The 229,803-nt window shown below is 56.7% G+C and carries 214 protein-coding genes and 1 pseudogene (2 of these 215 running past the window's edge); 110 read left to right on the top strand and 105 right to left on the bottom strand.

The window, feature by feature from the left end; genetic code table 11:
- A protein-coding gene (gene pepT, locus LJA86_RS06615; protein ID WP_229225850.1) for a peptidase T crosses the window boundary here: on the top strand, positions 1–536 show its end. Its footprint begins 694 nt before the window's first position; only the last 536 of its 1,230 coding nucleotides appear in the window; its start codon lies off the left edge, out of view; it ends in the stop codon at positions 534–536.
- Here pepT and tehB read toward each other — a convergent pair.
- Positions 533–1,126, bottom strand: coding sequence for a tellurite resistance methyltransferase TehB (gene tehB, locus LJA86_RS06610; RefSeq protein WP_032674766.1), 594 nt, complete (start codon positions 1,124–1,126; stop codon positions 533–535). The two genes, pepT and tehB, sit on opposite strands and share 4 nt — an antisense overlap.
- A gap of 135 nt (positions 1,127–1,261) precedes the next feature.
- Here tehB and ydcK point away from each other — a divergent pair, with 135 nt between their 5' ends.
- Positions 1,262–2,242: a YdcK family protein gene (gene ydcK, locus LJA86_RS06605; RefSeq protein WP_229225849.1), complete on the top strand. Its 981-nt coding sequence runs from the start codon at positions 1,262–1,264 to the stop codon at positions 2,240–2,242.
- On the opposite strand, the gene rimL is transcribed toward ydcK, so the two are convergent.
- The 4 genes from rimL to LJA86_RS06585 form a co-directional block, all read right to left on the bottom strand.
- A complete protein-coding gene (gene rimL / locus LJA86_RS06600; RefSeq protein ID WP_063417384.1) occupies positions 2,237–2,776 on the bottom strand; it encodes a 50S ribosomal protein L7/L12-serine acetyltransferase in 540 nt (179 codons plus the stop codon). The genes ydcK and rimL overlap by 6 nt on opposite strands.
- A 102-nt stretch (positions 2,777–2,878) precedes the next feature.
- A complete protein-coding gene (locus LJA86_RS06595) occupies positions 2,879–4,534 on the bottom strand; it encodes a glucan biosynthesis protein D (protein ID WP_126533895.1) in 1,656 nt (551 codons plus the stop codon).
- Positions 4,535–4,776: 242 nt separating this feature from the next.
- Positions 4,777–5,550: a transporter substrate-binding domain-containing protein gene (locus tag LJA86_RS06590; RefSeq protein ID WP_048030514.1), complete on the bottom strand. Its 774-nt coding sequence runs from the start codon at positions 5,548–5,550 to the stop codon at positions 4,777–4,779.
- 22 nt (positions 5,551–5,572) lie between these two features.
- Positions 5,573–6,742, bottom strand: a complete 1,170-nt coding sequence (locus LJA86_RS06585) for a pyridoxal phosphate-dependent aminotransferase (protein WP_229225848.1) — start codon at positions 6,740–6,742, stop codon at positions 5,573–5,575.
- 114 nt (positions 6,743–6,856) lie between these two features.
- Between LJA86_RS06585 and LJA86_RS06580 the strand changes: the two genes are divergently transcribed.
- Positions 6,857–7,699, top strand: a complete 843-nt coding sequence (locus LJA86_RS06580) for a LysR family transcriptional regulator (protein WP_229225847.1) — start codon at positions 6,857–6,859, stop codon at positions 7,697–7,699.
- On the opposite strand, the gene LJA86_RS06575 is transcribed toward LJA86_RS06580, so the two are convergent.
- Together LJA86_RS06575 and LJA86_RS06570 are read right to left on the bottom strand one after the other, a co-directional pair.
- Complete coding sequence (locus LJA86_RS06575; RefSeq protein WP_229225846.1) at positions 7,686–9,191, bottom strand: carboxylesterase/lipase family protein; 1,506 nt, start codon at positions 9,189–9,191, stop codon at positions 7,686–7,688. The genes LJA86_RS06580 and LJA86_RS06575 overlap by 14 nt on opposite strands.
- A gap of 43 nt (positions 9,192–9,234) precedes the next feature.
- Positions 9,235–10,578 carry a VOC family protein gene (locus LJA86_RS06570; RefSeq protein WP_229225845.1) on the bottom strand — a complete coding sequence of 448 codons (1,344 nt, stop codon included), beginning with the start codon at positions 10,576–10,578 and terminating at the stop codon, positions 9,235–9,237.
- A gap of 527 nt (positions 10,579–11,105) precedes the next feature.
- Here LJA86_RS06570 and LJA86_RS06565 point away from each other — a divergent pair.
- From LJA86_RS06565 to LJA86_RS06530, 8 genes are all read left to right on the top strand, one after another.
- Entirely contained in the window at positions 11,106–11,291 is a 186-nt protein-coding gene (locus tag LJA86_RS06565) for a general stress protein (RefSeq protein WP_004150795.1), read from the top strand.
- 94 nt (positions 11,292–11,385) lie between these two features.
- Positions 11,386–11,880, top strand: a complete 495-nt coding sequence (locus tag LJA86_RS06560; protein WP_023311678.1) for a ferritin-like domain-containing protein — start codon at positions 11,386–11,388, stop codon at positions 11,878–11,880.
- Between the two features lie 23 nt (positions 11,881–11,903).
- Complete coding sequence (locus LJA86_RS06555) at positions 11,904–12,107, top strand: hypothetical protein (protein WP_013096662.1); 204 nt, start codon at positions 11,904–11,906, stop codon at positions 12,105–12,107.
- 25 nt (positions 12,108–12,132) lie between these two features.
- A complete protein-coding gene (locus tag LJA86_RS06550) occupies positions 12,133–12,639 on the top strand; it encodes a ferritin-like domain-containing protein (RefSeq protein WP_014883791.1) in 507 nt (168 codons plus the stop codon).
- A gap of 17 nt (positions 12,640–12,656) precedes the next feature.
- Positions 12,657–13,529: a manganese catalase family protein gene (locus LJA86_RS06545; protein ID WP_008502274.1), complete on the top strand. Its 873-nt coding sequence runs from the start codon at positions 12,657–12,659 to the stop codon at positions 13,527–13,529.
- A gap of 67 nt (positions 13,530–13,596) precedes the next feature.
- Positions 13,597–15,000 carry a cytochrome ubiquinol oxidase subunit I gene (locus LJA86_RS06540; protein ID WP_223540478.1) on the top strand — a complete coding sequence of 468 codons (1,404 nt, stop codon included), beginning with the start codon at positions 13,597–13,599 and terminating at the stop codon, positions 14,998–15,000.
- Positions 15,000–16,010 (top strand): cytochrome d ubiquinol oxidase subunit II, encoded by a 1,011-nt coding sequence (gene cydB, locus LJA86_RS06535; protein WP_048030525.1) that lies wholly within the window; start codon positions 15,000–15,002, stop codon positions 16,008–16,010. The genes LJA86_RS06540 and cydB overlap by 1 nt, the downstream gene beginning before the upstream one ends.
- 8 nt (positions 16,011–16,018) lie before the next feature.
- On the top strand, positions 16,019–17,644 hold the full coding sequence (locus tag LJA86_RS06530) for an alpha-amylase family protein (protein WP_229225844.1): 1,626 nt from the start codon (positions 16,019–16,021) through the stop codon (positions 17,642–17,644).
- Here LJA86_RS06530 and LJA86_RS06525 read toward each other — a convergent pair whose 3' ends face one another.
- Genes LJA86_RS06525 through LJA86_RS06510 form a run of 4 tightly spaced genes read right to left on the bottom strand, consistent with a single transcriptional unit; the run spans position 17,645 to position 20,138 of the window.
- Complete coding sequence (locus LJA86_RS06525; protein ID WP_048030528.1) at positions 17,645–18,631, bottom strand: SDR family oxidoreductase; 987 nt, start codon at positions 18,629–18,631, stop codon at positions 17,645–17,647. It abuts the gene before it with no gap.
- A gap of 17 nt (positions 18,632–18,648) precedes the next feature.
- The gene (locus tag LJA86_RS06520) at positions 18,649–19,167 is read right to left on the bottom strand and encodes a 2-oxo-tetronate isomerase (RefSeq protein WP_223540476.1); all 519 of its coding nucleotides are present in this window, start codon (positions 19,165–19,167) and stop codon (positions 18,649–18,651) included.
- A gap of 11 nt (positions 19,168–19,178) precedes the next feature.
- Entirely contained in the window at positions 19,179–19,625 is a 447-nt protein-coding gene (locus tag LJA86_RS06515; protein ID WP_008502280.1) for a DUF421 domain-containing protein, read from the bottom strand.
- 9 nt (positions 19,626–19,634) lie between these two features.
- Positions 19,635–20,138, bottom strand: coding sequence for a hypothetical protein (locus LJA86_RS06510; RefSeq protein WP_229225843.1), 504 nt, complete (start codon positions 20,136–20,138; stop codon positions 19,635–19,637).
- Positions 20,139–20,276: 138 nt separating this feature from the next.
- On the opposite strand from LJA86_RS06510, the gene LJA86_RS06505 reads away from it, so the two are divergent.
- The 4 genes from LJA86_RS06505 (at position 20,277) to LJA86_RS06490 (ending at position 25,357) form a co-directional block, all read left to right on the top strand.
- Positions 20,277–20,666, top strand: a complete 390-nt coding sequence (locus LJA86_RS06505; protein WP_045910503.1) for a YdeI family stress tolerance OB fold protein — start codon at positions 20,277–20,279, stop codon at positions 20,664–20,666.
- A 64-nt stretch (positions 20,667–20,730) separates the two neighbouring features.
- Positions 20,731–21,615 (top strand): SDR family oxidoreductase, encoded by an 885-nt coding sequence (locus tag LJA86_RS06500; protein ID WP_045910502.1) that lies wholly within the window; start codon positions 20,731–20,733, stop codon positions 21,613–21,615.
- Positions 21,616–21,796: 181 nt separating this feature from the next.
- The gene (locus tag LJA86_RS06495; RefSeq protein WP_045910501.1) at positions 21,797–22,720 is read left to right on the top strand and encodes a LysR substrate-binding domain-containing protein; all 924 of its coding nucleotides are present in this window, start codon (positions 21,797–21,799) and stop codon (positions 22,718–22,720) included.
- Positions 22,721–22,975: 255 nt separating this feature from the next.
- Entirely contained in the window at positions 22,976–25,357 is a 2,382-nt protein-coding gene (locus LJA86_RS06490; RefSeq protein ID WP_229225842.1) for a glucose/quinate/shikimate family membrane-bound PQQ-dependent dehydrogenase, read from the top strand.
- Between the two features lie 89 nt (positions 25,358–25,446).
- On the opposite strand, the gene LJA86_RS06485 is transcribed toward LJA86_RS06490, so the two are convergent.
- The 3 genes from LJA86_RS06485 to LJA86_RS06475 all read right to left on the bottom strand — a co-directional run bounded on the left by LJA86_RS06485 (position 25,447) and on the right by LJA86_RS06475 (position 28,724).
- Complete coding sequence (locus LJA86_RS06485) at positions 25,447–27,138, bottom strand: methyl-accepting chemotaxis protein (RefSeq protein ID WP_045910499.1); 1,692 nt, start codon at positions 27,136–27,138, stop codon at positions 25,447–25,449.
- Between the two features lie 160 nt (positions 27,139–27,298).
- Positions 27,299–28,417, bottom strand: a complete 1,119-nt coding sequence (locus LJA86_RS06480; protein ID WP_021242543.1) for an S-(hydroxymethyl)glutathione dehydrogenase/class III alcohol dehydrogenase — start codon at positions 28,415–28,417, stop codon at positions 27,299–27,301.
- 31 nt (positions 28,418–28,448) lie between these two features.
- Positions 28,449–28,724, bottom strand: coding sequence for a metal/formaldehyde-sensitive transcriptional repressor (locus tag LJA86_RS06475; RefSeq protein ID WP_008502288.1), 276 nt, complete (start codon positions 28,722–28,724; stop codon positions 28,449–28,451).
- Between the two features lie 199 nt (positions 28,725–28,923).
- On the opposite strand from LJA86_RS06475, the gene LJA86_RS06470 reads away from it, so the two are divergent.
- Positions 28,924–29,547, top strand: a complete 624-nt coding sequence (locus tag LJA86_RS06470; RefSeq protein WP_229225841.1) for a hypothetical protein — start codon at positions 28,924–28,926, stop codon at positions 29,545–29,547.
- On the top strand, positions 29,544–30,041 hold the full coding sequence (locus LJA86_RS06465) for a surface-adhesin E family protein (RefSeq protein ID WP_025911200.1): 498 nt from the start codon (positions 29,544–29,546) through the stop codon (positions 30,039–30,041). The genes LJA86_RS06470 and LJA86_RS06465 overlap by 4 nt, the downstream gene beginning before the upstream one ends.
- A gap of 83 nt (positions 30,042–30,124) precedes the next feature.
- Here LJA86_RS06465 and LJA86_RS06460 read toward each other — a convergent pair whose 3' ends face one another.
- Positions 30,125–31,054, bottom strand: a complete 930-nt coding sequence (locus tag LJA86_RS06460) for a LysR family transcriptional regulator (RefSeq protein WP_229225840.1) — start codon at positions 31,052–31,054, stop codon at positions 30,125–30,127.
- Positions 31,055–31,144: 90 nt separating this feature from the next.
- Between LJA86_RS06460 and LJA86_RS06455 the strand changes: the two genes are divergently transcribed.
- From LJA86_RS06455 to LJA86_RS06445, 3 genes are all read left to right on the top strand, one after another.
- Positions 31,145–31,621 (top strand): GNAT family N-acetyltransferase, encoded by a 477-nt coding sequence (locus LJA86_RS06455; protein ID WP_048223127.1) that lies wholly within the window; start codon positions 31,145–31,147, stop codon positions 31,619–31,621.
- A 124-nt stretch (positions 31,622–31,745) separates the two neighbouring features.
- Entirely contained in the window at positions 31,746–32,414 is a 669-nt protein-coding gene (locus LJA86_RS06450) for an epoxyqueuosine reductase QueH (RefSeq protein ID WP_048030544.1), read from the top strand.
- Between the two features lie 119 nt (positions 32,415–32,533).
- Positions 32,534–32,806, top strand: coding sequence for a DUF883 family protein (locus LJA86_RS06445; protein WP_045910495.1), 273 nt, complete (start codon positions 32,534–32,536; stop codon positions 32,804–32,806).
- Between the two features lie 31 nt (positions 32,807–32,837).
- Here LJA86_RS06445 and LJA86_RS06440 read toward each other — a convergent pair whose 3' ends face one another.
- Positions 32,838–34,301, bottom strand: coding sequence for an EAL domain-containing protein (locus LJA86_RS06440; protein ID WP_229225839.1), 1,464 nt, complete (start codon positions 34,299–34,301; stop codon positions 32,838–32,840).
- 276 nt (positions 34,302–34,577) lie between these two features.
- On the opposite strand from LJA86_RS06440, the gene LJA86_RS06435 reads away from it, so the two are divergent.
- Positions 34,578–35,462 carry a MarR family transcriptional regulator gene (locus LJA86_RS06435; RefSeq protein WP_229225838.1) on the top strand — a complete coding sequence of 295 codons (885 nt, stop codon included), beginning with the start codon at positions 34,578–34,580 and terminating at the stop codon, positions 35,460–35,462.
- A 35-nt stretch (positions 35,463–35,497) separates the two neighbouring features.
- On the opposite strand, the gene LJA86_RS06430 is transcribed toward LJA86_RS06435, so the two are convergent.
- The 4 genes from LJA86_RS06430 to LJA86_RS06415 form a co-directional block, all read right to left on the bottom strand.
- Positions 35,498–36,673 (bottom strand): HlyD family type I secretion periplasmic adaptor subunit, encoded by a 1,176-nt coding sequence (locus tag LJA86_RS06430; protein ID WP_045910492.1) that lies wholly within the window; start codon positions 36,671–36,673, stop codon positions 35,498–35,500.
- A complete protein-coding gene (locus LJA86_RS06425; RefSeq protein WP_229225837.1) occupies positions 36,670–38,850 on the bottom strand; it encodes a type I secretion system permease/ATPase in 2,181 nt (726 codons plus the stop codon). Before LJA86_RS06425 ends, LJA86_RS06430 begins: the two co-directional genes overlap by 4 nt.
- 72 nt (positions 38,851–38,922) lie before the next feature.
- A complete protein-coding gene (locus LJA86_RS06420; protein WP_229225836.1) occupies positions 38,923–56,928 on the bottom strand; it encodes an Ig-like domain-containing protein in 18,006 nt (6,001 codons plus the stop codon).
- 121 nt (positions 56,929–57,049) lie between these two features.
- Positions 57,050–58,387, bottom strand: a complete 1,338-nt coding sequence (locus tag LJA86_RS06415; RefSeq protein ID WP_229225835.1) for a TolC family outer membrane protein — start codon at positions 58,385–58,387, stop codon at positions 57,050–57,052.
- Positions 58,388–59,127: 740 nt separating this feature from the next.
- On the opposite strand from LJA86_RS06415, the gene LJA86_RS06410 reads away from it, so the two are divergent.
- Positions 59,128–59,871 carry a DeoR/GlpR family DNA-binding transcription regulator gene (locus tag LJA86_RS06410; RefSeq protein WP_023618764.1) on the top strand — a complete coding sequence of 248 codons (744 nt, stop codon included), beginning with the start codon at positions 59,128–59,130 and terminating at the stop codon, positions 59,869–59,871.
- A 13-nt stretch (positions 59,872–59,884) separates the two neighbouring features.
- Positions 59,885–60,952 (top strand): oxidoreductase, encoded by a 1,068-nt coding sequence (locus LJA86_RS06405; RefSeq protein WP_229225834.1) that lies wholly within the window; start codon positions 59,885–59,887, stop codon positions 60,950–60,952.
- Positions 60,953–61,041: 89 nt separating this feature from the next.
- Here LJA86_RS06405 and cybB read toward each other — a convergent pair whose 3' ends face one another.
- The gene (cybB, locus tag LJA86_RS06400; RefSeq protein WP_045910487.1) at positions 61,042–61,572 is read right to left on the bottom strand and encodes a cytochrome b561; all 531 of its coding nucleotides are present in this window, start codon (positions 61,570–61,572) and stop codon (positions 61,042–61,044) included.
- A gap of 189 nt (positions 61,573–61,761) precedes the next feature.
- Here cybB and gap point away from each other — a divergent pair, with 189 nt between their 5' ends.
- Entirely contained in the window at positions 61,762–62,763 is a 1,002-nt protein-coding gene (gene gap / locus LJA86_RS06395; protein ID WP_024908382.1) for a type I glyceraldehyde-3-phosphate dehydrogenase, read from the top strand.
- A 408-nt stretch (positions 62,764–63,171) separates the two neighbouring features.
- On the opposite strand, the gene LJA86_RS06390 is transcribed toward gap, so the two are convergent.
- On the bottom strand, positions 63,172–63,972 hold the full coding sequence (locus tag LJA86_RS06390) for a YdcF family protein (RefSeq protein WP_229225833.1): 801 nt from the start codon (positions 63,970–63,972) through the stop codon (positions 63,172–63,174).
- A gap of 327 nt (positions 63,973–64,299) precedes the next feature.
- Here LJA86_RS06390 and LJA86_RS06385 point away from each other — a divergent pair, with 327 nt between their 5' ends.
- From LJA86_RS06385 to LJA86_RS06365, 5 genes are all read left to right on the top strand, one after another.
- Positions 64,300–65,619, top strand: a complete 1,320-nt coding sequence (locus LJA86_RS06385) for an MFS transporter (RefSeq protein WP_046092563.1) — start codon at positions 64,300–64,302, stop codon at positions 65,617–65,619.
- 158 nt (positions 65,620–65,777) lie between these two features.
- Positions 65,778–67,430 carry an MFS transporter gene (locus LJA86_RS06380; RefSeq protein ID WP_045910485.1) on the top strand — a complete coding sequence of 551 codons (1,653 nt, stop codon included), beginning with the start codon at positions 65,778–65,780 and terminating at the stop codon, positions 67,428–67,430.
- Positions 67,431–67,452: 22 nt separating this feature from the next.
- Positions 67,453–68,532, top strand: coding sequence for an HlyD family secretion protein (locus LJA86_RS06375; RefSeq protein WP_048223106.1), 1,080 nt, complete (start codon positions 67,453–67,455; stop codon positions 68,530–68,532).
- The gene (locus LJA86_RS06370) at positions 68,532–69,911 is read left to right on the top strand and encodes an efflux transporter outer membrane subunit (protein WP_229225832.1); all 1,380 of its coding nucleotides are present in this window, start codon (positions 68,532–68,534) and stop codon (positions 69,909–69,911) included. Before LJA86_RS06375 ends, LJA86_RS06370 begins: the two co-directional genes overlap by 1 nt.
- Positions 69,912–69,979: 68 nt before the next feature.
- Entirely contained in the window at positions 69,980–70,639 is a 660-nt protein-coding gene (locus LJA86_RS06365) for an O-methyltransferase (protein WP_111966712.1), read from the top strand.
- Positions 70,640–70,720: 81 nt separating this feature from the next.
- Here the strand turns inward: LJA86_RS06365 and hrpA are convergent, their stop codons facing one another.
- Positions 70,721–74,623 carry an ATP-dependent RNA helicase HrpA gene (gene hrpA, locus LJA86_RS06360; RefSeq protein ID WP_048223098.1) on the bottom strand — a complete coding sequence of 1,301 codons (3,903 nt, stop codon included), beginning with the start codon at positions 74,621–74,623 and terminating at the stop codon, positions 70,721–70,723.
- 205 nt (positions 74,624–74,828) lie between these two features.
- Between hrpA and azoR the strand changes: the two genes are divergently transcribed.
- Together azoR and LJA86_RS06350 are read left to right on the top strand one after the other, a co-directional pair.
- On the top strand, positions 74,829–75,434 hold the full coding sequence (gene azoR, locus LJA86_RS06355; RefSeq protein WP_008502313.1) for an FMN-dependent NADH-azoreductase: 606 nt from the start codon (positions 74,829–74,831) through the stop codon (positions 75,432–75,434).
- 89 nt (positions 75,435–75,523) lie between these two features.
- Positions 75,524–76,210 (top strand): RluA family pseudouridine synthase, encoded by a 687-nt coding sequence (locus LJA86_RS06350; RefSeq protein ID WP_229225831.1) that lies wholly within the window; start codon positions 75,524–75,526, stop codon positions 76,208–76,210.
- 7 nt (positions 76,211–76,217) lie between these two features.
- Here LJA86_RS06350 and LJA86_RS06345 read toward each other — a convergent pair whose 3' ends face one another.
- Positions 76,218–76,757 (bottom strand): DUF2058 domain-containing protein, encoded by a 540-nt coding sequence (locus tag LJA86_RS06345; RefSeq protein ID WP_229225830.1) that lies wholly within the window; start codon positions 76,755–76,757, stop codon positions 76,218–76,220.
- Positions 76,758–77,146: 389 nt separating this feature from the next.
- Between LJA86_RS06345 and LJA86_RS06340 the strand changes: the two genes are divergently transcribed.
- The 4 genes from LJA86_RS06340 to LJA86_RS06325 all read left to right on the top strand — a co-directional run bounded on the left by LJA86_RS06340 (position 77,147) and on the right by LJA86_RS06325 (position 81,196).
- Entirely contained in the window at positions 77,147–78,262 is a 1,116-nt protein-coding gene (locus LJA86_RS06340) for a DUF6883 domain-containing protein (protein WP_229225829.1), read from the top strand.
- Positions 78,263–78,272: 10 nt separating this feature from the next.
- Complete coding sequence (locus LJA86_RS06335; protein WP_229225828.1) at positions 78,273–78,956, top strand: YrhA family protein; 684 nt, start codon at positions 78,273–78,275, stop codon at positions 78,954–78,956.
- Between the two features lie 213 nt (positions 78,957–79,169).
- Positions 79,170–80,144 carry a DUF1852 domain-containing protein gene (locus LJA86_RS06330; RefSeq protein ID WP_069598249.1) on the top strand — a complete coding sequence of 325 codons (975 nt, stop codon included), beginning with the start codon at positions 79,170–79,172 and terminating at the stop codon, positions 80,142–80,144.
- Between the two features lie 23 nt (positions 80,145–80,167).
- Positions 80,168–81,196 carry a methionine synthase gene (locus tag LJA86_RS06325; protein ID WP_229225827.1) on the top strand — a complete coding sequence of 343 codons (1,029 nt, stop codon included), beginning with the start codon at positions 80,168–80,170 and terminating at the stop codon, positions 81,194–81,196.
- Between the two features lie 5 nt (positions 81,197–81,201).
- Here LJA86_RS06325 and LJA86_RS06320 read toward each other — a convergent pair whose 3' ends face one another.
- Positions 81,202–82,134 (bottom strand): LysR family transcriptional regulator, encoded by a 933-nt coding sequence (locus LJA86_RS06320; protein ID WP_045910476.1) that lies wholly within the window; start codon positions 82,132–82,134, stop codon positions 81,202–81,204.
- 95 nt (positions 82,135–82,229) lie between these two features.
- Between LJA86_RS06320 and LJA86_RS06315 the strand changes: the two genes are divergently transcribed.
- Together LJA86_RS06315 and LJA86_RS06310 are read left to right on the top strand one after the other, a co-directional pair.
- On the top strand, positions 82,230–82,664 hold the full coding sequence (locus LJA86_RS06315; protein WP_045910475.1) for a DMT family transporter: 435 nt from the start codon (positions 82,230–82,232) through the stop codon (positions 82,662–82,664).
- 3 nt (positions 82,665–82,667) lie between these two features.
- Positions 82,668–83,126: a DMT family transporter gene (locus LJA86_RS06310; RefSeq protein ID WP_229225826.1), complete on the top strand. Its 459-nt coding sequence runs from the start codon at positions 82,668–82,670 to the stop codon at positions 83,124–83,126.
- A gap of 422 nt (positions 83,127–83,548) precedes the next feature.
- Here the strand turns inward: LJA86_RS06310 and LJA86_RS06305 are convergent, their stop codons facing one another.
- The 8 genes from LJA86_RS06305 to LJA86_RS06270 are packed head-to-tail and all read right to left on the bottom strand — an operon-like array spanning position 83,549 to position 89,420.
- The gene (locus LJA86_RS06305; protein ID WP_045910473.1) at positions 83,549–84,076 is read right to left on the bottom strand and encodes a DUF3833 domain-containing protein; all 528 of its coding nucleotides are present in this window, start codon (positions 84,074–84,076) and stop codon (positions 83,549–83,551) included.
- Positions 84,073–84,594, bottom strand: coding sequence for a hypothetical protein (locus tag LJA86_RS06300; RefSeq protein ID WP_229225825.1), 522 nt, complete (start codon positions 84,592–84,594; stop codon positions 84,073–84,075). The genes LJA86_RS06305 and LJA86_RS06300 overlap by 4 nt, the downstream gene beginning before the upstream one ends.
- Positions 84,591–85,076 (bottom strand): DUF2878 domain-containing protein, encoded by a 486-nt coding sequence (locus LJA86_RS06295; RefSeq protein WP_024908367.1) that lies wholly within the window; start codon positions 85,074–85,076, stop codon positions 84,591–84,593. Before LJA86_RS06295 ends, LJA86_RS06300 begins: the two co-directional genes overlap by 4 nt.
- On the bottom strand, positions 85,073–86,293 hold the full coding sequence (locus LJA86_RS06290) for an SAM-dependent methyltransferase (RefSeq protein WP_229225824.1): 1,221 nt from the start codon (positions 86,291–86,293) through the stop codon (positions 85,073–85,075). Before LJA86_RS06290 ends, LJA86_RS06295 begins: the two co-directional genes overlap by 4 nt.
- Complete coding sequence (locus LJA86_RS06285) at positions 86,290–87,012, bottom strand: DUF1365 domain-containing protein (RefSeq protein WP_229225823.1); 723 nt, start codon at positions 87,010–87,012, stop codon at positions 86,290–86,292. Before LJA86_RS06285 ends, LJA86_RS06290 begins: the two co-directional genes overlap by 4 nt.
- Position 87,013: 1 nt before the next feature.
- Positions 87,014–88,273, bottom strand: coding sequence for an NAD(P)/FAD-dependent oxidoreductase (locus LJA86_RS06280; protein WP_229225822.1), 1,260 nt, complete (start codon positions 88,271–88,273; stop codon positions 87,014–87,016).
- Positions 88,270–88,989: an SDR family NAD(P)-dependent oxidoreductase gene (locus tag LJA86_RS06275; RefSeq protein ID WP_229225821.1), complete on the bottom strand. Its 720-nt coding sequence runs from the start codon at positions 88,987–88,989 to the stop codon at positions 88,270–88,272. Before LJA86_RS06275 ends, LJA86_RS06280 begins: the two co-directional genes overlap by 4 nt.
- On the bottom strand, positions 88,986–89,420 hold the full coding sequence (locus LJA86_RS06270; protein ID WP_196346284.1) for a nuclear transport factor 2 family protein: 435 nt from the start codon (positions 89,418–89,420) through the stop codon (positions 88,986–88,988). Before LJA86_RS06270 ends, LJA86_RS06275 begins: the two co-directional genes overlap by 4 nt.
- A 261-nt stretch (positions 89,421–89,681) precedes the next feature.
- On the opposite strand from LJA86_RS06270, the gene LJA86_RS06265 reads away from it, so the two are divergent.
- Both LJA86_RS06265 and LJA86_RS06260 read left to right on the top strand, forming a co-directional pair.
- A complete protein-coding gene (locus tag LJA86_RS06265) occupies positions 89,682–89,879 on the top strand; it encodes a hypothetical protein (protein WP_008502331.1) in 198 nt (65 codons plus the stop codon).
- A 1-nt stretch (position 89,880) separates the two neighbouring features.
- Positions 89,881–90,669, top strand: a complete 789-nt coding sequence (locus LJA86_RS06260; protein ID WP_196346283.1) for a hypothetical protein — start codon at positions 89,881–89,883, stop codon at positions 90,667–90,669.
- Here LJA86_RS06260 and LJA86_RS06255 read toward each other — a convergent pair.
- The 4 genes from LJA86_RS06255 to LJA86_RS06240 are packed head-to-tail and all read right to left on the bottom strand — an operon-like array spanning position 90,650 to position 92,640.
- A complete protein-coding gene (locus tag LJA86_RS06255; RefSeq protein ID WP_196346282.1) occupies positions 90,650–91,162 on the bottom strand; it encodes a GNAT family N-acetyltransferase in 513 nt (170 codons plus the stop codon). The two genes, LJA86_RS06260 and LJA86_RS06255, sit on opposite strands and share 20 nt — an antisense overlap.
- An 18-nt stretch (positions 91,163–91,180) precedes the next feature.
- Positions 91,181–91,585, bottom strand: a complete 405-nt coding sequence (locus tag LJA86_RS06250) for a VOC family protein (protein WP_045910463.1) — start codon at positions 91,583–91,585, stop codon at positions 91,181–91,183.
- 30 nt (positions 91,586–91,615) lie between these two features.
- Positions 91,616–92,248 carry a TetR/AcrR family transcriptional regulator gene (locus LJA86_RS06245; RefSeq protein WP_021241367.1) on the bottom strand — a complete coding sequence of 211 codons (633 nt, stop codon included), beginning with the start codon at positions 92,246–92,248 and terminating at the stop codon, positions 91,616–91,618.
- Positions 92,245–92,640: a DoxX family protein gene (locus LJA86_RS06240; protein WP_023292497.1), complete on the bottom strand. Its 396-nt coding sequence runs from the start codon at positions 92,638–92,640 to the stop codon at positions 92,245–92,247. Before LJA86_RS06240 ends, LJA86_RS06245 begins: the two co-directional genes overlap by 4 nt.
- A 172-nt stretch (positions 92,641–92,812) precedes the next feature.
- On the opposite strand from LJA86_RS06240, the gene LJA86_RS06235 reads away from it, so the two are divergent.
- Positions 92,813–93,370 (top strand): histidine phosphatase family protein, encoded by a 558-nt coding sequence (locus tag LJA86_RS06235; RefSeq protein ID WP_032674726.1) that lies wholly within the window; start codon positions 92,813–92,815, stop codon positions 93,368–93,370.
- Positions 93,371–93,485: 115 nt separating this feature from the next.
- Here the strand turns inward: LJA86_RS06235 and LJA86_RS06230 are convergent, their stop codons facing one another.
- On the bottom strand, positions 93,486–94,064 hold the full coding sequence (locus LJA86_RS06230) for a TetR/AcrR family transcriptional regulator (protein WP_229225820.1): 579 nt from the start codon (positions 94,062–94,064) through the stop codon (positions 93,486–93,488).
- Between the two features lie 104 nt (positions 94,065–94,168).
- Here LJA86_RS06230 and LJA86_RS06225 point away from each other — a divergent pair, with 104 nt between their 5' ends.
- Positions 94,169–94,636 carry a DUF1348 family protein gene (locus LJA86_RS06225; RefSeq protein ID WP_021241363.1) on the top strand — a complete coding sequence of 156 codons (468 nt, stop codon included), beginning with the start codon at positions 94,169–94,171 and terminating at the stop codon, positions 94,634–94,636.
- A gap of 39 nt (positions 94,637–94,675) precedes the next feature.
- Here LJA86_RS06225 and LJA86_RS06220 read toward each other — a convergent pair whose 3' ends face one another.
- From LJA86_RS06220 to LJA86_RS06210, 3 genes are all read right to left on the bottom strand, one after another.
- A complete protein-coding gene (locus LJA86_RS06220) occupies positions 94,676–95,215 on the bottom strand; it encodes an ester cyclase (RefSeq protein WP_229225819.1) in 540 nt (179 codons plus the stop codon).
- A 65-nt stretch (positions 95,216–95,280) separates the two neighbouring features.
- Complete coding sequence (locus LJA86_RS06215) at positions 95,281–96,000, bottom strand: SDR family oxidoreductase (protein WP_229225818.1); 720 nt, start codon at positions 95,998–96,000, stop codon at positions 95,281–95,283.
- Entirely contained in the window at positions 95,997–97,112 is a 1,116-nt protein-coding gene (locus LJA86_RS06210; protein ID WP_229225817.1) for an alkene reductase, read from the bottom strand. Before LJA86_RS06210 ends, LJA86_RS06215 begins: the two co-directional genes overlap by 4 nt.
- 99 nt (positions 97,113–97,211) lie before the next feature.
- Here LJA86_RS06210 and LJA86_RS06205 point away from each other — a divergent pair, with 99 nt between their 5' ends.
- From LJA86_RS06205 to LJA86_RS06175, 7 genes are all read left to right on the top strand, one after another.
- On the top strand, positions 97,212–98,123 hold the full coding sequence (locus tag LJA86_RS06205; protein WP_229225816.1) for a LysR family transcriptional regulator: 912 nt from the start codon (positions 97,212–97,214) through the stop codon (positions 98,121–98,123).
- A gap of 83 nt (positions 98,124–98,206) precedes the next feature.
- Positions 98,207–98,521, top strand: a complete 315-nt coding sequence (locus LJA86_RS06200; RefSeq protein ID WP_045910457.1) for a PTS sugar transporter subunit IIB — start codon at positions 98,207–98,209, stop codon at positions 98,519–98,521.
- Between the two features lie 308 nt (positions 98,522–98,829).
- A complete protein-coding gene (locus LJA86_RS06195) occupies positions 98,830–99,444 on the top strand; it encodes a TetR/AcrR family transcriptional regulator (RefSeq protein ID WP_045910456.1) in 615 nt (204 codons plus the stop codon).
- Between the two features lie 74 nt (positions 99,445–99,518).
- On the top strand, positions 99,519–100,628 hold the full coding sequence (locus LJA86_RS06190; RefSeq protein WP_229225815.1) for an efflux RND transporter periplasmic adaptor subunit: 1,110 nt from the start codon (positions 99,519–99,521) through the stop codon (positions 100,626–100,628).
- Positions 100,625–103,714, top strand: coding sequence for an efflux RND transporter permease subunit (locus tag LJA86_RS06185; RefSeq protein WP_229225814.1), 3,090 nt, complete (start codon positions 100,625–100,627; stop codon positions 103,712–103,714). Before LJA86_RS06190 ends, LJA86_RS06185 begins: the two co-directional genes overlap by 4 nt.
- Positions 103,715–103,748: 34 nt before the next feature.
- Positions 103,749–104,342 (top strand): TetR/AcrR family transcriptional regulator, encoded by a 594-nt coding sequence (locus LJA86_RS06180; RefSeq protein ID WP_045910453.1) that lies wholly within the window; start codon positions 103,749–103,751, stop codon positions 104,340–104,342.
- Positions 104,343–104,417: 75 nt separating this feature from the next.
- Entirely contained in the window at positions 104,418–105,017 is a 600-nt protein-coding gene (locus LJA86_RS06175) for an NAD(P)H-dependent oxidoreductase (protein ID WP_229225813.1), read from the top strand.
- Positions 105,018–105,129: 112 nt separating this feature from the next.
- On the opposite strand, the gene LJA86_RS06170 is transcribed toward LJA86_RS06175, so the two are convergent.
- Positions 105,130–105,432: a hypothetical protein gene (locus LJA86_RS06170; protein WP_048030616.1), complete on the bottom strand. Its 303-nt coding sequence runs from the start codon at positions 105,430–105,432 to the stop codon at positions 105,130–105,132.
- 400 nt (positions 105,433–105,832) lie between these two features.
- Here LJA86_RS06170 and LJA86_RS06165 point away from each other — a divergent pair, with 400 nt between their 5' ends.
- Positions 105,833–106,375 (top strand): cysteine hydrolase family protein, encoded by a 543-nt coding sequence (locus LJA86_RS06165; protein ID WP_055322036.1) that lies wholly within the window; start codon positions 105,833–105,835, stop codon positions 106,373–106,375.
- Positions 106,376–106,440: 65 nt separating this feature from the next.
- On the opposite strand, the gene LJA86_RS06160 is transcribed toward LJA86_RS06165, so the two are convergent.
- Together LJA86_RS06160 and LJA86_RS06155 are read right to left on the bottom strand one after the other, a co-directional pair.
- Positions 106,441–106,917: a WbuC family cupin fold metalloprotein gene (locus LJA86_RS06160; protein ID WP_229225812.1), complete on the bottom strand. Its 477-nt coding sequence runs from the start codon at positions 106,915–106,917 to the stop codon at positions 106,441–106,443.
- Between the two features lie 140 nt (positions 106,918–107,057).
- Positions 107,058–107,735: a DUF1963 domain-containing protein gene (locus LJA86_RS06155; protein ID WP_229225811.1), complete on the bottom strand. Its 678-nt coding sequence runs from the start codon at positions 107,733–107,735 to the stop codon at positions 107,058–107,060.
- A gap of 250 nt (positions 107,736–107,985) precedes the next feature.
- Between LJA86_RS06155 and LJA86_RS06150 the strand changes: the two genes are divergently transcribed.
- Positions 107,986–108,456, top strand: a complete 471-nt coding sequence (locus LJA86_RS06150) for a hypothetical protein (RefSeq protein ID WP_063621551.1) — start codon at positions 107,986–107,988, stop codon at positions 108,454–108,456.
- A 47-nt stretch (positions 108,457–108,503) separates the two neighbouring features.
- On the opposite strand, the gene LJA86_RS06145 is transcribed toward LJA86_RS06150, so the two are convergent.
- Together LJA86_RS06145 and LJA86_RS06140 are read right to left on the bottom strand one after the other, a co-directional pair.
- Entirely contained in the window at positions 108,504–109,427 is a 924-nt protein-coding gene (locus LJA86_RS06145; RefSeq protein WP_229225810.1) for a LysR substrate-binding domain-containing protein, read from the bottom strand.
- 24 nt (positions 109,428–109,451) lie between these two features.
- Positions 109,452–109,988, bottom strand: a complete 537-nt coding sequence (locus tag LJA86_RS06140; protein WP_048223035.1) for a MarR family winged helix-turn-helix transcriptional regulator — start codon at positions 109,986–109,988, stop codon at positions 109,452–109,454.
- Positions 109,989–110,118: 130 nt separating this feature from the next.
- Here LJA86_RS06140 and LJA86_RS06135 point away from each other — a divergent pair, with 130 nt between their 5' ends.
- From LJA86_RS06135 to LJA86_RS06125, 3 genes are all read left to right on the top strand, one after another.
- A complete protein-coding gene (locus tag LJA86_RS06135; RefSeq protein ID WP_045910445.1) occupies positions 110,119–111,279 on the top strand; it encodes an MFS transporter in 1,161 nt (386 codons plus the stop codon).
- A gap of 79 nt (positions 111,280–111,358) precedes the next feature.
- Positions 111,359–111,796, top strand: a complete 438-nt coding sequence (locus LJA86_RS06130; RefSeq protein ID WP_229225809.1) for a VOC family protein — start codon at positions 111,359–111,361, stop codon at positions 111,794–111,796.
- A gap of 13 nt (positions 111,797–111,809) precedes the next feature.
- Positions 111,810–112,247: a VOC family protein gene (locus tag LJA86_RS06125; protein ID WP_048030628.1), complete on the top strand. Its 438-nt coding sequence runs from the start codon at positions 111,810–111,812 to the stop codon at positions 112,245–112,247.
- A 125-nt stretch (positions 112,248–112,372) separates the two neighbouring features.
- On the opposite strand, the gene LJA86_RS06120 is transcribed toward LJA86_RS06125, so the two are convergent.
- Both LJA86_RS06120 and LJA86_RS06115 read right to left on the bottom strand, forming a co-directional pair.
- Positions 112,373–113,266 (bottom strand): dihydrodipicolinate synthase family protein, encoded by an 894-nt coding sequence (locus LJA86_RS06120; protein ID WP_229225808.1) that lies wholly within the window; start codon positions 113,264–113,266, stop codon positions 112,373–112,375.
- A 21-nt stretch (positions 113,267–113,287) separates the two neighbouring features.
- On the bottom strand, positions 113,288–113,983 hold the full coding sequence (locus tag LJA86_RS06115; protein ID WP_229225807.1) for a B3/4 domain-containing protein: 696 nt from the start codon (positions 113,981–113,983) through the stop codon (positions 113,288–113,290).
- A gap of 43 nt (positions 113,984–114,026) precedes the next feature.
- On the opposite strand from LJA86_RS06115, the gene LJA86_RS06110 reads away from it, so the two are divergent.
- Entirely contained in the window at positions 114,027–114,629 is a 603-nt protein-coding gene (locus LJA86_RS06110; protein ID WP_229225806.1) for a helix-turn-helix domain-containing protein, read from the top strand.
- A gap of 62 nt (positions 114,630–114,691) precedes the next feature.
- A complete protein-coding gene (locus tag LJA86_RS06105; RefSeq protein WP_008502363.1) occupies positions 114,692–115,153 on the top strand; it encodes a GNAT family N-acetyltransferase in 462 nt (153 codons plus the stop codon).
- Between the two features lie 240 nt (positions 115,154–115,393).
- Here LJA86_RS06105 and LJA86_RS06100 read toward each other — a convergent pair whose 3' ends face one another.
- Positions 115,394–115,966 carry a flavin reductase family protein gene (locus LJA86_RS06100; RefSeq protein ID WP_021241342.1) on the bottom strand — a complete coding sequence of 191 codons (573 nt, stop codon included), beginning with the start codon at positions 115,964–115,966 and terminating at the stop codon, positions 115,394–115,396.
- A 128-nt stretch (positions 115,967–116,094) separates the two neighbouring features.
- Between LJA86_RS06100 and LJA86_RS06095 the strand changes: the two genes are divergently transcribed.
- The gene (locus LJA86_RS06095) at positions 116,095–116,994 is read left to right on the top strand and encodes a LysR family transcriptional regulator (RefSeq protein WP_229225805.1); all 900 of its coding nucleotides are present in this window, start codon (positions 116,095–116,097) and stop codon (positions 116,992–116,994) included.
- Positions 116,995–117,083: 89 nt separating this feature from the next.
- Here LJA86_RS06095 and LJA86_RS06090 read toward each other — a convergent pair whose 3' ends face one another.
- Together LJA86_RS06090 and LJA86_RS06085 are read right to left on the bottom strand one after the other, a co-directional pair.
- Complete coding sequence (locus tag LJA86_RS06090; RefSeq protein ID WP_229225804.1) at positions 117,084–117,566, bottom strand: glutathione peroxidase; 483 nt, start codon at positions 117,564–117,566, stop codon at positions 117,084–117,086.
- Between the two features lie 52 nt (positions 117,567–117,618).
- Positions 117,619–118,362, bottom strand: a complete 744-nt coding sequence (locus LJA86_RS06085) for an SDR family oxidoreductase (RefSeq protein ID WP_229225803.1) — start codon at positions 118,360–118,362, stop codon at positions 117,619–117,621.
- Positions 118,363–118,576: 214 nt separating this feature from the next.
- On the opposite strand from LJA86_RS06085, the gene LJA86_RS06080 reads away from it, so the two are divergent.
- A complete protein-coding gene (locus tag LJA86_RS06080; RefSeq protein ID WP_229225802.1) occupies positions 118,577–119,035 on the top strand; it encodes a hypothetical protein in 459 nt (152 codons plus the stop codon).
- A gap of 36 nt (positions 119,036–119,071) precedes the next feature.
- On the opposite strand, the gene LJA86_RS06075 is transcribed toward LJA86_RS06080, so the two are convergent.
- From LJA86_RS06075 to paaA, 14 genes are all read right to left on the bottom strand, one after another.
- The gene (locus tag LJA86_RS06075) at positions 119,072–119,374 is read right to left on the bottom strand and encodes a DUF4440 domain-containing protein (RefSeq protein WP_406915244.1); all 303 of its coding nucleotides are present in this window, start codon (positions 119,372–119,374) and stop codon (positions 119,072–119,074) included.
- Positions 119,375–119,511: 137 nt separating this feature from the next.
- A complete protein-coding gene (paaY, locus tag LJA86_RS06070; protein WP_229225801.1) occupies positions 119,512–120,108 on the bottom strand; it encodes a phenylacetic acid degradation protein PaaY in 597 nt (198 codons plus the stop codon).
- Positions 120,109–120,117: 9 nt separating this feature from the next.
- Positions 120,118–121,053 carry a phenylacetic acid degradation operon negative regulatory protein PaaX gene (gene paaX, locus LJA86_RS06065; RefSeq protein WP_028016008.1) on the bottom strand — a complete coding sequence of 312 codons (936 nt, stop codon included), beginning with the start codon at positions 121,051–121,053 and terminating at the stop codon, positions 120,118–120,120.
- Between the two features lie 185 nt (positions 121,054–121,238).
- Positions 121,239–122,555: a phenylacetate--CoA ligase PaaK gene (paaK, locus tag LJA86_RS06060; protein WP_032651719.1), complete on the bottom strand. Its 1,317-nt coding sequence runs from the start codon at positions 122,553–122,555 to the stop codon at positions 121,239–121,241.
- 27 nt (positions 122,556–122,582) lie between these two features.
- Positions 122,583–123,788 (bottom strand): 3-oxoadipyl-CoA thiolase, encoded by a 1,206-nt coding sequence (gene pcaF, locus LJA86_RS06055; protein WP_048223005.1) that lies wholly within the window; start codon positions 123,786–123,788, stop codon positions 122,583–122,585.
- Complete coding sequence (gene paaI / locus LJA86_RS06050; protein WP_025911352.1) at positions 123,788–124,210, bottom strand: hydroxyphenylacetyl-CoA thioesterase PaaI; 423 nt, start codon at positions 124,208–124,210, stop codon at positions 123,788–123,790. The genes pcaF and paaI overlap by 1 nt, the downstream gene beginning before the upstream one ends.
- A complete protein-coding gene (gene paaH / locus LJA86_RS06045) occupies positions 124,200–125,624 on the bottom strand; it encodes a 3-hydroxyacyl-CoA dehydrogenase PaaH (protein WP_229225800.1) in 1,425 nt (474 codons plus the stop codon). The genes paaI and paaH overlap by 11 nt, the downstream gene beginning before the upstream one ends.
- A 1-nt stretch (position 125,625) precedes the next feature.
- Entirely contained in the window at positions 125,626–126,414 is a 789-nt protein-coding gene (gene paaG, locus LJA86_RS06040) for a 2-(1,2-epoxy-1,2-dihydrophenyl)acetyl-CoA isomerase PaaG (RefSeq protein ID WP_039025624.1), read from the bottom strand.
- Positions 126,414–127,181 (bottom strand): 2,3-dehydroadipyl-CoA hydratase PaaF, encoded by a 768-nt coding sequence (paaF, locus tag LJA86_RS06035; RefSeq protein ID WP_229225799.1) that lies wholly within the window; start codon positions 127,179–127,181, stop codon positions 126,414–126,416. The genes paaG and paaF overlap by 1 nt, the downstream gene beginning before the upstream one ends.
- Positions 127,178–128,248 carry a 1,2-phenylacetyl-CoA epoxidase subunit PaaE gene (gene paaE, locus LJA86_RS06030; RefSeq protein ID WP_223540419.1) on the bottom strand — a complete coding sequence of 357 codons (1,071 nt, stop codon included), beginning with the start codon at positions 128,246–128,248 and terminating at the stop codon, positions 127,178–127,180. The genes paaF and paaE overlap by 4 nt, the downstream gene beginning before the upstream one ends.
- 7 nt (positions 128,249–128,255) lie before the next feature.
- The gene (gene paaD / locus LJA86_RS06025; RefSeq protein WP_229225798.1) at positions 128,256–128,753 is read right to left on the bottom strand and encodes a 1,2-phenylacetyl-CoA epoxidase subunit PaaD; all 498 of its coding nucleotides are present in this window, start codon (positions 128,751–128,753) and stop codon (positions 128,256–128,258) included.
- A gap of 11 nt (positions 128,754–128,764) precedes the next feature.
- Positions 128,765–129,511, bottom strand: a complete 747-nt coding sequence (gene paaC / locus LJA86_RS06020) for a 1,2-phenylacetyl-CoA epoxidase subunit PaaC (RefSeq protein WP_229225797.1) — start codon at positions 129,509–129,511, stop codon at positions 128,765–128,767.
- Positions 129,512–129,519: 8 nt separating this feature from the next.
- Positions 129,520–129,807 (bottom strand): 1,2-phenylacetyl-CoA epoxidase subunit PaaB, encoded by a 288-nt coding sequence (gene paaB, locus LJA86_RS06015; protein ID WP_229225796.1) that lies wholly within the window; start codon positions 129,805–129,807, stop codon positions 129,520–129,522.
- A 12-nt stretch (positions 129,808–129,819) separates the two neighbouring features.
- The gene (gene paaA / locus LJA86_RS06010) at positions 129,820–130,749 is read right to left on the bottom strand and encodes a 1,2-phenylacetyl-CoA epoxidase subunit PaaA (protein WP_229225795.1); all 930 of its coding nucleotides are present in this window, start codon (positions 130,747–130,749) and stop codon (positions 129,820–129,822) included.
- A gap of 284 nt (positions 130,750–131,033) precedes the next feature.
- Here paaA and paaZ point away from each other — a divergent pair, with 284 nt between their 5' ends.
- From paaZ to LJA86_RS05995, 3 genes are all read left to right on the top strand, one after another.
- On the top strand, positions 131,034–133,073 hold the full coding sequence (gene paaZ, locus LJA86_RS06005) for a phenylacetic acid degradation bifunctional protein PaaZ (protein WP_229225794.1): 2,040 nt from the start codon (positions 131,034–131,036) through the stop codon (positions 133,071–133,073).
- Between the two features lie 205 nt (positions 133,074–133,278).
- Positions 133,279–135,552 (top strand): primary-amine oxidase, encoded by a 2,274-nt coding sequence (gene tynA, locus LJA86_RS06000; RefSeq protein WP_229225793.1) that lies wholly within the window; start codon positions 133,279–133,281, stop codon positions 135,550–135,552.
- Between the two features lie 118 nt (positions 135,553–135,670).
- Positions 135,671–136,777, top strand: a complete 1,107-nt coding sequence (locus LJA86_RS05995) for a diguanylate cyclase (RefSeq protein WP_048222985.1) — start codon at positions 135,671–135,673, stop codon at positions 136,775–136,777.
- An 88-nt stretch (positions 136,778–136,865) separates the two neighbouring features.
- On the opposite strand, the gene LJA86_RS05990 is transcribed toward LJA86_RS05995, so the two are convergent.
- The gene (locus tag LJA86_RS05990) at positions 136,866–138,365 is read right to left on the bottom strand and encodes an aldehyde dehydrogenase family protein (RefSeq protein WP_229225792.1); all 1,500 of its coding nucleotides are present in this window, start codon (positions 138,363–138,365) and stop codon (positions 136,866–136,868) included.
- Between the two features lie 241 nt (positions 138,366–138,606).
- On the opposite strand from LJA86_RS05990, the gene feaR reads away from it, so the two are divergent.
- Positions 138,607–139,515, top strand: coding sequence for a transcriptional regulator FeaR (gene feaR / locus LJA86_RS05985; RefSeq protein WP_045910621.1), 909 nt, complete (start codon positions 138,607–138,609; stop codon positions 139,513–139,515).
- On the opposite strand, the gene LJA86_RS05980 is transcribed toward feaR, so the two are convergent.
- The 4 genes from LJA86_RS05980 to LJA86_RS05965 all read right to left on the bottom strand — a co-directional run bounded on the left by LJA86_RS05980 (position 139,516) and on the right by LJA86_RS05965 (position 143,207).
- Positions 139,516–139,833 carry a YdbL family protein gene (locus tag LJA86_RS05980; RefSeq protein ID WP_229225791.1) on the bottom strand — a complete coding sequence of 106 codons (318 nt, stop codon included), beginning with the start codon at positions 139,831–139,833 and terminating at the stop codon, positions 139,516–139,518.
- Positions 139,834–139,840: 7 nt separating this feature from the next.
- Positions 139,841–140,032, bottom strand: coding sequence for a YnbE family lipoprotein (locus LJA86_RS05975; protein ID WP_196364644.1), 192 nt, complete (start codon positions 140,030–140,032; stop codon positions 139,841–139,843).
- Positions 140,029–142,668 carry a YdbH family protein gene (locus LJA86_RS05970; RefSeq protein ID WP_229225790.1) on the bottom strand — a complete coding sequence of 880 codons (2,640 nt, stop codon included), beginning with the start codon at positions 142,666–142,668 and terminating at the stop codon, positions 140,029–140,031. Before LJA86_RS05970 ends, LJA86_RS05975 begins: the two co-directional genes overlap by 4 nt.
- A gap of 215 nt (positions 142,669–142,883) precedes the next feature.
- Entirely contained in the window at positions 142,884–143,207 is a 324-nt protein-coding gene (locus LJA86_RS05965; RefSeq protein WP_045910421.1) for a hypothetical protein, read from the bottom strand.
- Between the two features lie 326 nt (positions 143,208–143,533).
- Here LJA86_RS05965 and LJA86_RS05960 point away from each other — a divergent pair, with 326 nt between their 5' ends.
- Positions 143,534–144,523 (top strand): 2-hydroxyacid dehydrogenase, encoded by a 990-nt coding sequence (locus LJA86_RS05960; protein ID WP_028013015.1) that lies wholly within the window; start codon positions 143,534–143,536, stop codon positions 144,521–144,523.
- An 18-nt stretch (positions 144,524–144,541) separates the two neighbouring features.
- Here LJA86_RS05960 and LJA86_RS05955 read toward each other — a convergent pair whose 3' ends face one another.
- The gene (locus LJA86_RS05955; RefSeq protein ID WP_229225789.1) at positions 144,542–145,747 is read right to left on the bottom strand and encodes an MFS transporter; all 1,206 of its coding nucleotides are present in this window, start codon (positions 145,745–145,747) and stop codon (positions 144,542–144,544) included.
- Positions 145,748–146,201: 454 nt separating this feature from the next.
- Between LJA86_RS05955 and LJA86_RS05950 the strand changes: the two genes are divergently transcribed.
- The gene (locus LJA86_RS05950; RefSeq protein ID WP_044596341.1) at positions 146,202–146,873 is read left to right on the top strand and encodes an MgtC family protein; all 672 of its coding nucleotides are present in this window, start codon (positions 146,202–146,204) and stop codon (positions 146,871–146,873) included.
- A 245-nt stretch (positions 146,874–147,118) separates the two neighbouring features.
- Positions 147,119–147,553 (top strand): universal stress protein UspF, encoded by a 435-nt coding sequence (gene uspF, locus LJA86_RS05945; protein WP_023344035.1) that lies wholly within the window; start codon positions 147,119–147,121, stop codon positions 147,551–147,553.
- Positions 147,554–147,670: 117 nt separating this feature from the next.
- On the opposite strand, the gene LJA86_RS05940 is transcribed toward uspF, so the two are convergent.
- Together LJA86_RS05940 and dcp are read right to left on the bottom strand one after the other, a co-directional pair.
- Entirely contained in the window at positions 147,671–150,253 is a 2,583-nt protein-coding gene (locus LJA86_RS05940; protein WP_420707829.1) for a bifunctional diguanylate cyclase/phosphodiesterase, read from the bottom strand.
- A gap of 303 nt (positions 150,254–150,556) precedes the next feature.
- Positions 150,557–152,590: a peptidyl-dipeptidase Dcp gene (gene dcp, locus LJA86_RS05935; RefSeq protein WP_229225787.1), complete on the bottom strand. Its 2,034-nt coding sequence runs from the start codon at positions 152,588–152,590 to the stop codon at positions 150,557–150,559.
- Between the two features lie 142 nt (positions 152,591–152,732).
- On the opposite strand from dcp, the gene ydfG reads away from it, so the two are divergent.
- Positions 152,733–153,479, top strand: coding sequence for a bifunctional NADP-dependent 3-hydroxy acid dehydrogenase/3-hydroxypropionate dehydrogenase YdfG (gene ydfG, locus LJA86_RS05930; protein ID WP_229225786.1), 747 nt, complete (start codon positions 152,733–152,735; stop codon positions 153,477–153,479).
- 91 nt (positions 153,480–153,570) lie between these two features.
- A complete protein-coding gene (locus tag LJA86_RS05925; RefSeq protein ID WP_008502405.1) occupies positions 153,571–154,257 on the top strand; it encodes a GntR family transcriptional regulator in 687 nt (228 codons plus the stop codon).
- Positions 154,258–154,292: 35 nt separating this feature from the next.
- On the opposite strand, the gene LJA86_RS05920 is transcribed toward LJA86_RS05925, so the two are convergent.
- Positions 154,293–154,724, bottom strand: coding sequence for a universal stress protein (locus LJA86_RS05920; protein WP_024909093.1), 432 nt, complete (start codon positions 154,722–154,724; stop codon positions 154,293–154,295).
- 287 nt (positions 154,725–155,011) lie between these two features.
- Between LJA86_RS05920 and ydfZ the strand changes: the two genes are divergently transcribed.
- Positions 155,012–155,215 (top strand): putative selenium delivery protein YdfZ, encoded by a 204-nt coding sequence (gene ydfZ / locus LJA86_RS05915; protein ID WP_014883679.1) that lies wholly within the window; start codon positions 155,012–155,014, stop codon positions 155,213–155,215.
- A 43-nt stretch (positions 155,216–155,258) separates the two neighbouring features.
- Here the strand turns inward: ydfZ and LJA86_RS05910 are convergent, their stop codons facing one another.
- The 5 genes from LJA86_RS05910 to LJA86_RS05890 form a co-directional block, all read right to left on the bottom strand.
- Positions 155,259–156,722 carry a mannitol dehydrogenase family protein gene (locus LJA86_RS05910; RefSeq protein ID WP_229225785.1) on the bottom strand — a complete coding sequence of 488 codons (1,464 nt, stop codon included), beginning with the start codon at positions 156,720–156,722 and terminating at the stop codon, positions 155,259–155,261.
- A 219-nt stretch (positions 156,723–156,941) separates the two neighbouring features.
- Positions 156,942–158,309 (bottom strand): MFS transporter, encoded by a 1,368-nt coding sequence (locus tag LJA86_RS05905; RefSeq protein WP_045910620.1) that lies wholly within the window; start codon positions 158,307–158,309, stop codon positions 156,942–156,944.
- 73 nt (positions 158,310–158,382) lie between these two features.
- Positions 158,383–159,402 (bottom strand): Zn-dependent oxidoreductase, encoded by a 1,020-nt coding sequence (locus tag LJA86_RS05900; RefSeq protein ID WP_069719321.1) that lies wholly within the window; start codon positions 159,400–159,402, stop codon positions 158,383–158,385.
- Between the two features lie 14 nt (positions 159,403–159,416).
- On the bottom strand, positions 159,417–160,631 hold the full coding sequence (gene manD / locus LJA86_RS05895; protein ID WP_023292552.1) for a D-mannonate dehydratase ManD: 1,215 nt from the start codon (positions 160,629–160,631) through the stop codon (positions 159,417–159,419).
- A 111-nt stretch (positions 160,632–160,742) separates the two neighbouring features.
- Complete coding sequence (locus tag LJA86_RS05890; RefSeq protein ID WP_058653621.1) at positions 160,743–161,069, bottom strand: YnfA family protein; 327 nt, start codon at positions 161,067–161,069, stop codon at positions 160,743–160,745.
- A gap of 152 nt (positions 161,070–161,221) precedes the next feature.
- Here LJA86_RS05890 and LJA86_RS05885 point away from each other — a divergent pair, with 152 nt between their 5' ends.
- Positions 161,222–161,560 (top strand): DUF1283 family protein, encoded by a 339-nt coding sequence (locus LJA86_RS05885; protein ID WP_023335541.1) that lies wholly within the window; start codon positions 161,222–161,224, stop codon positions 161,558–161,560.
- Positions 161,560–162,120 carry a spermidine N1-acetyltransferase gene (gene speG / locus LJA86_RS05880; protein ID WP_048030664.1) on the top strand — a complete coding sequence of 187 codons (561 nt, stop codon included), beginning with the start codon at positions 161,560–161,562 and terminating at the stop codon, positions 162,118–162,120. The genes LJA86_RS05885 and speG overlap by 1 nt, the downstream gene beginning before the upstream one ends.
- Positions 162,121–162,263: 143 nt before the next feature.
- Here speG and LJA86_RS05875 read toward each other — a convergent pair whose 3' ends face one another.
- Positions 162,264–162,974: a YnfC family lipoprotein gene (locus LJA86_RS05875; RefSeq protein ID WP_072052294.1), complete on the bottom strand. Its 711-nt coding sequence runs from the start codon at positions 162,972–162,974 to the stop codon at positions 162,264–162,266.
- Positions 162,975–163,078: 104 nt separating this feature from the next.
- On the opposite strand from LJA86_RS05875, the gene LJA86_RS05870 reads away from it, so the two are divergent.
- From LJA86_RS05870 to LJA86_RS22205, 5 genes are all read left to right on the top strand, one after another.
- Positions 163,079–163,348, top strand: coding sequence for a DUF1161 domain-containing protein (locus LJA86_RS05870; protein WP_048030665.1), 270 nt, complete (start codon positions 163,079–163,081; stop codon positions 163,346–163,348).
- A gap of 131 nt (positions 163,349–163,479) precedes the next feature.
- The gene (gene ynfE, locus LJA86_RS05865) at positions 163,480–165,918 is read left to right on the top strand and encodes a selenate/tellurate reductase subunit YnfE (RefSeq protein ID WP_229225784.1); all 2,439 of its coding nucleotides are present in this window, start codon (positions 163,480–163,482) and stop codon (positions 165,916–165,918) included.
- A gap of 93 nt (positions 165,919–166,011) precedes the next feature.
- The gene (gene dmsD, locus LJA86_RS05860; protein ID WP_196352349.1) at positions 166,012–166,626 is read left to right on the top strand and encodes a Tat proofreading chaperone DmsD; all 615 of its coding nucleotides are present in this window, start codon (positions 166,012–166,014) and stop codon (positions 166,624–166,626) included.
- A 156-nt stretch (positions 166,627–166,782) separates the two neighbouring features.
- Positions 166,783–167,352, top strand: coding sequence for a hypothetical protein (locus LJA86_RS05855; protein ID WP_229225783.1), 570 nt, complete (start codon positions 166,783–166,785; stop codon positions 167,350–167,352).
- 248 nt (positions 167,353–167,600) lie between these two features.
- Positions 167,601–167,825, top strand: coding sequence for a hypothetical protein (locus tag LJA86_RS22205; RefSeq protein ID WP_324254936.1), 225 nt, complete (start codon positions 167,601–167,603; stop codon positions 167,823–167,825).
- A gap of 134 nt (positions 167,826–167,959) precedes the next feature.
- Here LJA86_RS22205 and LJA86_RS05850 read toward each other — a convergent pair whose 3' ends face one another.
- Positions 167,960–169,681, bottom strand: coding sequence for a SulP family inorganic anion transporter (locus LJA86_RS05850; RefSeq protein ID WP_229225782.1), 1,722 nt, complete (start codon positions 169,679–169,681; stop codon positions 167,960–167,962).
- 209 nt (positions 169,682–169,890) lie between these two features.
- Positions 169,891–170,036: pseudogene (locus LJA86_RS22245) on the bottom strand (DUF7661 family protein); the annotation flags it as partial.
- A gap of 221 nt (positions 170,037–170,257) precedes the next feature.
- Between LJA86_RS22245 and LJA86_RS05845 the strand changes: the two are divergent.
- Positions 170,258–170,743: a GNAT family N-acetyltransferase gene (locus LJA86_RS05845; protein ID WP_050595294.1), complete on the top strand. Its 486-nt coding sequence runs from the start codon at positions 170,258–170,260 to the stop codon at positions 170,741–170,743.
- A 311-nt stretch (positions 170,744–171,054) separates the two neighbouring features.
- Positions 171,055–171,603: a hypothetical protein gene (locus tag LJA86_RS05840; RefSeq protein WP_229225781.1), complete on the top strand. Its 549-nt coding sequence runs from the start codon at positions 171,055–171,057 to the stop codon at positions 171,601–171,603.
- Positions 171,604–171,710: 107 nt separating this feature from the next.
- Here the strand turns inward: LJA86_RS05840 and LJA86_RS05835 are convergent, their stop codons facing one another.
- Positions 171,711–172,547 carry a MipA/OmpV family protein gene (locus LJA86_RS05835; protein WP_229225780.1) on the bottom strand — a complete coding sequence of 279 codons (837 nt, stop codon included), beginning with the start codon at positions 172,545–172,547 and terminating at the stop codon, positions 171,711–171,713.
- 203 nt (positions 172,548–172,750) lie between these two features.
- Between LJA86_RS05835 and LJA86_RS05830 the strand changes: the two genes are divergently transcribed.
- The 3 genes from LJA86_RS05830 to LJA86_RS05820 all read left to right on the top strand — a co-directional run bounded on the left by LJA86_RS05830 (position 172,751) and on the right by LJA86_RS05820 (position 175,433).
- Positions 172,751–173,428 (top strand): response regulator, encoded by a 678-nt coding sequence (locus LJA86_RS05830; RefSeq protein WP_229225779.1) that lies wholly within the window; start codon positions 172,751–172,753, stop codon positions 173,426–173,428.
- On the top strand, positions 173,428–174,816 hold the full coding sequence (locus LJA86_RS05825; RefSeq protein ID WP_229225778.1) for a sensor histidine kinase: 1,389 nt from the start codon (positions 173,428–173,430) through the stop codon (positions 174,814–174,816). The genes LJA86_RS05830 and LJA86_RS05825 overlap by 1 nt, the downstream gene beginning before the upstream one ends.
- A gap of 137 nt (positions 174,817–174,953) precedes the next feature.
- Positions 174,954–175,433, top strand: a complete 480-nt coding sequence (locus LJA86_RS05820) for an RrF2 family transcriptional regulator (RefSeq protein WP_025760257.1) — start codon at positions 174,954–174,956, stop codon at positions 175,431–175,433.
- Positions 175,434–175,500: 67 nt separating this feature from the next.
- Here LJA86_RS05820 and oqxB read toward each other — a convergent pair whose 3' ends face one another.
- Entirely contained in the window at positions 175,501–178,656 is a 3,156-nt protein-coding gene (oqxB, locus tag LJA86_RS05815; RefSeq protein ID WP_021241210.1) for a multidrug efflux RND transporter permease subunit OqxB, read from the bottom strand.
- A gap of 24 nt (positions 178,657–178,680) precedes the next feature.
- Positions 178,681–179,856 carry an efflux RND transporter periplasmic adaptor subunit gene (locus tag LJA86_RS05810; RefSeq protein WP_229225777.1) on the bottom strand — a complete coding sequence of 392 codons (1,176 nt, stop codon included), beginning with the start codon at positions 179,854–179,856 and terminating at the stop codon, positions 178,681–178,683.
- A 337-nt stretch (positions 179,857–180,193) separates the two neighbouring features.
- On the opposite strand from LJA86_RS05810, the gene LJA86_RS05805 reads away from it, so the two are divergent.
- Positions 180,194–180,547 (top strand): helix-turn-helix domain-containing protein, encoded by a 354-nt coding sequence (locus tag LJA86_RS05805; RefSeq protein WP_025911432.1) that lies wholly within the window; start codon positions 180,194–180,196, stop codon positions 180,545–180,547.
- Positions 180,548–180,617: 70 nt separating this feature from the next.
- Positions 180,618–180,935: a YebG family protein gene (locus tag LJA86_RS05800; RefSeq protein ID WP_024909116.1), complete on the top strand. Its 318-nt coding sequence runs from the start codon at positions 180,618–180,620 to the stop codon at positions 180,933–180,935.
- 187 nt (positions 180,936–181,122) lie between these two features.
- Here the strand turns inward: LJA86_RS05800 and LJA86_RS05795 are convergent, their stop codons facing one another.
- Both LJA86_RS05795 and LJA86_RS05790 read right to left on the bottom strand, forming a co-directional pair.
- On the bottom strand, positions 181,123–181,833 hold the full coding sequence (locus tag LJA86_RS05795; protein WP_229225776.1) for a YnfC family lipoprotein: 711 nt from the start codon (positions 181,831–181,833) through the stop codon (positions 181,123–181,125).
- Between the two features lie 138 nt (positions 181,834–181,971).
- The gene (locus LJA86_RS05790; RefSeq protein ID WP_229225775.1) at positions 181,972–182,274 is read right to left on the bottom strand and encodes a hypothetical protein; all 303 of its coding nucleotides are present in this window, start codon (positions 182,272–182,274) and stop codon (positions 181,972–181,974) included.
- 318 nt (positions 182,275–182,592) lie between these two features.
- Between LJA86_RS05790 and LJA86_RS05785 the strand changes: the two genes are divergently transcribed.
- On the top strand, positions 182,593–183,003 hold the full coding sequence (locus LJA86_RS05785) for a YybH family protein (RefSeq protein ID WP_229225774.1): 411 nt from the start codon (positions 182,593–182,595) through the stop codon (positions 183,001–183,003).
- Between the two features lie 43 nt (positions 183,004–183,046).
- On the opposite strand, the gene LJA86_RS05780 is transcribed toward LJA86_RS05785, so the two are convergent.
- Positions 183,047–183,502: a hypothetical protein gene (locus tag LJA86_RS05780; protein ID WP_229225773.1), complete on the bottom strand. Its 456-nt coding sequence runs from the start codon at positions 183,500–183,502 to the stop codon at positions 183,047–183,049.
- Positions 183,503–183,900: 398 nt separating this feature from the next.
- Positions 183,901–184,404 carry a winged helix-turn-helix transcriptional regulator gene (locus LJA86_RS05770; RefSeq protein WP_023311523.1) on the bottom strand — a complete coding sequence of 168 codons (504 nt, stop codon included), beginning with the start codon at positions 184,402–184,404 and terminating at the stop codon, positions 183,901–183,903.
- 61 nt (positions 184,405–184,465) lie between these two features.
- Between LJA86_RS05770 and LJA86_RS05765 the strand changes: the two genes are divergently transcribed.
- Positions 184,466–184,702 carry a tautomerase family protein gene (locus LJA86_RS05765; RefSeq protein WP_032674674.1) on the top strand — a complete coding sequence of 79 codons (237 nt, stop codon included), beginning with the start codon at positions 184,466–184,468 and terminating at the stop codon, positions 184,700–184,702.
- 64 nt (positions 184,703–184,766) lie between these two features.
- On the opposite strand, the gene LJA86_RS05760 is transcribed toward LJA86_RS05765, so the two are convergent.
- The gene (locus LJA86_RS05760; RefSeq protein ID WP_023311521.1) at positions 184,767–185,651 is read right to left on the bottom strand and encodes a LysR family transcriptional regulator; all 885 of its coding nucleotides are present in this window, start codon (positions 185,649–185,651) and stop codon (positions 184,767–184,769) included.
- 114 nt (positions 185,652–185,765) lie between these two features.
- Between LJA86_RS05760 and LJA86_RS05755 the strand changes: the two genes are divergently transcribed.
- The 4 genes from LJA86_RS05755 (at position 185,766) to LJA86_RS05740 (ending at position 189,731) form a co-directional block, all read left to right on the top strand.
- Positions 185,766–186,893, top strand: coding sequence for an alpha/beta hydrolase (locus LJA86_RS05755; RefSeq protein ID WP_048222916.1), 1,128 nt, complete (start codon positions 185,766–185,768; stop codon positions 186,891–186,893).
- Positions 186,894–186,942: 49 nt separating this feature from the next.
- Positions 186,943–188,127, top strand: a complete 1,185-nt coding sequence (locus tag LJA86_RS05750) for an MFS transporter (protein ID WP_229225772.1) — start codon at positions 186,943–186,945, stop codon at positions 188,125–188,127.
- Between the two features lie 84 nt (positions 188,128–188,211).
- On the top strand, positions 188,212–188,835 hold the full coding sequence (locus LJA86_RS05745) for a glutathione S-transferase family protein (RefSeq protein WP_229225771.1): 624 nt from the start codon (positions 188,212–188,214) through the stop codon (positions 188,833–188,835).
- Positions 188,836–188,993: 158 nt separating this feature from the next.
- A complete protein-coding gene (locus LJA86_RS05740) occupies positions 188,994–189,731 on the top strand; it encodes a YoaK family protein (RefSeq protein ID WP_167213028.1) in 738 nt (245 codons plus the stop codon).
- Here LJA86_RS05740 and LJA86_RS05735 read toward each other — a convergent pair.
- Positions 189,681–190,130, bottom strand: coding sequence for a MerR family transcriptional regulator (locus LJA86_RS05735; protein WP_045910390.1), 450 nt, complete (start codon positions 190,128–190,130; stop codon positions 189,681–189,683). The genes LJA86_RS05740 and LJA86_RS05735 overlap by 51 nt on opposite strands.
- 91 nt (positions 190,131–190,221) lie before the next feature.
- Between LJA86_RS05735 and LJA86_RS05730 the strand changes: the two genes are divergently transcribed.
- The 6 genes from LJA86_RS05730 to clcB all read left to right on the top strand — a co-directional run bounded on the left by LJA86_RS05730 (position 190,222) and on the right by clcB (position 196,290).
- The gene (locus tag LJA86_RS05730) at positions 190,222–191,169 is read left to right on the top strand and encodes an NAD-dependent epimerase/dehydratase family protein (RefSeq protein WP_229225770.1); all 948 of its coding nucleotides are present in this window, start codon (positions 190,222–190,224) and stop codon (positions 191,167–191,169) included.
- 276 nt (positions 191,170–191,445) lie between these two features.
- Entirely contained in the window at positions 191,446–192,156 is a 711-nt protein-coding gene (gene osmY / locus LJA86_RS05725; RefSeq protein ID WP_229225769.1) for an osmoprotectant ABC transporter permease OsmY, read from the top strand.
- 18 nt (positions 192,157–192,174) lie between these two features.
- Positions 192,175–193,074: a glycine betaine ABC transporter substrate-binding protein gene (gene osmX, locus LJA86_RS05720; protein WP_229225768.1), complete on the top strand. Its 900-nt coding sequence runs from the start codon at positions 192,175–192,177 to the stop codon at positions 193,072–193,074.
- Between the two features lie 8 nt (positions 193,075–193,082).
- The gene (osmW, locus tag LJA86_RS05715; protein ID WP_014169860.1) at positions 193,083–193,730 is read left to right on the top strand and encodes an osmoprotectant ABC transporter permease OsmW; all 648 of its coding nucleotides are present in this window, start codon (positions 193,083–193,085) and stop codon (positions 193,728–193,730) included.
- Positions 193,730–194,878, top strand: a complete 1,149-nt coding sequence (gene osmV, locus LJA86_RS05710; protein WP_045353850.1) for an osmoprotectant ABC transporter ATP-binding protein OsmV — start codon at positions 193,730–193,732, stop codon at positions 194,876–194,878. The genes osmW and osmV overlap by 1 nt, the downstream gene beginning before the upstream one ends.
- 101 nt (positions 194,879–194,979) lie before the next feature.
- Positions 194,980–196,290 carry a voltage-gated ClC-type chloride channel ClcB gene (gene clcB / locus LJA86_RS05705; RefSeq protein WP_229225767.1) on the top strand — a complete coding sequence of 437 codons (1,311 nt, stop codon included), beginning with the start codon at positions 194,980–194,982 and terminating at the stop codon, positions 196,288–196,290.
- Here the strand turns inward: clcB and bioD are convergent.
- From bioD to LJA86_RS05690, 3 genes are all read right to left on the bottom strand, one after another.
- Positions 196,225–196,920 carry a dethiobiotin synthase gene (gene bioD, locus LJA86_RS05700; RefSeq protein WP_229225766.1) on the bottom strand — a complete coding sequence of 232 codons (696 nt, stop codon included), beginning with the start codon at positions 196,918–196,920 and terminating at the stop codon, positions 196,225–196,227. The two genes, clcB and bioD, sit on opposite strands and share 66 nt — an antisense overlap.
- Before the next feature lie 130 nt (positions 196,921–197,050).
- Positions 197,051–198,271, bottom strand: coding sequence for a sugar metabolism global transcriptional regulator Mlc (mlc, locus tag LJA86_RS05695; RefSeq protein WP_069719339.1), 1,221 nt, complete (start codon positions 198,269–198,271; stop codon positions 197,051–197,053).
- 94 nt (positions 198,272–198,365) lie between these two features.
- Positions 198,366–199,298, bottom strand: coding sequence for a LysR family transcriptional regulator (locus LJA86_RS05690; RefSeq protein WP_045910383.1), 933 nt, complete (start codon positions 199,296–199,298; stop codon positions 198,366–198,368).
- Between the two features lie 121 nt (positions 199,299–199,419).
- On the opposite strand from LJA86_RS05690, the gene LJA86_RS05685 reads away from it, so the two are divergent.
- A complete protein-coding gene (locus LJA86_RS05685) occupies positions 199,420–200,673 on the top strand; it encodes an MFS transporter (protein WP_048030688.1) in 1,254 nt (417 codons plus the stop codon).
- A 64-nt stretch (positions 200,674–200,737) separates the two neighbouring features.
- Here the strand turns inward: LJA86_RS05685 and LJA86_RS05680 are convergent, their stop codons facing one another.
- The 3 genes from LJA86_RS05680 to LJA86_RS05675 all read right to left on the bottom strand — a co-directional run bounded on the left by LJA86_RS05680 (position 200,738) and on the right by LJA86_RS05675 (position 203,904).
- On the bottom strand, positions 200,738–202,129 hold the full coding sequence (locus LJA86_RS05680) for an APC family permease (protein ID WP_196352361.1): 1,392 nt from the start codon (positions 202,127–202,129) through the stop codon (positions 200,738–200,740).
- Positions 202,119–202,304 carry a hypothetical protein gene (locus LJA86_RS22240; protein ID WP_420707828.1) on the bottom strand — a complete coding sequence of 62 codons (186 nt, stop codon included), beginning with the start codon at positions 202,302–202,304 and terminating at the stop codon, positions 202,119–202,121. The genes LJA86_RS05680 and LJA86_RS22240 overlap by 11 nt, the downstream gene beginning before the upstream one ends.
- A 181-nt stretch (positions 202,305–202,485) precedes the next feature.
- A complete protein-coding gene (locus LJA86_RS05675; RefSeq protein ID WP_008502452.1) occupies positions 202,486–203,904 on the bottom strand; it encodes a glutamine synthetase family protein in 1,419 nt (472 codons plus the stop codon).
- Positions 203,905–204,117: 213 nt separating this feature from the next.
- On the opposite strand from LJA86_RS05675, the gene puuD reads away from it, so the two are divergent.
- From puuD to LJA86_RS05635, 8 genes are all read left to right on the top strand, one after another.
- Positions 204,118–204,882: a gamma-glutamyl-gamma-aminobutyrate hydrolase gene (gene puuD, locus LJA86_RS05670; RefSeq protein WP_196364669.1), complete on the top strand. Its 765-nt coding sequence runs from the start codon at positions 204,118–204,120 to the stop codon at positions 204,880–204,882.
- 25 nt (positions 204,883–204,907) lie between these two features.
- Entirely contained in the window at positions 204,908–205,465 is a 558-nt protein-coding gene (gene puuR, locus LJA86_RS05665) for an HTH-type transcriptional regulator PuuR (RefSeq protein WP_008502454.1), read from the top strand.
- A gap of 157 nt (positions 205,466–205,622) precedes the next feature.
- A complete protein-coding gene (gene puuC, locus LJA86_RS05660) occupies positions 205,623–207,116 on the top strand; it encodes an aldehyde dehydrogenase PuuC (protein ID WP_229225765.1) in 1,494 nt (497 codons plus the stop codon).
- Positions 207,113–208,393: an NAD(P)/FAD-dependent oxidoreductase gene (locus LJA86_RS05655; RefSeq protein WP_048030690.1), complete on the top strand. Its 1,281-nt coding sequence runs from the start codon at positions 207,113–207,115 to the stop codon at positions 208,391–208,393. Before puuC ends, LJA86_RS05655 begins: the two co-directional genes overlap by 4 nt.
- Positions 208,394–208,419: 26 nt before the next feature.
- Positions 208,420–209,691 (top strand): 4-aminobutyrate transaminase, encoded by a 1,272-nt coding sequence (gene puuE, locus LJA86_RS05650; protein WP_229225764.1) that lies wholly within the window; start codon positions 208,420–208,422, stop codon positions 209,689–209,691.
- Between the two features lie 150 nt (positions 209,692–209,841).
- Positions 209,842–211,329, top strand: coding sequence for a carboxypeptidase M32 (locus LJA86_RS05645; protein ID WP_069719345.1), 1,488 nt, complete (start codon positions 209,842–209,844; stop codon positions 211,327–211,329).
- 229 nt (positions 211,330–211,558) lie between these two features.
- The gene (gene asr, locus LJA86_RS05640) at positions 211,559–212,029 is read left to right on the top strand and encodes an acid resistance repetitive basic protein Asr (protein WP_045910376.1); all 471 of its coding nucleotides are present in this window, start codon (positions 211,559–211,561) and stop codon (positions 212,027–212,029) included.
- Between the two features lie 279 nt (positions 212,030–212,308).
- Positions 212,309–213,130 (top strand): trypsin-like serine peptidase, encoded by an 822-nt coding sequence (locus tag LJA86_RS05635; protein ID WP_045910375.1) that lies wholly within the window; start codon positions 212,309–212,311, stop codon positions 213,128–213,130.
- A 1-nt stretch (position 213,131) separates the two neighbouring features.
- Here LJA86_RS05635 and LJA86_RS05630 read toward each other — a convergent pair whose 3' ends face one another.
- The 4 genes from LJA86_RS05630 to LJA86_RS22235 form a co-directional block, all read right to left on the bottom strand.
- On the bottom strand, positions 213,132–215,294 hold the full coding sequence (locus LJA86_RS05630) for a bifunctional diguanylate cyclase/phosphodiesterase (protein ID WP_045910374.1): 2,163 nt from the start codon (positions 215,292–215,294) through the stop codon (positions 213,132–213,134).
- Positions 215,295–215,378: 84 nt separating this feature from the next.
- Positions 215,379–215,708, bottom strand: a complete 330-nt coding sequence (gene mdtI, locus LJA86_RS05625) for a multidrug/spermidine efflux SMR transporter subunit MdtI (RefSeq protein WP_008502462.1) — start codon at positions 215,706–215,708, stop codon at positions 215,379–215,381.
- Positions 215,695–216,057, bottom strand: coding sequence for a multidrug/spermidine efflux SMR transporter subunit MdtJ (gene mdtJ, locus LJA86_RS05620; RefSeq protein ID WP_008502463.1), 363 nt, complete (start codon positions 216,055–216,057; stop codon positions 215,695–215,697). The genes mdtI and mdtJ overlap by 14 nt, the downstream gene beginning before the upstream one ends.
- A 117-nt stretch (positions 216,058–216,174) precedes the next feature.
- Positions 216,175–216,345: a hypothetical protein gene (locus tag LJA86_RS22235; RefSeq protein WP_085930315.1), complete on the bottom strand. Its 171-nt coding sequence runs from the start codon at positions 216,343–216,345 to the stop codon at positions 216,175–216,177.
- Positions 216,346–216,478: 133 nt separating this feature from the next.
- Between LJA86_RS22235 and LJA86_RS05615 the strand changes: the two genes are divergently transcribed.
- Positions 216,479–217,513 carry an AI-2E family transporter gene (locus tag LJA86_RS05615; RefSeq protein ID WP_032651092.1) on the top strand — a complete coding sequence of 345 codons (1,035 nt, stop codon included), beginning with the start codon at positions 216,479–216,481 and terminating at the stop codon, positions 217,511–217,513.
- 3 nt (positions 217,514–217,516) lie between these two features.
- On the opposite strand, the gene LJA86_RS05610 is transcribed toward LJA86_RS05615, so the two are convergent.
- A complete protein-coding gene (locus tag LJA86_RS05610; RefSeq protein WP_229225763.1) occupies positions 217,517–218,464 on the bottom strand; it encodes a zinc-dependent alcohol dehydrogenase family protein in 948 nt (315 codons plus the stop codon).
- Positions 218,465–218,489: 25 nt separating this feature from the next.
- Positions 218,490–219,515, bottom strand: coding sequence for an LLM class flavin-dependent oxidoreductase (locus LJA86_RS05605; RefSeq protein ID WP_045910371.1), 1,026 nt, complete (start codon positions 219,513–219,515; stop codon positions 218,490–218,492).
- Between the two features lie 196 nt (positions 219,516–219,711).
- On the opposite strand from LJA86_RS05605, the gene LJA86_RS05600 reads away from it, so the two are divergent.
- Entirely contained in the window at positions 219,712–220,605 is an 894-nt protein-coding gene (locus LJA86_RS05600) for a PhzF family phenazine biosynthesis protein (RefSeq protein ID WP_048030695.1), read from the top strand.
- Between the two features lie 77 nt (positions 220,606–220,682).
- Positions 220,683–221,030 carry an HNH nuclease YajD gene (yajD, locus tag LJA86_RS05595; protein WP_003857471.1) on the top strand — a complete coding sequence of 116 codons (348 nt, stop codon included), beginning with the start codon at positions 220,683–220,685 and terminating at the stop codon, positions 221,028–221,030.
- Positions 221,031–221,067: 37 nt separating this feature from the next.
- Here the strand turns inward: yajD and LJA86_RS05590 are convergent, their stop codons facing one another.
- Entirely contained in the window at positions 221,068–221,853 is a 786-nt protein-coding gene (locus LJA86_RS05590) for a MipA/OmpV family protein (RefSeq protein WP_196352367.1), read from the bottom strand.
- A 124-nt stretch (positions 221,854–221,977) separates the two neighbouring features.
- Here LJA86_RS05590 and LJA86_RS05585 point away from each other — a divergent pair, with 124 nt between their 5' ends.
- The 4 genes from LJA86_RS05585 to LJA86_RS05570 all read left to right on the top strand — a co-directional run bounded on the left by LJA86_RS05585 (position 221,978) and on the right by LJA86_RS05570 (position 228,167).
- Positions 221,978–222,673, top strand: a complete 696-nt coding sequence (locus LJA86_RS05585; RefSeq protein WP_063621489.1) for a response regulator — start codon at positions 221,978–221,980, stop codon at positions 222,671–222,673.
- Complete coding sequence (locus LJA86_RS05580) at positions 222,670–223,866, top strand: sensor histidine kinase (RefSeq protein WP_045910367.1); 1,197 nt, start codon at positions 222,670–222,672, stop codon at positions 223,864–223,866. The genes LJA86_RS05585 and LJA86_RS05580 overlap by 4 nt, the downstream gene beginning before the upstream one ends.
- 78 nt (positions 223,867–223,944) lie before the next feature.
- Positions 223,945–225,093: an efflux RND transporter periplasmic adaptor subunit gene (locus tag LJA86_RS05575; RefSeq protein WP_229225762.1), complete on the top strand. Its 1,149-nt coding sequence runs from the start codon at positions 223,945–223,947 to the stop codon at positions 225,091–225,093.
- Complete coding sequence (locus LJA86_RS05570; RefSeq protein ID WP_229225761.1) at positions 225,090–228,167, top strand: efflux RND transporter permease subunit; 3,078 nt, start codon at positions 225,090–225,092, stop codon at positions 228,165–228,167. Before LJA86_RS05575 ends, LJA86_RS05570 begins: the two co-directional genes overlap by 4 nt.
- A gap of 18 nt (positions 228,168–228,185) precedes the next feature.
- Here the strand turns inward: LJA86_RS05570 and LJA86_RS05565 are convergent, their stop codons facing one another.
- On the bottom strand, positions 228,186–228,953 hold the full coding sequence (locus LJA86_RS05565) for an arylamine N-acetyltransferase family protein (protein WP_229225760.1): 768 nt from the start codon (positions 228,951–228,953) through the stop codon (positions 228,186–228,188).
- Between the two features lie 96 nt (positions 228,954–229,049).
- Here LJA86_RS05565 and LJA86_RS05560 point away from each other — a divergent pair, with 96 nt between their 5' ends.
- Positions 229,050–229,803, top strand: partial view of a PLP-dependent aminotransferase family protein gene (locus LJA86_RS05560; RefSeq protein ID WP_229225759.1) — the 5' portion only. The gene runs 701 nt beyond the window's last position; only the first 754 of its 1,455 coding nucleotides appear in the window; it begins with the start codon at positions 229,050–229,052; its stop codon lies off the right edge, out of view.

Here is a 229,803-nt window from a genome sequence, read left to right as displayed (position 1 = left end):
AAGGCGTGCTGGTGAATCCCCTCCTGATGGCGACTGATTACATCAGCCATTTTGACCGCCAGCAAACGCCCGAGTGCACCGAGGGACGTGAAGGCTATATCTGGTTTAACGGCATTCAGGCCGGACAGAACGAGGCCGTTCTTAAGGCCAATATCCGCGACTTTGATAAGGAGAGCTTTGCCGCGCGCAAGCAGCAGATTGCCGACGTGGCCGCGCTGATTGCCGCCCAATATCCGACGGCCAGCGTGGACTATCGCATTGAAGATACCTACAGCAATATCAGCAATGCGATTGGCGAAGACCGGCGCGCCATCGATCTGATGTTCGAGGCGATGGAATCACTCGGCATCAAGCCGAAACCGACGCCAATGCGCGGCGGCACCGACGGCGCGGCGCTCTCGGCTAAAGGGCTACTCACCCCGAACTTCTTCACCGGGGCGCATAACTTCCACTCGAAGTTTGAATTCCTGCCGCTGTCGTCGTTTGAGGCGTCTTATAAGACTGCCCTGCAGATCTGTCTGCTGGCCGCCCGTTAAGCGGGCTTTCGTGCCAGCATCGTGGCAAAGCGCAGCTTGATGCGGTTGCCGTTTTCATCAGTGCGGTGCAGTTCGCCAACGTCCTCGTTGTATTTGAGCAACTCCCAGCCTTCGTAGTAGTTGCTCAGCTCACCGCTCCTGAAGGCAAACGGGAAGCCGACCGTGCAGGGGTAGTCTGCCGTATCCATGGCGGCAACGATCAGATTGTAACCGCCCGGCGTCGTGCAGCGCTGCATATTGGCGATAAGGCCCGGGATGGTTTTTGCCTCCAGGAACATCAGCACCACGGTGGAGAGAATAAAATCGTACTGACCGTCAAAGCTCAGGTTGTTCAGATCCTTAATCGCGGTATGCAGATTAGCGATCCCTTCTTCCGCCTTGATGCGCTCGATATTGTCGATGCTCATCGGGTTCTTGTCCCACGCGGTCACATCGTACCCGTTGGCCGCAAGGTACAGGCTGTTACGGCCGTTGCCGCAGCCCAGATCCAGCGTTTTACCGGGCTTCACAATCTCCGCGCTGTACAGCACCTCTGAATGGGTACGGGTTAAGCCATATTTCTCTGTGAAGTAATTCTCATCGACGGTCATTATTTTTCCTGCATTCGCATAAAGTGAAAGTGTATTTTACATGCCATTTTAAGGCGTTTACCGTCTGGTTGCCAAGCCGCTCGAAATGCGAAAACTTTGCTACGTTTAGTGAAGACGCTTATCAGAGACATGAAGATGAACAAATATCGCCTTAGCGACGAGACCCGCCTCTGGCAATGGAAAAACGGCGAAACCACCCACGCCACCACGCTGCGGCAGATTATCGCCATGGCGGACTTTAACGACGTGACAGTCGGCACGAGAGGCGGCTGGATTGACGATGAGCGCGCCCTCGCGCAGGACGGCGACTGCTGGATCTACGATGAAAACAGCGTGGTGTTCGCGGGGGCAGTCGTCTCCGGCAACGCGCGTCTTACCCTGCCGTGCATCATTAGCCATAACGCGCATATCGGCGACAGCTGCTGGTTGGACGGCGTGGAGGTCAGCCACGGGGCGCGAATAAGTGACAACGTCACCATTCAGCAATCCTGCGTACGGGGCGAGTGTCATATCTACGGCGACGCGCGCGTGCTGCATCACAGCGTGGTCATTGCCGCCAAAGGGCTGACGCCGGACCATGAACAGATCCTGCAAATCTACGACAAGGCGACGGTGAGCCAGTCGCGGATTGTGCACCAGGCGCAAATCTACGGCGAGGCGATGGTTAATTTTGCCTTTATTGAACACCGGGCCGAAATTTTCGATAGCGCGATCCTCGAGGGTAACGAACTCAACAACGTCTGGGTGTGCGACTGCGCAAAAGTCTATGGTAACGCCCGCGTGATAGCCGGGTTTGACGACGATGCTATCCCCACGGTGCGCTACAGCTCGCAGATTGCGGAGAATGCCGTGGTCGAAGGCAACTGCGTCATCAAGCATCACGTCCTGATTGGCGGGCAGGCCTGGCTGCGCGGCGGGCCGATCATGCTGGATGATAAAGTGGTGATCCAGGGGCGCGCGCGCATCAGCGGAGATGTGCTTATCGAACACCGGGTTGAAATCACCGACGATGCGGTCATTGAAGCGTTTGCCGGCGAGAGCATTCACCTGCGCGGCGAAAAAGTGATTAATGGCGACCAGCGCATCACCCGCACGCCGCTGCTGGGCGCGTTATAGGGTATAGATCCGGCCGTAGATATTGACATCGTCAAAGCGGCCATTCAGGTATTCCGCTTCCCGCAGGCACCCTTCTAGCGTAAAACCGTTGCGCACGGCAACGCTGTTGCTGTGCTGATTCGCCACCCGACACTTGATCACAAAACGACGGATCTCACCGCGTTCAGCGTAGTAGCGCATAAACGCCTGCAGTGACTGAGAGAGAATGCCCTGACCCTGGTGGGCTTCATCCAGCCAGTAGCCGATGTAGCCGGCTTTGTTGGTCGGTTCAATGGTGTTGAACGACAGCACGCCAACCAGCGCATCATCCTTGAAGATCAGAAACATTTTGGCGTAGCCGCGCTGGTGCAGCATCTGGTTACTCTGCACGTTGCGGCGGGTATCCTCTTCGCTGCCCACGTGCTGCGCCCAGTCAAAGGCGGTTTGCAGAAAGGCTCTGTTTTTGACGACGAGATTGTGCAGGTCGGCGGTATAGCGCTCTTCGACGGAACGTAGTTCGATGTGTTGTGAAACGGGGATGATTTCAGATGTCATGGTGCCTCGTCATCGCCCGGTGGCGCTGCGCTTACCGGGCCTACAGTACTGAAACGTAGGCCGGGTAAGGCGAAGCCGCCACCCGGCACAATCCCACAAAAGTTAACGCATTACCCGGTCGTCAACGTACTGACGTTTATCCGGCGCTGGCGGGAAATACTGGTACAGCCAGGTTTCGCTGATGGCGTCGCCCTGGCAGCGCAGGAACAGGCGCATATCCACCGGTTCCGTCGAATCTGACGTCGGGTACCAGTCAAACAGAATGCGATAGCCGTCAAACGGCTCAACGTAGAGGATCTCCACCTGCTTCGCTTCACCGCTGGAGAGCGTAATCACCGGCTCGATGCCTTTTGGCGCAGCGGCCTTCAGGTCACCACCGACGAAGTCGATGGCAAAGCGACGGGCCCACACTTTCGGGTAGTTTTCGCCCGGTGCCCAGCCTTCCGGGAAGCCGCCCATGCCGGTGCGGGTGGCGTAGACGTTGGCCAGCGGGGAGCGCACCGGCGGCATCGCGCTCCAGTAGAGGCGATATTTGAAGTCCAGCTCGTCGCCCGCTTTGACGGCTTTTTCCGGCTGCCAGAAGCAGACCACGTTATCCAGCGTTTCACCGGTGGTCGGGATCTCCATCAGGCCAACCGCGCCTTTACCCCAGTCGTTACGCGGTTCCACCCACAGGCTTGGACGCTTGTTGTACCAGCCCATCACGTCCTGATAGTGCGAGAAATCGCGATCGAGCTGCAGCAGACCGAACCCTTTCGGGTTTTTGTCCATATAGGCATTGAACTGCAGCTTCTGCGGGTTGTTCAGCGGACGGCAGATCCACTCCCCGTTGCCGCGCCACATCGCCAGGCGGTCGGAGTCATGGATTTGCGGGTGAATAGTGTCACACATGCGGCGTTCGTTATTGCCGCAGCTGAACATGCTGGTCATCGGCGCAATGCCGAGCTGCTTGATGTCCTTACGCGCGTAGAGGTGGTTTTCCACCTCCATGATCACCTGGCTCTTCTCGCAGTGGATCACGAATTTATAGGCACCGGTGATGCTCGGGCTATCCAGCAGCGTATAGACGGTAAAGGTCGTGTCGCCGGGCTTGACGGTCTCAAACCAGAAGGAGGTAAAGTCCGGGAACTCTTCCGGCGTGTCGGTAAAGGTATCTACCGCCAGGCCGCGGGCGGAAAGGCCGTACTGGTAAGTGTCATCCACTGCGCGGAAATAGCTCGCGCCCAGGAAAGAGACGATATCGCGACGCGCCAGCTCCGGCGCCTTAAACGCGCGGAAGCCCGCAAAGCCGAGATCGCTTTGCCCTTCCAGCTGTTTGGTATCCACCCCCGTTTCACCGTAGCTGAACAGCTCCGGACGGAAGTGGATCTCGCGCGCCATAGCGGTGGACTGGTCCAGTGAGAACATCCGCACGCGACGGCGGAACCCCATTCCCATATGGAAGAACTGCACGTCCAGCTGACGCCCTTCAATGTTGTTCCACAGTGACTGCTTTTCATCGTAGCGGATGGCGTTGTACGCCTGCGGCGTCATCGTGGCCAGCGTCTCCGGCAGCGGGCGCGGCGCGCCACCCCACGGGGTTTTCGCCAGGTCATGCGCCATGGATTGCAGGACGGAGAAGTCAAAACGACGGCTCTGGCCGTCAGCAATGTCAGAGTCAGCAGCGTATGCCGCTTTGGAAAACAGGGAAGCAAGGCCGGATGTGCCGCTCAGGGCTGCCACTGCCAGCGAGCCTTTTAGAAAACGTCTGCGATTCATGCCTGGAAAAACGTCCTTATGGTCGTGTGAATGAGTTTCGCGCTCGGCGAAATGACGGCAAGAAAGAACGCACAGCCTAAACAAAAATGGTTAAGAATCCAATTGTTGGCCGGTGATTATCTGAACAAAGTGAGAAATATTTTCTGTCGACCAGAACGGCCCGAAAGTGGTGTAAAGAAAGCCTGGAAAATGTGTATAAAAATGCCCCGTCAGGACATCAGCTGACGGGGCGAATGAGGCGGTTATTTTACGCTGACATCGATACCCGGGAAGTACTTATCAGCGAGTTTGGCGATCGTGCCGTCGGCACGTACTTTATCAATTGCGGCATCAAGCTGCTTTTTGGTGGCCTCGTCACCTTTACGCAACCCAAAGCCGATCCCACTGCCGAGTATAGTGTCGTCAGACACCGGCTTGCCGATGAAGCCAAACCCTTTCCCCTGCGGCTTGCTGAGGAAACCTGCCTGTCCGGCCGCGGACATGACCAGCGAGGCGTCGATACGGCCATTCAGCAGATCGCCCCAGGCCATATTCTGATCTTTATACGACACCACGGTGACACCCTGCTTTTCCCAGTGCTCTTTGGCATAGGTTTCCTGAATGGAGCCCTGCAGCACGCCAATGGTTTTCCCCTTCAGCCCTTCTGGGGTTGCCTCAACCGCCGTGCCGGCCTTGCCGACCAGCTGCGACGGAATACGGTAAATCGGCTGGGTAAAATCAATGCTCTTGCGGCGCTGCTCGGTGATATTCATCGCCGAGTTGATGGCGTCGAATTTCTTCGCCACCAGGCCCGGGATCAGCGCATCAAACGAGGTTTCCACCCAGCTGCACTTCAGCGCTGCCGCTTTGCAGATGGCATTCCCCAGCTCAACGTCAAACCCTTCCAGTTCGCCTGCCGCATTGCGGCTTTCAAACGGCGGATATTCGGCTTCCAGACCGTAACGCAGCTCGGACGCCGCGAAGGAGGAAAAGGTACACAGCAATCCCATGCCGACAACTAGCGCGCGTATTTTCATCTCAAACTCCTCAGAGCCTATCTCAGCGTGGTTTAACCCGACACAGGGCTTGGGCACCTGCCCGTAACGTCGCCTCATCTTTCGCAAAAGAGAGACGAATCAATTTATTATCCGTACCGTCCGCATAAAACGCCGACAGCGGAATGGTAGCTACACCGTACTCAACGATAAGCCGTTTCACCAGCTCGCTGTCGCGCTCGTTGCTGAATTGGCTGTAGTCCGCCAGCATGAAGAACGATCCGGCGCTGGGCAGCAGCGTGAACGGCGAATCGGCCAGCAGACTCTGCAGCAGATCGCGCTTGCGCTGGTAAAACGCCGACAGCGACAGCCAGGTTTGCGGGTCGACCATATGTTCAGCAAACGCGTGCTGCATTGGCGTATCGGCAGAAAACATTAAAAATTGATGGACCTTACAAATCTCGTCCATCAGCACCGCCGGTGCAACACAGTAACCCACGCGCCAGCCGGTGACGTGATAGGTTTTTCCGAAAGAAGAAATAATCACGCTACGCTCCGCCAGCTGCGGGTGCGTGGCCATCCCGTGGTGCGGCTCACCGTCAAACACCACGTGTTCATACACTTCGTCAGACAAAATAATGATGTCGGTATTGCGCGTCAGCGCCGCCAGCTGCTGCAGGTCGTTGGCTGAAAAAACCTGGCCGCTCGGGTTGTGCGGCGTATTGATGATGATCATGCGCGTGCGCGGGGAGATGGCAGCCCGGACTTCGTCCCAGTTGACGGCAAAATCCGGCACGGTGAGCTTGATGGCAATCGGCGTTGCCCCCTGCAGACGGACAATCGGCGCGTAGCTGTCAAATGACGGCTCAAAGTAGATCACCTCATCACCCGGGTGCACCAGCCCGCTGATTGCCGAATAGAGCCCTTCGCTGGCGCTGGCGGTCACCAGCACCTCGCTGGCCGGGTCATACCGCGTGCCGTATAGGGTGGCAATTTTATCGGCAATGCGCTCTTTGAGCGGCTGCAGACCGGTCATCGACGCATACTGGTTATGCCCCGCCTCCATTGCGCGGGTAACGCCCGCAACAAGCTTCGGGTCGCAGGAAAAATTCGGTGCGCCCTGAGAAAGGTTAATCGCGTTATGCTGCGCCGAGAGCTGGCCGATAACGGTAAAAATGGTGGTGCCCACATCGGGCAGTTTAGAGCGCGTTTGCACTGGCGTTAGTAAAGTCATCCTCTTTCCCTTCTCATGGACATTGCATAACTATTCAAACAACATCTCTGTTGTCGGGACAATCGAATTGTTGTCATAATAGCCATGAGAAAAATGCATAGCTGAGGTGTTTCCATGTCGCGCCGTTCGCTCCCGCTTAATGCCATCGACGCATTTTTAGTCACCGCGCGTCACCTGAATCTGACCCATGCTGCCGCAGAACTTTGCCTGACGCAGGGGGCCGTGAGCCGCAAAATAGCCTCCCTTGAAGCGTGGTTTGGCTTTCCGCTTTTTGAACGCCACGCACGCGGCCTGCGCCTCTCTTCGCAAGGCAGCGCCCTGCTCCCGGAACTGCAGTCTGCTTTCGAACAATTGCTGACCGTGGCCGACCAGGCCCGCAGCCAGCAGACCGTGATCCGGCTCAAGGCGCCCACCTGTGCCATGCGCTGGCTGGTGCCGCGCCTGCTGGAGGTGGAGCGTGAGCAGCCGGATCTGCAGATCGCCCTGACCACCACCACCGATCATAACGTCAATTTCAAAACCGAATCTTACGACGCGGCCATCGTGTTCGGTACGCACATGAGCGCAGGCGACCTGCTGTTCGAAGAGGCGCTCACCCCGGTGATAAGTCCGGTACGGGCGGGTGCAGCGCTGGGATCGCTGACGTTCCTGCACCCAACAAGGGATAAGACAGACTGGTCGCTATGGCTGACGAAACAGGAAGGTCCGGGCTTTGCCATGCACAAAAATCAACACTTCGACACGATGGATCTCGCCATCACGGCCGCCATTCAGGGGCTGGGCGTGGCCATTGCCGACGAAACGCTGGTGGCTGAAGATGTCCGCGCGGGAAGACTGATGCGGCCTTATGAAACCAGCATAAAAACCGGCGCGAGCTACCGGCTGGTGCTGCGCGAAACGCCAGGGGAGGAAAATGGACTGGCGGCGTTTCGCGCCTGTTTGCTTAATCGAGGCTGACGTGGTGCTTCATTACCCGTTTGAAGAGGCTCATGCGGGCGCGCATAAAGCGGTTTTCAAGCCGGAAACCTGCATGTTTATTCACGCCAATGCGTAACAAAACATCCCGCCCTTTTCGGCATGCGGGCCAGTGCGTCGGCCCTGGCAGGATCTCACGAGGCCCTGCATCTCGCGCAAAGCTCACCCAGTAATCGGCGACCTGCGCAGCAAACTGTAAATCCCGTTCGTTGACATACTGGCGTGAAGGCTCAACCTGGCCGAGGGTATCGAAGACGTAGGGCACTTCATTGCCGTGCCAGGCGCCGTTGATATAGGTGGCATGTTCCGCTTCCGCAACATAGTCAAACCAGTAACGCCAGCACAGTCCGCCGACGCGCTGCTGCGCCTGCATCACGACATAGCCCATCGTGGTGAACGCCATGTCGCGGCACACCTGCCTGCCCAACTCCTCATCGCCTTTGACGCCCGGATAGAGCAGCTTAATCAGCCCCAGCCCGAAGCGTCGCTCCCGGCGGAGCTTCTGGATTTGCCCGGCGAGATCGATGCCAAACACCGCCATCACGCTGGCCTCATCGCTGTTCGACCCAATCATCACCGGTACGGGATGCTGGCGGGCAGCGAAAAAGACGTCCAGCATCGCTTCGGGCAGAACGCAGTCCCCGACGATGGGCGCCGGGGCGACGTTCAGCGGCGCGGTTAACGGCCAGAACGCGTCCGGCGGAATGGCGCGCAGCTGCTCAGCAGTCGCCTTCTCCAGGCCAAAATGGGCGGCCAGCGCCTCCCCTTTTTGCAGCGCCTGTTCACGCGGCGTGTCCGGCAAGGTATACCCGCTTTGCACAATCGCCTTGTTGAACAAGTCAGCCGCCAGGGGCGATGCCAGCAGAGAGAGCACGCTGCGCGCACCGGCGGATTCGCCAAACAGGGTCACGTTAGCGGGGTCGCCACCAAATGCGGTGATATTGTCCCTAACCCATTCGAGGGCCGCGATCTGATCCAGCAGGGCAAAATTATGCACCACGCGATCTTCCTCGCCTTCCAGCGCGGGATGGGCGAAAAAGCCGAGATGGCCGAGACGGTAGTTGATCGTCACCACAACCACCCCGCGTGTGGCCAGCGATTTGCCGTTATAAGGCGGCAGGCCGCCTGCGCCAATCGTAAACCCGCCCCCGTGCAGCCAGACCATAACCGGAAGCGCCCCGGCGCGCTCTTTGGGGGACCAGACGTTCAGATAAAGACAGTCTTCCGAGAACTGACCGGGATCGCCCCCGCCCAGCTCCTGACAATATTCGCTGCTTTGCCAGCTTGAGGCCGAAAAGGTAGTAGCCTGGCGAACGCCATCCCACGGCTCAGGGGGCCGCGGGGAGCGCCAGCGCCACTCGCCCACGGGCGGTGCGGCGTAGGGAATGCCGCACCAGACGTGGACATTTTCATCGGTTAAACCAGACAGTGCGCCCTGGCGCGTATCAACCACAGGGGCGGAAGGATTTTGCATAACGACCTTATTTTTTCCATCACACCCCAGCAGAGTAACGATTTCAGAGCAAACCGCAACGCTGTTTGCTGCGGGTTTCAGCCTCCTGGTAGAGCGTGAACTCGTCATACACCGGGCAGCCCAGAGCGTCTTCAAACGCATCGCGGCTGGCGTTGCCGTGGCTACGGGCCTGGGTTTCATTCCCGAGATTGGACTGGAATATCCCGGCGGCGCTAACCGGGAGGAAATCTTCGTAGGTGATCGGCTGAGCGACCACCCATCCGCGCTCGATTAGCGGCTGCGGATCATCGCCCGGCCGGAACGCATGGCGATGCGCTTCACCCGCAGGCGTCAGACGGTAGCGGAAATACGCCAGATCCTGACGGCGCATTAGCAGTTCACTGTCCGGGAAGGTGCTAAAGATCTCCCGCAGATGCAGCTGATGCGTCAGGTTATCTTTGCCGGTACCGGCCTGGGAAAGCAGGCTATCGTACAGTTCACGCCCTTTCGGGGTCAGCGCCACGCCGCGCTGCTCAATCTCACCGAAGCGCGCAGTGTGGGTGCCCTTATGTTCCCCGGCAAACAGCACCGGCTCTTCCAGGGCTTTAAAGCTGGTTTGACGCAGCAGGACGGGCACCTCGCGACGCGGCGGCCCTTCAATCAAAATTTTCGGCTCGATACCGTACTTCGGCATCAGCTCCTGCACCCGGTCAATATCCAGCGTGCGCGGCGTGAGGTGGTTAATATGGCAGCCCGGGAAGCAGACCACGTCGGCAATCAGGCGATGCTCGTTATGCAGCGCCTGATAGGTTTCCTGATCGACCGTCGCATGACGGTGCCAGCGGAAGGTTTCCAGCGCTTCCTGCACAAACTCGTGCGCCTGTTCGTCAGTAAACTGCCCCTCAGATTCATACAGATCGAGCAGCGCCAGGCAGCGCGGGGTAAAGATGTTCCGGTGAGAGAGGATTTCCGCCGCCCGTTCGCGCAGCGCGACGTTGTCAATTAGCTCAAGGCGCAGCAGCGACGTAAAGATACGGAACGGATTACGGCACAGCGCCGCATCATCGATCGGGCGAAACGCCGTTGAGTGGACCGGCACCCCCGCCTGGGAGAGATCGTAATAGCTGACCGGGTACATCCCCATAATGGCAAACATACGACGCAGGGTTGAAAGTTCATGTGCTGTGCCAACGCGGATCGCCCCGTGACGCTCCACGTTCAGGCGCGCAAGCTCATCGGCGTTTGCCAGTTGTTCATGTAATAGTGGGTTATTTTCCAGCACCGCCAGGTTTACGTCCGCAACCAGTTCGAGCAAGGTGCCATACTGCGGAACTTCCTGCTGGTACATCGCCGACATAGCCTGCGAAAAGTGTTCCCGAATGTCATCAGCCGTGATGGTGTTCGCCATGATGTCATGCCTCCAGTGAATATTACCTGGAGTGTAGAGAAACCCGTTCCTTCCGGGGGGAAGAATTTCTGATTTGTGATCTTAAGACGACAGTGGTCAAACCGTGTGCTACTAGCCCCTGAACAGGTCCGAACGAAACCGCCCTTTCGACCTGAACGCTTTTATCCAGGATTTTCCTTATAATTATTTAGGGTTTCGCTTTCTAGCTATAAAGGAGTATTTTTTATTTTCCCCTGACTACAAATCAACCAATTTGAGTTCGCCATTATTTTTATCCTCACCTTTCAAATTTTTAGCTCTAAGTTAGGATTAATCTGAATGGTTGTTTACAAGTCCTTCCTGCCTATCCATATTTCCATTTCAAGCGAAGCGTAAATTTACAAATATTTAAAAATAACGCAGCCGCAAATAGCAAAACGCATTTGACGGATGACGCACAGCGACTAGAGTTATTACTCGAACGACGAGTGATACGGAATATTTTCGTATCGTACTGACATAACCAATATATGACTATGAGGTTTAATATGGCAGAGCATCGTGGTGGTTCCGGTAATTTCGCTGAAGACCGTGAAAAAGCATCAGAAGCTGGACGTAAAGGTGGCCAGCACAGCGGTGGTAATTTTAAAAACGATCCGCAACGCGCATCTGAAGCGGGTAAGAAAGGGGGACAGAACAGTCACGGCGGAGGCCGTAAGTCTGATAACTCCTGATCTTATTTAGTACTCTTTTAATAAAACCAGAGAGCATGCTGCGGGCTGAAAAGCTCGCAGTACCCTTTCATTATTTTACCGGAGCGTAATTATTATGAATATGAAAAGTGTTGAGGATGTATTTATTCATCTTCTATCGGATACCTACAGCGCAGAAAAGCAGCTTACCCGAGCGTTAAGTAAACTTGCTCGTGCCGCCTCCAGCGAGAAGCTGAGTGCCGCCTTTACCGCACACCTTGAAGAAACGCAGGGTCAGATTGAGCGTATCGACCAGATCGTCGAGCAGGAAGACGGTATTAAGATCAAACGCATGAAATGCGTGGCGATGGAAGGCTTAATTGAAGAAGCCAACGAAGTCATCGAAAGCACGGAAAAAAATGAAGTGCGTGATGCCGCGTTAATTGCTGCTGCACAAAAAGTTGAGCATTACGAAATAGCCAGCTACGGTACCCTTGCCACATTAGCAGAACAACTGGGCTATAAAAAAGCCGTTAAACTTCTTGCCGAAACGCTGGAAGAAGAAAAAGAGACCGACCTTAAACTCACCGACCTGGCCGTTGGAAATATTAACCAAAAAGCGCAGAAATGACGCAATAACACAGGTTAAATAAAATGAGCATCAGTCCCAGGACAATTAAACGGTGCCATTTAACGGCAGCTATAATATGGTTCATACTCGCTATCCCTTCCGTAATATGGTGGAAGAACAGCGTGCTATGGGTCATTATCATCAGTATCTATGCCAATATTGTCGGCCATTTATCTGGCTACAGTGCTGCACGTGCCGATCAGGCTGCTGAAAGTGAGACCAAATAAGCGAACCCCTAATGAGGATACAATGATGAATCACGTAGAACACTACCATGACTGGCTACGCGATGCCCATGCGATGGAAAAGCAAGCCGAATCTATGCTGGAATCCATGGCCAGCCGTATCGATAATTATCCTGATGTTCGCGCCAGAATTGAACAGCATATTAATGAGACAAAACGGCAAATCACATTGCTGGAGGAAATCCTCGACCGTAATGATATTTCTCGTTCGGTCTTAAAAGACTCGATGAGCAAAATGGCGGCGCTGGGGCAATCCATCGGCGGCATGTTCCCTTCAGACGAAATCGTGAAGGGCTCGATCAGCGGATATGTTTTCGAACAGTTTGAAATCGCCTGCTATACCTCCCTGCTGGCAGCGGCCAAAAAAGCCGGGGACACCGCTTCGATACCCGCTATTGAGACGATCCTCGCAGAAGAGCGCGAAATGGCCGACTGGCTGATTCGCCATATCCCGCAAACGACGGAACAGTTCCTGCTGCGCTCAGACGCATCGGGTGTCGAAGCGAAAAAATAATCCACAGGAGAGTGCCTATGTTTCGACACGTCAAACAGCTGCAATACACGGTTCGCGTCGCCGAACCGAATCCCGGCCTGGCCAACCTTTTACTGGAACAATTTGGCGGACCGCAGGGTGAACTGGCCGCCGCCTGCCGCTACTTTACGCAAGGGTTGAGCGATGACGATCCGGGCCGCAAGGATATGCTGATGGATATCGCGACCGAGGAGTTAAGCCATCTCGAAATCATCGGTACCCTGGTCGGTATGCTGAATAAAGGTGCCAAGGGCGCGCTGGCGGAAGGGGTGGAAAATGAGGCCGAGCTGTATCGCTCCATGACCGAAAACGGCAATGACAGCCACATCACCTCCCTGCTCTACGGCGGCGGTACCCCGCTCACCAACTCGGCAGGCGTGCCCTGGACGGCGGCCTACGTCGACACCATCGGCGAGCCGACGGCGGACCTGCGTTCAAACGTGGCGGCCGAGGCCAGAGCGAAAATCATCTATGAACGGCTGATCAACGTGACTGACGATCCCGGCGTTAAGGACGCGCTGGCGTTTCTGATGACGCGTGAGGCGGCGCATCAGCTCTCCTTTGAGAAGGCGCTGCAGTCCATCCGTAATAATTTCCCGCCGGGAAAACTGCCGCCAATCGAGGAATTCACCAACAAGTACTACAATATGTCTGAAGGTGGAGAGGTTCGCGGAAGCTGGAACAGCGATAAACACTTCGATTACGTTGAGTCCCCCCAGCCTGCGGTGGATGGCGGCGATGGCAGTGCCAGCGTTACGCTCACAACCGAGCAGGCAACACTGGTCAAGGCGATGTCTGCCCGCACGAAATCCGATCCACATTCCGACCCGCTGACCGGTGCCGAGCTGGGTGCCGGAAAGACTAAACCGTAATCGGTTTGCCGGGCAGGCCTGAACTGCCCGGCAATTCGCGTGCCCCATCGTCTCAGAGGTACGGACCATGTTCGAACTCGATGCGTTTCATCTGGCCAGAATTCAGTTCGCTTTTACCGTCTCGTTCCACATCCTGTTTCCCGCGATCACCATCGGTCTCGCCAGCTACCTGGTGGTGCTGGAGGGCATGTGGCTGCGCACCAAAAACGACGTCTGGCGATCGTTATACCACTTCTGGCTAAAGATATTTGCCGTTAACTTCGGCATGGGCGTCGTTTCCGGGCTGGTAATGGCGTATCAGTTTGGCACCAACTGGAGCGGGTTCTCCCAGTTCGCGGGCAGCATTACCGGTCCACTTCTGACCTACGAGGTATTAACCGCCTTCTTCCTGGAGGCCGGATTCCTTGGTGTCATGATGTTCGGCTGGAACAAGGTCGGCCCGGGGCTGCACTTCTTTTCGACCTGCATGGTGGCGCTCGGCACGCTGATGTCGACCTTCTGGATCCTCGCCTCCAACAGCTGGATGCACACGCCACAGGGTTTTACTATCGAGAACGGCCAGGTGATCCCGCAGGACTGGCTGGCCATCGTCTTTAACCCTTCCTTCCCTTACCGTCTTATTCATATGGCTATCGCCGCGTTTCTGAGCAGCGCGCTGTTTGTCGGAGCATCGGGGGCATGGCATCTGCTGCGCGGTAACGATACGCCCGCCGTTCGCACCATGTTTTCGATGGCGATGTGGATGGCGCTGCTGGTCGCGCCCATTCAGGCGGTGGTGGGCGATATGCACGGCCTGAACACGCTTGAACATCAGCCAGCAAAAATTGCCGCCATTGAGGGCCACTGGGAAAATCCCCCCGGCGAGGCTACCCCGCTGCTGCTGTTTGGTCTGCCGGATATGGAGGAAGAGCGCACCAAATACGGCCTGGAAATCCCCGCGCTCGGCAGCCTGATCCTGACGCACAGTCTGGACAAGCAGGTCCCGGCGCTGAAAGACTTCCCGAAAGAGGATCGCCCAAACTCGACCATCGTTTTCTGGTCGTTCCGCGTGATGGTCGGGATGGGACTGCTGATGATTACTCTCGGTCTTGTCAGCCTCTGGCTACGCTATCGCCATCGACTTTACCAGTCGCGTCCGTTCCAGTGGTTTGCCCTCTGCATGGGGCCGGCCGGGCTGCTGGCGCTGCTCGCCGGATGGGTGACCACCGAAGTGGGGCGTCAGCCGTGGGTCGTCTATGGCTACCTACGCACCATCGACGCGGTATCGCTGCACAGCACCCTGCAGATGAGCATCAGCCTGCTGGCGTTCTTCGTTGTCTACTCATCCGTATTTGGCGTGGGCTATGTTTATCTCATCCGGCTGATTAAGAAAGGACCTCAGCCCGTCGAGACGCTGACGTCAAACACCTCGGGCACGCCTGCCCGTCCGCTGTCTGCCGCGGAGTCTGTTCCGGAAGAGGAGAGAATCTGATGGGCGTCGATATCTCAGTGATTTGGTTTGCCATTATCGTGTTTGCCACGCTGATGTACATCATTATGGATGGCTTCGATCTGGGCATTGGCCTGCTGTTTAACTTCGTGGGCGATGCGAAAGAGCGCGATGTGATGGTCAACAGCGTAGCGCCCGTCTGGGACGGCAACGAGACCTGGCTGGTGCTCGGCGGTGCGGGGCTTTTCGGCGCGTTTCCGCTGGCCTACGCGGTCATTATTGATGCGCTGACGATCCCCCTCACCGCAATGCTGATCGGCCTTATTTTTCGCGGCGTCGCCTTTGAGTTCCGCTTCAAAGCCACACCCTCACACCGCCGGTTCTGGGACTACTCCTTTGCCGGCGGCTCCCTGCTCGCCACCTTTAGCCAGGGCGTGGTGGTGGGGGCGGTGATCAACGGCTTTGACGTGGAGGGCCGACGCTTTGTCGGCTCGGCGCTGGACTGGCTCACCCCCTTTAACCTTTTCTGCGGCATCGGTCTGGTCGTCGCCTACACGCTGCTGGGCACCACCTGGCTCATTATGAAAAGCGAAGGCGCGCTGCAACAACGCATGCGCGAGCTGACCCGCCACGTGCTGCTGGCGCTGATGGTGGTTATCGCGGTAGTCAGCGTCTGGACGCCGCTCGGCTGGCAGTACGTCGCCGACCGCTGGTTTACCCTGCCCAACTTCTTCTGGTTCCTGCCGGTTCCTCTGCTGGTCGGTATCTTCAGCGTGCTGATCTGGCGCCTGACCCGCAATCCGGACAGCCACTCTCGCCCTTTCCTGCTGACGCTGGGGCTGATCTTCCTCGGGTTTAGCGGGCTAGGCATCAGCCTCTGGCCAAATATTATTCCGCCACGCATCACCCTGTGGGAGGCCGCAGCCCCGCCTGCCAGCCAGCTGTTTATGCTGGTTGGGACGTTACTGATTATTCCGGTGATCCTGGTGTACACCGCCTGGAGCTACTACGTTTTCCGGGGCAAGGTCTCGGATACTGAAGGCTATCACTGAGGAACGCTATGACGGACTGGCATACACGGGCCATTATTTACCAGATTGATACCGCACTCTTTTATGATTTGAACGGCGATGGCTGCGGAGACATCGCCGGGATAGCGGCCAAGCTGCGCTACATTCGCCGGATGGGAGCGACGGTTATCTGGATCACCCCATTTTACCTCACCCCCTTTCTCGATGAAGGCTATGACGTCAGCGACCATCTCCAGGTGGACCCCCGCTTCGGAAAGCTGGCCGATATCATTGCCCTTATCGAACAGGCCCGCGAGCTGGGCATGCAGGTCATTATTGAGCTGCTGATCCAGCACACCTCCGACGCGCACCCCTGGTTCCAGCAGGCCCGCCGTAACCCGGCGTCACCCTACCGGGATTACTACCTCTGGTCAGATACTGACGAGGACGATACGCCCCCGATGTTTCCCGGCGTGGAGGAGAGCATCTGGAGCTGGGACGACGAGGCGGGACAATACTACCGGCACATGTTCTATCGCCATGAACCGGACCTGAACCTGACCTCACCCGCGGTGCTGAAAGAGATTGAGAACATCATCCTCTTCTGGCTCAAGCTGGGCGTATCGGGGTTCCGCCTGGATGCCGCCTCCCACCTGACCACGCAGGCGGGAAACGGTAATGAAAAAAAGGGTCTGTGGATCCTCGAGCATATGCGCCGTCTTATTGAGGAGCATAATCCGGAGGCGATCCTGCTGGGTGAAGTGGACGTCGAGGTGGAGGCCTATCAGGACTACTTTGGCAATAATGACCGCCTGAATCTGGTGCTCAATTTCTGGCTCAACAAATATTTTTACGTCAGCCTGGCCCGAAAAAGCGCCCGCCCGCTGCGCAACGCGGTGAAGAAGATGATCGTCCCGCCCGATTCATGCTGTTTTGCCAACTGGCTGCGCAATCACGACGAGTTGGATCTGGAGGGCATCAGCCAGAAAGACAAACAGTTTGTCCTCGATACCTTCGCCCCTGACGACGAGATGAACGTCTATCAGCGCGGGATCCGCCGTCGCCTGGCCCCGATGCTCAACGGCGATCTGAAACGGCTGGCGTTCTGCCACGCGGTACTCTTTTCCCTGCCTGGCGTTCCGGTGATGCGCTACGGCGACGAGATTGGCATGGGGGATGACCTCGAACTGGAGGAGCGCTACGCCGTCCGCACGCCGATGCAGTGGGCGGGATCGCAAGGCGGCGGTTTCTCAGCGGCCGATCCGGAAAAATTTATCGCGCCGATTATCAACCACGGCCCTTATCGCTATCAGAAAATCAACGTCGCCGATTCGCTGCTCCACCGCAACTCGCTTCTGCACCGGATCATTGATATCGCCAATACCCGCTCGGAGTTCCCCGAAATCGCCGTTGCGCCCTTTCGGCTCCTCACGATCGATAGTGACGCGGTGCTGGGGATCTATTACGAGACCGAAGAACGCAGCATCCTGACCTTTGTTAACTTCAGCGACCAGCCGGTACGGTTCACCGTCAAGGGGATCCGCAACGCCACCTGGACCGCCTGTCTTGCGGACAAACGCTACGATGACGCGCTGGTTTGCGGTAAAACCGTCGAGCTCAGCCTTGGCGGCTACGGCTATCGCTGGTTCTGGACGCACCGCAGCGCGCTGCGCTGATTACGGTTTCCGGCGGGTGAGCAAACGCGTTAATACAATCCCCGCCAACGCCAGCCCCCCTAACGCCACTTTGCCCGGCATACCGGAGGTGACGGACGTCGCGCGGGTTTTCGCTTCGTCAGTGAAACGGCCATGGATTCTGTGCAGGTCGTTAACCGGCTGGTCGAGATAATCCCGGCGGTCCGGCGCGTTCAGATCGTCCGTCATCTGACCTTCCCAGGCTTTCTTCACCATCAGCCGGTCCAGAAACCCCGGGAAGAGGAACTGCCCGACAATCGACTGGATGGTGCTGCTGCCTACCCACAGCTCACGCACCGGCTTTTGCGCCACCCTGAAGATGGCGCTGGCGGCGACTTCAGGCTCGAACACCGGCGGTACCGGACGCATCGCCCACGCGAACTTGTTCCTTGCCCATTCAAACTGCGGCGTGTTAAGCCCCGGCATCTGCACCATCGAAAGCTGAACCCGGCTGTTCTCATGCATCAACTCGGTACGTACCGCGTCGGTAAACCCGCGGATCGCCGCTTTGGCCCCGCAGTAGGCGGACTGCAGGGGAATGGAACGGTAGGCCAGCGCGGACCCTACCTGGATAATCACCCCCCTGTCGCGCGGAACCATAAGCTCGAGCGCCGCGCGGGTACCGTTCACGTAGCCGAGGTACGTCACCTCAGTCACGCGACGAAACTCGTCCGGCGTAAGGGTGCGAAACGGTGCCAGCACGGCTCCCATGGCATTGTTAACCCAGACATCAATCGCGCCGAGGCGATACTCAATGTCGTTAGCCGCGTCCACCACCGCCTGACTGTCGGCGACGTCAGCCTGCACGGCGTGTGCATTTACGCCGAAGCGGCGCAACTCTTCCTGGGTGGAGTGCAGGCTTGCCTCATCGCGGGCGATGAGGCCGACATCGTAACCTGCTTTTGCAAAGCGCAGCGCCGTGGCTTTTCCCACGCCCGCCGTCCCACCGGTAATCACTATGACAGCCATAGAACCTCCACGTGAAATCAACCGTTATGCCCGTCCGACAATGCTGTCACCAGCTCGGCCAGCGAAAAATGCACCGCTTTTTCCACCACGTCCTGACAGTCGCCGGAGAAAAGTACGGTGCGGGTTTGCGTCTCGCCCTGGATGTTCCACGCAAAGCAGACCGTCCCCGCCGCCGTGCCATCGTCGCCCCCTTCCGGGCCAGCATAGCCGCTGATGGCGATACTGATATCCGCCTTGGCGATGTCGCGGATGCTGGCGGCCATCTCGGTCACCGTCTGCTCACTGACGGCGGTATAGCGCGCGAGCGTCTCAGGACGAACGCCGAGGATCCGCGCTTTGGCTTCGTCGCTGAATACGACCAGGCCAACATCATAAAAATCGGCCGTGTTCTCTTCGGCGCAAAGTGCTACCGATAGCTTTCCGCCGGTGCAGGATTCCGCCGTGGTTAAGCGAAGCCCGAGATCGGTTAATTTGCTCGCCAGTTTTTTCGTCAGTTCACCCACGGTATAATTGTTGTCGTGAAAAAGATTGCTCATCTTTTCGCCTCTTATTTCTCGAAAGGAATGATTGAAATATGTCCATTGCGCTCAAGTATGGCATATTTAATTTGGCTTATTTCGGTAATACCATTATTTTGACGCGCTGACACCAGAATATCATCGCAAGAGACATCGACCTTTTTGAGTTTATCCGCCAGGGGTACGCCGTTTTCCACCAGAATCACGGGAGTGCCGTCCAGAATATTCTCCACCGGGGAAAAATACTTCTTCATAAGGCCAAAAATAATATCCACTACCACCAGGGTGGTAATCGTAATCATCGCACCGGTGACGGAAAAATCTTGCCCGAGAAGCGCCTGCTGCGTAGCTTCACTAATTATCAGGAGCAGAATGAGATCGAAGCTGGTCATCTGCAGCAGCGCACGCCGCCCGGCCACTTTAAATACCACCACGAGGAACAGATAAATCGCCAGCGCACGAAAGACCATATCCATATCAGCCTCCTAGGGGTAAATAAATTGCCAGAGGGTTATCTCCGGTTCGTTGTTTACACGAACGGTCGTGTTCCATTTACCGGCTCTCGAAGGCGTGGTGAAAAGTAACACCGCGAAGAGGTCTGACTTTTTCAGGTTGTTATAGACAAAATAGAGGGTCTTGCCACGGCTGAACATGCTGTCCGGCTGCGGCCAGACGCTGCCAGGCTCGTAAACATCGCTGCTCTCGCTGGCCATGCTGAGAACATACTTTCCCTCTGTTCGCACCGGGAACGACAGCTCCATTCGCGTCTCCGTCTCTCGGCGGCCAAACCGTTCATAGCTTATGGTCAGTGATTTAGCGGAATTGGTTTTAACCGTATCGCTGACCCACCCGCTTGAAAACAGACCGGCGATAGCGGCGATGATAATAGCCAGCAGAACAATAAAACCCACCTGACGAAACGCGTATTCAAACGTCAGAAAGCGATAACTCTCATCTATCCCGGGCAACTTTTCATTTTCACGCTTCATGGTCATCGTCACCGTTTCGCTTATTATCCGATAAGTTTGATTTTTCACGCGAATGTTTTTAGGACTTATCACATTTGCCACATAAAGAAATAGCAACAATACTTAATAAGTCAAGACACCCAAAATGAAGGATATCCGATGAAATTATCACTTATTTCCGCTTTTATGATATTTCTGGTTCCGGCCGCCTTCGCAGATAATAACGGCGGGTTACAAAAAGGTGAAGCTCCGCCGCCACCCCATGCGCTGGATAGCGGATATCGCGGAACCGATGATGCGCGTATTATGACCATCGATCAGGCAAAACAACTGCACGACGGTGCGACCATTTCATTACGCGGTAATCTTATTGATGGTAGCGGCGATAAGTTTGTATTTCAGGATAAAACCGGAAAAATCGACGTTATTATTCCCCAGGCAGTCTTCGACGGCAGAACGGTAAAACCCGACCAGATGATCAGTATCAACGGTTCGCTTGATAAAAAATCATCCCCTGCCGTCGTCCGTGTTGATCGTTTGCAGAAATAATTCAGCGAAGCGTTAACGCTGCAGTTATCCATCAAATCTCACCCCTTGGCTTAAGGAGTCAGCTATGAGTGATACTAAACAACGTACGAACGCTTACCCGCAGCCCCCGTTCCCGGAACAGCCACAAACGCCACCGGGACTGGCATCCGAAATGCAGCCCGTACCCGACCACGGGGAAACCAGCTATAAAGGGCATGGCCGCCTGGCGGGCAAAAAAGCGCTGATCACCGGCGGTGACTCGGGTATCGGTCGCGCTGTAGCCATCGCCTATGCCCGCGAAGGCGCGGACGTGGCGATTAACTACCTACCTGAAGAGGAAAAAGACGCCGCTGAGGTTATCGACCTGATCAAAGCCGAAGGGCGGAATGCCGTCGCGCTGCCGGGGGACGTCCGGGACGAAACCTTCTGCCAGAATCTGGTCGAAGAAGCCGTCTCGAAGCTGGGCGGGCTGGATATTCTGATCAACAACGCCGGTCGTCAGCAGTTCCGTGAATCGCTTGAAGAGCTGACCACCGAAGATTTTGACGCGACGTTTAAAACTAACGTGTACGCGCCTTTCTGGATCACGAAGGCGGCTCTGCGCCACCTGAAAGCCTCGTCCGTGATCATTAATACCTCCTCTGTTCAGGCGGTGAAGCCCAGCCCGGTGCTGCTGGACTACGCCCAGACGAAAGCCTGTCTGGCGGTATTTACCAAATCCTTAGCCAAGCAGCTGGGTCCGAAAGGCATTCGCGTCAACGCGGTCGCTCCCGGTCCCTACTGGACGGTGCTGCAGTCCAGCGGCGGCCAGCCGATGGAAAAAGTGAAGGAGTTTGGCGGAGATACGCCGCTGGGACGTCCGGGTCAGCCCGTCGAGATTGCCCCGCTGTACGTCACGCTGGCCTCGGATGAATGTTCATTTACGTCCGGCCAGGTGTGGTGTTCTGACGGCGGTGACGGGGTAATCTAACCGCATAACCCTTTCCCCTCAGCAATGAGCAATAAATGAACAAGGATGTTCGCTCTTATTCCCCTGACGAAAAACATGTTGTAACTCAAACAGATCAAATGTTAAAAATATTTTGCTATCAGGTTATCAAAATTAAACAACTTAACTTGTCACCCGCATCGCTCTGTTTTTAACATCGCCTATGGAAAAAAATGGTCTGTTCAGTCAGCGCATACGCTTGCGCCATTTGCATACATTTGTGGCCGTCGCTCAACAGGGAACGCTGGGGCGTGCGGCTGAAACTCTTAACCTGAGCCAGCCTGCGCTCTCGAAAACCCTCAACGAGCTGGAACAGCTGACCGGCGCCCGTCTTTTTGACCGCGGTCGGCTGGGCGCGCAGCTTACCATCGTCGGCGAACAGTTCCTGACGCACGCCGTTAAGGTGCTGGATGCGCTCAATACCGCAGGCCAGTCCCTGCATCGAAAAGAAGAGCACAGCAGCGAGGTCGTCCGCGTCGGGGCCCTGCCTACCGCCGCGCTCGGCATTCTTCCGCCGGTGATTGGCCAGTTCCACAAGCAGCAACGGCATACCACGATCCAGGTTGCCACCATGAATAACACCATGCTGCTCGCAGGGCTGAAATCGGGCGAGCTGGATATCGGTATCGGCCGCATGTCCGATCCTGAACTGATGGGGGGTCTCAATTACGAACTGCTGTTCCTGGAATCCCTGAAGCTGGTGGTTCGTCCCGATCACCCTCTGCTGCAGGACACGGTGACGTTAAGCCGCGTGATGGAGTGGCCGGTGGTGGTGTGCCCGAAAGGGACCGTCCCACGTCAGACCGCCGAAACCTTGCTGCAAATGCAGGGGTGTACGCTGCCCTCAGGGTGCATCGAAACGCTGTCGGCCTCGCTTTCACGCCAGCTCACGCTCGACTATGACTACGTCTGGTTCGTTCCCTCCGGGGCGGTGAAAGATGATTTGCGCCAGGGCACGCTGACCGCTCTTCCGGTAACGGCCCCCGGCGCCGGTGAACCTATTGGTATTTTGACCCGGGTAGATACCCCGCTTTCCACAGGCGCGCAGACGCTGCTGAGCGCCATCCGCAAATCAATGCCGGTTTAAAACCTTTTCGCCCCTCCCCCTAACCCTCTCCCCTCAGGGGCGAGGGGGCTGTCCTGTGCGTTAATCAAATAATGCGGAATAAATCATTAACAATTGCGTAAAACAATTTAACAGTTTTATCATAGCGGCGAATTCACCAAATGGTTCGCAAATTATTTGACAGAAACGAATTCACCGGTATTAACCATCAATCCCACCGCATTTATTACCCAACTGGTACATACCCGACACGGCGGGGGATCTAAGGAGACAGAAATGGCATTTGGCAGCGCGCCGCGCGGGATACCTCGTATTCTGCAGTGGCTTCTTGCCGGACTGATGATGCTCATCGGTCTGGCCGTCGGCGGGTTGGGCTTAAAGCTCGCCACCGTAGGCGGAAGTAGTTACTTCCTGATAATGGGCGTGGTAATGGTGATTGCCGCGATCCTGATTTTCCTCAACCGCACCAGCGGGATCCTGCTTTACGGCATCGCGTTTATTGCCTCGCTGTTCTGGGCGGTAAGCGATGCAGGCTGGGATTTCTGGCCGCTCTTCTCCCGCCTGTTTACCTTTGCCGTGCTGGCGTTCCTGTGCGCCATCGTCTGGCCCTTCCTGCGCGCAGCAAACCACACTGCCCCGAACAAGGCGCCCGCCTTTGGCGTCGCGGCCCTGCTGGCGGTCGCCATGCTTGTCAGCCTGGGCTGGATGTTTAAGCCGCAAACCCTCGTGGCAGCGAACGAGCCCGTTCCGGTGAAACCCGTTGCACCCGGCGAGCAGCAAAAGAACTGGGAACACTGGGGCAACACCACCCACGGCGACCGTTTCGCCGCGCTGGACCAGATTAACAAGCAAAACGTCAGCTCGCTGAAAGTCGCGTGGGTTGCGCACACCGGCGATATTCCGCAGAGCAACGGCTCGGGTGCGGAAGATCAGAACACCCCTCTGCAGATTGGCGACACGCTGTATGTCTGTACGCCGTACAGTAAAGTGCTGGCGCTGGATGTGGATTCCGGTAAAGAAAAATGGCGTTATGATTCGAAAGCCACCGCGCCGAACTGGCAGCGCTGCCGCGGCCTGGGCTACTTTGAAGATCATGCAAACGTGACGGCGTCACAGACCGGAACATCGCCAGCGGCATGCCCTCGCCGCCTGTTCCTGCCCACCACCGATGCCCGTCTGATTGCCATCAACGCGGATAACGGCAAGGTCTGCGACGACTTTGGCGACCATGGCATCGTGGATCTGAGCGTCGGCATGGGCGAGATCAAGCCCGGATATTATCAGCAAACCTCCACGCCGTTGGTTGCCGGGAACGTTGTCGTCGTCGGCGGTCGCGTCGCGGATAACTACTCTACCGGTGAACCGCCGGGCGTGGTGCGCGCCTACGACGTTCACACCGGTAAACTGGCCTGGGCGTGGGATCCGGGTAATCCGAACCTGACCGGCCTGCCGCCAGAAGGCCAGACCTACACCCGCGGTACGCCGAACGTCTGGTCTGCGATGTCTTACGACGCCAAACTGAACCTGATCTACCTGCCAACCGGCAACGCCACGCCAGACTTCTGGGCGGGCGAGCGTACCGCGCTGGACGATAAGTACAGTTCCTCCATCGTCGCCGTCGACGCGGCCACCGGCCAGGTCCGCTGGCATTTCCAGACCACCCACCACGACCTGTGGGACTTCGACCTGCCTTCCCAGCCGCTGCTGTACGACCTGCCTGACGGTAAGGGCGGCACCACGCCGGTGCTGGTGCAGACCAGCAAGCAGGGCATGATCTTCATGCTTAACCGCGATACCGGTAAGCCGGTGGCGAAGGTAGAGGAACGCCCTGTCCCGGCGGGTAACGTTGAAGGTGAACGCTACTCCCCTACCCAGCCGTACTCCGTTGGCATGCCGATGATTGGTAACCAGACGCTGACCGAGTCCGACATGTGGGGCGCGACGCCAGTCGACCTGCTGCTGTGCCGCATTCAGTTTAAAGAGATGCGTCATCAGGGCGTCTTCACCCCTCCGGGTCTCGACCGTTCCCTGCAGTTCCCTGGCTCACTCGGCGGGATGAACTGGGGCAGCGTCTCCGTTGACCCGAACAACAGCCTGATGTTCGTCAACGATATGCGCCTGGGTCTGGCAAACTATATGGTGCCGCGCGCGAACGTGGCGAAAAATGCCAGCGGCATCGAGATGGGGATTGTTCCAATGGACGGTACGCCGTTCGGCGCGATGCGTGAACGCTTCCTGTCACCGCTGGGTATTCCGTGCCAGAAGCCGCCGTTTGGCACCATGTCAGCCGTTGATCTGAAAACCGGCAAGCTGGTGTGGCAGGTCCCTGTCGGCACGGTGGAAGATACCGGCCCGCTGGGCATTCGCATGCACATGCCAATCCCGATCGGTATGCCGACCCTGGGCGCGTCGCTCTCTACCCAGTCCGGTCTGCTGTTCTTTGCCGGTACCCAGGATTTCTACCTGCGCGCGTTTGATACCGCCACCGGGAAAGAGATCTGGAAAGACCGCCTGCCGGTTGGCAGCCAATCCGGCCCGATGACCTACGTGTCGCCGAAAACCGGTAAGCAGTACATCATCATTAACGCCGGTGGCGCCCGTCAGTCGCCGGACCGCGGTGATTACGTTATCGCGTACGCATTACCTGATAAGAAATAAGATGTGAAAAAGGGACCGAAAGGTCCCTTTTTTGTAGGTCAGTTTTTGTAGGTCGGGTAAGCGAAGCGCCACCCGACGCAACACGCCACTCAGAACGTCTCCCAGTTATCCCCGGAAACCGTCGCCGCCGGGCGTAACGGTACGTTCTGCGCCACCGGCGCAGCCGTCACCACGCGGCCCTGCTTTGCGCTGTTCAACCGAAACGCGCCAACCGCCTCGGTCAGACGCGCGCCCTGTTCTTCCAGAGACGCCGCCGCCGCGGAGGCTTCTTCCACCAGCGAGGCGTTCTGCTGGGTCACTTTATCCATCTCAGAAATCGCCTGGCTCACCTGCACAATACCGCGGCTCTGCTCATCGGACGCCGCGGCGATCTCCAGCATGATGTCGGTAACGCGTTTCACCGCGTCGACAATCTCATTCATGGTGTTACCGGCGGCAACAACCTCGCCGGAGCCCTGGTCGATCAGCGATACCGATTCGTTGATCAGGCTTTCGATCTCTTTTGCGGCATTCGCACTGCGGCTTGCCAGAGTGCGCACTTCACTTGCCACCACGGCAAATCCGCGCCCTTGTTCACCCGCACGGGCCGCTTCTACCGCCGCGTTAAGCGCCAGGATATTGGTCTGGAAGGCAATACTGTTAATCACGGCGGTAATTTCCGAGATCTTCTTCGAGCTGCTGGAGATATTGCCCATGGTTTTCACCACGCCGGAGACCATCTGGCCGCCGCGGGTGGCTTTGCCGGAAGCGTCTTCCGCCAGCTTGCTGGCATGATGGGCGTTATCGGCGTTCTGCTTCACCGTCGCGGTCAGCTGTTCCATGCTTGCGGCGGTTTGCTCGATGGCGGCAGCCTGCTGCTCGGTGCGGGAAGAGAGATCGGTGTTACCGGCAGAAATTTCGCTGGTGCCACGGTAGATTTCCTCCGCCCCCTGACGCACGGTGCCGACCGTTTTTTCAAGCGAGTGCTGCATGGTTTGCAGATCGCGCGTCAGGCGACCAATTTCGCTGCGCCCCGCCACGTCGTCCGGCATCGTCAGGTCGCCCTTAGCGATATTCTCGATACGTTTCGCTGCACGCTGCAGCGGATTGATTACCGTGCGGCGCAGCACGACAAAGGTCATCGCCGTCAGCACCAGCGCCAGCGCAAACGCGCCCACCATAAACATCAGGCCCAGCTGCGTGCGGCTGTGCGCCTGCGCCGTCAGCGCATTGGCACGGTCGGTACGGATCTTAATCGCCTTCAGGAGTACGGCGTTATAAGCGTCATCCAGCGGACGCGCCGTTTCGTTTTCGTGATTGATGATCGCTTCGAACATGCCGTTTTTGGCGAATTTGACCATCGGCTGCATGCCAGCGATATAGGCGTCGTAACGCGCCTTGAGATCCGCGTCCAGCGCTGCGCCCTCGGCGGTGCGCACGGCACGATTCATGTAGGCGGTAAAGCTCTCCTGGGACTGCTTAATGCGTGTTTCCGCCTCGCTGATGTTCTGCTTCATGGCGTCCATCTCCGCGATACGGCTTGCCGCACCGGCGTGGATCAGATTGATACGCGCGGTTCGCAGATGGTTTGAGCTGTTCGACAGCCCCATACGCACCTGAATTTCAGCTGTGACATCCTGCTGATCGTTATCGGCCTGCAGCAGGAAATAACCCGCAAGACCCGAACTCAAGGCAAACAGAAGAATAATGCCACCGAGAATGGAGGAAAACAGCGGAACCAGCCTGATGTGATGCAAGAAGCTCAGCTTGCGCTGCGCCAGCATCGAAGTAGTGTTGTCCATGACCGTCGACTCTCTTGTAGGTAAGATGCGTAAAAACACGCCTGTTAAATAGTCATCGGCACGGCAGAGATTAAGATTACGGCTAAAAACGCCGCACTGGTCACACTTTAGAGAAGATTATTAAAGAAACGCCAGCGGCGAAAAACCGCTGGCAGAAGAGTTACTTGTCGCCGAAATGGATAACGGTACGGATGGATTTTCCTTCGTGCATCAGATCAAACGCCTCGTTGATCTGCTCCAGCGGTAAGCGATGGGTAATGAACGGATCGAGCTGAATCTTGCCGACCATGGCATCTTCAACCATACCCGGAAGCTGGGTACGCCCCTTCACGCCGCCAAACGCGGAACCGCGCCATACGCGCCCGGTGACCAGCTGGAATGGACGGGTTTTAATCTCCTGACCCGCACCGGCCACACCAATGATGATGCTCTCGCCCCAGCCTTTGTGGCAGCACTCCAGTGCGGAACGCATCACGTTCACGTTGCCGATACACTCAAAGCTGAAGTCCACGCCGCCGTCGGTCATCTCAACGATAACGTCCTGAATCGGCTTCTCGTGATCTTTCGGGTTCACGAAATCGGTCGCGCCCATTTCACCCGCCAGCCTGAATTTCTCCGGGTTAGTGTCGACCGCGATGATACGTCCAGCCTTCGCCTGCACCGCGCCCTGAATCACCGCCAGACCAATGCCGCCAAGACCGAACACCGCCACGGTATCGCCCTCTTTGACTTTTGCCGTGTTATGCACCGCGCCAATACCGGTGGTCACGCCGCAGCCCAGCAGGCAGACTTTGTCCAGCGGCGCCTGCGGGTTCACCTTCGCCAGCGAGATCTCCGCGCAAACGGTGTATTCGCTGAAGGTGCTGGTGCCCATGTAGTGATAAACCGGCTCGCCGTTGTAAGAGAAACGGGTCGTCCCGTCCGGCATCAGCCCTTTCCCCTGGGTGGCTCGAACCGCCTGGCAGAGGTTAGTTTTGCCGGATTTACAGAACTTGCATTCGCCGCATTCCGCGGTGTACAGCGGGATTACGTGATCGCCCGGCTTCAGGCTGGTCACGCCTTCGCCCACTTCCACCACAATCCCGCCGCCTTCATGACCGAGCACTGCCGGGAAGACGCCTTCCGGGTCATCGCCCGAGAGGGTAAACGCATCGGTATGGCACACGCCGGTATGGGTGATTTTGATCAGCACTTCGCCTTTCTTCGGCGGTGCCACGTCAATTTCAACGATTTTGAGCGGCTGGCCGGGGCCAAATGCAACTGCAGCGCGAGATTTCATATGCCTTCCCTTTTTTGTCAGGTATGTGGATTTATTTTAGATAAGAGCGCAGTAAATGGCCGACTTCCGCCATGCGTACGGCTCGCTGATCCGGCGTGGTGTCCCCCGCTACCAGCTCATCTTTGAGGTGAATTTCAACCATTTCGCCCATCAGGCCATTGGCAGCCCCGCGCACGGCGGCAATTTGCTGCAGGATAGCCAGGCAGGGGTCGCCCGACTCCAGCGCGCGTTCAAGGGCATCAACCTGGCCCCGAATGCGACGGACGCGGGTAAGAATACGTTTTTTATCTTCGGGTGAATGCGGCATACGCCCTCCTAATACTATAGGGGGGTATGGTACCTATTTTGTTACCGCTGTGTAAACCTAAAGATTAGAGGGTTGAGGTTTTGTACAAAACTCGGGGGAGGCATTGAATACGCCAGATAACGAAGCAAATAAAAAAGCGTAAAGTCTCATCCTGATAAGCCGATAAAAATAGGGTCTTTTTTTAATATAGGGATATTACATGCGTAAACTCATCTCCTCCATTGGACTCATAGCAGGTATGGCTGTAGCCACACCCGCGGTTCACGCCAGCACGTTGACACAAACGTTGACCCGCTGCGACTCAACCTTTTTCAACGAGATTTATCATCAGCGAGCCAAACTCAGCCGCGTAGCCCCCTTAACGCTCAACAAGCATTCGCAGGCCTGGTTCAAAGCCCCTGAAGACGGCAATCGCACCATCTGGTTTGCTCAACCGCTGCATGAATTAAATCTGACGGTGTCGGGATATTACCTGCAAACCAGCAATCTCGATGAAATCAATTACGGTAAGTACTATTACTGGGGACTCATTTTCAAAGAGTCGCAAGAAGAAGTGATGTCCAGACTTGATCATTTGTCCTGGAAAAAGGCGGGAGACGATTATGTTTCTCAGACGATGATTAAAATCAACCCAAACAGTGAGTGGGAAGACAACGCGCAGGCGGTGACAGGTATTGCTCCGGCAAAAGAAAGTACTGAAAAGCTGTTAATGCTCAGCAAAGGTAAAGACGGGACATTATTGCTCTGTACCGTTCAGGGAAATGTAACGCCTGATATGCTGACGACATTACGGCCTGATTTATCCGCAGGGGATGCGAAATGAAAAAGCTAACATGGCTGGTATTACTTATGCTGACAGGTTGTACCGGGACAAGTAAACCCCAGCCCCAGTCTACCCCCAAGCCACCGGCAGGCGTCATAAAAATCCTTGAAGATAAAAGAATTGCTTCGTATATCGATTTTCGGGTGATTTCAACTTATCAGGGTAACGATCACTTACGCCGCTTTTATTTCATCAATAACTACGCCGAGCAGACACTCATTATAAAAAATCCTCCCGTCTACATAGCGAGCTCACGGGCAATCGACGTGATTAACTGCGACAAAAACCAGCGTGCCGTTATGGCGCGAACCTATTTTTCGAAACCGTTCGCGGAAGGCGATGTCGTACATGTGACACAGGATGTGGGACAATGGGAAAGTTACCCGAAAGACTCTCTTTTTGGGATAATAGCGGAAAGCATGTGCAGTATTCCCGTTGAAAAACTCAAGCCAGAGCCAGCGAAAGATAATCGAAAACCGTTACTGGATGAATAAAATCTTCAGGACCTAAGCTTCTATGGACAGACTCGCTCTGCTCTATATTAAAGCGCGGGCTGGGCTGTCCGCTAACAAATAGCCTACCGTCCCCTGACAGCCTGCGCCATCATCTGCAGTTCCTCCTTCAGCCAGCGGGTCGCGCCCCGCTGGCCGCTGCGTTTATGCGAGTAAATTTTCACTTCAAACGTGCGTATCGGAAACGGTAACGCAAAAATCCGGAGATCCGCTGTCTTAATCAGCTTCTCCGCGGCATAGCGGGGGATCGCCATCAGCAGGTCACTTTCCGCTACGATAAACGGCGCGCTGAGCATCGACGGCGTTTTGATCGCGATTTGTCGGGTATAGCCCAATTGCTCAAGCCGCACGTCCAGAACGCCCTGCCTCTCATTCCACGGCGTCACCACCAGGTGCCGGGCCGCGAGATAATCCTCCAGCGTCAGCCGGGTCCGGCTTGCGTTGCTGATGACCACATACTCATCTTCAAACCAGCCGATCTCTTCCAGTTCCGGATGACGGATATCCTCCGGCGTGCTGAAGCCCAGCGCCAGATCCACCTCGCCCGCCAGCAGTTCCGTCAAAGCCGGGCTGTGCGGCAGATAGCGCAATTCAAAGCGTAAACCCGGGGCTGTAAGCTGCAGCCTGTGTATCAGAGCCGGAAAAATGCAAAGCGCGGTAAAGTCCGTTATCGCAATCTGCAAGCTCTCCGTACTGCTGGCTGCATCAAACTCCGGCTGCGGGGTCAGCTCATGATTCAGGAACGACAGTGCGGAAGCAATCGAAGGCGCAAGCTGAGAGGCATACACGCTGGGGGACATGCGGTGCCCTTCACGAAAAAACAGCGGGTCATTCAGGGTGGCGCGCAGGCGCGACAGCGCATGGCTGAGCGCGGATGTGCTCATCGCCAGCTCGTCAGCGGCCAGCCGAACGGAACGGTGGCGGTATATCGCGTCGAAAACGGGCAGCAGGTTTAAATCAAGCCGTCTCAGTATCGGATGCATAATATTCATCATATGTTGATTTCATTGCACTTAATTCTTCGAACAATACGCCGTATGCTTAATGCCATCAATCAGGACACACGCTAAAAAGCAGGAAAAACAATGAGCATCACCCTTCGTCAGGCCCGTCCCGAAGATGCGGCGGCCATTTACGCCATGATTTACGAGCTGGCGGTGTATGAAAAAGCCCCGGAAGAAGTGGTTACCACGCCGGAGGAGATCCGGGAAACGCTCTTTGGCGCAGGTACTAAAACCGAGGCATTGATCGCGGAGTGTGAAGGCAAGATCGCCGGCTATGCCGTGTTCTTCACCAGCTATTCGACCTGGCTCGGACGCAACGGGATTTATATGGAAGACCTGTACGTTTCTCCGGCGTATCGCGGGAAAGGTGCAGGCAGAGCACTGCTGAAACATATCGCGCAGCTGGCGGTAAAACGACAGTGCGGTCGTCTTGAATGGAGCGTGCTGGACTGGAACCAGCCCGCCATCGACTTTTACCTGAGCATTGGCGCACTGCCGCAGCCCGAGTGGGTACGCTACCGTCTGGATGGTGAAGCGCTGCTGAACTTTGCCGAATAGCGGCACGCGCTACCCGAGAAGATCCCGCCCCGCGGGATCGCGCTTTCCTGCGTCGATCCCGTCTCAACAGATTCTGAATTTATGCTACCCTTCCATAAATTTCATCAACATAGTGCAGAATGCCATGACGACAGCCCCTTTTATTCGCCCACAACTTACCCTGCCAGACGGTGCCGACAAGCTGCTGCTTCACTCCTGCTGCGCCCCCTGCTCGGGTGAAGTGATGGAGGCTATCCAGGCGTCGGGCATTGAGTACACCATTTTCTTCTATAACCCCAATATCCATCCGCAAAAGGAATACCTCATTCGTAAGGAGGAGAATATTCGCTTTGCGGAAAAGCACGGCGTGCCGTTTGTTGATGCCGATTACGACACCGATAACTGGTTTGAGCGCGCGAAAGGCATGGAATGGGAACCCGAGCGCGGCGTCCGCTGCACCATGTGCTTCGATATGCGTTTCGAGCGCACGGCGCTCTATGCGGCAGAAAATGGATTCAGCGTCATCAGCAGCTCGCTGGGGATCTCCCGCTGGAAGAACATGCAGCAGATAAACGACTGCGGCCAGCGTGCGGCCGCGCGCTATCCGGGTATGGTTTACTGGGACTATAACTGGCGCAAACAGGGAGGCTCCTCACGCATGATTGAGATCAGCAAGCGGGAACAGTTTTACCAGCAGGAATATTGCGGGTGCGTTTATTCGCTGAGGGACAGTAACCTGCACCGTAAGTCTCAGGGTCGCCCGCTGATCCGCATCGGGAAGCTGTATTACGGTCAGGATGACAATGAGAAATAACGGGTTCCCGGTATAGAGATATATCCGAAAACCGCCCTGTCAGGTGCCGAATTTAGCCTTGCGTCTCCCACATCCGCAAAGAGCGGCTATCCTTTAACTATCAACAAAAGGAGGCAAAAATGTCTGATATCGGTACTGATAAAAACACCCAGTTTGCTGAAGACAAGGCAAAAAATAAATTTGATGAACTTGCAGGTTCAGCGCAGCAGCAGTTTGGTGAATTCGTCGATTCACCAAAACATCAGGTTAAAGGTGCCGCGAAAAAATACGCCGCTCAGGCCAGCGATGCCGTTTCCGACGTCACAGAAGCGGTCAGAAATAATCCCCTCACCGGCCTCATCGCCGCGGGTGCTGTCGGTATTGTTCTCGGCCTGTTGCTGGGTCGAAAATAAATCAGAGCCCTTCGGGGCTTTATTTTTCTCATCAGCTAAATAACCGTACCATGCGGTCTAACTCATCCTCTTTCACGGCACGTGAAAGATAATATCCCTGAAAATTTTTAACGCCCAGCGCGACGAGTTTCTCGAACTTTTCTTCGCTATCAACCCCTTCTGCAATACAGTCAGTGCCGGTCATGTCGCTATAAATCTGAATCGCTTTTATTAAATTGTAGTCATTGTCATTTGCCACAAAGTGATCGACGATGTCCCGATCCAGCTTGAGTCCATCGAAATGGACCTGGCGTACCGGGAACATGGTTTGATGGTTAGAAAAGCAGTCATCCAGAAATAAACGACACCCCGTTTTGCGTAAATGCCGCATGGTTTCAGGGATCCTTTTATCCTTCGTCACGTCAATATCCTCTGCAAACTCAAAGACCAGCTTTTCCGCCCACTGCGGTTTAAGCAGCATATCGATGGCCTTTCGTGCCATATCAGGCAAGGCATTTCCGGAAGCCAGACGAGGCGGGATATTCACAGAAAAATAATATTTCCCGTTATACTTATTAATACCTGAGACGGCAGCATGGATGACCAACGCCGTAATTTGCAGCCATATCTCATGATTGGTAATATCCGTTAAAAAACTGGCAGGTTTGACAATTTTACCGTTTTTATTCCAGCGAATAAGGATTTCAAACCCAACACCTTTTTTATCCCGATCGGTAATGATCTGATATGCCGGAAATATTTCGCGATTTCGTAGGGCATTAAAAATGTCGGTTTCCTTCTCCGTGAGCCCCGTTTTTTGACGTGGGTGTTTAGCAGGCATTTCTGCTTTAAAATTATGCGGATCGTGTAGCCAACGCTTAATTAAGTGTAATTTAAGCACACCTTCCTTACGGTGGGTATACACCGTTTTATTCGACAACCCCATTCTATCGCACATTTCTTTTACGGACATTCCGCGGTAGAAACTTAATAATACGTCAATTTCTCTTCGTGTTAACCACTTGAGATTTTCTTGCGAGGAAATATCCATGTAGCGTTCGCGTAATGCGCGAGAGCGGTCTTTAAAACTTTTGTAATGGGTATGAAAACAGGCGATTACATCAGAAACGCTGGCTACGCGAATCAATGATAGTTGATAGCGGTTATTTAAAAGACTGCCCAGCGTGCGGTACAGCCAGCCATCGGGAATATCACCATACAGGGTGACGTGCCGAATGACGGGGAGTGCATTGAGTATGGATGACAGTCGCTTCAGGCTTTCCAGGAGGTTGACCACACCTTTCCCGAGGAACACCACGATATGGGCATCCTGATTTTTAAGGATATTTTCAATATCCTGTTGAGATGCCTCATCTCCGTTAAAGTGGATCCGGGAAGCATGGATTCCGTATTTATTAAGGATCGAACAATATCCCTGGAATGTGAAACCGCAGGCTGAGATGACAAACTTATGTTCATCGCACGCCCCATTTCTGAGAGAAATTTTGTGGGTCATAACCTGCTCCTGGGCACCAAAGCGCCATTTCCATTTGAGTATGCGTAAAATTTATTGCATCTGTTGCGAAGTATAATTTTACAGCAGCACCCAGGGTTAAGAAACTGTTATCAGCCTAATTCACCGGAACATCTTTGCGTTAATCACCCGCGTTTAAATATACTTTTCTTTTCAAATAACCACGGCAAATGTTTTATTCTCAGGGTATAATGAAAATTCCGAAAAAGAAGACTGGATACTTCATCTATCGGCTCATTCAAATACGAGAAAAATGCTATGGATAATCATATCTCATCCAGGGCCTTGCTACATCGAAGGGATGTCATAAAGAGCAATCCACGATTCGGTGAGGCAATATTAGAGCACTACACAATTAACGACACCATCTACAAAAAACAACCTTTGTTCTACAAGACAATGCTACAGGAATCACGGTTCAACATTATCCTCTCCATGTGTTGTTTTATTTTTGGAAATCAGGCCGAGTCAGTCTCAGAAATTAAAGAGTTATGTTCTCGCTATAAGATAGCCAGCCCTAACAGCGTTATTGCGATCATCACGATACTCAGAACCACCGGGCGCATCAAGACCTGGCGCTGTACGGAAGACAGACGCAAAACGAGAATCGCGCCAACCGAAAAAGGTCTGAATGAACTTAAGCGATATATGTCCGGCGCTTTTTTGCCCGTCAGTATTCTTTACCCAACATTCAATATTAACGTGAACCTGCTGGATAATGATATTTTGAGAAATAATTTCTTCCGCCGCGCGGCAGAATATCTTTTTCGGGGATTAACGTTCAGAAAGGTGTTGCCTGAAGTGGGATTGTTTATCGATAAAGATGGTGGACGTATGATTATGCTTTATCTTTATCTGCAGGCTATGAAAAATAAATCTGCCCATGGTGCCGTCATCGACTATTCAGCCAGCACGCTCGCAAAAGAATTTTTTGTATCGCGTATCCACGTCAACCGGATTATCAAATCGGCTCAGGAGGTAGGCTATCTGAAAGATCGGGGTGATGGTCGGCTATCGGTCTATCCGGCGTTTATCGAACTCGTCGAAAATTATGCCGGGTTATATTTTGCGTATGTTACGCATTACATCAACGTTGTTCCTAAAGAGCGACGCCACGTTCACAACGTGACGTCAACCGTATAATCCACCAGGCGTTCGGTGTTCCGAACGCCGTTCACTTATCTTTCCCGCAGCGCCTCTTTTGCCTTGTTCAGCGGTTTCAACAGATAATCCAGAATAGTTTTGCTGCCGGTTTTAATATCAACGGTGGCAATCATGCCCGGAAAGACCGGAAATTCCTGACCTTGCTTATTGGTCAGATGGTTACTGTCGGTACGAATATAGACGCGATAGTAATAAACATCTCTTTTCACCTCATCCTGCAGGGTGTCCGGCGAAATCATGGTCACTTCCCCTTCCAGCCCACCGTAAATGGAGTAGTCATAGGCCGTCACTTTCACCAGCGCCTTCTGGCCGGGATGGATAAACGCCACATCGCGCGGCGAAATTTTCGCTTCTACCACCATCTGATCGTCAAGCGGAACCAGACTCATCAGCTTGCCGTTCGGCGGGATGACGCCGCCCACGGTCGTGACGTCAATATCCTTCACGATCCCGCGAACCGGCGCATTGAAGGTCAGTCGGGTCAGGGAGTCTTCCCGACCCTTCATCACCGAACGCTGGGCTTCAATCTCCGCATTGGCTTTCGCCAGCTCTTCGCGGGCGCGGACGTAATACTGGTTTTTCATCTCGGTGATTTTATTCTCAAGCTCATTTTTTTGACGCTCAAGACGCAGCACCTCCACCTTGCTGGCCGCCCCCTGGGTCACCAGCGGACGGGTCAACGACAGCTCGCGCTGCACCAGCTCGGCACCCTGACGTAAACCCGCCAGCCCTTTTTCAAGGCTCTCGCGACGGGACTGATAGAGCGCCGTTTCCTGCTTAACCAGCTCAACGTCGTCATCCAGCTCCTCGGGAAACGTCAGCTCCGTGTCGTTAACTTCAGCCTTCAGGCGTGCCGCCGTGGCCAGCGCGGCATTCAGACGCGACTCGCTCTCCAGCACGCTCGACTCGGTTTTTGTCCGATCAAGCTGCGCGAGCTGCTGGCCGCGCTCGACGATGTCGCCTTCGCGCACCATCAGGCTGTGGATAATGCCGCCTTCCAGGGACTGGATGACCTGCTCATGCGAAGACGGTATCACCTTGCCGCTGCCTGTCGTCACCTCATCAAGATGGAACAGGCTCGCCCAGGCGATAAACACCACCAGCAGGGCGAACAGGGACCATGCCACCAGGGTAGAGCGCGGAAGGCGAGGCTCCTTCAGTCGGCTATTAAAACGGGAGAAATCATTCATGCCGCGCCCTCCTCTGCAACCGCCGCCGGTTTCATGGTCACGGTGCGCTGTGCTGTCTTTTGCGGCGCCATACCATGCTGGTGCAGGATGGCGTCGCGCGGGCCGTCCATCACCACCTTGCCGTTTTCCAGCACGATGATGCGGTCGACCAGGTCCAGAATCGGCAGGCGATGCGTCGCCACCACCAGCGTACGGCGCTTACCCAGCCATGTGTGAAGATGCTGAATAAACTGCTTCTCGCTCATTTCGTCCAGCCAGGCGGTAGGCTCGTCCAGCAGCAGAATAGTCGGCGAGGTGATCAGGGCGCGCGCCAGCAGCAGCGCCTGACGCTGTCCGCCCGAGAGGCCCGTTCCGCCCTCGTTGATGATAGTGTTCAGCCCCATTTTCTGTTTGCGCACAAACTCCAGCGCGCCGCTGTTGACCAGCGCCTGGTGAATCTCATCGTCGGTCGCCAGCGGGTTACCCATCAGGATGTTGTCCCGCACGGAGCCAAAGAACAGACGGGCCTGCTGGCTCAGCAGCTGCATGTCGCGACGCACGTCGGCCGGATCAAGATGATTAAGGGCAATATCGTCCAGCAGAATGCTGCCCTGCTGCGGCTCCTGCATGCCCGCCAGAAGCTGTAACAGCGTGCTTTTGCCGGAGCCATTGCGCCCGAGCACCGCCACGCGTTCTCCGGCGCGGAGCTGCAGCTTGCTGATGTTGAGCACGGTGAGTTTCTCTTCCTCGTCGTAGTAAAACCCCACGTCCTCAAGCGCATAGTCGCCGCGCAGGTGGGCTTTATGCACCTTCTTGCCGTGCTGCGGATCGTCAATCGGCCGCTGCATCAGGTCGTCCAGCCCCTTACGGGCCACTTTTGCCGACTGCCAGCGCGAGAGCACGCCTGAGATCTGTGACAGCGGCGCAATGGTCCGCGACGCCAGAATCGAGGTACCCACCAGCGCACCGGTGGTCATGTCGCCGCTGATGACCAGATAGCAGCCCACCAACAGCACTACCGCGTAAACAATGGACTGCACCTCCTGGGTCCAGGTAAGCAGCAGGCCCGTCAGCCAGCGCTGCTTCATGCCGACGCTGGCGGCGACGTCGTTGGTGTTATTCCACTGATTCTGGAAACGCTGCTCGGCGCGCATCAGCTTGATGTCTTCAATGCCCTGCACCGCTTCCACCAGCGTGGCGTTACGAATGGCGGATTCACGCATCCCTTCGCTGGAGAGTTTCCCCAGCGGGCGCTGCACCAGCAGCCCCGGAATAAGCAGCAGCGGCACGGCGAGCAGGACCACCAGCACCAGCGGACCGCCAATCATCCACAGAATGAAGACGAACAGCAGGAAGAACGGCAGATCGGAAAGGGCCGCAATGGTCGTCGAGGTGATCAGCTCGCGCACCGACTCCAGCTCGCGGATCTGCGCGATAAACGATCCGGTTGATTTCGAGCGCGCACCGTTTTTAATCCGCAGCGCGTGGGCAAAGACGCGTTCAGAGATGCGCAGATCGGCGCGCTTCCCCACCACGTCAGAAATGTGCACACGCAGCATGCGCATGATGAATTCGAACACGATGGCAATCATCACGCCGCCAAACAGCACCCACAGCGTGGCTTCTGACTGCGACGGTACCACCCTGTCGTAGACCTGCATGGAGAAGACCATGCCGGAAAGCGCCAGCACGTTGGCGACCAGCGCCACCAGCATAATGTCGCTGTAGCGTCGCCAGTCCTTCAGCGCCAGCTGCCAGAACCAGTTTTTCTCATACGGTTTGATGTAGTCATCCACGCGGGCATCCGGCGTGGACTCGAGCGGGCGCAGCACCATCAGGCCCTTTAACCGCGACCCGAGCGCCTCGCGCGTCAGCGTCGTCTCCAGGCCGCCGTCGCCGCTGAACTGCAGGCTGACGTTGCCTTCGTTGTCCATGCGGTTGATCACCGCAATCTGCCCGCTGGTGAATTCTGCCAGCAGCGGCAGACGCCACGGATCGAGGGAGACCGCTTCCGCCGCCACCACACGCATCCCCAGCCCAAGCTGGCGCGCCATCTCCTCCAGCACCAGCTGGCGCGGCGACTGGCTTTCATGGTTAATCGTGACCCGAACGTGCTCCACCGAAAAGTCCAGCCGGTAGTGCTTCGCGATGATGAGCATGCCCTGCAGCCAGGGTTCGTACTGTGGATGTGTCTTCATAATCTCCGGGTTAACGCAATTCGTGTAAAGAAACGCCAAAAGGCCGCGGGGATCGCTCCCCGCGGCGTTGTTTTACGCAATTAACAGTTGATGGTTCGCCAGCAGCGTCGCCAGATCCGTCTGCACGCCGTTCAGCGTCACCAGGGTGGTTGGCGAGAACTGACCGCCGGTACCGTCCAGGTCAACCTGGATCTCGGTATTGCTGCCGTTCTGCACCACGCGGATGTAGTCGCTGATATTGCCCGCGCTGCTGTCCAGCGTGGCCACGCCGTTCACGTAGCTCGCCGAGCCCGTGCCGGTATAGCCGCTGCCGGAAAGCAGATCGCGCAGGTCAATACGATCCGTGTCCGCCGTCCCTTCCCAGGTGCCGACCGTAAAGCCGTTCACCACGTCGTGACCGTTACCGCCCGTGGCATCCGAGGCGTTGATCAGCTTGTAGAGCAGCGTATCGTGACCGCCGCTGCCGATGTTGAAGGTGTCATTTCCGCCGCGGCCTTCGAACCGGTTATCACCGCTGTTGCCGGTGATGACGTCGTCGTAATCCGAGCCGTTAATCCCTTCAATGTTCAGCAGACGCGTGGTGCCGAAGCCGGTGTCCTGCGCGGTTGAGAGGCGCAGGTCAACGGTCACGCCAGAGGTCGCATTGCGGTAATCCACCACGTCCATCCCACCGGTGTTGCTCCAGGTGTCATGGTCGGAATGGGTAGTCCAGCCGCCGGAACCGTTGTAGGTATAGGTACCCTGCTCTGCGATAAAGGTGTCGTTATACCCGGTCCCGGTAATGGTTCCGCTGTGGCCGCCGGTGGCCGCTTCGGCCGTCAGGACGTAGCCCTCTTTGCCGTTGCCCGTCTCCAGGCCGCTCCAGGTGACGTTATCCGACACGCCGTTGGTGATCTTCAGGATCTCGGCCGAATAGGTTTCATTCGGATCCAGCCCGTAGAAACTCACCAGCGCGGACGTATCGTTCGACCCGATACCGGACTGGGCGTTGATGATCTGCGAGGCCACCAGCACGCCCGCGGCGTTGTACAGGTTGACTGTATTGCCGTAGTAGGCGTTGATGCCCTCGCTGTCGACAATGTGCAGATGCATCGCGGTGCCGTCAGCAATGGTTTTGCTGTTTTGCACCAGCACCACCTTGCCGTTCTGCTGAGAGACCAGCAGATCCTGCGCGCCGTCCCAGTTGTAGTCCACTGCCGCCACGCCGGTGGCGTAAGCAATGCCGGACGCCAGTTGGCTTGAGGTCCAGGTGGAGCCGTAGCCGTTGTTGGTGAACAGGGTCGCCGTCTGCGAGCCGCCGTAGGTGCTGAGCTTGACGATGTCCATCTGCCCGTCACCGTTCCAGTCCACCGCCACCGACAGATAGCCCGCCGCTGCGTTAGACGCCTCGACCGCGCTCTTGGTGGCCGAGAGCTTCCCGGTGCCGTCGTTGTAGTAGATCACCCCGCCGTTGTTGTTGTAGCTGCTGCCCAGGTACAGATCCATGTAGCCATCGCCGTTGAAGTCTGCCCACGTCATGGACGCCGCCGTGGTGGTATTCGAGGCGTTTGCCACAAACACGTTAGTCAGGTTCTGACCGATGGATAACGTCCCGTTGCCGTTGTTGTTGATCACGGTTAACGAGTACGCGCCGCTGCGGTTGGTGTGCTGAACCACATCCACGGTGCCGTCATTGTTAATATCGACGCCGGAGATTTCACGCATGGTGGTGAACTGTCCCCAGAACCCCGCGCCACCGTAGGTGCCGTCAGGCGAGAGTACCCCGTTGTTGTTGATCAGATAGGTAATGGAGTCCGCGCCGGAGTCACCGTACGCCAGATCCAGATAACCATCCCCGGTTTTATCGTAGGCAATGACGCCGCCGTACCAGATGGTGGTCCCCATTGCCAGCTGACTGGCGTTATAGGTGCTGCCATCGTAGGTCCACATCACCTGCGTGGATCCTGAGTAGGTGGTCTCCGTGGCGAAAATGTCCTGCGTGCCGTTACGGTCAAAGTCGGCGGCGGTCTGGCTCACCACGTAGTAGTTACGGGTGTTAGTCAGCGTATTGCCGGCATAGGTCGAGCTATCGCTGCTGGAGTAAGACTGGCCGTTAGCGATGATATTCCACAGACCGCTGCTGTTCATGCCGAGGGTCATGGTGGAGTTGTTGCTGTTCCCCGCCGTGGTTGCCCAGTCGGTGTTCACCGAGGTGGTATCAATCACCAGGCTGCCGGTCGCCGTACCCGTGGTATTGCCGTTACCCGCGCTGCTCTTCACCTGCGCGGTCACGCTGTAGCTCGCCACGCCCAGCGCATCGCCGTCCGGGATCTGCAGATACCAGGTGTTGTGATCCGGGTCGACCACCACCGCACCGCCGGTCTGCGAGGTGTAGGTTTTGCCGTTCACCGTCACCACCAGATATTCACCGTTCACCAGGTCAGCGGAGACGGTACCGGTGACGATCGGCGTGGTATCAGACGTGGTCTGCGCGGTAATCGCCGCCGTGGTGGTCGGGATGCTGGTATCAACGTTCAGCACGAAGCCGTCGGATTCCGTGTAGTTTCCGGCCCTGTCGGTGACGCGCACGATGTAGGTGTGATTCCCGTCGCTCAGGCCGTTGTCCTGGAAGGACCAGCTTGCGCTGCCGTTCATGGTCACCTGGCCGAGCAGGACCCCGTCACGGTAAAGCTGCACGATCTCGCCGTCATCCGGGGCGCGGTTAAGCGTCCCGTTGATCAGCGGCGAGTTATCGTCCGTTGCCACCGCGCTGCCAAAGGTGCCCTGACGCTCGCCTTCGCCGTCGGTGTAGCTCACAACCGTGCCAACCGTGGTCGGCGGCGTGGTGTCTACCGTGACGACCTGAGACGCGGTGGAACCCACGTTGCCCGCCTGGTCGATAATCCGCACCTGGTAGGTGTAGTCCCCGTCAGGCAGATCGCGAGTATCGGTGTAGCTCCAGCGCTGGTTGGTGACCGTGGTATCGAGCCAGGTATTCCCGCCGTCGAGGCTGATCTGTACGCGCTCGTCGCTGGCCAGCGCGCTGCCCAGCGAACCGTTGATGGTCAGCGTGGTGTCCATGGTGATGAAATCACTGCCGGACTGGCCGGTATCTTCGCTGATGCTGTCGATGGTGACGCCGTACTGCGGCGCCTGCGTATCCACCGTCACCGCCTGCGAGGTGGTGGCCCCAACGTTACCCGCCAGATCAACGACCCGCACCTGGTAGTTATGGCTGCCGTCGGTCAGGGTACGCGTGTCGCTGTAGCTCCACTGCGTCCCGCTGACGGTGGCGTATACCCAGGTCGTGCCGCCGTCCATGCTCACCTGCACGAATTCACCCGCGCCGAGTTCTGCGCCGAGCGTTCCGTGCAGCGTGTACGAGGTCGAACTGGTCAGGAAGTCGTTATTGTCGAAGCCGGTATCGACGGTGATGTTATCCACGGTCACCGTAATCGCCGCATCCGGGGCGACCGTATCGACGGTCACCTGCTGATGGGCGCTGGCCCCCACGTTACCGGCGGCATCCACCACGCGGACGTAGTAGTCATAGGTCTGGTTACCCAGCGTGCGGCTATCGACGTAGTACCAGCTGTTGCCGGTGACGATCACGTTCTGCCAGGTGACGCCGCCGTCGATGCTGATCTGGGCGTATTCGCCGTCGGCCAGCGTCGCGCCGAGCGAGCCGTGCAACGTCAGGGACGTGTCGCGAGTGATAAAGTCGCTGCTGCTCAGGCCGGTATCGTCGCTGATGCTGTCGATGGCGATCGTTTTGCTGGCGTCCGGCGCAACGGTATCAATGGTCACCACCTGAGAGGCGGTGGCGCTGATGTTGCCCGCATCGTCAATCACGCGCAGCTGGTAGTTGTAATCCCCGTCGGTCAGCGTGCGGCCATCGACATACGTCCAGCTCAGGCCGCTGACGCTGACGTCGGTCCAGGTGACGCCCCCGTCAAGGCTGATCTGCGCGTGGTCGCCGCTGCCCAGCGCCGCGCCCAGCGTCCCTTTCAGGCTGATCTGGTTGTCGCTGGTGATAAAGTCGCTGCCGGACAGGCCGGTATCCTGCGTAATGGAATCCACGGTAATGGTGGTTGCCGCAGGCTTCGTCAGGTCAATCAACACGTCCTGGCTGTCCGTGGCCCCCACGTTGCCTGCGTTATCAATCACGCGGACCTGGTACTGATACGTCCCGTCCGTCAGGGTGCGGCCATCGGCGTAGCGCCAGGTGGTGCCGGTCACGGTCAGGTCAATCCAGGTGACGCCGCCGTCGAGGCTGATCTGCGCCTTCTCGTTATTGCCGAGCTGCGCGGTCAGCGAGCCGTTGACGACGACCTGGCTGTCGTTGGTGATGAAATCCGTTGCGCTCAGGCCGGTGTCGTTTTGCAGCGAATCAATAGCGATCCCCATCGACGGCGCGGTCAGATCGACCGTGACGGTATGGTTATCGCTGGCGCTGTTGCCGATGGTATTGCTGACCTGCGCGTTAATCACGTACGAGCCGCCGTCTGCCAGCGCGGTCACGTCAGCGCTTCCCACCGTGTAGCTCCAGGTACCGTCATTCTGGACGGTAGCCGCATAGGTTTTACCGTTCAGCGTGATGGTCACCGTCTGGCCTGCCGGCGCATCGGTGGTGCCGCTAATGACCAGCGGCGTGCCGTGCTCGGCGGCGTTGACGATGTCGTCCTGCGCAAAGGTGTTAATGGTGATGGTTGGAACATCGCCGTTCAGCGTCACGTCGTGCGTTGCGCTGCCCGGGTTGCCCGCCTTGTCGCTCACCGACGCGGTGATGGTGTACTCCCCGTCGCTCAGGCCGAGGAAATCACGGCCCGGCACGAAGACCGACCACGATCCGTCTGCCCCGACGGTCGCCTGATAGCTGTGCCCGTTGAAGGAGACGGTCACCGTCTGGCCCTGTTCCGCCGTGGTAGTGCCGCGGATGGTCTGGCCCGCCAGCTGCTCCGCGTTGTTGACGATATCGTCATCGGCCACAGTGCTGATGGTCACGGTTGGCGCAACGGTGTCTACCGTTAAGGTGTGCGTGGTCTGGCCGTTATTACCCGCTTTATCGTTGACCGAGGCAGTGACCGTCAGCGCGCCCTGGCTCAGGGCGGCCAGGTCGGCTGCCGGCACGTCGAGCGTCCAGGTGCCGTCGCTGCCGACAAGCGCAGTGTAGGTTTTGCCTCCCAGCGTCACGGTAACGGTCTGACCCGCCTCCGCGCTGGAAGATCCGTGCACGGTCAGCGGCTGCTGCGCTTCCGCGGCGTTCAGCATGTCGTCAACCGACAGCGTCCCAATGCTCACCACCGGCGCAGTAGTATCCACGCTGATGCCGTGCGTTGCCGACGCGCTGTTGCCCGCGCTGTCCTGTGCCGATACGGACACCTGATAGCGTGCGCCATCGGCCAGGGCGCCCACGTCGGCGGCCGGTACGGTGGTCGTCCAGGTGCCGTCGTTCTGAATCGTGGCGGTATAGGTCTTGCCGTTCAGGGTCACGGTGACCTGAGTCCCGCTGGCGAACTGCGCGCTGGAGCCGTTAATCACCAGTGACGAACCGGCTTCAGCCGCGTTGATGACGTCGTCACCGCTAACGGTGTTCACCGTCAGCGCCACGGAGGCGGTGTTGACCACCACGTCATGGGTCTGGGTGCTGCTGTTACCCGCGCTGTCGGTAATGGTCGCGCTGAGGGTCACGGTGCCGTCGGTCAGCGCGGAAATCACGCTGGCCGGAACGCCCACGCTCCAGTTGCCGCTGGCGTCAACGGTAGTGGTGTACTGGTGCGAACCGAGGGTGATAACCACTTTATCGCCGACGCTCGCGCCGGTTGCCGACCCGCTGACGATCTGTGCCTGGCCGTGCTCCACGCTGTTAATCACGTCATCGCCCGCCACCACGTTAAAGCTGATGGTCGGCGGCGTGGTATCAAGCGTAATCGTCTTACCCGCGCTGCCCGGGTTCCCCGCCGCGTCGCTCACGCTCACCTGCACGGTGTAGCCGCTATCCGCCAGTGCGGTCAGATCGCTGCCCGGAACGTTCACGCTCCAGACGCCGCCCTGCTGCACCTGCGCGGTATAGCTCTTCCCGCCCAGCGTCACGGTGACCGTCTGCCCGGCTTCCGCCGTGGTGGTACCGGAGATGGCAACGCCCGCAGCCGCTTCGCTGCCGTTAATCACGTTATCGCCTGCGACCGTATCAATGGTCACGGTTGGCGCAGTCGCGTCCACGCTGTACTCCCGGCCCGCCGACGCGCTGTTGCCGTGCGCGTTGGTGACACTCACCTGCACGCTGGCGTCACCGTCTTTCAGGCCCGCGAGATCCGCAGACGGCACGGTGGCCGTCCAGTTACCGTCAGCATCCACCTTCGCGGTGTACGTCTTGCCGCCGAAGGTAACCGTAACGGTCTGGTTTTCCTCCACGTTCGAGGTGCTGCCGGAGAGCACCAGATCCGCGCCTTTCTCCGCCGCGTTAATCACGTCGTCGGTGGCAATCGCATCGATGCTGATAGCCACCGCCGCCAGATCGACGGACACGTCATGGCTGATGGTCACCGGGTTGCCCGCCGCGCTCTGGCCTGCAACGGTCACGGTGACCGTACCTGCTGCGAAGGCCGCGACGTCTGCCGCCGGTATCGCCGCGCTCCAGGAACCGTCTGCCAGCACGGAGGCCGCATAGGTTTTGCCATTGACGGTCACGGTGAGCGTTGTGCCTGCCGCCAGCCCGTCGCTGGTGCCGGAGACGATCAGGTTTTGAGTATGCTCGATGCTGTTAATCACATCGTCGCCCGCTACCGTATCAACGCGCAGGCCCGGCAGGTTAGCGTCGATCGCGATCTCGCGCTCGCCGGTCCCGGTGTTGCCATGGCCGTTGGTGACGGTTGCTGACACGGTCAAATCGCCATTGCCCAGCGCCGTCAGGACGGACTCCGGCACGTTCACGGACCAGGTCAGATCGTTCTGCACCGTCGCAGTGTAGGTGTTGCCGCCAATGGTCACGGTGACGGTATTGCCCGCTTCCGCGTTCGTTACCTTGCCGCTGAGGGTCTGGCCCGCGGCCACTTCCGCCGCGTTGATAACGTTATCGCCCGCGATGGTGTTGATGGTGACGCCCGGCAGCGCGGTATCCACCTCCAGATTCGCGGTGTTACTCACGCTGTTGCCCACGCCGTTGGTCGCGGCCGCGCTCAGGGTGTAGTTGGCTTCGCCCAGGCTCGCCAGATCCGCCGCCGGGACCGTCAGGCTCCAGCTTCCGTCTGCCGCGGTCGTCGCCGTGTAGTTTTTGCCGTTCAGGGTCACGGTCACCACGGTGCCTTCCGCCAGGTTGGCACTGGTGCCGCTCACGCTCAGATCCTGACCTTTCTCCACCGCATTCAGCACGTTGTCACCGCTGATGGCGTTGAAGGCCACGGACGGCAGGCCGGTATCGACGGTCACGCTATGCGTGCCGGTGCCGGTGTTGCCCGCCGCGTCTGTGACGGACGCAGTCACGGTCACGGTGCCGTCGCTGAGGCCGGAAATCACGCTGGCCGGTACGCCCACGATCCAGTTACCCGCCGCGTCCAGCACGGTGGTGTACGTCTGGCCGCCGATGGTGACGGTCACCTTATCGCCTGCTGCCGCGCCGGTGGCGGTGCCGCTGATGATGTGCGCCTGGCTGTGTTCTGCGAGGTTAATGACATCGTCACCCGCCACGGTATTGATGGTCACCGCCGGAACGGTGACGTCCACCGTCAGGTTGTGATCAACGGACACCGGGTTACCCGCCTTGTCGCTGACGCTTGCGGTCACGGTCACACTGCCGTCCGTCAGGGCCGCTACATCGGCCGCCGGGACGTTCAGCGTCCAGCTGCCGTCCGCGCTGACGGTGGTGGTGTAGTCTTTGCCGTTCAGCGACACGGTCACCGTCTGGCCCGCTTCGGCAGAGCTGCTGCCGGACACGGTCAGTTCGCTATTCGCTTCGGCGGCATTAAGAATGTCGTCCGTCGCCAGAGTGTTGATGGTCACGCTCGGTGCGGTCGCATCCACGCTGTACTCGCGGCCCGCCGAGGCGCTGTTGCCGTTCACGTTGGTGACGCTCACCTGCACGCTGGCATCGCCGTCCTTCAGGCCAGCCAGATCCGCAGACGGTACGGTCCAGCTCCAGTTGCCGCTGTCGTCCACCGTGGTGGTGTAGATTTTGCCGTTCAGGCTGATGGTCACGGTCTGCCCGGCTTCCACGTTGATGGTCGCACCGGACAGCACCAGATCCGCGCCCTTCTCCGCCGCGTTAATCACGTCGTCGGTGGCAATCGCATTGATGCTGATGGCAATGGTCGCCAGATCTACCGTCACATCGTGGCTGATGTTAATCGGATTGCCCGCAGCGCTGTCGCCAGTGACGCTGATTTTGACGGTGCCTTCCGGCCACGCGCTCACGTCAGCAGCCGGGATCGCCGCGCTCCAGGTGCCGTCCGCCAGCACCGTGGCCGCATAGTCTTTGCCGTTGATGGTGACGGTCAGCGCCGTGCCCGGTGCCAGCCCGTCGCTGGAGCCGGTGACAATGAGATTCTGCGCATGCTCAATGCTGTTGACCACGTTGTCGCCCGCGACGGTATCGACGCGCAGGCCCGGCAGGTTAGCGTCGATCGCGATCTCGCGCTCGCCGGTGCCGGTGTTGCCGTGGCCGTTGGTGACGGTCGCCGTCACGCTCAGGCTGCCGTTGCCCAGCGCGGTCAGCACGTCAGACGGCACGTTGACGGACCAGGTCAGGTCGTTCTGCACCGTTGCGGTGTAGCTGTTGCCGCCAATGGTCACGGTGACGGTATTGCCCGCTTCCGCGTTCGTTACCTTGCCGCTCAGGGTCTGGCCTGAGGCCACTTCCGCCGCATTAATGACGTTATCGCCCGCCACGGTGTTGATGGTGACCGTTGGCAGCGCGGTGTCTACCAGCAGGTTCGCGGTGTTGCTGACGCTGTTGCCCACCCCGTTGGTGGCGGTCGCGTTCAGGGTGTAGTTGGCCTGACCCAGACCGGCCAGATCCGCCGCCGGAACCGTCAGGCTCCAGGTACCGTCTGCCGCAGTCGTCGCCGTGTAGTTTTTGCCGTTCAGGGTCACGGTCACCACGGTGCCTTCCGCCAGGTTGGCGCTGGTGCCACTGACGCTCAGGTCCAGACCTTTTTCCACCGCGTTCAGCACGTTATCGTCGCTGATGGCGTTGAAGGCCACGGACGGCAGACCGGTATCGACGGTCACGTTATGGCTGCCGGTGCCGGTGTTGCCCGCCGCGTCGGTGACCGACGCCGTGACGGTCACGGTGCCGTCGCTGAGGCCGGAAATGACGCTGGCCGGTACGCCCACGCTCCAGTTCCCCGCCGCGTCCAGCACGGTAGTGTAAGTCTGGCCGCCGATGGTGACGGTCACCTTATCGCCCGCTGCCGCGCCGGTGGCGGTGCCGCTGATAACGTGTGCCTGACTGTGTTCAGCCACGTTAATCACATCGTCACCCGCGATGGTGTTGATAGTGACCGCAGGAACGGTCACATCCACCGTCAGGTTGTGGTCCACGGACGCCGGGTTACCCGCCTTGTCGCTGACGCTTGCGGTCACGGTGACGCTGCCGTCGGTTAATCCTGCCAGATCGGCCGCCGGAATGTTCAGCGTCCAGCTGCCATCCGCGCTGACGGTGGTGGTGTAGTCTTTGCCGTTCAGCGATACGGTGACCGTCTGGCCCGCTTCGGCGGTACTGGTACCGGACACGGTCAGATCGCTCTTCGCTTCGGCGGCATTAAGGATGTCGTCCGTCGCCGGGGTGTTAATGGTCACGCTCGGCGCGGTCGCATCCACGCTGTACTCGCGGCCCGCCGAGGCGCTGTTGCCGTTGACGTTGGTGACGCTCACCTGCACGCTGGCGTCGCCGTCTTTCAGACCCGCCAGGTCGGCGGCTGGCACCGTGGTCGTCCATTTGCCGTCGGCACCTACGGTCGCGGTGTAGCTCTTGCCGCCGAAGATGATGGTAACGGTCTGGTTTTCCTCAACGTTTGAGGTCGCCCCGGAGAGCACCAGATCCGCGCCCTTCTCGGCGGCATTAATCACGTCGTCGGCGGCAATCGCATCGATGCTGATGGCAACGGTCGCCAGGTCCACCGTCACATCATGGCTGATGGAGACCGGATTACCGGCGCTGCTCTGGCCTGTCACGGTCACGGTGACCGTGCCTGCCGCCAGGGCACCCACGTCCGCAGCCGGGATCGCCGCGCGCCAGGTGCCGTCCGCCAGCACGGTGGCCGGGTAGGTTTTGCCGTTGACGGTGACGGTCAAGGTGGTACCTGCGGTCAGGCCATCGCTGGATCCGGTCACAATCAGATTCTGCCCGTGCTCGATACTGTTGATCACGTCGTCGCCCGCCACGGTATCCACGCGCAGGCCCGGCAGGTTAGCGTCGATCGTGATATCGCGCTCAGCGGATCCGCTGTTGCCGACGCCGTTGGTCACGCTGGCGGTCACCGTCAAATCGCCGTTGCCCAGCGCCGTCAGCACAGATTCAGGCACATCGACGGACCAGGTGAGATCGTTCTGCACCGTTGCGGTGTAGCTGTTGCCGCCAATGGTCACGGTCACGGTGTTGCCCGCTTCGGCATTCACCACCTTACCGCTGATGGTCTGGCCGGCTGCCAGCTCCGCCGCGTTAATGACGTCGTCCCCCGCAATGGTGTTGACGATCACGCCCGGCAGAACGGACTCCACGTTTACGGTGTGCGACGCGCTGGTGCTGTTACCGACGCTGTCCGTCGCCGAGGCGGTGACGGTGTAAAGCGCCTCGCCCAGCTGACCGACTTCGCTCGCCGGAACGGTGGTGGTCCATTTTCCGTTATCGTCCACCTGCGCGCTGTACGCTTTGCCGTTCAGCATCACGGTCACCACCGCGCCTGCCGCCAGGCCGGAAGCCGTACCGGAGAGAGTCAGATCCTGGGTTTTCTCGGTGTTATTGATCACATCGTCACCGGAAACGGTGTCAATGGTCAGCCCCGGCGCGGTCAGGTTCACCGCCACGCCGTGCGTGGCGCTGTTGCTGTTGCCCGCTTTATCGGTCAGCGCTGCGGTAATGGTGTAATCCCCGGCGGCCAGCGCGGTGACGTCCGCCGCAGGCACGCCCACGCTCCAGTTGCCGGAGGCGTCCAGGGTGGCGGTGTACGATTTGCCGTTGAGGGTGACCGTGACCACGTCGCCCGCCGCCGCACCCGTCACGGAACCGGTGACAATCAGGGCCTGCGCATGCTCGGCGCTGTTGATCACGTCGTCGTCGGACACGGTGTGAATGGTCAACTGTGGAACGGTGGTATCCACCAGCACGTCGCGACCCGCGGAGGCAGGGTTGCCCGCTTTGTCCGATACGGCGGCGCTGACGGTGTAGTTCCCGTCGGTAATACCGCTAAGATCCGCGGACGGCACGGTCACGCTCCAGCTGCCGTTGGCCTGCACGGTGGTGGTATAGTCCACGCCGTTCAGGGTCACGGTGACGGTCTGGCCCGCTTCGGCGTTGGTGACGCCGTTAATCACCAGATCCTGCTGCGCTTCGGCCGCATTGATGATGTTGTTGTCGCTGATGATTTCAATAGACACCGTCGGCGCGGTCGCGTCCACGCTGTACTCGCGGCCCGCCGAGGCGCTGTTGCCGTTCACGTTGGTCACGCTCACCTGCACGCTGGCGTCGCCGTCCTTCAGGCTGCCCACGTCGGCAGACGGTACGGTAGCCGTCCAGTTGCCGTCGGCATCGACCGTCGCGGTGTACGACTTGCCGCCGAAGGTGATGGTAACGGTCTGGTTTTCTTCCACGTTGGTGGTGGAGCCAGACAGCACCAGGTCCGCGCCTTTCTCCGCCGCGTTAATCACGTCGTCAGAGGCAATCGGGTTAATGCTGATGGCGACTGCCGCCAGATCCACCTTCACGTCATGGCTGATGGTCACCGGATTCCCCGCGGTGCTTTGCCCCTCCACGGTCACGGTGACCGTGCCCGCAGCCAGTGCGCTGACGTCTGCCGCCGGAATGGCCGCCGTCCAGGTGCCGTCCGCCAGTACGGTGGCGGCGTAGGTTTTGCCGTTGACGGTGACGGTCAGCGCCGCGCCCGTTGCCAGACCGTCGCTGGAGCCGGTGATAATCAGGTTTTGAGCGTGCTCAATGCTATTGATCACATCGTCGCCTGCCACGGTATCGACGCGCAGGCCCGGCAGGTTTGCGTCGATGCTGATGTCGCGCTCGCCGGTGCCGGTGTTGCCGTGGCCGTTGGTGACGCTGGCTGACACTGTCAGATCGCCGTTACCGATGGCGGTTAAGACTGAGGACGGCACGTTAACCGACCAGCTCAGATCGTCCTGAACCGTCGCGGTATAGGTATTGCCGCCAATGGAAATGGTGACAGTGTCACCGCTCGCCGCACCGCTCACTTTCCCGCTCAGGGTCTGTCCGGCAGCCACTTCCGCTGCGTTAATGACATCATCCGTGGCGACCGGGTTGATGGTGACCTGCGGCAGCGCGCTGTCGACCAGCACGCTGTGGCCGGTGCTCGCGCTGTTGCCCGCGGCGTCAGTCACGCTCGCCGTCACGACGTAGCTCGCTTCGCCCAGCGCCGAGACGTTTGCCGCCGGAACGGTCACGCTCCAGTTCCCGCTCGCGTCGGTGGTGGCCGTATAGCTGATTCCGTTCAGGGTCACCGTAATGGTCGTTCCGTCCGGCTGGTTACTGGTGCCGGATACCTGCAGATCCTGGCCTTTCTCGGTCGCGTTGATCACGTCGTCAACCGCCAGGGTATTGATGGCAATGACCGGCGCGGTCAGGGAGACGTCAAAGTCGTGCGTCGCAGTGGCGCTGTTACCGGCTTTGTCGGTGAGGGTCGCGGAGATCGTCTGGTCACCGTTGACCAGCGCGCCCACGTCCGCCGCCGGAACGCCCACGCTCCAGCTGCCGGACGCGTCCAGCATGGCGGTGTAGTCTTTACCGTTCAGGGTCACGGTAATCACGTCGCCCGCCTGCGCGCCCGTCACCTTACCGGAGACGATCAGCGCCTGGCCGTGCTCGGCAATATTCACGATGTCGTCGCCGGCAACGATGTTGAAGGTGATCTGCGGCACGGTGGTGTCCACCAGCACCGAGGATCCCGCGCTGGCCGGGTTACCTGCTTTATCGGACACGGTCGCCGTGACCGCCGCGTTGCCGTCGGTAATGCCTGCCAGATCCGCCGCAGGCACGTCGAGCGTCCAGCTGCCGTCCGCCTGCACCTGCGCGCTGTACTGATTGCCGTTGAAGATCACGGTGACCGTCTGGCCTGCTTCGGCCGTAGACGTCCCGCTCAGGGTCAGATCCTGCGCCGCCTCAGCCGCATTCAGCATGTTATCGCCGCTGATGGTGTTAATGGTCACCGTCGGCGCGGTGGTGTCAACGCTGAATGCCTGCGCCGAAGAAACCGCGTTGCCGTTCACGTTGGTGACGCTGACCTGCACGCTGGCGTCACCCTCTTTCAGGCCGCTCAGATCGGCAGCCGGAACGGTCCAGGTCCAGTCACCGTTGCTATCCACCGTCGTGGTATACGTTTTCCCTGCGAAGGTGATGGTGACGGTCTGGCCCGCTTCAACGTTGGATGTCGTACCGGACAGCACCAGATCCTGGCCTTTTTCCGCCGCGTTAAGCACGTTGTCGTCGGTCACGCTGCTGATGGTGATGGCGACCGGCGCGAGATCGACGTCCACGACGGTCCCGATGGTTACCGGGTTGCCGGAGGCATCTTGCGCGCTTGCCTTGATATCCAGCGAGCCATCTGCCCACTGGGACACGTCCGCCGCCGGTACCGCCGCCTGCCAGGTACCGTCTGCCAGCACCGTTGCGGAATACGCTTTGCCGTTGATGGTCACGGTCACGGCGCTGCCCGCCGCCAGATCGGTGCTGGTGCCGGACACAATGAGGTTCTGCGCGTGTTCAATCACGTTAATCACGTCGTCGCCTGCGACCGTATCAATACGCAGCCCCGGAAGCTGGGCGTCGATGGTGAAGTCGAGAGAAGAAGAGCCGGTATTGCCGTGGCCGTTGGTCACGCTGGCCGATACGGTGAGATCGCCATTGCCGAGCGCGGTGAACTGACTCTCCGTTAACGGCAGGCTCCAGGTGAGATCGTCCTGCACGGTTGCCGTGTATGTCTGACCGCCGAGGATAATCGTGACAGTGTCACCTGCCGCCGCGTTCGTCACCTTACCGGACAGGGTTTGCCCCGCCGCCACTTCCGCCGCGTTAACGATATTGTCGCCCGCCAGCGTGTTGATCGTTACCACCGGCAGCGAGCTGTCCACCAGCACATCGTGCGAGGTTGAGGCGCTGTTGCCTACGCTATCGGTGACGCTCGCCGTCACGGTGTAATTCGCCTCGCCCAGCGCCGAGACGTTTGCCGCTGGAACGGTCAGGCTCCAGTTGCCGCTGGCGTCAGCGGTGGCCGTATAGTGTATGCCGTTCAGGGTCACCGTAATGGTCGAGCCTTCCGGCTGGTTGCTGGTGCCGGAAATCTGCAGATCTTCGCCTTTCTCGGTCGCGTTAATCACGTCGTCTGCCGCCAGCGTGTTGATACCGATGACAGGCGTCACGGTATTCACCACCACGTCCAGCGAAGTGCTTCCGGTATTGCCGGACCTGTCGGTCACGGAGACGTCGATGGTCCAGGTGCCGTCCGTCAGCCCCTGCACGACGGACGCCGGCAGGCCAAGGCTCCAGTTGCCCGCCGCATCCACCACGGTGGTGTAATCGACGCTGTTAATGGTAATGGTCACAAGGTCGCCCGCCGCCGCACCGGTGACGGAGCCGCTCAGGATCTGCGCCTGTGAATGGGCGAGCTGGTTAATGGTGTTAGTGTCGGTGACAAAGTCGTTAATGGTCACCTGCGGCACGGTCGCGTCCACCAGACCCACGCGGTCGGCGCTGCTGCTGTTGCCCGCCACGTCGCTCACGGTGGCCGTCACGGTCACGATGCCATCGTTGAGGGCGCCGACATCAGCCGCCGGAACGATCAGCTGCCAGGTACCGTCCGTCTGGACCGTGGTCTGATACGTTTTACCGTTCAGCGTCACGGTGACCGTCTGGCCGGCTTCCGCACTGCTGGTGCCGCGCAAGGCTAAATCCTGCTGCGCCTCAGCCGCGTTGATGATGTTGTCGGCGGTCAGATTATCGAGCGTAATCGCTGGCGGCAGCGTATCCACCATGACCACGCGCGACGCGTCGGCACTGTTGCCGTTGACGTTCGTGACGCTGACGCTCACCTGCGCGCGCCCGTCGACCAGGGGTTCCATGGCGCTGGCAGGCACGGTCAGGCTCCAGGAGCCGTCCTGCTGCACCTGTGCGGTAAAGGTCTGATCGGCGAATTTCACCACCACGGTCTGCCCCGCCTCCACGCCCTGCGTCTGGCCGGAAAGGGTTAAATCGGCGCCTTTTTCTGCCGCATTCAGCAGGTCGTCGCCGGAGACGGTATCAATGGTGACCGCCACGGCATTCAGATCGAGTTCAATCGGGTGTTCAGCCGCAACGGTATTGCCCCAGGCATCTTCAGCGCTGACGCTTACCGTCACCTCTCCCGCCGTCCAGGCCTGCAGGTCCGCGGCCGGGACGCCGATCTGCCAGTGGCCGCTGGCGTTCACCGCGGTAACGTACTCAACGTTATTGATGGTGACGGTAATCTGCGTGCCGGCAGCCAGATGGGTGCTGGAGCCGGTGACGGTCAGATCCTGCTGCTGCTCAATGGCGTTGACCACGTCATCGCCGGAAATGGTGTTCACACGCAGGCCCGGCAGCTGTGCGTTGATGTTGATATCGCGCTCGCCGGTACCGGTATTGCCGTGCGAATTGGTCACCGACGCGGTGAAGGTTAAATCGCCGTCGCCGAACGCCTGAAGATCCGCTGACGGGATTTTCACGCTCCAGGTCAGATCGCTGCCCACCGTGGCGGTGTAGCTCTTGCCGCCCACGGTGACAGAAACGGTATCGCCCGCCGCCGCGCCGGTAACGCGACCGCTGAGGGTTTGATCGACACCCGCTTCGGCGTTATTGACCAGGTTGTCGCCCGCAAAGGTGTTGATGATCACCTGCGGCAGCACGGTATCCACCAGCAGCGTCGCCGCGGCAGAGCCGCTGTTACCCACGCTGTCAGTACCGCTGACGCTGACGGTGTAAAGGGTGTTCGCCAGATTCAGGACGTCGGAAACCGGCACCTGGACCGCCCAGATGCCGTTTTCAACGGTGGCCTGATAGCTGACGTTGTTCAACGTCACGGTGATGGCGCTGCCGTCAGGCAGGTTGCTGGTGCCGGTCAGGCTCAGCGGCTGCATTGCCTCCTGAGCATTCAACACGTTGTCCTGGCTGATGGTATCAATCGTAAATTCTGGCGGGTTGCCGCTCAGCGTAATGCCGTGTGTGGCGCTGCCGGTGTTGCCTGCCGCGTCGGTCACGGAAACTGAAATCGTATGGTTACCTTCCCCCAGCGCGCCCAGCACGGACGCCGGAACGCCTACGCTCCAGGTGCCGTCCGCCAGCACCACGCCGGTGAAGGACTGGCCGCCAACGGTCACGGTGACCACATCCCCCGCGGCGGCGCCGTTTGCCTGCCCGGAGATGATCTGCGCCTGGCCCTGCTCGCTGGTATTGAGAATATCGTCGCCCGCCACGGTATCAATGGTAACGACCGGCGCGGTGGTATCCACCGCAAAATCGGCGGTGACAGATGAGCCGTTGCCCGCTTTGTCGCTGACGTTCACCGTCAGGGTGTGATTGCCCTCGCTGAGCGCCTGCACATCGCCCGCCGCAAGCGTGACGGACCAGGTGCCGTCGCTGCCCACCGTGGCGTTGTAGTTTTTACCGTTCAGCGTGACCGTGACGATCTGACCGGCTTCCGCATTCGTTTTGCCGGTCAGCGTCAGCGGCTGGCTGTGCTCGGCGGCATTAATGATGTTGTCCTGCGCGAGGGTATCGACAGAGAGGGTTGGCGCGACGGTATCCACGCCGATTGTCTGGCTGCCGCTCACGGTGTTACCCGCCGCGTCTTTGCCGCTGACGTTGACCGTCCAGGTGCCATCGCCCAGCGCCTGCGCGTCGGCCGCGGGTACGTTAACGCTCCACGTCCCGTCAGCGCCCACCACGGCCGCGTAGGTTTTACCGTTTAGCGTCACGGTAAGTTCGGTGCCCTGCGCCAGATTCTTGCTGGCGCCGGAGAGCGTAAAGCCTGCGGATTGCTCGCTGGCGTTAAGCACGTTATCGCCCGCCGTGGTGGCCAGCGTAATGGCGGCCTCGGCGGTCGAGACCGTTACGGTGATATTGCCCGCATCGGTAGTCTTACTGCCGTCGATCTGCACCACCGACCAGGTGTGTTCCCCGTCCGTCTGGGTCGGTAATTTTACCGTCCAGGTGCCCTCTTTACTCACCATGGCGCTGGCGATGGTGCTGCCGCTGCTGTCTTTGATCTGGATCGTCGCGCCCGGCTGACCGGTACCGCTAAAAGTTGGCGTGTTGTCGTCCGTGATCGCGTTTGCTGTCAGCACGCCCTGCTTGTCGCCCGCTTTATCCGACAGCAGGAAGGTTGGCGTGGCGCTTTCCACCTCTTTCGTATTATCAATAACTTTTGTTTTAGTATCGCCGTCGCCGCCGTTTGCCAGCAACGCCCCGATGGCACCGCCGCCTAATGCAGCTCCCGCAATCCAGCCCCACGGCGCGTCGCTTAAGACGCTTTCCTGCTCCAGGAAAGGTTGAATGCTGCTAATCGGTGTGGCCTGCGCGGTTAACTCGGTCACCGCCACGCCTGATGCTTCCCCGGCATCGGCAAAAGAAATATGCGTCAGTTCCTGACGATCGTTGAATACCAGCTCTGACTGAGTATGCGTTTCAGGATCTTCAACAAAATAGTTATTGCAGCGAATCACGCTGCCATCTTTCATATAAATGAGGAGGTCTTTCCCCTGACGGACATAACGCGCCACATCCTGAGCAGAACCCTGGATTTCAATCACGCTCGGGGATGAAATAGAGACCGACAAATTCCCTTCGCCGGTTAATTTCGTTTTCTCCGCCGTTTTGCGAATGATGACATCAACAACCTTTATGTTACTCATATTTCTCTCCTTGCAGGTGTACGGATTCCTGTGGATATGTCCACCAGACGGATGTAGCTATCCCTGGGAAAAAACACCCATTATTTTCAGACTTATTTTGCGCGACAATACGCGTCTTTTTTTAACTCAAATCGGGTAGTTTTGCGGCAGCGTTTTTCTCTATTCCAATAAGCGGCATTAAATTATCAACCGCGGAAGCATAATTAATTGCCGAACTCCAGCCATCATACTCAGCGATTATTTTCGCCGAGGTGGCCTGCCAGACATCCTGCTCAACGCTGAGCAGATCGTTAATGCTCCGCTTGCTAAGGGTGTACTCATTTTTATAGACATCACGGGCGCGCAGGGCATTTTCCAGCTGCTGTTTCCCGGCCTCCATTCTTCCCCGTGCACCGGTCCAGTCCGCCTGCGCGACGGAGGCTTTTTGCAGGACATCGAAACGCGCCTGATCGACCTGAGAGGAGGCCATGGCCCGTGCCCCTTCAGCCTGCCGCACGCGTGCAGAGACCGCGCCGCCCTGATAAAGCGGTGCGTCAATGTTGAGCTGGATCTGGTCGTCCCAGTACGAACGGTTGTCTGACTCGTAACGGGTACGTCCGCCCTTCAGGCTTAGGGTCGGCCAGTGCTGGGACTTCGCCGTTTCCACGCCATACTGGGCAGAGCGCTCCATGTTTTGCGCGGCCATGACCGCCGGTATCAGCGAATAATCAATGCGGTTGAGCGAATCAGGCTCAACCGCGAGATTTGCGGGTACAGGCGAAAAGTTATCGGCCTGCATTCCGGTTAATACCGCGAGCCTTGCGCGGGCGCTGTTTAAGGCGGCGTGATACTGCGCGACCGTCGCCTGCATGCCGGCAATACGCGTGCGGGTCTGGAGCTCATCGGAGGTCGAGCTCACGCCCGCGTCGGCGCGCAGCTTTGCCAGCTGCTCAACATTTTTTAGCGCCTGAACGTTCTCCTTTGCCGCCTGCAGCAGATCGGCATAGCGTTTGACCTCGACATAGCTCAGCGCCGTTTTTTCCGCCACGTCAGAGAGCGTGCTCATCAGCTGGTAGCGGTAGCTATCGCGCTGGGCGGAAGACTGGCTGATGCTGTTATTGGTCTTGCCAAAGTCATATATCAGCTGCGTCAGGCTCAGCCCCCACGCGGCTGAATTCTTCAGCGACCCGCTGGAATCGGTGGTCTGGCTATGGCCCGTGCTGCCGTTCAGCAATATTTGCGGCATCCAGCCGCTGCGCGCTTCATCTATTTGCGCCTGACCAATACCGAGTTGCGCGGCCTGCTGACTAATCGACGGATCGCGATCGATAGCAAAAAGAATACTTTCTTTTAAGGTTGTCGTGGCAACCGGGGCAATACCCACCTGACTACTATTGGCGTACGCCGTATTTATGGCTAATGAAATGAATGCCAGTGCTGCTGTAAATCGACGTAACATAGGCTTTCGCAATATCGTCATTTTTATCTCCCTGACTCTGAGTGACACTGAAGCAATTACCCAAAAAGAGGTATAGATAATTAGACAAATATCTTTTTTCGCATCCTTGCCGAATTTTAGGTAAAACTCCCCATACCCATTTCCTCTGGAGATGAGATCTGCCTGCGTCTTATTTAAATTAAGAATTTACTTATTTCCTAAAGTGGTTAGCAGCATAACAAAATGCGTTATAAGCCACTACACCCCCAATGTTAATGTGGTGTTACAATTAAGAAAAAAGATGGGGTTTCTGGACAAAACTCTTAAAATGACCTTTCAGATGAAACATATAAACCGACTGTTATTTAAGGAAAATTCTTAATTGGTTACCTGCACATTTTTGCGTTAATTTCCGGGCGGGTCAGACACAAAGATTTTCAAAGAAGTGTCAATTTAAGTAGCCAAACCAGCAAAATTAGAATTTAATGCTATTAATAAACTAATTAAAGCAATCAAAAACCACACTAGAAACATTTAACAGAATAAAAATCCAGACAATAGGAGTGTAGTGGTTACATAACCCAAATCGTTAAATAAAACATAACAATAACATTGTGGTTAACATTCAAAACAGCTTACTTATACCTGGTTAATACAATTTTAATAATCACGCATCTGAATCATCACGCCTCTCCACGACATCAAAACGACGTTGCCCTTTTCTCTGCGTTAAAATGCTGTATTATGCAAACTATTGCGACATTTTGCAGGAACGCAGACCGATGCACAAAACCGCACGACAACGCCACGTTCTGGATATCCTGAGCGAGCAAGGCCAGGCCAGCATCACCGAGCTGGCAGAAAAGCTGCAGGTTTCAGCCGATACCATCCGTCGGGATCTGACCGACCTGGAAAACCAGGGGCTGGCGCAGAAGAACCACGGTGGGGCCATCGCGCTGAATCTTTCCGCCATGAATCGCCAGGGCCGCAATACGCTGCTGCCGGAAACCAAACAGCGCCTGGGAAAACAGGTCGCACAGCAGGTTCCTGCGGGTTCTACCCTGTTTCTGGATGCGGGCAGCACGGTGATGGCTGTCGCCTCCTTTCTTCGCGGGCCGCTCACCGTCATTACCACGTCGCTGGATATCGCCCAGCATTTTAGCGACCGGGAAGACGTTGAACTGATCCTGCTCGGCGGGAAATGGGACCATAAGCAGCGCCTGTTTGCCGGAAGCGCCACCTTGTCCTTGCTGTCCCGCTATCGGGCAGATATCGCCATCCTCGGGGCGTGCGCCATTCATGCTGAACTCGGTTTGAGCGCCGGTAAAGAAGCGGATGCCGAGGTTAAACGCGCGATGCTTGACGCAAGCCATGCGCACTGGATTGTTGCCGACCACCTGAAAGTCAACCGCTGCGAGCCGTATCTGGTTTCCGGGTTATCTAACATTCAACAACTCTTTTTAGATCGTCCCTGGCCAGAGCTTGGGGACCCTGGCGCATTGCAGGTCACGGTGTGCGCGAATTAACGTGGAGAAGTTCATGAGTACAGTTCGAACAATTAACATTGCGCTGATCGGGTATGGATTTGTGGGCAAAACTTTCCATGCCCCGTTAATCCAGTCTGTGGACGGGCTTAAGCTGGCCGTGGCCTCTTCTCGTGATGAAGAGAAGGTGAAACGCGATCTGCCGGACGTAGAGGTGGTCGCCACCCCTGAAGAGGCTATTCAGCATCCTGATGTTGACCTGGTAGTGATTGCCTCCCCCAACGCCACGCACGCCCCGCTGGCGACGCTGGCCCTGAACGCAGGTAAACACGTGGTCGTGGATAAGCCTTTCACCCTCGACATGCAGGAAGCCCGCGACCTGATTGCGCTGGCGGATGAAAAGCAGCGACTGCTTTCTGTCTTCCACAACCGCCGCTGGGACAGCGATTTCCTCGGCATTAAGCAGGTCATTGAGCAAGGCACGCTCGGCAAGGTTAAGCACCTGGAGTCGCATATCGACCGCTTCCGCCCGGAAGTGCGCGTGCGCTGGCGCGAGCAGAATGTCCCCGGGAGTGGCCTGTGGTTTGACCTGGGGCCCCATCTTATCGACCAGACGCTACAGCTCTTTGGTCTGCCGCAGTCGGTTCAGGGGAATATCGCGACGCTGCGCGACGGCGCAGAAATCAACGACTGGGCGCACGTGGTCTTAAACTATCCGGAGCATAAGGTGATTCTGCACGCCAGCATGCTGGTGGCAGGCGGTACGGCGCGCTTTGCCGTCCACGGGGACAAGGGCAGCGTGGTGAAGGCCAGAATCGATCAGCAGGAAGCACAGTTGCTCTCCGGGGTTATCCCTGGGAGTGAAGCCTGGGGCGAAGACAGCGACAGTATGGTGTTCTTTGGCGCTGACGGCGCATCGCAGACGATCCCTACCCCTAAAGGCGATCAGCGCCAGTATTACATCAACGTGCGTGACGCGCTGCTTGGGAAAATCACCAATCCGGTCCACCCGGTTGAGGCATTAGCGGTGATGGCCGTGCTGGAAGCGGCGGTGAAGTCGTCTGAGACGGGGTCAACCCAGGCGCTGGCATTAACAGTTGAAGAGCGTGCTTTGCTGGGTTAAAAACAAGCCGGGTGACGCGTAGCGATCCCGGCCTACGATTCAGAGCCGTTTGTAGGCCCGTGCAAGCGAAGCGCCGCCGGGCGAGAAGACTACGAACGCTTTTTCGGCATCATGCGCAGAAGAGTATTATCTTTCCAGAAGTAGTGATGCATCAGCGCCGCCGCCGCGTGCAGGCCAATCACAAAATAGCCCAGGTTTGCCAGCGTCTCGTGCCACGCCTTCAGCGTATCCACCAGGTCAAAATTGGACTCCGCCGCATGCGGCATCGCCAGGCCAAAGGCAAACCAGTCGCTGCCCCGGTTATACATCATCACAATGCCAATCAGCGGCAGCGCAATAAACAGCAGATACACTACCAGATGCCCCAGATGAGACATCCCCGTCACCATCGCTTTTGGCTTCGGTTGAATCGGCGGCGCGCGGAACTTCAGGCGAACCAGCAGACGCGTCACCATCAGCACCAGAATACCGATCCCGCATGAGACGTGGATCATATTGATCGCCGGACGCGCGGTGCGCGGGAAGAAACCTCTGAACTCCATCGCGCAGTAGGCGACGATGATTAACAGAAACACCAGCCAGTGGATGCCGATTTGCAGGCTTGTATATTTAGTGCGCATGTGATTTCTCGATTAAAAACAGTTACCGCGCCAACATAATCCCCTTTCCTTAAAAATTCATTAACTTTTCTGGATGGTTTTTCAAATACTTCCCCCCGCATGAAGCATCTTCAATTGCCGCCCTGCCCGTGATGGTCTAAGCCTGGATGAGTTCAAACTGTCGCATCGACACGTTTACAGGAGAACACCATGAGTAAAATTGGCATTAACGGCTTTGGACGCATCGGACGTCTTGTTCTGCGTCGCCTTCTTGAAACCCAGGACAGTAATACCGTCGTCGCCATCAACGACCTCACCTCCCCCAAAGTGCTGGCCTACCTGCTCAGGCATGATTCCAACTACGGTGGCTTCCCGTGGAGCGTGGATTTCACCGAGGATGCGCTGATCGTTGACGGTAAAACCATAGCGGTCTATGCCGAAAAAGAGGCAAAGCATATTCCGTGGAAAACCGCCGGTGTGGATATCGTCGTGGAGTGCACCGGTTTTTATACGTCTGAAGAAAAATCACGGGCGCATCTGGACGCGGGCGCGAAGAAGGTGCTGATCTCTGCGCCTGCGGGCGACATGAAAACCATCGTCTACAGCGTGAACGACGACACCATTGACGCCGGTGATACCATCATCTCCGTCGCCTCCTGCACCACCAACTGCCTCGCCCCGCTGGCGAAAGCCCTGAACGACGCGTTTGAAATTAAGGTGGGCACCATGACCACCATTCACGCCTATACCGGTACCCAGGCGCTGGTGGATGGCCCGCGCGGGAAAGATCTTCGTGCCTCGCGGGCGGCGGCAGAGAATATCATTCCGCATACCACCGGCGCCGCCAAAGCCATTGGTCTGGTGATCCCTGCGCTCAGCGGCAAACTAAAAGGCCACGCGCAGCGCGTACCGGTTAAAACGGGCTCCGTTACCGAACTGGTGGCCATTCTGGGCAAGAAAGTGACCGTTGAGGAGATCAACGCCGCGCTGAAAAAGGCGACGCAGGGCAATAAATCGTTCGGGTATACCGATGAAGAGATCGTGTCGTCAGATGTGATTGGTTCACATTATGGTTCAGTGTTTGACGCCACGCAGACGGAGGTGTCAGAAGCGGGAGACCTTCAGCTGGTGAAAGCCGTTGCCTGGTATGACAACGAGTATGGGTTTGTAACGCAGCTGGTGCGGACGCTGGATAAGTTTGCGGCGCTGTGATTTTTTTCTTTATTCAGGGCTAATATGAGCTGTGAACCATCCCCTCTCCCTATGGGAGAGGGTTAGGGTGAGGGGAACATACGGCTCTGGTGGTCATTCCGTTCACGTTATGTTCCTTGCTACTCTGTAACGACATGACCGGTGAACGTGCCAGGGTGGCTCAATCGCCACCACCCTGGCGACCCAGGCTTCCGGCGGTAAATCGCCGCTTTGCGGTGCCCTCAGCTTATTCCTTCAGGCTATCGGGTCGGGCATGAGCCTGCATCCCTGCAGGCCACGCCCTCTCGGCGCATCCCTGCGCCTCGCCCCGGCCTTACGGAAACGCTTCGGCGATTTACAGCCGGACCAGGGTGTCGCTGTAAGCCAAATGTTATTCTGAAGCGGTTGTTATTGCTTCTAATTACGTCCTTAAAGCGAGCGCCTGGACAACGCATCCGCAAGGACAGGATCCTGCTGCAGCTGTTTCCATGCGGCGGTGACGGCATCGGGGAATTCAACGTGAGCAATATAATCCCGCCCGGCCGGGCCATAGCCGTTGGCGTTATCATACAGGCGCGGCAGTTCCCCCATAACCAGTGAAAGGTAACGGTCAACGGGCCACAGGCCGGTGTTGCCCTCGCTGAATTCCACGCCCTCGTTTCCGTTTTGCAGTGTCGGCGTAAACCCCGGATGGCTGAGCCACTGCGGTGAAACGGGCTCATCCCGACAAACGCGGGCAAACGTCGCCATCGTGCGGCGCTGCATCGTCGGATCCTGCACCACCAGCACCCGCCCGGTCGTTCGATGACGCTGTTTCAGCAAGTTCCAGCTAAAACGCGCGTTTTCACCGCAGTTGGTGGAGCGATCCTCAACCCACAGCTGCGCCTCGGGGATCTGCCAGAACGCCCGCGCAATGTCGGCAAGAATGCTCGCTTCAGGCCGCCCCGTGACCGGTACGGTGTGGTAACACGGATGATTGCCAATCGCGGTATATAAAAAGCTAGTCGAATGCCCGATGCCGCCGCTAATCAGAAGCGGCACGTCTTGCTGAGAGGCCATCCGGCAGGCCGCGTCAATGGTTGGGATCACCGCGTTTCCTGCCAGAATCACCGCATCGACTTCCGGGAGCGGACGCGTCGCGCTCAGATCATCCTGCGCCAGCCATTCACCGACAGTATTGATGGCCGCCAGCGTGGCATCTGCCAGAAAGGGAAAATGGGGCTGAACCATGGTGAACTCCTCACGTTGTTGAAGCACCGAATTTATCATTTTTCTGAAATAACCAGAAACATCCAAAAATCATCGGGTTGCACCTGCCTATTATGCTTTTGATTTCCAGCCTTACAAAACATTGTATTGTACAGGCGTCATGAAAAAGCACCCAGCGCTGCTTATTTCACCGTGATCTGACCAGTTTTATCCCCCCTGCGCTTGCCAAACGCAACATCCAACCCTAAGTTGCTTAACAATTTCACAACCTTTTTCATCATCACAGGTTGCACCTGAAGCGCGCCAGGTGACACCTCTCTCATCATCAACGTGGCGGGGTTTCAGGTCATGACAGAACATGAAAGTACGACGACGGTGTTACGTAAAAATAAAAAGGTTTTAATCGCCAGCCTTACCGGGAGCGCCATTGAATGGTTTGACTATTTTCTCTACGGTACGGCGGCCGCGCTGGTCTTCAATAAGATCTTTTTCCCGATGGTCGATCCGGTGATCGGACTCATTCTCTCTTATCTCTCTTTCTCCTTAACCTTCTTTATTCGCCCGATTGGCGGGGTACTTTTCGCCCACATTGGCGACCGCATCGGACGTAAAAAAACCCTCGTGTTGACCCTCTCTTTGATGGGAGGTGCAACCGTCATGATTGGCCTGCTGCCCACGTATGAGATGATTGGCCTGTGGGCGCCCGCTCTGCTGATCCTGATGCGCATCATTCAGGGGATGGGCATTGGCGGTGAATGGGGCGGCGCGCTGCTGCTGGCCTATGAATATGCGCCAGAAAAACGTAAAGGCTTCTTCGGCAGTATTCCGCAGGCGGGCGTGACCATCGGTATGCTGATGGCAACCTTTATCGTTTCGCTGATGACCCTGTTCAGCGAGGCGGATTTCCTCTCCTGGGGCTGGCGCATCCCGTTCCTGCTGAGCTCGGTTCTGGTGTTGCTCGGCCTGTGGATCCGTAAAGATATTGATGAAACGCCCGATTTTCAGCGAGTCAAAGCGTCCGGTCAGGTGGCTAAGGCTCCGCTGCGCGATACGCTGAAACATCACTGGCGTGAAGTGCTGATTGCCGCCGGTTTGAAGGTGGTTGAAACCGCGCCGTTCTATATTTTCTCGACCTTCGTGGTGAGCTATGCCACCAGCACGCTGACGTATCAGAAATCGCAGGCGCTGGAAGCCGTGACGCTGGGTGCGCTAGTGGCGACCATTATGATCCCGCTAATGGGGCTGCTCTCCGATAAGGTAGGCCGTCAGCGCATGTACGCGATCAGCGTCTTCGTGCTGGGCCTGTTTATCGTACCGTGGTTTATGCTGCTCAATACCGGCACCACATGGGGTATCGTGCTCGCGACGGTCATCGCCTTTGGCGTGCTGTGGGCACCTGTCACCGCGGTACTCGGCACGCTGTGCTCTGAAATCTTTAGTGCAAACGTGCGCTACACCGGCATTACGCTCGGCTATCAATTGGGTGCCGCGCTGGCTGGCGGTACCGCGCCGTTGATTGCCACCGGACTGCTGGCAAAATACGACGGCGACTGGGTGCCGGTGGCCTGGTATCTTGCCGTCACGGTGACCATTTCTTTAATCGCGATTTTCTGCGCCAGCCGCGTTAAGCGCGCCACTCTCATCCAGGCGCAGCCCGAACGTCTCTGACCCTTCCCGGCCCGTCCTGCGGGCCGCTCTTTTTCCTTAAATTTCCCTTCACCATTTGATTAACATGCGTAAATCATATTCACTTGAATTATCATTTGCGGCAGACGTAGAATCGCTAGCCCGCTAATTATTCAATCATTTCTAAGGTAAACGACGTTATGCGCCTGCCCGAACGCGACCCTTATGCTCCTCGCGAGTGGCAGCCACATGAGAAACCCGCCCTGTTGGGTTCGCCCTCCACGCCCGAACACAGTACGCCAAAACGCATTGCCTACGGCGTCGTGGGCCTGCTGGTCTGCCTGACGGGTGCGCTGGGCAATGCGGTGGTGACCGCCAACCTGCAAAATTTGCAGGGGACTTTCGGGGCCTGGTCCACCGAAATCGCCTGGCTGCCCGCGGTCTATGTGATGACCAACATCTCCATCAACCTGCTGCTGGTTAAATTCCGCCAGCAGTATGGCCTGCGCGCCTTTACAGAAGGTTTTCTGGTGCTGTACGTGCTGGTCACCTTCTTCCATCTGTTCGTAAACGATCTCAGCTCGGCGCTGATGGTTCGCGCCGCGCACGGCATGGTGGCCGCCGCGCTCAGCTCGCTGGGGATTTACTATCAAATCCAGGCCTGGCCTGCGAAGCACCGCCTGAAGGCGCTGACCATCGGCATCACCGGATCGTCACTCGCCATTCCGCTGGCCCGCCTGTTTTCGACCGAGCTGCTGCAGCTGGACGAGTGGCGCGGGCTCTATTTCTTCGAGCTGGGGCTGGCGCTGATCTCCCTGGCCTGCGTGATAGCCTTAAAACTGCCGCCGGGCGACCGGCGCAAGGTCTTCGAGAAAAAAGACTTTATCACCTTCTTTTTAATGGCCCCCGGGATGGCCCTCCTCTGCGCCGTGCTCTCTTTAGGCCGTCTGGACTGGTGGTTCGAAGCGCCGTGGATCGGCTGGTCGCTGGCGCTATCGCTGGTTCTGATTGTCGCAGCCATCGTCTTTGAACATAACCGCAGCAACCCGCTGCTGAACACCCGCTGGCTGTCGAGCGGCAGCATCGTCCGTCTGGGGCTAATTATGCTGCTGATCCGAATCGTGCTGGCCGAGCAGAACACCGGCGTCATCGGCTGGCTGCAGTACGTGGGCTTACAGAACGAGCAGATGACGCATCTGGCGTGGTCTATTTTCGCCGGGATCGTCTGCGGGATTGTCACCAGCTGTCTCACCATCAAGCCGACGAAACTGGCGTGGCCAATCATTACCTCCCTGGCGCTGATGATTGTTGCCTCGCTCCTGGACAGCCAGTCCAACAACCTGACCCGTCCGGATCAGTTGATGGTAAGCCAGTTCCTGCTGGGCTTCGGCAGCGCCTTCTTCCTGGCGCCCGCTATGCTGGCCGCCATTGGCGGGGTGATCGCCGACCCGCGTAACCTGGTCAGCTTCTCGGTGATGTTTGGCATGAGCCAGAACCTCGGTGGCCTGCTGGGCTCCGCGATCCTCGGCACCTTCCAGACCTGGCGCGAGAAGTACCACTCAAGCCTGCTGGCGGACCAGCTCACCACGCTCAACCCGCTGGTCAACGAGCGAATTCAGCTTTATACCCAAATGTACAAAAGCCTGATTGGCGACAGCGCGCTGCTGGGCACCCAGGCGATAACGCAGCTGCAAACGGTCACCGCGCTGGAGGCGAATATTCTGGCCTACAACGATACTTATCTGCTGACGGCGAGCATCGCTGCCGCCACGCTGGTCTGGATTTTATGGCGCTTGCTGCGCCTGCGCATCACTGCCCGTCTGGCGCTGAAGAACGCCACCGGCAACAAATAATTGAAAGAGTTCTGGAGAGTTTATGAGTCAGCAGGATGCCGCCAAAGAGCAGGCCAACACCCGCAAAAATGTGCGCATTGTTTCCGTTTTCACCGCCGCAGCCATCGGTATCGTCGGCGTACTGGTGATCCTTTATGCGTGGCAACTGCCGCCGTTCACCCGTCACGCGCAGTTTACCGATAACGCCTACGTGCGCGGCCAGACGACGTTTATCAGCCCGCAGGTGAACGGCTATATCACCGAGGTGAAGGTTCAGGACTTTGTGCAGGTCAAAAAAGGTGACCTGCTGCTGCAGATTGATGACCGTATCTACCGTCAGCGCGTGCACCAGGCCGAGGCGCAGCTGGCGATGAAAATTGCCGCCCTGAATAACAACCTGCAGCAGCGTAAAAGCGCCGAAGCAACGATCGCAAAAAATGACGCGGCGCTGAAAAATGCCCGCGCGCAGAGCCTGAAAAGCCAGGCGGATTTAAAGCGGGTGAAAGAGCTGACGTCTGACGGCTCGCTTTCCATTCGCGAGCGCGACGCGGCGCTGGCCAGTGCCGCTCAGGGTAGCGCCGACATCGACCAGGCGAAAGCTGCCCTTGAGATGTCGCGTCAGGATCTGCAGACGGTGATTGTGAACCGCGGTGCGCTGGAGGCGGATGTCGAAAACGCCAAAGCGGCGCTGGAGCTGGCGCAGATTGACCTGCAAAACACCCGCATTGTGGCGCCGCGTGACGGTCAGCTCGGCCAGATCGCCGTGCGTCTCGGGGCCTACGTGACCGCCGGGACGCACCTCACCACCCTGGTGCCGCCGCAGCACTGGGTCATCGCCAACATTAAAGAAACCCAGCTCGCGGAGCTGCGCGTCGGTCAGCCGGTGAAATTCACCGTTGATGCCCTGAACAACAAAGCGTATCAGGGACGCGTGGAGAGCATCTCCCCGGCAACCGGCGTGGAGTTCAGCGCCATCACGCCGGACAACGCCACAGGCAACTTTGTCAAAATAGCCCAGCGTATTCCGGTGCGCATTGAGGTGCTCGGTAAGCCAGAAGACTCCGCGCTGCTGCGTCCGGGTATGTCGGTACAGGTGACCATTGATACGCGGGAGGCGAAGTAATGATCCTTCGCCCGATAGCCGTGCTGGTGGCGGCGGTCATGCTGGCCGGATGCCAGTCCGTTGACGTCAAGCCAGCGCAGCCGACGCTGCACATCCCCACCCAGTGGCGCACCGTCTCCGGCCCTGCCAGCCCGACGGAGCAGCTCTGGTGGCGTAATTTCCATGACAACCACCTGAACCGCTATGTGGACCAGGCGCTACAGCATAACAGCGACGTGCTGATCGCCCGCGAACGAATTAACGAGTATCAGGCGCGGGTCTATGCGGCCGACGGTAGCCTGTTTCCCTCGCTTGATGCAGGCGTAACCGGGACGCGCGCCCGTTCACAATCCGCCGCGACCGGGCTGCCGGTTTACGGCACGCTGTACAGAGGGAGCCTGACGGCGAGCTATGACGTGGATATCTGGGGCGTCAACCGCAGCACCTCGCGCGCTGCCGAAGCCTCGCTGGCAGCGCAAAAAGCCGCCGCCGCGGCCGCGGATTTGACCGTTGCCTCGTCCGTTGCATCCGGCTACGTCACCCTGCTCTCGCTTGACGAACAGCTGCGCGTGACCGAATCCACGCTGAAATCGCGCGAAGAGGCGTTTAATCTTGCGAAGCGTCAGTTTGAGACGGGCTACAGCTCGCGCCTGGAGCTGATGCAGTCGGATTCCGAGCTTCGCTCAACACGGGCGCAGGTGCCCGTGCTGCAGCACCAGATTGCACAGCAGGAGAATGCCCTGAGCCTGCTGCTGGGAAGCAACCCCGGCGACGTGGCGCGCAGCGCAAGCTTCGCGGCACTGACGCCGCTGACGCTGCCGTCGCAGCTGCCTTCTGCGCTCCTGAACCGCCGCCCGGATATCGTCCAGGCCGAACGCCAGCTGGTGGCGGCGGATGCCTCGCTCGCGGCGTCGCGCGCCAGCCTGCTGCCGTCGATCAACCTGACCGCCAGCGGATCGTTTCAGGATCGCACCCTATCCGGCCTGCTGGACAACCCGCTTCAGCTCTGGAGCGTCGGGGGCAGTATTCTCGCCCCGCTGCTGAACCGCCAGGCGCTGAATGCGCAGGTGGACATTTCCCAGTCCCAGCGTAACCAGGCGTTGTACGCCTATGAAAAAACCGTGCGTAACGCGTTTGCCGAAGTGAACAACAGCCTTGATGCGATAAGTCGCTATCAGGAACAGCTGACGGAGCTGCTTGCCCAGCAGGATGTGGCGCAGGAGACGCTGCGCATTGCGCAGAATCGCTATCGCAACGGTTATTCCTCCTATCTTGACGTGCTGGACGCGCAGCGCACGCTGTTCTCGGTCCAGACCAGCGTCGTGCAGGTGAAAAATAACCTGCTGCTGGCGCAGATTGATTTGTATAAAGCGCTGGGCGGCGGCTGGGTCAGTGCCTGAAACATTTCACCCCGTAGGCCGGGTAAGGCGTAGCCGCCACCCGGCAATCCCTCCCAAGGAGTCAATCTATGCAACAACAGTGGTCTGCAGTAGATAATTACATGATTTCTTCGCTTATTCCTGACGATGACGTACTGAGCCAGGTTCTGGAAAACAACAAGCGCGCCGGGCTACCCGAACACGATGTCGCCGCCAATCAGGGGCAGCTGCTGGCACTGTTCGTGCGCATGACGCAGGCAAGACGCATTCTTGAGATTGGGACGCTGGGTGCCTACAGCTCAATCTGGATGGCGCGTGCGCTGCCGCCGGACGGTAAGCTGATTACGCTTGAGGCCGATCCAACGCATGCCGGGGTTGCCCGCCAGAATATTCACCTCGCGGGGCTAGACGAACGTATTGAATTAATTGAAGGCCCGGCCCTGAGCTCGCTGGAGAATTTCGGTGAGGTTCCGCCGTTCGACCTGATCTTTATTGATGCCGATAAGCCAAACAATCCCGGCTATCTGGAATGGGCGCTGCACTACTCCCGCCCCGGCACGGTAATTATCGGCGATAACGTGGTGCGTGACGGCGAGGTAATCAACGGGGAAAGCGACGATGCGCGCGTGCTGGGCGTGCGGCGTTTTATTGAGATGATGGGGGATAACCCGCGCTTAACCGCCACCGCGTTGCAAACGGTGGGGATTAAGGGTTGGGATGGGTTTACGCTGGCGATTGTAGAACGATAACCAGCCGGGTGGCGGCTACGCCTTACCCGGCCTACCCGTTCTCCCGTAGACCCGGTAAGCGCAGCGCCACCGGGCAAGGGTTTAACCGGAAATCTGCTCCATCGCCTGCAGAATACGCTTATCCGAAATCGGATACGGCGTACCGAGCTGCTGGGCAAAGAAGCTGACGCGCAGCTCCTCGATCATCCAGCGGATCGCCTGCACGTCTTCATCGTCGCGGCGCGCTGGCGGCAGCTTGTTCAGCCATTGCTGCCACGCCTGCTGCACGCTCTCCACTTTCAGCATCTGCGCACGGTCGCGGTGCGGGTCGATAGCCATTTTCTCCAGCCGTTTTTCAATCGCCTGCAGATAGCGCAGCGTATCGCCAAGACGATTGAAGCCGTTGCCGGTAACAAAGCCGCGGTAAACCAGCCCCGCCATCTGCGCCTTCACGTCAGACAGCCCCAGCGCCATGGTCATATCCACGCGCCCTTTCAGACGCTTGTTGATATTGAACACGGTGGTGAGGATCTGCTCGACCTGTTTGGCAATCTCCACCACGGTGTCGTTCAGCTCCGCACGCACCTTCTCGTGAAGCTGAGCAAAGCCCTCTTCCGTCCAGACCGGGCCGCCCGCCTCGTGGATCAGTTTGTCCACGCCGCAGGAGATGCAGTCGTCAATCAGATCCAGCACTTTGCCGTACGGGTTAAAGTAGAGCCCCAGCTTGGCCTTGTTCGGCAGCTTCTCGTGCAGATACTTGATCGGCGACGGGATGTTGAGCAACAGCAGGCGACGCAGCCCGCGCCACATCATCTGCTGCTGTTCCTGCGGGTTATCAAACAGTTTGATCGCCACGCTGTCGCGCTCGTCCACCAGCGCAGGCCAGGCTTTCACCTTATAGTTACCGCGCTTTTGCTCGTAGCTTTCCGGAAGCTGGCCAAAGCTCCAGATGTGCAGCCCGCTCTGCTCGATGCCGTCGTCGGCCACCGCAGACAGCGTCTCCTGGACTTTGCCTTTCAGCGCCTCTTTCAGCTCGCTCAGGGAACGCCCTTCCAGCAGCTTTTTATTTTTATCGTCCACCACGCGGAAGCTGATTTTCAGGTGATCGGGCACCTGATCCCAGTTCCAGTCGTCGCGGTCGATGGTCGTTCCGGTCATGCGGCGGAACTCACGCTCCAGCGCGTCCAGCAGCGGCAGCTCCAGCGGTGTGACGCGGCCTAAAAACGCTTCCGCGTAGTTTGGCGCAGGCACAAAGTTGCGGCGAACCGGTTTCGGCAGGGATTTGATCAGCGCAATCACCAGCTCGCGACGCAGGCCGGGGATTTGCCACTCGAACCCGCTCTCGTCAACCTGGTTTAACAGCGGCAGCGGAATGTGGACGGTCACGCCGTCCGCGTCTGCCCCCGGCTCAAACTGATAGGTCAGACGCAGCTTGAGGTTGCCCTGATGCCAGAAGTTCGGGTAGTCGAGCTTGCTGACCGACTCCGCGCCCTCTTTAATCAGCATGCTCTTTTCAAAGTTGAGCAGGTCCGGCGTCTCTTTGCTGGCCTTCTTCCACCAGCTGTCGAAATGGCGAGCGGAGATGACGTCGTGGCTGATGCGCTGGTCATAAAACTCGAACAGCGCTTCATCATCCACCAGAATGTCGCGGCGGCGCGATTTATGCTCCAGCTCTTCCACTTCAGCACGCAGCTTCAGGTTTTCACGGAAGAAGGCGTGGCGCGTCTGCCAGTCGCCCTCCACCAGCGCGTGGCGGATAAACAGCTCGCGGCACAGGGCCGGATCGATCTGACTGTAGTTGACCTTACGCGCGGCGACGACCGGCAGGCCATAAACGGTCACTTTTTCGGTCGCCATCACCGCGCCCTGCGCGCGCTCCCAGTGCGGTTCACTGTACGAGCGCTTAAGCAGATGCTGCGCCACCGGCTCCACCCATTCTGGATCGATACGCGCGGCAATGCGTCCCCACAGGCGGCTGGTTTCCACCAGCTCCGCGACCATGGTCCACTTTGGCGGCTTCTTGAACAGGCCGGAACCGGGGAAGATAGAGAAACGCGCATTACGTGCGCCGGTATACTCCTGCTTCTCGGCATCCTTCATCCCAATGTGGGACAGCAGGCCGGTCAGCAGCGCGATATGGATTTCGCGGTACTCCGCTGGTTCGCTGTTGACCGGAATACCCAGCTCTTTCACCACCTGGCGCAGCTGGGTGTAGATATCCTGCCACTCGCGCACGCGCAGGTAGTTGAGGAAATCTACGCGGCACTGGCGGCGAAACTGATTCGAGGAGAGCGCCTTCTGCTGCTCGCCGAGGTAGTTCCACAGGTTCACAAAGGCGAGGAAATCGGACTCTTTGTCGTGGAAGCGGCGGTGCTTTTCGTCTGACGCCTGCTGTTTGTCCATCGGACGCTCGCGCGGATCCTGAATGGAGAGCGCCGAGGTAATGATCATCGCCTCGCGCACGCAGCCGTGCTTTTGCGCTTCCAGCACCATGCGTGCCAAACGCGGGTCGACCGGCAGCTGGCTGAGCTGGCGACCCAGCGGCGTCAGTTTGTAGACCGTCGCCTGCTCGTCGGTGGTGATCGCCCCGAGCTCTTCCAGCAGACGCACGCCGTCCTGGATGTTGCGTTTATCCGGCGCTTCGACGAACGGAAACGCCGCGATGTCGCCCAGCCCCAGGGCGGTCATCTGCAGGATAACGGACGCCAGGTTGGTGCGCAGAATTTCCGGGTCGGTAAATTCCGGACGCGACAGGAAATCGTCTTCGGAATAGAGACGAATACAGATCCCTTCCGACACGCGGCCACAGCGGCCCTTACGCTGGTTAGCAGACGCCTGCGAAACGGGCTCAATCGGCAGCCGCTGAACCTTGGTACGGTAGCTGTAGCGGCTGATGCGCGCCGTACCCGGATCGATCACATATTTAATGCCCGGCACGGTGAGCGAGGTTTCCGCCACGTTGGTCGCCAGGACGATGCGGCGTCCGCTGTGCGGCTGGAAGACGCGGTTCTGTTCGCTATTGGACAGGCGGGCGTACAGCGGCAGGATCTCGGTGTGGCGCAGGTCGCGCTTACTGAGCGCATCGGCGGTATCGCGGATTTCGCGTTCGCCGCTCATGAAGATCAGAATGTCGCCCGCGCTTTCGTTACCCAGCTCGTCAACGGCATCGAAGATGGCCTGCAGCTGGTCGCGCTCGGTATCATCCGCCTCTTCCACAATCGGGCGATAGCGCACTTCCACGGGATACGTGCGACCTGACACCTCGATAATCGGCGCATTGTTGAAGTGCTTCGAGAAGCGCTCCGGATCAATGGTCGCGGAGGTGATGATCACTTTCAGATCCGGGCGACGCGGCAGCAGTTCTTTCAGGTAGCCGAGCAGGAAGTCGATGTTCAGGCTGCGCTCGTGCGCTTCGTCAATGATGATGGTGTCATACTGCATCAGCAGGCGATCCTGCTGGATTTCCGCCAGCAGAATACCGTCGGTCATCAGTTTGACCATGGTGTTGTCGCTAACGTGATCGCTGAAACGGACCTTGTAGCCGATGCAGCCGCCCGGCTCCGTCTGCAGCTCTTCGGCAATACGGTTGGCAACGGTGCGCGCCGCCAGACGACGCGGCTGGGTGTGGCCAATCAGGCCTTTGATCCCGCGTCCCAGCTCCATACAGATTTTCGGCAGTTGGGTGGTTTTCCCCGAACCGGTTTCACCCGCGACAATCACCACCTGGTGGTCGCGGACGGCCTCAAGAATGTCCTGTTTCTTCTGGCTGACGGGCAGGTTTTCCGGGTAGGTAATCGCCGGGCGCGCAGCTTCGCGCAGCACAACCTTCCCTGCTGCCTGTTCAATCTCTTTCGCCATCTCCTGGTAAATGGCCTGTTGTGCATCAGGATTTTTAACCTTCTTGACGCCGTGCAAACGGCGGGCGAAGCGCTGTTTGTCGCGCAGCGTCAGAGAATCGAGCTGTTGCAGGAGCATCGGGAAGGTGAATTTTTGTTGTTCTGTCATAGCGTTAAAGGGCAGTACACGCCCTGATAAACTCTCTTTTTAATGATTGCTATAGAGTACCACACTGACGCCTTTCGCGCCTTATTCAAAAAATTCGAACATAGGCTTCGATATATTGCGCTATCTCTGTGGCAGGATTGTGAATAGAGTGTCAACAAGCAACGGGGCACCCCCCTTCAATCAAATGCAACAACAGGAATCACCCATGAGCAAAGTATTAGTTTTGAAATCCAGCATTCTGGCAGGGTACTCTCAGTCTGGTCAGCTGTCTGATTACTTCGTTGAACAGTGGCGTGAACAGCATTCTGCTGACGAAATCACCGTGCGTGACCTGGCTGCAAACCCAATTCCTGTGCTGGATGGCGAGCTGGTTGGCGCGCTGCGCCCAAGCGATGCACCGCTGTCCCCACGCCAGCAGGAAGCCCTGGCCCTGTCCGACGAGCTGATTGCTGAGCTGCAGGCACATGACGTTATCGTCATCAACGCCCCAATGTACAACTTCAACATCCCAACCCAGCTGAAGAACTACTTCGACCTGGTGGCGCGCGCTGGCGTAACCTTCCGTTACACCGAGAACGGCCCGGAAGGTCTGGTGAAAGGCAAGCGTGCGATCGTACTGACCAGCCGTGGCGGTATCCATAAAGACACCCCAACCGACCTGGTTGCACCGTACCTGAGCCTGTTCCTGGGCTTCATCGGCATCACTGACGTGAACTTCGTGTTCGCGGAAGGTATCGCTTACGGTCCTGAAGTGGCGACCAAAGCGCAGACCGACGCGAAAGCCGCCATCGACAGCCTGGTTGCAGCGTAAGACTTCACCCTCTCACCGCCCGGTGGGAGGGTTTTTCTTTTCCCCGCATTTCGCTATCATCCGCTCCCACTCTCCAGCCGGGCGGCCTGATGTCTGCGATCATTGATTCTTTTATTGCTCCACCGTGTCACGATGACATTCGGATCCTCTGGCAGGATGAACATCTGCTGCTGATCGATAAGCCTTCCGGCCTGCTCAGCCTCTCGGGCAAAAATCCGCAAAACCTTGATTCCGTCCATTATCGTCTGGTTCAGACGTTCCCGGGCTGCACGCTGGTGCACCGTCTGGATTTTGGCACGTCCGGGTTGATGGTGGTTGCGCGCAATAAGGCCATCAACGCGGCACTGTGCCAGCAGTTTAGCCAGCGCAACGTGGAGAAAGTCTACTGCGCCTTGCTTTGCGGCCACGTGGAAAATGATGAAGGGGTCATTGATGCGCCGATTGCCAAAGACCCGGCGCTGTTCCCGCTGATGTCGATCTGCGCCATCACCGGTAAACCCGCCCGCTCCCGCTACCAGGTTGTGGAACGGTTTTATCAGAGGGCGGGATTACCGTTAACGCGGGTGAAACTGATCCCAGAGACCGGGCGAACCCATCAGCTGCGTATTCACTGCCAGCAGCTGGGACACCCGATTCTGGGGTGCGATCTGTATGGCGGTCTTGACGTGCCGGGTGCTGAGGAAACGCCCCGGCTGATGCTGCATGCCTGCGAGCTGAATTTTATTCATCCCGTGAGCGGCGAGCCGGTTAACGCCCGTCACGCCGCCCCGTTCTGAACGCGGTTTACCACATCAAATCGTCAGGGATTTTGAAGTCCGCGTACGGATCGTCTTCGTCCTGCTCTTCCTGGCTGAGCGCGCTATTTAACACGATGCTGTCGGCATCGCGCTGGGCAATTTTATCGGCCACTACCGCCGGGATAATCGCGTATTCGCAGTCGCCGCTGGCGTTAATCACCAGACGCGCAATCGCCAGACGGCCGTTGATCAGCTGGGTCTGCGTTTGCTTATCGACTTCAATCTTTTTAATCAGCGTACCGTCGGTAAAGTTAAAGGTGATGTTGCCTTTCGCCACGGTGATGCGGTTCATCTCAATCAGCTGCTTCACCTGCGCCTTAAACTCTTTCGCCAGTACGGCCTGCTTCTGCTGCTCGCTCAGCAGCTTATCACGCTCGATCTGCGCCTTCTTGTTCTCTTCTACCGCTTCCCGAGCCTCACGCGCCTGAACGCGTGATTTTTTTGCCGTACGCTGCACTTTCGCCGCTTTCTTGCTGCTGACGAGGCCCGCTTTCAGCATCTGCTCTTGTAAGGTGAGTTTTGTCATGATTGTTTCTAAACCGGTTGGAAATTTTGGGGATTATAGCGGGAATTGCGGAGCGTGTGCCAGAGAAGTAGGCATGGCGATTTGCTGCCGGAGTCTGGTTCATTCCTCATGCAGCTTCTACGAATGGTAATGCGTGAATAGTGGTTAAAAATTACCAGGTCATTTTCTTAAAAAATGAGCCGTTCATAAATATGATGTGTGGTTTATATCTGTACCCACTACAGGCGTTGGTATATTCATAGCGCATTTCAGGAGACTGTAATTTACATTTTTTGTCTGGCTTCTATTCATGATCAGCACTGAATTGTTAAATATTCACTGTGTTCTCGGTTGATTTTTAAACTGTCGAGGCGGAGAATCCCCACAAAAATAAAGGATAAGGATTTCATATGTTTCGACTCTACAGGTCACATGAATTAACACGGCGATTAGACCCTGAAGATTTTCAATATATTCTGACGCCTGCGGGCTCGCTGAGAGAGGCATGTATTTATTACGATCTCTCTTATGGAGCGAACGGTCACAGTCTTACTTTTGGTCTCCCCAAGAAAAAATATAGCGTATCCCCACATCAAAGACCGTATGAACGCAGGTATCGCAGCGACGCAGATCCCATTTATGACGAAGTAAAGCACGAGCTGAAAATTGGTTGGCTTGTTGGTGTGGATACCTCCAGGCGCTGGAGCAGCGACCGGAACCCGTTTTATATCGACAATAACGGCGAGCTAATTTTTACCCCTACTTCCTCATCGTGGCATGCATGGTATAAGGACGAAATCCTGAGTGCCTACCGGCACGTTATTGCCGATCGGCAAGGCAGGAAGCCCGCTCCTACTCAACGGATGCATTATGATTATTACGCGCCAACCACTGCACCGTCGGAGAAAACGCTGAACAATAAAGTTGTTGGTCGTCTGCTCGCCGCGGGTGGTATTTATAACGGCAATATTACAGGGTTTCATGAAACCGCGCTGCAGCTTGGCGGAGATGCTCCAGCAGGTTATGAGCAAGTCATGAACAACAAAGGGTTAATCATTGCGAGCGCCTCCGTTGCAGCAGGATTAACAATGGGCAGGTTAAATCCTTTAAGCGAAATAGATGAAATATCGGGGTTCAGTAAAATACCAGCACTTGAGAGCCCATATGTAAAAGGTTTCACCTCTCAGAGCGGCACACTAGTGAATGCTGAACACGCGGTTGTCGACCCGAAAAAACTCGCGGCTTATGCTTTAGATTCAACACATCCTACTGGAGGACACAAAGCCCGAGTGTTTGAGTCAGCGCTGGGATACAACCCAACTAATGCAGATGTTTTAGCCGCAAGAATTCAGGACGGCGTATTATTGGCCCCAGCAAAAGTTTTGCAGGCAAATAGTTACGGTCAAACAATGGCTGTCGAAATGCCCATTTTAGGCGTCAACGGTGAAACAGCGATCGTGCGTACTGGCTGGATGTATGAAACAGACGCGTTAGTTCCTCGCCTGACAACCCTATTCGTTAAATGAGAAAATACAAATGAAAAGAGCCGAATTAGACGTTGTGGTTTTAGGAGAGGATTTACCGAATGAAGGGCTGGTAAAAGGGACTATTGGTACGATTGTTATGGTGTTCAATACCCCGACGCTGGCCTATCTTGTCGAGTTTTGCGACGAAGAAGGAAGAACAATAGCAATGCCTGCTTTGCTTCCCGCTCAGTTGAAGAGTTATTACACCCCAAATATCCTTAAAACATTGCTGGTTGACAATAATTTCCCCGTAGCCAACCCAGTAGATCCATACGTAATAGCAGATTTGATGCGCAACGCCGCCCCTGCTGAATGGGATGCTCAGAGGAGAACAATTTACGAGGATATCCAACGCCTGATGGTTAACCGGCTGGACTACTCTGGTATGTTCGAAATCATGGATGGACTTGAGTATAACGGTTTGACGCTGTACAGCCTGGCGCAGGCGAAAAACGGTGAACCCGTATGGTCGAATATCTACATTCGAAACGTTGAAATACGTGACAACGACATCTATGTTGATCCAAACCTTACTGACAAGGTACTTATTGGTGAAGATGCTATGTCCGTGTTTGCCTACAACTTCAAAGATGACTGTTTCGAGATCCGTGATAAGGCATCGACCGAATTTGCCATTGAATCACATGTTAACTTCAGCGAATTGTTGTCCGCGCTGATTGATACATTGAACTGAAATCCGCAACATCCATTGCTGGTTGTAATTGCAACCAGCCTATTTCTTCCCAGCGCCGCCCTAACAATCACGAAGCAGATAACCATCGCAGTCCGTTCATGAACTTCCCTCATGTTGCATTGAAATTAAGTCACTTCCCCTGCGCCACGGGCTCAGGCATAAATTATGCATTGGTAACTTCTTAGCAACATGAACTTAGGATGCATAACCACAATGAGCAAAGCTTTCACATATACCCTTAAGCGCAGTTGCTTCGATGAGAATTACAACCCGTCAGAAAATACGCGTACGACCACCAACTTCGCCAACCTGGCGCGCGGGGAAAAGCGTCAGGAGAACCTGCGCAATACGCTGGTGATGATCAACAACCGCTTTAACGCTTTAGCACGCTGGGATAACCCAAACGCCGATCGCTATGCGGTTGAGCTTGAAATCATCTCTGTCGATTTGAATATTGGCGCGGAAAAGCCGTTCCCGGCTATTGAGATACTGCAAACCACCATTGTCGACAAGAAAAACAACCAGCGTATCCCTGGCATCGTCGGGAATAACTTCTCGTCTTACGTGCGGGATTATGATTTCAGCGTGCTGCTGCTGGATCACAACAAGAACCAGCAGCACTTCAGCATTCCGGAAAAGTTTGGCGAGCTGCACGGCAATATCTTCCGCCATTTTGTGAGTTCACCGGAATACAAAGAGAACTTCACAAAAGGACCGGTGATTTGCCTGAGCGTCTCCAGCAAAGACACCTATCGCCGCACCGGTAACCAGCACCCCGTACTGGGCGTTGAGTATCAGCCGGATGGCGAATCGCTCACGGAACAGTACTTCGCGAAGATGGGCCTGAGCGTGCGCTACTTCATGCCGGAACACAGCGTGGCGCCGTTCGCGTTCTTCTTTACCGGGGATTTACTGAGCGACTACACCGATCTTGAACTGATCGCCACCATCAGCACGATGGAGACGTTCCAGAAGATCTATCGCCCGGAAATTTATAACGCCAACTCGGCGGCCGGACTGTGCTACCGACCGGATCTGAACCAGCAGGATCACTCATTAACCAAAATTGTGTATGACCGGGAAGAGCGAAGCCGTCTGGCGATTGAACAGGGTCGATTTACCGAAGAGTACTTCATTAAGCCTTACAAACACATTCTTGAGCAGTGGTCTGATAACTACACGCTTTAATACATCAAAAAAGGTCTTTTATTATGAAAACATTGCTCCCGACTTCAACGGCTGGCAGCCTGCCAAAGCCGACCTGGCTTGCGCAACCTGAAACGCTATGGTCACCCTGGAAATTGCAGGATCAGGAACTGCTGGCGGGCAAGCAGGATGCGCTGCGCCTGTCTCTGGATGAGCAGATCCGGGCGGGAATCGATATCGTCAGCGACGGGGAACAGACCCGCCAGCATTTCGTCACCACCTTTATTGAACACCTGAGCGGCGTCGATTTTGAGAACCGCCAGACGGTGCGCATTCGTAACCGCTATGACGCGAGCGTGCCAACCGTGGTCTCCGCCGTCGCGCGCCAGAAACCGGTCTTCGTCGACGATGCAAAGTACCTGCGCCAGCTCACGGACAAGCCGATCAAATGGGCTCTGCCGGGGCCAATGACTATGATCGACACCCTGTACGACGCGCACTATAAAAGCCGCGAAAAGCTGGCCTGGGAATTCGCCAAAATCCTCAATCAGGAAGCGCGAGAGCTAGAGGCCGCAGGCGTGGATATTATCCAGTTCGATGAACCGGCGTTTAACGTCTTTTTTGATGAGGTCAACGACTGGGGCATCGCCGCGCTGGAGCGCGCCATTGAAGGGCTGAAGTGCGAGACCGCGGTCCATATCTGCTACGGCTACGGCATCAAGGCCAATACTGACTGGAAAAAGACGCTCGGATCCGAGTGGCGCCAGTACGAAGAGGCCTTCCCTAAGCTGCAGACCTCTAACATCGACATCATCTCCCTGGAGTGCCACAACTCCCGCGTGCCGATGGATCTGCTTGAGCTGATCCGCGGCAAGAAAGTGATGGTTGGCGCGATTGACGTAGCAACCAACACAGTTGAAACGCCGGAGGAAGTGGCCGATACGCTGCGTAAAGCGCTGCAGTTTGTTGACGTCGACAAGCTGTATCCGTCGACCAACTGCGGCATGGCTCCCCTCTCCCGTCAGGTGGCTAACGGCAAGCTGAGAGCACTCAGCGCTGGCGCAGAGATTATCCGCAAAGAGCTTGGCGCGTAATCCCCTTACCTTTGCCAGTAAAGCGGCGTGCCAAAACGCTCGACGTAATAATCAATTACCGCCCTGACGTTCAGGGGCGGATGTCGGGCATCGGGGTAGATCGCCGCGATCGCCTGCTGTTCCGTATTGATGGCACACTCCAGCGTGGGCAGGAGCGGAATCAGCTCACCGCGCTGGAGCGGCTCGCTCACCAGCCAGTCCGGAAACAGCACGATCCCCATCCCACCCCGCGCCGCAGCCAGCAGCGCTTCCGCATTATTCGAGGTCATCAATGGCGTCACGGGATAGTGTATCCACGCCTCGCCCGCTCTGCGCAACAGCCAGCGGTTAGGCCCTGACGATCCGCGATAGACAAGACAGTGATGGCGATTCAGATCGTCCGGCCCTTCAGGCGCACCGTGTCTACGCACGTAATCTGGCGACGCGGCCAGATGATACACCTGCTGCCCGAACACCCGCGCCCGAAACGAGGAGTCCGTCAGCACGCCAATGCGGAAGATAAGGTCTGCCGCATCCCGGTGGGGGTCAATGAAATCATCGGTCAGCGTCAGCTCTACGCTCAGGCGAGGATAGCGTTCCGACAGGCCGGGAAGTCCTGGGGCTATGTGCTTCTGGCCGAAAAACACCGGTCCGTTAATGCGGATCGCACCGGACGGTTCCATCGCACGCGCGTCCAGCTCCCGGCGCGCCTCTTCCAGGTTTTCCGCCATTGACCGGGCGTAGCGAATAAACAGATGACCGCTTTCCGTGGGAATGACGGCCCGCGTATTGCGATAGAAAAGCTGCTGCCCGAGCGCATCCTCAAGCTGGTGGATCACGCGCGATATCTGCGAGGCCGATATCCCCTGCCGCCGCGCCACGACGGAGAAGTTCTGCGCTTCATACACGTCGATAAAGATCAGCAGCGCGCGGATGTTGATGTTGCTGGCGTCAACCATTAATGCATATCTCGCAAAGGTGTTTACTGCATTATGGCATTTTTCTCATTGGACAACCCACGTAATCTTCTTCGCCTGAAAACGGAGGAAGAAGAATGCAGTTTGTTTTGATTTTACTGGTTATTGCTGGCGGGATGGGCCTATCCGTCGAGGCGGGCCTGCTGGGACCGCTGGGGGGAAAGGTCGGGGATTTATGGGCGACGTTCAGCATTTTTGGCGTCGGCGCCGCGCTAACGTTTCTGCTGATGCTGTTTTTCAGCCCGCGCAACAGCCCGTCGTTTTTCGCACAGCCCGGCTGGCAGCTGCTCGGCGGCGTGCTCGGTCCGGTATACGTGGTCATCCTAACCGTGGCGACACCCACCATCGGCATCGCCATGACCATGATTGGCATTCTGGCCGGCCAGGTCTTTAAAAGCCTGATCATTGATCATTATGGTCTGCTGGGTTCGCCGCACAGGAAGATAAACGCAAAGCGCATTATCGCACTGGGGTTCATTATTGCGGCACTGGTTCTGGTCGCGCAGGGGTAACGTATGACACTGATTATGATTCTTCTGGCCGTCTGCGGCGGCGCAACGCTAAGCATTCAGGCCGCCATTAACGGCCAGCTCGGCAGCAGCGTGGGGGTATTTAAAAGTGCGTTTCTGACCTTCTCCGTCGGCGCGCTGGTGACCGCCCTGCTGATTTTCTTCTTTGAGCCTAAGCAGGCCGTCAGCCTGCTGGACGTGCCGAAATGGCAGCTTCTCGGGGCAATGTTTGGCGTGCCTTATATTGTGATTATGGTCGTGGCGGTGCAGCGCATCGGCACCGCCGTCGCCACGGTGGCGGTCATCTTTGGCCAGCTCGCCATGAGCATGTTGATTGATCACTTTGGCTGGCTGGGTAATCCCGCCATTCCCTTTTCAACGAGTCGTCTGGGGGCGGTAGTCTGCCTGGGGATTGCGCTTGTCTTTATTTACTCGGGTAGTAAAACCCGCACCGACAGGACATGAGATCGCATCTTTCGGACTGAGGGCTCCCCAGAAAATTTTTACCGAAAGCGATTAAGTTTTTTTAAAGTGAAGCAATTACTTGCAGCCATGCCCTGGTCCGGCTGTAAATCGCCGAAGCGTTTCCGTAAGGCCGGGGCGAGGCGCAGGGATGCGCCGAGAGGGCGTGGCCTGCAGGGATGCAGGCTCATGCCCGACCCGATAGCCTGAAGGAATAAGCTGAGGGTACCGCGAAGCGGCGATTTACCGCCGGGAGCCCGGGTCGCCAGGGTGGTGGCGACTGAGCCACCCTGGCACGTTCACCGGTCATGTCGTTACAGAGTAGCAAGGAACATAAAGTGAACGGAAATACCACCTTAGCCGTATGTTCCCCTCACCCTAACCCTCTCCCCATAGGGGCGAGGGGATTGTCACTGCTCGTATCATCACTCTTTACGGGTAAAGAACAGCGTCACCGTGGCGACGGTGACGCCCAGTTTCTTCATCTCGGTTTTATTAAACAGATGGTTCTCATCCTGCAGGTACATCCAGTCGTCAAAGTTCAGTAGCCAGGTGCTGCCGTTGGCCTTCACGTTCATGCTGTAATGCCAGTTGAACGCGTTGCCTGCGGCCTGCCCCGTCGCTACCCCTTCGATATCCCCCGCCGTGCCCTCGTAGCGATCGTTCCCCAGGCGCCGGATATGCCAGACTCGCTGCTGCTTCTCGCCGTCGTCGTAAACGAAGTGCTCGTTCAGGGTCAGCGTATCGCCGATAACGTCCCCGGCAATCTCAACGTGAAAACGTCGGATCTGCTTGCCGCTGCGATCCTGCACCATCCCCCACGCTTCGGTTTTGCCCTGGAAGAAGTGGAAGATATCCAGCCGCGGCTGCTGGTGGCGGTATTCGGTCACCTCCGTGCTACAGCCCGCCAGCAGCATCGTTAATGCCAGCACCATCATCAGGAAACGTTTCATTTTTGGCCTCCGATTAACTGCTGACGCAGCTCAGGATATTGCGTACGGGGAGCCAGCCAGATGGCCAGAAAGCGGGTACTGAACGCTTCTGACTGGCGTGGTCCCAGGGGAATAAAGGTTTTCTGAAGGGTCGGATCGCGGTACCAGAACTGCCCCTGCTGGTCATCAAGGACAAACGCCAGCTGTGAGCCCGGTCGAACATCCGGCCACAGCGACCGGAGCATCCGCAGCCAGGCTTCGCTTTGCGGTTCCTGCGCCAGGATCCCCTGCGCCTGCCACTGGTCGCGGGTCGCCTCGACCAGATCATCGCGATCGATGTCACGCGCATAGGTAATTATCAGCGCCTGATCCTGGTTCTCCCGACCGTAACGCCCGTCCGGCGTACGCAGCTGGGAGGTGTAGACGGTGAACGGCCCCCAGGTGAGCGTGGCATCGCCCACCTTACGCCACGCCAGCCAGTCGGCGGCCTGGGCCGCAGGCATCGCGATCAGCCAAAGCAGCAAAATCGCAGCTCTCATTTTTGTCTCCCCATCATCAGGTGGAAAAACAGCATCAACACCAGCCAACCCGGCGCCATCCAGCTGACGACGATAAAAGTCGGCTCCAGAAATGTGATGGCATCCAGCCGCTCGCCAATCAGATACGCCACCGGGCCACCCACGGCGGCCAGCAGGGTCAGCAGCCAGCCGGGCAACGTGGTGGTGCGCGTAAGCTGCGTCCAGACGGTGGCGAACATCAGCCACAATGCCACCATCCATAGCGGCATCAGGGAGTCGCCCGTGAAGGCTATCAGTCCCGTCAGCGCCCAGAGCGTATCCAGCAAACTGCCTGCCGCGGCCAGCCCGATGGCGTAAAAACGGTATACAGACGGCAAGAGCAGGCACGCCAGGATCGCCAGCGCGAGCCAGATAATCAGGCCCTTTTCGCGAAAGAGCACCACCAGCGCCCAGTAAAGATCGAACGCGACGGCCAGCAGAAAGACCTGAAGATATCGTTTCATACGCGCTCGGCGGTCAGCTGCACCACACTGATGGTGCGGGCGTTAAACCCGGCTTCGCAGTAGCCAAAGTAGTACAGCCACATGCGACGAAACCGCTCATCAAAGCCGAGCTTTTCAATCTCCTGCCAGGCGTGGACAAAGCGCTGTCGCCAGTGCGCCAGCGTGCGGGCGTAGTCCGGCCCCATGTCGAACAGATTGCGCACCACGAAATCGGTGTGGCGCGTCATCAGATCGTTCATCGCGGTGATGCTCGGCAGAAAACCGCCGGGGAAAATGTAGCGCTGGATAAAATCGACGCTTTTGCTGTAGTCGCGATAGCGCTGGTCCTGAATGGTGATGGCCTGAATCGCCATGCGTCCTCCCGGGCGCAGCCGCGCCTGGCAGGTACGGAAGAATGTGGGCAGATAGCGCTGCCCGACGGCTTCAATCATCTCTATCGAGACCAGCTTGTCATACTGCCCGGTGAGGTCGCGATAGTCGCAGAGCAGCACCTCGACCCGATCCTGCAGTCCGGCGCGGGCAATCCGCTCGGTCGCCCAGACGTATTGCTCCTGCGATAGCGTGGTGGTGGTCACCTGACAGCCATAATGACGGGCCGCGTATTCCGCCATAGCTCCCCAGCCAGTGCCAATCTCCAGCAGATGATCGCCCGGCTTCAGCGCCAGCTGTTCGCACAGACGCGCCATTTTGGCCTGCTGGGCCGCCGTGAGATCCTGCTCGTCCTCCGTAAACAAGGCGCTGGAATAGAGCAGCTCCTTGTCCAGAAAATGGGAATAGAAGGTGTTACCCAGATCGTAATGGGCGGCAATATTTTCACGCGCCTGCGCGCGGGAGTTTCGTCGCGTCCAGTGGCGTAGCCGCTCCAGCGGCCTGCCGAACAGGCGGAACCCGTTTTCCAGACGGCCAAGCACCTCGCCGTTGAGCGCCAGAAGTTCCAGTAGCGGCGTAAGGTGCGTAGTTTCCCATTCGCCGTCCATCCAGGCTTCTGCCGCGGCAAGGCTCCCGCCCGTTAGGACACGCCAGTAGACGCCGGGCGTGAGGATCTGCACGTCGGCATGCAGCGCGGAGGCTGACTCACCAAAATGAAAAGTCTGCGCCCCTTCTCGCAGCGTGAGCGAGCCGCCGCGGATACCGCTTAACAGACGAAAAAGCAGCCAGCGCGCAAGGCGCACGTTGCGCGGGATATCGGGTTCTAACGCAAAGACGGGATCGGTCATGAGCGTTCACTCCTGCTGACGGGATGGTTATACAGCGGCACGCGCTTGAGCCACAGGCGCAGCGCCTGCCAGTAAATGGCGAAAACGGTTTTCAGGGTCATAAGCGGGATACGCAGGAGCAGCGAACGCAGCGCGGGGCGCGTCAGAGGCTCCCGGCGCAGCGCCAGCGTGGCGTCGAACACCTTCGCTTCCTGATGATTTTCAATGTGCATATGCAGCGTGTTATCCGGGTCGTTGAAGCGCCAGTGGTAGATCATGTCCATCGGGTTGAAGGGGGAAACGTGAAACGCTTTTTCCGTGGGCTGGGCATGTTGCCCGTCGACCGCGTAATAATGACGCTCGTTCCACGGCGTGTTGCGGACCTCCGCCAGCAGCCAGCGCAGGGTACCCTTTCCGTCATAGCAGTAGTAAAAGTTGACCGGATTGAAATGGAACCCGAAATAGCGCAGCTGCGTCAGGAGCATGACCCGCCCGTCAGGACGTTCCCCGGTCAGGCTCTCCAGCCTGCTCAGCACGTTCTCTTTAAGCGGCGTGCCGAGCGGATAGTCCGCGTCATGGAAAGAGGCGGCAGCAAAGCGATTGCGCCGCACGCCGACGGACGCGAGCAGCGGCAGCTCATCGAGATCAAGCCAGGCCATAAACACGCTGTAGCGAAATTCATGGGTTTTCGGCTGCAGGCGGCGGTGGCGTAATACGCCGTGGTAAAGGCAGCTGTTCATCTCAGTTCCCCTCCCCGGCCGCTATCGCATTGACCACGTCCAGCGCGCTGCGCACCCCGTCCTCATGAAAACCGTTGTACCAGTAGGCTCCGCAGAACCAGCTCCGCCGGTGGCCGTTGATCTCGCCGCGCCGTGCCTGCGCCCGCCAGCTTTGCGGGTTAAACAGTGGATGTTCATAAACGAAGCGTTGCAGAACGAAGCGCTCATCCACCGGCGCGTCCGGGTTCAGGGTGACGCAGAACAGCGGGCTGCCCGCAGGCAGCCCCTGCAGGATATTCATGTTGTAGGTGACACAGGCGCTGGCCTGCGCCTGCTCGCTCAGGCGGTAGTTCCAGCTGGCCCAGGCGCGCGGCCGCACCGGCAGCCAGCGCGGGTCGCTGTGCAACACAACCTCGTTGCGCTGCCAGCCGATATCGCCCAGCACCTCGCGCTCTGCGGTGGTCGGGTCGTCAAGCATGGCCAGCGCCTGAGCGGAGTGGCAGGCAAATATCACCTGATCGAAGGTATGGCTGCCGTTTTCGAGCTGGAGCGTGACCCCGCGCTCGTGGCGGCTCACCTGCTGAACCGGCGTATTGAGATGCAGCGTCAGCCGATCGCCCAATTTGTCCAGCATCGCGCGGATATACTCCCGCGAGCCGCCCGGCACCACGTACCACTGCGGGCGATGGGTGATATCCAGCAGACCGTGGTTTTGGAAGAAGCGTAAAAAGAGCGGCAGCGGGAAGCGCGTCATCTCCTGCAGCGACGATGACCAGATGGCGGCCCCCATCGGCAGAATGTAGTGGCGCGCAAAAAACGGCGTAAAGCCGTGCTGGTCCAGAAACGTCTGCAGCGTGGCGTTCGGATCCACTTCCCCGTCCAGCGCCTGTTTTGCCAGGCGGTTAAAGCGTACGATCTCGCCCAGTAGCCGCCAGAATGCCGGATTCACCAGGTTTCGACGCTGGGCAAACAGCGACGTCAGCGTGTGGCCGTTGTACTCAAACCCCGTCGCGGGGTCGTGCACCGAAAAGCTCATCTGCGTTTTTTGCCCGCTGATGCCCAGCTCGCTGAGCAGGCCCATAAAGCGCGGGTAGGTACGGTCGTTGTAGACGATAAACCCGGTATCGATCGCGTATGTACCCTGTGGCGTCGTCACGTCAACCGTTGCGGTATGGCCGCCCGGCGTGGATCCCGCTTCAAACAGGGTCACCTGATGGTGTCCGGCCAGGCGCCAGGCGCAGGTCAGCCCGGCAATGCCGCTGCCGATAATCGCAATGTTCATGAACGCACCATCCTGCGCAGCAGCGTGCGCTGAAGAAACGCAGGCAGCCCGGAAAGCAGCCGCAAAATGAAGCCAAACCCGGACGGAAACGCGATGTGCATTTTCCCAGCCGCCAGTCCGATACGGATCGCCTTGACCGCCTCGTCGACGGTCACCCTGCCCGGCATGGCAAAATCGTTTTTTTGCGTCAGGGGCGTATCGACAAAGCCCGGAGAGACAACCGTGACGGCAATCCCTTTTGGCTCCCAGTCCAGGCGCAGGCTCTCGGCAAACCAGCTCAGCGCCGCTTTGGACGCGCCGTAGGCCTCTGCACGCGGGAAGGGAAGCCAGTGCGCCATCGAACTCACCAGCACCACACGGTTACCGGCAACCAGCTGCGGTTGTAGCGCCTCAAGGCAGTTCACCGGCCCGAGGAAATTGGTGTTCATGACCCGCTCCACCAGCGCCGCATCCACCACGCCACCGTCGAGGTATTCGCAGGTACCCGCGCAGAGAATGATCAGGTCGGCGTAGCTACCGGTCAGCGCCTGGCGACAGGCGTCCCTGTCCGTCATATCGAACAGGCGCACGGTGAGATTGGGGCAGATCTGATGCAGCGCTTCCAGACGCGCCGGATCGCGCCCGCAGGCAATCACATGGTAGCCGTCAGCAGAGAAGGATTTCGCCAGCCCGGCGCCAATCCCCGAGCTTGCGCCGGTAATCAACACCGTCTTCATGATTTCACCCTCCGCTTCACGCCGCGAACCGCCCAGCCCAGCAGAGGAAGATGTTCGTAGATCATCTCTCCCGCATCGTAGTAGTCCCGCTGGCGCGTGACGAGATCGTTTTCCGTCTCCACCACTGAGCACCCCGGCAGATCGAGCGGTTCGCCTCCGGCAATGCGCGGATGCGACCAGTGCATCACCCAGGTGACAACAAATCGATTCCCGCTGCAGAGCGGCGGATCGATAGAAAAACGGCAGTTCTCGACGTTGGCCAGCAGATGGGTGAAATAGCGCTGAAGCGCAAAGATACCGTTGTGCTCACCGAAGGGATCGATAAGCGTGGCATTCGAATGATAAAGCCCCGCCAGCGCGGACGGCGGCTGGCTATCCAGTGCGGCGTAGTACTCGACAAACCGACTCACGACAGAGGGCAAAGTGCTCATGGGTCACATCCTGGCTGTAAACAACGTGGCGTAATCGCATAATTAAAACTTACACAATTAACGTTATTTGTCCAAGTTTGTACGAATTTATTTTTTATTACACATAAATATCAATAAGTTGAAAGATCATTCATTTGAAGGTTTTGTAGGCCGGGTAAGGCATAGCCGCCACCCGGCTTTCACTCACTTTCAGGTTATCCTTAAGGCAAATTCAGCGGTCATCTTCCAGGCTTATCCTTTTTATTCATAAGGATGCCTGACATGAAACGTTTCTTTCTCTCCCTATTCTCAAGCCCGGAATCCTTACTGCAGGTGATGAGTCAGCAGGAAATTATTGAAGCCGTGGAAGATGGCGACCGTATCATCATCGACCAGGACGGGAACGCCTCGGTGAACTACAAGAGCAACGAGGTGCGGCAGGACTTTCTGCGTCACGTTAACGCGCTGAAGAGGGCCTGATATGGGAACGGCGATATTTATGGTGCTGATGGTCTGCGGGTACTGGTACACCAGCCGCGACCTGTCGACCCGCTTTAAAATCAAGCGTTCCTTCGGCTGGGATGTCTATTTTCTCGTTGCGCTTTACGGCTGTATTTTCGTTCTGCAGGGGGTGATTGCCACGGGGTTGCTCTGGCTGCTGCTGCTTAGCCTTTCCGCCGCCAACAACGCTTTCCACTTTGCCTCACCGAGATACACCGACTGGCAAATCGACTTTATGAACTGGAGTTTTTTAGGCATTCAGGCTCCGGTGGTGGTGATGCTGGCGTTTGCCATCCTGTTTTGTCTCTACCGGTCTAACTGGGCAGGCAGCGCCAGGCTGGACGGCGAGAGCCGGAAAAAGCTCTACAAACGGCTTGCGCAGGCGAGCGGGATCGAGCAACTGCTCTATCAGTGTATGGAGCAAGGCGAGCTGGCGCAGGTCACGCTCCGCTCGAGGCGGATATACGTGGGTATGATCCACACCGCGACGCTGGAATATGAAAAAACGGCCAATATCGTGCTGATCCCGATGTTGAGCGGGTACCGGGACGCGAAGACCATGAATCTGCGCATCGAGAATAATTACAGCCGGTGGTACGCCGAGCATGACATTACGCTCGACTCGGAACCCCGCAGCGCCATGTCATTCCGCAAGGTGATTTTACTCAATCAGATTGAGAGCATCTCGCTGTTCGATCCCGCCAGCGCCAGCGCGCTGTCGCTGGCACAGCGGGATGAGAGCCCTGGCCCTAAAGAGACATCCCCATAATTCTGAGTATGCTCTGCTGTGAGGCTGTTTCAAAAAGGACGTTCTTAATGCAGAGCATGCCCTGCTTCTGGTAGAACCGGTACGCTCCTCCGTTCTGCTCAAGCACTTCCAGCCAGAGATAGTCCTTTCCCCTGCTCCGGGCCATGTCGATAATTTTATTGAACATGTCCTGACCATAGTTCTTGCCGGTTTCGGCAGGATCGAGGTAGAGCTTGTTGAGGAGAACGCCCCTCTTGTCTGTTTCTGGAAGCATGGCGTCCCACGTCACTTTCATGAATCCCACTGGCCGATCGGTCTGTGCAATATACCAGGTCACATTCGGCTCTTTCAGGCTCTGTTCAAGTACCGAAACGGCGTACTCGCCGTCCAGAAAGGCCTTCATCTCGGCGTCGGATACCCACAGATGCTGAAAATGGGCGGGGTATATGCGGTATCCAAGTTCGCTTAAGAGCGCAGAATCGGCCCCGCTGGCCTGTCGAATTCGAAGAGTCATGGAAGGTATCCCTGGTCATCACCCGCGTTGGGCATGTTGATAGAGGTCCCAGCGGTTGCCGTAAATATCTTCAAACACCACCACCATACCGTACTCTTCCTCACGAGGTTCTTCACAAAAATGAACGCCTTTTGCTTTCATGGCATGGTAATCGCGCCAAAAATCATCCGTCTGAAGGAACAGGAAAACTCGGCCACCGCATTGATTACCGATAAAACCTTCCTGCCTTTCGTTAGACGCACGAGCCAGCAAAATATTGCAGTCGCTTTCCGGGTTGGGTGAGACGACTACCCAGCGTTTTCCCGGTTGGGGCGTATCCTCTACAAGGGTAAACCCCAGCTTGCCGGTGTAGTATTCAATGGCGCGATCGTAGTCATCAACCACAATAGCCACGCAGCCGAGGCATCGTTTCTGTGTTCTCATTTCCGTTACCTTTACTCTAAATGGTTATGCTCAGCGCTTTTCCACTGAATACGCGCACATAAAAACAGCGATCGCATGCGTAACCCGACGAGCAATTTCTTCATCAGATAAGCTTTTTCTGGCGCCAAGCTTTATCTCAAGGCTTGTCATCCCGAGCCATAACCCGGCCAGGTCGTCAGCTGCTTCGCGCGGGGAGCACGCGATCAGTAAGCCCTTTTCAACGGCTTCACCGATAATTGTCTCCAGCATCTGCTGCGCCCTGCCGGGACCTGCCGCATAAAAACGCGCGGGTAACTCCGGATGACGAATAGCGGCGGAGGCAATTAAGCGGTCCCAGCCCGTCAGCTCGCGCTGGTTGATGAAGCGGACAAAACGGTTGCCAAACGCGGTTAAGACCTCGGTCAACGACAGATGATGCCGCTCGGAAAAATCACTGTCACTGATGGTCAGATCCGATTCCTTACGGAGTACGGCCTCAACAAGCAGATCTTTATCCGCGAAATTGGCATAAAGCGTGGCTTTTGCCACCCCGGCAACGCGGGCAATTTCTTCCGTCGTGACATCGAGGCCTTTCTCGAGAAACAGGCTTCTTGCGGCCTGCAGTATCGCCTGCTCCTTTGACGGATCTTTTGGGCGGCCTTTCTGCCGAACCTTTTCTCTCATCGTTTACGACCTGACAAAAGCATGCTCATCATGAGCCCCCCGATAACGGTTATGTGTTCAAGCGCGATATGAAACTCCTGGGTGCGCTGGGGCTCGCTAAATTTCCAGAATGGATGCCCCACCGGAATGGTGAGTAATGTAAACACAATCAGCATTGCCGATCCAATCCATCCGTAGCCCGCAAAATTCGAAATCACCAGAGCAGAGCCTACAAGCTGACAGAGAATGGTGCCTGTCGCGAATAAGACGGGCCAGGGGAGACCCACGTCCACCATTTCCAGCACAATCTCTCCAAAGTTGAACAACCCGTAAAAGCCTGCCATCCAGAAGAAAAAGGTCAGTAAAATTCTTGAAAGACAGAGTGTTGTGATAGATGACGTGATTTTTGACACTGAATTATCTCTTTGATCATTTAAAAGACTGGCGAGTCTACTTATTAATTAACAGACCGACAAGTCTGATAAGTGCGATCAACGCCCTGAAACACCAAAACGGGTGGGTGAAAATCAGTGTGAGAACGCGCTAGTCTGCCTCTGGTGAATGGATGGTGAGCGATGAAGACATATGGAAATTATTTTGATGCGCCACGGCGAACCCGAATACAGGGGCGCGGGAAAGGTGTCGTACAGGGAAATGGTGGGATGGATCGACAGCTATAACCGCTCTTCAACGGGCCGCGACAGACCTTCGGAGATGGCTCAAATCCTCGCGTGCCGCGCGCTGACGTTTCTCAGCAGCCCTCTCCCGCGAGCCCTTTCATCATTGAAATCGCTGGGGTGTGAACCGGGCTTAATTGATGAGGTTTTCCGGGAAGCAGAGCTGCCGGTGTTCCGTATTCCGGGGTTACGGCTATCGCCTTTTTACTGGGCAGCGCTGTTTCGCGTTCTTTGGCTCTGCGGCCTGTCTGGCGAGTCAGAGCGCGTAAGCGCCGCAAAAGAACGTGCCGTTAAGGCGGCAGAAATCCTGGTGAATGTAGCGAAGGACTCTGACGGCCCCGTCTTGCTCATGGGGCACGGGGTCATCAACCGGTTCATTGCAAAAGAACTGATCGCATCAGGCTGGAAAGAACAGACTCGTCCGGGTAAGGGGTACTGGGGAGCGGGGGTTTACAGCATTGTATAGCGGCACATGCTGAGGCCGAGGATTGTTCATCCTCGGCGCACGCCAGCCGACTGTTATTCGCAAATGTTGAATGCACCTGTCAGCCATCGTCTGGAGGACTAAGGGGGGATCCTCGCTAGCCCCCGATTAAGTCTGCCAGCGCCCTCTTCAACGACGTGATGACCTCATCCGTCTCCATGCCCATCTGCGCATGAATAATGGCGCCGTCAATGAGCAACATGATTTCATTGACGACGCGCTCATCCGCGATGGTCGTCAGCGACGCAATAATACTCTTTGTTTCGATTTTATGATCGCGGCATATCGCTTTTATTTCGCTTTCAATATCTTCGGATTTGGCTTCGGCGCTGGCATTAATAAACGCACAGCCGTGGAACTCCGGCGAAATAAACCATTCACAGAGCGTTGCAGAAATCGCATCAGCAGGTATTTCGCCGTCATCGAGATGTCGGCGCAGCGTGGATTCAAACCAGTAAATCCATATTTCATGCCGATAGTGCAAATAGGCGAGAATAAGTAAACTTTTGCTCGGAAAATGGCGATAAAACGTCACCTTCGTCACTTTCGCTTCTTTAATCAGCGTATCCACCCCCGTCGCCCTGAAGCCCGTGGAATAAAACAGATCGTGCGCCGTGAGTAATATTTTATCCCGGACGCTAATTTTTGTTTCGTTGCCTGCGTGTTCGGTTTTCATTTTTTCGACAGCCTCAAAAAGGGTGTTGACAGCGTTATTTTTCAGGCATAGATTACCCCAAGTAGACAGACCTGTCTACATAAAATCACACTGAGGTAACCGCCATGAACACACGTCCTCCTTTACCGCCCTTCACCCGTGAAAGCGCCATCGAAAAAGTCAGGCTGGCAGAAGATGGCTGGAACAGTCGCGACCCGGCGAAAGTCGCGCTGGCCTATACGCTGGATACCCAATGGCGCAACCGCGCAGAGTTCGCCACCAACCGTGAAGAGGCCCGGGCGTTTCTGGAGCGGAAATGGAAAAAAGAGCTGGATTATCGTCTGATTAAAGAGCTGTGGGCCTTTACGGATAACCGCATCGCGGTCCGCTATGCCTATGAATGGCATGATGATTCAGGAAACTGGTTCCGCTCGTACGGCAACGAAAACTGGGAATTCGACCCGGACGGCTTGATGAAGCGTCGTTTTGCCTGCGTAAACGATATGCCGATAAAAGAATCCGAGCGACTGTTCCACTGGCCGCTGGGCAGACGCCCGGACGATCACCCGTCGCTGAGCGATCTGGGCTTATAGGATTTCTACATCACTCCGGGGCGCCCCGGAGTGATGGGTTTAGAGTGCGCCCAGCTGTTTCATCAGCGTCAGGTTGTCCTCAATATGCCAGTTTGCCGCAATTTTACCGTCGCGGACTTCATAAATATCCGTAGCGATGAAATCTATTTTCTGCCCTTTTCCTTTCAGCTTGCCGAATGTCCCGGTGAATGTGCCGTAAAAATGCAAATGCGAAACCACGCGAGTGCCTGAAATAATCATCTGCTCAACGTCACAGCGTAAGTCCGGCACGGCGGCACGAAACGCCCGGGAGGCTAAAATAGCGCCTTCAGGCCCCTGCTTACGACCTTCCGGGGGCGTTTTATCGCTGAAATTCACCGCCAGCGCATCACGCGCCAGGGATTCTTCTCCCGTATTCCAGAACGTTGCATATTCTCTGGCAACGGCTTCATTCGCCCTTAATTGCGCCTGGGACAAGCTCTTATCAACAATAAGCTGTTTCGGCTGAAGCCATTCCAGCTGCGCCGAAAATGTGGTGCCGGACAGAGCGGCAAGAATAAGCATCGCCACAGCTGGACGAAAACACGTCGTATATTTCATGATGTCTCTCAACAGAGTATTACGTTACCCGCAGACGATTTCCTGCGGTTCAAACCGGTGGGGATTTAGTTAATTAACGCCCCGCCCTCAATATCAATGACCGACCCCGTGACAAAGGGATTGTCCATGGCGAAGAGATATCCTTGCGCGATGTCCTCCGCCCTTCCCCAGGCTTTGGCTGGCAGGGTATCCGCCGCGCCGGCGAGCATTTTTTCCCGCGCGGCGGCGTCCATCCCCGCATACGCTTCCGTGTCGGTCAGCCCCGGACTCACGACGTTGACGCGCAGCGGGGAAAGCTCCTTCGCCAGCACTTTTGTCGCGGCCTCAATGGCGGTATTCATCGTGGTTTTTACGATGGCGCCCGCCACGGTGCGGCGCGCCACAAAGCCGCTGGTGAAGGTCAGCGTACCGCGGGGAGCGATGTTCCCGCTGAGATAGCGGGCGACATTGAGGCTTCCCCAAAATTTTGTATCAAAGGCCACTCTTGCCGCACGGAGATCCAGCCCGGAAAGCAGCCCGCCCGGCGCCTGTGAGCCCGCAGTGACGACAATATTATTGACCTCGCCAAGCGTTTCACTGAGCGCAACAAGCTCTGCCTCACGGCTGATATCGAGCACGAGAGTGCTAACAGACGCGGCATGAGCGTTCAGTCGTTGCCGTGCCGCGTCCAGTTTCGCGCTGTCGCGCCCAGCAAGCATAATCTCCTCGCCGCGCCCGGCAAGCAGGGTGCCCACGGCGAAACCGATGCCGGAAGCGCCGCCGATAATTAAGGTTTTACGGGTCATAACGTTTCCTCCTCCAGGGTGTACGTTGGGTAATCGGTATATCCCGTCGCGGTGCCGCCAAACAGCGTGGCGGGGTCGCGCACCTGGGCCAGCGGCAAGCGGTGCGCCAGCCGGTGAGGCAAATCCGGGTTGGCAATAAACGGTCGTCCGAAGGCAATCAAATCGGCATAGCCCGCCGCCAGAATTTCTTCGGCTTTTGCAAGGTCATAGTTACCTGCGACGATCAGGGTTCCGCTAAAGGTCTCACGAAGGGATTGACGGAAACGCTCGGGTATCTGCGGCGCGTCGTCCCAGTCGGCTTCCGCCAGGTGGATGAACGCAATCCCTTTTTGTTCGCACCAGGCCGCAAGCGCGAGTATGGCTTCAGAGACCTGCGGGTCGTTCATCCCGCGCTGGGTAATAAACGGCGAAAGACGGATGCCCGTGCGGTCGTGACCAATGGCTTCGGCAATCGCGCTTAACACCTCCTGAGCAAAACGGATCCGGTTCGCCAGCGTGCCGCCGTATTCGTCCGTGCGTTTGTTGGAGGTTTGGCGCAGGAACTGGTCGATCAGATAGCCGTTTCCGCCGTGGACCTCCACGCCATCGAACCCGGCCTGAACGGCATTCAATGCGGCCTGGCGATAGTCCGCGACGATGTTCTGAATGTCCTTGCGTGAGAGCGTTCTCGGCTGCGGGCAGTCAACCATCTGGCCTTCCCCACGCTCATTCACCACCCACACCTGCGCGTCTGGCGCAAGGGCAGACGGGGCGACCGGCTGACCGTCCGGGTGAAAACTGGCGTGCGACATTCGCCCAACGTGCCAGAGCTGAGAAAAAATGACGCCGCCCGCCTGATGTACGGCGCCCGTCGTGAGCTGCCATCCTGAAACCTGCTCCGGCGAATGGATGCCGGGCGTCCAGGAGTATCCCTGACCCTGAGGAGAGATCTGCGTGGCTTCCGTGATGATTAACCCCGCGCTGGCCCGCTGCCGGTAATACTCGGCCATCAGCGCGGAGGGAATGTTGCCCGGCTGAAGGGAGCGCGCGCGGGTCATCGGTGCCATGACGATACGATTTTTCAGCTCTAACTGACTCAGCCTGTAACGTTCAAAGAGTGAGGTAGGTTTCATGTTTTCATCCCTTATGGTTTGGATGAAATCACTTTACAGTCGGCATCTGATTTTGATAATTACGCTAAAAATAGATGCACTTTTCGGAAAAAATGAATAATGGGTAAACTCGAAGACATGGCCTTACTGGTGGAAGTCGCCAGGGCCGGAAGTCTTTCCGCCGCCGGACGACGCCTGTCGCTTTCCCCTGCCACCATGACGGCCAGGCTGAAGGCGATTGAGGAGCGTTACCAGACGCGGCTGTTTCATCGCTCCACGCGATCCCTCACCCTGACCCGCGCAGGCGAAGAGTTTTACCACGCCGCGCTGCGCGTGCTGGAAGAGGTGCATCACGCCGAGTCGCTGCTGACGCAAAAAGAAGGCGTGCTCAGCGGCAACATTCGCCTTTCCTCTCCCTCGGACTTTGGCAGACAGTATCTCAGCCCTGCCGTCATTGAATTTTCTCGTCACCATCCTGCCGTAAAATTTTACATCTCGCTAAAAGAACACGTTGAGGATCTGGTTGCTAACCGGCTGGATATGAGCGTGCGTTTCGGTAACCTGCCGGACAGCAGCCTTGTCGTCAGAAACATCCGCCCGAACCATCGGGTGCTGGTTGCCTCCGGGGCGTATCTTAACGACCACGGCATCCCCGCCACGTTTGCCGATCTAGCCCGGCACCGGTGCCTGGCGCTGGAGTCTCAGGGGGTGGTGATGAACGAATGGCGTTTTGAAAAAGAGGGAGAGGAAAACATTGTGCGCGTCGAGCCCGCTATGGTGTGCGACGACGGGGCAGTGCTTCGTCAGTGGGCGCTCAGCGGGGCCGGCATCGCGGGGAAATCGTGGTGGGACGTCAAAGACGACGTTGAGGCCGGAAGACTCACGGTGCTGTTTGCCGACAGCTTCACCGGCTTTAGCCGATACGATCGCAAAGATGTCGGGCTGCAGTTTGTTTATCCGCAGCGCAGGCTGCAGCCGCTTCAGGTTACGGCGTTCAGCCAGTTTTTTCTCGACTGGCTAAAAGAACATTAATTTGTCGCCAAAATAAGAGACAGCGCCCATTTCGGTGCCCCCCTCAGGACTACCCTGAGAGCGGTTTTCAGGAGGAACAAAACATGAAAAAGCTTCTGATATGTTGTTTGTTTGGTAATACCGCAAACTCCCTCGCCAAAAAGATGCAGTCTCTGGCAGAACGCGAAGGCTATCCGCTGATGATTAGCGCTGTAGGGCTGGATAACTTCGCCAGCGTCGCTCCCGCCTTCGATGGGTTTCTCATCGCACCGCACATTCAGTACAAACTCGATGAAATAAAAGAAACGGTGGGTAATACGCGTTCACTCGCCATCGTTGAGAGTCTTCCCTATGCCTCTCTGGACGCGAGGAAGGTATTGGATTTCGTAAAGGAACAGATGCCTGAACTGGCTGCCTGAAATATAAGGCCGCATCGGTTCTGCGGCCTCCTCTCACCCGCCGATCAAAACACGGTTTCCTCGGACATTCTGATCATATTGCGTCCACTCTCGGCTTAAGCAAAAAAGGTCTTTGCTCAGCGCAAGGGAACTGCGCTGAAACCCTCGCTTATCGTCGGCAGATAGATGCCTTCGTGCGCGAAAAACAGTGATACACTTACCCCACCGGGTTGATCGTCCCATCTGAAGGGCTCATGATCAATGACGGTAACCAAAGTACTAAATGGTCACTCGTTGTTAATCGTCGCCTGTCGCGCTAAGCTTACATAATGACTAAAACTATGAACGCCCCATCAATACGTGGTCCGCTTGACCACTCTGTCAGAGAGCAAATCGTCGAAGCGGCTTTTGAGCACTTCGGTCACTACGGCTATGAAAAAACCACCGTCGCCGAGCTGGCGAAATCGATCGGTTTTTCAAAGTCCTACATTTATAAGTTCTTCGATTCCAAGCAGGCTATCGGCGAGGTGATCTGCGCTAACCGCCTGGAGCTGATCATGGCGGCAGTGCTTTCCGCCCTCGAGGGTGCACCGTCAGCAAGCGAAAAATTACGCCGGCTCTTCAAAGCGCTTACCGAGGCAGGAAGCGAGCTGTTTTTCCACGATCGCAAGCTTTACGACATCGCCGCCGTCGCCGCGCGCGAGCAGTGGCCGTCGACAGAACGGTATGCTGAAAGCCTGATGAAGCTGATTGAGAGCATCATTATTGAAGGCAGGCAGGCCGGAGAGTTTGAAAGAAAAACGCCGCTGGATGAGGTCACTCAGGCCATCCACATGGTGATGTGTCCTTTTATCAACCCCGTTCAGCTGCAGTACAACCTTGAAATGGCCCCCGCTGCCGCGGTGCTTCTCTCCTCACTGATATTAAGAAGCCTGGCCCCCTAATTTGTGACCATTGACATTATTGGTCACTAGTCAGAGAATGCGGATACCGTCCTGTTACTTCAATAAGGTTTCCCATGCTCAGGCTCACTTCAGCCCGCGTTGCCGTATGTCTTCTGCCGTTTGCCCTGGTGGCGTGCGGCGATAATTCCGCGAGTGACGATCCGCGCACTAAGCCACCGCTTGTCAGATCCGCCTCCGTCGAGATGGCGAACCCTGCCGCCCGCGCCTTCACGGGCGTGGTGGTGGCAAGAACGCAAAGCGACCTGGGCTTCAGGGTTCAGGGAAAAATCCTCGAACGCCTGGTGGATACCGGGCAGACCGTCAGACAGGGACAGCCTTTGCTGCGTCTCGATCCTGTTGACCTGAAATTACAGGCCCAGGCGCAGCAGCGCGCGGTGGATGCTGCCCAGGCGCGGGCGAGAAAAGCCACCAGCGACGAGTCGCGTTATCGCGGCCTGGTGGCGTCCGGCGCGGTGTCCGCCTCGGAGTACGATCAGATTAAAGCGGCGGCCGATACGGCCCGGGCGGATCTCAGCGCTGCCCGCGCGCAGGCCAACGTGGCGCAAAACGCCACGGGCTATGCCGTATTGCTGGCGGATTCAGACGGCGTGGTGATGGAGACGCTCGCCGAACCCGGTCAGGTCGTTAGTGCCGGACAGGTCGTCATCCGCCTTGCCAGAGCGGGACAGCGCGAAGCGCTTGTCCAGCTTCCGGAGACGCTGCGCCCTGCCGTCGGCAGCGAAGCGCAGGCCACGCTTTATGGCAGTGAACAACACCCGGTCACCGCGACGTTGCGCCTGCTGTCTAACTCCGCAGATGCCGCAACCCGCACGTATGAAGCCCGCTACGTGCTGGATGGTCAGCTGGCGAACGCGCCGCTGGGGGCGACCGTCACGCTCAGCATTGAAGACGCGAAAACGGAAGGTCAGGCGATGCAGGTCCCGCTGGCCTCACTCTACGATGCGGGTAAAGGGCCCGGCGTCTGGCGCATTTCCGCCCAGCCAAAAAAGGTCACATGGACACCGGTTAAGGTGCTGAGCGTGGGCGAAGATGCGGTCCAGGTCACGGGTGGCGTGAAGCCCGGGGAGAAGATCGTTGCGTTAGGCGCCCATCTTCTGCACGAAGGTGAAGTTGTCAGGCTGGCAGAACAGCGCCATGCCGCTCCGGCGGAGAATGCACCATGAGCGGAAGCCGCTTCAACCTGTCAGCGCTGGCCGTCCGCGAGCGTTCCGTCACGCTCTTTCTGATCGTTCTGGTGACGATTGCCGGTATTTACGCTTTTTTTGGACTGGGACGCGCGGAAGATCCGCCCTTCACCGTGAAGCAGATGACGGCGATCGCCGTCTGGCCGGGCGCAACCGCGCAGGAGATCCAGGATCAGGTGGCCGAACCGCTGGAAAAGCGCCTGCAGGAACTCAAGTGGTATGACCGTACGGAAACCTACACCCGCCCCGGCATGGCGTATATCACCTTGTCACTGCAGGACAAAACCCCGCCTTCTGAAGTGCAGGAGGAGTTCTATCAGGCGCGTAAGAAGCTTGGTGATGAATCCCTGCGTCTTCCGGCGGGCGTCATTGGCCCGATGATCAATGATGAATTCTCGGATGTCACCTTTGCCCTCTTTGCCCTGAAAGCAAAAGGCGAACCGCAGCGGCAGCTGGTACGCGATGCCGAAGGCCTGCGCCAGCAGCTTCTGCACGTTCCCGGGGTGAAAAAAGTGAACATTATCGGCGAACAGGCCGAGCGGATTTATATCGCCTTCTCCCATGACCGTCTGGCCACATTGGGCCTCTCACCGCAGGATATTTTCAATGCCCTCAATAGCCAGAACGCCCTGGCCGCGGCGGGCGCCATTGAGACCCGGGGCGCGCAGATTTTTATCCGCCTGGATGGCGCGTTCGATGAACTGCAGAAAATCCGCGATACGCCTTTAGTCGCCAAGGGCAAAACGCTCACGCTGTCTGATGTGGCAACGGTTGAACGAGGCTACGAAGATCCCCCGACGATGCTGATACGCAATCAGCATGAACCCGCCCTGCTGCTGGGCATTGTCATGCGTGAGGGCTGGAACGGCCTGGCGCTGGGTAAAGCGCTGGATGCGGAAACGGCGAAAATCAACGATAGCCTGCCGCTTGGCATGACCCTGACCAAAGTCACCGACCAGTCCGTGAATATCCGCTCGTCTGTCGATGAGTTTATGATCAAATTCTTCGTCGCCCTGCTTGTGGTCATGGTGGTCTGTTTTGTCAGCATGGGCTGGCGCGTGGGGGTGGTAGTTGCCGCGGCGGTACCGCTGACGCTGGCGGTCGTCTTCGTGGTGATGGAAGCCGCGGGAATAAACTTTGACCGCGTCACGCTGGGCTCCCTGATCCTCGCCCTCGGTCTGCTGGTTGACGATGCCATTATCGCCATCGAAATGATGGTGGTGAAGATGGAGGAAGGTTACGACAGAGTCAAAGCCTCGGCCTACGCCTGGAGCCACACCGCCGCGCCGATGCTGGCCGGTACCCTGGTGACGGCCATTGGCTTTATGCCGAATGGGTTTGCCCAGTCGACCGCCGGGGAATACACCAGCAATATGTTCTGGATTGTCGGCCTCGCCCTGATTGCCTCATGGTTTGTGGCGGTGGTGTTTACACCGTATCTTGGGGTGAAGATCCTGCCGGCGATCCCCAAAGTGGAAGGCGGCCATGCCGCCATCTATAACACCCCCCGCTATAACCGTTTTCGCCAGCTGCTTGGCCGCGTTATCGCCAGAAAATGGCGCGTGGCCGGGTCCGTGGTCGCCATTTTCATTCTGGCCGTTCTCGGCATGGGGCTGGTAAAAAAACAGTTCTTCCCTACCTCCGATCGCCCGGAAGTGCTGGTTGAAGTACAGATGCCTTATGGCACCTCGATTGCGCAAACCAGCGCCGCAACCGCAAAAATAGAAACGTGGCTGGGCCAGCAGCCGGAAGCCAAAATCGTCACGGCCTATATTGGTCAGGGCTCGCCCCGTTTCTATCTGGCAATGGCTCCGGAGCTGCCCGACCCCTCTTTTGCGAAAATCGTGATCCTGACGGACAGCGAGACGTCACGCGAGGCGCTTAAGTTCAGGCTCAGGGAGGCCGTCGCCAGCGGTCTTGCACCTGAAGCCCGCGTGCGGGTGACACAGCTGGTGTTTGGCCCCTATTCGCCCTTCCCGGTTGCCTGGCGCGTGTCGGGGCCGGACGTCAAACAGGTACAGGACATCGCTGAACGGGTGAAAGCCGTGCTTCAGGCAAGCCCGATGATGCGAACCGTCAACACCGATTGGGGGTCACGCGTTCCAGTATTGCATTTTACTCTCGATCAGAACCGCCTGCAGGCGACCGGCTTAACCTCCAGCGCCGTTGCCGAGCAGCTTCAGTTCCTGTTATCAGGCGTGCCTGTCACCTCCGTGCGGGAAGATATTCGATCGGTAGACGTCGTTGCCCGCGCGGCGGGTGATATCCGCCTTGACCCGGCAAAAATCGAAGGCTTTACCCTGGTCGGCAATGCGGGACAGCGCGTGCCGCTGTCTCAAATCGGCAGGATTGAGATCGGCATGGAAGACCCGATCCTGCGCCGCCGCGATCGCACCCCCACGATTACCGTACGGGGCGATATCGCCGACAATCTTCAGCCGCCGGACGTGTCGGTCGCCATCATGAAAGAGCTTCAGCCGATCGCCGATGCGCTACCGGCCGGCTACCGTATCGACATGGCGGGTTCGATTGAGGAATCGGGTAAAGCCACGCAGGCCATGTTACCGCTGTTCCCGATCATGATTGCCCTGACGCTGCTGATCATCATTTTGCAGGTGCGCTCACTCTCCGCGATGGTCATGGTGTTCTTAACCGCGCCGCTGGGGTTGATTGGCGTCGTGCCGACCCTGCTGATATTTAATCAGCCGTTTGGCATCAACGCGCTGGTCGGTTTGATCGCCCTCTCCGGCATTCTGATGCGCAATACGCTGATTCTGATCGGTCAAATCGATCATAACCAGAAGGACGGCCTCGATCCATTCCAGGCGGTGGTCGAGGCGACGGTCCAGCGAGCGCGACCGGTCTTACTCACCGCCATGGCGGCCGTGCTGGCGTTCATTCCCCTGACGCATTCGGTGTTCTGGGGCACGCTGGCCTGGACGCTGATCGGCGGAACGCTGGGCGGGACGATCATTACCCTCGTCTTCCTGCCCGCGATGTATGCGATCTGGTTCCGGATCCGCCCGGTTGAACAACGCGTTCAGCACGGCACGGAAAACGTGTAAACTACCATTAGTAGATAACCAATCTGAGGAAAGCATGGTTGTTAAGCGCTTAAGAAAAGAGGACCGCCGCGTGCAGCTGCTGGAGGTTGCGCGTGGAATCGTGCGTCAGCAAGGCACCGAGGCGTTGACCCTTGGCTATCTGGCAGAACGGGCCAACGTGACCAAGCCCATCCCCTACGACCACTTTGGCGATCGCGAAGGGCTGCTGATGGCGCTGTATCAGGACTATAGCGATCGGCAACTGGCGAAATTCCGCGAGACGCTGGCGGTTGACAGCAAAACGCTGGAGAAGACGATCCGCTTTTTCAGCGCGGCCTATATCGACTGTGCCATTGCCGCCGGGCCTGAAACCGGGCCAATCGCCGCGGCGCTGTCCGGTTCTCGCGCGCTGCAGACGTTCCGGGAAGCATGCGTGGCCGAATGTGCCGACTGCCTGCGCACCGCGCTTTCGCCTTTTATCGTCTTAAAAGGCGTTCAGGGGGAAGCGGTACTGACGGCCATCATTGGCGCGGCGGAGGCGCTCAGCACCGCGGCGGGCAACGGCGTGCTCGCCCGAAATGTGGCAGAAGATACGCTCAGCGGCGCCATGACCGGCGTGCTTGCGACCTACGCGAATAGCACAAAATGATCGCCGGGGGTGGATTGACACTTAAGTTACCAATAGTAACATAGGCATCTCTTCTCCCCCCATTTTGAGGTTGCTATGTCTGCTACAAATGCCATGAGTAACGCGCTGATCGTGACGGCTCACCCTGTCGACACGTCCTTGTCCCATTCACTGGCCGCCCGCATTGCCGGAAAATTACGCGAGGAAGGTATGCAGGTTGAGATGGCCGATCTTCATGCTGAAGGGTTTAATCCGGCGATGACCCGCGCCGATCTCGATTTGTATCACGGGGATCCGAGCGCCCTCCCCGACGATATTCTGCGCGAGCAGCAGCGCGTCGAGCGTGCGGATATGCTGGTGTTTGTCTTCCCGGTGTACTGGTGGTCGGTTCCCGCGCTGTTGAAAGGCTGGTTCGACCGCGTATTGACCCTGAACTGGGCGTATAAGGTGGCCGACGACGGCCGGATTGTGGGCAACTTACGGGATGTTCCCGTTCGCCTGATTGCCACTGGTGATAGCGATCTCACCGGGTTTGATAAACACGGCTATTCGACGGCGATTCAGACGCAGATAATCGAAGGGGTATTTGGTTTCTGCGGGTTGAAGAACGTTAAGCTCGAGATCCTTTACCAGGCAGATACGGCGACGCCTGAGCAGGTAGAAGAATTCCTGAGCAAGATCGGCAACCTAAAATAATATCGGCTATCCAGCCAGCAACGGCGTGCCTCCTTCGCCAAAAGGAGGCACGAGTTCTCGATGTTACTAACCGTCAGGGATCCTGCTGGCAAACCGGAACTCTCTTTCTTGATTATTCAAAAAATAACGAGAAAAGGCCAATCGTCATCACTACACTCATAATCACCTGAATCAAAATAATAAAAAAAGCGATCCCACCCAATACCGTGATTTTTCGACGCAGAATGAAAGTTATGCCGGAAAGTACAGCACTGAACAGAATGGCTTTAAGTATATAGGAAAGCGGCATCATGGCCGGGTGACCGGTCTGCACTCCAGCAAGCCCAATGAGACCCAGTAGAAAATTACCGCAAATTCCCCATCCCCAGAAAGTCATCGGTAAGCTCATCTGCCCCGCGACTAATCTTTTCAACATACGCACATCCTTTTTGTGATTTTTTATCGAAACACAACGGTTTTTATCCAGTCTCTCGCACTGTTGGATTGTGCAATAAGTCGAGCCGACAAATACGCAACTACCAAATATGCTGATATGATTTTGTTCATCTTTACATGCATATTGATGGTATTGAAAAGAACTATCGGCAGCAAATTTTTAAAGTTTAACGGCTCGCCCGGATATGACTTAAAAGATATATCAGCGAAGGTCATAATATGTTTACGTCAGTTCAGCCAACAACCACCCTCACCACCACCGGACCCTTCGGCGGTGAGAGCGTATCTGTAGTGAACGACTGACAAACAGAACCTCAATCCCCGCCGACATGGACGGGGAAATCTCTCTCCGTTCACCACCCTCTGAATGGAGAAAGAAAATGGTTTCATCTGACAATGCTCTCTTGATTATCGACATGCAGCAGGGCCTCTTTCGGGGCCCGGTTTCCCCTCGCTCCGCCGATGCCGTTCTGGCCAATATCCGCTTGTTAATCGCCAACGCCCGAGACGCGCAGGTGCCCGTCTTTTTTGCCCGCCATATTGGGCCGGACGACTCCCCCTTCTCAGAAAAGGGGCCGTTAACCCAGCTGATACCTGAACTGGACGTGAAGGAGCAGGACGTTGTTTTCACCAAGCGCTATCCCAGCTGTTTTCGGGATACGGTATTGCTGCGAGAACTTAATCAGCGAGGTATTAAACAGCTGGTCATTGCCGGGATGAAAACAGAGTTTTGCGTCGATACGACCTGCCGGGCCGCACCGGAGCTGGGTTTCAGGACGGTATTAATTTCAGATGCGCATACCACAATGGATAATGACTATTTATCCGCCAGCGACATTATTGCCCATCACAACAACACACTGGCAGGCCCGTTTGTGACGCTGTCGACTGCTCGTGACTGGCTTTTTAGTACGGTGAGTTGACTCAGGTGATCGCTTATCTCTTTACCCGGCTCGCCTTTCCGCGCGCCGGGCACATAAGAGAATAATTACAGGGTAAAACCACCGTCACCCACCTGTGCCTGAGCGTACCATTGCATCAGCTTCTCGGTGCCAGGCTCGTTTTCTGCCGGTGACCATGGGGCGGTATCATGCTCGGGCACGGGCTGGTACCCCCCGTGTTTAACCTCAAAAATGACGCCGCCTTTATCCAGCGACAGCACGGCATGCCAGGTTCCGGCATCCATCTCCAGGACTTTACACTCTTCGCCTAACACCACGCGCCGGGTCACGTTTCCGCTGTCGTCAAAATTCAGCACCAGAAAGCGACCGCTCAGCGCCGTCAGCAGTTCAAAGGTGTGAGGATGGCGATGGGGGCGAACATAGGTACCGGGTTCCATTGCAATGGCCAGACGCTGCACCGGGTCGCTCAGGTCAGGGTGTAAATTACGATGAGCGCGTAAGCGAGGAGAATTTGCGGCCTGCTCGCTTTGCTGCTGCAGGTCACTGTAAGTAATCTGTTTCATATACACCTTTAGGAATTTGGGCTGTCTACGGCAACCCGATTGCCGCAAGACGTTATACCATCCTGAACGGTCGAGGAGCGATGGGATTTGTGAAACAAATCGCTGCCGGGCGAGTGGTCAATCCCCCGACAGGAAGCTCATCAGTAGAACTGACATGAAAACCGCCATTCCCCTTCTGATGACCGGTGAAAGTAACCGATACCGTTATCCGCCCACATCCAGTTTACTTTTTCTTCTGACCCAACCTGAAAAACAAACTCTTCGATTCCCACACCGTGTTGTATCTCAGTCGGAAATCCCCCTACCTTGGTTCCCCTGTAGCGGTTGAAATCTTCAAAAAAACTATCATTGGCCTGCTCATCATCATTTACGCAAGAGAGATCAATAATATCCCAGGCATCTTCCCATCCAGGAGCATCGTCAATGACACTCAGCCATTGAACTGGAAACGGCCGATACGGTGTGTCCAATTCAGGCAATAACTGAAGCCCTTCAAGGCTGGCATACTCGCGAATTAACCATCCTTCACCGTGCGGTTCGTCAAAGGGATGTTGTTCCAAATTGTGAAACAACACCAGAAGGGCTATGCCCTTCAACTGGTCAGGAATAACAGGAAGCTCGTCGATCCTGATCTGAAGAAGTGGAAACATTGGTTTGCCCTTCCAGGTGGGTAATCCTTCATCTACGCGAGAAACGCCCTTCAGAAACCATGACGTAATGGGATCTTCAGGCGGCCGAAACCCACCGACCTGCGCGACCGATGCGGGTCTTAGCCTGGTCCGGAGTTCTTCTAAAACTGACGCACTCTCTAATCTCATGTTTGCTCGCCTCTGTAGACGCTTGTCGGATAGATATTCTGCTGCTCATTGTAAGTTAATCATCACATCTGGAGAATTTCATTGAATAATGAGACCTATGTTGAGTAAAACTCACATTGAATCCCACTATTTCTCGTTTTTCAAACCTGATCGCATTGAAATACCATCCCTTCATTCCCAATCTCTTCCTGACCTGGAACAGAGAGCGAAACTCAAATAATAAATACACCTGCAAGTCTATGGAGTACGTATGACACTCGATGTTTTATTTCATCTAATGAAAATGATCTCACCTGAAAAAAACATCGCGGGTGAAAATATTCATGCGTTAATAACGTTACTTTCGTCAGAAAACGATAGCGGTGAGGTGCTTTCGCCCTTTATTCATCGCCTGCATCTGCTCTCTTTTGCCCAGAGCAATCCGCGTAACGCCGACGAGTTACTCTCTGCGCATTTACCCAAAGACGACGGGATCCTTCCGGTTCTGGACTTCGCGGACTGGCCCCGGGTGCGCTACGCCGCTTCAGGCGAAGTTCAGACGCCTGAATCTGAGGAGTACTTCCGTGAAATGACATCGGCTACCAATCTGTTACGTTCTGCGCTGATCGAAGCTGAACGCGCAAAGGGAACGCCTGCGCTTTATATACTGGATAAATTACTCAACCTGAACAGCGCCCTGCCGGAAAGATATAAAAAGATGGCGAATATTCCCTACGCATAAATACGTTCACGATGCGGAATATCTCCCTGTTAATATTCCGCTATTTATTAAATCCGCTTTTCATTGAAATCAAGACAGACAATATCCAAAGAGGGCATCACTGGTGCATTAAGGTGAAGCCAGGTCAGCAACCGTTCAATACTCTGTCCTCTGAGCGAATTTTTCGGCCAGACAAGGTAGTAACCGTCTCCTGTTGCTATCGCCTCCCTGAAGGGCAGCGCGAGCAGGCTGCTTTTCAACGCGTCGAGCGTGAGCCTGAGATCGGCCATCGCCACGCCGTGTCCGTGCATGGCCGCAAGGCTTGCCTGCTCCAGGGTGTCGAACACGATCCCACCGCTCATGTCGAGGCCGGGGAATAGGCTCGTCCTTTTCAGCCAGCGCTTCCAGTCCCGTCTGTCCGGTGACGGATGAATAAGATCGCATTCTGGAAGCTGATGCCGGGCAGGCTCCAGCAAAGACGGCGTACAAACCGGAATAAGCCATTCGCTGAACAGCAGTCGGCTCTCCGTTGACTCGCCAAAATAGCCGTTCCCGAGGAGGATCGCACAATCGTAGGGCTCGCGGCTGAAGTCAACGGTGTCGAAGTCCATCCAGACGCTGGCGATTTCGATTTTCGGCTTCGCGTGGTTCTCGCGAAAGGATTTAAGCACATTGAGGAGCCATCGCATCGTCAGGGTGCTGGGGGCTTTGAGGCGCAGAAGGTGGTTTTCACTTTTGAATGCGCGACAGGCCCACTCAATAGTCGAGAAGCTTTCGCTAAGCTGCCCGGCCAGAATGCGCCCGGCGTCGCTGACCTCCACTCTCGGACCCTGCCGCTTAAACAGCTCGCAGTCAAACCACATCTCAAGCGTCCGCACATGCCTGCTGACCGCCCCCGGCGTGATATTCAGGACTTCAGCCGCTTTGCTAAAGGAGTTCAGACGTGCGGCAACTTCGAACGCGCGCAGTGCATACAGTGGCGGTAAAGACATACGTTCCCTTTTTGTCAGGTGTAATCATGCAGTTTTTGTATTATCGGCACTCGGTGACGTTTCACCCCATTCCTCAGCCGGAAACGTCAGCAGCAGCCCTCTGAGCAGAGACTCAAGCTGCGCGCGCTGCGCCTCAGAGAGGTTTCTCAGCAGCGCATTTTGCGTTTCCGTGTGCACGAGCAGCGCCTGTTCGATACGAGCCTGCCCGTGCGGCGTCAGGCTGACGAGCGAGCTGCGCTTGTCATCAGGATCGGCAATCCGCCTGATAAGGCCTTGTTGTTCAAGATGGTTGAGCCGGTTCGTCATCGCCCCTGATGTGATCAACAGGGATGTATACAGCTGCGTGGGCGAAAGGCAGTACGGCTCCCCGGCGCGACGCAGCGTGGCGAGGACGTCAAACTCGCCCTCGCGAAAGCCAAACGGCGCCATGGCCAGCGCGCGTTCTTTTCCCAGGTGCTTCATCAGCCTGAGCATTCGGCCAAAAATTTTCATCGACGAGGCGTCCAGCTCGGGCATGGCGCTGCTCCACTGGCCGACAACGAAGTCTACATGGTCTTTCATCTTCACCCCGGATAGCGTGGGAATTTATCGAGTTGTGCGGTACATCTTACACAAAAACAGATTTTATCTTAACGTTAAGATAAATGCTCGCGGCAATTTGCCTGGGCCATTCACAACCGAAAAGGATGCCATGTTGAAACGTACATCACCGTTACTCTTCGCCGTTATCGCTTTTATCGTCGGGCTGAACCTGCGCCCCATTCTGGCCTCGGTCGGCCCTCTTTTCTCCGTGCTGCAGCGCGAAGCGGGGCTGACCGCGACGCAATTCAGCCTGCTGACTACCCTGCCGGTGGCGATGATGGGACTGGCTGCCCTGTGTGGCCCCTGGCTTTTAGCCAGGATCGGTGCCGTCAGGGGAATAATGCTCGGGCTGTTCATCCTGCTGGTAGCCTGTTCATTACGCGGTTTTAGCACCTCGCTGACAGGTTTGATGGGCACCGCGTTACTGGGCGGGGCCAGCATCGGCACGATCCAGGCGTTAATGCCTGCCCTGATAAAAAAGGCGTATACGCAAACGGCCAGCACGATCATGTCGCTATTCAGCACGGGCATTATGGCCGGTGCGGCAGTCGCCGCCGCCAGCGCCGAGCCGCTGTTTTCATGGCTCTCGCTCAAGCCCGCGCTGGCTATGGCAGGCGTGCTCGCGCTGCTGGCGCTGATGCTGTGGTTACCCCTGGTTAAACAGCCTCAAGGGGAACAAACAGCACATGAACCCGTTACGCTCTCTTCCTCCCGGACTGGCCTCCTTCTGCTCTTTTTTGGCGTGGGGACGGGTGCCTACACGCTGGTCTTAGCCTGGCTGCCCCCGCTCTATATTCAGGCAGGATGGTCAGCACGCAGCAGCGGCTATATGCTGGCCTGGCTGACCTTAACCGAGGTGGCCGCCGGGTTTGCCGTCTCCGCGCTGATCGGTAAATTCCCCGACCGCCGTGTTCCGCTGATAACTGTACTGTTACTGCTGCTGGCGGGATTACTGTGTCTGGTCTTCTCTCCAGGTACCACGCCGGTCTTATCAACCTTGCTTCTTGGCATCGGTATCGGCGCCCTCTTCCCGCTGTCGCTTATCGTCACGTTCGATCATGCGCGAACGCCCGCGCAGGCCGGGAAGTTACTGTCTAAAGTTCAGGGAGGAGGATATATGATCGCCGCGCTCATGCCGCTAGTTGCAGGGATCGTTCGCGACAGTTCGGTCTCGCTGACCAGCGCCTGGTTAGTGATGAGTGCAGGAGTCGTGCTGTTGATCGTTATCGCGTTCACTTTCAAACCCACCGTGAACGTGCAGGCGCGGTGAATGCGATACCAGAATTGAGAGTCGTATTTCAGACGGCTCTACGCTAAATTCCATCATTTCAGGCTATTAAGGAGTGGATATGTCGCAGACGTTACCGGGAATTGATGTCATGTTCGTCGCCGGGTTCGGGCCCATTTCACAGGATACAGCGTCCAGCACCGCGTTTTATATCCAGACTCTCGGACTGCCGCTGAAGCCGATGGAGGGTAATGCCGATTATCTGCTCACTGAAGAGGGACGCTTACCGGGCGTGAAGCATTTTGCCATCTGGCCGCTGGCACAGGCGGCAACGTCCTGTTTTGGTGAAGCGCAGTGGCCCGTGGAGCATCCGATACCGCAGGGATGGATTGAATACGAGGTGCAGGATCTCGATTCCGCTACCCGTGTTTTGAGTGAAAAAGGCTATCGGTTGTTAGTCGCCAACCGCACGGAACCGTGGGGACAAACCGTTACTCGCCTGCTCAGCCCGGAAGGCTTGCTGACCGGACTAACGATTACGCCGTGGCTGCGTGGATAGAGGATGTTATAAGGTGCTGGCTTATATCACGATAGGGACAAATGACTTTCAGCGCGCCGTGAACTTTTATGACGCTATTTTTAACGTGCTGGGCTATTCACGTCTGCCCGCCTGGACTGATAGCTGGGCAATGTGGGGAGACGAAAATCATCCGGATGACGAATTTAGCTTCTGCATTTGTCCTCCTTTTGACCAGCAACCCGCGACGGCGGGAAACGGGACAATGTTCGCATTCAGAGCCGATAACGCGGAAATTGTCAGACGCTTCCATGCAGCGGGCCTCCGTGCGGGAGGAAAGGATGAAGGCGTGCCCGGTACACGAACCGCCTACGGCCCCGATTTTTATGTTGCCTATCTGCGCGATCCTGACGGGCATAAACTGGCATGCGTTTACCGGAATTATTCACCTGATGCAGATACGCTCTCAGGAGAGGAAGAGTCACGTCACTAATAAAGTTTTAAAGTATGGTCCGCTTTTAGCGAAGAGCGGACCTAAAGAACTTGTGTCAAACATCTGACGATTGATCCCCCACCAGGTTTCAAAAGGACCGGTAGAGACCCCGTCATGCGGAGAGATCACTTCAGCTCCAGCATGCTTATCACATGGGCAATATCCGCGATATCACCAGTTGACAATGGTTGCAGAGGTCGAGGCAGGCAATCCATGTCGGTAAGCCCAAGCACACCAGCAGCAGCGGCAATAACGCTAATACTTCCCCCATGTTTCCGGAAGAGCGACCACAACGGCTCGAGGCGGGTTGTCAGGGCTGTAACGCGTTGATGATCGTTTGCCGCCGCAGCTTCGGTGATTTGTTTCGCCATCTCAGGGAACAGACCGCCACACACGGAATACCACACTTCACAACCGGCGTTTAATCCCAGCCCCGCATAAGCGTCGCCACTAATACCGATTGTTACGCCAGGGCGCAAATGTTGACGTAACGCATTCACCCGCTCAATCGCTGCAGCGGGGCTATCCGGGACGCCAGGGATCTTGACCGAGCGAACCCCCTCAAGTGAGGAGAGACGACCGTGGAGTTCATCCGTAAAGGTAAAATGCGTAGTGCCCGGATTATCATAGATACACACCGGTACAGAAACGTGCCGGGTAACGGTCTCAAAGAGTGAGAAGACTTCTTCGTCACGGAGTGGCTGGTAACTGACCGCCGGGAGTAACAGCGCATTCGCACCAGCTGCCTGTGCATCATCTGCCAGATGCAGAATGGCATCGGTACTGACCGCTCCCACACACACCATAACGGGGATGTTCCCTGCATGCTGTTTTGCCAGCGTTGCTACGCGCTTGCGCTGCTCCCGGGTCAGATAGGCGTAGCTTCCGGTTGACCCCAGGATGCCCATAGAATCAACCCGAGCGTCTGTAAGACGGGAAAGAATATGGCTGAAACTCTTTTCATCCACGCCGCTGGCAGTGACTGGGGTTAATGGAAACGCCGACAAACCGGTAAACATAACTGTTTCTCCTGAAGGGTATTACTGCTGTTGTTCTTCGATGAGAGCAACTTCAAACCACAGACCGGGCATCATTTTTTCCAGGCCGTCGGTCAGCATCTTCCCGGCTTCGTGAAGTCTATCCAGCGGCATCTGCGGGAGACTCTCCAGAATAAACCACATTTGCTGAGCTTCCACGCCTAAGCGGGTTCTGATCCCCTGTCGCCAATTCCAGCGACGGCAGGTCACGCCGATATCATCACACCAGATAACCTCGCCTTGTGAAGGATACTCAACGGTGGCCTCTCCCTCTTTGACGGTATCAAAAGGCTCTGTTCCTTTTGCCACAGTCAGACGCGGCGCCCCCTGATAGGCAGAGAGATTCTCTCCACCAACCGGAACGGCATAGCGGAGACTAACGGCATTATAAAGATCAACGATAGGATCGAGCGCTGGCATCGTTCCGTCACGTAACACGCGCTTGCGTAACGCATCCGCTGAGCAAGGAGTGCGTTTAGGTTTAGCACCAAACTTTTGAAAAACGTCGGCCCATGCCGCCAGATGAGAGTCCGCCCACTCTGGTTCACCGGCAAGAACGGCTTCACAGGCTTCACGCAGCTCCATTTCTCCAGTGTCGGGATTAAGCACTGGCGCAGCTTTTACGCAGATGCTGAGTGCCCGAAAACCGGGAGCAATACGATAAATTTCAGGGGCAATTGACGGCGATACTGTTAGCACGTGATAATCCTGTAATGACCAATTTATTCCATGATAATGACCAATGACCAAAAAAGTCAATTTAATGACCGATGCAGATTCGATCGCCAGTTCCGTGAATGAAGCCGTATCGCAGCGAATAAAACTGTATCGTAAGCAAAAGAAAATCTCCCTTGATGAACTCTCGCGTCGGGCAGGCGTCAGCAAGGGAGCGCTGGTTGAGATAGAGGGATGCCGGGCGAATCCCAGCATTGCCCTGCTATGCCGCCTGGCTGCCGCAATGGGGGTTTCAGTGGCTGATTTTGTGGATGTCAGTTCAAAACCGACCGTGCATCTCATCGCTGAAGATGAGATCCCTGAATTGTGGGAAGGTGAAAAAGGCGGGAGAGCAAGATTGCTAGCAGGGTCGGGTGGCCCTGATATGACCGAGCTCTGGATGTGGGAAATGCAGCCGGGGGAAAAGTTTGCGTCCCCCGGCCACACGGAAGGAACGCTTGAACTGTTTTATGTGCAGTCAGGCACGCTCACACTCGGCGTACAGGAACACGTGTATCGGGTAAATACTGGCTGTTCGGCAACCGCCAGAACGGACGTTCCTCATTTCTATGAAAACCAGGGGGAGAACCCGCTGGTATTTATCATGACAGTACATGAAAAAGCATCCTGAGCATTCCCCGGATAGAGGACAGCCCTGTGCCTCATCACAAGTAGCCCAAAAGGAGAAGTTCGGTGAATAATCAGCATCTGCGTTTTACCAAAGACAAATTTATTGTCACAACCGATCCCAGCTTTTTTCAGCTGGAAGCCATTCACGATTACCTCTCGCAATCGTCCTGGGCTCCTGGTATTGATGCTGAAACGGTCAGGATATCAATCCAGAACAGCCTTTGTTTCGCGCTCCTGGATGGAACAAGACAAATCGGCTTCGCCCGTCTGGTCACAGACTATGCCACTTTTGGTTATTTGTGTGACGTCTACGTGCTGAACGATTATCAGAAAAGTGGTCTTGGACGTTGGCTGATTGAATGCTGTCATGCCCATCCATTGTTGTCACGTCTGCGACGGATAATGCTGGTAACCGACAGCGCGCCATGGTTATACCAGAAGCTGGGGTATAACCCATTGAACCGACCAGATTTTGTCTGGCAAATCAATCGACCCGATATTTATCGTAACCCCGGGCAAAAATAAAAGTACTTTTCAGAGAGTAATGATAAATGTGAATCCGCAGGGCCTGTCACTCTGATGCAGAAGAATTTGCTCTTTTAGCCGAACGAATCTTACGACATCCGCTTCTGGCACTGAGCGGATATGCTAACTGAGCTAAAGGTCCGCTGTGAGTGAGAAGCAAACATCTTAAGTAGGTTGTTCTTTTATGCTACTACCTCTATGTAGCCATGTTATATGGCTACATTTATGCAGAAGTAAGGATTAGTCTTTTCCCGGCCCATAATTAAATTTTGTCCCTTTGCCAATGGCGTAAAACTGTCCGCCAGCAACGTAATGGACAGTACGTAATTCATCTGGTGCATCATCAAAAATCCAGTGCCCATTTTTGAAAACGCGGTCATCACTCCATGCTCCGACAATTTCCCCCATGAACAAGTTGTGCTGCTTTTCATTTTCTTCATTGGGTATGACCTTACATACTAACCAGCCAGCGCAACCTTCCACTAAAGGCAGATCAAACTCTTTCTGATAAAATAGTGGGATTTTACTATTTTTATCGGGTGTGTCGGAATAACTGTGACCACCAGCATATAAAACCATTTCCATCTGATTTACTACTGGGATCTGTACAACGTAATATCCGCTTTTTTCTACAAGCCCGCGAGTAAATGCCTGTGGACCTATAAAAGCCATCACTTTGTTATTGCCTACTAATCCCACCCAGGCCGCTGCCATGACATTTTCAATGCCATCATTTTTAGCCGATATCATCGTCGTTGGCCCGACCTGTAATAAACGATAGGCTTTGTTTAACTCTACTGGTTGAATTGACATAGTTTACTCTTTTGAGCTCTGATAAAAAGTAAGACAGGTTACTTATTTGATTGTTCTATTATATGGCTGGAATAGTTGCAAATTAATTGCTATTATCAAAATACATTATTGCAGATTTCACAATAATCATGGACAAACTTGACGCTCTAAAATTTTTTATCATCGCCTCTGAGACCTTGAACTTCCGCGAAGCAGCCATCAAGCTGTCGGTTTCACCATCAGTAGTAACCCGAACAGTCGCTGAGCTGGAGAAACAACTTGGTGAACCTTTATTCAAACGCAATACGCGTTCGATCTTTCTCACTAGTTTCGGCGAACTATTTTTACCCCAAGCGAAGCGACTGCTTGAAGATTCTGAAAAACTATTTCAGACAGGGAAAAATGATAATGACATGAAGGGTATTGTTCGTATCACATTACTTCGATTTCCAAATCATGAACAAATCTTGTATGAACTATTGACTGCACTACGTCCCTATCCTGAGTTATTTATCGACTGGCGTTTAGATATGATGAAACTTGATACTATTGAGCATCGTATCGATATAGGTATACGCGTAGGGCGAGAACCTAATCCAAACTTTATCATTAAAAATATCGGACAAGTTGAACATATTTTGGTTGCATCCCCTGAACTTATTGAGCGACTGGGAGCACCTACTGATTTAGAAGATCTTCGACAGCGTTATCCATTTAGTGGTTTAATTAATCCTGAAACGGGAAAATCATTTGAATTTATGAGTGACGCAGTAAATACTTTTGTCCCTCGTCATATTGAGTTTTATACTACAGATCCATATGCCGAAATTCAGGCTGCATTGGCCGGGAGAACGGTTGTACAGTCCAGCGACTTTATCTGTAGGGAGTACTTAGCAAGCGGCCAACTTGTTCCCCCATTGCCAGAACTGCGACAGGAGAAATGGCAATTTTATTTATATCGGCCTTACCAGCTGATTACTCCAAAAAGGGTGACGGTCGTTTTCTTGCTATTAGAAAAAATATTACGCAAATATTTCGCATCAAAATAACATTCTCCTCCACGTCCGCATCTGGCACAGAGCGGACATCAGAACATCGGCTATCCCCGACAAATAGATGGTTTTAGCGACAAAAATACTCACCTTCCCAGTGCCGCAACAATTGCCCCCTCCATTTTCTCGGGCGTAGTCATTGGTGCAAAGCGCTTGAGGGGTTTACCGTCACGGCCGATCAGAAATTTAGTAAAGTTCCACTTAATCCGCCCACCCAGCACGCCGGGCAATTCGTCTTTCAGATAACGAAAAATCGGATGTGCTGCGGCGCCGTTTACCTCGACTTTCTCGAACATGGGAAAGCTGACGCCGTAGTTAATGTAACAGGTCTTTGAGATGTCGTCGGCACCGCCAGGTTCCTGCTTACCGAACTGGTTGCAGGGGAAGCCAAGCACCACCAGCCCTTGATCGGCGTATTTTTTAAACAGTGCTTCAAGACCCGCATACTGGGGCGTAAAGCCGCACTGGCTGGCCGTATTAACAACCAGAACCACCCTACCCGCATAGCCGGCCATAGAGATCGGTCGGCCATCAAGGCTGGTAGCGGTAAATTCGTAAAAGCGCGTCATCTGTGTGGTCCCTGTTCTGCTAAATCGAGAGGTGGATACAAAAATACGAGGTTCAGGACTGACATTCCAGATCTTCGCGAGTGGGCCCCTGAAAGTAGACGGTACCAATGTGGCAGCTACGGGGCTGAGTGAGCACAAAACGCACCATTTCCCAGACAGATCGTCCATTCATTAAGCGCTCCCCCATTCGTGAGCGATCGTCGACAAGCGCGTCTAACCCGGTAAGTTCAAAATCGGGTGGATACAAGCCGGTCACCCTTATATTTTCCCGGGACAATTGTTTTGACAGTTTGGTGATAAAGCCGCTCATTCCATGTTTGCTGGCAAAAAAAGCGGGATGGGCAATGGAATCTGTAAAGTTCGGAATACCGCATGCGGATATAATCGCAATGATGTCTGCGCCGTCTGAACGTCGCAATCCTGAAAGCAGCGCCTGGGTGAGCAGGATTGAACCTGTCAGGCCTGAACTGACGGTATTGACGATTTCTGTGCTCGATTGTTCGTCTAGAGTCCCTGACAGCCACTGAGCAGCATTCAGTAGTAAAATATCGATTGGCCTGTCTGCATGTAAGACCTGCGAAGAGAACTGAGAAACGGATTCCGGCTGGGCTAAATCGCAGAGATACCCTCTTGCCACACCCCCTTCAGCCGCGATGAGGGCGCAGGTTTTTTCTATATCCTCGACCCGACGGGCACTAAAATCCACGTCAACGCCCTCTCGCGCCAGCCAGACGCACAGCGCCTGACCAAATCCCCCGCCGCCACCCGTGATAACAGCGCGTTTTCCTCTCAGCATAACTCTGCTTCCTTTATCGTGATGAGTCTGTGTCGGAGGATTTATAGCATGGCGAGGCGGGGTAACATCTTCCCGTTAGTGCCATTTACAGCGGGCTAAAACAGCGACTGAATTGTATTTCACCATTAAAAATATATAATACGAGTTTCTTTAAGGCTTACATTTTACCAAAAACATAAGTCGATAGGTATATTGCGCTATGCAATGCAACAGAATGAACGATGAGCTTATAAAGCTTGATGTAGAAAAAATTAACGGCTATCTGTGTGCCGTCGAATGCCTAAACAGGGTTAACGCCCCAAGAGTTGAATACTCATTCACCCACATTAATAATTCTGGTTCATTGTTAAAATCCGTACAAGATCATATCGCGGTAGCCTATCCCAACACGGTCATTGATTACTGGCATATCGAAATCGAGGGAATTAACGAAAACCAATTCAATGATAGTATTAACACTTGGTTTTTCCTTTTTGGCAGAGCAGAAGTACTGTGCGATCAATTAAAGCCTTTGCAAGATGAATTTTTAGATTTACTCAACCAAATTGTTTACACCCCTCATATTTACCGTATTCATATGGTTCCACCTGTTTGGTATGCTACCTCCTGGGAATTAATTCTACTGGACTCGCTGAATGGCTCATTCATACTTGAATTTAACTTTGATGCTTAAGTTATGCAGTTCCCTGTCTCGATTTTACATCTAACGCTATTGCGATTCGGGTGTCCCCTGATGAAACACCAGCTTCCACTGGTCATTATCAAAACGCTCCCAACATGAAGAACGAAGAGAAGTACGACTGCCATCCTGATTAAACGTCCTGTAATGTAATATTGCGAAATTATCGCTTACGCTAATGAGTTGAAAATCGCTGCTGAGAATAGTCGGCGCGTTTACTTCATTAGAAAGGCATTCTATTGTCTCAGTACGAGTGACTAACACACCTGTACGCGTTATTTCTCTGAATTCTTTATGAAGTATCTGTTCGAGCCATTCCCTGTCTTTTCGCATCTCGCCATGTAGAGAACATTCAAGTCCAATAAGCTTCTCCAGGAGCATAGTGATTGTCCTTTTACATTTTGTCAGTTTTTTTTAAAACGATAATCGCTTTAAGGCAACGTCCGCTCCAGCACGAAGCGGATCTCCCCCTACACCGCCGATTTCGGCCGTAAATTCTCGTCAAACGTCAGCCTCTTGCGTTCAGGCTCAACCTCGCGCAGTGGCTCTACCTGATGCATCGTCAGCTTGCAGCGCTCCACCAGTACCTGATATTCCCGCGTGCCCTGCTGCTTCCAGGTCAGCTCCTGCTCGCTCAGCTCACGGATCGCCTTTGCCGGGCTGCCGATGATCAAATGGTTGGCAGGCATCTCCGCTTTGGCCTTCACGAACGCCGCCGCGCCGACGATGCTGTTTTCACCAATGACCGCCCCGTCCATCACCACCGCGTTCATGCCCACCAGCGCATTGCGGCGGATCACGCAGCCGTGAAGAATGGCGCTGTGGCCGATGTGCCCGTCCTCTTCCACCACCGTGTCCTGCTCCGGGAAACCGTGCATCACGCAGTTATCCTGAATGTTCGCCCCGTCTTTCACCACGATACGGCCAAAATCACCGCGCAGGCTGGCATTGGGACCGACGTAAACGCCTTTGCCCAGAATCACGTCGCCAATGAGCACCGCTGTGGGGTGAACATAGCTCTCGTCAGGCACGACCGGCGTCAGGCCGTCAATTTGATAAACAGGCATCTTCCCTCCTTATGCGCTTGTAAGACCACCAAAGCGTTGATAGTAGAGCGTGCCGGGCACGGGCAGTTCGCCGACAGAGGTTTCGCCCTTCTCGCTGACAAACGCCAGCGCCCCCGGCGCGACACGCTGATAGATATTAATGCAGAGCTGTCGGGCGCTTTGTCCTGCCCAGTGCGCAGGCAGTAACTCTTCCGGCAGCAGCGGGTCCTTCAGCACCACGCGACGATAAAAGTGAATCAGCAGCAGCTGGATCTGGAAGCAGCGTTCCGGCGTCAGTTCCTCCGGCGCGGCCTCTTTCAGCAGCGGCAGCAGCGGCCGGAACGAGCTGATAAACGACTCGTACATCGCGTTTTGCTCGGTTAACTGCCAGCACTCTTCTACGCGTGAACGCAGCGCGGCGCGAGAGAGCGCCAGCGGCGAGTGGGCTTCAAAGAAAATCACGTTTTCCGCCACGCCGGCATCGTGAAGCAGGGACTGCACGTCCGCCAGATGCTGTGACGGCGAAGCCATCAGGCTCGGTGCCAGCGTGCCAAACCCCTGCCAGATCAGCTGCTTTTTAACGTCGGCCAGGGTGGTTTTATCCAGCCCCTCGGAGAGCAGCAATAACCATTTACCGTCCCAGGCGGGCAGTTCCGCGCGGTAGATCTTATTCTCCGCGCGACGCGTCAGACGCAGCCCCTTATCGCTCAGGCGGTAAAAGCTGCGTCGCCCGATGCGCGAGACGTCCAGCCAGCCCTCTTTGTTGAGGCGAAACAGCGCGGTACGCACGAACCGTTCGCCAAACCCCATGCCTTCCAGTAAGGCAGCCAGGCTGCCGAGCCAAATCTCACCGCCGCGATGGGAAAGCGCGTCACCGTATAACGAGGAGATAAGCGAGGTCCCGCTGACGGGAACGGAGCTGACCGCGTGCTGGATAAAGGCGTCGAGTTTATTCATGTGATTCATTCTGTTGTTATTTTTGTCCTGGATGAATCATAGCATAGGACCCTCACCCTGACCCTCTCCCCAGAGGGGAGAGGGGAAAATGCCACACCGAGCAGTCCCTTCGCCCTTTCTGAGGAGGCAAAAGACCGCACCGTACCGTCCCTTCTCCCCTTCGGGGAGAAGGCCAGGATGAGGGGGGTGTTGTTTTAACCGTTGGCCGCAACTTTACGCAGGTCAAACACCCGGCAGGCTTTGCCCTCCGAGCGCGGGATGCTGCCGCAGTTCACGATCGTCACGTCGGTAGAAATCCCCACCATCGACTTAATACGGTGGCGCAGCTGGTGGCACACCTGGCAACGCTGCTCGTGCGTCAACGTCAGGCTGCTCTCTTTCAGCTCCACCTTCACGGAAAGTGAATCAAGATGTCCGCGACGGTTCACCTCAAGCTGGTAGTGCGGAGAAAGGTGTTCGAACTTCACTATTTCCTCTTCCAGCTGCGACGGGAAGACGTTGACGCCGCGAATGATCAGCATATCGTCGCTGCGGCCGCTGATCCGATCCATACGACGCATGCTGCGCGCGGTTGCCGGGAGCAGACGCGTCAGGTCGCGGGTGCGGTAGCGGATCACCGGCAGCGCCTCTTTGGTCAGCGTGGTGAACAGCAGTTCGCCCTGCTGGCCGTCATCCAGCGGCGTGCCGTCGTTCGGGTTGACGATTTCCGGGTAGAAGTGATCTTCCCAGATGGTCGGGCCGTCGACGGTTTCGATACACTCCATCGCCACGCCCGGCCCCATCACTTCGGAGAGGCCATAGATGTCCAGGGCCGTAATGCCTAAGCGTTTTTCAATTTCACGGCGCATGGCCTGCGTCCACGGCTCGGCGCCGAAGACGCCCACGCGCAGGGAACAGGTGCTGGCATCGCCGCCCATCTGACGTTCCAGCTCCTCAATCAGGTTGAGGCAGTAGGATGGCGTCACCATGATCATGTCCGGCTGGAAATCGCGGATCAGCTGCGCCTGTTTCTCCGTCTGGCCGCCGGACATCGGGATCACCGTCGCGCCTAAACGCTCGGCCCCGTAGTGCGCCCCCAGCCCGCCGGTAAACAGGCCATAGCCATACGCCACGTGAATTTTATCCTTCGCACTGCCGCCCGCGGCGCGCAGGGAGCGCGCCACCAGGTTGGCCCAGTTGTCGATGTCGCCCTGGGTGTAGCCGACAACCGTCGGTTTGCCGGTGGTGCCGGATGATGCGTGAATGCGCACCACCTGCTCCATCGGCACGGCGAAGGTATCGAACGGATAGTTATCCCGCAGATCCTGCTTGGTGGTGCACGGGAACTTACGGATATCCGCCAGCTCTTTGAAATCGTCAGGATGAACGCCCGCAGCATCAAACTTGCGTTTGTACATCGGCACGTTGTTATAGGCGTGATGCAGCGTCCATTTCAGACGCGTGGTCTGCAGCGCCTGTAACTCGTCAAGGGAGGCCGTTTCAATCGGATCAAGCTTTGTTGTATTTGTCATTGTAGGGTACTCACATTGTTTTTATGCTCAAACACGCTCAAGGATCATGGCAATGCCCTGACCCACACCGATGCACATCGTACACAGCGCGTAGCGCCCGCCGCGTCGGTGCAGTTCGTTACTCGCGGCCAGCGCCAGCCTGGCGCCGCTCATGCCCAGCGGGTGGCCCAGCGCAATCGCGCCACCGTTCGGGTTGACGTGCGCGGCGTCATCCGGCAGGCCCAGTTGACGCAGCACGCCCAACGCCTGCGCGGCGAAAGCTTCGTTAAGCTCAATGACGTCCATATCGTGAATACTGAGTCCGGCGCGCTCCAGCACCCTGCGGGTGGCCGGCACCGGGCCGAGCCCCATCAGACGTGGCTCCACGCCCGCCGTCGCCATCGCCACGATCCGCGTGCGAGGAACTACCCCCTGCGCCAGCGCCATCTTCTCGCTGGCGACGATCAGCGCCGCCGCGCCGTCGTTAACCCCGGAGGCATTTCCGGCCGTGACCACCCCGTTTTTACGGAACGGCGTTTTCAGCCCGGCAAGCTGTTCGAGCGTGGTGTCCGCGCGCGGATGTTCATCCACGCTGAACTCAGTGATCGCCCCTTTTTTACCCGGCACCGGCACCGGGACAATCTCCTGCGCCAGAACGCCGTTCTGCTGCGCCTGCGCGGTACGCTGCTGGCTGCGCAGCGCGAAGGCGTCCTGATCGGCACGGCTGATATTTAACAATTCAGCTACATTCTCTGCCGTTTCCGGCATACTGTCAGTTCCGAATTGCTGATGCATGAGCGGATTCACAAATCGCCAGCCGATGGTGGTATCGAACATCTCCGCCTGTCGCTGAAACGCCGCGGTAGCTTTGCCCATCACAAACGGCGCGCGGGACATCGACTCCACGCCGCCCGCGATCAGCAGGTCGCCGTCGCCCGCCTTAATGGTGCGCGCGGCAAAACCAATCGCGTCCAGCCCGGAACCGCACAGGCGGTTGATCGTCGTGCCGGAGACCGTCTGCGGCACACCGGCCAGCAGCGACGACATGCGCGCCACGTTGCGGTTATCTTCCCCCGCCTGGTTGGCGCAGCCGAAAATCACGTCGTCAATCCGCTCCAGGTCGAGCTGCGGGTAGCGGGCCAGCAGCGCGCGCAGCGGCACAGCACCGAGATCGTCAGTTCGAACAGCGGAAAGCGCGCCGCCGTAACGGCCCACCGGGGTTCGAACGCCATCACAAATAAATGCGTCACGCATCAGGCCTCTCCTGTCACGCTGCCGCCGATGCGGTGAGATTTTCCGCGAAAAAGGGCGACGGTTTTCTGTTGTTGGTTATGGATTTCAATGTCATACACGCCGGTCAGCTTGCCCTGATGCTTCACCCGCGCGGTGGCGGTGAGCGTGTCCCCGGCGAAGCCCGGACGCAGAAAGTCAATCGAGCAGCCGGAGGCTACCGCCGCCAGCCCCTGACTGTTGCAGGCGTAGGCAAAGGCGGTATCCGCCAGCGAAAACAGCTGGCCGCCGTGGCAGGTCTTGTGGCCGTTCAGCATCTGCGGGGTGATGGTCATGGTCACCACCGCGTAGCCCTCGTCCATCTCGACAATGTCCATTCCCATCGCCTGCGCACAGGCGTCCCGTTCGTACATGGTGCGGGCGTTATGCCAGGCGTTATGACTCATAGCTACTCTCCAGAAGCGCGCGCTGGCGCAGCAGTGAACAGGGGCGATAGCGCTCTTCGCCGTAATGACGCTGCAGGTTCTCCAGCAGCGTCAGCAGGCGCTGCCAGCCCAGACGCTCGCCCCAGGCGATCGGCCCGCTCGGGTAGTTCACGCCCAGGCGCATGGCCGTGTCGATGTCCTTCTCGCTGGCGACCCCTTTTTGCAGGGCATCCAGCGCCTCGTTGGCAATCATCGCCAGCGTCCGCCAGATCAACAGGCCGGGATAATCGGCAATTTGCACTACCCGATGCCCCTGCTGCTGCAGGTAGCGGATGACTTTTTGCGTCGCGGAATGCGGGTTGCTGGCAGCGGCGGCAATGACCGCCACGTCACGCTCAATCCGGTCGACCACCACCACCGGGCCGTTGAGCCGCAGCGTCAGCGCCTGCGCAGTCTCGCCCTGCGTTTCAACCAAATAGACATCATCTATTTCCGTGACACCGTCACGTCTTTTTTCCACGCGCATCGGGCTATAGCTGTCGTTCACCGACTCAACCCACTGCACGTCAGGTTTGTCACCCTGCCAGTCGTACACGCCCTTCCCGCTCTTTTTGCCCAGCCTTCCTGCCAGCACCAGTTCCTGCTGAACCAGCGAAGGCAGAAAACGACGCTCCTGCCAGAAGGCGTTAAATACCGAGCAGGTCACCGCAAAGTTGACGTCCTGACCAATCATGTCGGTCAGCTCCAGCGGCCCCATCGGGAAGCCGCCACCTTCACGCAGGGCGGCGTCAATCACCTCCGGCGGAGCGACCTGTTCCTCCAGCGCGCGCCAGGCTTCGGAATAGAACGGACGCGCGACGCGGTTGACGATGAACCCCGGCGTTGACTGGCAGCGAACGGGCTGTTTGCCCCAGTTCAGCGCCAGCTCGCACAGCGCGTCGGCCACTTCCGGGGAGGTCGCCAGCCCGCTGACCACCTCCACCAGCTTCATGACCGGCGCCGGGTTAAAGAAATGCAGGCCTGCGACGCGTTCCGGGTGGTGGACGTCCGCCGCAATCGCCGTGACGGAGATGGAAGAGGTATTGCTGGTCAGCACCGTCTGCGGCGGGCAGATCTCCGCCAGCTGCGCAAACAGCGCCTTTTTCACCTCCAGCCGCTCGGAGGCCGCTTCAATCACCAGATCGGCCGCGGAGAGCGCGTCGATATCGGTGACGGGAACCAGCCGGGCAAGGATCTGGCTGCCGGCATCGGCGGAGAGCTTTCCGCGCGTTACACGGGAGGCCAGACGCTGGCGGATCCCGTCGATGGCGCGCGAAATCGCATCGCTGGAGATGTCGTAGATCAGCACCGGATGACCGTGGCTGGCCGCCACTTCGGCAATCCCTGCGCCCATCGTGCCGCTGCCAATCACGGCGACAGTCCGTATGTTCAGCATCTTATTTCCCCGTAAAGTTCGGCGCGCGCTTCGCGAGGAAGGCGCTGACGCCCTCGCGGTAGTCGTCGCTGCGCCCGGCCAGGCGCTGATAGTCGCGCTCGAGATCGAGCTGAGCGTCCAGAGTATTGGTTTCCGCGGCGTTGATCGCCTGCTTGATCAGCCCCAGGCCGAAGGTCGGCTGCGACGCAAAATGCAGGGCCATCTGCTGTGCCGTGGTGGAGAGCTGCTCGTCATCGACCACCTGCCAGATCATGCCCCACGCCTGCGCCTGTTCAGCGCTGAGTTTGTCCCCGAGCAGCGCCAGCCCCATGGCGCGGGCGCGTCCGGCCACGCGCGGCAGCAGCCAGGTGCCGCCGCAGTCCGGCACCAGACCGAGCTTGCTGAAGGCCATCACAAAGCTGGCGGAGCGCGCCGCAATCACCATGTCGCACCCGAGCGCCAGCGTGGCGCCCGCGCCCGCCGCCACGCCGTTAACGGCACAAATGACCGGCTTCGGCAGCTTTGCCAGGCGGCGCACCAGCGGGTTGTAGAAAGTTTCAACGGACATGCCCAGATCCGGCGCCGGGCCGTTGGGGTCGACGTTGCGGTCGTTCAGGTCCTGACCGGCACAGAAACCGCGTCCTGCGCCGGTGAGCAGCAGGCAGCGAACGGTGTCATCGCGCTCGGCCTGTTTCAGGCACTCAGCCAGCTGCTGGTGCATCACGTCGTTAAAGCTGTTCAGACGCTCCGGACGGTTCAGCGTAAGGGTCATCACGCCCTGTTCTACATGACTGAGAATAAATTCCACAATTAGCGTCCTTTAAAGTCGGGAGTGCGTTTTTGTAAGAAGGCGTCGATACCTTCCCGGCGGTCTTCGGTGGCAGAAAGCAGCGTAAACAGCTGGCGCTCCTGGGCCAGACCGGCCTGGAGCGGCACCTCCTGGGACTGGCGCAGCGCCTGCTTCGCCGCCTGCAGCGCCAGCGGCGAGTGGCGCGCCATCAGGGCCGCCTGCTTCAGGGCATACTCCAGCGTCAGCGCTGCCGGGAAAACATCGCTCACCAGCCCGGCGCTCAGCGCCTGCTCGGCGGAAATGCTCTCGCCGGTCAGCACCATTTTGCTGGCGAGCGATTTCCCGACGCTGCGGATAAGACGCTGGGTGCCGCCCGCGCCGGGCATAATGCCCAGCGTGATTTCCGGCAGGCCGAAACGAGCGTTGTCACCGGCAATCACCACGTCGCACAGCAGCGCCAGTTCGCAGCCCGCGCCCAGCGCGAAGCCGTTCACGGCGGCGATCAGCGGTTTAGGAAAAGCGTTAATACGCGCCCACAGCTGCGGGCGAATATCGTTCAGGGTGGCAGGCAGGTCTTTCTCCGCCATCTCATTGAGATCGGCCCCGGCGGCAAAGCAGCGCTCGCTGCCGTAAATCACGCAGACGGCGATGTCGGCATCCACAGCGGCGGCCTCAAGCTGTTCCGCAAGCTGGGCCAACAGCGCGTTGTTGAGGGCGTTGCGCGCCGCCGGACGGTTTAGCGTCAGCTGCAGCACGCGGCCATGACGGGTAACAGTCAGCTCGCTCATGCCATCCCCTTCGCGTCGAAGTCGACGATCACGTCGGCGGTTAACGGTAAAGACTGGCAGCTCAGCACATACCCGGCGGCCAGCTCGTCCGGCTCCAGGCTGTAGTTGGTCGCCATGTCCACCTTCCCGCGCAGCACTTTGCATTTGCAGGTGGCGCAGACGCCGCCCTTGCAGGCATACGGCAGATCTGCCCCCTGACGCAGGGCGGCATCAAGAATGCTTTCGTCGTCCGCCGTCAGGGTAATTTCACGGTCGCGCCCGTCCTGGCGAACGGTCACTTTCTGTCCGCCCGCCTGCACGTGTACCGCGCGCTTAACAGTGATTCCGGAGGTGTTAAAGCGCTCAAGGTGAATGGATTTGTCCGGCATCCCCAGCGCCTTCAGCGTGGCTTCCGCGTCATCCATCATTGCGGACGGGCCGCAGATAAAGGCCTCGTCATACTGGCGGAAGTTGATCAGGGTTTTCGCCAGTGCCTGCAGTTTTTCCCCATCGATGCGGCCATAGAGCAGATCGCTGTCCAGCCGCTCCTGGCTGAAGATGGAGACCAGCTGCAGCCGCTGCGGGTATTTGTCTTTCAGGTCCGCCAGCGCCTGGCGGAACATCATGCTCTGGCTGCTGCGGTTGCCGTAGATCAAGGTGAAATGGCTGTTGGGTTCGGTCGCAAGCGTCGCGGAGATAATCGCCAGCATCGGGGTGATCCCGGAGCCTGCCGCAATTGCCAGGTAGTGGCCTTCGCGTTCGGCCTGTGGCTGGTAGCCAAACTGCCCCTGAGGAACCATCACCTCCAGCGCCATGCCCGCTTTGATCTCATCCCGGGCATAGCGGGAAAAGCGCCCGCCGTCGATGGCTTTGACCGCCACGCTGATTTCGCCCGGAGCGGTACTCCGGCAGATGGAGTAGCAGCGGCGCAGCTCGTCTCCGCCAAGCGTCGTTTTTAACGTCAGGTGCTGGCCGGGACGGAAGCGGTAGGCCTCCTGCAGCGCCTGCGGCACCGCAAAGGTAATGGTCACCGCGTCGCGGGTTTCGGGTTCCACTTTTGCCACTGTTAATGAATGAAACGTTGTCATGGCAGCCTCAAATACATTTGAAATAGTCGAAGGGCTCACGGCAGGAATTGCAGCGGTAGAGCGCTTTGCAGGCCGTCGAACCAAATTCACTGATAAGCGAAGTGTCGGTGCTGGCGCAGCGCGGACAGCTCACCTCCACCGGCGCGTGCGCGTGACAGCTATGCCCCACCGGCGGACTGATGCCGTACGCCCGTAGGCGCTCACGCGCGTCGGGGGTCATCCAGTCGGTGGTCCAGGCGGGTTCAAGCTGGAGCACAATGTGCACCGGAGTAAAGCCGTGCGCGGTCATCGCCTCGCGGATCGCCCCCAGCAGGTGTTCCGTCGCCGGACAGCCCGAGTAGGTCGGCGTAAAGCCAATGACCCAGCCTCCCCCCTGCGCCTTCACGCTGCGCACCATGCCTAAATCGGTGATGGTTAACACCGGCACTTCCGGGTCCGGGATCTGGCTTAGCAGCGACCAGATCTGCGGGATTTGCGCGGGCGCGATGTCGACGAGGCGTTGCATAGCATTCTCCTTTACCACTGCTGACCGGGATACGCGCGCTGGAGATACTGCATCTCAGCCAGCATCGGACCCAGATGTTCGGTATGCAGCCCCTGCTTGCCCCCGGTGCGGTACGCCACCTCGGCGGGCACCTGCAGGCAGGCTTCATTCAGACCGGCATACACTTCGCTTTCCCACGGCTGACGCAGGAGGCGCGGGTCAACCGCCACGCCGGACTCAATCAGCTCCCGTTCGACGTCATCAGCTTCAAACAGCTCGGCCGTAAAACGCCACAGGTTGTCGATGGCCTGCTGCATTTTTTGCGCGGACGCTTCGGTGCCGTCGCCCAGGCGCACCAGCCAGCCGCGGCTGAAGCGCAGATGGTAGCGCGCCTCTTTAATCGCTTTGGCGGCAATGGCGGCAAGCTGGCCGTCGCGGCTTTGGGTCAGGCGTTCATACAGCGCCACGTTCCAGGCATCCATCAGGTACTGGCGGGCAATGGTGTCGGCGAAGCTGCCGTTCGGCTGCTCCACCAGCAGGACATTGCTGAACTGGCGCTCATCGCGGCCAAACGCCAGCATGTCTTCATCGCCCTGGCCTTCCCGCTCCGCGGCATAGGTCAGGAAATTGCGCGCCTGTCCCAGCAGGTCGAGGCCGATATTGGCGAGCGCGAGATCGATCTCCAGCTCCGGCGCGTGGCCGCACCAGGCGCCGAGACGCTGGGAGAGCACCAGACCGTTGTCGCCCAGACGCAGGGCATAGGCAGTCACTGAATTCATTCTTTGCCTCACATGTGCTCGATGCCGTCAGGGATGTTGTAGAACGTCGGGTGGCGGTAAACCTTGCTTTCCGCCGGGTCGAAGAACTCGCCGCGCTCTTCCGGCTGGGAGGCGACAATCTCGCTCGCCTTAACCACCCAGATAGAGCAGCCTTCGCTGCGGCGGGTATAGGCATCACGCGCATTTTCGAGCGCCATGCGATCGTCGGCGGCATGCAGACTGCCCACGTGACGGTGGGATAACCCTTGTTTGCTGCGTACGAACACTTCGTACAGCGGCCAGTAGACATTGCTCATGGTTATTTCCTCTTAAGCGGCCTGACGGGCGCGCTGTTTTTCGGCGTGCGCCAGCGCGGCTTCCCGCACCCACGCGCCCTCTTCCCAGGCTTTACGTTTCGCGGCCAGGCGTTCGTGGTTGCAGATGCCGCGCCCGTTAATGACCTCGTCAAACTCGTGCCAGTCGATCTCGCCGAAGCGATAATGACCGCTCTCTTCATCAAAACGCAGATCGGGATCGGGCACCGTCATGCCCAGCATCTCCACCTGCAGCACCGTGTTGTCGACAAAGCGCTGGCGCAGCTCGTCGTTGCCGAAGCGTTTGATTTTCCACGCCAGGCTGCGGGCGCTGTTCGGCGAGTGGTCGTCGTTCGGCCCGAACATCATCAGCGCCGGCCACCAGAAGCGGTTGATGGCGTCCTGCAGCATCTGGCGCTGGGCTTCACTGCCCTGCGCCAGCGCCATGCAGGCTTCAAAGCCCTGACGCTGATGGAAGCTCTCTTCTTTACAGATTTTCACCATCGCGCGGGCATACGGACCGTAGGAGGTCCGGCACAGCGCCACCTGGTTGACGATGGCCGCGCCGTCCACCAGCCAGCCGATCACGCCGATATCGGCCCAGCTCAGGGTCGGATAGTTGAAGATGGAGGAGTATTTCATCTTGCCGTCGAGCATCTTCTGGTAGATGTCTTCCCGTGCGCAGCCCAGCGTTTCCGCCGCGCTGTAGAGGTAAAGCCCGTGTCCGGCTTCGTCCTGCACCTTCGCCAGCAGGATCGCTTTTCGGCGCAGCGTCGGGGCGCGGGTGATCCAGTTCCCTTCCGGCAGCATGCCGACAATTTCGGAGTGCGCATGCTGACCAATCTGGCGGATCAACGTCTTACGGTAGGCGTCAGGCATCCAGTCCTGAGGCTCAATCGCCGTCTCCTGCGCTATGCGCTGCTCAAACCGTTGTTCTTGCGTCACGTCATCACCTTTATGATTCGTTAGTTTGCAAATTAAAGCGTAATGTTGAATCACTTTGTTTTTTAAAAGTTACACAAAGGTTAAATATAACCCCAAGAATTGTTTCCTGATTATGTGACGTTGCTCGCAAGGCTTTTACTACAGGCGCGCTGAAGAACGTCCTGGCGCGCCGTGTTTCATCAGAGCGGATCACAATGTTAACAATTCATTAAAACTCAGCTTGATTTTTATGATTCATGATCAAACTATTAATGGGTAAATTACGTAACATTTGGAGATAAGCGATGCAGCAGTTAGCCAGCTTCTTATCCGGTACCTGGCAGTCTGGCCGGGGCCGCGAACGCACTATTCATCACGCCATCAGTGGCGAAGCGCTGTGGAGCGTGACAAGCGAAGGGCTGGACATGGCGGCCGCCCGTCGCTATGCGATTGAGCGCGGCGGCGAAGCGCTTCACGAGATGACCTTTATCGAACGCGCGGCCATGCTGAAGGCGGTGGCAAAGCACCTGCTTAGCGAGAAAGAGACGTTTTATGCCCTGTCCGCCCAGGCCGGGGCGACAAAATCAGACAGCTGGGTCGATATCGAAGGCGGGATCGGCACCCTCTTCACTTATGCAAGCCTGGGCAGCCGCGAGCTGCCGGATGACACCGTGTGGCCGGAAGACGAGCTGATCCCGCTGTCAAAAGAAGGCGGCTTTGCCGCGCGTCACGTCCTGACCTCGAAGTCCGGGGTGGCGGTGCACATCAACGCCTTTAACTTCCCCTGCTGGGGAATGCTGGAAAAACTGGCCCCGACCTGGCTTGCCGGCATGCCCGCCATCATCAAACCCGCCACCGCCACCGCACAGGTGACGCAGGCGATGGTGAAATCCATCGTCGACAGCGGGCTGGTGCCGGACGGCGCCATCAGCCTGATCTGCGGCGGCGCGGGGGATCTGCTCGACCAGCTCGACAGTCAGGACGTGGTGACCTTTACCGGCTCCGCCAGCACCGGGCAAAGCCTGCGCGTGCACCCGAATATTGTGGCGAATGCCATTCCGTTCACGATGGAAGCCGACTCCCTTAACTGCTGCGTGCTGGGGGAAGACGTCACGCCGGAGCAGCCGGAATTTGCCCTGTTCATTCGGGAAGTGGTGCGCGAGATGACCGCCAAAGCCGGGCAGAAATGTACGGCCATTCGCCGCATTATCGTCCCGCAGAGCCAGATTGACGCCGTGAGCCAGGCGCTGGTTGCCCGGCTGGAAAAGGTGGTGGTGGGCGACCCGGCGCAGGAAGGGGTAAAGATGGGCGCGCTGGTCAACGCCGAACAGCGTGCGGACGTGCAGGAGAAAGTGGAGCAACTGATCGCCGCAGGCTGCCAGGTCCGACTGGGTGGCAAAGCGGATTTGCAGGCCGCTGGCGCGTTCTACCCGCCGACCCTGCTGTTCTGCCCGCAGCCGGATGAAACTCCGGCAGTGCACTCAACCGAAGCTTTTGGCCCGGTTGCGACGCTGATGCCGTATCGCAACGCGCGCCACGCAATGCAGCTTGCCCGCGCGGGCGGCGGCAGCCTGGCGGGTACGCTGGTCACCGCAGACCTGGACATTGCCCGCCAGTTTATTACCGGTGCGGCGCGCGCCCACGGGCGTATTCAGATCCTCAACGAGGAAGCCTCGAAAGAGTCCACCGGCCACGGTTCCCCGCTGCCCCAGCTGGTGCACGGTGGCCCGGGGCGCGCGGGCGGCGGCGAAGAGCTGGGCGGCCTGCGCGCGGTGAAGCACTACCTGCAGCGCACCGCCATTCAGGGCAGTCCGACCATGCTGGCCGCCATTGGCAAGCAGTGGGTGCGTGGCGCAGCGGTGCAGGAAGATCGCGTGCATCCGTTCCGCAAATACTTTGAGGAGCTGCAGCCGGGCGACAGCCTGCTGACGCCGCGCCGCACCCTGACGGAAGCGGACATCGTGAACTTTGCCTGCCTGAGCGGCGACCACTTCTACGCCCATATGGACAAGATCGGCGCGGCAGAGTCGATCTTTGGCGAGCGCGTAGTGCACGGCTACTTCCTGATTTCCGCCGCAGCAGGGCTGTTTGTTGATGCGGGCGTCGGGCCGGTGATCGCCAACTACGGCATGGAAAACTTGCGCTTTATCGAGCCGGTTAAACCGGGCGATACCATTCAGGTGCGTCTGACCTGCAAGCGTAAAACGCTGAAGAAACAGCGTACCGCCGAGGAAAAACCAACCGGCGTGGTGGAATGGGCGGTTGAGATCTTCAACCAGCACCAGCAGGCCGTGGCGCTTTACTCCATCCTGACGCTGGTGGCGCGCCAGCAGGGGGATTTCTGACACCTTCCCTTCACCGCCGTTCCTGCCGGGTGGCGCGATGCTTACCCGGCCTACGACTACCAGCCGGGGTGTGACATCGCCCCGCTCTTTTTTTAACCTGGCAAGACTGGCAAATAATCTGGCAGATGCAGGCAAACGCTTTTCTCAGGTGCCTGTCAGGATAAGGCTGTCACAACACAATAAACACAACAAGATGAGGTCTACGATGGGAAGCAATTCTTCTTTTTCTGCCCGTAGAACGGCGCTGGCTATGGCCGTTGCGCTGTGTTGCGCCTGGCAATCCCCTGTTTTCGCCCACGGCAGTGAGGCGCATATGGTCCCGATGGACAAAACGCTGCAGGACTTTGGCGCCGACGTTCAGTGGGATGATTACGCACAGATGTTCACCATTGCGAAAGACGGCGCCTTTGTGAAGGTCAAACCGGGCGCGAAAACCGCCATCGTCAACGGGAAAACCCTCAAGCTCGAGGTGCCGGTGGTGATGAAAGGCAAAAAAGCCTTTATCTCTGACAGCTTCATCAACGATGTTTTCCAGTCCGGTCTTGACCAGACTTTCCAGGTTGAAAAACGCCCTCACCCGCTAAACGCGCTGACGGCGGACGAAATTAAGCAAGCCGTTGAGATTGTCAAAGCCTCAGCGGATTTTAAACCGAATATCCGCTTTACCCAGATTGCCCTTGCTGAGCCAGAGAAAGCCAAAGTGTGGGACTTTGTGCTTAACGGTATGGCTGTGGATGCCCCGCGTCAGGCAAAGATTGTGATGCTCGATGGAAAGCACGTTATCGAAAGCCTGGTGGATCTGAAGGATAAAAAAATCCTGCGCTGGGAGCCTGTGAAAGATGCGCACGGCATGGTGCTGCTGGATGATTTCACCGCGGTACAGCAGATCATCAACGACAGCACGGAGTTTGCCGAGGTGCTTAAAAAACACGGCATCACCGACCCGAAAAAAGTGATTACCACGCCGCTGACCGTCGGCTATTTCGACGGTAAAGACGGCCTTAAGCAGGAAGATCGCCTGCTGAAAGTGGTGAGCTATCTGGATGTCGGCGACGGCAACTACTGGGCGCACCCGATTGAAAACCTGGTGGCCGTGGTCGATCTTGAGCAGAAGAAAATCCAGAAGATTGAGGAAGGTGCCGTTGTTCCGGTTCCGATGACGCCGCGCCCCTACGATGGCCGCGACCGTATAGAGACGCCGAAAAAACCGCTCGACATCATTGAGCCGGAAGGCAAGAACTACACCATTACCGGCGATATGGTGCACTGGCAGAACTGGGACTTCCACCTGAGCCTGGACTCCCGCGTCGGCCCGATGATTTCAACCGTCACCTATAACGACAACGGTAAAAAACGCCAGATTATGTATCAGGGGTCGCTAGGCGGCATGATCGTCCCTTACGGCGATCCGGACGTGGGCTGGTACTTTAAAGCCTATCTTGATTCCGGCGACTACGGCATGGGCACCCTGACCTCGCCGCTGGTGCGCGGTAAAGACGTGCCGTCCAACGCGGTGATGCTCAATGAAATCATCCCGGACTACACCGGCGCGCCGATGGAGATCCCGCGCGCAATCGCCATTTTCGAGCGCTACGCCGGCCCGGAATATAAGCATCAGGAGATGGGCCAGCCTAACGTCAGCACCGAGCGCCGCGAACTGGTGGTGCGCTGGGTGAGTACCGTGGGCAATTACGATTACATCTTCGACTGGGTGTTCCATGAAAATGGCACCATCGGCATTGACGCCGGTGCGACGGGTATCGAAGCGGTGAAAGGCGTGCAGGCGAAAACCATGCACGATGCCACCGCCAAAGACGATACAAAATACGGCACGCTGATCGACCACAACATCGTGGGCACCACGCACCAGCACATCTACAACTTCCGTCTTGATATGGACGTGGATGGTATCAACAACAAGCTGGTTGCCATGGATCCGGAAGTGAAGCCGAATACCGCCGGTGGCCCGCGCACCAGCACCATGCAGATCAATCAGTATGATATTGATACGGAGCAGCAGGCAGCGCAGAAGTTCGACCCGGGCACGATTCGCCTGCTGAGCAACACCCGTAAAGAGAACCGCATGGGCAACCCGGTATCGTACCAGATCATCCCTTACGCGGGCGGCACGCACCCGGTGGCAACCGGCGCGAAATTTGCCCCGGACGAGTGGATTTACCATCGCCTGAGCTTTATGGACAAACAGCTGTGGGTGACCCGCTACCACCCGGATGAGCTCTACCCGGAAGGGAAATTCCCTAACCGCTCCGTGCACGACACCGGCCTGGGGCAGTACAGCAAGGATAACGAGTCGCTCAACGATCAGGATGACGTGGTCTGGATGACCACCGGCACCACCCACGTGGCACGTGCGGAAGAGTGGCCGATCATGCCAACGGAATGGGTGCATACCCTGCTTAAACCGTGGAACTTCTTCGACGAGACGCCAACGCTCGGAAAGAAAAAAGACGAAAAATAACCATCCACCGGGCAGTTGCCCGGTTTTTTTTGCCCTGAAGTTTGAGGATCGCCCTGGCTTGCTTATAGTTACTGATATCTCACCTGCATGATTTATCCCCCGGACGGGAAAGGCCTTTATGGAAAAAAGAAAACAACCGACGCTGGAACGGGCAACCTGGTCCACGCGCCATGCCATGGTCATGCATGGGCTGGCGATGAACCTGCCGTGGCTGGCCTTCGTCAACGTCAGTTTCGCGGTGATGATCCTGCTGCGACACATCCTGCTTAAGGCCAGCGATCCCCTTTATCCCCACTCGCCGCAGCTGACGAGAATGGTCGATGCCTCCATGCTCGGCATTATTATTCTCTCTGCTGCGCTGATCCTGATGGCCTGGCGGCGTATCGCCGGAATCAGCGTGGTGTTATTTATCTGTAGCGCCATCTGGTCGGTCTCCTGTTTCTGGTTCATCACGCAATTGCTGCTGCCCCACGTCTGGCCGCTGTGCGTCATTCTGTTACTCGCCGGGTTAACGGCGCTTTATTTTTACCCTGAGGGGCTGCTCGCCTTTGTGCTCCCGCTCTGGATCACCCTGCCGGTCGCAAGCTGGGTACGCAATGATGGCCTAAACCTGCACTTCATCATCATCTGGAGCGTGTTTACGCTGATCCTGGTCTGCGGGCGTTTCATTCTGCTGAGCTGGTTTGACGAAGCCTGGCGACGTAACCAGCAAAATCAGCTGCTGATATCACGGCTGGACGCGCTGGCGCACCAGGACCCGTTAACCAGGACCGCCAATCGCCGGAAAATGGAGGTGGTGCTGGAGAACGCGGTTGAGCAGAAAAAAACCTTCTCGGTGATCATGCTGGATATCGACTACTTCAAGCGCTACAACGATACCTACGGGCACCAGGCAGGCGACGACTGTCTGACCCGCGTGGCGCGCGTGCTAAAGCAGTCGGTGCGCACACCTGATGATGTGGTGTCACGCTACGGGGGTGAGGAGTTCGTGGTCATCCTCTTCAATTGCCCGGCAAACATCGCGGAAAAGGTTGCCCTGCGTATTCAGGACGGCCTGCGTACGGAAGCCATACCGCACGACGCCTCCACGGTCAGCGACCATGTCACCGTAAGCATGGGGATTGCGAGCATGGCGGAGGGGCTGGCCGGCACCGAGATCATCGCCCGCGCCGATGCGGCGCTTTATCGTGCGAAAGAGGCCGGACGGGATCGGTGGTCGCTCTAAATAAAAGCCGGGTGACGCTGCGCTTACCCGGCCTACGGTTCGAGTCGTTGTAGGCCGGGTAAGGCGTAGCCGCCACCCGGCTTGCTTTTTAATACCGTACGCAAACCGACTTGGTTTCACACCAGCCGTCCAGCCAGTCCGGACCAAAGTCGCGCCCTGTCCCGGACTGCTTCATGCCGCCGAACGGCAGGTTGGCGTCGATCAGCGTATGGCTGTTGACCCAGACGGTGCCCGCCTGCAGGCGGTCGGTATATTCCAGCGCCTTGCTGATATTCTGCGTCCAGACGCTCGCCGTCAGGCCATAGTCGCTGTCGTTTGCCAGCTGAAGCGCCTCTTCCCCGTCGGCGACGCGCACCACGTTGACCACCGGGCCAAACACCTCTTCGCGGGTCAGGCGCAGCGAGGCATCCGGGTTCACCACCAGCGTAGGCGAAACGTAATAGCCTTTGCCTTCCGGCCCACGGTTACCGACAATCAGCTCCGCGTTGCGCGACTTCGCCTCATCGAGGAAGCTCTGCACCTTGTCACAGTGCGCACGCGACACCAGCGGGTTGATAAACGCCTCTGGCGACATGCCCGGCCCGACGCTGAGGGATTTCACCGCCTGTTCAAACCCGCTGACCAGCGTGTCGAACAGCGGCGCTTCAATATAGATACGCGAGCTCGCCGCGCACACCTGCCCCTGGTTCAGGAAGCTGCCGGTCATCAGGCCTTCGATTACCCACGCCGGGTCCGCATCCTTGAGCACAATTGCCGGGTTTTTCCCGCCAAGCTCCAGGGTCACGCCGGTGAGCGTGTCCGCCGCCGCGCGGGCGATTTGCTTACCCGTCGCCGTTGAGCCAGTGAAGCTCACCTTTGCAATATGCGGATGCGAGGTCAGCGCTGCGCCACACACCGCGCCGCTGCCGGTCACCACGTTGAACACCCCGTCCGGGATGCCCGCTTCACTGGCCAGTTCCGCCACGCGCAGCATGGTCAGCGGCGTGGTTTCAGACGGCTTGATGACAATAGAACAGCCCGCGGCCAGCGCTGGCATCACTTTCCACATCCCGATCATCAGCGGGAAGTTCCAGGGCACAATCCCGGCCACCACGCCAAGCGGCTCTTTACGCGTCCACGCCTGATAGCGGGCGCCCTGCGGTAGCGGGATGGAGAGGTCGAGGGTCTTACCCGTAATTTTGGTGGTCAGCCCGGCGGTATAGCGCATCCAGTTCAGGGTGCAGCTGACTTCAAACATACGGGAGATGTTGATGGATTTGCCCTGCTCCAGCGTTTCAAGCTGGGCCAGCTCCTCACTGTGCTGTTCCACCAGATCGGCGAAATGGAGCAGGATCCGCTCGCGCTCCGCCGGGAGTTTTCCGGCCCAGGTTCGGGCCACAAAGGCGCGCCAGCCGGACATGACGGCACGATCAACGTCGTCGACGCTGGCGTCGGCAGTCGAGGCGATGACCTCGCCCGTGGCCGGGTTGTAGACATTCAGCCGCTTTTCACTGTCCGATGCGGCCTGACGCCCTTCAATCCACAGGCCATGCTGTCGGTCTAAAAATTGCTGCACGGCAGGCTGAATAGCTACCAGTGATTCAGACATAGGATACTCCTTCGTTATTCTTTGCAGGGTGTTCATCCAGTCTAAGTGGGGTTTTGCATTCTCGCTTTTGTCTCTGTGACATTCGCTTTGCCACCTGTGACAGGCTCCGCAAATCACGATAATTGCCGCTTATATCGCTGTTACCGGTGAGTGTTCTTTCCTATAGTCAGCCTCATAGCTCTGACAAAATGCAACACAAATGCAACAATGCGAAAACGTTGACGGTGCAGTGAGAGAAACGATGGCGTGTGCAAGCGAGCAGGAACAGTATCAGCAGTGGCTGGCGCAAATTAACCAGGTTTGCGGGCGTTTTAACGCGCAGCCCACCGAGGGAAAATTCTACGGCGAGCTGGAGACCAGCTATGCGCGCAGCCTGAAGCTCAGTACCGTCACCGCTGGCGGCGTCAACCTGTTCCGCTCCCGTCAGGAGATCAAACAGAGTAACGATGCCTGGTTCTATACCGTGTTCCAGCTCGAAGGGAGTGCGGAAATTGAGCAGGATGACCGTCGCGCGGTACTCAGAACCGGTGATATTACGCTGATTGATGCCTCACGCCCCTGCTCGATCAACTGGCAGGAAAAATCCCGCCAGATTTCGCTCCTGGTTCCCCGTCAGATTATTGAGCAGCAGTGCCGCTTTCAGGAGATAAGCTGCGCCACCGCCCTTTCCCGCACGCTGCCCACGGTACAGCTGAGCCATCGCCTGTTGATGGAGAGTATGAGCAATACCAGCCTGAGTGACCGGGAGAGCGAAGCGGCGCTCGAAGCGATGATCTGCCTGCTGCGCCCCGCTTTCCAGCAGCGCGAAATCATTCAGCCGCGTAAGGAACGCCAGTTCCAGCATGTGGTGGCGCTGATTGACGACCACATTCAGTCTGAATCGCTGCGCCCGGAATGGATTGCCGCCGAGAGCGGTATGTCCGTGCGCAGCCTTTACCGCATGTTTGCCGAGAAGGGTCTGGTGGTGGCGCAGTACATTAAAAACCGCCGCCTGGATCGCTGCGCGGAGGTGCTGCGCGCTGCCGGTGATGACGAAAAGCTGGCGGGCATTGGCTACAGCTGGGGGTTCACCGACCATAGCCATTTTTCAACGGCGTTTAAGCAGCGCTTTGGCGTTTCGCCGGGTGAATACCGCAAGCGCTACCGCTAGCTATTTTTTGAGCCACTTTCCGTTAATGCCCTTCACGTACTCGCCCGGCTGCGCGCGGGCAATCAGTTTCTGCCCTGCCATTTTGGCCACTTCATCGACCGGCAAATTATTGCTGTCAGCCAGCTTCTGGTAGCTTTCCGTGCGTGCCGCGTTGATGCGATTAACCAGCGCCAGCGTTTCGGCGTCCTGTTGAATCGGGGCGAGATAACCGCTGAGGGTTTCTCCCACGCGCCCCTGCGCCCGGGCGTCATTTAGGGTCAGCGTAGCCGCCTGCACGTTCATCCCCAGCGCCAGTAAAATCAGAGCTACTCGTTTCATGGCGTCCTCAGAACAGATCGCTGCGCGATTTCAGCAAAGTTTCAACGTCTTTATCGACCTTAATGTGGATCTCATGTTCGATTTTGACATTCATATTGATGGTAATCGGCTCCTTTGGCGCAGCGACTTCAATGCGCGGCGTACAGCCGGACAGTAGCACGGCAACGGCAACGGTGAGCGCACCAGCCATCTTTTTCATTGTTGTTCCTCACTTTCCTTGCCAGTCGAACTGCGGAGACCGGGTATCGCCGCGTGTTGCTCAAACCAGGTTTGCAGATTGTCTCCAAAACGCAGGCTGCGCCAGAGGGTAAAGACATTCTCGTCATGGGTATAGTTCAGGTTGACGGAGCTGCTCTTGCCATCGACCCGGCTGGTCCCCTTGATGGTCGCCTGCATGGTTAATTCACCCAGGTTATCTAAATTGATTCTCGTCCACGAACGCGAAATTTCCATATAGCGGAGCCAGTTAATCGCGGCGCCCGCGACCATATTGTCTTTGACGATGGCGTCGGCCGTATCTTTGTCGATGCGCAACGTCATTGGGCCCGGGTTGGTCAGCCAGCCATCCTTAATGATCCATTTTTCGTTGTCCAGCCAGAACGGCAGCGCCCCGCTGACCGGCCCCGACATGGCAAACTGTTTTGGATTGACGGCGCTAATCAGCTCGCTCGATGAGATATTGTCCACGCGCAGCAGGGCCGGATCGTGCTGCGGCATCCGCAGCTGCTGCATGGTGATCTTCCCGCCGAGGGTTTCCACCTTCACGTTGGTGAGCAGCAGCGGATTGTCCTCCGTCCAGGGATAATCGCCCTGTAAATCCGCGGTAATGTTGCGCGCGGTCACCAGGTTTACCACTTCGCCAATGCGCAACGTGACCGGTCCGCGCGTGCCCAGAGACCAGGTTCCCTCGCTGAAGCGGAACGGCAGCACAAAGTCGACGCCGTTAATCTGGTTGTCCGGCATCCAGGCGCTGCCGGATTTCAGTACCCCGTGCCCACCCGCTTCAAAGCCCTGATCGGCCGCCGCCGAGAAGGCGACCTGCGCATAAAGCTCACCGTCGCGCAGCGTCATTTTCCAGTCCGGCGGGATAAGCGGCTGGAATACGGTGAGGGACTGTTTCGGCCACCAGGCCTGCCCGCGCAGGCGCACGCCATCCCACCTTCCGTTGACCTGTACCGGGCCGATGTTGTCCGCATGGAGGTCGCCCTTAAACTGAAAAATTGTCGGGTCGGTGCCGTCGACGCTGAAGGTCAGGATCGATGGCGGCAACACGCTGCCGCCGGAGAAGCGCGTTTGCCCGGCATTCAGCGACAGCGCACCGCTGAAGGCCGGTTTTTCGGCATCGCGCAACCAGCGTACAGGCTGATCCAGCACCAGACGCGGCTTGCTGACCTCCATCGTGCCGTACTGAAGCTTGTCAAAACCGGTGGAGAGCGCCGTCAGCTCAATAAGGTTGTCGCGCCACTCGCCTTTCCCGGCGACATCCCAGCGGGCATGCATCGGCGTAAAACCGCCTTTCCCCCAGTATCGCCACTGCCACAGGCCGTTATCGGGTAAAAAGTCGTTGGCCTGACCGTCCAGGTGGAGTTCAAAATCGCCCATCTCGTTTTCATGGGCGCGTAAAATCGCCTGTAAACGACCGTCCACGCCCTTCTGGGTGAGCTTTACGCCCGCCAGTGGCCAGCGGATTTCATCGATATCGAGTGAGTTAATGATGCGTCCGCGCGAGCGGAGCAGCGCGCCCGGCTCAAAGGCCAGCTGCGGTTCATACAGGCTGCCGGTCAGTGTTGCGGGTAATTTGGCATAAAGAATGAGATCGTTTTGCTTCGCCTCGCCGCTCAGATGCAGCGGCATGTCGCTGTTTTCCATGCTGAGCCTGCCGGGCCCGATATTCAGTACCGCGTTGCCTTTCCCCGCATCGCCTTGCGTCAACACGTTCAGTCGTCCGGTCAGCGTGGCTTTCTCCAGCCCCTGCTGCCAGTTGTCGGCGCGAAGGGACACCCGCCCGCTCAGCGGCATACCCGAGAGATCCCAGTTCCAGCGTCCGTCGCTGATGTTGAGCTGTTCCGCCGTGATCTGCCACGGCAGGTCGAGAAGCGGATCGGGGTTGTCTCTCGCCATCACCACCAGCTGTCCCTGATTGTCTTCCCAGTCGAGATCGGCATCGACCAGAGACGTTAACTGTGGCACGTTAAAGGTCGCCACCGCGTGGCCTTTCACCGGCACGCCGTCCGGCACCAGCGGCAGGGTAAACTCGCCCACCAGCTTAACAGGCTGCGGCTGGTCAGGGAGCTGAACATCGAACTGGCTGACCGATAGCGTCTGACCGCGAAGCGTGCCTTTAATGCTGACCTGCTCGCCTTTATAGGCGATCTCCTGGCTGGACGGAGTCAGGGACGCGTGAAGCTCACCCTGCCACTGCTGCCAGGGCGACAGCGTCAGGCGGTGAACCGTAAGCCAGGTATTGGGCAATACCGCCTGCCATTCCGCCAGCGTTTTCGGGGCGACCGTTGAAGGCGCTGACTGGGGAATTTTGCTCAGGCAGACGGAGTTAAGATCCAGCGCGCCGATATCCAGCTTCCAGCGGCTGGGATGTGACAGCGTCACGTTATCGATGCGGGCAATTTCGCAGTCTTCCACCAGATAGCGAAGGTCGGGGATCACCAGCGCGTGGCGAGTCAGTTTCGGGCTCTCTTCGAAAGCGATGCGCGTCCCGACGGGAAGCCAGATCCCAGCGAGCGTCGGCACCCACTGGGCGAGCGTCATCAGCAGCGTCAGCGGCAACAGTATGAACAGCAGTAATAGCGCAAGAGCGGCTTTGTATTTACCCTTCATGGGCAGTTAATATCCTGATTTAGCGAAAGAATTAAGCCGGCAGTGCCGATCATTGTCGCATGTTTAGCGGTTGAGTTGAAGTTAACGCCAAGATTAAGGATAGATGCTGTAAATAGTATGAGGTAACTTTTTTGCTATGCGTAACCTGAAGAACACAATTTAGATTCAGTGGGTTACGCATAATTTCAGGCGAAGAAGCCGGAATAACTGCGTAATTAATACCTGTTCCTGGGCATTGCCAGCAGGTAAAGCATTGCGAATATCAATGACCCCCAGTACACCGAGTCGTACCGCCAGGGATCAAAATCGATATGTAAAAAACCGCGAACAAAATCATAGCCGTTGGCAAAAACGTTAATCTGGATGGCTGCAATGGCTATCACAAACAGCGTATAGCCAATGAACAGTGGGTATTTTCGTAGCCGGTTAATCTTCTGTTTCCCGATATATAACAAGAAAAAAACTACTATAGATACAATGAAATAGTACAAAGCGGGCAGCATTGACGGAGATAAGGACAACCCCAGTTGTTGCGACATGCATCATTCTCCCTCTTTATCAGAAACTCACCCGGTTCCTGATATCGTCCCATCACATCCAGAAGGATTGCAGTTTTCACACCCTCTTGCCATTCTTTAACGTAATTAAGACAGGCTTTTTTCGCATCCTCAACCCACTGCATTTTTCTCTACACGCCCTGACCCGGTTCACGCCAAAGATTCCTCGTAGCAAGAATATCATGGAGTTAGGGTGGACATATGCTCTAGAATAATTGATAGAACTTATTGATTTAAATAATATTTTAGAAATTGTAAGATAATTTTAATCATGCTAACGTGAATGCAAAATCACTGGAGAAAGTCTTATGAAACTCGCGGTATACAGCACAAAGCAGTACGACAAAAAGTATCTGCAACATGTTAACGAGGCTTACGGGTTTGAGCTTGAATTTTTCGACTTTCTGCTGTCCGAAAAAACCGCTAAAACGGCGCACGGCTGTGAAGGCGTCTGCATTTTCGTAAACGATGATGGCAGTCGTCCGGTGCTGGAAGAGTTGAAAAAACAGGGGGTGAAGTACATCGCCCTGCGCTGCGCGGGCTTTAACAACGTGGATCTCGACGCGGCAAAAGAGCTGGGTCTGAAGGTGGTGCGCGTTCCGGCGTACTCCCCGGAAGCGGTGGCGGAACATGCGATTGGCATGATGATGTCGCTCAACCGTCGTATTCACCGTGCTTATCAGCGCACCCGTGACGCCAACTTCTCGCTGGAAGGGCTGACCGGCTTTACCATGTACGGCAAAACCGCTGGCGTGATCGGGACCGGTAAAATTGGCGTGGCTGCCCTGCGCATCCTGAAAGGCTTCGGCATGCGTCTGCTGGCATTCGATCCGTACCCAAGCGCCGCAGCGCTGGATCTGGGCGTGGAGTACGTCGACCTGCCAACGCTGTTCTCGCAGTCCGACGTGATCTCCCTGCACTGCCCGCTGACGCCGGAAAACTACCACCTCCTTAACCAGGCGGCGTTTGACCAGATGAAAGATGGCGTGATGATCATCAACACCAGCCGCGGCGGGCTGGTTGACTCCCAGGCCGCTATCGAAGCGCTGAAGACCCAGAAAATTGGCGCGCTGGGGATGGACGTCTACGAGAACGAACGCGACCTGTTCTTTGAAGACAAGTCTAATGATGTCATCCAGGACGACGTGTTCCGTCGCCTCTCTGCCTGCCATAACGTGCTGTTTACCGGACATCAGGCGTTTCTGACTGCCGAAGCGCTGATCAGCATTTCGGAAACCACGCTGGGCAACCTTCAGCAGTTAGAAAAGGGTGAACCGTGCCCTAACGAGCTGGCTTAAGTGCTACGCCGGGTGGGGTTAAGCCTCACCCGGCGCGTTTGTTTCCCAGCTCCGGTGCGCAACGCGCCACCAGAGCAGGACGGCGGCCAGGGCAATGGCGCTCAGGACACTGAATGCCGTCGCAAACGAGTAATGACCGGCGATCGTCCCGGTTAACGCCGGGCTCATGGATGCCCCTACTCCCTGCATCAACATCACCACACTCTGCCCGGCATTGACGTGCCCGCTTCCACGCAGCAGCACCACAATAAACGACGGTACGACGACTCCCAGGATCCCGGCGGCCAGGCCATCGAGAATTTGTACCGGGATCATCATTAACGGCGCGTCCGTGGATGCCGCCAGAGCCGCGCGCACCGGCATAACCAGCAGCGCCAGCATAATCAAGCGCCAGTAGCCATAGTGTTCGATCCGGCGTGAGGCCCAGATGGCGACGGGGATCATCACGGCCTGAGAGATGATGACGGTACCGGCCGCATACAAACCGGGGTTGATCGCGGCAGGTGCCGCAGCAACCCTCATGCTCAGCATCGGCAGCAGCGCGGCGTTCGCCAGGTGGAACAGCAGCAGCGTCAGTCCGGTCACAAACAGCGCCCGGTTTTTTATTAGCACGGCAAAACCGGGGACCGGCAGGCTCGCTGAAGAGGACAGCCCGCGCGCCGCGTCGTTATCGATATCGCTGTTGCGAATGGCAAGCAGCGCACACAGCGTTAGCAGCGTGGTGCTGGTCATCAGCAGGAAAATCCCGCCCACGCCCCAGTACCACGCAATGCCGCCCGCAATGAGCGCGGTGACAAAGTTGCCGCCGTGATTGAACGCTTCGTTTCTACCCATTTGCGCGCTGAACCCGCCCTGCCCGGTCAACCCCAGCGTAATCCCGGCGATTAACGGCCCGACAAAGGCCGCACAGATACCGGTGACGACTTGCGAAACGGCGACAACGCTGCTCTGCTGGCTAAACCAGAGCAGAAGCGTGCTGAGCGTGATCAGAATGCACAGCAGCGCGAGCACAGCGCGCTTGTTGCGGGAGGTGTCGGTGATGAATCCCGCCGGCAGCGTGGCCAGTAACCCCGCCAGCCCGCCGGCCGTCATCAGGATGCCGATATCATCAGGGGTCCAGCGGCGTTCGGTCAGGAAAATACCGAGGAAAGGCCCCAGACCATCACGAACATCAGCAATGAAAAAACTTGTCAGGCATAACGCCCGCAGCGAACGAAGAGACATACTTCCTGCCTTGCCTGTTATTGCCTGAAATAAGCAAAATGCAGTATACCGGGTATTTTTGAAAATCAGATGACGTCTGAAAAATATTCCCTGCAAACTTAAACAATACATCAAGGGCGCTGTTTTTTTACTTTACTCATTATTGCGCATGCTTATACTGGCAAAAAATTTCACAGGAGTCCTTCGTTGGAAAGCCATTTTATCGTCGATACGAAGGTAAGCTGACGCGATTTTCTCGCTGCTTACCTTAACGGTGGGCAGCAATCCTCTTGACGTGATTGCATCCCAATACATTAAGAACGACCAAATTTGTGGGGCATCGCGATGTTCATGTTTCATCATTCACTCTTTCCGCCGCCCTCGCGCTGACATGCTTTGCGTTTTAACGGCGTCATACTCTGCTTTGTGAAGCGCTGACGCTTATCGTGTAACCATGTTAACAGGCGACAGGCTGATGTTCCCTTATATCTCTCATCTGCTCGCAGCGATGCTGCTGGGCGCAATTATTGGCGCGGAAAGACAGTGGCGCCAGCGTATGGCCGGGCTTCGCACCAATGCTCTGGTTGCAACGGGTGCGGCCGTGTTTATTTTAAGTTCCCTCTCGACGTCACCCGATAGCCCGGGGCGTATTGCAGCGCAGATTGTCTCCGGAATAGGCTTTCTTGGCGCTGGCGTTATTATGCGTGAGGGAATGAATATTCGCGGTCTTAATACCGCCGCGACGCTGTGGTGTTCGGCCGGAATTGGCGTGCTATGTGGATTAGGTCAATTCTGGAATGCCGGTATGGCCAGCGTGATTATTCTGTGCGCCAACATCCTGCTTCGCGAAGCTGCGCAGCGGATTAATCAACTGCCCGCGCTCCATGAAGGCGAAAAATGCTATGTCCTGAAAATCACCTGTGATGACGAGCATGAAGATGCGGTGCGGCAGAGTGTGGTCAACATGGCGAAAGAGTTGACGTTGAGTCTGAAAGCCATTTATTGCGATACGGCGCAAGCAGAAGGAAAAACTGAAATACGGGCCGAGGTAATGACCCGTGAGGAATACCGGAAATTACTCGAGCTAATTATGGATAATATTGGCGGGAATAAAATTATGGCTTCCGTAAGCTGCCACGCAATATGAATACGATACCGGGCATTGCGCCCGGTTGAGGCTTTGCCGTTTTGCAGAAAACGGACCGTGACGCGAAGAGATTCATCCCCGGATGTCCCTGTTCGTTGTCACGCCACGTTGGCAAGATCACGGACAGGTTCGACTGTACGCCTATCACATAACCGAAATTTGTCCCCGTTATGACACCCTGCTCTCTGTTTTGCTGAAATTAACGATCTACCTTGAGTTGTGTGAAAAACACTCAGGAGGGACACATGTACAACTCAATTTTGGTTCCCATTGACATTTCCGAGGATAGCCTGACGCACATGGTTATCCCGTTCGTTCAGGCACACACCGCACTTAACACGGCCAAGGTCCACTTTCTTACTGTCATTCCATCGCTTCCCTATTATTCATCGTTAGGTTTGGCCTACTCCGTGGAAATGCCGAAGATGAAAGAATTCCAGCACGCTGCTTTAGCGAAACTGGATGAGATTGTTAAGCAATTCAAAATTCCTGCAGATAAGATACAGACTCACGCCGTGACGGGATCGCCTAAGGATCAAATCCTTAAGCTCGCTGACACAATCGACGCCGACCTGATCATCATTGCCTCTCATAAGCCGGACATCTCGACCTATCTGTTGGGTTCGAACGCTGCGGCAGTGGTGCGGCATGCGAAATGCCCTGTGCTGGTCGTTAGATAGAACGCGCTTGCGCCTCTGTATACGGTCAGATAGCAGATGACAAAAAACCGGGCGAGAAGCCCGGTTTTTCATTTTCGCTTCCCGGCGTAAAGCGTGTGAAGCTGATGGAAGCACACTTTAAAGATCTATTCTGTTTGCGTTTAAATTTAATTCCGTAATGGCGGCCGGTTTTCCAAGCAAGTAGCCCTGAACTTCATCACATCTATTTTTTTTAAGAAAAGAGAGCTGTTCGGTGGTCTCCACCCCTTCTGCAGTGACCGCCATTGAATAGGCCTTACCCAGATCGATAATTTTTTCTACGACTGATTGGTTCTGCGGCGAATCGGCCAGGGTAAAAATAAAACTCTTGTCGAGCTTGAGTCCATCAAACTGAAACTTCCGGAGATAGCTCAGAGAGGCATAGCCGGTACCGAAATCGTCAATCAAAATACGGACGCCCATTTTTTTGAGAGCCTTCATGGTATGCAAGGTCTTTTCAGGATCGGAAAGCGTGACATTTTCCGTCACTTCTATTTCCAGTCGGTCAGGTTCTAGCCCTGTTTCGTGCAGGATCTCTTTTATCCTTTCAGCAAGATCGCTTGCCTGGAATTCGATAGCGGAAATATTTACGGATACCGATAGCCCCGGCAATTTATCTTTCGTCTCAGCACACGCTTTGCGTATGACCCAGTTGCTGAGGTTAATAATCAGACCTGTTTCTTCAGCCAGCGGGATGAACTGATCGGGCATCATCGTCCCCCGGTGCGGGTGCTGCCAACGTACCAGCGCTTCGACGGCCTCTATCTTAGAATATCGGAGGTTATAACGGGGCTGGTACACCAGATAGAGTTGTTCTTCGCGAATCGCGGTTTTCAGTTCGAGTTCCAGTTTTCTCCGTTCAGTTAACTTTTCCGACATATCCGGGCGATAATAGACCCATCGGTTTCTGCCGGATTGCTTAGCCTGGTAAAGCGCAATATCGGCATAGCGTAAAAGATCGTTTGCGCTGCTGCTATCCAGGGGAGCCAGCGCAATCCCCATGCTTACGCCTATTGCGACATCATTACCCTCAATGGAGAAAGGACGGTTGAGTTCCTGTACGATGCGGTGACACACCTCATCAATCTGGTCTTTTTGGCTGGTATTGCCGAGAAGAAGCATAAACTCATCCCCTCCCTGCCGTGCGACAAAATCACCTCGACGAACGCAATTTTTAAGACGTAGAGCGACCTCGCCAAGCAGCGCATCCCCCGTGGAGTGCCCAAAAATATCATTGACGGGTTTAAACTTGTCTAAATCGAGGCAAATCATGGCAAAGGGATAATGGTTAAGGTCTTCTTTAGCCAACTGGCCTGCCAGAAATTCCTTAATATGATAGCGGTTCGGCAGACCGGTTAATTCATCATGACGTGACAGGAACTCCACCCGTTTAGTTGCTTCAACTTCCAGAGAAACGTCGGTTGCCGCGCCTCGCAAGACCACCGTTCCATCAGGCTGAGCAGAAAGCTTTGCCAGAAGCGTGCAATAGGCCGTAGATTGTTGCGCATGAATATAAGGACAGCTCTTAAATTCAAAGCGTTCAGTTAATTCCCTGAACCTCACACAGTCTTGTAATAATCCGGTTGTAGAAGGAAAGAGCTCATCCAGCCTGCGGCCTATCCATTTGCTATTTTCATATCCCGTTACTGTAGAAAAACGGCCTGAAAGCCAGGTTATCTTTAACGATAAATCTGTTTCCCAGAACCAGTCGCTGGTTGTTTCACTGACGTCCCGGAATCGTTTTTCACTGGTGATAAGATTCAACCGCGCCTGCTCGAGGAGAAAGGTATTTTCGTCAAGCATTCTCGCCTTCTGCATAATATGGCGCATGAGAATAACCGTCATCGATACCGTCAGAATAACTGAAAGAATGAGTAATGGTAAAAAATAAATAATCAACGCCTGGCCGGGATTTTCACCGTCCCAGATAATTTGCACATCACCATTCTGGGTGCTTAAGGTAAATTCTGTTTGATTGTTTATTTGAGAAGTGACTGCAACAGGTGACGTACGAACATTTTTAATACCGGCATCCTGCCCAATCGCGAGGAGTTTTTTAGCCGTTAACTTGTCTACAAACACCATTACCGACGGTTTCCCCGGCAAGGGTTGCACGCTCGCGTCATCGCCCGTTGTTATCCATTCAGCAGAAACAATGGCTGGAACGGAATCGATAAGCGTGAGTATAGAAACCGGCAATCCATTGTTAACGCTCACCTCACGGAGTAATCGCTCCTTGGTTGATTTATCTAACCAGCGCCCGAGATCCTGAAGCTTCCGTTTCCCGTCAAGCACGCTGTATCGCGTGGTTCCTTCCGGGGAGAGAATAAACACCCCTTCGTAGCCAAAGTTGTCATACAGGGACTTACCCAGGTTCTGCTTATCCCATGCCCAGTGAACGTCAGTGTTCAAATGAAGATGTTTGTAGGCATCTCCCCATTCAGCATTATCTTTCAAGTGACTTCGCATGCTTTCCTGGCGGGAATCTAGGGCTTTCCTTAACAAAAATTCATCGTGCTTATCGCTGATTTTATTAACATTATTTTTTATTAATAGCAGGGAAATTATTGCCGCAATGAAAATACTTATCAACAATGTCACTATATAGGTAAAGGTTTTATTTATCAGCCCCTTAGAAGGCTCGGCATCCGTAAAACCGGGATTGTTCAGAGGTAGGGTCATCATTCGCCTTCTTATACTGCTAATACGCCAATTTTTATGCCACCTTTATTTATCGGCAAAGAATAATAAAAATTTATAGTTAAAACCCTTAAGCTTAAAGAACATTTGATTTTTACAATCCAGATCAAATTATTAGCTCTCTTACAGCCTGAATTCGGTTAAATACATCTCCCGGTGGGCGTAACCTTTAACCTCGCCGGTTTTATTTATAAAGAACATAATCTTAGTTTTTATGCTGAAACGGTTACAGGCGTATAAAAAACCGGGCGTAAAGCCCGGTTCTTTTTTCATACGGCATTGACTCTATCCGCTCAATCCGCGATTCTCCAGCATCGGCTCAATCTTCGGAGCGTGCCCGCGCCAGTTCCGGTAAAGTTCAGCTAAATCAGTACTGTTCCCGCGGGACAAAATTGCCTCGCGGAATGTCTGCCCGTTTTCACGGGTCAGGCCGCCCTGTTCAACAAACCACTGATAGCCGTCGTCAGCCAGCATCTGCGTCCACAGGTAGGCGTAATACCCCGCCGCGTAGCCGCCGCCGAAGATATGGGCAAAATAGCTGCTGCGGTAGCGCGGCGGCACGGCAGGCAGATCCAGCCCCTCTTTTTTCAACGCAGCCGCTTCAAAATCCTCCACGCTCGAAACGGCCTCGCCGATGCCATGCCAGTTCATGTCCAGCAGCGCGGCAGCCAGCAGTTCAGTCATGTCATAACCCTTGTTGAAATGGGTCGCGTTGAGCATGCTTTCCCGCAGCGCGTCCGGCATCGGCTCACCGGTTTCGTAATGGCGCGCATAATGGGTAAACACCTGTGGATGGCTGGCCCAGTGCTCGTTGATTTGCGACGGGAACTCAACAAAATCACGCGGCGTATTGGTGCCGGAAAGCGTGGCGAACCGCTGGCTGGCAAAGAGACCGTGCAGCGTATGGCCAAACTCGTGGAACAGGGTTATCACGTCATCCCAGGAGAGAAGCGCGACACCGCCATTCGCCGGTTTTTGATAGTTACAGACGTTGTAGATCACCGGACGGGCAGCAAACTCGAAGGATTGCTCGACGAAATTCCCCATCCATGCCCCGCCCTGTTTGGAATCACGGGCAAAGAAGTCACCGTAAAACAGCGCCATGCCCTCACCGGTATGGTCGAAAATTTCCCATACGCGGACGTCCGGATGATACACCGGGATATCGAAGCGTTCGACGAAGCGAATGCCAAACAGCTGGCTGGCTGCCCAGAATACGCCATCCTGCAGCACGGTATTGAGCGCAAAGTAGGGCCTGATCTGCGACTCATCAAGGGCATATTTTGCCTGGCGCACGCGCTCCGCATAAAAGGCCCAGTCCCAGGCCTCCACGGTGAAACCGCCCTGCTCGTCGTCGATGACTTTCTGAATGTCGGCCTGCTCGCGTTCCGCGCGGGCGCGGGCGGCAGGCACAATGCCGCGCATAAATTCCAGCGCGGCGGCCGGGGTTTTCGCCATCTGATCGGCGATGCTCCAGCTGGCGTAATCCTCAAAGCCCAGCAGACGGGCCTGTCGCGCACGTAGCGCCGTCAGACGCAGGATCAGCGCGCGGGTATCGTTTTCATCCCCTTTCTGGGTACGCGTCCAGCCTGCGTTGAAGAGGTTTTCGCGCGTCTGACGATTGCGCAGCGCGGAAAGTGCGGGCTGCTGGGTGGTGTTCAAAAGCGGGATCAGCCAGCGATCGTTTAGCCCTCGCTCCGCAGCAGCCTGCGCCGCATCAGCAATCTCACCGGCGCTTAGCCCGTCAAGCTGGTGTGCGTAATCCACCACCAGCCCACCCGTTTTATCGGCAGCCAGCAGACGCTGGTTAAACTGGCTGGTCAGGGAGGCTGCCTCGGTATTCAACGCCTTCAGCTCGGCCTTTTCTGTCTCATTCAGACGCGCGCCGGCCAGAATAAACCGCTGATACGTCTCTTCGACCAGACGACGGGATTCGGCGTCCAGCGCGGCACGGTCCTGCCAGACGCTCTCCACGCGGGCAAACAGCACGTCATTCAGCCAGATATCGTTTGCCAGCGCGGCAAGCTCGGTGGAGAACTGTTCCTCCAGCTCCTGTAAATACGGATTGGTGTGCGCGGAAGTCATGGCGAAGAACACGCTGCTGACGCGCGCGAGCAAAGCGCCGCTTTTCTCCAGCGCCAGCACGGTGTTAGCAAAGTCAGGCGCAGCGGCCTGAGCGACAATCGCGTCAATGTCCACCCGCTTCTGGCGAAGGGCTTCATCGAAGGCCGGACGATAGTGACTGTCGTTGATCTCATCAAAATGGGGGGCCTGGTAAGGCAGCAGGCTGATGTTAAAAAAGGGATTCGTGGCCGTCATCTTTCGCTCCTGAGTACGGGTATCCTCCCAGAGTAGGCCAGGCCGCCTTCCCCTGCAACGCTGTCATACAAATGTTGCCTTAACGCACCCTCTGCGGCCGTGCTATGTTAGTACAACACAAAAAGCGTTGAGGAACAGTGAGATGATTATTTTAGTTACCGGGGCAACGGCAGGTTTTGGTGAAAGCATCACGCGTCGCTTCGTCGCCAACGGGCACAAGGTTATCGCGACCGGCCGCCGTCAGGAACGTCTGCAGGAGCTGAAGGACGAACTAGGCGACAACATTCTGACCGCGCAGCTGGACGTGCGTAACCGCGCGGCGATCGAAGAGATGATTGCGAATCTGCCAGCAGAATGGCGCGCCATCGACGTGCTGGTCAACAATGCCGGTCTGGCGCTGGGCATGGAGCCTGCCCACAAAGCCAGCGTGGAAGACTGGGAAAACATGATCGACACCAACAACAAAGGGCTGGTCTATATGACCCGCGCAGTGCTGCCGGGCATGGTCGAGCGCAATCGTGGCCACATTATCAATATCGGCTCCACCGCCGGAAGCTGGCCCTATGCAGGCGGTAACGTCTACGGGGCGACGAAAGCGTTTGTGCGCCAGTTCAGCCTTAACCTGCGGACCGATCTGCACGGCACCGCCATTCGCGTCACCGACATCGAGCCGGGCCTGGTGGGTGGCACCGAGTTTTCCAATGTGCGTTTCAAAGGCGATGACGCGAAAGCAGACAAAACCTATGAAAACGCGAACGCCCTGACGCCGGAAGATGTCACCGAAACGGTCTGGTGGGTGGCGACGCTGCCAAAACACGTCAACATCAATACCGTAGAAATGATGCCGGTCAGCCAGAGTTTTGCCGGACTTAGCGTCCATCGTGGCTAACGCTGACCTTCCCGGCCTGCGGGCCGGGTCTGTTTCGGGTTATAAAAGAATGGTAGTATGTTCAGGCTAACTCTCTGAGAAATGACAACTCATGGCCGCTGAATCGCAACTCAATCCCACCCAGCCCGTAAACCAGCAAATCTATCGCATTTTGCGACGTGATATTGTCCATTGCCTGATCCCACCGGGAACGCCGCTTTCTGAAAAAGAGGTGTCCGTGCGTTTTGACGTTTCCCGTCAGCCGGTGCGTGAAGCGTTTATTAAGCTTGCGGAAAACGGTCTGATTCAGATCCGCCCGCAGCGCGGCAGCTACGTGAACAAAATTTCACTCTCTCAGGTGCGCAACGGCTGTTTTGTTCGCCAGGCCATTGAATGCGCGGTGGCGCGCCGTGCCGCAACGCTCATCAACGACAAGCAGTGTTACCTGCTGGAGCAAAACCTGCATCAGCAGCGGATTGCGATTGACCGTAAGCAGCTGAATGATTTCTTCCAGCTTGATGATGAATTCCACCAGAAACTGGCGCAGATTGCGGATTGCCAGCTGGCCTGGGACACCATCGAAAACATCAAGGCCACCATTGACCGCGTGCGTTATATGAGTCTCGATCACGTCTCCCCGCCGGAAATGCTGCTCCGACAGCATCACGATATTTTCAGCGCGCTGGAAAAACGCGACCCGGACGGCGTAGAAAAAGCGATGACGCTGCATCTGCAGGAAATTAGCGAATCCGTGCAGCTGATTCGTCAGGAAAATAGCGAGTGGTTTAGCGAAGAGTAATATTACGCCGCCCCCTTTCGGACGCGGCGATAGGTTTAGCGAACGACTAACACCGGAATTGTGGCGTAGCGCAGGATAGATTCCGCATTTGATCCCAGCAGATGGGTGGTGATGCCCGGATTTTTCGACCCGATGACAATCACGTCATATTCCCCCTCCTTGCTCAGCCTGATGATTTCATCGCGGACGTTGCCAAAGCGCACCAGGCTGTCAATTTTCTCCGGCGAGATATCGAACAGTCTTTTTAACGCGTTCATTTTCTTACCGGATTCCTCGGTCATATACTCTTCGAACTTTTTAATATCCGCATTAAATCCGCGCAGCAGGGATCGGCTGCTGGCCGGCAGAATATTGACCAGAGTAATCGAGGCGCCCTCTGCCTTCGCAAGGTTTGCCGCGTGGCGAACCGCTTTGTCGCTCAAATCCATTTCAAACACATCAACAGGCATCAAAATCTTCTTATACATAAGCCTGACTCCTTATTCCGATGAAAGGGTTATTTCCTGTACCCAGAATGGCACCGGCAATATAAACCAACCCTCAACGCTTCCCTGCTGAAACTATCAATAAATGAAAATAACGGTCTGCTTTGTCAATTGCTGTCGTGAACCGTCAGCGCCCGGCACAATAAAGAAAAAAGTGTGAGTTTGATCAAAAACAAAAACATGTGATGCAGACAGGCGTATTTATATGCTCCGTGAACGGCAACCCTGAAATAACGCCGTAACGAACAGGTTAGAGAGGAGAAAATACCATGATGACATACGACCGTAACCGCAATGCAATCACCACCGGCAGCCGTGTCATGATTAGCGGCACGGGCAAAACTGGCGTGATTAAAGCGATCCACAGCGACGGGCTGGATGCCGCGCAGGTGCGCCGCAGCAAAACGGTTGAAGTGGAAGGATGCGAAGGTAAGTTCGAACCGATTGAGCTGATTCGCCTGGGTATGCACTAAACGGTGCGCAGACATGCCGCCGCGAACGGCGGCATGTGCTGAATTACCGTTGAGACACGTACTGTGCCACGGTCGCTTTCGCACCCTTTTGCAGCAGTGTCTGGTACGCCTTCATCACCGCATCAACAAAGACGGCTTCACGCGGTAATTCCTTGCCGAAGATGGCCTCGATGCCGAGCAGCGCCTTGACCCGGTTTTCCCCTTCCGCACTGCCTTTAACCGCCGCCTGAATCACTGCCAGCTGCGGATCGCTCACGTCAATCGCATTACCCTGCTCGTCCACGCCGCCGACATAGCGCATCCACCCTGCCACGCCCAGCGCCAGCAGCGGGAAAGGCTTCTGATGCACCAGGTGCCAGCGCACGGAATCCAGCATACGCTGCGGAAGCTTCTGGCTGCCGTCCATCGCAATTTGCCAGGTCCTATGGCGCAGGGCCGGGTTGCTGTAGCGGGCAATCAGGAGATCGGCATAGCGTCCCAAATCGACGCCTTTGACCTTCAGCGTAGGCGCCTGCTCGTTGAGCATCAGCGCGTGCGCGGCGATGCGGTAATGTTCATCTTCCATACACTCGTTGATATGCTGGTAGCCCGCCAGATAGCCCAGGTAGGCCAGAAATGAGTGGCTGCCGTTAAGCATGCGCAGCTTCATCTCTTCAAACGGGATCACATCCGACACCAGTTCGGCACCAGCTTTTTCCCACGCAGGACGCCCTGCCACAAAGTTATCTTCGATTACCCACTGGCGGAACGGTTCACAGGCCACCGCCGCCGGATCGCGCACGCCGGTCAGCCGTTCAATTTTATCCAGCGTGTCGGGGGTGACCGCAGGCACGATGCGATCCACCATGGTTGACGGGAAGGTGACGTGGGATTCGATCCAGTCCGCCAGCTCACCGTCTACCGCACGGGCGTACGCGCAGGTGACATTGCGCATCACGTGACCGTTCTCCGGCATGTTGTCGCAGGACATCACGCTAAACGCCTGCAGACCTGCCGCTTTACGTCGCGCGAGCGCTTCCACGACGACACCCGGCGCAGATTTTGGCTGGTGCGGGTTTTGCAGGTCGGCGACGATAAACGGATGATCGAGCATCAGTTGCCCGGTCGCCGGCGAGTGGCAGTACCCTTTCTCGGTGATGGTCAGAGAGACAATCGCAACCTGCGGGTCACACATCGCCGCCAGCACCGTCTCCAGCCCGTCAACCTGTGCATGAAGGGCCTTTTTGACCACGCCCACTACGCGGGAGGTCCATGCATCGGCAGACATTTCCGCCACGGTATAGAGATTATCCTGCGCCTTCAGATCGGCAATCTGCTGTTCGCCGCCAATCAGGTTAACCTCACAGTATCCCCAGTCGCTACCGTGTTCCGCGGCGAGGATGTCGGCGTACACTGCCTGATGCGCACGGTGAAACGCGCCAAACCCTAAATGAACGATGCGTGCTTTAAGGCTGTCGCGATCGTACTGTGGCAGCGTCGCGTTGGCCTGTAATAAGGTATTTTCCATGATTAAGACTCGTTAATTAGTAAGCTGTGGATCGCTGCCGCTCTTTCTGAAGCGGCAGCGCCTGCTGACTACACCAACTAGAATGGCAGTTGGGGTAAAAAATTACTGCCATCAACCATACTGATACTGCCGTTTGAGATTTTGATTTATATTAACTTTTGGTCATGTGGTGTGACATAAAAACAAAGTTGTGTGATAAGTCACGCAAGCTATAAACCACTAGCGTCGCGAGGAGACAGCGCCGTAACCGACCGTCTCTTTTGGCGCAGACTCAGCTGCGTCATGCGCCGCGCTCAAATCACGATCGCGCACTTCCGGCATCAGGATCGCCGAGACCAGTCCAATCACGGAATAGGCCACCAGCATGGCAACAATCGGCCACCAGGAACCGGTCATATTGCAGAAAATCCCTGCCAGCACCGGACCAAAACCCACCGCCACCAGACCGCCCGCCTCTTTGGAGATGGCCATACGTGTAAAGCGATTTCGCGAGCCAAACATCTCCGCCATGGTGATATTTTCCAGCGCGAAGAGCCCCAGAACGGCGAAGTTATGGATAACGATGATAGAGAGCATGATCGTCCCAGGCGCATAGCTCTTATCGACGATGATCGACAGCATCGGGTAGGCGAGCAGAATGGCGGAGATATTGAGAATAATGTACGGCAGACGGCGCCCCACTTTATCGGAAAGCCAGCCCAGCAGCGGGATGGAGATAAACCCGAGAATGGAGCTGATCATCAGCGCATCGGTAGGGATGGCCTTATCGAACAACAGCGTCTGGACCAGATAGCCCGCAAGGAAGGTCTGGATCAGCCCCGAGTTGCCCGCCTGGCCGAAACGCAGGCCAGTCGCCAGCCAGAAGGATTTGCTTTTCACCATGGAACCCAGCGACGTGTCCGGTTGCACAGTTTGTGCATCGTTCACTTTCTCAAAGACCGGGCTCTCCTTGAGATTCATACGCAGCCAGATGGCAAAGATCATCACCACGACGCTGGCGAGGAACGGCACGCGCCAGCCCCAGGCGAGCAGCTGTTCACGGTCAAGGGCAAAGAACATGATGGCCCAGATCGCCGTGGCGCTCAGCGTCCCGCAGTTAGTGCCCATCGCCACCAGCGAGGAGATGATGCCGCGTTTTCCTTTCGGCGCGTACTCCGCCAGCATGGTTCCGGCCCCGGAGATCTCAGCCCCGGCGCCCAGACCCTGAATAATGCGCAGCGTCACCAGCAGAACCGGGGCAAAAATCCCGATCTGCGCGTAGGTCGGCAGGACGCCAATCAGCGTGGTGCAGATCCCCATCATAGTGATGGTGATAAACAGCACCTTCTTACGGCCAATGCTGTCGCCCATTCTGCCGAAGATAAAGGCCCCGACGATGCGCGCAATATAGCCTGCGCCGTAGGTCCCCATCGCCAGGATCAGCGCCATCGCGGCAGACTGTTCGGGGAAGAAGATCTCATGGAAGACCAGGGCGGCCCCCAGCGAGTAAAGCTGAAAGTCCATGAACTCCAGAGCGGTGCCAAGCCAGCCGGAAACGGCGGCTTTCACCAGATCGGCGGTGGATCGTTGCGGTTGTACTTGTGTCATGATGGCTATCTCTGAAAGGTAAGATGCGAACCACATAGAGCCTGTCTGCGCAGGCTCTTAATCGCGTAAATGATTATTGGCCGAACGTGAGTAAGACTTTGCAGCACTGCCGCTGATCTTTCTCAAACAGTTCGATGGCGTCTGTTACGTGGTGATAGTCAAAAGTATGGGTGATAAGTTTTTCCGGGTCGATCAGCCCCCTCTTCAGCCAGTCGATGACGACCGGGAATTTGTTGGCATTCAGGCGCGAGGAGAAGATCGCCAACTCTTTGCCGGTAATGCCCTGCTGAACAATCTGGCTCGGCTCGCTGGAAAAGCCCATCAGCACGATGCGCGCCGCTGGCGAGGCCAGGGTTATCGCTTCCTGCAAAATAGATGGATGGCAGGCGGCATCAATGATTAACGTCGGTTTGATGCCTTTTTCCTCCAGCGCGGCCTGCAGCGACTGCTCGCCGTTATTAAAGACCCAATCCGCGCCGCAGCGCCGCGCCATCGCCAGGCGCTCGTCTATGCGGTCAACCACGATAACCTGCTTCACCTTATAGACGCCTTTCAGCGCCTGCACGGTGACCAGTCCCATCGGGCCAGCGCCGTAAATCAGCGCGACGTCCTGTTCCGTCGGTTTCACCTGCCCCGTTACGTTGGCGGCGATGGTAAAGGGCTCAACCATGACGGCGTGTCGATCGGGAATGTCATCCGGAATGGCCCAGGCATTTTGAGCAGGCACTGCCGCATATTCACTGAAGCCGCCATCACGGTGCACCCCCAGCACGACCAGCGAGGTGCAGACGTTCGGTTTTCCCACGGAGCACGGGTAGCATTGTCCGCAACTGATCACCGGGTCAACCGCGACGCGCTGGCCCAGGCGGGCAGCGTCAACCCCTTCGCCTGTGGCGTCAATCACGCCAAAGAACTCGTGGCCGATCGTGCGTGGGTATTTCGCAAACGGGTTATGCCCGCGATAGATGTGGCTGTCCGACCCGCAGATACCTGCCAGCGTGATTTTCACGCGGACTTCGCCTGCGCCTGGTTCCGGGTGTGGCCGCTCTTCAATCACCAGTTGGTTTGGCTGCTGAATCACTACGCTTTTCATCGTTCGCTCCTCGCTTACCAGTTCCACAGCGTGCCGTCTTCAAGGCGGGCCACCGGCAGATAGGCCGGATCGTAGGGGTATTTCGCCGCCAGCTTTTCATCAAACTCAATGCCCAGCCCCGGCTTATCGCCCGGATGCATATAGCCGTTATCAAAGCGCCAGCTGTGCGGGAAGACTTCCAGCATCTGTTCGGAGTAGCCCATGTATTCCTGCACGCCAAAGTTCGGCACCCACAGGTCGAAATGCAGCGCGGCGGCATGACAAACGGGCGACAGATCCGACGGACCGTGTGAACCGGTACGCACCTGATAGAGCGAGGCAAAATCAGCGATGCGACGCATCCCGGTAATGCCGCCCGCGTGGGTAATGGTGGTGCGGATATAGTCGATAAGCTGCTCTTCGATAAGCTGCTTGCAGTCCCAGATGCTGTTAAACACTTCGCCTACCGCAATGGGGGTGACGGTGTGCTGGCGGATCAGGCGGAAGCAGGCCTGGTTTTCCGCAGGCGTTGGATCCTCCATCCAGAACATGCGGAATGCTTCGATGCTCTTGCCGAAGCGCGCCGCTTCAATTGGCGTCAGGCGGTGGTGCATGTCGTGCAGGAGGTGCTCATTGAAGCCGAATTTACTGCGCACCGCGTCGAACAGCTTCGGCGTGAAATCGAGGTATTTTTCGGTAGACCAGAGCTGCTCTTCCGGCCAGTCGCCTTTGGTCGCAGGCTCATAGGCCAGGCCCTTTCCTTTGGCCATGCCGTAGGTGGTTTTCATGCCCGGCACGCCGCACTGCACGCGGATCGCCTTGAAGCCCATCTCTTTATGACGGGCGTAATCTTCCAGCACGTCGTCAATGGTGTGGCCGGTAGTATGGCAGTAGACCATCACCCCTTCCCGGGAGGCGCCGCCCAGCAACTGGTAGAGCGGCATGTTGGCCGCTTTGGCTTTGATATCCCACAGTGCCATATCCACGGCGGAGATGGCCGACATGGTAACCGGACCGCGACGCCAGTAGGCGCCTTTATAAAAGAACTGCCAGATGTCTTCGATGCGGTGCGCATCGCGGCCAATCAGCTGGGGGCAAAGGTGATCCTTCAGGTAAGAGGCCACGGAGAGCTCGCGTCCGTTTAGCGTAGCGTCACCGAGACCGACAATCCCCTCATCGGTGGTGATTTTAAGGGTGACAAAGTTCCGCCCCGGGCAGGTAACAAACACGTCAGCCGCGACAATCTTCATAATTCCTTTCCTTACATCGTTCGTTGTGATGCTGGAAATTTACCCATCAACCCTACTACCATACAAGTATAATGATCATAAAATCAGCTGACGATCACAAAACCAGGGGGCTTACGCGCGCCCCCATCCCGCCACAATAATCAGCATACCGCACAGGGCAATCAGCGCCCCGGCCCAGTCGTATGCGCTGAGTTTGACGCCGTCAACCACGCGTAACCACAGCAACGCCGTGCAGACATAGACGCCACCGTAGGCCGCGTAAACGCGCCCACTGGCCGCCGGATGCAGCGTTAACAGCCAGACAAACAGGGCCAGCGCGACGCTTGCAGGAATGAGCAACAGTGCGGATCCTCCCTTCTTCAGCCAGAGCCAGGGGAGGAAGCAACCGATGATTTCACATAGCGCGGTGGCAAAAAAAAGCAGCGTCGTTTTAAGCATTTTTCACGTCAGGTGAGGGTTTATTTAACCATCATACCTGATGATGCCCTTTACTTTTCCATACTTGCTCCGCGGGTATGCCGTCATTTCGCTTTAGTGTAGAATCTGTACGGGGTAACTTGATTATCTGCACCCATTTAAAAGGAAACGCTATGACCACATTAAGCAAACGCCTTTGTCTGACAGCCCTGCTGGCGCTGTCATCGTTCGCCTTTGCCGCCTCTGCGACAGCGGAAACCAGCAAGCTCATTATTGAGTCTGGTGACAGCGCGCAAAGCCGTCAGAACGCCGCCATGGACAAAGAACAATGGAATGACACCCGTAACCTTCGTCAGAAGGTCAACAAACGTGCTGAAAAAGAGTGGGACAAAGAAGATGTCGCTTTTGACGCGCGCGATAAGTGTCAGCAAAGTGCAAACGTCAATGCCTACTGGGAGCCAAACACCCTGCGCTGCCTGGATCGCCGCACTGGCCGCACGGTAGCCCCATAATGTCGGTGTCCTGCGACGTTAAACTCCGTCCGCTGGAGCGTGAGGACCTGCGCTTTGTCCACCAGCTCGACAACAATGCCAGCGTGATGCGCTACTGGTTCGAAGAGCCTTACGAGGCATTTGTCGAGCTGTCCGATCTCTACGATAAGCACATTCACGATCAGAGTGAACGTCGTTTTGTGGTGGAGTGTGAAGGTGAAAAAGCGGGTCTTGTGGAGCTGGTTGAGATCAACCACGTTCACCGCCGGGCGGAGTTTCAGATCATCATCTCCCCTGAGCATCAGGGAAAAGGCCTTGCGTCACGGGCGGCTAAGCTGGCAATGGATTACGGATTCAACGTTCTGAATCTCTACAAGCTTTACCTGATTGTGGACAAAGAGAACGAGAAAGCGATCCATATCTACCGCAAGCTGGGCTTCATGGTGGAAGGCGAGCTGATTCACGAGTTCTTTATTAACGGTGAATACCGCAACACCATCCGCATGTGCATTTTCCAGCATCAGCACCTGGCCGGACACAAACCGTCAGGCGCCAGCCTGCTGAAACCTACCGCGCAGTGAGATTGATGACAAACCTTGTCATGAACCATTGCGCTGTCTTTCTTGCCGGGTGGCGCTGTGCTTACCCGGCCTACAGGGTGCTTCATTGTAGGCCCGTGCAAGCGTAGCGCCGCCGGGCGAAACGTACAAAATGCACGTTACTCTCAGTAATATTCAATCGTGTTCTTGATGGTGTACTTGCGCTCAACGGCAGGTTTGACGCTGTCGTCCGTGATCGTCAGATCGCAGCTCACCGGGTTATTGTGGCGGTCGTAATCGCAGCTCTGCTTCACGTTGCCCAGCGGCTTATCATTCAACATGCTCACTGCCGAGTAATCCATTCTTTTGCGAAGATCTTTAGACGGCGTCGACTGGACGGACAGATGCTGATCCCCGGAGACGGTGGTTTTGCCCAGTGGGTAGCCATCCGCGTCGTAGCGATACTTCACTTCCATCTCTTTGCCGTGCGCCGCCACCACAAAACCGTTGTCGTCGGTATCCCACGTCACCCCAGCTGACGGCAGTTCGGCCAGCTGGCATTTCCCCTGCAGCTTCACTTTGCGCTGCTGGGTTTCTGCGTCAAGATAGTAATTGGCATCCAGCACCAGCGCCACGCCGGTGTTGGCCTCCAGGTCGTGCAGCTCCAGCGTATCGAAACACCCTTCCGTCGAGACGGTGCCGGTGACCCGTTTGGACACTTCGCCCTTCTCGTTGAACAGCGTCTGGGTAAAGTCTTTGACCGGCCCGCGCAGCGGATCAAAATCAAACTCGTTTGAAAAACTCGCCATCTCGGGCGTAAACGACAGCGGCGCGGAGCTGTTGTCGCACCCCATCAGTGTTGCTGCCAGTAGCGTTATCGCTGCGTATTTCTTCACATTTATTACCGTACAGGGAGATTATTCCCAATCATATTAGCAAATACAGTTGTTTACACGAAGCCTGCTAAAATTAATCTCTACACAGAGAAAAGGAGCTACAGATGAAACGGTTACCCTGGATTACCGCCCTGCTGTTAATGAGTGCCTCAACGGTCGCGCTGGCGGCACCGGATTCCTGCGAGCGCGTGAAAAGCGACATTCAGCAGAAGATTATCAACAACGGCGTGCCTGAATCAGGGTTTACGCTGAGCATTGTGCCGAACGACCAGGCCGACCAGGCGGGCACGCAGGTAGTAGGCCACTGCGCCAACGACACCTTCAAAATTTTATACACCCGCACAGGCAGCGGTGCGGCAGCTGAAGCTCAGTAATTGACCCTCAATCCCCTTTGATTTGATGAGGATTAAGATTTAATACCCCCAAATAAGTAACACTCACCCCATCATTAGCCCGGATATCATTTCGGGAAAAATAATACGCAATTATAATGATGGGGTGAGCCATGTCCGATATTGAACATCACGGCGGAATTAGCCGTCGAACTCTCGTGAAATCTACGGCGATAGGTTCTCTGGCGCTTGCCGCTGGTGGGATCTCGCTGCCTTTTGGTTTAAAAAGCGCCGCCGCGGCGGTGAAGCACGCCGTCCAGCCGCCTGAAGATACCGTGGTGTGGGGCGCCTGCTCGGTCAACTGCGGCAGCCGCTGTGCGCTGCGTCTGCACGTACGTGACAACGAAGTGTACTGGGTCGAAACGGACAACACCGGTGAGGATATTTACGGTAACCATCAGGTGCGCGCCTGCCTGCGCGGACGTTCTATTCGCCGTCGCATCAATCACCCTGACCGTCTGAACTACCCGATGAAGCGCGTGGGCAAACGTGGCGAAGGCAAGTTCGAGCGCATCACCTGGGATGAAGCGCTCGACACGATCGCCGCCAGCCTGAAAGACGTGGTGGCCGACTACGGCAACGAAGCGGTGTATATCAACTACTCCTCCGGGATTGTCGGCGGCAATATCACCCGCTCCTCCCCTTACGCTTCGCTGGTGGCGCGTCTGATGAACTGCTACGGCGGTTTCCTGAGCCACTACGGTACCTACAGCACGGCGCAAATTGCCTGCGCGATGCCCTACACCTACGGCAGCAACGACGGCAACAGCACCTCGGACATCGAAAACACCAAACTGGTGGTCATGTTCGGCAATAACCCGGCAGAAACGCGCATGAGCGGCGGCGGGATTACGTACTATCTGGAACAGGCCCGCGAGCGGTCCAACGCGCGCATGATTGTTATCGACCCGCGCTACACCGACACGGCAGCCGGACGTGAAGATGAGTGGATCCCGATCCGTCCGGGTACCGATGCCGCGCTGGTAGCGGGTATTGCCTGGGTGTTAATCGACGAAAACCTGGTCGACCAGCCGTTCCTCGACAAATACTGCGTCGGCTATGACGAAAAAACGCTGCCGGAAGGCGCGCCCGCTAACGGTCACTACAAAGCGTATATTCTCGGCCAGGGCGATGACCACACGGCGAAAACGCCGGAGTGGGCCTCCCGCATCACCGGTATTCCCGCCGATCGCATCGTTAAGCTTGCCCGCGAAATCGGCTCCGTGAAACCGGCCTACATCTGTCAGGGCTGGGGACCACAGCGCCAGGCAAACGGCGAGCTGACGTCCCGCGCCATCGCGATGCTGCCGATCCTCACCGGAAACGTGGGGATCAACGGCGGGAACAGCGGCGCGCGTGAGTCCACCTACACCATCACCATCGAACGTATGCCGCTGCCGGATAACCCGGTCAAAACGCAAATTTCCTGCTTCAGCTGGACGGACGCTATCACCCGCGGTCCGGAGATGACCGCCCTGCGCGACGGCGTGCGCGGCAAGGATAAGCTGGACGTGCCGATTAAGTTCATCTGGAACTACGCGGGCAATACCCTCATCAACCAGCACTCCGATATCAATAAAACCCACGATATCCTGCAGGATGAAAGCAAGTGCGAGATGATTGTGGTCATCGATAACTTCATGACGTCGTCAGCGAAGTATGCCGATATCGTGTTGCCAGACCTGATGACCGTCGAACAGGAAGACATCATTCCTAACGATTATGCGGGTAACATGGGCTACCTGATATTCCTTCAACCCGTGACCGCGCCGAAATTTGAACGCAAGCCCATCTACTGGATCATGAGCGAAGTGGCGAAACGCCTCGGGCCGGATATCCATCAGAAATTCACCGAAGGACGGACGCAGGAACAGTGGCTGCAGTATCTGTATGCCAAAATGCTCGAAAAAGACCCTCATCTGCCGTCCTATGACGAGCTAAAAAAAATGGGCATTTACAAGCGTAAAAATCCGAACGGCCATTTTGTGGCCTATAAAAAATTCCGCGAAAATCCGGAAGCCAACCCGCTGAAAACGCCATCGGGTAAGATTGAAATATACTCCAGCAAGCTGGCGGAGATTGCGGCCACCTGGGAGCTGGAAAAAGATGAGACCATCAGTCCGCTGCCCGTCTACGCATCAACCTTCGACGGCTGGGATGCGCCCGAGCGCGCACAGTTCCCGCTGCAGCTGTTTGGTTTCCACTTTAAGGCCCGTACCCACTCGAGCTACGGTAATGTAGACGTGCTGAAAGCCGCCTGTCGCCAGGAGGTCTGGCTTAATCCTGTCGATGCTGAAAAACGCGGCATTAAGAACGGCGATACGGTGCGCGTCTTTAACGAACGCGGCGAGGTACGAATTGAAGCAAAAGTGACGCCGCGCATCATGCCCGGCGTGAGCGCTATGGGCCAGGGTGCCTGGCACGACGCCAATATGAGTGGCGATCGCATCGATCACGGCTCATGCATCAACACCCTGACCACGCACCGCCCTTCACCGCTGGCAAAAGGCAACCCGCAGCACACCAATCTGGTGCAGATCGAGAAGGTGTAGCGAGTGAATGGCGTGGCCGTGGTTTATTCTATGATTTGTATTATCGGTTAACACAGTCGCGCGGACACTCTCCGCGCGAACAAGGAAGATGTAATGAAAGATGTCTCACATCGTGAATCGTTCGCGTTCAGCGCCCGGGTGCTGGGCGCGCTGTTTTATTTCTCGCCAGTCAGCGAGCAGGCCGCGCCGCTGGTGCAGGCCCTCACCGCAGGGGATTGGGTTCAGGACTGGCCCCTGCCGTCGGAAACGCTGCAGCCTGTAGCTGACACCTTTGCCGCGTCTGCCGATGAGCCGCTGAAGGACGCCTGGCAACGGCTGTTTATTGGCCCTTACGCCCTGCCCGCGCCACCATGGGGCTCCGTCTGGCTTGACCGCGAATCCGTGCTGTTCGGCGACTCCACCCTCGCGCTGCGCCAGTGGATGCGGGAGAACACTATCGCATTTGAAATGCAGCAGAATGAACCGGAAGATCACTTCGGGGCTTTGCTGCTGCTGGCGGCATGGCTGGCCGAGAACGGCCGCGATGCGGAGTGCGCTCAACTTCTGGCGTGGCACCTGCTGCCGTGGAGCACCCGCTTCCTGTCCGTGTTTGTCGACAACGCCGGACATCCGTTTTATACCGCGCTGGGTAAGCTTGCGCAGCTGACGCTCGCGGACTGGCGATCCGGGCTGCTTATTCCGGTTGCGGAAAAAACGCTGTATCGCTAAGGGGTGTGGCTTGCTCGCGGATAGCGAGCAAGCTACGGTCAAAAGAGGAAGCTTAAAAAATTTAACTCGAAACAGGAGGCATATTGAATTTAATAATATAAAATAGCTTTTCCTGGTAAGGTCAACACTTTCGTTTGATACATACAAAACAAAACCATGACTAAAAATTATTCTTTCGAAGATAAACGCAAGAAATTACTTGTTACAGCCGTGATATTCAGCGTTTTAGGTGGATGGCTCTGGTATATGTCATGGGCATCTGGCATCTCCCATAATACTATATTAAAAAAATCCGTTCCTGAATGGATGACATATATTTCACTTGGCGTTTTGATTGGAACAATTTTTGTTATGCGCGCTTTTTACCTGCGCACTTTTAACAAAACATTAGAATATATTGCCAGTGCTTTTTTTAGCGGCTTTTGCCTTGGGTTTGTATTGAGCTTAAATTGTTATGATATTTATGTCTATCTCTTCCCGGAAAAAATAATTGGCTATGAATCTGAATATGAGGTTGTCTTTCCGGGGCCTTCGAGAGGTAAGTATGGCCATTGTGAAGCGGGTCTCTGGTTAAAAGATCAGAACACCAACAGATGGATTCAGCTTTGTACAAACAAAGAATATCTGCACAGCCACCGTAAGCAGGGAATGACTGGGGTATGGGTAACGGCTCGTGTGAATAATATTGGAAGTTATATTGTGAATTATGAGTTTATTTATTTGTAGGCACTACCCTATCTATTTTTGTTCCGGTGAATATGAATGGCGCTCAATGTCCGCTCCTTGCTTATAGCCGTCAGCCTGATACGTCGCACCACAGATTGCGCATTCACAGCGGAGAAACCGGCTATGGGCAGGGTCATCTCAAAATCGAATCAGGGTAAATTTCATTCATACCCCCACATTTAGTGGTGGATAGGTGACGACTGTTCATCTATTCTGCTTTTTCAGCGAGCAAGCCGGAGTCATTTTTAGTGGATAATCCCATATTTCTGAAAACTATCATTATCTTTATTCTCATCCTGTGGGTAATAGACGTAGTCAGGAGAAAGAAAAAAAAGCGTTATGACTCCGCTATAGCAGAGGCTAATGCCAGAGAACGCTATGAATGGCGCTATCTCAGATGGAGTTGGCAGGCAATACGAGTGGCGGCGGCAGTGTATATCTTTGTTCAGCTGATTCAGTTTTTACTGAAATAGATGGCAGAAGAAGGTAAGACAGGCTAGGAACACCTCACTGTCCAGGCCAACAGTAGTTGCGCCTCGGTGGTAGAAAGTGTGAGTGTTCCCTGCCTGCCAGTAGCATGCGTTACAAGCCTTTAACCAGTATTTGGTTATGTATCACCGACTGATTCCCCCTCACTCGCACTCTCTTTACTTTGAATGAACCGAAGTGCCAGGTAGAGGTCTGGCGCCAGAATCATGTCATCATCATTCATTGTTGGCCGACTGTCTTTAAACCAGCGTGTTAACTCCGTTTTCCTGCCCGCAAGGATTAATTTAATCTGTCGGCCTTTCAGGTCACGCTTTAACTCATTAATGGTTGCCAGGACGCTGATGTCTGAATAGGTGAAGCAAGCAACGGCATCAATGACCACCCATTTAGGTTGTATGGCTGCCCCATCAACCAGGTTCAATACCCGACGTTTAAAATAAGCCACATTAAAATAGGTCAACGGTGAGTTAAATCGATACATCAGCACGCCCGGGACCATTTTAATATCGGTGGTATTCCCTAACGAGTGAATCATTCCCTCTTCATCAGTGCCCAGCAGGTGCTCAGAGGGACGAAATACTGTACGAAGGAATTGTAACAACCCAAGCAACACCGCAAGGCCAATCCCCTGGATAACGCCGATAATTAAAACACAGCCAAACGTGAAGAAGGCCAGGCGAAAGGCCTGTTTATTTCTGCGTCTCAGGTTCCATAGTCCACGTAAATCGATTAATGACCACGATGCATACATTAGAACAATACCTAACGCAGATACCGGAATGTATTGTAATGGCTGTGTGAAAAACACCACGACAATACCGATGATCAAGGCGGCGACCACGGAAACCAGCTGGCTTTTCCCCCCAACCGAATCATTCACCGCGGTCCGGGAATCGGCGCCACTGATAGCAAACCCCTGAGATAACCCCGACATAATGTTCGCAATACCCAGCGCACGGAACTCTGCATCCGCATTAATTTCGTAGCCATTTTTCGCGGCAAAACTGCGGGCGGTCAGCATCAGACTGACAAAACTGACCAACGCCAGGTTCAGCGCCGGGATCACCAAATCACGCATCGGCCCCGGCTGGAACGCCCCCCAGTGAACGACCGGTAAACCAGGCTGGAAGCCATCTCCCCCTATCGTGGCAATACCGTACTGTTGCGCAGAGGTCACCCATACCAGTGCCGTTGTTATTACAATGGCGATTAAAGGTGCTGGCCACTGGCTGCGGTACGTCTTGATCACCATTAAAATAATTAACGTAAAAAGTGATATTCCTACGGTTAATAAATGGCTATCTGAAAGTCGATCTGGCAAGGCGATTATTTTTTCAATAACCTGCGCCTCATCAAGCTTGATCCCCAATACCTTGCCTAATTGCCCGACGATAATCGTCACGGCTACGCCATTAAGTAAACCGGTAAGAATGGGATGAGAAAGCAGATCCGCGAGCGCGCCCAGGCGAAATTTACTTGCAAGGAGGCACCACCCGCCCATCATCAATGTCATGATGATCGTCAGCTGCCAGTGCAGTTCGGGATTACCTGCAGAAAGCGGAAATACAACGGCCGCAATCACCGCACAGGTTGTGGCATCAGGGCCCACAATAAGCTGGCGTGAAGAGCCAAACAGTGCGTAAGCTATCATTGGTAAAACGCAGGAATAGAGCCCTACAATTGCCCCCACACCCGCCAACTCAGCGTAAGCAATCGCAACAGGGAGCGCGACAGCCGCAACGGATAACCCCGCTTTAACATCATGTTTTAGCCAGCTTTTATCGTAGGCCAACAAATTTTGTAGCCCTGGCATATAGTTCAACAATAGCTTTCCGAACACGTTATTCTCCGGACATGAATATTACCCACGAAATGTTGCCACACTTTAAAGTGAGGTTCTGGCTTTCAAATGCTCCGGACGGAGGCCCCGCCGCTCAGGTCCTGTAAATACTTAACCATTTTATTATTCTGACTGGTGTTAAACATAGTTCAAAAACTCCCCCTAAGCCGGAGTTGGCCTGGCCGGATGCTGCAGTGCTGCACGCTGGCAATCTCACCTTCTCTCATATCGTCTGGAATAGCGATGTCATAGAGTCGAGAAAACTTTCTCTCGGTCAGGTCAGCGCGAAATACCAGCCACCGATAGTTCTTACGCTGAACGCCATATGACGTCCAAAAACGTTATAAATAAGCATATGCAATCTCCGCTCATACTCATGAGCCTATGAATCTGTGATACATACGTCAGACAGATCGGCGAGGATAAAAGACAGCCTCCGCTCCTCGCTCAAAACTGCTTAAGCAACTATGGAACAACTGCGTTATTTTCACAATTTGCGGTAGACACCTTTATTGATATAGCTTTATTGCTTTTGTGTTAATTTTAAATTGATACAATTTGCTTAAGGAGACAAGCGTGAACATCACTATCTGCAAACCACACGAATATCCTGATTTGGTTGATATTTTTATCGAGATGGAAAATTATTATAATCAGAATCTTTGCTTGTCCAGAAGTGACATGACCGCATATCTGAGGGATAAGGTCCTTGCAGTCGACTCTAATACCGAAGTTCACAAAGTGGTTTGTGAAGGAGTAATTGCTGCGTTTTCATGTGTATCAGTGATGTACCCTTCACCACGTTTCAGCGGGCAAATGTTTATTAAAGAGCTTTTTGTTTCTGCACCTTTCCGGAGGGCTGGAGTTGGGAGAAAGCTGATGAGTTTTATAGCCAGCCGAGCTCAAGAGCGGGGATGTTTACAACTCGATTGGTTATCTGTGGCAGCAGACCCATTGGCGCAGAAATTTTATGAGTCCCTCGGTGCTCAGGTTATCAAGAGTGTTAACTATCATCGGGTTTCTGGCACAAAAATAAATGAGCTTGCCCGCAGTGCCGGCTGATGTCCTCGGGAAAGACGCTCACCGTTGGTAAAAATAGCATAATGGTGGGCCCACCGTTTGCTCACTGCGAACCTTAAGCTCAGTCAGATCGTCCGCATCGAGCCAGAGGCGGACTGTACCAGCCGTGTACTGAATTGAGATGACTCGCATGGAACTGTCTGACAAGGTCTGCGTTGTCTGCACCGAAAGCGAACATTGTCCCGTTCCCGTGACGCAAGATCACAACGTTCCGTATGTATGCTAAAATTTGTACAGCTACAGGCCAAAAATTAGTTCTTATAAATTCAGTACGTTAGCCAAAGTGAGCGAATATGGATAATATTCCACATAAGCAGACAGCCCGTAAAAGATACCCCGCATGGCTGTGGTGCGGAAATTTTTGTCTGGTTACTTGGAATTGCTCTGCAGATGAAATCAATCTGTATTCTATAAACACGGGCTCATACGTTTATCATCTGACAAATAATCACGGACAATACACGGAGAACTTTGAAAACAAGTTTATATCTGTGGAGAGGAAATTTTCGGACACATCGAAATATAGTGTTGTGCTAGGCACAATGAAAAACAGCTTTAATGACAGATGCCTGGCTGCCGGCGTGAGAAGAGACTGGGCTGGGTGGAATAACGGTTGGGTTTTTAAGGGAATCTATGGATATGTAGGCGAATTTTTCTTTGATACATTCGATGATTGTGGTGACCATGGTTCATACCATGATTTTAAAAAAGTAACCGGGATAGGATTTTCTCCCTACATATATCACGGATTCCAGTATAATTTTACGTCTTATTTTGGCATGGATGTGGGTATTATCATCCCCTCCGTGTTTGTCATCACAGCACAATGGAGCTTTAGATAAATCCGTAAACCACATGTGCTGTAATTGTCAGCAAGAGGTTCCGCCCCGCCATCTAAACCGGAGCGGCTCATATACAGCTCAAGACCACCAGCCGCCGCAACCCACAATTAAAAACTGTACGTCACCTTCAAACTCCCCGTAGGCGACGTTTTGCGTTGCACAATCGGACTATCACCGGCATCCCCCGTCAGCTGCGTCACGCCCGCTGAGGCAAGCACGCTCCAGCGAGAGGTGAGCTTGTGGGTCCAGTCAAGGTTCATCGACCAGGCATAAATCCCGGCCCCGGCGTCATGTCGGGCAAAGCCCGATGCGGCCGACTGGGCGGCGTTGACCCCGTAATACGTCTGCATATACTTGTCGGATCCCCAACTGCCGGTCAGCGCCAGCGTCACCGCATTTGTTGGTGAGGTATAGAGCGGACTGCTCAAGCCGAAATGCACCGCCTCTCCGTTGTCTCTCTCAGACACCGGAACCTCAGCCTGCAGCTGCAGATTCAGCCAGTCGGCCACCTTGTACCCCAGCCCGGGCACCACGATAGCCGAGCCTTTAATCTCTCCCATCCCTCTTAACTCGTCGCTGCCGAAGCTGATCGAATCGCTGCTCACGTCTTTATCTTTACGGCCTACTCGATAGCTCAGCGCTGCGCTGTAATCCAGGTTGCCAACGTTGTTACCGTAACCGATCCCTCGCGTGGTGCCGATAAAGAAGCCATTTGCCATGGAATAATCCACTACCTGAGCCGCTGAGACGCGGGTTTTATCTGAACCCGAGTAGCGCGGCCCCACATCCACGCCGCCCCCCAGGGTTAAGACGTTACCCTGGCGCTGTTCTTCCGCCAGTACAGGCGTAGCCAGTAACGCCAGAACGACGCCCGGCACGAGGGTTTTCAGGCAGCGGTCCGAAAGTAAATGAGGGAACGTATGACGCAGTTCAATATTTCTCATTAAGGAAGTCCTTATGGATTCAAATGATGACGATGCAGGCGGTTAAACGCCGGAACGCCCATTTTGAAGAGTGACCCTAAGGTTCTTATGAGCCGAAAATGAAGAAACACTGAAGCGCGGGCAGGTGCTGTCATCCGGACAGATTTCCTGCTACCGTTTTTTTCTTAAGTTATTCTTCATTCACGGTTGATACCGTTACCAATGTGAAAATTCTACTTATCGAAGACGACCTGGATCTCGGCAATGGCGTACGTATCGCCCTCTCAGATCAAGGATTTGACGTCATATGGGTTCGCCGTAAAGAGGATGCGTTGCATCAGCTTGACGTCTGCGTGCCGGAACTTATTTTGCTCGACCTGGGGTTGCCCGACGGCGATGGCATGAGCCTGATGACGCGTTTACGTCAGCAACTCAAGGGGATCCCCGTCATCATCCTGACGGCGCGAGGGACGCTGCAGGATCGCCTGTGCGGGCTGGATGCCGGCGCGGACGACTATCTCGTCAAACCCTTTATTCTCGCCGAGCTGCTGGCGAGAGTGCGAGCCCTTGCGCGACGCAGCTACGGTTTTGAAAATGAGGCGATAGAAATTCGTGGGCTATCCCTTCATGTCCCGACGCGCCGCGTGACGGTGAGTGCGCGCCATATCGATTTAACGGCCAGTGAATACGCGCTGCTGGAAACGTTGATGCTGCGCGCGGACCGCGTGCTGACCCGGCGGTTTCTGGAAGAAAGGATATTCGGCAACAAAGAGAACCTCAGCAACGCGCTCGACGTGCATATGGGAAATTTACGGCGAAAAATCGGCGACGGCTATGTGCGAACGGTCCGGGGCGTCGGGTACGTTATTGATTCCGTCTCAATACAAAAGGTGACCGGTTAATGCAAAACGTCTGGTATCACCTGAGGCGTCCGACGCTGGTAAGGCGAATTATCATCGCCCAGATGCTGCTGCTTACCCTGCTGTGGTGTCTTTTTTTAACCTTTATTCTGTGGGAGGACCTGCGTAGCCCCCCTATCCTCACGGGCAGTAAAACGTACGAAACCGTTTTTAACCTGACTGAGCGTATGGATGGACGTCCGCAGGATCGTACCGCCGTGCTGGAGGACTTCAGCAAGGCGCTGCGTGAAGGTTACGGCGGAGGGGAAGATCCCGTGCTGTCGATTAACCTCATCGTTCGCAAAAATAATACCGTTATTTTTGCCTCCGACGGTGCGCCTGCAGGGATAACAAACACCCGGTTCGGCGAACTGGAGCATGTTCAGAGTGGAGATCGTACCTGGACCAGCCGTACCCTCAAATCCCCGCACTCCGACGTGGAGGTTACCCTTTTCACCCCGGCCAGCGGCTGGAACTTCTTTATTTACCTGAACTCACGCGGGTACTACATCCTGCCGCTGCTGGTCTGCTTCCCTTTTCTGCTGTTTCCCGCGTGGCTGTCAATACGCATTGCGATGCGTCCCTGGAATAAGGTGGTCAATGAGATTACGTTACGCACGCCGGACGATCTCTCCCCGTTAAAAGCCGTACCGAAGCACAGAGAGCTTCGCCAGATGGTGGACGCGATCAATGACTTTCTTGCCAGGGTGCGTGAAAGCGCGGAAAGGGAGCGTGTTTTCATCGCGGATGCCGCGCACGAGCTGCGTACGCCCCTCGCGGCGATGCGCATCAACGTGGAAGCGCTGCAGTCCTGGGTCATCAGCGAAAGCCAGCAGGAGCTGCTTGCCGGCGTGATCCGCAGCAACAGCCGCGCCGCGCGTCTCGTCAATCAGCTGCTGCTGATGATGCACAGCGAAGCGCGTATTGATACGGCCATGGAGCCCGTGCCGCTGACGACGCTCATCCAGGCGCGTATGGCCGAGCTGGAGCCCTTAGCGTCTGCGCGCAGGATCGAGCTGGAATTCTTTGCCGAGGATGAAGTGTGGATCTCAGGCGTCAGGGAACGCCTGGTGTCGCTGATTGATAATCTCATTGAGAACGCCGTGAAATACAGCCCCGAGGGCGGGCGGATTCAGGTCGACGTGCGTGCAGGCGATCGCGTCGTTCAGCTGCGCGTCTCCGATGCGGGCCCGGGTATTCCGGTCGAGCTGCAGGAGCGCGTGTTCGACCGCTTTTTCCGCGATCCCAATCAGGTGCAAAGCGGCAGCGGGCTGGGGCTTGCCATCGTCAAAGCGGTGGCGCAGCAACACAACAGCAGCGTAAATCTGAGTACTTCTGCAGAAGGTGGCCTCCTGGTCACGGTTGACTTCCCGAACCGCACGTTTAGCTAAAGCAGAACAGGGGGTTTGATCGCAAATGCCGCAGATTGCTTCAAAATAATTACCGTATTTGTTATATTGTTGTTTATTGCTTATTCACCTCTGCGGTGCCAAAAAGAACAAGATTCACCGCAACCCAGGACAGAGAAATGTTAGATTACCGCTTCCCGACAGCTTTGCAGATGGTTCTCAGCGTAGCGATGGCGGAGCAATTGGGTGAACGTTCAACGAGTGCGATTCTGGCCTACGGCCTGGAAGCGAACCCGAGCTTCATCCGCAAATTGATGGTTCCGCTGACGCGAGACGGCATTATCGTCTCAACGCTTGGCCGTAACGGCTCCATTCATCTTGGTCGCCCGCCGGAAGAGATCACCCTGCGCGACATCTACCTGTCGGTCATCGAAGATAAAAAGCTGTGGGCGTCGCGCCCTGACGTACCAGCTCGCTGCGTGGTCAGCGCTAACGCGTGCTGGTACTTTAAATCAATTTCCGAAGAGGCCGAGCAGGCGTCGTTAGCGGTACTGGCCCGCCATACCGTAGCGAGTGCCCTGGAAGCGGTGAAAAACGCCGACAGCAGCGGCTGGGATCCGCTCCCCGATCTCATCGCCCAGTATCAAAAAACGTCTTAACGTTTTACCTGATGCGAAAGAAAACCGCCTTCACTGTGAAGGCGGTTTTTTATTATCAGCAACGTCCCTACGCGGGCAGCACGTCCCTTTCCTCTTTCTTCCCACGCGTGACGAACTTACGCAGCGTCACGTAGAACACCGGCGTCAGGAACAGACCAAACAGCGTCACCCCCAGCATACCGGAGAACACCGTGATCCCGGTGACGCCACGTACTTCTGCGCCCGCGCCGTGGCCGAGGATCAGCGGAATGGTCCCGGCAATAAAGGCGATGGAGGTCATTACAATCGGGCGTAAACGCAGGCGGCACGCCTCCAGCGCGGCCTCCATGATGCCTTTACCCTGAATTTCCAGCTCGCGGGCAAACTCCACGATAAGGATGGCGTTTTTACAGGCCAGACCCATCAGCACCACCAGCCCCACCTGCACGAAGACGTTGTTATCGCCCCCGGTCAGCCAGACGCCAAACAGCGCGGAGAGCATGGTCATCGGCACGATGAGGATCACCGCCAGCGGCAGCGTCCAGCTTTCATACAGCGCCGCCAGGACCAGGAACGCCAGCAGTACCGCGACCGGGAAGACGATCAGCGCCGTGTTGCCCTGGGTGGCCTGCTGGAAGCTCAGATCCGTCCATTCAATGTTCATCCCGTTCGGCAGGATCTGCTTAGACATCGCGTCCAGCTGCGTCATCGCCTGCGCTGATGAGAGCACGCGCGGGTCGGCATCGCCAATCAGGTCCGCCGCCGGGTAGCCGTTGTAGCGGATCACCGGATCCGGCCCGTAGGTGGTCGTGATGTTTACCATACTGCCAATCGGTACCATTTCGCCCTGGCTGTTACGGGTGCGCAGATTCGCAATATCTTCCACGCTGTCGCGGAACTGCCCGTCGGCCTGTGCCATCACGCGCCAGGTACGTCCGAACTGGTTGAAGTCATTGACGTACGACGAGCCCAGATAGGTTTGCAGCGTCCCGAAGAGATCGGTCAGCGACACGCCCTGCGCTTTCGCCTTATCGCGGTCAACCTGCACGTCCAGCTGCGGCACGTTAGCCTGGTAGGTTGAGATCGGGAAATGCATCCCCGGCGTCTGCATAATTGCACCGGACATGGTGTTCACCGCATTTTGCAGCGCGCCATAGCCCAGACCACCGCGGTCCTGGATGTACAGGGAATAGCCCGACCCCTGACCCAGCCCTAAAATCGGCGGCGGCAGGATGGAGAAGCCAAAGCCCTGCTGGATTTGCGCGATTTTCGCGTTAATCTCCGCGTTAATTTCCGCTGCGGAATGTTTACGCTGGTCGAACGGCTTCAGGCCAAAGAAGACCGTCCCGGTATTCGGCGTATTGGTGAACTGCAGCGCATTCAGTCCCGGAAACGCGACCGCATAGTCCACGCCTTCGGTATTCATCCCGATTTCGCTCATTTTGCGGATCACCGCATCGGTGCGGGCCAGCGAAGAGCCTTCCGGCATTTTCACGCCGCCGATCAGGTAAAGCTTGTCCTGCGTCGGAATAAACCCGCCGGGCACCGCTTTAAACATGACGCCTGCGGCACAAAGCAGCAGCAGATAAACCACGAATACCGCGCCGCGTCGTCCCAGCGTTTTGCCCACCAGTCCCTGATAGCCGTTTGAGCTGCGGAGGAAGAAGCGGTTAAACGGACGGAAAATCCAGCCGAAGAGACGATCGATAAGCCGGGTCGGGAAATCTTTCGGCGCGCCGTGCGGCTTTAACAGCAGTGCCGCCAGCGCCGGAGAGAGCGTCAGCGAGTTAATCGCTGAAATCACCGTAGATATCGCGATCGTCACCGCAAACTGCTTGTAGAACTGGCCGGTAACGCCCGACAGAAACGCCATCGGCACAAACACCGCGCACAGCACCAGCGCAATCGCGATAATCGGCCCGGACACTTCACGCATCGCCTGGTGCGCAGCCGCAAGCGGCGCAAGCCCCTCTTCGATATTTCGCTCGACGTTTTCCACCACCACGATGGCGTCGTCCACCACGATACCGATGGCCAGCACCAGCCCGAACAGGCTCAGGGTATTCAGCGAGAAGCCCAGCAGGTAGAGAATGCTGAAAGTACCCACCACCGACACCGGCACCGCGATCAGCGGAATGATCGACGCGCGCCAGGTTTGCAGGAACAGAATCACCACCAGCACGACCAGCACCACGGCTTCCAGCAGCGTCTGCACCACCGCACGGATCGAATCACGCACGAAGACCGTCGGATCGTAAGGTGCCGCCCACTTCATGTCTGCCGGGAAGCGCGTGGACAGTTCGTCCATTTTCGCGCGCACCGCGTTAGACAGATCGATGGCGTTCGCCCCCGGCGACTGGAAGATACCAATCCCGACCGCGTCTTTATTGTTCAGCTGGGAACGCAGCGCATAGCTCCCGGAGCCCATTTCAATCCGCGCCACGTCGCGCAGGCGGACGACCGTACCATCCTGCGTTGTTTTCAGGACAATATTGCCAAACTCTTCTTCGGTATGCAGACGGCCCTGGGCGTTAATGGAGATCAGGAAATCGCTCTCTTTCGGCAGCGGCTCGGCGCCAAGCTGTCCGGCGGAGACCTGCACGTTCTGCTCCTGCATCGCCGTGACCACGTCCGAAGCGGTCAGCCCGCGGGCCGCCACCTTGTTGGGATCCAGCCAGACGCGCATCGCGTACTCACCGGAGCCGAAAATCTGGATCTGGCCGACGCCGGGCAGACGCGCCAGTTCGTCCTTCACCTTCAGCGTGGCGTAGTTACGCATATACAGGGAGTCGTACTTACCGTTAGGCGAAAACAGATGCACCACCAGCGTCAGCGTCGGGGACTGTTTCTGGGTGGTGATGCCCAGACGCCGCACGTCTTCCGGCAGACGCGCTTCGGCCTGCGCGACGCGGTTTTGTACCTGAACCTGCGCCTGATCCGGATCGGTGCCCGGACGGAAGGTGACGGTAGTGACCAGCACGCCATCGGAACCCGCGACGGACTTCATGTACATCATGTTCTCAACGCCGTTGATCGCCTCTTCCAGCGGCGTCGCCACGGTCTCGGCAATCACTTTCGGGTTGGCGCCCGGGTACTCCGCGCGCACCTGCACGCTTGGCGGCACGACGTCAGGGTATTCGCTCACCGGCAGCAGCGGGATGGCGATTAACCCTGTGATAAAAATCAGAATCGACAGGACGGCAGCAAAGATCGGCCTGTCGATGAAAAAGCGGGAAAAGTCCATGGGTTGGATTCTCAGGTCAAGGGATCAGTTGAGGGCGCTGGTGGCGGTCATGGCAACGGTTTTGGCGTTAACCGGCATACCCGGCATAAACACTTTCTGCAAACCCTCGACGATGACTTTGTCGCCAGGGTTCAGCCCCTGCCGCACAATGCGTAAACCGTCTGCCAGACGTCCCGGCGTAATGTCGCGACGCTGCGCTTTCCCCTCTTTATCCACGATATAGACGTATTTACGATCCTGATCGGTCAGCACTGCCTTGTCGTCGATAAGCGTGGCTTTGAACTCCGCGCTGCCCGGCAGGCGTACGCGGGCAAACAGTCCCGGTGTAAACTGACGCTGTGAGTTATCCAGCAGCGCGCGCATGCGGATGGTCCCGGTGCTCGGCGTAAGCTGGTTATCCAGGAAATCCACTTTGCCCTGGTGGGGATAGCCCTCCTCGCCCGTCAGGCCAATCTCAACCGGCAGCGCCGTGTGATTGCTGGACGCCCCCTGCCCGCTGCGGGCCAGGTTTTGATAGTGAAGATAGGTTGACTCGTCCACGTCAAAGTAGACGTACACCGTCTTCTGCGAGACCAGCGTGGTGAGGACGCTGGCGGTGTCGCCCGTAGTCACCAGGTTCCCGCTGGTGATAAGCGCCCGGCTGGCGCGACCATCGATAGGCGCGGTCACTTTAGTGAAGTCCAGATTGAGCTGGGCTGCGTCAACCGCCGCCTGCGCGGCGCGAATGTCGGCCTGCGCCTGAACGGCAGCCGAACGTCGCTGCTCCCACTCTTCCCGTGAGACCAGATGGGTATTGATCAGCTTATCGGTACGGTTAGCCTCACTTTGCGCCAGGCTGGCCTGCGTTTTGGCTCTCGCCAGGTTCGCCTGCGCCTGTTCCAGCGCAGCGCGATAGGTACGATCATCAATGGTGAACAGCACCTCGCCCTTCTTCACTTCCTGACCGTCGGTGTAATTCACCTTATCAATGTAGCCGGACACGCGCGGGCGCAGCTGAACGCTCTCCACCGCTTCAATCCGACCGTTAAAGCTATCCCACTGGCTAATCGATTTCACCACCACGTCAGCGGCACTCACGGCAGGCGCAGGTGGCGCGGCATTTTGCGCGACGCTGTTATCGCATCCGACGAGCAGCACGGAGAGCAACATTGCCCCCAGCGCGCTCAGATGAGAATTACCCCAGGTTTTTTGCAGGCTCATTATTTTTATTCCGATAATTGTCGCCACCGGGCAAGACGCAGCAGGAGGCACCGCGCCACTTCCTTTGTCCGGGGGCTGTCTTAAGGCCATTTGTGTCGTTCATCGCCACAAAACTGTAACAGTTGCGAATACACTATTCGCGGCGATTGTAGGAAGGCGCTTAACTAAGTGCAAGAATAATTGTTGCACTTTATGTGCTATTTGAGTGGATGTGAAAAGACCCGTTTCGGTCAGGGATTTAAATGCAACAATAAAACTTGCAATTACTGCAAAAACGCGCCACCTTTAAATGCAACAGACAAAGATACTTTTTCATCCGCTGCGTGGGGGTAACCAGATGAACACTGGCGCATTTATGCATGATTTACTCGACTGGATCGACAACAACCTGGACAGCCGCCTGGACATTGAGACCGTCGCCAGGCGTTCCGGCTACTCGAAATGGCACCTTCAGCGCCTGTTCAAAGAGCATACGGGCTACCCTCTCGCCGGGTATATTCGCGCGCAAAAGCTGCAAAAATCGGTTGAGCGGTTATCCCACAGTGACGAACCGATTCTGAACGTGGCGATCGCGCTGGGCTTTGACTCCCAGCAATCCTTTAACCGCAGCTTTAAGCGTCAGTATGGTCAGGCGCCTGGGGCATGGCGACGCAGTATGGGTGGCCCGGAAACACAGCAGCTTCGCCAGTAATGCATATTTTGCTGCAACATCGATCTGTTGCTGCTATACTGTATATAAATACAGTATAGCGAGGTGCACGATGGCTGTTGAAACAAAATTTGTTGTCGTAAGAAAAGGTGAAGAGAAAATGACATTTGCCAGTAAGAAAGAGGCTGACGCTCACGACAAGCTGCTTGATATGGCCGACGCGTTCACCGACTGGCTGTTGCAAAGCGGAATGCAGATGGATGAAACGCAGGCTGAAAATCTTGGCCTGTATCTCGCCGAGCAGAAAGAGACCGTTCAGCATATTCTGCGTACCAGCAAGCTTCCCGATCTCACTGCTCCAGCTGTAGCGGATAAAACAGAATCCGACGCGGCTGACGCCAAAAAAATCAGGGCTGTGAAAGCGGCCTGATTGTCAGAAAATCATCACCGTTCTGGAAGCCGTAAGCAGATAACTGCTTACGGCTTTTTGGCTGTCTGTAGTACTCTCCTGCTGATTGATGTTAACGATACCATCGTTTCAAAGCAGGAGATGATGCAATTACATAAAAAAATAGGACTTTCGGGAAGGTGACGTGGGTTCAGTCCTTTTAAATAATTTAGAAATATTCATTTTTGTGATTAGAAATCCATACGAGGCTTGAGTCACGATAGTCGTCGTTAGTGGATGCTATCAGCGAGCATTTATCTGCATTACCATCAGCGGTGTAAGCACAGCTTTGCTTCACCATGAAAGTGATGTCCTCTCTTTTCGACACTAATTCTGAGTCAAGGAATTGCGCACTCCCGGATGGGTAAACGATGCGTTCATCTTTTGGATCTCTGTAATTTATTATGCGAACGGGGAATTGGCTGTTGTGATATTCATATCGCTCTACCACTTCGCCCGTATCTTTGTCCATTATTTTTTCCAGCAAGCCACGTATATTATAACTGAGTAAGTAATTACCTTTTTCATTCTCAAGCTCAGTAATTTCGCAGCGCTTATTTATTTTCCCGGTAATACGCTGGCCTTTAAGTGACGTCAGTAAGCCATCTTTATTGACCAAATGAAACTCTCGATCATTTGCCATGTCAACCATGTTGATACTCGTAAAGCATCCGCTGCGATCATATCTAACTTCTGTCATAACCTGAAGTTTACCGGTAACATCCCGCATCCACTGGAGGCTATGTTTTACGTTCCCGGTGGTTGCATCATGATCGAATAAAAGAGCAGCATTTAAGACCGCCGGTTTGAATTGAGTAAATGCCGCGACATCAAATGATAACGTCAATAATAATAGATTTAAAAAAACACCTGCTTTCATAAGTCATCCCTTTATTAATAAAATAGCATTCAACGATGATGTGAATTCGCGCTCTCATATTTTACGAATAATCGAAGCGTTTCCATGCCACACGTTAAGTGTCTGCTTTTTGTTCTAATCAATCGATACAAGGGTCCCTCATTTTTTGTCTGCACTCGCTTTCCGACGGATCTCAATCATCCTGATATACATATCACGCAACTCCTTATTCTGCTTGATCACCATTTCTTTGGGCAAGGATTCTCTCTCACGATTCCATTCATCAACGACACCCTGGCACGCCAGATAAGCGTCATTAACAATATTTTCAGCTGGAATCATCGTGTTGATATAGGGAAAGGTATGTTTGTTCAGGCATACAGAGACAGGTGGGCCATAATCATGTTCTTCGGCATGTAGGGTAATAGCAATAAGGAGGATAAACAATGTTAGAAATCTCAACTTCTTTTTCCCCTGATAAATACTGTTTCGTCAAATGACTGTCTTCCGGGGAGTTATCGACTTTGTGCAAAAAATCTTTAGTTACCCAAGGAAGTTCTTATCCTGCTGTAGTGACTGCTGACACAAACCTGACAGATGAAGGTTTTAATGACTTGATATCAGTTTAGAAATCACCCCGTTGAGCTCACAATTCATAGCAGGCGTAACCTTAAAACTATCCGCTTCTATGCTAAACCTTCCAACCACAAAACCTGGTAGCTATACAAACACGCCAGACTGTTAAGTTAATACGCTTCCCCCCTCTCTGAGGAAATACGCATGACCCCACATCCGTTACGCCAGATCATCAAATCCTGCGATCGCGCCATCACCACCAAAAACTATGACGCGCTGATGGAATACTACGCCGAAGACGCGGCTCTGGTCGTTAAACCCGGCATGACGGTTACAGGCAAAGAAAACATCCGCAACGCGTTTATTGCCATCTCGGATTATTTCCAGGACCAATTGATTGTGGAACAAGGAGAGATGCAGGTGATCGAAGGCGGTGACAATGCCCTCGTTATCATGGAAACCGTTCTGCGTTTTCCTGATGGTCAGGGTGGAATAACGGAAATGTCGCGCCGCGCGACCTATGTTTTTCGGCTGGAAAGCGACGGTCGCTGGCTTTGTACTATCGACAACTCCTACGGTACATCGCTTCTGGATACCGGGAATCGATCGCGTTAATCACGGCTTCAAAGGGGCGCTGCCGCCCCTCCACGCCAGCCCCTTAATGCGCAGTAATGCGCGGCTCCTTCACAAACTCAGCCAGCGGCCACACCATATCGTGCAGCAGGCCCGTCAGCTCTTTCGCTACGTGAGCGGGTAGCGTTCCACCCATAACGGCTTGCGTCAGCGCCAGAACATAGTTCACCTGCGTTAAGGTGTCCTGCCAGCAGTCGGGCACGCAGGAGTTGGTTTTCTCACCCATGATCAACTGTTCAATCAGGTATGGCGGAAGATCGACATCACAGAGTTCACGCAGCCTGCGCATGGCCTCAAGAAGACGCTCGCACAGCGCTGTACGGCTCGCGATATCATCGGTTTCGACCAGCACGCTCACCAGCGCGGCGCAGTTGTCGGCGACGACAAAAAGATCGGCATCAGCCGGAAGCGGCCGGGAGATACGTTGCAGAATGACGTTTTCGTCAGACGGGAGATAAGTCAAGGTTGGGATAGTCGCCATACAAGGCTTCCTTCTATATGGAGTTTATTTAACCACCCTTTGAGTTCCTACGCTCGGGGGGTAGCGCTGACAGAGGTAGGAATACCGCCCATATAGAAAACGGCCAGCCTTACGGCTGCTCCGTCAGCGCCACCGTTATTGTAACGAGATCGGCACTGCTGCGACATACGTAATGTCACTATATGGTTGACGGGTTCCTACGCCCGATTGCGGATGTGCCGCAACGCAGGCACTTTACGACCGCGACCCGTTGAGGAAAAGACATAACGCTGAATTTCACAAGGTTACTTTGCGGTTTGCGAGGCGCCTTCCAGAATGACAACGCTGCCCTAAATTTTAAGGGTATCAATCACCGCTCTCGCTGGGCTTTGACTCCCGGCAGTCCTTCAACCGCAGCTTTAAGCGTCAGTATGGTCAGGCGCCTGGGGCATGGCGGCTAAGTATTGGCTGTCGTGAAACGTTAACCGAACGTTTTTAGGGTCAACGAACTTACCGTCGGCGGTAACATAGGCGCTATTCACCACTTCTCCACTTTCTTTGTCTGTTAAGGCAATATGCGGTGCGTCGTGCAGTATGTTTTTATGACCCCACTCCATCAAAGAGAAAAGAATCGGCGCAAGGCTGCGGCTTTTGGCGGTGAGAACATACTCATACCGTTCACGCGCCCCTTCTTCCTGATAAGGGATTTTGCAAAGCAGGCCGAGTTCAGTCATTTTTTTTAATCGGTTCGCCAGCGTCTGCCTGGTGATTTTTGTATGATCACGTATTGTTTCAAAGCGTGTTACCCCATAAAACGCCTCTCTCAGAATCAACAAAACCCATTGATCGCCAAGAAGCTCAGCGGCCGCCGCTAACCCACAAAGCTCAGGTAATAAGTACGGTAATGATTTATTTTTTGACATCTCTTCGTTTGCCTCGTAACCTGAGTATGATTTAAAGACTCAGTTATTTAAGGAGAATACAATGCCCTTCGTAAATGTGCAAACCATTAAAGGAATTATGAATTCGGAGCAAAAAAAAGAACTGCTACGTCGTATGACTGACCTTATTGTTGAAATTGAGGGAAACGGCGATCCTGAATTCCGGCGTTCAGTATGGATCCGTATTGACGAGCATGAACCGGAACAGTGGAGTCTTGGGGGAATACAGCCCACATCTGAAATGATTGCTGCAAAATTTGCCTCACCACAGCGGTCCTGATTTATTTTTAGTCATAGCTCACCGGCGGGCAGTTTGAATGTCCGCTCTGGTGATGTTATGCGCCCTAAATTTTCAGCGTATCGATCACAGCCCTCAGGGCAGGCGACACGTTGCGGTGCGGATAATAGAGATACAGCCCGTCCATGCGCAGGCTATAGCGCTGCAACACCCGGATAAGCGTTCCGCGCTCCAGATCGTCAGCCACCAGCTCCACCGGGACATAGGCCAGCCCAAGCCCCAGCCGGGCGGCCTCGGCTTCCATGTAGCTGTCAGACAGCGCCCATTGCCCCTCTGGCCGATGGGTGATTTTTTTCCCGTCCTGCACCAGTTCCCACTGATAGTCACTACCGTCGGCAAACTGGTAGGCAATGCAGGGATGAGCCACTAAATCGGCTGGCGTCTGCGGAAAACCGTAGCGTCTGAAGTGTTCCGGGGCAGCCACCGCGGCCATTTCCATATCAGGCGTGATACGCACTGCAATCATTCCCTGCCCCACTTCCGGCCCCAGTCTGACACCCGCATCGAACCGCTCGGCGATAATGTCGACGAAGCGGCTTTCATTCATCAGTTCCAGCCTGATGTCCGGGTAACGCTGTTTAAAAATGGCGAGCTTTGGCAGCAGACATTTATCGATAGCGTGCTGGCTGGCATTAATACGCACCGTGCCGGACGGCGTCTGACGATAGTGTGCCAGAGTCGCCAGACCCGTATCGAGCGTATCGAATGCAGACTCGGCGGTCTGATAAAGCTGTTCCCCGGCATGGGTGAGCGAGAGCTTGCGCGTGGTGCGGACCAGAAGTTGAACGCCCAATCGCTCTTCCAGCTCGCGAACCGAGCGGCTGATCCCGGATTGCGCCAGCCCAAGCCGAAGCGCGGCCGCCGTGAAGCTCCCCTCCCGTACCACCTGCATGAACAGGTACAGCTCATTATAGTTTTCCCGTTTCGCCATCATCCCCACCCATTTATAACAATATGATATGAATCCTAGCAGCTTTCGCCCTCTAATCAGCACTATTTCTGCTAACTATAATGACCGCAACACAACAACCCAGGGTTCATTTCTATGAAAACATTTACCCAAAAACTGTCCGTTGCGATGCTGCTATGTGCATCATTAAGTGGAGTGACAACAATGAGTTATGCAGAAACCACCAACCCAAACGCGCCTGTTTCGATGGTGAGCACATGGGATAAAACCTTCGCCGAAAGTGACAAAGTCGATCACCGTAAGGTGTCCTTCCAGAACCGATACGGGATCACTTTGGTAGGCGATCTGTATCTTCCCAAAAACCGCGGCGACCGCAAGCTGGCAGCGATTGCGGTCAGCGGGCCATTTGGCGCGGTCAAAGAGCAGTCCAGCGGCCTGTATGCGCAAACCCTGGCAGAAAATGGGTTTGTGACCCTGGCGTTCGATCCGTCCTATACGGGAGAAAGCGGTGGCCAGCCGCGCAACGTAGCGTCTCCGGATATCAACACCGAAGACTTTAGTGCGGCGGTGGACTTCCTCGGGTTGCAGAAAGAGGTTGATCGTAACCGCATTGGTATTCTCGGCATCTGCGGCTGGGGCGGTATGGCGCTCAACGCAGCATCCATGGACACCCGCGTGAAGGCGGTCGCCACCAGCGTGATGTATGACATGAGCCGGGCGATGGGCCACGGCGTGGGCGACGGGAAAGATCGCTATTCAACGTCTGACCGCCGTGCCGTTCTGCAGTATCTGAACGCACAGCGCTGGAAAGATGCTGAGAACGGTACCTTCGCGCACGGCGGCCATGACATTTATGTCGATGAGAACGGCAAGGTGACGGCAGCTGAACGTATTCTGCCGGAGGCGTTACCTGACAACCCGAATCCGGTACTCAAAGAGTTCTTTGACTACTACCGTATGCCGCGCGGCTTCCATGCGCGCTCCGTCAACTCCACCGGCGCGTGGACCGCGACCACGCCATTATCATTTATGAATATGCCGCTGCTGAGCTACGCCGGGGAAATTACTATCCCAACGCTTATCGTAACCGGTGAAAAGGCACACTCCCGCTACTTTGCTGAAGATGCGTTTAAAGCGGTCGGCAGCAAGCAGAAGGAACTGGTGATTGTTCCGGGCGCAAACCATGTCGATCTGTACGATAATGCTGCCGGGAAGATCCCCTTCGGCCAGTTTGAGCAGTTCTTCAAAACCAACCTGAAATAAACCTCTACGCCACCCGCCCTAAACGGGTGGCTCTTTGTGAAATCTGACTATGTCTACACTGAGCCGCACCACATCACAGAACACAGAGCATGCACACTGGAGTGGCGTTTTTGCCATGACCCTGTGCGTATTTGTCCTGATTGCCTCGGAATTTATGCCCGTCAGCCTGCTTACCCCCCTTGCCAGAGATTTGGGCGTTACGGAGGGTCTCGCTGGCCAGGGGATCGCGATTTCCGGCGCGCTGGCGGTGCTGACCAGCCTCTTCCTTTCCCGGCTTGCCGGGAATATAAACCGCAAACACCTTCTTCTGGGCATGACGCTCCTGATGGCGCTCTCGGGGATGATTATCGCTTTCGCCCCAAACTATCTGGTTTACATGACAGGCCGCGCGCTGATCGGTATCGCTATAGGCGGGTTCTGGTCCATGTCTGCCGCAACGGCCATTCGCCTTGTTCCGCCGCATAAGGTTGCGCGCGCGCTGGCCATTTTCAACGGCGGTAACGCGCTGGCAACGGTGGTGGCCGCCCCGCTTGGCAGCTATCTTGGGGCCACTATTGGCTGGCGCGGCGCATTTCTTTGTCTGGTGCCCGTGGCGATAGCCGCGTTCATCTGGCAGTGTTTAAGCCTGCCTGACATGAACGCGCGTAAAAACGGTACATCACGAGGAAGTGTTTTTCGGTTATTCCGCCAGCCTGCCGTTTCCGTTGGTCTGCTGGCCTGCGGCCTGTTCTTTATGGGGCAGTTTGCGCTGTTTACCTATCTGCGCCCGTTCCTTGAAACCGTCACCCGGGTGAGCGGAGCCGGGCTGTCGCTGATTTTGCTCACCATAGGCGTTGCAGGTTTTGTGGGCACCCTTTTCGTTGCCCTGGTGCTTAATGCCGCGTTTTACATAACGCTGATCGCGATCCCTCTACTGATGGCGGCCATCGCAGTCGCGTTGATTCTCGCCGGGCATAACGTGTGGATTGTGGCCCTGCTGTCAGGCCTATGGGGGATGCTGGCAACATCAGCGCCGACGGGGTGGTGGACGTGGATTGCGCGAACGCTGCCGAAGGATGCTGAAGCCGGCGGTGGACTGATGGTGGCGGTGATCCAGCTCGCCATTGCGCTCGGTTCAACGGCGGGCGGTATAGCGTTCGATCGTTATAGCTGGCAGAGCACGTTTGCCCTGAGTGGCATCGTGCTCATCTGTGCGGCAACGCTGACGTTTCTGCTTTCGCGTCTTCACAAATAACGCGCCGGATGATTTTTTGACGCTTTTCTTCACCGTTCGTGTATTGTTTTTAAACAATAACATCCATTAAAGGACACCTGCGCAATGATCAGCATCCTCGGCAAAACCACCTCCATCAACGTTCGAAAAGTACTCTGGACCTGCGAAGAAGCAGGCATAGCCTATCAACAGGAAGATTACGGCAGTGGTTTTGCCTCAACGGAAACGGATGCCTTCCGCGCCCTGAACCCCAACGCCATGGTGCCGGTGCTGATTGATAGCGATTTCGTGCTGTGGGAGTCCAATTCCATCTGCCGTTATCTGGCGCGCAAGGCCGAACGTCACGATCTGCTGCCCGCAGAACCGCAGGCCTGCGCCAACGTTGAGCGCTGGATGGACTGGCAGGCCACTGAATTTAACAACGCCTGGCGCTATGTCTTCCCGGCGCTGGGGCGTAAAAACCCGGCCTTTAACGACCCTGAGCGCATTGCGGCAGGAATCAAGGAGTGGAACCACTGCATTACCATTCTGGAACAACAGCTGCAGCGCACCGGGGCCTTTGCGGCGGGCGAGACGTTTACCCTCGCTGACGTGGTGCTTGGGCTGTCGGTGAATCGCTGGAAAATGACGCCGTTTGATAAGCCAGACGTGCCCGCCATTGAGGCCTGGTTCGAGCGTCTTAACCAGCGTCCGGCATTTTTGCGTCACGGCAATAACGGCATGGTGTAAAACTTAATGCCTGAATGAATACCGCAACGAGGCTGTTTTTTTAATTACGAAACCCTGATTGTCGTCAGAGGGAATAATAATTAAGCCATATCCTGGACAGCCCGTTGCACCGCTTTGCTAGCCTGAATAGTCAGGCAAAGCTCAACCCGGAGGTATTCTTGCTGATTAAACTCAAGAAAGAACGAACGCATCAGGAGGATCGCCGGCTTGCTCTCTGGCTGGCGACCTCAGCAGGTTTGCTGAACGCCATCGCCCTCGGGGCATTTGGCTTTTTCCCCTCACACATGACCGGCAACACCTCACAATTATCCAGCGAAGTTTCTTCTACCGATCTGAGCGATATTATTTTCTTCGGCTCGATAATTCTCTCTTTTGTGGCTGGCGCCATTATTGCGCGCACGATCGTCATATGGGGTATTATCCATAACGTCAGGCTGGTTTTTTGCCAGATCCTTTTTGTCGAGGGGATATTACTGACCGGCGTTTCCTTCTACGAAATGTATTTCCATGCGCTCACCAGCAATCGCGAAATTATTCTTTTTCTCTGCTTTCTGATGGGCATTCATAATTCCACCTCCACGCAGCTTTCCGGCGGACGGGTAAGATCGACGCACATTACCGGCACGCTAACGGACGCGGGGATTTCCCTGGCCTCCGTCATGGTGGCGATGCTTCGCAGGGATTACTCCAAAGATACGGCGGCGCAAAAAAGTCAGCTAAAAACCCACTTAACCACCCTGTTTTCGTTCATTACGGGCGGTATTGCGGGGCTGCTGCTGTTCAGATGGATTGGCTTCAACGCCATGCTGGCGCTGGGTGTGATGCTCGCGGTTGTCGCCACCGTCTCAATTATCACCGTCTCGTCGCGGGTTCGACGGGTTCGCGCTGGCGTCTGAGGGTTGCAACTGCCCCAACAGGCGCTGCATGTTGTCATCACAGGTGATGCCCTCCGGCCTGTGGGTGATACTCGTGACCAGGTCCAGCAGCTCCCTTCGGTTTTCCTCCAGCTGCTTCTGCATCGCCTCTATTTCAGCAATGCGTGTCTTCAGGGACTGGATCAGTCCCTCATGATCCCAGCGCTGTTGCGGCTGCGGCAAGAAGCGCCGTATTTGCTCGAGGGTGAACCCGGTCCGTTGCGCATTGTCGATAATGTTCAGCAGCGCAACCGCATCAGCGGAATAGGTACGGTACCCGTTCCCCTGCCTGACGGGTCGCGGCAGTAAGCCTTCCGCCTCATAAAACCGAATGCGCGACGGGGTAATTCCCGTCATTTTCGACAGCTCGCCAATTTTCATTTCGTCCGCTCTGGCATATTGACCTTAAAGTTAACTTTAAGCTTAAACTTTTTATGCGGTCAACCGGATCGTCATCTCATCAGGAGCTAAAATGCACACTATTCTGGGCGCCAGCGGGCAAATTGCCCGTGAACTTGCCCGCGAGCTTAAACGCGAATATACCGACGAGATCAGGCTGGTCAGCCGCCATCCGCAGAAAGTCAACGCCAGCGATATCACGGTTGCAGCCGATCTCCTGGATGCGCAGCAGACGCAGGTGGCGATTAACGGTAGCGATACGGTCTATTTTACCGCCGGTCTGCCGCCTGATTCCGCGCTGTGGGAGCGTCATTTTCCGACCATGCTGGACAATGCCCTGGAGGCCACGCGTAAGGCGGGGGCAAAATTCGTCTATTTCGACAACACCTATATGTACCCCCAGAGTAACGTGCCGCAAACCGAAGAGACGCGCTTTGCGCCCCGGGGGCGGAAAGGCCACGTGCGCGCCCTGATGGCAAACCGGGTGCTTGACGAAATGCAACGGGGCGACATTCCCGTCCTCATCGGTCGGTCCCCGGAGTTTTACGGGCCTGAGAAAACGCAGAGCTTCACCAATACGCTCATTATCGACAGGCTGAAGCAGCATAAGCGTCCGCGCGTTCCGGTGCGTGACGACACGCTTCGCACCCTCATCTGGACGCCGGATGCCAGTCGCGCGCTCGCTCTGCTGGGCAATACCCCTGAGGCCTACGGGCAGACGTGGCACTTGCCCTGCTGCGATGAAAGGCTGACGTACCAGCAGTTCGTCACTCTCGCCTGTGAGGTCTTTGGACAGCCAGCGGACTACTCCGTCCTCGGCAAGTTGGCCTTCGCCGCGACGGCGCTGTTTTCGCAAGGCGCGCGCGAAATGCGCGAGCTGTTGCCCCGGTACGAGGCTGACAACCTGTTTGATTCGACGAAGTTTAAAGAGCATTTCCCTGCGTTCACCGTTACGTCATACCGGAAGGGACTCGAGAACATCTGGCAAGAGTGGAAATCAAAAGAGCCCGGTGCGGCGTAATTACGGCGCCGCGCCACCGGGAATGCGGTGTATTATTCGTGACAACGTCACATTCAAATCTCTTCTTTAGGACTATTCTGCCCGCCCCACAATCAGGCCTTACGCCATAAGGCCTGACCTGAGGTTGCCACTAGTTTCATAGGGTTACTGATTTTACCCCTTCGCTGGAACCCTTCCCAAACGCTTGCTATAGGTCATCTACCCCTGCCGAAACATGGCATAACAACAGGCAACCGGTGGTTGCTATAACGCATGCGCACAGGGAGACACACCGCAATGCACCCATTACTCAAACGTTCGCTGCTGTTTGTCGGCGCGATTATCGTGGTTCTCGCCCTCCTCGTCTGGGGGATCGGGCTGGAGACCATCAAAGCGCGTCGGGTTGACCTGATCTATCTCGGGCAACAGCATATGATTCTGGTTTTCTCATCGATGTTCTTTGCCCTGCTGGTGGGTATTCCGGCGGGTATTCTGCTGAGCCGCCCGGCCGCGCGGGGTGTCGCCGAATATGTGATGCAAATCTTCAACGTCGGCAACACGCTGCCGCCGCTGGCCGTTCTCGCGCTGGCGATGGTGGTGATCGGCATCGGCGATACGCCCGCCATCATCGCCCTGTTCCTCGCCTCGCTGTTGCCGATCGTGCGTAATACCTATGCCGGGCTGTGCTCGGTCCCGCCGTCGCTGCTGGAAGCGGCAAACGGCATCGGGATGACCAAATGGCAGCGTCTGCGCCAGGTTGAGCTGCCTGCCGCCTGGCCGGTGATGCTCTCGGGGATCCGCATCGCCACCGCCATTAACGTCGGTACCGCACCGCTGGCGTTCCTGATTGGTGCCAGCAGCTACGGCGAGCTGATTTTCCCCGGCATTTATCTGAACGATTTCCCGACCCTGATCCTCGGCGCGGCGGCCACTGCCCTGTTCGCCCTGATCCTCGATACCCTGCTGGCGGCGCTGGGCCGCGTGATGAGTCCCCATCTCGCTCGATAACAATAACAAGGAGCTTTTATGAGACTGTTTTCCGGCCTGACGGCGCTGTGTGCAGCGGTGCTGTTCACCAGCCAGGCGATGGCGGCCCCGCTGATTCTGGCGACCAAGAGCTTTACCGAGCAGCACATTCTCTCGGCGATGACCGTGCAGTACCTGCAAACGAAAGGATTCCAGGTTCAGCCGCAAACCAATATCGCCACGGTGATTTCCCGTAACGCGATGATCAACAAGCAGATTGACATGACCTGGGAGTACACCGGCACGTCATTAATCATCTTTAACCACATCAACAAGCGCATGTCGCCAGAGGAGTCTTACGAGACGGTGAAACGTCTGGACGCGAAGCACGGTCTGGTCTGGCTCAAGCCCGCCGACATGAACAACACCTATGCGTTCGCCATGCAGCGCAAGCGCGCCGAGGCGGAACATATCAACACCATGTCGGAGATGGTGGCAAAGATTGAGCAGATCCGTAAAACCAACCCGGACAAAAACTGGCTGCTGGGCTTAGACCTTGAATTTGCCGGGCGCAGCGACGGCATGAAGCCGCTTCAGGCCGCCTATAAGATGGACCTGGACCGCCCGCAGATCCGTCAGATGGACCCCGGCCTGGTCTATAACGCGGTGCGCGACGGCTTCGTCGACGCCGGGCTGATTTACACCACCGACGGGCGCGTGAAGGGCTTCGACCTCAAGGTGCTGGAGGATGATAAAGGCTTCTTCCCGAGCTATGCCGTCACTCCGGTGGTCCGTAAGGACACGCTGGAGGCCAATCCGGGCCTGGAAGAGGCGCTCAACACCCTCTCTGCCCAGCTCAACAACGACGTTATCACCGAACTGAACAAGAAGGTGGATATCGACCATCAGTCACCGCAGCAGGTCGCCCGTGATTTCCTGCGTAGCAAACAGCTGCTGTAGGAGGCGCTATGGAGACGATTCACTACATTCTGGACAACTGGGACTACCTGTTAACCCTGACGCTGCAGCATCTGTGGCTGGTGGCGCTGGCCGTGGGCTTAGCCATTCTCATCGGCGTCCCGCTCGGCATTCTGATTGTTCGCCACAAGTGGCTGGCAACGCCGGTGCTGGGGATTGCCACCATCGTGCTGACCATTCCCTCCATTGCGCTGTTTGGCCTGATGATCCCGCTGTTTTCGCTGATCGGTCAGGGGATTGGCGCCCTGCCCGCGATCACGGCGGTGTTTCTCTACTCGCTGCTGCCAATTGTGCGTAACACCCATACCGCGCTCGACAGCCTGCCGCCGGGCCTGCGTGAAGCCGGACGCGGCATCGGCATGACCTTCTGGCAGCGCCTGCGCTGGGTCGAAATTCCGATGGCGCTGCCGGTGATTTTCGGCGGGATCCGCACCGCCGTGGTGATGAACATCGGCGTGATGGCGATTGCCGCGGTGATCGGCGCGGGCGGCCTGGGCCTGCTGCTGCTCAACGGCATCGGCGGAAGTGATATCCGCATGTTGATTGCGGGCGCGCTGATGATTTGTCTTTTAGCGATTGTGCTCGACTGGCTGCTGCACCGTCTGCAGGTGGTTCTGACTCCAAAGGGGATTCGATAATGATAAAACTGGAAAACCTCACCAAACACTTTTCACAGAAGCACGGCCAGACCTTTAAGGCCGTCGACAACGTCAACCTGAACGTACCCGAAGGGGAAATGTGCGTCCTGCTCGGCCCGTCCGGCTGCGGGAAGACCACAACCCTGAAGATGATCAACCGCCTCATTACCCCAAGCAGCGGGACGATCCTGATTAACGGTGAAGACACCAGCGGGATGGACACCGTCACCCTGCGCCGCAACATCGGCTACGTGATCCAGCAGATTGGCCTGTTCCCGAACATGACTATTGAAGAGAACATCACCGTCGTACCGCGCATGCTGGGCTGGGATAAAGCACGCTGTAAAACCCGCGCCGAAGAGCTGATGGATATGGTGGCGCTGGATCCGCATAAGTTCCTCAATCGCTATCCGCGTGAGATGTCCGGCGGTCAGCAGCAGCGCATCGGCGTGATCCGCGCCCTGGCGGCGGATCCTCCGGTACTGCTGATGGATGAACCCTTCGGCGCGGTGGATCCGATTAACCGCGAGGTGATCCAGAACCAGTTCCTGGAGATGCAGCGCAAGCTGAAAAAAACCGTCATGCTGGTGAGCCACGATATCGATGAGGCCCTGAAGCTGGGTGACCGTATTGCGGTGTTCCGTCAGGGGAAAATCGTGCAGTGCGCCAGCCCGGACGAACTGCTGGCGAAACCGGCGAACGAGTTTGTCGGCTCGTTTGTCGGTCAGGACCGCACCCTGAAGCGCCTGCTGCTGGTCTCGGCGGGCGACGTCACCGACCAGCAGCCGACCATTACGGTGCGGGGCTCTACTCCGCTCCCTGAAGCCTTTGCGACCATGGATGATAACGATATTCGCGCGATTACCGTAGTTGACGAGCACGGCAAACCGCTGGGCTTTGTGAAGCGTCGCGAAGCGCGTAACGCCAGCGGAACCTGCGCCGACATCCTGCATCCGTTCCGCATGACCGGCAAAGCGGAAGACAACCTGCGTGTGGTCCTGTCACGCCTGTATGAGAGCAACACCAGCTGGATGCCGATCGTGGATGAGGACGGTCGCTACAACGGCGAGATTTCTCAGGACTATATTGCCGAGTATCTCAGTTCAGGGCGTACGCGCCGGGCGCTGAATATTCATAGCGACAGCTAACCTTTCTGGCCGGGCATCGCCCGGCTTTTCGCACGCATACCTTTTGCTAACCCCGCGATTTCCCGCCACAATATTGTATCGTCCCCGTTTACTCGCGACCCATGCAACGTCTTCATACGTACCCCGACATCCGCGCGATGTTTCGTCGACTGCTGATTGCCACCGTCACCGGCGTGCTGGCCGCGCTGGCCGTTGCAGTATTCCGCCACAGCATGTACCTGCTGGAGTGGCTGCTTCTCAGCAACGACAGCGGCAGCCTGGTGAATGCCGCCGCCTCGCTCTCACCCTGGCGGCGCGCGCTGACGCCCGCGCTGGGCGGGCTGGCTGCCGGACTGTTGCTCTGGGGATGGCAACGGCTGACCGCCCAGCGGCCTCATGCCCCCACCGATTATATGGAAGCGCTGGAGACCGGCGACGGCCAGTTTGATTACGGCGCCAGCCTGGTGAAATCCCTTGCCTCGCTGCTGGTCGTGGCCAGCGGAAGCGCCATCGGGCGTGAAGGGGCGATGATCCTGCTTGCTGCCCTCGCCGCCTCCTTTTTTGCCCGGCGCTTTACGCCCAAATCTGAATGGAAGTTATGGATCGCCTGCGGCGCCGCGGCCGGGATGGCCAGCGCCTACCATGCTCCGTTAGCCGGAAGCCTTTTCATTGCGGAGATTCTGTTTGGCACCCTGATGCTGGCCTCGCTCGGGCCCGTGGTTATCGCGGCGGTGGTGGCGCTTCTCACCACGCAGCTCCTGGCACCGGGTGCCGGCACGCTCTACGTGGTCCACCTGAGCGGCATCCTCACCGCGGCCGATTATGCCCTGCTGGTCGCGATGGGGCTGGTGGCGGGTCTCTGCGGGCCGCTGCTGATGTGGCTGATGGCGTTCAGCCACGGTCTTTTCCTGCGCCTCAAACTTTCGCCGCCGTGGCAGCTGGCGCTCGGCGGTGCGATCGTCGGGCTGCTGTCTCTTCTGACGCCGAAGGTGTGGGGGAACGGCTACAGCGTGGTGCAGGCTTTTCTGCTCGCGCCGCCGCTGCTGTCGGTCATTGCGGGCGTCTTTATCTGTAAACTGCTGGCGGTACTGGCGAGCAGCGGGTCGGGCGCACCGGGCGGCGTGTTCACGCCGACGCTGTTTGTTGGCATGGCGACAGGCATGCTGTTTGCACAGCTTTTCGCGCTGTGGCTGCCGGGTTCTGAGACGGCAATTTTGCTGGGGCTGGCAGGGATGGCAACGCTACTCGCCGCAACCACGCACGCGCCCATTATGTCGGCGCTGATGGTCTGTGAAATGACCGGACAGTATTTTTTACTGCCCGGTTTGCTGGTCGCCTGCGTGCTGGCGTCCGTGCTGTCGCGGACGTTACGCCACGACTCTGTCTATGGTCAACACGCCACCGAGGGCAGAGAGATCGATGTACTGCGCTAGCTCGCGCTGCTCGGCGCGAGGCAGATAAGGCAGTTCACCCACCAGCGGTCCGGGCAGTTTAGCGCTCAGCACGTCGATGATCTCCGCATAGTGCGCGAGGCCCGGGTTGATGCGGTTGGCCACCCAGCCCATCAGCGGCAGGCCGTCATTGGCAATCGCCTGCGCCGTCAGCAGCGCGTGGTTGATGCACCCTTCCTGGATCCCCACCACCATCACCACCGGAAGCTGCTCCTGCACGACCCATTCCGACAGCGGGCGCAGGTCGTTCATCAGGCTGCGCCAGCCGCCCGTCCCTTCTACCACCACGTGATCCACCTTCTCGCTCAGGTTCGCCAGGCCGTCGGACAACAGGGGATAGTTAATCAGGCCGCTGTGCGCCACGCTGCTCTCCTCTTCGCTTAACGCGATGGGATTGACCGCATGATAAGGCAACTCCAGTGACGAGACGCTTTGCAGCACCAGGGCGTCTTTATTACGCAATCCCTCTGGCGTCTCTTTACTCCCTTTTGCGACCGGTTTGTACCCTGCCACGCGTTTACCGCTTGCTGCCAGCGCCTGCAGCAATGCGCGGGATACGACGGTCTTGCCGACAGAGGTATCAGTACCAGTAACAAAGAAACGCTTAAGCATGACTCACTCCACCTCTTGGGTATGCTTCGAAAATATAAACCAGGTAAATAATTCAGTGGAGGAAGTCTAAGGGATGCGTGCGCTACCCGGCTTGAGATAGCGCAATTTTTCTTAAATCTGCGGAAAAGAGTTAACCCTGTAACAGGCGGATCAACAGCGAGCCGTTATACATAGCATCTTTGACCAGCGCCGCGCCTGCCATCGTGCCCTGATTGGAAAACTGGGTGCTTTCTACCGCAATATTCCGGCTGTAGGCGGGAAGCGACTGCTGCTGAATACAGGCCGTAATCGCCGGGAAGAGGATCTCCGCCGCCTGGCTGAGCGGTGAGCCAATAAGGATTTTTTGCGGATTGAAGAGGTTCACCATAATTGCCAGAATGCGGCCAACGTTATTCCCCACCCCGGTAATAATGTCCTTCGCCAGCAGATCGCCCTGACGCGCGGCGGCGCAGAGAGAATCCACCGTTAAGGGCTGTCCGTGCAGCGAGGAGCTCATGGACTGGCTGAGCCTGACCTGCGCCAGCTCCAGCACGCTTTCCACACTGGCAATGGTTTCCAGGCAGCCGTGGTTGCCGCAGTAGCAGCGCTTGCCGTACGGGTCGACCTGGGTGTGGCCAATTTCCACCAGGCTGCTGCTTCCGGCGTGAAGAAGACGTCCGTCGGTGATCACCCCCGCCCCGACGTTATGATCGATAACCACCTGAATCACATCCCGCGCGCCGCGGGACGCGCCAAACAGCGCCTCCGCCATCGTCCAGGCGCTGATATCATGCTGAATGTAGACCGGCACGCCGGTATGGTTTTTCAGCACCTCTCCCAGCGGCATCTCTTTGACATCGTCATAAAACGGCATGCGGTGGACAATACCATTTTCGGTATCAATAATGCCCGGCATGGTGATGGCAATCGCCGTTAAGCGTTCAAGCTTCTGCTGATGGCGGATAAAGAAGCGATCGATGTGCGAGACAATCGCCTCGAGGAGCGATTCCTCGGCGTTGAGCGGCAGTTCGAGACGGTCCTCTACCACCAGCTTGCTGCTCAGATCGCGCAGCGCAAGGAAGATCTCGCCGCGGCTGATGCGCAGCGACAGGTAGTGCCAGGCTTCCGTCTCCACCACCAGCCCGACTGCCGGACGGCCACGGCTGCCCGGCTCCTGAATTTCCGTCTCCTGAACCAGGTGCGCTTCCAGCATCTCGCGGACAATCTTGGTGATACTGGCGGGTGCCAGCTGTGCCAGGCGCGAAAGATCGATACGCGAAACCGGACCAAGCTGATCGATCAGGCGATATACCGCGCCAGCGTTGGTCTGCTTAATCTGATCAATGTGCCCTGGCTGACTATCAGCGACCACCTCGTACTCCCTTATTTTCGAGCTTCGAAATAAACTGTTGGCTATGGTGAAGCACTTGCATGGCTGCCGTCAAATATTTACTTAGCCATGTGATTTACTGCACATTTTTGCCCACTTTTCCCTGAAAATGCCCCCCGGCGGAGGCGTTCATCAACTGCTGTTTGAAGCGCTGTGCGGCATGGCTCTGTTCGCGATGTTTTGCCCAGACCAGCCACATCTCTGAAACGGCATCCTCTTCGGCGATGGTCACCCAGCGCATTTCGCGCAATTGTACCCGCTTAAAGGAGGCCGGAAGAATAGAGACGCCCAGCCCGGCGGCGACCAGCCCGATAATGGTCATTGCCTCCCCGACTTCCTGGGTAATGACCGGGGCAAGATCGTAGCGGCGCATCAGCCCCAGGATATCGTCATACAGACCCGTTCCGACCTGCGGATCAAAAAAGACAAACGGTTCTTTTGCCAGCTCTGCCAGCGACACCGTCGGACGCGACGCCAGCGGGTGATCGTGTGGGATCATGGCCATCAGCGGCTCGCGCAGGATCACCTCCCACGCCAGCGAGTCCGGCAGCTGGGTATTACGCATCAGGCCCAAATCCAGCGAACCTTCATTTAGCGGCGCAATCTGCTCGCGGGTATTGATCTCGCGCGTCTGAATATGAACATCCGGGAAATGGCGGCGGAATGACGACAGCGTTTCCGAGACGGCGCTGATAAACGGCGCGGACGAGGTAAACCCGATGCGCAACTCTCCGGCTTCCCCGAGATACAGCCGTTCTGCCCGAGCGGCGGCGTCCTCAACCATGCTCAGAATTTGTCGGCTGTCGATGAGAAATTGCTTGCCCGCCGCCGTCAGGCTCACGCTGCGGTTGGTGCGGGCCAGCAGGCGCGCGCCGACCTGCTGCTCCAGGATCTGAATCTGCTGGCTTAACGGTGGTTGAGAGATATTCAGTCGTGCCGCCGCGCGGCCAAAATGCAGCTCTTCGGCGACGGCGACAAAGTAGCGAAGATGACGCAGCTCGATATTCATATTTCTAACGTATCATTTGAGATTATTAATATATTAGACAGAATATTTACATTTTCCTACCCTGAAGAGGTGGTCATACCCGTCACCAGAAATCACGGGGATGTTTAAGCAAGGAAACTGTGTGAGTCGTACAACTACCATTGATATCGATCCGGCAAGCGATATCAATGATTTACCTGCAACATCGCAGCCGGTTCAGTTCATTAAACGTGGTACCCCCCAATTTATGCGCGTCACGCTGGCGCTCTTTTCCGCCGGTCTGGCCACCTTCGCCCTGCTCTATTGCGTTCAGCCGATCCTGCCCGTGCTCTCCCATGAGTTTGGCGTATCGCCTGCCAGCAGCAGCGTTTCACTCTCCATTTCTACCGGGATGCTGGCGATTGGCCTGCTCTTTACCGGCCCTCTTTCCGACGCCATTGGGCGTAAACCGGTGATGGTAACCGCGCTGATGCTGGCTTCGGTCTGTACGCTACTCTCGACCATGATGACCAGCTGGCACGGCATTCTGGTGATGCGCGCGCTGATCGGACTCTCGCTCAGCGGCGTGGCGGCGGTCGGGATGACCTACCTCAGCGAGGAGATCCACCCGAGCTTTGTTGCCTTCTCTATGGGGCTATACATCAGCGGGAACTCGATTGGCGGGATGAGCGGACGTCTGCTGAGCGGGGTATTCACGGACTTCTTTAGCTGGCGGATTGCGCTGGCGGTCATCGGCTGTTTCGCGCTGGCATCCGCCCTGATGTTCTGGAAAATTCTGCCGGAATCGCGTCATTTCCGCCCGACATCGCTGCGCCCGAAAACGCTGTTTATCAACTTCCGTCTGCACTGGCGCGACAAGGGGCTGCCGCGCCTGTTCCTGACCGGCTTCCTGCTGATGGGCGCCTTCGTCACGCTGTTTAACTATATTGGCTATCGCCTGATGCTCTCACCGTGGCATCTGAACCAGGCTATTGTCGGTTTACTCTCGGTGGCTTATTTGACCGGTACGTGGAGTTCACCGAAGGCCGGGGCGATGACCGCACGCTATGGACGCGGCCCGGTCATGCTGTTCTTCACGGCGGTGATGCTGGTCGGCCTGCTGCTGACGCTCTTCTCCTCCCTGTGGCTGATTTTTGCCGGCATGCTGCTCTTTTCTGCGGGGTTCTTCGCGGCCCACTCGGTCGCCAGCAGCTGGATTGGCCCGCGCGCGCGTCGCGCCAAAGGTCAGGCATCGTCTCTTTATCTGTTTAGCTATTACCTGGGGTCCAGCATCGCCGGGACGCTCGGCGGCGTGTTCTGGCATAACTACGGCTGGAACGGCGTGGGCGGGTTTATCGCGCTGATGCTCTGTGCCGCACTGCTGGTGGGCGCAAGTCTTCATAAACGTCTGAAATAATAGGCTTGCGGGCGGATGTCCGTTTCCCGAAAAACGGCACCAGCGTACTGGTGCCGTTTTTCGTTCAGGAATCCCAGGCCTGTTCTATCTTACCGGCTTCAAACTGCGGAGGCGGTTTGCGGAAACGGCGCGTGAGCCATGTCAGGTAAAGGATCCCCAGTGCCGCCCAAATGAGGCCAAGCGTCAGGGACGTCGCTTCGAGGTTTATCCACAGTACGCCGACCGTGACGGCACCAATGAGCGGCAGCAGGAGATAGTGGAACCGATCTTTCCACGTTTTGTTCAGCCCCTTACGCCGCCAGAAATGGTTGTACACCGAGAGATTAACAAACGTAAACGCCACCAGCGCGCCAAAGTTGATCAGCGCCGTTGCGGTCACGAGATCAAAGTACAGGGCCGACAGCGCCACTATCCCAACCATAATGACGTTCAGGGCCGGCGTACGCCATTTCGGATGCACGTAGCCAAACACCCGTTCCGGAAAGACGTTGTCACGTCCCATCACATACAGTAAGCGCGAGACGCTGGCGTGCGAGGCCAGGCCTGAAGCGAGCGTATTCACAAACGTGGTACACAGAAACACCGACTGGAAGAGCTTGCCGCCCACGTACAGCGCGATTTCCGGCAGCGCGGCGTCCGGGTTCTTGAAGCGGGCGATCGTCGGGAAAAAGAGCTGCATGAAAAACGAGGCAACAATGAATATCAGCCCGCCATACAAAGCGGTGAGGAAAATGGCTTTTGGGATCACCCGCGCCGCATTTGGCGTCTCTTCCGACAGCGTGGTGACCGCGTCAAAGCCGAGGAAAGAGAAGCAGACGATAGTCGCGCCGGTAATAATCGGGATCAGGTGCGCGTTCTCGCTGATAAACGGCTGGAGCGACCAGACGGTGCCGACGCCCTCCCCCTTGTGCAGGCCGTGTACCACGAGGATGATAAATACCACCATGATGGCGATCTGCACCAGCACAAACAGGGTGTTGAAGTTGGCGACCAGATTCACGCTCTTCAGGTTCGCCAGCGTCAGGATCGTCACAAACCCCACCACCCAGACCCACGGCGGAACTTCAGGGAACAACGCGGAAAGGTAGATCTTCGCCAGCAGCACGTTAATCATCGGCAGGAAGAGATAGTCCAGCAGCGATGACCAGCCGACCATAAAGCCTAAGTGGGGGCCGATCGATTTCTGCGTGTAGGTATATGCGGAGCCCGCTTCCGGGAACTGCCGTACCAGTTTGCCGTAGCTAATGGCGGTAAACATGACGCCAGCCAGCGCCAGGAGATACGAGGCGGGCACGTGGCCGTTGCTGATACCGGACACAATGCCGAAGGTATCAAACACGGTCATGGGGGTGAGGTAAGCCAGCCCCATCATGACCACCTGCCAGAGCTTGAGGGAACTGCGCAGCCGGGTTCTTCCGGCCATGCGCGGCGAGTCAAGAGAGGTGTTAGTCGCCATAAACCGTCCCCCCCATGCTTACCGTGGTTTGCAATCGCGCTGTCCTTAACGCAAACCTGCTTAGCAAAGGGGGAAGTTGTAAAGAACATACGCGATCGTACCAGCGCACCGTCTCTGGCTCGCACTCACAGCAGGTGCCTGACTGGCCCCCTTCGCCCTGCGGATAGTTGAACATCTGCATCATTTCCTACCTCGTCACACAGTGTCGTTAAGAAAATCCCTGTGCCGCCTGCGCTCCATAACGCGACTCCCGGGAGATAGCTGGCGTGCCAGCAAACAGTTAGGCCAGGCTCCGCGCAGGCCGTTTGGTGATACGTATGAGATGAAACAAAGCGGCCCCTTACCGGGGCACGTCATCAGGCGTTTTTGAGCATCCACTCAATTTCAGTTTCGGTAATCAGGCGTTCAAACTGCAGTAATTCATCATTTTTGCAGGCGTGATAGACGTGGCAGAAACGTTCGCCCAGCCGCTCGCGAAGGCTATCGTTTTGCATAAATTCCCACAGCGCATCGCTCTGACGAATCGGGAACGGCAGTCCGTCCTGCTCCAGACCATTGCCTTCCACTTCTTCCTGCAGGGGCAAATCGTTATCAAGCCCATGTAAAATACCGGCAAAAATCGCTGCCATCACCAGATACGGATTCGCGTCAGCGCCCGCCACCCGGTACTCAACCCGATGGTTATGGCGATCGCCGCAGGGGATACGCAGGGCAACGGTGCGATTATTGTGTCCCCATGAGGCCTGCGTCGGCACGTACATTCCCGGCTGGAAACGGCGATAGGAGTTGACGTTCGGTGCCAGCAGCGCCATGGATGCAGGCATCAGATCGATCATCCCGGCCAGCGCGCGTTTCAGCAGCGCGGAATCCTCGCCGTTGGCGTCTGCGAGCACGTTTTCGCCTCGGTTGTTTTGCATGCTGATGTGGATATGCATCCCGCTGCCCGCATGCTCTTCATACGGCTTTGCCATAAACGTGGCGTGCATCTTATGTTTTTCCGCCATCTGCCTGACAAGACGTTTTAGCGCCAGCGCATCGTCGCAGGCATCGAGCACGTTTTCCGTATGGTGCAGGTTTATCTCAAACTGGCCCGGGGAGGCCTCAGCCACTGCCCCGTCAGCGGGGATCAGCTGCAGCTGCGCCAGTTCGTCAATGTCGTTCAGCACGTCAGCAAAATGGTTAAGATTATCAACCGAGTAGACCTGACTCTGCGTGTTGCGCACGTCGGTGCCCGGCGCGCAGGGTGGCTGCAGATAGCCGTCGGCATCGCGTTTACGGTCAAGTAAATAGAACTCCAGCTCTACCGCTACCACGGGGAACAGACCGCGCTGGCGCAGCTGCTGCCAGAGTCGGTTGAGTACGTTCCGCGGCTCAACGTCAAAGGGAGCGCCATCTTCATCGACCATGGTGAGCTGCACCTGACCAATGTATTCCGGGTCGGCGGCGGACGGTGTCAGGGTGCCCGGCACCGGTACGCAGATGCAGTCCGGCTCGCCGAGCTCCTGCCCCAGGCCCGCCTCTTCTACGACGTTACCCAAAATGTCCATGGCGAAAACCGATGCCGGGAAATAGCAGCCTTTTTCAAGCTTGCTCAGTCCGGCAACCGGGATGCGTTTGCCGCGAAAACAGCCGTTCAGGTCGGTCAGGAGGACATCAATAAACTGGGTGTCAGGATACTTTTCTAAATAGCGCTTCACTTCCTGCGTAAAGGCGCTGCCCCGCCTCTCATCCGTGTGCTGCACAAAGTTCTCAACTTCTACGATATTGGTTTCCATGATTTACCACCGTTTTTGGATTTGCGTTCGCTGCTCTGGACTGTCAAATATAATGTCCACCCTATCGAATCTGTATGCAAATAAATTGTTTGTCAAATGTTAAATTAAGTTTGCAAAAGGCAGATCCCGTTGCTAGATTGAGAAAATATTGAACGAAAAGGCCGTTTTGCAGGCGATAATGGCCTAAATTTAGTCCACTTTGTGAGGGCGATCATGGAAAATATAATGAACAAGCCAGTTATTGGCGTGGTGATGTGTAGAAACAGGCTTAAGGGTCATGAGACCCAGACCCTGCAAGAAAAGTACCTGAATGCCATTATTAACGCGGGAGGCTTACCGATTGCCTTACCGCATGCGCTGGCAGAGCCAGAGCTCCTTACCGCTCTGCTCCCAACCCTGGACGGGATTTACCTGCCGGGCAGCCCAAGTAATGTGCAGCCGCACCTTTATGGTGAAAACGGCGATGAGCCTAACGCCGATCCCGGGCGAGATCTTCTGAGTATGGCGCTGATTGCCGCCGCGCTCGAAAGGCGCATCCCCATTTTCGCCATCTGCCGGGGGCTGCAGGAACTGGTTGTTGCAACGGGAGGGACGCTGTATCGCCGCCTGTTCGAGCAGAACGACCTGCTCGAGCACCGGGAAGATCCTGAACTGCCGGTTGAGCTACAATACGCCCCGTCTCATGAAGTTCAGGTTCAGGAGGGAGGACTGCTGTCTCAATTAATACCAGGCTGTAACACATTTTGGGTAAACTCGTTACACGGGCAAGGTGCACGGACGTTAGGACCACGGCTTCGCGTGGAGGCCCGCTCGACGGACGGGCTGGTCGAAGCGGTCAGCGTTCATGACCACCCTTTTGCCCTCGGTGTGCAATGGCACCCCGAATGGAACAGCAGCGAGTACGCCCTGTCACGTATGTTGTTTGAAGGTTTTATCACCGCCTGTCAAAGCTACATTGCTGAGAAGCAGCGGCTTTGACCACTACCGTAAAGGAAATGCAACTATGAGCGATGACGGACTGGCGCCAGGGAAACGTCTGTCTGAGATCCGCCAACAGCTGGGTCTCTCGCAGCGGCGTGCCGCCGAACTGTCTGGGTTAACACACAGTGCCATCAGCACCATTGAGCAGGACAAAGTCAGTCCTGCCATCAGTACGCTACAGAAGCTGCTGAAAGTTTATGGGCTGTCGCTCTCGGAATTCTTTTCGGAACCGGAAAAACCTGATGAACCGCAGGTGGTTATTAATCAGGAAGACCTTATCGAAATAGGCAGTCAGGGGGTTTCGATGAAGCTGGTTCATAACGGAAATCCGAACCGTACGCTGGCGATGATTTTTGAAACTTACCAGCCTGGAACCACGACCGGAGAGAGGATCAAACACCAGGGTGAGGAGATCGGTACGATACTGGAAGGTGAAATATTGTTGACCATTAATGGCCAGCAATATCACCTGGTTGCGGGGCAGAGCTATGCCATCAATACCGGCATACCGCACAGCTTCAGCAACACCTCGGCAGGCATCTGCCGCATTATCAGTGCCCACACCCCCACCACGTTCTAATTACCACTCAGTCCCGGCGTAAGCGCGCTTACGCCGGGACACATAAAAACGATCGCTGTCGGCATTTAACGGGTTAATTCCCGGGATGCCCCACGGCTTCGTATTGCCTGAAACGGCCATGCCTTTATTTATCTGATTGCGAAAGAAAGGAGTGAATATGCATTTTCAGCACCTGACTTACTGGCAGGATAAAGCAAAAAACAGCGCCATTGAGACCCGGTTATTTATTAACGGCGTCTATTGTGACGCCGCCGATAACACCACGTTTGCAACCGTCAATCCCGCGACCCAGCAGACGCTGGCAAACGTCGCCCGGGGCAAGCAGGCGGACGTGGACCGCGCGGTTGAGGCCGCGCGTGAGGTATTTGAGCGCGGTGACTGGTCGCAGGCGTCTCCGGCGCAGCGCAAGGCCGTGCTAAATACGCTCGCCGATTTGATGGAACGCCATAGCGAAGAGCTGGCCTTACTGGAAACGCTGGACACCGGTAAACCCATCCGCCACAGCCTGCGCGACGATATTCCCGGCGCGGCGCGCGCCATTCGCTGGTACGCCGAAGCGGCGGATAAAGTCTACGGCGAAGTGGCGCCTACGGGTCCGGGCGAGCTGGCGATGATCGTGCGCGAGCCCATCGGGGTTGTTGCGGCCATCGTCCCCTGGAACTTCCCGCTGCTGCTGGCCTGCTGGAAGCTGGGCCCGGCGCTGATTGCGGGCAATAGCGTGGTATTGAAACCGTCGGAGAAATCACCGCTCACCGCCCTGCGGCTGGCCGGGCTGGCGAAAGAGGCGGGCCTGCCGGACGGCGTGCTGAATGTGATAAGCGGTTACGGCCATGAAGCGGGCCAGGCGCTGGCACGTCATCCCGAGGTCGAGGTGCTGACGTTTACCGGCTCTACCCGTACCGGCAAGCAACTGCTGAAGGACGCGGGAGAAAGCAACATGAAGCGCGTCTGGCTGGAGGCAGGCGGCAAGAGCGCCAATATTATCTTTGCCGACTGTCCGGACCTGGACAAGGCCGTGAGCGCGACCGCCGCCGGGATTTTTTACAACCAGGGGCAAGTCTGTATCGCCGGTACCCGCCTGCTACTCGAAGAGAGCATCGCCGATGAATTCCTGACAAAGCTGAAAGCGCAGGCCCGTCACTGGCAGCCGGGCGATCCGCTCGACCCCGACAGCACGATGGGCATGCTCATCGACGCTGCGCACGCCGATACCGTCCACACGTTTATTCGCGAAGGAACCCGGAAAGGCTCGCTGCTGCTGGACGGGCGGGAACAATCATGGCCTTCCGCAGTCGGTCCAACCATTTTTGTCGACCTCGAGTCCGACTCCCCGCTGTGCCGGGAAGAGATTTTCGGCCCGGTGCTGGTCGTTACCCGATTTAAAACCGAAGAGGACGCCTTAACGCTGGCCAACGACAGTGAATACGGGCTTGGCGCGGCGGTATGGACCCGCGATCTCTCCCGGGCGCACCGCATGAGCCGCCGCCTGAAGGCCGGCTCGGTCTTCGTCAATAACTATAACGACGGTGATATGACCGTTCCCTTTGGCGGCTATAAGCAGAGCGGCAACGGTCGCGATAAGTCCCTGCACGCGCTGGAAAAATTTACCGAACTGAAAACCATCTGGATTGCCCTGGAGCCTCAATCATGACCGAACATACCACCAGCTACTACGCGGCCAGCGCGAACGCTTACGAACCTTTCCCGACGCTTAACGAGTCGATCAGCTGTGACGTGTGCGTGGTGGGCGGCGGCTATACCGGCCTCTCCTCCGCGCTGCATCTCGCCGAAATGGGCTATGACGTGGTGCTCCTTGAAGGGGCGCGCATCGGCTTCGGCGCCAGCGGACGCAACGGCGGCCAGCTGGTTAACTCCTACAGCCGCGATATCGACGTGATCGAGAAAAACTACGGGCCCGATGCCGCCAGAATGCTCGGGAGCATGATGTTTGAAGGCGGGGAAATCATTCGGGAGCGAATCCAGCGCTATCAGATCCAGTGCGACTATCGTCCTGGCGGGCTGTTTGTGGCGCTAAACCACAAGCAGCTGGAGACACTGGAGGAGCAAAAAGCCAACTGGGAACGCTACGGCAACACGCAGCTCGAGTTGCTGGACGCCAGCGCCATCCGCCGGGAGGTCGACAGCGAACGCTATACCGGCGCGCTGCTGGACCGCAGCGGGGGGCATATTCATCCGCTGAACCTGGCGATCGGCGAAGCGGACGCCATTCGCCTGAACGGCGGGCGGGTATATGAGCAGTCCCCGGTGACCGCCATTCAGCACACCAGCCCGGCCGTGGTGAGCACGCAGCATGGCCAGGTGACGGCCCGCTACGTGATCGTCGCCGGGAATGCCTATCTGGGCGATAAGATCGAACCGGAACTGGCAAAACGCAGCATGCCCTGCGGCACCCAGGTGGTGACCACCGCCCCGCTGCCGGAAGAGGTCGTCCGCACGCTGATCCCGAATAACTACTGCGTGGAAGATTGTAACTACCTGCTGGATTACTACCGTCTCACCGCCGACAACCGCCTGCTGTACGGTGGTGGCGTCGTCTATGGCGCGCGCGATCCGGACGATGTCGAGCGCCTGGTGATGCCAAAGCTGCTCAAAACCTTCCCTCAGCTGGCAGGCGTCAAAATCGACTACCGCTGGACGGGCAACTTCCTGCTGACCCTGTCGCGTATGCCGCAGTTTGGTCGTCTGGATAAAAACATCTATTACATGCAGGGCTACAGCGGCCACGGCGTGACCTGCACCCACCTGGCCGGACGGCTGATCTCGGAACTGTTGCGCGGTGACGCTGAGCGCTTTGATGCGTTTGCTAATCTTCCGCACTACCCCTTCCCGGGCGGTCGCAGCCTGCGGATTCCATTCACGGCGATGGGTGCGGCGTATTACAGCCTGCGCGATCGTCTTGGCGTATGATCGTTTTCGACAAAAGGGTATCTGATATGAGTAACCAGGAATTTCATCAGCGCAGACTTTCTGCCACCCCGCGCGGCGTTGGCGTAATGTGTGATTTCTTTGCCCGCTCGGCGGAGAATGCCACGCTTACCGACGTGGAAGGCAACGACTATATTGATTTCGCCGCCGGGATCGCGGTACTGAATACCGGCCATCGTCATCCTGAACTGGTGGCCGCGGTGGAAAAACAGCTTCACCAGTTCACCCACACGGCCTACCAGATTGTGCCGTATGAAAGCTACGTTTCATTGGCCGAAAAACTTAACGAGCTGGCCCCGGTGCAGAGTCCGGCCAAAACGGCGTTCTTCACCACGGGCGCAGAAGCGGTGGAAAATGCCATTAAAATCGCCCGGGCCCACACCGGCAGACCGGGTGTGATTGCCTTCGGGGGAGGTTTTCACGGCCGAACCTATATGACCATGGCGTTAACCGGCAAGGTCGCGCCTTACAAGCTCGGATTTGGTCCCTTCCCGGGGTCGGTTTATCACGTGCCGTATCCCTCCGAGCTGCACGGCATCACGACGCAGGATGCCATCACGGCGATAGAACGCCTGTTCAAAGCAGATATTGAGGCGAAACAGGTGGCGGCGATTATTTTTGAACCCATTCAGGGTGAAGGCGGATTCAACGTCGCCCCGCCAGAGCTGGTGGCCGCCATCCGCCGCATCTGTGATGAGCACGGGATCGTGATGATCGCCGACGAAGTGCAGAGCGGCTTCGCCCGTACGGGTAAGCTGTTTGCCATGGAACACTACGCGGACAAACCCGACCTGATGACGATGGCTAAAAGCCTGGCAGGCGGAATGCCGCTGTCCGGCGTGGTGGGTCGCGCCGACATCATGGACGCTCCGGCTCCCGGCGGCCTGGGGGGAACCTATGCCGGCAACCCGCTTGCGGTGGCCGCCGCGCACGCGGTGCTGAAGATTATCGACAACGAGTCGCTGTGCGCGCGCGCCCGTCAGCTGGGCGAGCGGCTGAAAGCCACGCTGGAGGAGATTCAGGGCACCTTCCCTGCGCTCGTGGCGATAAGGGGAAGAGGATCGATGATTGCGGCGGAGTTTTTTGATCCCGAGAGCCGTGAACCTTCAGCCGCCATCGCGCAGGCGATCCAGCAAAAGGCGCTCGCTCAGGGCCTGCTGTTATTGATCTGCGGCCAGTACGGCAACGTGATCCGCTTCCTTTATCCGCTGACCATTCCGGATGCCCAGTTCAACCAGGCGCTGGCGATCCTGCAACAGGTTATGCGCGATAAGTCCTGAGTGCCCACCGAAAACCGTCTCCCGGAATGCCGGGGACGGTTTCAACGGAGGAGATCTGCTCAGATTTCCTCCGCGTGGGAAATGTTGGGGAATTTGGTCGGTTTCATTGTATGCTCCCTGAAACACATCCCCGGCATGAGGAAATAAGAATTGCAAAAAACATCAGCCTATCAGTCACTTGTGAAAACCTTCCAGCGCCTCTCCCGCTTCTCGCACCTCTCCTCCATCGCCAGCTGGGACATGTTCACCATGATGCCGCCCGGCGGCAGCGCCGCGCGCGGTGAGGCGCTGGCGGAGATGAGCGTCCTGCAGCACCAGCTTCTGACCGATAAAAAAGTCGGCGACCTGTTAGCCGCGGCGGCAGGGGAAGATCTGAATGACGTCGAACAGGCCAACCTGCGGGAAATGACGCGCCACTATCAGCAGGCCTCGCTGCTGCCGGAAACGCTGGTGGAAGCCAAATCCCTGGCGGGCAGCAGGTGTGAACACGCCTGGCGCACACAACGTCCCGCCAACGACTGGCAGGGTTTTTCCGCCAACCTGAAAGAGGTGGTCAAACTCAGCCGTGAAGAGGCGCGCCTGCGGGCGGAAGCCAAAGGCTGTACGCCGTACGACGCGCTGCTGGATATTTTTGAACCCGACATGACCAGCGCCCGTCTGGACGTGCTGTTCGGCGACATGAAGTCCTGGCTGCCGGACCTGCTGGCAAACGTCGTGGAAAAGCAGGCTCAGCGATCGTTTGTTCCTCCTCAGGGGCCTTTCCCGACGGCAACACAGCGTGAACTGGGCCTGGAAGCCATGAAGATGCTCGGCTTCGATTTTAACGGTGGTCGCCTCGACGTAAGCGCGCACCCGTTCTGCGGCGGCGTACCGGAGGACGTGCGCATCACCACGCGCTATGACGAGGATGAACTGCTCAGCGCGCTGTTTGGCGTGATCCACGAAACCGGACACGCGCGCTACGAACAAAACCTGCCGCGCGCGTGGGCAGGACAGCCGATTGCGCTGGCCCGCTCAACCGCGATCCACGAATCCCAGAGCCTGTTCTTTGAGATGCAGCTGGGACGCAGTGAAGCCTTCCTCAAGCATCTTCTCCCTGCGGTGCATGCCCGCTTTGGCAGCCAGGCGGCGTTCAGCGAAGAGAACTTTATCGCCTGGAACCAGCGCGTGAAGCCGGGCTATATCCGCGTCGATGCGGACGAAGTGAGCTACCCGGCGCACGTGGTGCTGCGCTATGAGATTGAGCGGTCGCTGATCAACGGCGAGATCGAAGTGGACGATATCCCTGCCCTGTGGGACGAGAAAATGCAGGCCTGGCTCGGGTTATCCACCAAAGACAACTACCGCAACGGCTGTATGCAGGATATTCACTGGACCGACGGCGGTTTTGGCTACTTCCCGTCGTATACGCTGGGGGCCATGTATGCCGCACAGTTGTTCCATGCGGCCAAAACGGCGCTTCCGGGTCTGCAAGCCTCCATCGCTGAAGGCGATTTTTCTGCACTCTTTGACTGGCTGCGTCAGAACATCTGGCAGCACGGCAGTCGCTTCAGTACGTCGCAGTTAATCACCCAGGCGACGGGCGAGGATCTGAACATCCGTTACTTCCGCGAACATCTGACCTCCCGCTATTTGTAATCTGTTTGGCCGGGGGTGAGGGATCTCAGGTAAAAGAGCCGTATGTTCCCCCTCACCCCAGCCCTCTCCCTCAATGGAGAGTGGGCCGTCTGTGCTAGCCCCCCGGCAATGTACATATGGTTACACGCCGATACCAATCACTCACGGAAACCCCGAGTTTACAGGGATATAGTTATTTCAACGGCCCCGCAGTGGGGTTAAATGAAAAACCAAATTCGAGGGTATGAGAATGAATAAAGTATTAGCTCTGGTTGTTGCCGCTGCTATGGGTCTGTCTTCTGCTGCATTTGCTGCTGACACTACCGCAACTGCTGCACCGGCTGCCGCACCTGCTGCAACCACCACCGCTGCCCCAGCAAAAGCGGTTCATCATAAGAAACACCACAAAGCTGCAGCGAAAAAAGAAGCCGCTGCACCTGCAACCGCAGCACCAACCGAGCAGAAAGCGCAGGCTGCCAAAAAGCACCACAAAAAAGCCGCTAAACCGGCTGTAGAGCAGAAAGCGCAGGCCGCTAAAAAGCACCACCACAAAAAAGCCGCTAAACCGGCTGTAGAACAGAAAGCGCAGGCTGCTAAAAAGCACCACCACAAAAAAGCCGCTAAACCGGCTGTAGAACAGAAAGCTCAGGCTGCTAAAAAGCATCACAAAAAAGCAGTAAAACACGAAGCTGCTAAACCTGCTGCACAGCCAGCTGCGTAAGAGTACAAGCTAAACCGTGCCCTTCGGGGCACGTTGGTAAACCGGCGCCGAACCGGAACAGGTTCCGCGCCGTTTTTTTTATCCGGAGGGCGTATGCTGCGACGCTATCGGTTTGAGCTGATTCTGATCCTGCTTATTTTATGCGCGCTCATCGCCAGCCATTTTTATCTTTCCTGATTGTAGCACGCTGATTTTACTCCCACTTTAGCGCTGTCCCGTCTATAGTATTTTCATAGGGTTCACTTTTAATAATCATAATTACCCCCACCAGAGTGTGATATGCGTAAATCTGTTGTGTTGTTACTGGGAACGTTTGGTCTTTTTTCTGGATTCTCACATGCGGATGATGGCGGTGATGACACCATTAGCGCGAAAGAGCTAAAGACGCTTTTTTTCGGTCATGACGATCGCACGCGCGTCGCCGATCCCACCCAGGCGCCCTGGGATGCTATAGGTCAACTGGAAACCGCCAGCGGTAACTTATGTACTGCGACGCTGATTACCCCACAGCTTGCCCTGACGGCAGGCCACTGTCTGTTAACGCCGCCAAACGGCAAGCCGGATAAAGCGGTTGCCTTGCGGTTTGTGTCGCAAAAAGGCACCTGGCGCTATGAAATTCACGGCATTGAAGGCCGGGTCGATCCGTCTCTCGGCAAACGCCTGAAACCGGATGGTGACGGCTGGATCGTGCCACCGGCGGCCGCCTCGTGGGACTTTGGCCTCATCGTTTTACGCTACCCCCCTTCCGGCATTACGCCGCTGCCGTTATTTGACGGCGACAAAGACGCCCTCACCGCCGCGCTGAAAGCCGCCGACCGGAAGGTGACGCAGTCCGGCTATCCTGTCGACCATCTGGATACGCTTTACACGCACTCCGACTGTATTGTGACGGGCTGGGCGCAAACCAGCGTACTCTCGCACCAGTGCGATACGTTGCCGGGTGACAGTGGCTCACCGCTGATGCTGAAAACAGATAACGGCTGGCAGTTGATCGGTGTGCAGAGCTCTGCACCGGCGGCGAAAGATCGCTGGCGCGCAGATAACCGGGCCTTGTCCGTGACCGGTTTTCGCGACAAGCTGGAAGCGCTGGCGCAGCAGTAAATCAGCATCGTCTGACCTGATGTAATGCCCTGATTGACTCAATCGGCATCGGCTGGCTGAACCAAAAACCCTGCAGTTGATCGCAGCCAGCCAGCCGCAGCAGTTTCATTTGTCTTTCGGTCTCGACCCCTTCGGCGACCACCGCCATCCCCAGCGCGTTGGCGATCCGCACCGTGCCGCTTACCAGCGCGGCCGCCTGTTCATCGTTGTCCACCAGCCCGGCCAGCGATTTATCAATCTTGATCGTGTCGAAGTTAAAACGCCGCAAATAGCCAATGCTGGAATAGCCAGTGCCAAAGTCATCCAGCGCCACCGCGGTGCCCAGCGCTTTAAGATTGGCTATCGCCATGCGGGCACGCTCCGGGTTTTCCAGCACATAGGACTCCGTGACCTCCAGTTGCAGTCGGTTAGCAGGGAAATGAGTGGTCTCCAGCACGCTGGCCACTTTGTCCTCGAAGGCGGGATCGCGGAATTGCGCGGGAGAAATGTTAACGGAAAGCGTTAAGTCACCGTACGGCTGGAGATCCTGACAGGCGCGCTGCAGCACAAACTGGCCCAGCTTGTAAATCAGACCGCTGGTCTCCGCAATGGCGATGAAGGTATCCGGGCCCAGCGGCCCGTCCGGGCGACGTGGCCAGCGGACCAGCGCTTCGACACTGCTCATTTTCTGGCTGCGGGCGTCAATAATCGGCTGATACCAGACCTCAAACTCATCGCGCTCCAGACCGTTACGGATCTGATTTTCAATCGCCAGCTTGCGCTCCCGGGCGCTGTTCAGCTCGGCGTCGTAGTGGGTGATACGCCCTTTCCCGCTCATTTTGGCATGGTACATGGCAATATCGGCGCGGCGAAACAGCTCGGAGCTGGTGCATTCAATCAGGGTTCCGCTGGCGATACCGATACTGGCCCCGATATGGATCGTGCGTTCCCCCAGCTGAATCGGGGTGGTGAGAAAATCCAGCACCGAAACGGCAAAGGCGGTGGCCTGTGTTTCTGCCTCATCACCGCCGATGGTCATGGCAAACTCATCCCCGCCCATACGCGCCAGCATTCCCCCTGGCGGCACGCGTTCACTCAGCGTTTTCGCAATCGCCACAATGAGATCGTCTCCCACGCTGTGGCCGTAGATGTCATTCACGTCTTTAAAACCATCCAGATCGATAAACACCACGCTTTTGACGTCGATATCCCCGCGTAGACTCACCCGATCCAGCGCTTCGATGAGCGCTCGTCGGTTCGGCAGATGGCTTAGCCAGTCCGTTCTCGCCACCAGACGCGCCTGGCTTTCTCCTCGCGCAAGCTTGTACAGCCCCACGCTGCTCACCAGAATAAAGAGCAGGATCAGGGCCGATGCCAGCACAACAATCTGCGTGATATCAGAGGATGCCGCCCGGGCGGCCTGCGCCCCCGGAAGCCGTGCCTGCCAGTTAAGATAGCCCAGCTGCTCCCCTGCCGAACTGCGCAGCGGCATACTCATTTCGTTAATTTTTTCCGGCGTAAAGTGCAGGTTATCGATCTGAAAGGTCGCCCCCAGGTCGGCTAAGATTCTGGCGTTCAGATGACGGGTGATCACCAGATAGCGGCGCGTTTCGTCAGTCACCTGTAATCTTCCGACCATCGGGCGAATCAGCCCAATGCCCACAAAGGCGACGCCGCTTCGCGTTTTGCTGATCCCGGCATAGATATTTTTATCGCTTGATAAGGCGCGCGCGTGCTGAGCAATCAGGGCTTTCAGCCCCTTACCGAAAAAATCGAGATTCGTCTCCTGAAAAGGCTGACTTTGAAACGATCCCCAGATGACATTGAAATGCTCATCAAGCACGAAGGTGCCGTCATAGAGGTTGTTGATTTTAAAGCCGGCGCCCCAGGTGTTATACAGCCAGTCGGTATCGAGCGTGGGACGGTAGGCCTCCCGCACCGCATCGTCCCAGACGGCGTTATCCAGCACCAGGGAGGAGACGCGGTTAACCGATGTCTGAATGGCCCCCTGCACGGAAAGCGCCGTGCGGTGTTCATCAATTTCATTGGTTTTGGTGCTGATAAGATGCAGGGAAAGATAGAGGAGTGCGACGACGGAGATGATTAAGCCGATGCCCGCCATAAAGACCATGGCAAACAACGTTCTCGCGGTGGGAATATTGCGCCAGCTTAATGTGCGATACATCAGCCATCCTCTTTAAGGTTTTGCTTTTCTAAGCGTAATACAGGCAGCGAATTTCGCTGCCTGTAAAGGATGGCTTTATGAACGTCAGGCAAGTTTTATCATAATCATACCTGCAAGCAGCAAGATGAGTCCCATCCAGCCCTTGTTATTTAAACGCTGACCGAAAAGCACCCAGCCTGCAGCCAGCGTCGCGGCGATACCAAAACCGCCCCACAACGCATAGGCAACCGAAAGATCGATTCCTTTTACCGCCTGGGACAGCGCGCTGAACGCCCCCAGAACCGCGGCAATCGACATCAGGCCGTAGAGTTTACGGCGAAAACCATCGGAGAATTTCAGCAGAACGTTCGCCAGAATTTCCAGCACGATGGCGAACCCCAGCCAGGCCGCATGAACCCACTCAAACTGTTGCATGGTTCTGCTCCTTCTGCACTTTAGACGGCTTACGGGTACCTGATTTAATCAGCACAATACCCGCGACCAGCGTCGTTAACCCGGCGACCTTCATTGTTGTTAATGTTTCGTCAAATATCAGCACGCTGAACAGCGTAATCAACAAAATACCGATCCCTTCCCACAGGGCATACGCGACGCCCAGCGCAATTTTTTTCACCGCAAACGAGAGGAAAATATACGAAAGCGAAATCATCACCAGCATCAAAATAAAACCGGTGTTGCCATCGCTGACGCTAGCCCACTTCATCGACAGCGTGCCGGTAATTTCAGCGATAATAGCCAGGGCTAATAAAATCCAGTAAAACATGTTTTTCTCCTGCTTGAGAATATAATCCATCGTGGCCCGCTGCGTGCAGCAAACCCAAAAATACGAATTGAAATCAGTCAGCTAAGCGCTTAGCGCCAGCTCAGGCAGAAGAAATGACTATAGTGCGGTGCGCCAGTGTTGCTCACCAGAAAGCAGGCAGAAAGAGGTGGAGTATACAGCAGTATTGTTTGAAGAGTACGTCCTGAACATATTGTCCATAAAATTACAATTATCCGCGTTGTTGCTTCTCGTCTTTGCGGATGAAAATTGTCCTCGGTAGTTAAACACACCGAATTTGTACCATAAGCCAGGATTTTACTCAAAGTCTTTGCAATTCTTTACCCACTCCGTTTGATTTTGGTTAGTTTATTGCAATGCCTTTCACCTTTATTATAAATATAAAGAAAATTTCGGAGTCACCATGGCTAAACCCATCATTACCCTGAACGGGTTAAAAATTGTCATCATGCTGGGCATGCTGGTGATCATATTGACAGGCGTGCGCTTTGCCGCCGACATTATTGTGCCCTTTATTCTGGCCCTGTTTATTGCGGTGATCCTCAACCCGCTGGTTCAGCGCATGACGCGGCTACGCATCCCGCGCGTGCTGGCCATCACGCTGCTGATCAGCATCATTATTGTGGCGATGGTACTGCTGGTGGCTTATCTGGGGACCTCGCTCAATGAACTGGCGCGAACGCTGCCGAAATACCGCTCTTCGCTGGCAATACCGCTGCTGCAGCTGGAGCCCTGGCTGCAACGCGCGGGTATCGAAGTCTCGGTTGAAGAACTGCTGAAATATATCGACCCCAATGCGGCGATGACGATCGTCACCAGCCTGCTGGCTCAGCTTTCCAATGCCATGACCTCCATTTTCCTGCTGTTTTTAACGGTGGTGTTTATGCTGCTGGAGGTGCCGCAGCTTCCTGCAAAGCTGCAGCAGATAATGGTCCGTCCGGTCGAAGGAATGGGGGCGATTCAACGCGCGCTGGACAGCGTCTCCCGCTATCTGGTGCTGAAAACGGCCATTAGCCTGGTGACGGGCGTTGTCGTCTGGGTGATGCTTCTGGCGCTGGACGTCCGCTTTGCGTTCGTCTGGGGGTTACTGGCGTTTGCACTTAACTACATTCCCAACATCGGCTCCGTGCTGGCGGCGATCCCCCCTATTCTTCAGGTGCTGGTTTTCAGCGGGCTTTATGACGCGCTGATCCTGCTGGCCGGATACCTGGTCATCAATCTGGTGTTCGGTAACATACTGGAACCCCGCATGATGGGCCGGGGCCTGGGGCTGTCCACGCTGGTGGTCTTTTTGTCCCTGATATTCTGGGGCTGGCTGCTCGGGCCCGTCGGGATGCTGCTCTCCGTTCCGCTCACCATCATCGTCAAGATTGGTCTGGAGCAGACGGCGGGCGGGCAAAGTATCGCCGTGCTGCTGAGCGATATGAGCCATCACTAGCCGTCATTCCGCCATCGACAGGAGGGGCTTGCGGGTCCTTCCACCTTCACGATAAGCGCTGAGCGCCCTTCGCCACTCCGCCAGCGGGTACACCGTAACGTCGCTGTACTCACTGTCGGGCAACCTCAGCCAGATGCGATCGAACTCCGCGCGCCACGCCTCAACGCTGAGCGCATCCAGACCGTTTCGGATATGGAACCACGCCACGCGCGGCGCAGGCCGCCGCTGTGTGAAGGTTTGCCCGGAGAGCAGCCCGTAGCAGACAAACATGCCCTGCTCGGGCATCACGCTGAGGATCGTTTCCGCAAGGGGCCCGCCGGTGGCATCGTAGACGATATCGCTACGGGCGGCGACGGTACCGATTCTGTTTGCGTCATGCTGTGCGACAGGCGTGATTCCCATCGCCTCCAGCCGTTCAGCATGCACGGCAGAACGGTGAATGCCATACACCGCTTCCGCCCCCGCCTGACGCGCCCACTGCCCCAGCAGAATGGCGCAATCCGATCCGGCAGCCGTGAGCAAGACTCGCTTTCCACGCGTCGGGTAGCGGGTCAGCATCATCTGCGCCGCCAGCGGGTTAATATAGGCCCGCGCGGCCAGATGTGCGTCGACAGTGTCCGGAACGGGTATCGCATACTCTGCCGGGCAATCCACATAGCGCTGCCAGGTGCCCTGACCGCGCAGCGGCAGGACGCGCTGCCCCACCAGATGCTTAAACGAGGCGGGCGCCTCGGTGACAACACCGACACCTTCATACCCCGCGACCGCCGGTAACGGGGTTCTGTGGCGATAGGCACCGGTGATGGGGATAAGATCGGACGCGTTGACCGGAGAAAACAGCATCCGCACGCGGAGCTGTCCCGGCGCAAGCGCGCCCGGCGGCGCGGTTTCAGGTTGCAGAACAGATTCTGGCTCGCCAAACCGGCGATACCAGAGGGCCAGATTTTCCATTACGATCTCAAGGCTGATAGCGGAACTACTCGCGCCAGCCCATTGCCGGTGCGACATGTTTGAGAATAGACTCAATCACGTGCGCATTATAATCCACACCCAGCTGGTTCGGCACGGTCAGTAAGAGCGTGTCCGCCTCGGCAATCGCCTCGTCCTTTTTCAGCTGTTCAACCAGCTTTTCCGGCTCCGCGGCATAGCTGCGCCCGAAGATGGCGCGCGTTTTCTCATCAAGATAACCCACGCTATCGCTGTCGTTGCGGCTGGCCCCGAAATACATCCGGTCACGGTCGTCCATCAGCGCAAAAATACTGCGGCTGACCGACACTCGCGGCTCACGCGTATGCCCCGCCTCTTTCCAGGCCTGACGGTACGCGCGGATCTGTTTTGCCTGCTGAATATGGAACGGCTCACCGGTTTCATCGTCCTTCAGCGTTGAGCTTTGCAGGTTCATGCCCAGTTTTGCGGCCCACACGGCCGTCGCATTGGAACCCGCTCCCCACCAGATACGCTCGCGCAGCCCTTCTGAATAAGGCTCCAGGCGCAGCAGCCCCGGCGGATTCGGGAACATGGGCTGCGGGTTCGGTTTGGCAAACCCTTCCCCACGCAGCACCTCAAGCAGCACCTCGGTATGACGACGCGCCATATCCGACTCGTTTTCCCCTTCCTGCGGGACATAGCCGAAATGACGCCAGCCATCAATAACCTGCTCCGGGGAGCCACGGCTGATGCCCAACTGCAGGCGACCACCGGAAATCAGGTCCGCCGCGCCCGCATCTTCAGCCATGTACATCGGATTTTCATAGCGCATATCAATCACGCCGGTGCCGATTTCGATGGTCTTCGTTTTTGCGCCAATGGCGGCCAGCAGAGGGAACGGCGAGCTAAGCTGTCGCGCGAAGTGATGCACGCGGAAATAAGCGCCGTCTGCCCCCAGCTCTTCAGCCGCCACGGCTAAATCGATGGACTGCAGCAGCGTGTCTGCCGCCGAGCGCGTGCCGGACTGCGGTGAAGGCGTCCAGTGACCAAACGATAAAAACCCGATCTTTTTCATAACCCTGTGTCCTGATAATGCATTGCGTTCTGTCCACTTTACGCATTACCCGGTAAGAATAAATGCCGTTTATTTAACGGAATGATTCAAATAAATTGATTGAAATAGTTTCATGTCCCTCAGGTAAAAACCCGTTGGTTATCCGTTTGAATTAACGTTACTACTATAGGTCGGGACCTTTCACACTGGATAAAAAATGAAAAGACGCTATGTTGTGGCGGATGTTTTTACTGACACGCCGTTTCTGGGTAATCCTGTTGCCGTCGTACTCGATGCGGAGGGCATGAGTAAAGCACAAATGCAGCAGGTCGCCGTTGAGTTTGGTTACAGCGAAACGACGTTTGTGCTGCCGCCAGACAACCCATCCAATACAGCACGCGTCCGAATTTTTACGCCCTCGCGCGAGATCCCCTTCGCCGGGCACCCGAATGTGGGTACCGCCTACGTGCTCGCTCATCACACTGCGATGAATCATCAGCACCTGCCTGATACACTGCACTTCGAGGAAATCGCTGGCCTGGTACCCGTGCGCCTGCTGCGTGACAACGATACGGTGACTGGCGCAGAACTCCTGGTGCCAGAGGCACTCTCCTGCCGCTCTGAAGTTAGCCCGGAAAACGTGGCTGCCTGCTTGTCCCTGAACGCAGAAGATATCCGTACCGAGGTACATATGCCCGTCGTCGCGTCGGTGGGTCTGCCCTTCCTGATAGCCGAGCTGGCCTCTCGCGAGGCGCTCCGTCGATGTGTACCCAATTTACAGGGTTTTCGTGCGACGTTACCACTGGACGATGCAGTTTCACTCTATGCCTATACCCTGGATTCAGATTCCGATGCGCCCTGCGATGTGCAAGCACGCATGTTTACGCCCCGAATGACGGAAGACCCTGCAACAGGCAGCGCGACCGCCGCTGTTACGGCGCTACTGGCATTACACCGCGATAAAACGACGCTTGACCTGACAGTCAGTCAGGGGGTCGATATGGGACGAGCAAGCGTACTGTTCACGGGATACGATGCCTCCTCAGGAAAGGCGGTGGTTCGCGTCGGCGGAAAATGCGTCATTACGCTTGAAGGCACATTCTCACTCTAACGGAGGAAGCGTATATACATTTACAGTGCCTGATGAGATATATTGGCTCACTATTTTTATGACAGGTAAAACCGGCAATGGCTTTGATCCCCAAAAACTACGCGCGGCTGGAAAGCGGCTATCGCGAAAAAGCATTAAAAATCTATCCATGGGTGTGTGGACGCTGTTCGCGCGAGTTTGTCTATTCCAATCTGCGTGAACTCACGGTTCACCATATCGATCACGACCATACCAATAACCCGGAAGATGGCAGCAACTGGGAGCTGTTGTGCCTGTTTTGCCACGATCACGAGCATTCGAAATACACCGAAGCAGATCAGTACGGCACCACCGTGGTGGCCGGGGAAGACGCGCAAAAAGACGTGGGCGTCGCCACGTTTAACCCGTTTGCCGATTTAAAGGCGATGATGGATAAGAAGAAGTAATCCTCTCGCCCCCTCGCTCACATCGTGCGGCGCGAATTTAAAATGTCCAGGTGATAGCGGCGGTTGCAGACCCCTCATTGCGCCGCATCACGATCGGGCTTTCATTGGCATGGTCGCCAAGCCAGGTATAGTCCGCGCTGAGGACCGTCCCCCAGTGAGCATCGAACTGATGGCTCCAGGTCAGGCTGGTGTCGACGCCATAAAATCCACCCGGCGCTGAATAGCGGCGATAGCCGGTGCGGCGGCTCTGCTGCTCACTGACGCCATACCAGGTATTCATATAACGGCTGTCGCCAAACAGGGCCGCAGACTGAAAGGCTATCGTGTCCTGGTTATTTTGTACCGGGATCAGCGTAACGGAGGCCTGATAGCTTGCCCCCTGACTGTCCGTTAACGGCAGCGTCGCTTTGCCTTCCATGCTCAGCCATGGCGCGGCCTGCCAGCCCACGGCAAGGCCGGTATTCAGGGTGGCATTAATGTCCCCCATCCCTTTCAGGTTGTTTGCACCCTCACGCCAGCCAGAATTTTTATCAGCCCTTCCGGGGTCGTAGCCCAGCGTATGTTCGAAATACCAACCGCTGTCGTTTTGCAGGTCATATCCCACCCCTTTTTGTGCATCAACAAAGAAAGCGCCTTTGCGTCCCTGCAGCACAGGAACCACCTGCCACACCTGCTTGTCTGAGCCTGAGTAACGCGGGGCATATTGCCCTCCCAGCCCGACGGTTAAGGAATCGGACGCGGTGCCATCATCCGCCTGCGCGGCGGATGCCACGACCATCAGAAGCGGGACGGACATATACAGGACTTTTTTTATCGCTATCATACTGCTCTCCTTACAGACGCTGGCGTCTCCTGAGACAGGGACAGCCATACAATGTTGGCGCAGTATGATTTGGCTGAATCAATGAATCGTCGGGATAGTGTTAAGAAATGGTCAAGGTGAACGGATGTTATCCAGAAGAGTGCTGATTATTGAAGATGACGCCGATGCGGCTGGCGTGCTCGAAGCCTATTTACGGCGTGAAAATTACGACGTGACCATTACCGGAGACGGTCTTTCCGGGCTGGATATGGCGCAGCGGTGGAAGCCCGACCTCATCCTGCTGGACGTAATGCTGCCGGGACTTAATGGCACCGAGGTGCTGGCGGGCCTGCGTCGTAAAAGCGATGTGCCGGTGATCATGGTCACGGCCATGGGGGATACTCCCGATCGCATTGGCGCCCTGCGTTACGGTGCCGATGATTACGTTGTGAAGCCTTATCATCCGGGCGAAGTGGTGGCGCGGGTGCAGGCGGTGCTGCGGCGCAGCAGTAAAAAAGAGACAGAGGAAAAGATCCTTCGCTGGCAAACGCTGGCGGTGGATGTCGCCGCCATTGTGGCGTACGTGGACAACGGCGACGACACGCCTGTGATGCTCGATCTTACGCCAACGGAATTCTCGCTTCTGGCAACGCTGCTGCGCTCGCCTGCGCACCCGTTCTCCCGCCAGTATTTACTGGAACACTGCTTGCCGGAAAGCGAGGCGCTGGAGCGCGTGGTGGACACCCATATTTATAACCTGCGTAAAAAACTCGAAGCGGTGGGTATTTCCGGCGTGCTGATCAACGTGCGCGGCGTGGGTTACAGGTTCAGACAGCCATGATAAAAAACCGACACGCCTCTCTGTGGCGCTGGATTTGCGCACGCATTTTAGCGCTGGCCATCGGCAGCGTGATCGTCATTGCCACCTGCATGTGGCTGCGCTATGCGGTCCAGAACTACTGGATCATGGGCAGGATGCCGCCAGCGGTCCGGCAGGAGTTTCTTACGCTCAGCCAGAACCCGCAGGCCAATCCGGCCCGCTTCCACTCGATTGTGGACACCTGGTGGGGCCTCAGCTATTCCACGCCGTCCATCGCCTCAGCGGACTGGGTCACGGTGGCCCTGCTGGTGCTGGTGATGATCCCGTTTATTGTGGTGATGGGGCTCAAACACGCCCGCCCGCTGGCACTGCAGTTCAGCCGACTTCGCGATGCGGCAAAGGATGTCGCCGAAGGTCAGTTTGGCCGTCAGGCAGAGCTGATCAAAGATGCACCGGCAGAAATGGTCAGCTTTGCGACCGACTTTAACTCTATGACAGGACAACTCGCCCGCTATGAGAAAGAGCTCCGCGCCTCGCACGTCGCGATGGCGCATGAGCTGCGCTCGCCCCTGACGGCCGCCATCGGGCGTCTGCAGGGCATGCTAGACGGCGTGTTTGATGCCAGCCCGGCGCAGCTGGGCATGGTGATGAAACAGCTCCAGCACCTCAACCGCCTCACCGATGAGCTCCACCTTCTCTCTTTGGCAGACGCGGGTAACCTTGTGCTGGAGGACCAGCCGTTCTGTCTGGATGAGCTGATTCAGGAGCGGGCTGCCTGGATCATGCCCCAGGCGGATGCGCATCATTTCAGGATAACGCTGCGTAACCCGCACACCAGCCCCTTCCGGGGCGATGCGTTCCGTATGGGACAGGTCGTTACCATCCTCATGGAAAATGCGCTACGTTACGGACGCGAAGGCGGCCACCTTGAGGTGGCTCTGCATTACGCCAGCGGGCATTACATCCTCGAATTCACCGATGACGGGCCGGGCGTGTCGCCCCAGTTCTTACCGGAAATGTTTAAACGCTTTAGCCGCGAGGAGCAGTCCCGCGCGCGGCATTCCGGCGGCAGCGGCCTTGGTTTGTCCATCGCCCGGGCGATTTGCCAGGCGCATGGGGGTGAGATTAGCGCGTCATTACCGGAAACCGGCGGCCTCGCGGTGTGCATTTTGTTGCCCTGGCATCCGTCCGATAATGAAAATCTCCACTCTTGATAAAGCCTTGACAGAACATCGAATCTTTCTCGACGTAGCGCGCATTTAATAACGCCATTCCCTTTATGGAGCGGCGTTATGTCAGACGAATTTTTTCTCTCCCTCCGCCACTGCCTGCATCATTTGTACGGCGTGGCGCGCACCCTTTCCTGGCTGCATTTTCTTCCCCTGGCCCTGCTTGCGCTGGCGATTTTTCCGCTGACCGGCTGCGGTGATAAACACGAAAACAAACCTGACCCAGTGCGTAAGGTACGCTACGTCGTCGTTGGCACCGCCCACTCCCTTCCCGCGCTGGAAAGAACCGGTGAGATCCATGCCCACGATGAAACGACCCTGAGCTTTCGCACCGGAGGCCGGATACTGACGCGTAGCGTTGATATTGGCGACCGGGTCACTGCCGGACAGCTGCTGGCCACGCTTGATAATACGACCGGGCAAAACCAGCTCGACAGCGCCGCGGCCGACTATGAAGGCGCGAAAGCCTCTGCCCAGGTCGCCGCGCTTAACGTCAGTCGCATGCAAAAGCTTATGCCAACAGGCGCGATAGCCCGCACGCAGCTCGACAGCGCCCGGGCTGACTGGCTTGTCGCCCGAGCGCGCTTAAAAAGCAGCGAGGCCGCATGGCGAAATGCCCGCGAAAGTCTCGGCTGGACGCGCCTGATCGCGCCGCAAGCGGGCGTCATCACGGCCGTGAGCGCCTCTGCGGGACAGGTTGTCAGTGACGGTCAGTCCGTGCTGACGCTGGCAACCGGGGAAGCCCGCGACGTGGCGTTTGACATTGCCGCGCCCGATGCGATCCCGTCTCTGGATAAAGCGGTTCTGCAGGTTTCCCTCCTCAGCGACCCGTCGGTGCAGGCGTCTGCCGTACTGCGGGATATCACCCCGCAGGCCGATCCTCAGACCCGTACCTGGCGCGTCAGAGCCACCCTGCAAAACCCGCCGGCGGCCATGGCGCTGGGCGCCAGCGTCACCGTGACGTTGCCCTTCGCCGCCCCGCACGGGTACGCGCTTCCCGCGTCGGCGCTGACCCGCGTCGGCGACAAACCGGCCGTTTTCGTCATTACCCCGCGTTCGCAGGCGCAGCTGCGCGTGGTGGTGCCCGTCGGCTATACGGCCTCCTCCGTCATGATTGCCTCCGGCCTTGAGCCAGGCGATCGGGTGATTACGGCTGGCGTGAGCACATTACGATCCGGCGAGCCGGTGATGGCCGGAGAGGTTCAGCCATGAACACAGAATCGGAAGCCCAATTTAACCTCTCCGCCTGGGCGCTGAAGAACCAGCAGATGGTCAGCTTTTTCATGCTGCTGGTAATTGCGATGGGCGTGTTCTGCTATGAAAAGCTGCCGCGTAATGAAGATCCGGCATTCACCATAAAAACGGCCGTCGTCTCCGCACAGTGGCCGGGAGCCTCCGTGACGGATACCACCCGCCTGCTGACCGATACGCTTGAAAAAAAGCTGCAGGAAACGCCCTGGCTGGACTATCTCGAAAGTGAAACCCGTGCCGGACGCACCGTTATTCACGTCAACCTCCGTGATGATACGCCCCCGCAAAGCGTGCCCGATATCTGGTATCAGGTTCGCAAAAAAATGCAGGACATCGCGCCGTCCCTGCCCGAAGGGGTGCAGGGTCCTGCCGTGGATGACGAGTTTGACGACACGTTCGGCACAATTTACGCCTTTATTCCCGAAGGTTTCACGCTGCGGGAGGTGCGGGATCGCGCAGAGACAATACGGCGCGAGCTCATGTCTCTGCCGGATATGGGTAAAACCACCCTGCTGGGCGAACAGCAGGAGCAGTGGGTTCTCGCCTTTTCTCCGGCGCGCATGGCCGGTATGGGGCTGGATATTCAGGAGGTTACCGACGCCCTCCGGGCGCAAAACGCCGTTGTCCCGGCAGGAACGATGCGTACCGGGCAGGAGAACATGGCGATAAAAGTCAGCGGAGCGCTCACCACCGAAGAGAGTTTACGCGCCGTCACGCTGCACGTTAACAATCGCTATATTCCGCTGACCGACATTGCCACCGTCACCAGGGAAATCGCTGAGCCACCGGCCCCGGCCTACCGGGTGAACGGCAAACCGGCTATCGGTCTGGCGGTGTCGATGGCGCCGACAGGCAACATGCTACGTTTCGGTGCTGCGCTGAACGCAAAAATGGCGACTCTCAGCGCCGGGCTGCCGCACGGTATCGAGATGGTAAAAGTCGCCGATCAGTCAGCGGTGGTCAGTGACGCGGTAAGCGGGTTTATCCGGGTACTTATCGAAGCCGTTGTTATCGTGCTGGCGGTTTCATTTGTCTCGCTGGGTTTGCGGGCCGGACTGGTGGTGGCGACGGCCATTCCGCTGGTGCTTGCCATGACGTTTGTCGGCATGATGCTCGCCGGTATTGGCCTTCAGCGTATCTCGCTCGGGGCGCTGATCATTGCCCTGGGCCTGCTGGTGGATGACGCCATGATCGCCGTCGAAACGATGGTCTCCCGGCTGGAAGCGGGGGATTCCCGTCGACACGCGGCCACCTATGCATTCAAAACGACGGCCTTCCCGATGCTCACCGGTACTCTGGTCATGATTGCCGGTTTTATTCCCGTTGGTTTTGCGGCCTCCAGCGCCGGTGAATACTGCTTCTCTCTGTTTGCGGTGGTGCTCATCGCCCTGCTCTGTTCCTGGGCCGTCGCGATCCTGTTTTCGCCGCTAACGGGCACGTGGCTGCTGCCGGAAAAAGTCAGACATCACGCGGCAGGACCGGGAAGGATCGCGCGCGGGTATGGACGGCTTTTACGCCTGGCGCTCCGCCACCGGCTCGCTACCGTACTGATTGCGCTTGCCGCGCTGGGGCTGTCAGCGTACGGCACGACGTTTATGCAGGGCGAGTTTTTCCCCGCCTCGGACCGGCCCGAGCTGCTGGTCAGCCTGACGCTTCCGGCCAACGCGTCGCAGCCGGAAACGCTCAGAGAGGTGGAAAAGCTGGAAAAAGCGCTGGCCGACAATAGCAATATCGATCGCTTTTCGACGTACGTTGGCTCAGGCGCCATCCGTTTTTACCTGCCGATGGACGTGCTGCTGGAAAATGAAAATATCGCCCAGATGGTTGTGGTCACGAAGGATCTTGCGGCGCGGGATCGTCTGCACGCACAGCTCAACACGATCCTGGCGACGCAATTTAGCGACATCATCACGCGCGTGTCGCCCCTTGAGCTGGGGCCTCCCGTCGGCTGGCCCATCAAATACCGGGTGAGCGGGCCGGATTATCTGCAGGTCCGGGCGTTTGCGAACCGTCTCACGGACGCGATTGGCCGCTCTCCGTTCTCACGCGACGTTAACCAGACGGCCGGAGAGCCGGAGAGAGTCATTACCCTTGAGGTAAATCAGACGGCGGCCAGAGCGGCGGGAATATCGTCAGAAAGCCTCGCCCGCACGCTGAATACCGTCTGGTCCGGCAGCGTTGTCACGTCCATCAGAGATAATGACCGCCTTGTCGACGTGGTGCTCAGGGCCGAGGAAAGCGCGCGCCAGAGCACCGCCACCTTCTCCTCACTCACGATTCAGGGGAATGACGGTAAAAAAATTCCGCTCAGCGCCGTCGCAACGCCGGTTTGGGGCGTGGACGATCCGGTCATCTGGCGTCGGCAGCGTGTGCCCTTTATCACGGTGCAAACCGACCTCGCCCCGGGGCTGAGGGCTGAAGCGGTATCCGCCGCGCTGCGTCCGACGGTGGATAAACTGCGCGCGAGCCTGCCCGCAGGTTACAGCATTGAAGAAGGCGGCGCGGTTGCCGAATCGGATAAGGGGAACAGCTCCGTCTTTACCGTTCTTCCGGTGACGCTGGTCATCATGCTGTTGCTGCTGATGCTTCAGCTGCGGCGATATTCCCGGATGCTGCTGGCGCTCCTGATGGCCCCGTTTGGTTTACCGGGGATCGTGCTGGCTATGCTGCCTGGCGGAACGCCGATGGGGTTTGTCGCGCTGCTGGGCGTTATCGCCCTGGCGGGGATGATCGTGCGTAACGCGGTAATATTGATTAGCGAGGTTGACAGCAATCTTGCTCAGGGGATGGCAAATGATGCCGCGATTATGGCGGCCGCGGAGCACAGGGCCAGACCCATCTGTCTGACTGCCTGTGCCGCCATTCTGGGGATGATCCCCATCTCTCACCAGGTCTTCTGGGGCCCAATGGCCTATGCCATCATCGGCGGGCTGCTGGCTGCGACGCTGGTGACGCTGACCGTGTTACCCGCGTCGTTTAGCCTGCTGTTACAGTGGGGGGCTCAGCGTAAAGCCGCAGCCGACGGGCCGGGCTGAGTCCCCATCTTTCTCCGATTACGCGGCGGTGAGCGCAAAACGGTCTGTCAGAACATGGCGGATTTCATCCTCCGCCAGCTGCCGCGTTTCAGTGCCGTTCGCCGTGATGGTTTTCAGCATATCGCCCAGTAAAATCTGGCGTCCTTCCGGGCTGTGCTGCACCACCACCCGCTTCTGCACAAAGATCGCATCCGGGTGCGTGGAGTTCAGGTAGTTGGCTGGGACGAAATCAATCCACTCCTGAGACGTGAGATCGAAGCCGTATTGTCGGGCCCATTCGCCTTCCACCTTCGCCTCGAGTAGATACTCACCCTCTGCGCTGCGGCTCAGGCGAAACGTGTCGAAATCCTGGGGGATATCCACGTCAAGCGTGTCCAGCGCCATCGGGGCGCGGATGCCGTAGCTGCCGAACCCGAGATCGCAAAGCCACTGCCTGCTTTCCACTTCAGCGATTAACGCCATATGGGTTTTTGGCCGCCGTGCCGGGTAGAACATCGGACGCGCCGCCACGAAACGGTAAGGAATACCGAGTGCCTCCAGCGCCATGGCGAAAAGCCCGTTCACCTCATAGCAGTAGCCGCCACGCCCTTTCTTTAACACCTTATCGGCAATGTCGTCTGGCGCCAGCGAGACAATTTTACCCGCCTGCACGTCCAGATTTTCAAAGGGAACGGAAAAGAGCTGATGACGCATCAGCGCATGCAGGGTGGTCGTATCGGCCGCCGCCGGTCCGGTGTAGTTTATGCGTTTGAAATACGAGGAAATGTCGAAATTATCGCTGTGCATATTGCCTCCTTGTCCTGAACATGCCGGACACTATAGATGGCGCGCATCATTGGCTGTATAGTCAGTTTTATCGAAAATTAGCCTGAACAGATACCCATGTCTGCCCCGTCCACCTCCTCACCACACTATCGCCGGATTGCTGAGAGTCTACGCCTCACGCTCTCTTCAGGAGCATTACGAGCCGGTGACCGGATGATCTCCGCGCGAAAACTGGCCGAGCGCGAGCACGTTAGCCTTCCGACAGCGCTGGAGGCCCTTCGCTGCCTTGAGGCGGAGGGGCTGATCGTTGCGCGTCCGCGTTCGGGTTACTACATTCGCCAGATCAGCCAGCCTCAGCGTACGGAGCCCGCGCGTACCCCGGCAGGCCCGGTCCCCGTCACCCTGTCCGCCGTGGCCCGGTCGCTGTTCAGCAGTGCAGAAGCCCGTCTGGTCCCGCTGGGCGCCGCCCTGCCCGATCCCGCGTGGCTGCCCGGGGAGGCGCTGCATCGGGCGTTGCACTCCGCGGGCCGTCGTCTGGACGCGCATGGGCAGAGCTACAGCCTGCCTCCGGGAAGAGCAGACTTGCGAAGTAAGATTGCCGCGCGCGCTGCACAGTGGGGGGCCCGTTTCGGCGCGGACGATCTTATTATCACCGCGGGCGCGACGCAGGCGCTGCGCCTGGCCCTGCGGGCCGTGTGTCAGCCAGGTGATGTGGTGGCGATTGAGCAGCCCGCCTACTTCGGCACGCTCCTGCTGCTGGAGGATTTAGGTCTGAAGGCCTTAGAAATCCCCACCGATCCTGCTGAAGGCCTGTTACTGGAACCGCTGGCTGACGCCATCCGCTGCCACCGTCCTGCGGCCGTTCTGGCCT

The organism is Enterobacter sp. TCD1-1, from assembly GCF_020567405.1.
In the GTDB taxonomy this organism is placed as follows: Bacteria; Pseudomonadota; Gammaproteobacteria; order Enterobacterales; family Enterobacteriaceae; genus Enterobacter; species Enterobacter quasiroggenkampii.
This window is presented reverse-complemented; position numbering and strand designations above follow the sequence as displayed.

Bases quoted from the DNA above. Each gene is read 5' to 3' on its own strand.
- tehB (WP_032674766.1), bottom strand. From the start codon at position 1,126: ATGACCGTCGATGAGAATTACTTCACAGAGAAATATGGCTTAACCCGT.
- ydcK (WP_229225849.1), top strand. From the start codon at position 1,262: ATGAACAAATATCGCCTTAGCGACGAGACCCGCCTCTGGCAATGGAAA.
- rimL (WP_063417384.1), bottom strand. From the start codon at position 2,776: ATGACATCTGAAATCATCCCCGTTTCACAACACATCGAACTACGTTCC.
- LJA86_RS06595 (WP_126533895.1), bottom strand. From the start codon at position 4,534: ATGAATCGCAGACGTTTTCTAAAAGGCTCGCTGGCAGTGGCAGCCCTG.
- LJA86_RS06590 (WP_048030514.1), bottom strand. From the start codon at position 5,550: ATGAAAATACGCGCGCTAGTTGTCGGCATGGGATTGCTGTGTACCTTT.
- LJA86_RS06585 (WP_229225848.1), bottom strand. From the start codon at position 6,742: ATGACTTTACTAACGCCAGTGCAAACGCGCTCTAAACTGCCCGATGTG.
- LJA86_RS06580 (WP_229225847.1), top strand. From the start codon at position 6,857: ATGTCGCGCCGTTCGCTCCCGCTTAATGCCATCGACGCATTTTTAGTC.
- LJA86_RS06575 (WP_229225846.1), bottom strand. From the start codon at position 9,191: ATGCAAAATCCTTCCGCCCCTGTGGTTGATACGCGCCAGGGCGCACTG.
- LJA86_RS06570 (WP_229225845.1), bottom strand. From the start codon at position 10,578: ATGGCGAACACCATCACGGCTGATGACATTCGGGAACACTTTTCGCAG.
- LJA86_RS06565 (WP_004150795.1), top strand. From the start codon at position 11,106: ATGGCAGAGCATCGTGGTGGTTCCGGTAATTTCGCTGAAGACCGTGAA.
- LJA86_RS06560 (WP_023311678.1), top strand. From the start codon at position 11,386: ATGAATATGAAAAGTGTTGAGGATGTATTTATTCATCTTCTATCGGAT.
- LJA86_RS06555 (WP_013096662.1), top strand. From the start codon at position 11,904: ATGAGCATCAGTCCCAGGACAATTAAACGGTGCCATTTAACGGCAGCT.
- LJA86_RS06550 (WP_014883791.1), top strand. From the start codon at position 12,133: ATGAATCACGTAGAACACTACCATGACTGGCTACGCGATGCCCATGCG.
- LJA86_RS06545 (WP_008502274.1), top strand. From the start codon at position 12,657: ATGTTTCGACACGTCAAACAGCTGCAATACACGGTTCGCGTCGCCGAA.
- LJA86_RS06540 (WP_223540478.1), top strand. From the start codon at position 13,597: ATGTTCGAACTCGATGCGTTTCATCTGGCCAGAATTCAGTTCGCTTTT.
- cydB (WP_048030525.1), top strand. From the start codon at position 15,000: ATGGGCGTCGATATCTCAGTGATTTGGTTTGCCATTATCGTGTTTGCC.
- LJA86_RS06530 (WP_229225844.1), top strand. From the start codon at position 16,019: ATGACGGACTGGCATACACGGGCCATTATTTACCAGATTGATACCGCA.
- LJA86_RS06525 (WP_048030528.1), bottom strand. From the start codon at position 18,631: ATGGCTGTCATAGTGATTACCGGTGGGACGGCGGGCGTGGGAAAAGCC.
- LJA86_RS06520 (WP_223540476.1), bottom strand. From the start codon at position 19,167: ATGAGCAATCTTTTTCACGACAACAATTATACCGTGGGTGAACTGACG.
- LJA86_RS06515 (WP_008502280.1), bottom strand. From the start codon at position 19,625: ATGGATATGGTCTTTCGTGCGCTGGCGATTTATCTGTTCCTCGTGGTG.
- LJA86_RS06510 (WP_229225843.1), bottom strand. From the start codon at position 20,138: ATGAAGCGTGAAAATGAAAAGTTGCCCGGGATAGATGAGAGTTATCGC.
- LJA86_RS06505 (WP_045910503.1), top strand. From the start codon at position 20,277: ATGAAATTATCACTTATTTCCGCTTTTATGATATTTCTGGTTCCGGCC.
- LJA86_RS06500 (WP_045910502.1), top strand. From the start codon at position 20,731: ATGAGTGATACTAAACAACGTACGAACGCTTACCCGCAGCCCCCGTTC.
- LJA86_RS06495 (WP_045910501.1), top strand. From the start codon at position 21,797: ATGGAAAAAAATGGTCTGTTCAGTCAGCGCATACGCTTGCGCCATTTG.
- LJA86_RS06490 (WP_229225842.1), top strand. From the start codon at position 22,976: ATGGCATTTGGCAGCGCGCCGCGCGGGATACCTCGTATTCTGCAGTGG.
- LJA86_RS06485 (WP_045910499.1), bottom strand. From the start codon at position 27,138: ATGGACAACACTACTTCGATGCTGGCGCAGCGCAAGCTGAGCTTCTTG.
- LJA86_RS06480 (WP_021242543.1), bottom strand. From the start codon at position 28,417: ATGAAATCTCGCGCTGCAGTTGCATTTGGCCCCGGCCAGCCGCTCAAA.
- LJA86_RS06475 (WP_008502288.1), bottom strand. From the start codon at position 28,724: ATGCCGCATTCACCCGAAGATAAAAAACGTATTCTTACCCGCGTCCGT.
- LJA86_RS06470 (WP_229225841.1), top strand. From the start codon at position 28,924: ATGCGTAAACTCATCTCCTCCATTGGACTCATAGCAGGTATGGCTGTA.
- LJA86_RS06465 (WP_025911200.1), top strand. From the start codon at position 29,544: ATGAAAAAGCTAACATGGCTGGTATTACTTATGCTGACAGGTTGTACC.
- LJA86_RS06460 (WP_229225840.1), bottom strand. From the start codon at position 31,054: ATGATGAATATTATGCATCCGATACTGAGACGGCTTGATTTAAACCTG.
- LJA86_RS06455 (WP_048223127.1), top strand. From the start codon at position 31,145: ATGAGCATCACCCTTCGTCAGGCCCGTCCCGAAGATGCGGCGGCCATT.
- LJA86_RS06450 (WP_048030544.1), top strand. From the start codon at position 31,746: ATGACGACAGCCCCTTTTATTCGCCCACAACTTACCCTGCCAGACGGT.
- LJA86_RS06445 (WP_045910495.1), top strand. From the start codon at position 32,534: ATGTCTGATATCGGTACTGATAAAAACACCCAGTTTGCTGAAGACAAG.
- LJA86_RS06440 (WP_229225839.1), bottom strand. From the start codon at position 34,301: ATGACCCACAAAATTTCTCTCAGAAATGGGGCGTGCGATGAACATAAG.
- LJA86_RS06435 (WP_229225838.1), top strand. From the start codon at position 34,578: ATGGATAATCATATCTCATCCAGGGCCTTGCTACATCGAAGGGATGTC.
- LJA86_RS06430 (WP_045910492.1), bottom strand. From the start codon at position 36,673: ATGAATGATTTCTCCCGTTTTAATAGCCGACTGAAGGAGCCTCGCCTT.
- LJA86_RS06425 (WP_229225837.1), bottom strand. From the start codon at position 38,850: ATGAAGACACATCCACAGTACGAACCCTGGCTGCAGGGCATGCTCATC.
- LJA86_RS06420 (WP_229225836.1), bottom strand. From the start codon at position 56,928: ATGAGTAACATAAAGGTTGTTGATGTCATCATTCGCAAAACGGCGGAG.
- LJA86_RS06415 (WP_229225835.1), bottom strand. From the start codon at position 58,387: ATGACGATATTGCGAAAGCCTATGTTACGTCGATTTACAGCAGCACTG.
- LJA86_RS06410 (WP_023618764.1), top strand. From the start codon at position 59,128: ATGCACAAAACCGCACGACAACGCCACGTTCTGGATATCCTGAGCGAG.
- LJA86_RS06405 (WP_229225834.1), top strand. From the start codon at position 59,885: ATGAGTACAGTTCGAACAATTAACATTGCGCTGATCGGGTATGGATTT.
- cybB (WP_045910487.1), bottom strand. From the start codon at position 61,572: ATGCGCACTAAATATACAAGCCTGCAAATCGGCATCCACTGGCTGGTG.
- gap (WP_024908382.1), top strand. From the start codon at position 61,762: ATGAGTAAAATTGGCATTAACGGCTTTGGACGCATCGGACGTCTTGTT.
- LJA86_RS06390 (WP_229225833.1), bottom strand. From the start codon at position 63,972: ATGGTTCAGCCCCATTTTCCCTTTCTGGCAGATGCCACGCTGGCGGCC.
- LJA86_RS06385 (WP_046092563.1), top strand. From the start codon at position 64,300: ATGACAGAACATGAAAGTACGACGACGGTGTTACGTAAAAATAAAAAG.
- LJA86_RS06380 (WP_045910485.1), top strand. From the start codon at position 65,778: ATGCGCCTGCCCGAACGCGACCCTTATGCTCCTCGCGAGTGGCAGCCA.
- LJA86_RS06375 (WP_048223106.1), top strand. From the start codon at position 67,453: ATGAGTCAGCAGGATGCCGCCAAAGAGCAGGCCAACACCCGCAAAAAT.
- LJA86_RS06370 (WP_229225832.1), top strand. From the start codon at position 68,532: ATGATCCTTCGCCCGATAGCCGTGCTGGTGGCGGCGGTCATGCTGGCC.
- LJA86_RS06365 (WP_111966712.1), top strand. From the start codon at position 69,980: ATGCAACAACAGTGGTCTGCAGTAGATAATTACATGATTTCTTCGCTT.
- hrpA (WP_048223098.1), bottom strand. From the start codon at position 74,623: ATGACAGAACAACAAAAATTCACCTTCCCGATGCTCCTGCAACAGCTC.
- azoR (WP_008502313.1), top strand. From the start codon at position 74,829: ATGAGCAAAGTATTAGTTTTGAAATCCAGCATTCTGGCAGGGTACTCT.
- LJA86_RS06350 (WP_229225831.1), top strand. From the start codon at position 75,524: ATGTCTGCGATCATTGATTCTTTTATTGCTCCACCGTGTCACGATGAC.
- LJA86_RS06345 (WP_229225830.1), bottom strand. From the start codon at position 76,757: ATGACAAAACTCACCTTACAAGAGCAGATGCTGAAAGCGGGCCTCGTC.
- LJA86_RS06340 (WP_229225829.1), top strand. From the start codon at position 77,147: ATGTTTCGACTCTACAGGTCACATGAATTAACACGGCGATTAGACCCT.
- LJA86_RS06335 (WP_229225828.1), top strand. From the start codon at position 78,273: ATGAAAAGAGCCGAATTAGACGTTGTGGTTTTAGGAGAGGATTTACCG.
- LJA86_RS06330 (WP_069598249.1), top strand. From the start codon at position 79,170: ATGAGCAAAGCTTTCACATATACCCTTAAGCGCAGTTGCTTCGATGAG.
- LJA86_RS06325 (WP_229225827.1), top strand. From the start codon at position 80,168: ATGAAAACATTGCTCCCGACTTCAACGGCTGGCAGCCTGCCAAAGCCG.
- LJA86_RS06320 (WP_045910476.1), bottom strand. From the start codon at position 82,134: ATGGTTGACGCCAGCAACATCAACATCCGCGCGCTGCTGATCTTTATC.
- LJA86_RS06315 (WP_045910475.1), top strand. From the start codon at position 82,230: ATGCAGTTTGTTTTGATTTTACTGGTTATTGCTGGCGGGATGGGCCTA.
- LJA86_RS06310 (WP_229225826.1), top strand. From the start codon at position 82,668: ATGACACTGATTATGATTCTTCTGGCCGTCTGCGGCGGCGCAACGCTA.
- LJA86_RS06305 (WP_045910473.1), bottom strand. From the start codon at position 84,076: ATGAAACGTTTCCTGATGATGGTGCTGGCATTAACGATGCTGCTGGCG.
- LJA86_RS06300 (WP_229225825.1), bottom strand. From the start codon at position 84,594: ATGAGAGCTGCGATTTTGCTGCTTTGGCTGATCGCGATGCCTGCGGCC.
- LJA86_RS06295 (WP_024908367.1), bottom strand. From the start codon at position 85,076: ATGAAACGATATCTTCAGGTCTTTCTGCTGGCCGTCGCGTTCGATCTT.
- LJA86_RS06290 (WP_229225824.1), bottom strand. From the start codon at position 86,293: ATGACCGATCCCGTCTTTGCGTTAGAACCCGATATCCCGCGCAACGTG.
- LJA86_RS06285 (WP_229225823.1), bottom strand. From the start codon at position 87,012: ATGAACAGCTGCCTTTACCACGGCGTATTACGCCACCGCCGCCTGCAG.
- LJA86_RS06280 (WP_229225822.1), bottom strand. From the start codon at position 88,273: ATGAACATTGCGATTATCGGCAGCGGCATTGCCGGGCTGACCTGCGCC.
- LJA86_RS06275 (WP_229225821.1), bottom strand. From the start codon at position 88,989: ATGAAGACGGTGTTGATTACCGGCGCAAGCTCGGGGATTGGCGCCGGG.
- LJA86_RS06270 (WP_196346284.1), bottom strand. From the start codon at position 89,420: ATGAGCACTTTGCCCTCTGTCGTGAGTCGGTTTGTCGAGTACTACGCC.
- LJA86_RS06265 (WP_008502331.1), top strand. From the start codon at position 89,682: ATGAAACGTTTCTTTCTCTCCCTATTCTCAAGCCCGGAATCCTTACTG.
- LJA86_RS06260 (WP_196346283.1), top strand. From the start codon at position 89,881: ATGGGAACGGCGATATTTATGGTGCTGATGGTCTGCGGGTACTGGTAC.
- LJA86_RS06255 (WP_196346282.1), bottom strand. From the start codon at position 91,162: ATGACTCTTCGAATTCGACAGGCCAGCGGGGCCGATTCTGCGCTCTTA.
- LJA86_RS06250 (WP_045910463.1), bottom strand. From the start codon at position 91,585: ATGAGAACACAGAAACGATGCCTCGGCTGCGTGGCTATTGTGGTTGAT.
- LJA86_RS06245 (WP_021241367.1), bottom strand. From the start codon at position 92,248: ATGAGAGAAAAGGTTCGGCAGAAAGGCCGCCCAAAAGATCCGTCAAAG.
- LJA86_RS06235 (WP_032674726.1), top strand. From the start codon at position 92,813: ATGGAAATTATTTTGATGCGCCACGGCGAACCCGAATACAGGGGCGCG.
- LJA86_RS06230 (WP_229225820.1), bottom strand. From the start codon at position 94,064: ATGAAAACCGAACACGCAGGCAACGAAACAAAAATTAGCGTCCGGGAT.
- LJA86_RS06225 (WP_021241363.1), top strand. From the start codon at position 94,169: ATGAACACACGTCCTCCTTTACCGCCCTTCACCCGTGAAAGCGCCATC.
- LJA86_RS06220 (WP_229225819.1), bottom strand. From the start codon at position 95,215: ATGAAATATACGACGTGTTTTCGTCCAGCTGTGGCGATGCTTATTCTT.
- LJA86_RS06215 (WP_229225818.1), bottom strand. From the start codon at position 96,000: ATGACCCGTAAAACCTTAATTATCGGCGGCGCTTCCGGCATCGGTTTC.
- LJA86_RS06210 (WP_229225817.1), bottom strand. From the start codon at position 97,112: ATGAAACCTACCTCACTCTTTGAACGTTACAGGCTGAGTCAGTTAGAG.
- LJA86_RS06205 (WP_229225816.1), top strand. From the start codon at position 97,212: ATGGGTAAACTCGAAGACATGGCCTTACTGGTGGAAGTCGCCAGGGCC.
- LJA86_RS06200 (WP_045910457.1), top strand. From the start codon at position 98,207: ATGAAAAAGCTTCTGATATGTTGTTTGTTTGGTAATACCGCAAACTCC.
- LJA86_RS06195 (WP_045910456.1), top strand. From the start codon at position 98,830: ATGACTAAAACTATGAACGCCCCATCAATACGTGGTCCGCTTGACCAC.
- LJA86_RS06190 (WP_229225815.1), top strand. From the start codon at position 99,519: ATGCTCAGGCTCACTTCAGCCCGCGTTGCCGTATGTCTTCTGCCGTTT.
- LJA86_RS06185 (WP_229225814.1), top strand. From the start codon at position 100,625: ATGAGCGGAAGCCGCTTCAACCTGTCAGCGCTGGCCGTCCGCGAGCGT.
- LJA86_RS06180 (WP_045910453.1), top strand. From the start codon at position 103,749: ATGGTTGTTAAGCGCTTAAGAAAAGAGGACCGCCGCGTGCAGCTGCTG.
- LJA86_RS06175 (WP_229225813.1), top strand. From the start codon at position 104,418: ATGTCTGCTACAAATGCCATGAGTAACGCGCTGATCGTGACGGCTCAC.
- LJA86_RS06170 (WP_048030616.1), bottom strand. From the start codon at position 105,432: ATGTTGAAAAGATTAGTCGCGGGGCAGATGAGCTTACCGATGACTTTC.
- LJA86_RS06165 (WP_055322036.1), top strand. From the start codon at position 105,833: ATGGTTTCATCTGACAATGCTCTCTTGATTATCGACATGCAGCAGGGC.
- LJA86_RS06160 (WP_229225812.1), bottom strand. From the start codon at position 106,917: ATGAAACAGATTACTTACAGTGACCTGCAGCAGCAAAGCGAGCAGGCC.
- LJA86_RS06155 (WP_229225811.1), bottom strand. From the start codon at position 107,735: ATGAGATTAGAGAGTGCGTCAGTTTTAGAAGAACTCCGGACCAGGCTA.
- LJA86_RS06150 (WP_063621551.1), top strand. From the start codon at position 107,986: ATGACACTCGATGTTTTATTTCATCTAATGAAAATGATCTCACCTGAA.
- LJA86_RS06145 (WP_229225810.1), bottom strand. From the start codon at position 109,427: ATGTCTTTACCGCCACTGTATGCACTGCGCGCGTTCGAAGTTGCCGCA.
- LJA86_RS06140 (WP_048223035.1), bottom strand. From the start codon at position 109,988: ATGAAAGACCATGTAGACTTCGTTGTCGGCCAGTGGAGCAGCGCCATG.
- LJA86_RS06135 (WP_045910445.1), top strand. From the start codon at position 110,119: ATGTTGAAACGTACATCACCGTTACTCTTCGCCGTTATCGCTTTTATC.
- LJA86_RS06130 (WP_229225809.1), top strand. From the start codon at position 111,359: ATGTCGCAGACGTTACCGGGAATTGATGTCATGTTCGTCGCCGGGTTC.
- LJA86_RS06120 (WP_229225808.1), bottom strand. From the start codon at position 113,266: ATGTTTACCGGTTTGTCGGCGTTTCCATTAACCCCAGTCACTGCCAGC.
- LJA86_RS06110 (WP_229225806.1), top strand. From the start codon at position 114,027: ATGACCAAAAAAGTCAATTTAATGACCGATGCAGATTCGATCGCCAGT.
- LJA86_RS06100 (WP_021241342.1), bottom strand. From the start codon at position 115,966: ATGTCAATTCAACCAGTAGAGTTAAACAAAGCCTATCGTTTATTACAG.
- LJA86_RS06095 (WP_229225805.1), top strand. From the start codon at position 116,095: ATGGACAAACTTGACGCTCTAAAATTTTTTATCATCGCCTCTGAGACC.
- LJA86_RS06090 (WP_229225804.1), bottom strand. From the start codon at position 117,566: ATGACGCGCTTTTACGAATTTACCGCTACCAGCCTTGATGGCCGACCG.
- LJA86_RS06085 (WP_229225803.1), bottom strand. From the start codon at position 118,362: ATGCTGAGAGGAAAACGCGCTGTTATCACGGGTGGCGGCGGGGGATTT.
- LJA86_RS06080 (WP_229225802.1), top strand. From the start codon at position 118,577: ATGAACGATGAGCTTATAAAGCTTGATGTAGAAAAAATTAACGGCTAT.
- LJA86_RS06075 (WP_406915244.1), bottom strand. From the start codon at position 119,374: ATGCGAAAAGACAGGGAATGGCTCGAACAGATACTTCATAAAGAATTC.
- paaY (WP_229225801.1), bottom strand. From the start codon at position 120,108: ATGCCTGTTTATCAAATTGACGGCCTGACGCCGGTCGTGCCTGACGAG.
- paaX (WP_028016008.1), bottom strand. From the start codon at position 121,053: ATGAATCACATGAATAAACTCGACGCCTTTATCCAGCACGCGGTCAGC.
- paaK (WP_032651719.1), bottom strand. From the start codon at position 122,555: ATGACAAATACAACAAAGCTTGATCCGATTGAAACGGCCTCCCTTGAC.
- pcaF (WP_048223005.1), bottom strand. From the start codon at position 123,788: ATGCGTGACGCATTTATTTGTGATGGCGTTCGAACCCCGGTGGGCCGT.
- paaI (WP_025911352.1), bottom strand. From the start codon at position 124,210: ATGAGTCATAACGCCTGGCATAACGCCCGCACCATGTACGAACGGGAC.
- paaH (WP_229225800.1), bottom strand. From the start codon at position 125,624: ATGCTGAACATACGGACTGTCGCCGTGATTGGCAGCGGCACGATGGGC.
- paaF (WP_229225799.1), bottom strand. From the start codon at position 127,181: ATGAGCGAGCTGACTGTTACCCGTCATGGCCGCGTGCTGCAGCTGACG.
- paaE (WP_223540419.1), bottom strand. From the start codon at position 128,248: ATGACAACGTTTCATTCATTAACAGTGGCAAAAGTGGAACCCGAAACC.
- paaD (WP_229225798.1), bottom strand. From the start codon at position 128,753: ATGCAACGCCTCGTCGACATCGCGCCCGCGCAAATCCCGCAGATCTGG.
- paaC (WP_229225797.1), bottom strand. From the start codon at position 129,511: ATGAATTCAGTGACTGCCTATGCCCTGCGTCTGGGCGACAACGGTCTG.
- paaB (WP_229225796.1), bottom strand. From the start codon at position 129,807: ATGAGCAATGTCTACTGGCCGCTGTACGAAGTGTTCGTACGCAGCAAA.
- paaZ (WP_229225794.1), top strand. From the start codon at position 131,034: ATGCAGCAGTTAGCCAGCTTCTTATCCGGTACCTGGCAGTCTGGCCGG.
- tynA (WP_229225793.1), top strand. From the start codon at position 133,279: ATGGGAAGCAATTCTTCTTTTTCTGCCCGTAGAACGGCGCTGGCTATG.
- LJA86_RS05995 (WP_048222985.1), top strand. From the start codon at position 135,671: ATGGAAAAAAGAAAACAACCGACGCTGGAACGGGCAACCTGGTCCACG.
- LJA86_RS05990 (WP_229225792.1), bottom strand. From the start codon at position 138,365: ATGTCTGAATCACTGGTAGCTATTCAGCCTGCCGTGCAGCAATTTTTA.
- feaR (WP_045910621.1), top strand. From the start codon at position 138,607: ATGGCGTGTGCAAGCGAGCAGGAACAGTATCAGCAGTGGCTGGCGCAA.
- LJA86_RS05980 (WP_229225791.1), bottom strand. From the start codon at position 139,833: ATGAAACGAGTAGCTCTGATTTTACTGGCGCTGGGGATGAACGTGCAG.
- LJA86_RS05975 (WP_196364644.1), bottom strand. From the start codon at position 140,032: ATGAAAAAGATGGCTGGTGCGCTCACCGTTGCCGTTGCCGTGCTACTG.
- LJA86_RS05970 (WP_229225790.1), bottom strand. From the start codon at position 142,668: ATGAAGGGTAAATACAAAGCCGCTCTTGCGCTATTACTGCTGTTCATA.
- LJA86_RS05965 (WP_045910421.1), bottom strand. From the start codon at position 143,207: ATGTCGCAACAACTGGGGTTGTCCTTATCTCCGTCAATGCTGCCCGCT.
- LJA86_RS05960 (WP_028013015.1), top strand. From the start codon at position 143,534: ATGAAACTCGCGGTATACAGCACAAAGCAGTACGACAAAAAGTATCTG.
- LJA86_RS05955 (WP_229225789.1), bottom strand. From the start codon at position 145,747: ATGTCTCTTCGTTCGCTGCGGGCGTTATGCCTGACAAGTTTTTTCATT.
- LJA86_RS05950 (WP_044596341.1), top strand. From the start codon at position 146,202: ATGTTCCCTTATATCTCTCATCTGCTCGCAGCGATGCTGCTGGGCGCA.
- uspF (WP_023344035.1), top strand. From the start codon at position 147,119: ATGTACAACTCAATTTTGGTTCCCATTGACATTTCCGAGGATAGCCTG.
- LJA86_RS05940 (WP_420707829.1), bottom strand. From the start codon at position 150,253: ATGACCCTACCTCTGAACAATCCCGGTTTTACGGATGCCGAGCCTTCT.
- dcp (WP_229225787.1), bottom strand. From the start codon at position 152,590: ATGACGGCCACGAATCCCTTTTTTAACATCAGCCTGCTGCCTTACCAG.
- ydfG (WP_229225786.1), top strand. From the start codon at position 152,733: ATGATTATTTTAGTTACCGGGGCAACGGCAGGTTTTGGTGAAAGCATC.
- LJA86_RS05925 (WP_008502405.1), top strand. From the start codon at position 153,571: ATGGCCGCTGAATCGCAACTCAATCCCACCCAGCCCGTAAACCAGCAA.
- LJA86_RS05920 (WP_024909093.1), bottom strand. From the start codon at position 154,724: ATGTATAAGAAGATTTTGATGCCTGTTGATGTGTTTGAAATGGATTTG.
- ydfZ (WP_014883679.1), top strand. From the start codon at position 155,012: ATGATGACATACGACCGTAACCGCAATGCAATCACCACCGGCAGCCGT.
- LJA86_RS05910 (WP_229225785.1), bottom strand. From the start codon at position 156,722: ATGGAAAATACCTTATTACAGGCCAACGCGACGCTGCCACAGTACGAT.
- LJA86_RS05905 (WP_045910620.1), bottom strand. From the start codon at position 158,309: ATGACACAAGTACAACCGCAACGATCCACCGCCGATCTGGTGAAAGCC.
- LJA86_RS05900 (WP_069719321.1), bottom strand. From the start codon at position 159,402: ATGAAAAGCGTAGTGATTCAGCAGCCAAACCAACTGGTGATTGAAGAG.
- manD (WP_023292552.1), bottom strand. From the start codon at position 160,631: ATGAAGATTGTCGCGGCTGACGTGTTTGTTACCTGCCCGGGGCGGAAC.
- LJA86_RS05890 (WP_058653621.1), bottom strand. From the start codon at position 161,069: ATGCTTAAAACGACGCTGCTTTTTTTTGCCACCGCGCTATGTGAAATC.
- LJA86_RS05885 (WP_023335541.1), top strand. From the start codon at position 161,222: ATGACCACATTAAGCAAACGCCTTTGTCTGACAGCCCTGCTGGCGCTG.
- speG (WP_048030664.1), top strand. From the start codon at position 161,560: ATGTCGGTGTCCTGCGACGTTAAACTCCGTCCGCTGGAGCGTGAGGAC.
- LJA86_RS05870 (WP_048030665.1), top strand. From the start codon at position 163,079: ATGAAACGGTTACCCTGGATTACCGCCCTGCTGTTAATGAGTGCCTCA.
- ynfE (WP_229225784.1), top strand. From the start codon at position 163,480: ATGTCCGATATTGAACATCACGGCGGAATTAGCCGTCGAACTCTCGTG.
- dmsD (WP_196352349.1), top strand. From the start codon at position 166,012: ATGAAAGATGTCTCACATCGTGAATCGTTCGCGTTCAGCGCCCGGGTG.
- LJA86_RS05855 (WP_229225783.1), top strand. From the start codon at position 166,783: ATGACTAAAAATTATTCTTTCGAAGATAAACGCAAGAAATTACTTGTT.
- LJA86_RS05840 (WP_229225781.1), top strand. From the start codon at position 171,055: ATGGATAATATTCCACATAAGCAGACAGCCCGTAAAAGATACCCCGCA.
- LJA86_RS05835 (WP_229225780.1), bottom strand. From the start codon at position 172,547: ATGAGAAATATTGAACTGCGTCATACGTTCCCTCATTTACTTTCGGAC.
- LJA86_RS05825 (WP_229225778.1), top strand. From the start codon at position 173,428: ATGCAAAACGTCTGGTATCACCTGAGGCGTCCGACGCTGGTAAGGCGA.
- LJA86_RS05820 (WP_025760257.1), top strand. From the start codon at position 174,954: ATGTTAGATTACCGCTTCCCGACAGCTTTGCAGATGGTTCTCAGCGTA.
- oqxB (WP_021241210.1), bottom strand. From the start codon at position 178,656: ATGGACTTTTCCCGCTTTTTCATCGACAGGCCGATCTTTGCTGCCGTC.
- LJA86_RS05810 (WP_229225777.1), bottom strand. From the start codon at position 179,856: ATGAGCCTGCAAAAAACCTGGGGTAATTCTCATCTGAGCGCGCTGGGG.
- LJA86_RS05805 (WP_025911432.1), top strand. From the start codon at position 180,194: ATGAACACTGGCGCATTTATGCATGATTTACTCGACTGGATCGACAAC.
- LJA86_RS05800 (WP_024909116.1), top strand. From the start codon at position 180,618: ATGGCTGTTGAAACAAAATTTGTTGTCGTAAGAAAAGGTGAAGAGAAA.
- LJA86_RS05795 (WP_229225776.1), bottom strand. From the start codon at position 181,833: ATGAAAGCAGGTGTTTTTTTAAATCTATTATTATTGACGTTATCATTT.
- LJA86_RS05785 (WP_229225774.1), top strand. From the start codon at position 182,593: ATGACCCCACATCCGTTACGCCAGATCATCAAATCCTGCGATCGCGCC.
- LJA86_RS05780 (WP_229225773.1), bottom strand. From the start codon at position 183,502: ATGGCGACTATCCCAACCTTGACTTATCTCCCGTCTGACGAAAACGTC.
- LJA86_RS05770 (WP_023311523.1), bottom strand. From the start codon at position 184,404: ATGTCAAAAAATAAATCATTACCGTACTTATTACCTGAGCTTTGTGGG.
- LJA86_RS05765 (WP_032674674.1), top strand. From the start codon at position 184,466: ATGCCCTTCGTAAATGTGCAAACCATTAAAGGAATTATGAATTCGGAG.
- LJA86_RS05760 (WP_023311521.1), bottom strand. From the start codon at position 185,651: ATGGCGAAACGGGAAAACTATAATGAGCTGTACCTGTTCATGCAGGTG.
- LJA86_RS05755 (WP_048222916.1), top strand. From the start codon at position 185,766: ATGAAAACATTTACCCAAAAACTGTCCGTTGCGATGCTGCTATGTGCA.
- LJA86_RS05750 (WP_229225772.1), top strand. From the start codon at position 186,943: ATGTCTACACTGAGCCGCACCACATCACAGAACACAGAGCATGCACAC.
- LJA86_RS05745 (WP_229225771.1), top strand. From the start codon at position 188,212: ATGATCAGCATCCTCGGCAAAACCACCTCCATCAACGTTCGAAAAGTA.
- LJA86_RS05735 (WP_045910390.1), bottom strand. From the start codon at position 190,130: ATGAAAATTGGCGAGCTGTCGAAAATGACGGGAATTACCCCGTCGCGC.
- LJA86_RS05730 (WP_229225770.1), top strand. From the start codon at position 190,222: ATGCACACTATTCTGGGCGCCAGCGGGCAAATTGCCCGTGAACTTGCC.
- osmY (WP_229225769.1), top strand. From the start codon at position 191,446: ATGCACCCATTACTCAAACGTTCGCTGCTGTTTGTCGGCGCGATTATC.
- osmX (WP_229225768.1), top strand. From the start codon at position 192,175: ATGAGACTGTTTTCCGGCCTGACGGCGCTGTGTGCAGCGGTGCTGTTC.
- osmW (WP_014169860.1), top strand. From the start codon at position 193,083: ATGGAGACGATTCACTACATTCTGGACAACTGGGACTACCTGTTAACC.
- osmV (WP_045353850.1), top strand. From the start codon at position 193,730: ATGATAAAACTGGAAAACCTCACCAAACACTTTTCACAGAAGCACGGC.
- clcB (WP_229225767.1), top strand. From the start codon at position 194,980: ATGCAACGTCTTCATACGTACCCCGACATCCGCGCGATGTTTCGTCGA.
- bioD (WP_229225766.1), bottom strand. From the start codon at position 196,920: ATGCTTAAGCGTTTCTTTGTTACTGGTACTGATACCTCTGTCGGCAAG.
- LJA86_RS05690 (WP_045910383.1), bottom strand. From the start codon at position 199,298: ATGAATATCGAGCTGCGTCATCTTCGCTACTTTGTCGCCGTCGCCGAA.
- LJA86_RS05680 (WP_196352361.1), bottom strand. From the start codon at position 202,129: ATGGCGACTAACACCTCTCTTGACTCGCCGCGCATGGCCGGAAGAACC.
- LJA86_RS22240 (WP_420707828.1), bottom strand. From the start codon at position 202,304: ATGTTCAACTATCCGCAGGGCGAAGGGGGCCAGTCAGGCACCTGCTGT.
- LJA86_RS05675 (WP_008502452.1), bottom strand. From the start codon at position 203,904: ATGGAAACCAATATCGTAGAAGTTGAGAACTTTGTGCAGCACACGGAT.
- puuD (WP_196364669.1), top strand. From the start codon at position 204,118: ATGGAAAATATAATGAACAAGCCAGTTATTGGCGTGGTGATGTGTAGA.
- puuR (WP_008502454.1), top strand. From the start codon at position 204,908: ATGAGCGATGACGGACTGGCGCCAGGGAAACGTCTGTCTGAGATCCGC.
- puuC (WP_229225765.1), top strand. From the start codon at position 205,623: ATGCATTTTCAGCACCTGACTTACTGGCAGGATAAAGCAAAAAACAGC.
- LJA86_RS05655 (WP_048030690.1), top strand. From the start codon at position 207,113: ATGACCGAACATACCACCAGCTACTACGCGGCCAGCGCGAACGCTTAC.
- puuE (WP_229225764.1), top strand. From the start codon at position 208,420: ATGAGTAACCAGGAATTTCATCAGCGCAGACTTTCTGCCACCCCGCGC.
- asr (WP_045910376.1), top strand. From the start codon at position 211,559: ATGAATAAAGTATTAGCTCTGGTTGTTGCCGCTGCTATGGGTCTGTCT.
- LJA86_RS05635 (WP_045910375.1), top strand. From the start codon at position 212,309: ATGCGTAAATCTGTTGTGTTGTTACTGGGAACGTTTGGTCTTTTTTCT.
- LJA86_RS05630 (WP_045910374.1), bottom strand. From the start codon at position 215,294: ATGTATCGCACATTAAGCTGGCGCAATATTCCCACCGCGAGAACGTTG.
- mdtI (WP_008502462.1), bottom strand. From the start codon at position 215,708: ATGCAACAGTTTGAGTGGGTTCATGCGGCCTGGCTGGGGTTCGCCATC.
- mdtJ (WP_008502463.1), bottom strand. From the start codon at position 216,057: ATGTTTTACTGGATTTTATTAGCCCTGGCTATTATCGCTGAAATTACC.
- LJA86_RS05615 (WP_032651092.1), top strand. From the start codon at position 216,479: ATGGCTAAACCCATCATTACCCTGAACGGGTTAAAAATTGTCATCATG.
- LJA86_RS05610 (WP_229225763.1), bottom strand. From the start codon at position 218,464: ATGGAAAATCTGGCCCTCTGGTATCGCCGGTTTGGCGAGCCAGAATCT.
- LJA86_RS05605 (WP_045910371.1), bottom strand. From the start codon at position 219,515: ATGAAAAAGATCGGGTTTTTATCGTTTGGTCACTGGACGCCTTCACCG.
- LJA86_RS05600 (WP_048030695.1), top strand. From the start codon at position 219,712: ATGAAAAGACGCTATGTTGTGGCGGATGTTTTTACTGACACGCCGTTT.
- yajD (WP_003857471.1), top strand. From the start codon at position 220,683: ATGGCTTTGATCCCCAAAAACTACGCGCGGCTGGAAAGCGGCTATCGC.
- LJA86_RS05590 (WP_196352367.1), bottom strand. From the start codon at position 221,853: ATGATAGCGATAAAAAAAGTCCTGTATATGTCCGTCCCGCTTCTGATG.
- LJA86_RS05585 (WP_063621489.1), top strand. From the start codon at position 221,978: ATGTTATCCAGAAGAGTGCTGATTATTGAAGATGACGCCGATGCGGCT.
- LJA86_RS05580 (WP_045910367.1), top strand. From the start codon at position 222,670: ATGATAAAAAACCGACACGCCTCTCTGTGGCGCTGGATTTGCGCACGC.
- LJA86_RS05575 (WP_229225762.1), top strand. From the start codon at position 223,945: ATGTCAGACGAATTTTTTCTCTCCCTCCGCCACTGCCTGCATCATTTG.
- LJA86_RS05570 (WP_229225761.1), top strand. From the start codon at position 225,090: ATGAACACAGAATCGGAAGCCCAATTTAACCTCTCCGCCTGGGCGCTG.
- LJA86_RS05565 (WP_229225760.1), bottom strand. From the start codon at position 228,953: ATGCACAGCGATAATTTCGACATTTCCTCGTATTTCAAACGCATAAAC.